General features: G+C 69.7%; 217 protein-coding genes, 3 tRNA genes and 6 pseudogenes (2 of these 226 cut by a window edge). 97 read left to right on the top strand and 129 right to left on the bottom strand.

What is annotated here, in order from left to right:
• Nucleotides 1-106: the 5' end (the start) of a GlxA family transcriptional regulator gene (locus OG247_RS18805; RefSeq protein ID WP_327253344.1), read on the bottom strand. 890 nt of this gene lie to the left of the window's left edge; the window shows 106 of its 996 coding nt (coding positions 1-106); the start codon lies at nt 104-106; its stop codon lies off the left edge, out of view.
• Nucleotides 107-331: 225 nt separating this feature from the next.
• On the opposite strand from OG247_RS18805, the gene OG247_RS18800 reads away from it, so the two are divergent.
• Nucleotides 332-841: an allene oxide cyclase barrel-like domain-containing protein gene (locus tag OG247_RS18800; RefSeq protein ID WP_327253343.1), complete on the top strand. Its 510-nt coding sequence runs from the start codon at nt 332-334 to the stop codon at nt 839-841.
• Between the two features lie 229 nt (nt 842-1,070).
• Here the strand turns inward: OG247_RS18800 and OG247_RS18795 are convergent, their stop codons facing one another.
• Together OG247_RS18795 and OG247_RS18790 are read right to left on the bottom strand one after the other, a co-directional pair.
• Nucleotides 1,071-1,538, bottom strand: a complete 468-nt coding sequence (locus OG247_RS18795; RefSeq protein ID WP_327253342.1) for an NUDIX domain-containing protein — start codon at nt 1,536-1,538, stop codon at nt 1,071-1,073.
• Nucleotides 1,539-1,814: 276 nt separating this feature from the next.
• Nucleotides 1,815-2,291 (bottom strand): carboxymuconolactone decarboxylase family protein, encoded by a 477-nt coding sequence (locus OG247_RS18790; protein WP_327253341.1) that lies wholly within the window; start codon nt 2,289-2,291, stop codon nt 1,815-1,817.
• Between the two features lie 241 nt (nt 2,292-2,532).
• Here OG247_RS18790 and sigJ point away from each other — a divergent pair, with 241 nt between their 5' ends.
• On the top strand, nt 2,533-3,474 hold the full coding sequence (gene sigJ / locus OG247_RS18785; RefSeq protein WP_442813634.1) for an RNA polymerase sigma factor SigJ: 942 nt from the start codon (nt 2,533-2,535) through the stop codon (nt 3,472-3,474).
• 81 nt (nt 3,475-3,555) lie between these two features.
• Here sigJ and OG247_RS18780 read toward each other — a convergent pair whose 3' ends face one another.
• Nucleotides 3,556-4,284, bottom strand: coding sequence for a class I SAM-dependent methyltransferase (locus OG247_RS18780; RefSeq protein WP_327253340.1), 729 nt, complete (start codon nt 4,282-4,284; stop codon nt 3,556-3,558).
• Between the two features lie 121 nt (nt 4,285-4,405).
• On the opposite strand from OG247_RS18780, the gene OG247_RS18775 reads away from it, so the two are divergent.
• A complete protein-coding gene (locus tag OG247_RS18775) occupies nt 4,406-5,260 on the top strand; it encodes an IclR family transcriptional regulator (RefSeq protein WP_327253339.1) in 855 nt (284 codons plus the stop codon).
• A gap of 219 nt (nt 5,261-5,479) precedes the next feature.
• Here the strand turns inward: OG247_RS18775 and OG247_RS18770 are convergent, their stop codons facing one another.
• Together OG247_RS18770 and OG247_RS18765 are read right to left on the bottom strand one after the other, a co-directional pair.
• Nucleotides 5,480-5,677, bottom strand: coding sequence for a hypothetical protein (locus OG247_RS18770; RefSeq protein ID WP_327253338.1), 198 nt, complete (start codon nt 5,675-5,677; stop codon nt 5,480-5,482).
• A gap of 185 nt (nt 5,678-5,862) precedes the next feature.
• The gene (locus OG247_RS18765; protein WP_327253337.1) at nt 5,863-9,063 is read right to left on the bottom strand and encodes an AfsR/SARP family transcriptional regulator; all 3,201 of its coding nucleotides are present in this window, start codon (nt 9,061-9,063) and stop codon (nt 5,863-5,865) included.
• Nucleotides 9,064-9,238: 175 nt separating this feature from the next.
• On the opposite strand from OG247_RS18765, the gene OG247_RS18760 reads away from it, so the two are divergent.
• The 3 genes from OG247_RS18760 (at nt 9,239) to OG247_RS18750 (ending at nt 11,255) form a co-directional block, all read left to right on the top strand.
• On the top strand, nt 9,239-10,459 hold the full coding sequence (locus OG247_RS18760; protein ID WP_327253336.1) for an amidohydrolase family protein: 1,221 nt from the start codon (nt 9,239-9,241) through the stop codon (nt 10,457-10,459).
• Between the two features lie 143 nt (nt 10,460-10,602).
• Nucleotides 10,603-10,842, top strand: coding sequence for a type II toxin-antitoxin system VapB family antitoxin (locus tag OG247_RS18755; RefSeq protein ID WP_327253335.1), 240 nt, complete (start codon nt 10,603-10,605; stop codon nt 10,840-10,842).
• Nucleotides 10,839-11,255, top strand: a complete 417-nt coding sequence (locus OG247_RS18750) for a PIN domain nuclease (protein ID WP_327253334.1) — start codon at nt 10,839-10,841, stop codon at nt 11,253-11,255. Before OG247_RS18755 ends, OG247_RS18750 begins: the two co-directional genes overlap by 4 nt.
• A gap of 29 nt (nt 11,256-11,284) precedes the next feature.
• Here the strand turns inward: OG247_RS18750 and OG247_RS18745 are convergent, their stop codons facing one another.
• Entirely contained in the window at nt 11,285-12,388 is a 1,104-nt protein-coding gene (locus OG247_RS18745; protein WP_327253333.1) for an alpha/beta fold hydrolase, read from the bottom strand.
• A 427-nt stretch (nt 12,389-12,815) separates the two neighbouring features.
• On the opposite strand from OG247_RS18745, the gene OG247_RS18740 reads away from it, so the two are divergent.
• Nucleotides 12,816-13,397 carry a trypsin-like serine peptidase gene (locus tag OG247_RS18740; RefSeq protein WP_327253332.1) on the top strand — a complete coding sequence of 194 codons (582 nt, stop codon included), beginning with the start codon at nt 12,816-12,818 and terminating at the stop codon, nt 13,395-13,397.
• Nucleotides 13,394-13,777, top strand: a complete 384-nt coding sequence (locus tag OG247_RS18735) for a DUF6086 family protein (protein WP_327253331.1) — start codon at nt 13,394-13,396, stop codon at nt 13,775-13,777. The genes OG247_RS18740 and OG247_RS18735 overlap by 4 nt, the downstream gene beginning before the upstream one ends.
• A gap of 59 nt (nt 13,778-13,836) precedes the next feature.
• On the opposite strand, the gene OG247_RS18730 is transcribed toward OG247_RS18735, so the two are convergent.
• From OG247_RS18730 to OG247_RS18690, 9 genes are all read right to left on the bottom strand, one after another.
• Nucleotides 13,837-14,277 (bottom strand): NUDIX hydrolase, encoded by a 441-nt coding sequence (locus OG247_RS18730; RefSeq protein WP_327253330.1) that lies wholly within the window; start codon nt 14,275-14,277, stop codon nt 13,837-13,839.
• A 109-nt stretch (nt 14,278-14,386) separates the two neighbouring features.
• Nucleotides 14,387-14,887: an enoyl-CoA hydratase-related protein gene (locus OG247_RS18725; protein WP_327257532.1), complete on the bottom strand. Its 501-nt coding sequence runs from the start codon at nt 14,885-14,887 to the stop codon at nt 14,387-14,389.
• A 26-nt stretch (nt 14,888-14,913) separates the two neighbouring features.
• Nucleotides 14,914-15,153 carry a hypothetical protein gene (locus tag OG247_RS18720; protein WP_327257828.1) on the bottom strand — a complete coding sequence of 80 codons (240 nt, stop codon included), beginning with the start codon at nt 15,151-15,153 and terminating at the stop codon, nt 14,914-14,916.
• A 233-nt stretch (nt 15,154-15,386) separates the two neighbouring features.
• Nucleotides 15,387-15,932, bottom strand: coding sequence for a GNAT family N-acetyltransferase (locus OG247_RS18715; RefSeq protein ID WP_327253329.1), 546 nt, complete (start codon nt 15,930-15,932; stop codon nt 15,387-15,389).
• A gap of 53 nt (nt 15,933-15,985) precedes the next feature.
• A complete protein-coding gene (locus OG247_RS18710; protein WP_327257531.1) occupies nt 15,986-16,639 on the bottom strand; it encodes a DNA alkylation repair protein in 654 nt (217 codons plus the stop codon).
• A 564-nt stretch (nt 16,640-17,203) separates the two neighbouring features.
• Nucleotides 17,204-18,484 (bottom strand): ABC transporter permease, encoded by a 1,281-nt coding sequence (locus tag OG247_RS18705; protein ID WP_327253328.1) that lies wholly within the window; start codon nt 18,482-18,484, stop codon nt 17,204-17,206.
• A complete protein-coding gene (locus OG247_RS18700) occupies nt 18,484-19,260 on the bottom strand; it encodes an ABC transporter ATP-binding protein (protein ID WP_327253327.1) in 777 nt (258 codons plus the stop codon). Before OG247_RS18700 ends, OG247_RS18705 begins: the two co-directional genes overlap by 1 nt.
• On the bottom strand, nt 19,257-20,489 hold the full coding sequence (locus OG247_RS18695; RefSeq protein WP_327253326.1) for a peptidoglycan-binding protein: 1,233 nt from the start codon (nt 20,487-20,489) through the stop codon (nt 19,257-19,259). Before OG247_RS18695 ends, OG247_RS18700 begins: the two co-directional genes overlap by 4 nt.
• Entirely contained in the window at nt 20,486-21,022 is a 537-nt protein-coding gene (locus tag OG247_RS18690) for a hypothetical protein (protein WP_327253325.1), read from the bottom strand. The genes OG247_RS18695 and OG247_RS18690 overlap by 4 nt, the downstream gene beginning before the upstream one ends.
• 90 nt (nt 21,023-21,112) lie before the next feature.
• Between OG247_RS18690 and OG247_RS18685 the strand changes: the two genes are divergently transcribed.
• From OG247_RS18685 to OG247_RS18675, 3 genes are read left to right on the top strand one after another with little or no spacing between them, the layout of a single operon-like run.
• A complete protein-coding gene (locus OG247_RS18685; protein WP_327253324.1) occupies nt 21,113-21,778 on the top strand; it encodes a response regulator transcription factor in 666 nt (221 codons plus the stop codon).
• Nucleotides 21,775-23,046, top strand: coding sequence for a sensor histidine kinase (locus OG247_RS18680; RefSeq protein ID WP_327253323.1), 1,272 nt, complete (start codon nt 21,775-21,777; stop codon nt 23,044-23,046). The genes OG247_RS18685 and OG247_RS18680 overlap by 4 nt, the downstream gene beginning before the upstream one ends.
• 42 nt (nt 23,047-23,088) lie before the next feature.
• Entirely contained in the window at nt 23,089-23,979 is an 891-nt protein-coding gene (locus OG247_RS18675; RefSeq protein ID WP_327253322.1) for a hypothetical protein, read from the top strand.
• On the opposite strand, the gene OG247_RS18670 is transcribed toward OG247_RS18675, so the two are convergent.
• A complete protein-coding gene (locus tag OG247_RS18670) occupies nt 23,951-24,610 on the bottom strand; it encodes a transmembrane-type terpene cyclase (protein WP_327253321.1) in 660 nt (219 codons plus the stop codon). The genes OG247_RS18675 and OG247_RS18670 overlap by 29 nt on opposite strands.
• 133 nt (nt 24,611-24,743) lie before the next feature.
• On the opposite strand from OG247_RS18670, the gene OG247_RS18665 reads away from it, so the two are divergent.
• The 8 genes from OG247_RS18665 (at nt 24,744) to OG247_RS18630 (ending at nt 35,898) form a co-directional block, all read left to right on the top strand.
• Nucleotides 24,744-25,973: an FG-GAP-like repeat-containing protein gene (locus OG247_RS18665; protein ID WP_327253320.1), complete on the top strand. Its 1,230-nt coding sequence runs from the start codon at nt 24,744-24,746 to the stop codon at nt 25,971-25,973.
• Between the two features lie 128 nt (nt 25,974-26,101).
• Nucleotides 26,102-27,343, top strand: a complete 1,242-nt coding sequence (locus tag OG247_RS18660; protein WP_327253319.1) for an FG-GAP-like repeat-containing protein — start codon at nt 26,102-26,104, stop codon at nt 27,341-27,343.
• A 249-nt stretch (nt 27,344-27,592) separates the two neighbouring features.
• Nucleotides 27,593-28,540: an LLM class F420-dependent oxidoreductase gene (locus OG247_RS18655; protein ID WP_327253318.1), complete on the top strand. Its 948-nt coding sequence runs from the start codon at nt 27,593-27,595 to the stop codon at nt 28,538-28,540.
• Between the two features lie 9 nt (nt 28,541-28,549).
• Nucleotides 28,550-29,335 (top strand): SDR family NAD(P)-dependent oxidoreductase, encoded by a 786-nt coding sequence (locus tag OG247_RS18650; RefSeq protein WP_327253317.1) that lies wholly within the window; start codon nt 28,550-28,552, stop codon nt 29,333-29,335.
• 127 nt (nt 29,336-29,462) lie between these two features.
• Nucleotides 29,463-30,584, top strand: coding sequence for an LLM class flavin-dependent oxidoreductase (locus tag OG247_RS18645; RefSeq protein WP_243339251.1), 1,122 nt, complete (start codon nt 29,463-29,465; stop codon nt 30,582-30,584).
• A gap of 272 nt (nt 30,585-30,856) precedes the next feature.
• A complete protein-coding gene (locus OG247_RS18640) occupies nt 30,857-32,596 on the top strand; it encodes an N-acyl-D-amino-acid deacylase family protein (protein WP_327257530.1) in 1,740 nt (579 codons plus the stop codon).
• Nucleotides 32,593-34,089 carry an aldehyde dehydrogenase family protein gene (locus tag OG247_RS18635; protein WP_327253316.1) on the top strand — a complete coding sequence of 499 codons (1,497 nt, stop codon included), beginning with the start codon at nt 32,593-32,595 and terminating at the stop codon, nt 34,087-34,089. The genes OG247_RS18640 and OG247_RS18635 overlap by 4 nt, the downstream gene beginning before the upstream one ends.
• 231 nt (nt 34,090-34,320) lie before the next feature.
• The gene (locus OG247_RS18630) at nt 34,321-35,898 is read left to right on the top strand and encodes an APC family permease (protein ID WP_327253315.1); all 1,578 of its coding nucleotides are present in this window, start codon (nt 34,321-34,323) and stop codon (nt 35,896-35,898) included.
• 92 nt (nt 35,899-35,990) lie between these two features.
• Here OG247_RS18630 and OG247_RS18625 read toward each other — a convergent pair whose 3' ends face one another.
• A complete protein-coding gene (locus OG247_RS18625) occupies nt 35,991-36,323 on the bottom strand; it encodes a helix-turn-helix domain-containing protein (protein ID WP_327253314.1) in 333 nt (110 codons plus the stop codon).
• 85 nt (nt 36,324-36,408) lie between these two features.
• On the opposite strand from OG247_RS18625, the gene OG247_RS18620 reads away from it, so the two are divergent.
• Nucleotides 36,409-36,705, top strand: coding sequence for a hypothetical protein (locus OG247_RS18620; RefSeq protein ID WP_327253313.1), 297 nt, complete (start codon nt 36,409-36,411; stop codon nt 36,703-36,705).
• 3 nt (nt 36,706-36,708) lie between these two features.
• On the opposite strand, the gene OG247_RS18615 is transcribed toward OG247_RS18620, so the two are convergent.
• Together OG247_RS18615 and OG247_RS18610 are read right to left on the bottom strand one after the other, a co-directional pair.
• Nucleotides 36,709-37,197, bottom strand: coding sequence for a nitroreductase/quinone reductase family protein (locus OG247_RS18615; protein WP_327253312.1), 489 nt, complete (start codon nt 37,195-37,197; stop codon nt 36,709-36,711).
• Nucleotides 37,194-37,817 carry an NAD(P)-dependent oxidoreductase gene (locus tag OG247_RS18610; RefSeq protein ID WP_327253311.1) on the bottom strand — a complete coding sequence of 208 codons (624 nt, stop codon included), beginning with the start codon at nt 37,815-37,817 and terminating at the stop codon, nt 37,194-37,196. The genes OG247_RS18615 and OG247_RS18610 overlap by 4 nt, the downstream gene beginning before the upstream one ends.
• 59 nt (nt 37,818-37,876) lie before the next feature.
• Here OG247_RS18610 and OG247_RS18605 point away from each other — a divergent pair, with 59 nt between their 5' ends.
• Complete coding sequence (locus OG247_RS18605; RefSeq protein WP_327253310.1) at nt 37,877-38,287, top strand: winged helix-turn-helix transcriptional regulator; 411 nt, start codon at nt 37,877-37,879, stop codon at nt 38,285-38,287.
• A 43-nt stretch (nt 38,288-38,330) separates the two neighbouring features.
• The gene (locus tag OG247_RS18600) at nt 38,331-39,119 is read left to right on the top strand and encodes a bestrophin-like domain (RefSeq protein WP_327253309.1); all 789 of its coding nucleotides are present in this window, start codon (nt 38,331-38,333) and stop codon (nt 39,117-39,119) included.
• An 86-nt stretch (nt 39,120-39,205) separates the two neighbouring features.
• Here OG247_RS18600 and OG247_RS18595 read toward each other — a convergent pair whose 3' ends face one another.
• The 4 genes from OG247_RS18595 to OG247_RS18580 form a co-directional block, all read right to left on the bottom strand.
• Nucleotides 39,206-39,604, bottom strand: coding sequence for a VOC family protein (locus tag OG247_RS18595; protein WP_327253308.1), 399 nt, complete (start codon nt 39,602-39,604; stop codon nt 39,206-39,208).
• A 21-nt stretch (nt 39,605-39,625) separates the two neighbouring features.
• Nucleotides 39,626-40,534, bottom strand: coding sequence for a sigma-70 family RNA polymerase sigma factor (locus tag OG247_RS18590; RefSeq protein ID WP_327257529.1), 909 nt, complete (start codon nt 40,532-40,534; stop codon nt 39,626-39,628).
• A 184-nt stretch (nt 40,535-40,718) separates the two neighbouring features.
• Nucleotides 40,719-41,306: a hypothetical protein gene (locus tag OG247_RS18585; protein WP_327253307.1), complete on the bottom strand. Its 588-nt coding sequence runs from the start codon at nt 41,304-41,306 to the stop codon at nt 40,719-40,721.
• A gap of 48 nt (nt 41,307-41,354) precedes the next feature.
• Nucleotides 41,355-41,993: a LysE family translocator gene (locus tag OG247_RS18580; RefSeq protein ID WP_327253306.1), complete on the bottom strand. Its 639-nt coding sequence runs from the start codon at nt 41,991-41,993 to the stop codon at nt 41,355-41,357.
• 610 nt (nt 41,994-42,603) lie between these two features.
• On the opposite strand from OG247_RS18580, the gene OG247_RS18575 reads away from it, so the two are divergent.
• Nucleotides 42,604-43,146: a GNAT family N-acetyltransferase gene (locus OG247_RS18575; protein WP_327253305.1), complete on the top strand. Its 543-nt coding sequence runs from the start codon at nt 42,604-42,606 to the stop codon at nt 43,144-43,146.
• Between the two features lie 491 nt (nt 43,147-43,637).
• Nucleotides 43,638-44,078, top strand: a complete 441-nt coding sequence (locus OG247_RS18570) for a GNAT family N-acetyltransferase (protein ID WP_327253304.1) — start codon at nt 43,638-43,640, stop codon at nt 44,076-44,078.
• Here OG247_RS18570 and OG247_RS18565 read toward each other — a convergent pair whose 3' ends face one another.
• The 5 genes from OG247_RS18565 to OG247_RS18545 all read right to left on the bottom strand — a co-directional run bounded on the left by OG247_RS18565 (nt 44,079) and on the right by OG247_RS18545 (nt 48,384).
• Nucleotides 44,079-44,489 carry a DUF6069 family protein gene (locus tag OG247_RS18565; RefSeq protein ID WP_327253303.1) on the bottom strand — a complete coding sequence of 137 codons (411 nt, stop codon included), beginning with the start codon at nt 44,487-44,489 and terminating at the stop codon, nt 44,079-44,081. It lies immediately after the preceding gene.
• A 709-nt stretch (nt 44,490-45,198) separates the two neighbouring features.
• The gene (locus tag OG247_RS18560) at nt 45,199-45,810 is read right to left on the bottom strand and encodes a hypothetical protein (protein ID WP_327253302.1); all 612 of its coding nucleotides are present in this window, start codon (nt 45,808-45,810) and stop codon (nt 45,199-45,201) included.
• Nucleotides 45,807-46,061 (bottom strand): hypothetical protein, encoded by a 255-nt coding sequence (locus OG247_RS18555; protein ID WP_327253301.1) that lies wholly within the window; start codon nt 46,059-46,061, stop codon nt 45,807-45,809. The genes OG247_RS18560 and OG247_RS18555 overlap by 4 nt, the downstream gene beginning before the upstream one ends.
• Nucleotides 46,062-46,140: 79 nt before the next feature.
• Entirely contained in the window at nt 46,141-47,001 is an 861-nt protein-coding gene (locus OG247_RS18550; protein ID WP_327253300.1) for a TIGR03619 family F420-dependent LLM class oxidoreductase, read from the bottom strand.
• 120 nt (nt 47,002-47,121) lie between these two features.
• A complete protein-coding gene (locus tag OG247_RS18545; RefSeq protein ID WP_327253299.1) occupies nt 47,122-48,384 on the bottom strand; it encodes an ADP-ribosylglycohydrolase family protein in 1,263 nt (420 codons plus the stop codon).
• A gap of 903 nt (nt 48,385-49,287) precedes the next feature.
• Between OG247_RS18545 and OG247_RS18540 the strand changes: the two genes are divergently transcribed.
• Complete coding sequence (locus OG247_RS18540; protein WP_327253298.1) at nt 49,288-50,382, top strand: tyrosine-protein phosphatase; 1,095 nt, start codon at nt 49,288-49,290, stop codon at nt 50,380-50,382.
• A gap of 79 nt (nt 50,383-50,461) precedes the next feature.
• Here the strand turns inward: OG247_RS18540 and OG247_RS18535 are convergent, their stop codons facing one another.
• The 3 genes from OG247_RS18535 to OG247_RS18525 form a co-directional block, all read right to left on the bottom strand.
• Complete coding sequence (locus OG247_RS18535; protein WP_327253297.1) at nt 50,462-53,059, bottom strand: bifunctional FO biosynthesis protein CofGH; 2,598 nt, start codon at nt 53,057-53,059, stop codon at nt 50,462-50,464.
• A 40-nt stretch (nt 53,060-53,099) separates the two neighbouring features.
• Nucleotides 53,100-53,891: an SDR family oxidoreductase gene (locus OG247_RS18530; RefSeq protein ID WP_327253296.1), complete on the bottom strand. Its 792-nt coding sequence runs from the start codon at nt 53,889-53,891 to the stop codon at nt 53,100-53,102.
• Nucleotides 53,892-54,440: 549 nt separating this feature from the next.
• Nucleotides 54,441-55,619, bottom strand: coding sequence for an aminotransferase-like domain-containing protein (locus OG247_RS18525; protein WP_327257528.1), 1,179 nt, complete (start codon nt 55,617-55,619; stop codon nt 54,441-54,443).
• 212 nt (nt 55,620-55,831) lie between these two features.
• Between OG247_RS18525 and OG247_RS18520 the strand changes: the two genes are divergently transcribed.
• Entirely contained in the window at nt 55,832-56,677 is an 846-nt protein-coding gene (locus tag OG247_RS18520) for a hypothetical protein (RefSeq protein WP_327253295.1), read from the top strand.
• 245 nt (nt 56,678-56,922) lie between these two features.
• Here OG247_RS18520 and OG247_RS18515 read toward each other — a convergent pair whose 3' ends face one another.
• The 4 genes from OG247_RS18515 to OG247_RS18500 all read right to left on the bottom strand — a co-directional run bounded on the left by OG247_RS18515 (nt 56,923) and on the right by OG247_RS18500 (nt 60,965).
• Nucleotides 56,923-57,132 carry a DUF397 domain-containing protein gene (locus tag OG247_RS18515; RefSeq protein ID WP_243341874.1) on the bottom strand — a complete coding sequence of 70 codons (210 nt, stop codon included), beginning with the start codon at nt 57,130-57,132 and terminating at the stop codon, nt 56,923-56,925.
• A 184-nt stretch (nt 57,133-57,316) separates the two neighbouring features.
• Complete coding sequence (locus OG247_RS18510) at nt 57,317-58,201, bottom strand: helix-turn-helix domain-containing protein (protein WP_327253294.1); 885 nt, start codon at nt 58,199-58,201, stop codon at nt 57,317-57,319.
• 238 nt (nt 58,202-58,439) lie between these two features.
• Entirely contained in the window at nt 58,440-59,174 is a 735-nt protein-coding gene (locus OG247_RS18505) for a GOLPH3/VPS74 family protein (protein ID WP_327253293.1), read from the bottom strand.
• A gap of 141 nt (nt 59,175-59,315) precedes the next feature.
• A complete protein-coding gene (locus tag OG247_RS18500) occupies nt 59,316-60,965 on the bottom strand; it encodes a hypothetical protein (protein ID WP_327253292.1) in 1,650 nt (549 codons plus the stop codon).
• A 583-nt stretch (nt 60,966-61,548) separates the two neighbouring features.
• Between OG247_RS18500 and OG247_RS18495 the strand changes: the two genes are divergently transcribed.
• The 4 genes from OG247_RS18495 (at nt 61,549) to OG247_RS18480 (ending at nt 66,590) form a co-directional block, all read left to right on the top strand.
• On the top strand, nt 61,549-63,324 hold the full coding sequence (locus tag OG247_RS18495; protein WP_327253291.1) for a D-alanyl-D-alanine carboxypeptidase family protein: 1,776 nt from the start codon (nt 61,549-61,551) through the stop codon (nt 63,322-63,324).
• A 164-nt stretch (nt 63,325-63,488) separates the two neighbouring features.
• Nucleotides 63,489-65,414 carry an MFS transporter gene (locus tag OG247_RS18490; protein WP_327253290.1) on the top strand — a complete coding sequence of 642 codons (1,926 nt, stop codon included), beginning with the start codon at nt 63,489-63,491 and terminating at the stop codon, nt 65,412-65,414.
• Between the two features lie 146 nt (nt 65,415-65,560).
• Nucleotides 65,561-65,770 (top strand): hypothetical protein, encoded by a 210-nt coding sequence (locus OG247_RS18485; protein WP_327253289.1) that lies wholly within the window; start codon nt 65,561-65,563, stop codon nt 65,768-65,770.
• 217 nt (nt 65,771-65,987) lie between these two features.
• On the top strand, nt 65,988-66,590 hold the full coding sequence (locus OG247_RS18480) for a sortase domain-containing protein (protein WP_327253288.1): 603 nt from the start codon (nt 65,988-65,990) through the stop codon (nt 66,588-66,590).
• Nucleotides 66,591-66,702: 112 nt separating this feature from the next.
• On the opposite strand, the gene OG247_RS18475 is transcribed toward OG247_RS18480, so the two are convergent.
• From OG247_RS18475 to OG247_RS18415, 13 genes are all read right to left on the bottom strand, one after another.
• Nucleotides 66,703-66,775 (bottom strand) — tRNA-Arg (locus OG247_RS18475).
• 209 nt (nt 66,776-66,984) lie between these two features.
• The gene (locus tag OG247_RS18470; protein WP_327253287.1) at nt 66,985-67,719 is read right to left on the bottom strand and encodes an aspartate/glutamate racemase family protein; all 735 of its coding nucleotides are present in this window, start codon (nt 67,717-67,719) and stop codon (nt 66,985-66,987) included.
• Entirely contained in the window at nt 67,716-68,957 is a 1,242-nt protein-coding gene (locus OG247_RS18465; RefSeq protein WP_327253286.1) for a DapH/DapD/GlmU-related protein, read from the bottom strand. Before OG247_RS18465 ends, OG247_RS18470 begins: the two co-directional genes overlap by 4 nt.
• 1 nt (nt 68,958) lies before the next feature.
• Nucleotides 68,959-70,215, bottom strand: a complete 1,257-nt coding sequence (locus tag OG247_RS18460; protein ID WP_327253285.1) for a class I SAM-dependent methyltransferase — start codon at nt 70,213-70,215, stop codon at nt 68,959-68,961.
• Nucleotides 70,212-70,988: a YggS family pyridoxal phosphate-dependent enzyme gene (locus OG247_RS18455; protein WP_327253284.1), complete on the bottom strand. Its 777-nt coding sequence runs from the start codon at nt 70,986-70,988 to the stop codon at nt 70,212-70,214. Before OG247_RS18455 ends, OG247_RS18460 begins: the two co-directional genes overlap by 4 nt.
• A complete protein-coding gene (locus OG247_RS18450; RefSeq protein WP_327257527.1) occupies nt 70,985-72,232 on the bottom strand; it encodes a pyridoxal phosphate-dependent aminotransferase in 1,248 nt (415 codons plus the stop codon). The genes OG247_RS18455 and OG247_RS18450 overlap by 4 nt, the downstream gene beginning before the upstream one ends.
• A gap of 73 nt (nt 72,233-72,305) precedes the next feature.
• Nucleotides 72,306-73,694, bottom strand: a complete 1,389-nt coding sequence (locus OG247_RS18445; RefSeq protein WP_327253283.1) for a UDP binding domain-containing protein — start codon at nt 73,692-73,694, stop codon at nt 72,306-72,308.
• Between the two features lie 102 nt (nt 73,695-73,796).
• Nucleotides 73,797-74,462, bottom strand: coding sequence for a PIG-L deacetylase family protein (locus tag OG247_RS18440; protein ID WP_327253282.1), 666 nt, complete (start codon nt 74,460-74,462; stop codon nt 73,797-73,799).
• Nucleotides 74,459-75,886, bottom strand: coding sequence for a pentapeptide repeat-containing protein (locus OG247_RS18435; protein WP_327253281.1), 1,428 nt, complete (start codon nt 75,884-75,886; stop codon nt 74,459-74,461). The genes OG247_RS18440 and OG247_RS18435 overlap by 4 nt, the downstream gene beginning before the upstream one ends.
• A complete protein-coding gene (locus OG247_RS18430; RefSeq protein ID WP_327253280.1) occupies nt 75,883-76,725 on the bottom strand; it encodes a sugar phosphate isomerase/epimerase family protein in 843 nt (280 codons plus the stop codon). The genes OG247_RS18435 and OG247_RS18430 overlap by 4 nt, the downstream gene beginning before the upstream one ends.
• Nucleotides 76,722-78,332, bottom strand: a complete 1,611-nt coding sequence (locus OG247_RS18425) for a class I adenylate-forming enzyme family protein (protein ID WP_327253279.1) — start codon at nt 78,330-78,332, stop codon at nt 76,722-76,724. The genes OG247_RS18430 and OG247_RS18425 overlap by 4 nt, the downstream gene beginning before the upstream one ends.
• On the bottom strand, nt 78,296-79,969 hold the full coding sequence (locus OG247_RS18420) for an amino acid--tRNA ligase-related protein (RefSeq protein WP_327253278.1): 1,674 nt from the start codon (nt 79,967-79,969) through the stop codon (nt 78,296-78,298). Before OG247_RS18420 ends, OG247_RS18425 begins: the two co-directional genes overlap by 37 nt.
• Complete coding sequence (locus OG247_RS18415) at nt 79,966-80,859, bottom strand: hypothetical protein (protein ID WP_327253277.1); 894 nt, start codon at nt 80,857-80,859, stop codon at nt 79,966-79,968. Before OG247_RS18415 ends, OG247_RS18420 begins: the two co-directional genes overlap by 4 nt.
• Before the next feature lie 573 nt (nt 80,860-81,432).
• Here OG247_RS18415 and OG247_RS18410 point away from each other — a divergent pair.
• From OG247_RS18410 to OG247_RS18380, 7 genes and pseudogenes are all read left to right on the top strand, one after another.
• Nucleotides 81,433-82,659, top strand: a complete 1,227-nt coding sequence (locus OG247_RS18410) for a M16 family metallopeptidase (protein WP_327253276.1) — start codon at nt 81,433-81,435, stop codon at nt 82,657-82,659.
• Nucleotides 82,656-83,540 carry a hypothetical protein gene (locus OG247_RS18405; protein WP_327253275.1) on the top strand — a complete coding sequence of 295 codons (885 nt, stop codon included), beginning with the start codon at nt 82,656-82,658 and terminating at the stop codon, nt 83,538-83,540. The genes OG247_RS18410 and OG247_RS18405 overlap by 4 nt, the downstream gene beginning before the upstream one ends.
• A gap of 41 nt (nt 83,541-83,581) precedes the next feature.
• Nucleotides 83,582-84,766, top strand: coding sequence for a hypothetical protein (locus tag OG247_RS18400; RefSeq protein WP_327253274.1), 1,185 nt, complete (start codon nt 83,582-83,584; stop codon nt 84,764-84,766).
• Between the two features lie 5 nt (nt 84,767-84,771).
• Nucleotides 84,772-85,710: an ABC transporter ATP-binding protein gene (locus OG247_RS18395; protein ID WP_327253273.1), complete on the top strand. Its 939-nt coding sequence runs from the start codon at nt 84,772-84,774 to the stop codon at nt 85,708-85,710.
• A complete protein-coding gene (locus OG247_RS18390; protein ID WP_327253272.1) occupies nt 85,707-86,468 on the top strand; it encodes an ABC transporter permease in 762 nt (253 codons plus the stop codon). The genes OG247_RS18395 and OG247_RS18390 overlap by 4 nt, the downstream gene beginning before the upstream one ends.
• Complete coding sequence (locus OG247_RS18385; protein ID WP_327253271.1) at nt 86,461-87,333, top strand: ABC transporter permease; 873 nt, start codon at nt 86,461-86,463, stop codon at nt 87,331-87,333. The genes OG247_RS18390 and OG247_RS18385 overlap by 8 nt, the downstream gene beginning before the upstream one ends.
• Nucleotides 87,334-87,367: 34 nt before the next feature.
• Nucleotides 87,368-87,712, top strand: a pseudogene (locus OG247_RS18380) (DUF6421 family protein); the annotation flags it as partial.
• Here the strand turns inward: OG247_RS18380 and OG247_RS18375 are convergent.
• Entirely contained in the window at nt 87,655-87,942 is a 288-nt protein-coding gene (locus tag OG247_RS18375; protein ID WP_327253270.1) for a response regulator transcription factor, read from the bottom strand. The pseudogene OG247_RS18380 and the gene OG247_RS18375 sit on opposite strands and share 58 nt — an antisense overlap.
• A gap of 283 nt (nt 87,943-88,225) precedes the next feature.
• On the opposite strand from OG247_RS18375, the gene OG247_RS18370 reads away from it, so the two are divergent.
• Nucleotides 88,226-88,669, top strand: coding sequence for a hypothetical protein (locus OG247_RS18370; RefSeq protein WP_327253269.1), 444 nt, complete (start codon nt 88,226-88,228; stop codon nt 88,667-88,669).
• Nucleotides 88,670-88,711: 42 nt separating this feature from the next.
• Here OG247_RS18370 and OG247_RS18365 read toward each other — a convergent pair whose 3' ends face one another.
• Entirely contained in the window at nt 88,712-89,779 is a 1,068-nt protein-coding gene (locus OG247_RS18365; RefSeq protein WP_327253268.1) for a helix-turn-helix transcriptional regulator, read from the bottom strand.
• A gap of 162 nt (nt 89,780-89,941) precedes the next feature.
• Here OG247_RS18365 and OG247_RS18360 point away from each other — a divergent pair, with 162 nt between their 5' ends.
• The 4 genes from OG247_RS18360 to OG247_RS18345 all read left to right on the top strand — a co-directional run bounded on the left by OG247_RS18360 (nt 89,942) and on the right by OG247_RS18345 (nt 94,354).
• Entirely contained in the window at nt 89,942-90,115 is a 174-nt protein-coding gene (locus tag OG247_RS18360; RefSeq protein ID WP_327253267.1) for a hypothetical protein, read from the top strand.
• 557 nt (nt 90,116-90,672) lie between these two features.
• Nucleotides 90,673-92,298, top strand: coding sequence for a peptidoglycan-binding protein (locus tag OG247_RS18355; RefSeq protein WP_327253266.1), 1,626 nt, complete (start codon nt 90,673-90,675; stop codon nt 92,296-92,298).
• Entirely contained in the window at nt 92,295-93,083 is a 789-nt protein-coding gene (locus tag OG247_RS18350) for an ABC transporter ATP-binding protein (protein WP_327253265.1), read from the top strand. Before OG247_RS18355 ends, OG247_RS18350 begins: the two co-directional genes overlap by 4 nt.
• Nucleotides 93,080-94,354 (top strand): ABC transporter permease, encoded by a 1,275-nt coding sequence (locus OG247_RS18345; protein ID WP_327253264.1) that lies wholly within the window; start codon nt 93,080-93,082, stop codon nt 94,352-94,354. The genes OG247_RS18350 and OG247_RS18345 overlap by 4 nt, the downstream gene beginning before the upstream one ends.
• Here OG247_RS18345 and OG247_RS18340 read toward each other — a convergent pair.
• Nucleotides 94,351-95,724, bottom strand: coding sequence for an NAD(P)-binding domain-containing protein (locus OG247_RS18340; RefSeq protein WP_327253263.1), 1,374 nt, complete (start codon nt 95,722-95,724; stop codon nt 94,351-94,353). The genes OG247_RS18345 and OG247_RS18340 overlap by 4 nt on opposite strands.
• Nucleotides 95,725-95,863: 139 nt before the next feature.
• Here OG247_RS18340 and OG247_RS18335 point away from each other — a divergent pair, with 139 nt between their 5' ends.
• Both OG247_RS18335 and OG247_RS18330 read left to right on the top strand, forming a co-directional pair.
• On the top strand, nt 95,864-96,229 hold the full coding sequence (locus OG247_RS18335; protein ID WP_327253262.1) for an ArsR/SmtB family transcription factor: 366 nt from the start codon (nt 95,864-95,866) through the stop codon (nt 96,227-96,229).
• On the top strand, nt 96,226-96,720 hold the full coding sequence (locus tag OG247_RS18330; RefSeq protein ID WP_327253261.1) for a GNAT family N-acetyltransferase: 495 nt from the start codon (nt 96,226-96,228) through the stop codon (nt 96,718-96,720). The genes OG247_RS18335 and OG247_RS18330 overlap by 4 nt, the downstream gene beginning before the upstream one ends.
• A 32-nt stretch (nt 96,721-96,752) precedes the next feature.
• On the opposite strand, the gene OG247_RS18325 is transcribed toward OG247_RS18330, so the two are convergent.
• Entirely contained in the window at nt 96,753-97,559 is an 807-nt protein-coding gene (locus OG247_RS18325) for an aquaporin (RefSeq protein ID WP_327253260.1), read from the bottom strand.
• Nucleotides 97,560-97,638: 79 nt separating this feature from the next.
• Nucleotides 97,639-97,953 (bottom strand): ArsR/SmtB family transcription factor, encoded by a 315-nt coding sequence (locus OG247_RS18320; RefSeq protein WP_327253259.1) that lies wholly within the window; start codon nt 97,951-97,953, stop codon nt 97,639-97,641.
• Between the two features lie 65 nt (nt 97,954-98,018).
• On the opposite strand from OG247_RS18320, the gene OG247_RS18315 reads away from it, so the two are divergent.
• Nucleotides 98,019-98,450 (top strand): arsenate reductase ArsC, encoded by a 432-nt coding sequence (locus OG247_RS18315; protein WP_327253258.1) that lies wholly within the window; start codon nt 98,019-98,021, stop codon nt 98,448-98,450.
• A 182-nt stretch (nt 98,451-98,632) separates the two neighbouring features.
• Entirely contained in the window at nt 98,633-100,222 is a 1,590-nt protein-coding gene (locus OG247_RS18310) for a hypothetical protein (RefSeq protein ID WP_327253257.1), read from the top strand.
• A gap of 55 nt (nt 100,223-100,277) precedes the next feature.
• On the opposite strand, the gene OG247_RS18305 is transcribed toward OG247_RS18310, so the two are convergent.
• Together OG247_RS18305 and OG247_RS18300 are read right to left on the bottom strand one after the other, a co-directional pair.
• Nucleotides 100,278-101,006, bottom strand: a complete 729-nt coding sequence (locus OG247_RS18305) for a tyrosine-protein phosphatase (RefSeq protein ID WP_327253256.1) — start codon at nt 101,004-101,006, stop codon at nt 100,278-100,280.
• Between the two features lie 64 nt (nt 101,007-101,070).
• Entirely contained in the window at nt 101,071-102,819 is a 1,749-nt protein-coding gene (locus OG247_RS18300) for a PucR family transcriptional regulator (protein ID WP_327253255.1), read from the bottom strand.
• A 269-nt stretch (nt 102,820-103,088) separates the two neighbouring features.
• Here OG247_RS18300 and OG247_RS18295 point away from each other — a divergent pair, with 269 nt between their 5' ends.
• Entirely contained in the window at nt 103,089-103,346 is a 258-nt protein-coding gene (locus tag OG247_RS18295) for a WhiB family transcriptional regulator (RefSeq protein ID WP_327253254.1), read from the top strand.
• A gap of 60 nt (nt 103,347-103,406) precedes the next feature.
• On the opposite strand, the gene OG247_RS18290 is transcribed toward OG247_RS18295, so the two are convergent.
• The 3 genes from OG247_RS18290 to OG247_RS18280 all read right to left on the bottom strand — a co-directional run bounded on the left by OG247_RS18290 (nt 103,407) and on the right by OG247_RS18280 (nt 106,292).
• Nucleotides 103,407-103,886, bottom strand: coding sequence for a RidA family protein (locus tag OG247_RS18290; protein WP_327253253.1), 480 nt, complete (start codon nt 103,884-103,886; stop codon nt 103,407-103,409).
• Nucleotides 103,883-104,800 carry a zinc-binding dehydrogenase gene (locus OG247_RS18285; RefSeq protein ID WP_327253252.1) on the bottom strand — a complete coding sequence of 306 codons (918 nt, stop codon included), beginning with the start codon at nt 104,798-104,800 and terminating at the stop codon, nt 103,883-103,885. Before OG247_RS18285 ends, OG247_RS18290 begins: the two co-directional genes overlap by 4 nt.
• A gap of 211 nt (nt 104,801-105,011) precedes the next feature.
• On the bottom strand, nt 105,012-106,292 hold the full coding sequence (locus OG247_RS18280; protein ID WP_327253251.1) for a M6 family metalloprotease domain-containing protein: 1,281 nt from the start codon (nt 106,290-106,292) through the stop codon (nt 105,012-105,014).
• 456 nt (nt 106,293-106,748) lie between these two features.
• On the opposite strand from OG247_RS18280, the gene OG247_RS18275 reads away from it, so the two are divergent.
• The 4 genes from OG247_RS18275 (at nt 106,749) to OG247_RS18260 (ending at nt 110,348) form a co-directional block, all read left to right on the top strand.
• Entirely contained in the window at nt 106,749-107,432 is a 684-nt protein-coding gene (locus OG247_RS18275; protein ID WP_327257526.1) for a TetR/AcrR family transcriptional regulator, read from the top strand.
• Nucleotides 107,433-107,518: 86 nt separating this feature from the next.
• On the top strand, nt 107,519-109,054 hold the full coding sequence (locus OG247_RS18270) for an MFS transporter (RefSeq protein ID WP_327253250.1): 1,536 nt from the start codon (nt 107,519-107,521) through the stop codon (nt 109,052-109,054).
• A gap of 135 nt (nt 109,055-109,189) precedes the next feature.
• Entirely contained in the window at nt 109,190-109,984 is a 795-nt protein-coding gene (locus tag OG247_RS18265; protein WP_327253249.1) for a dioxygenase family protein, read from the top strand.
• The gene (locus tag OG247_RS18260) at nt 109,977-110,348 is read left to right on the top strand and encodes a hypothetical protein (RefSeq protein ID WP_327253248.1); all 372 of its coding nucleotides are present in this window, start codon (nt 109,977-109,979) and stop codon (nt 110,346-110,348) included. Before OG247_RS18265 ends, OG247_RS18260 begins: the two co-directional genes overlap by 8 nt.
• Here OG247_RS18260 and OG247_RS18255 read toward each other — a convergent pair.
• Nucleotides 110,345-110,989, bottom strand: a complete 645-nt coding sequence (locus OG247_RS18255; RefSeq protein WP_327253247.1) for a Uma2 family endonuclease — start codon at nt 110,987-110,989, stop codon at nt 110,345-110,347. The two genes, OG247_RS18260 and OG247_RS18255, sit on opposite strands and share 4 nt — an antisense overlap.
• Before the next feature lie 525 nt (nt 110,990-111,514).
• Between OG247_RS18255 and OG247_RS18250 the strand changes: the two genes are divergently transcribed.
• Nucleotides 111,515-112,492, top strand: a complete 978-nt coding sequence (locus OG247_RS18250) for a sigma-70 family RNA polymerase sigma factor (protein WP_327253246.1) — start codon at nt 111,515-111,517, stop codon at nt 112,490-112,492.
• A 177-nt stretch (nt 112,493-112,669) separates the two neighbouring features.
• Here the strand turns inward: OG247_RS18250 and OG247_RS18245 are convergent, their stop codons facing one another.
• Nucleotides 112,670-113,629, bottom strand: coding sequence for a helix-turn-helix transcriptional regulator (locus OG247_RS18245; protein WP_327253245.1), 960 nt, complete (start codon nt 113,627-113,629; stop codon nt 112,670-112,672).
• 248 nt (nt 113,630-113,877) lie between these two features.
• Here OG247_RS18245 and OG247_RS18240 point away from each other — a divergent pair, with 248 nt between their 5' ends.
• The 4 genes and pseudogenes from OG247_RS18240 to OG247_RS18225 all read left to right on the top strand — a co-directional run.
• Nucleotides 113,878-115,281 carry an MFS transporter gene (locus OG247_RS18240; RefSeq protein WP_442813632.1) on the top strand — a complete coding sequence of 468 codons (1,404 nt, stop codon included), beginning with the start codon at nt 113,878-113,880 and terminating at the stop codon, nt 115,279-115,281.
• Nucleotides 115,282-115,462: 181 nt separating this feature from the next.
• Nucleotides 115,463-116,224 (top strand): DeoR/GlpR family DNA-binding transcription regulator, encoded by a 762-nt coding sequence (locus OG247_RS18235; RefSeq protein WP_327253243.1) that lies wholly within the window; start codon nt 115,463-115,465, stop codon nt 116,222-116,224.
• Nucleotides 116,221-117,174, top strand: coding sequence for a 1-phosphofructokinase (gene pfkB / locus OG247_RS18230; RefSeq protein WP_327253242.1), 954 nt, complete (start codon nt 116,221-116,223; stop codon nt 117,172-117,174). Before OG247_RS18235 ends, pfkB begins: the two co-directional genes overlap by 4 nt.
• Nucleotides 117,171-118,229, top strand: a pseudogene (locus OG247_RS18225) (fructose PTS transporter subunit IIB); the annotation flags it as partial. The gene pfkB and the pseudogene OG247_RS18225, both read left to right, overlap by 4 nt.
• A gap of 272 nt (nt 118,230-118,501) precedes the next feature.
• Here OG247_RS18225 and OG247_RS18220 read toward each other — a convergent pair.
• The 6 genes from OG247_RS18220 to OG247_RS18195 form a co-directional block, all read right to left on the bottom strand.
• Nucleotides 118,502-119,080: a hypothetical protein gene (locus OG247_RS18220; RefSeq protein ID WP_327253241.1), complete on the bottom strand. Its 579-nt coding sequence runs from the start codon at nt 119,078-119,080 to the stop codon at nt 118,502-118,504.
• Complete coding sequence (locus OG247_RS18215; RefSeq protein ID WP_327253240.1) at nt 119,080-120,042, bottom strand: DUF7224 domain-containing protein; 963 nt, start codon at nt 120,040-120,042, stop codon at nt 119,080-119,082. The genes OG247_RS18220 and OG247_RS18215 overlap by 1 nt, the downstream gene beginning before the upstream one ends.
• 275 nt (nt 120,043-120,317) lie before the next feature.
• Nucleotides 120,318-121,067 carry an ABC transporter ATP-binding protein gene (locus OG247_RS18210; protein ID WP_327253239.1) on the bottom strand — a complete coding sequence of 250 codons (750 nt, stop codon included), beginning with the start codon at nt 121,065-121,067 and terminating at the stop codon, nt 120,318-120,320.
• Between the two features lie 94 nt (nt 121,068-121,161).
• Entirely contained in the window at nt 121,162-121,596 is a 435-nt protein-coding gene (locus OG247_RS18205) for a hypothetical protein (protein ID WP_327253238.1), read from the bottom strand.
• A gap of 579 nt (nt 121,597-122,175) precedes the next feature.
• Entirely contained in the window at nt 122,176-122,661 is a 486-nt protein-coding gene (locus OG247_RS18200; protein WP_327253237.1) for a hypothetical protein, read from the bottom strand.
• A 16-nt stretch (nt 122,662-122,677) separates the two neighbouring features.
• Nucleotides 122,678-124,132: a helix-turn-helix domain-containing protein gene (locus tag OG247_RS18195; RefSeq protein WP_327253236.1), complete on the bottom strand. Its 1,455-nt coding sequence runs from the start codon at nt 124,130-124,132 to the stop codon at nt 122,678-122,680.
• A gap of 274 nt (nt 124,133-124,406) precedes the next feature.
• Here OG247_RS18195 and OG247_RS18190 point away from each other — a divergent pair, with 274 nt between their 5' ends.
• From OG247_RS18190 to OG247_RS18165, 6 genes are all read left to right on the top strand, one after another.
• The gene (locus OG247_RS18190) at nt 124,407-124,592 is read left to right on the top strand and encodes a hypothetical protein (protein WP_327253235.1); all 186 of its coding nucleotides are present in this window, start codon (nt 124,407-124,409) and stop codon (nt 124,590-124,592) included.
• Between the two features lie 195 nt (nt 124,593-124,787).
• Nucleotides 124,788-124,925 (top strand): hypothetical protein, encoded by a 138-nt coding sequence (locus OG247_RS18185; protein WP_327253234.1) that lies wholly within the window; start codon nt 124,788-124,790, stop codon nt 124,923-124,925.
• 14 nt (nt 124,926-124,939) lie between these two features.
• Nucleotides 124,940-126,127: a JmjC domain-containing protein gene (locus OG247_RS18180; RefSeq protein WP_327253233.1), complete on the top strand. Its 1,188-nt coding sequence runs from the start codon at nt 124,940-124,942 to the stop codon at nt 126,125-126,127.
• On the top strand, nt 126,124-127,032 hold the full coding sequence (locus OG247_RS18175) for an aldo/keto reductase (RefSeq protein ID WP_327253232.1): 909 nt from the start codon (nt 126,124-126,126) through the stop codon (nt 127,030-127,032). Before OG247_RS18180 ends, OG247_RS18175 begins: the two co-directional genes overlap by 4 nt.
• Entirely contained in the window at nt 127,013-127,864 is an 852-nt protein-coding gene (locus tag OG247_RS18170; protein WP_327253231.1) for a hypothetical protein, read from the top strand. Before OG247_RS18175 ends, OG247_RS18170 begins: the two co-directional genes overlap by 20 nt.
• A gap of 115 nt (nt 127,865-127,979) precedes the next feature.
• Complete coding sequence (locus OG247_RS18165; protein ID WP_327253230.1) at nt 127,980-128,453, top strand: hypothetical protein; 474 nt, start codon at nt 127,980-127,982, stop codon at nt 128,451-128,453.
• Between the two features lie 66 nt (nt 128,454-128,519).
• Here OG247_RS18165 and OG247_RS18160 read toward each other — a convergent pair whose 3' ends face one another.
• Nucleotides 128,520-130,196, bottom strand: a complete 1,677-nt coding sequence (locus OG247_RS18160; RefSeq protein ID WP_327253229.1) for a ricin-type beta-trefoil lectin domain protein — start codon at nt 130,194-130,196, stop codon at nt 128,520-128,522.
• A gap of 1,865 nt (nt 130,197-132,061) precedes the next feature.
• Nucleotides 132,062-132,538 carry a GntR family transcriptional regulator gene (locus OG247_RS18155; RefSeq protein WP_327253228.1) on the bottom strand — a complete coding sequence of 159 codons (477 nt, stop codon included), beginning with the start codon at nt 132,536-132,538 and terminating at the stop codon, nt 132,062-132,064.
• 177 nt (nt 132,539-132,715) lie between these two features.
• Between OG247_RS18155 and OG247_RS18150 the strand changes: the two genes are divergently transcribed.
• The 5 genes from OG247_RS18150 (at nt 132,716) to OG247_RS18130 (ending at nt 137,204) form a co-directional block, all read left to right on the top strand.
• On the top strand, nt 132,716-133,084 hold the full coding sequence (locus OG247_RS18150; RefSeq protein ID WP_214348555.1) for a hypothetical protein: 369 nt from the start codon (nt 132,716-132,718) through the stop codon (nt 133,082-133,084).
• A gap of 68 nt (nt 133,085-133,152) precedes the next feature.
• Nucleotides 133,153-133,284 (top strand): hypothetical protein, encoded by a 132-nt coding sequence (locus OG247_RS18145; protein ID WP_284681791.1) that lies wholly within the window; start codon nt 133,153-133,155, stop codon nt 133,282-133,284.
• A gap of 123 nt (nt 133,285-133,407) precedes the next feature.
• On the top strand, nt 133,408-134,835 hold the full coding sequence (locus tag OG247_RS18140) for a cell division protein FtsK (RefSeq protein ID WP_327253227.1): 1,428 nt from the start codon (nt 133,408-133,410) through the stop codon (nt 134,833-134,835).
• 51 nt (nt 134,836-134,886) lie between these two features.
• On the top strand, nt 134,887-135,591 hold the full coding sequence (locus OG247_RS18135; RefSeq protein ID WP_327253226.1) for a DUF2637 domain-containing protein: 705 nt from the start codon (nt 134,887-134,889) through the stop codon (nt 135,589-135,591).
• Between the two features lie 143 nt (nt 135,592-135,734).
• Complete coding sequence (locus OG247_RS18130) at nt 135,735-137,204, top strand: replication initiator (RefSeq protein WP_327253225.1); 1,470 nt, start codon at nt 135,735-135,737, stop codon at nt 137,202-137,204.
• Between the two features lie 142 nt (nt 137,205-137,346).
• Here the strand turns inward: OG247_RS18130 and OG247_RS18125 are convergent, their stop codons facing one another.
• Complete coding sequence (locus OG247_RS18125; protein WP_327253224.1) at nt 137,347-138,969, bottom strand: recombinase family protein; 1,623 nt, start codon at nt 138,967-138,969, stop codon at nt 137,347-137,349.
• Nucleotides 138,970-139,018: 49 nt separating this feature from the next.
• Here OG247_RS18125 and OG247_RS18120 point away from each other — a divergent pair.
• Nucleotides 139,019-140,101: pseudogene (locus OG247_RS18120) on the top strand (PTS fructose transporter subunit IIC); the annotation flags it as partial.
• 24 nt (nt 140,102-140,125) lie between these two features.
• Here the strand turns inward: OG247_RS18120 and OG247_RS18115 are convergent.
• Nucleotides 140,126-140,896, bottom strand: coding sequence for a DUF6227 family protein (locus OG247_RS18115; RefSeq protein WP_327253223.1), 771 nt, complete (start codon nt 140,894-140,896; stop codon nt 140,126-140,128).
• A 192-nt stretch (nt 140,897-141,088) separates the two neighbouring features.
• Between OG247_RS18115 and OG247_RS18110 the strand changes: the two genes are divergently transcribed.
• Nucleotides 141,089-141,730 carry a vitamin K epoxide reductase family protein gene (locus tag OG247_RS18110; protein WP_327253222.1) on the top strand — a complete coding sequence of 214 codons (642 nt, stop codon included), beginning with the start codon at nt 141,089-141,091 and terminating at the stop codon, nt 141,728-141,730.
• A 143-nt stretch (nt 141,731-141,873) separates the two neighbouring features.
• On the opposite strand, the gene OG247_RS18105 is transcribed toward OG247_RS18110, so the two are convergent.
• Nucleotides 141,874-142,284 carry a rodlin gene (locus OG247_RS18105; RefSeq protein WP_327253221.1) on the bottom strand — a complete coding sequence of 137 codons (411 nt, stop codon included), beginning with the start codon at nt 142,282-142,284 and terminating at the stop codon, nt 141,874-141,876.
• Nucleotides 142,285-142,564: 280 nt separating this feature from the next.
• Here OG247_RS18105 and OG247_RS18100 point away from each other — a divergent pair, with 280 nt between their 5' ends.
• On the top strand, nt 142,565-143,131 hold the full coding sequence (locus tag OG247_RS18100) for a hypothetical protein (RefSeq protein ID WP_327253220.1): 567 nt from the start codon (nt 142,565-142,567) through the stop codon (nt 143,129-143,131).
• A gap of 156 nt (nt 143,132-143,287) precedes the next feature.
• Nucleotides 143,288-143,527, top strand: a complete 240-nt coding sequence (locus OG247_RS18095) for a chaplin (protein ID WP_327253219.1) — start codon at nt 143,288-143,290, stop codon at nt 143,525-143,527.
• Between the two features lie 85 nt (nt 143,528-143,612).
• On the opposite strand, the gene OG247_RS18090 is transcribed toward OG247_RS18095, so the two are convergent.
• From OG247_RS18090 to OG247_RS18070, 5 genes are all read right to left on the bottom strand, one after another.
• Nucleotides 143,613-143,960, bottom strand: coding sequence for a hypothetical protein (locus OG247_RS18090; protein WP_327253218.1), 348 nt, complete (start codon nt 143,958-143,960; stop codon nt 143,613-143,615).
• Between the two features lie 166 nt (nt 143,961-144,126).
• Nucleotides 144,127-145,275: a chaplin gene (locus OG247_RS18085; protein ID WP_327253217.1), complete on the bottom strand. Its 1,149-nt coding sequence runs from the start codon at nt 145,273-145,275 to the stop codon at nt 144,127-144,129.
• Between the two features lie 121 nt (nt 145,276-145,396).
• A complete protein-coding gene (locus OG247_RS18080; protein WP_327253216.1) occupies nt 145,397-145,630 on the bottom strand; it encodes a chaplin in 234 nt (77 codons plus the stop codon).
• Between the two features lie 251 nt (nt 145,631-145,881).
• On the bottom strand, nt 145,882-146,292 hold the full coding sequence (locus OG247_RS18075) for a rodlin (RefSeq protein WP_327253215.1): 411 nt from the start codon (nt 146,290-146,292) through the stop codon (nt 145,882-145,884).
• Between the two features lie 117 nt (nt 146,293-146,409).
• Nucleotides 146,410-146,664 (bottom strand): chaplin, encoded by a 255-nt coding sequence (locus OG247_RS18070; RefSeq protein WP_327253214.1) that lies wholly within the window; start codon nt 146,662-146,664, stop codon nt 146,410-146,412.
• A gap of 102 nt (nt 146,665-146,766) precedes the next feature.
• On the opposite strand from OG247_RS18070, the gene OG247_RS18065 reads away from it, so the two are divergent.
• The 9 genes and pseudogenes from OG247_RS18065 to OG247_RS18025 all read left to right on the top strand — a co-directional run bounded on the left by OG247_RS18065 (nt 146,767) and on the right by OG247_RS18025 (nt 158,516).
• Nucleotides 146,767-147,969, top strand: a complete 1,203-nt coding sequence (locus OG247_RS18065) for a DUF3344 domain-containing protein (RefSeq protein WP_327253213.1) — start codon at nt 146,767-146,769, stop codon at nt 147,967-147,969.
• A 19-nt stretch (nt 147,970-147,988) separates the two neighbouring features.
• Complete coding sequence (locus OG247_RS18060; RefSeq protein ID WP_327253212.1) at nt 147,989-149,209, top strand: glycosyltransferase; 1,221 nt, start codon at nt 147,989-147,991, stop codon at nt 149,207-149,209.
• The gene (locus OG247_RS18055; protein WP_442813327.1) at nt 149,206-150,795 is read left to right on the top strand and encodes an exopolysaccharide biosynthesis polyprenyl glycosylphosphotransferase; all 1,590 of its coding nucleotides are present in this window, start codon (nt 149,206-149,208) and stop codon (nt 150,793-150,795) included. The genes OG247_RS18060 and OG247_RS18055 overlap by 4 nt, the downstream gene beginning before the upstream one ends.
• Before the next feature lie 3 nt (nt 150,796-150,798).
• Nucleotides 150,799-152,274, top strand: coding sequence for an O-antigen ligase family protein (locus OG247_RS18050; RefSeq protein ID WP_327253211.1), 1,476 nt, complete (start codon nt 150,799-150,801; stop codon nt 152,272-152,274).
• A 110-nt stretch (nt 152,275-152,384) separates the two neighbouring features.
• Nucleotides 152,385-154,424 (top strand): murein biosynthesis integral membrane protein MurJ, encoded by a 2,040-nt coding sequence (gene murJ, locus OG247_RS18045; RefSeq protein ID WP_442813631.1) that lies wholly within the window; start codon nt 152,385-152,387, stop codon nt 154,422-154,424.
• The gene (locus OG247_RS18040; RefSeq protein WP_327253209.1) at nt 154,414-155,190 is read left to right on the top strand and encodes a polysaccharide deacetylase family protein; all 777 of its coding nucleotides are present in this window, start codon (nt 154,414-154,416) and stop codon (nt 155,188-155,190) included. The genes murJ and OG247_RS18040 overlap by 11 nt, the downstream gene beginning before the upstream one ends.
• Nucleotides 155,187-156,329 (top strand): annotated as a pseudogene (locus OG247_RS18035) (glycosyltransferase); the annotation flags it as partial. The gene OG247_RS18040 and the pseudogene OG247_RS18035, both read left to right, overlap by 4 nt.
• Before the next feature lie 349 nt (nt 156,330-156,678).
• Complete coding sequence (locus OG247_RS18030; RefSeq protein WP_327253208.1) at nt 156,679-157,377, top strand: lipopolysaccharide biosynthesis protein; 699 nt, start codon at nt 156,679-156,681, stop codon at nt 157,375-157,377.
• On the top strand, nt 157,374-158,516 hold the full coding sequence (locus OG247_RS18025; RefSeq protein ID WP_327253207.1) for a GNAT family N-acetyltransferase: 1,143 nt from the start codon (nt 157,374-157,376) through the stop codon (nt 158,514-158,516). The genes OG247_RS18030 and OG247_RS18025 overlap by 4 nt, the downstream gene beginning before the upstream one ends.
• Nucleotides 158,517-158,530: 14 nt before the next feature.
• Here OG247_RS18025 and OG247_RS44830 read toward each other — a convergent pair whose 3' ends face one another.
• Nucleotides 158,531-160,219 (bottom strand): glycosyl hydrolase, encoded by a 1,689-nt coding sequence (locus tag OG247_RS44830; protein WP_442813326.1) that lies wholly within the window; start codon nt 160,217-160,219, stop codon nt 158,531-158,533.
• Nucleotides 160,220-160,513: 294 nt separating this feature from the next.
• On the opposite strand from OG247_RS44830, the gene OG247_RS18015 reads away from it, so the two are divergent.
• The 6 genes from OG247_RS18015 (at nt 160,514) to OG247_RS17990 (ending at nt 167,461) form a co-directional block, all read left to right on the top strand.
• On the top strand, nt 160,514-161,827 hold the full coding sequence (locus OG247_RS18015; RefSeq protein ID WP_442813325.1) for a carboxylate--amine ligase: 1,314 nt from the start codon (nt 160,514-160,516) through the stop codon (nt 161,825-161,827).
• Between the two features lie 144 nt (nt 161,828-161,971).
• The gene (locus tag OG247_RS18010) at nt 161,972-163,237 is read left to right on the top strand and encodes an NAD(P)-binding domain-containing protein (protein ID WP_327257524.1); all 1,266 of its coding nucleotides are present in this window, start codon (nt 161,972-161,974) and stop codon (nt 163,235-163,237) included.
• 32 nt (nt 163,238-163,269) lie between these two features.
• Nucleotides 163,270-163,632: a hypothetical protein gene (locus tag OG247_RS18005; RefSeq protein ID WP_327253205.1), complete on the top strand. Its 363-nt coding sequence runs from the start codon at nt 163,270-163,272 to the stop codon at nt 163,630-163,632.
• A 14-nt stretch (nt 163,633-163,646) separates the two neighbouring features.
• On the top strand, nt 163,647-165,767 hold the full coding sequence (locus OG247_RS18000; RefSeq protein WP_442813630.1) for a SpoIIE family protein phosphatase: 2,121 nt from the start codon (nt 163,647-163,649) through the stop codon (nt 165,765-165,767).
• A 120-nt stretch (nt 165,768-165,887) separates the two neighbouring features.
• Nucleotides 165,888-166,067: a hypothetical protein gene (locus OG247_RS17995; protein ID WP_243335422.1), complete on the top strand. Its 180-nt coding sequence runs from the start codon at nt 165,888-165,890 to the stop codon at nt 166,065-166,067.
• 173 nt (nt 166,068-166,240) lie between these two features.
• The gene (locus tag OG247_RS17990; protein ID WP_327253204.1) at nt 166,241-167,461 is read left to right on the top strand and encodes an RNA-guided endonuclease InsQ/TnpB family protein; all 1,221 of its coding nucleotides are present in this window, start codon (nt 166,241-166,243) and stop codon (nt 167,459-167,461) included.
• 13 nt (nt 167,462-167,474) lie between these two features.
• Here the strand turns inward: OG247_RS17990 and OG247_RS17985 are convergent, their stop codons facing one another.
• Nucleotides 167,475-167,921: a DUF6299 family protein gene (locus tag OG247_RS17985; RefSeq protein ID WP_327253203.1), complete on the bottom strand. Its 447-nt coding sequence runs from the start codon at nt 167,919-167,921 to the stop codon at nt 167,475-167,477.
• Between the two features lie 175 nt (nt 167,922-168,096).
• On the opposite strand from OG247_RS17985, the gene OG247_RS17980 reads away from it, so the two are divergent.
• The gene (locus OG247_RS17980) at nt 168,097-168,702 is read left to right on the top strand and encodes a DUF4352 domain-containing protein (protein WP_327253202.1); all 606 of its coding nucleotides are present in this window, start codon (nt 168,097-168,099) and stop codon (nt 168,700-168,702) included.
• A 57-nt stretch (nt 168,703-168,759) separates the two neighbouring features.
• Nucleotides 168,760-169,254, top strand: a complete 495-nt coding sequence (locus OG247_RS17975) for a DUF5949 family protein (protein ID WP_266907972.1) — start codon at nt 168,760-168,762, stop codon at nt 169,252-169,254.
• Nucleotides 169,255-169,354: 100 nt separating this feature from the next.
• Here the strand turns inward: OG247_RS17975 and OG247_RS17970 are convergent, their stop codons facing one another.
• The 5 genes from OG247_RS17970 to OG247_RS17950 all read right to left on the bottom strand — a co-directional run bounded on the left by OG247_RS17970 (nt 169,355) and on the right by OG247_RS17950 (nt 173,020).
• Entirely contained in the window at nt 169,355-170,617 is a 1,263-nt protein-coding gene (locus OG247_RS17970) for a cytochrome P450 (protein ID WP_327253201.1), read from the bottom strand.
• A gap of 141 nt (nt 170,618-170,758) precedes the next feature.
• Nucleotides 170,759-171,754 (bottom strand): low temperature requirement protein A, encoded by a 996-nt coding sequence (locus OG247_RS17965; RefSeq protein ID WP_327257522.1) that lies wholly within the window; start codon nt 171,752-171,754, stop codon nt 170,759-170,761.
• A 108-nt stretch (nt 171,755-171,862) separates the two neighbouring features.
• On the bottom strand, nt 171,863-172,207 hold the full coding sequence (locus OG247_RS17960; RefSeq protein ID WP_327253200.1) for a hypothetical protein: 345 nt from the start codon (nt 172,205-172,207) through the stop codon (nt 171,863-171,865).
• Nucleotides 172,208-172,219: 12 nt separating this feature from the next.
• Nucleotides 172,220-172,342 carry a hypothetical protein gene (locus tag OG247_RS17955; RefSeq protein WP_327253199.1) on the bottom strand — a complete coding sequence of 41 codons (123 nt, stop codon included), beginning with the start codon at nt 172,340-172,342 and terminating at the stop codon, nt 172,220-172,222.
• A gap of 444 nt (nt 172,343-172,786) precedes the next feature.
• Entirely contained in the window at nt 172,787-173,020 is a 234-nt protein-coding gene (locus OG247_RS17950) for a hypothetical protein (protein WP_327253198.1), read from the bottom strand.
• 110 nt (nt 173,021-173,130) lie between these two features.
• Between OG247_RS17950 and OG247_RS44825 the strand changes: the two are divergent.
• The 3 genes and pseudogenes from OG247_RS44825 to OG247_RS17940 all read left to right on the top strand — a co-directional run.
• Nucleotides 173,131-173,361 (top strand): annotated as a pseudogene (locus OG247_RS44825) (helix-turn-helix domain-containing protein); the annotation flags it as partial.
• A 33-nt stretch (nt 173,362-173,394) separates the two neighbouring features.
• Nucleotides 173,395-173,976, top strand: a complete 582-nt coding sequence (locus tag OG247_RS17945) for a DUF5753 domain-containing protein (RefSeq protein WP_327253197.1) — start codon at nt 173,395-173,397, stop codon at nt 173,974-173,976.
• Nucleotides 173,973-174,167: a DUF397 domain-containing protein gene (locus OG247_RS17940; RefSeq protein WP_327253196.1), complete on the top strand. Its 195-nt coding sequence runs from the start codon at nt 173,973-173,975 to the stop codon at nt 174,165-174,167. Before OG247_RS17945 ends, OG247_RS17940 begins: the two co-directional genes overlap by 4 nt.
• An 83-nt stretch (nt 174,168-174,250) precedes the next feature.
• Here OG247_RS17940 and OG247_RS17935 read toward each other — a convergent pair whose 3' ends face one another.
• The 45 genes and pseudogenes from OG247_RS17935 to OG247_RS17725 all read right to left on the bottom strand — a co-directional run bounded on the left by OG247_RS17935 (nt 174,251) and on the right by OG247_RS17725 (nt 213,697).
• Nucleotides 174,251-174,643 (bottom strand): DUF732 domain-containing protein, encoded by a 393-nt coding sequence (locus OG247_RS17935; RefSeq protein ID WP_327253195.1) that lies wholly within the window; start codon nt 174,641-174,643, stop codon nt 174,251-174,253.
• 103 nt (nt 174,644-174,746) lie between these two features.
• Nucleotides 174,747-175,457, bottom strand: a complete 711-nt coding sequence (locus OG247_RS17930) for a hypothetical protein (RefSeq protein WP_327253194.1) — start codon at nt 175,455-175,457, stop codon at nt 174,747-174,749.
• A 1,711-nt stretch (nt 175,458-177,168) separates the two neighbouring features.
• A complete protein-coding gene (locus tag OG247_RS17925; RefSeq protein ID WP_442813323.1) occupies nt 177,169-177,573 on the bottom strand; it encodes a deoxycytidylate deaminase in 405 nt (134 codons plus the stop codon).
• Entirely contained in the window at nt 177,566-177,829 is a 264-nt protein-coding gene (locus tag OG247_RS44820) for a thioredoxin family protein (protein WP_442813322.1), read from the bottom strand. The genes OG247_RS17925 and OG247_RS44820 overlap by 8 nt, the downstream gene beginning before the upstream one ends.
• Nucleotides 177,830-178,094: 265 nt before the next feature.
• On the bottom strand, nt 178,095-178,316 hold the full coding sequence (locus OG247_RS17920) for a hypothetical protein (protein WP_327253192.1): 222 nt from the start codon (nt 178,314-178,316) through the stop codon (nt 178,095-178,097).
• A complete protein-coding gene (gene thyX / locus OG247_RS17915) occupies nt 178,313-179,023 on the bottom strand; it encodes an FAD-dependent thymidylate synthase (protein ID WP_327253191.1) in 711 nt (236 codons plus the stop codon). Before thyX ends, OG247_RS17920 begins: the two co-directional genes overlap by 4 nt.
• A gap of 233 nt (nt 179,024-179,256) precedes the next feature.
• Complete coding sequence (locus OG247_RS17910) at nt 179,257-179,547, bottom strand: hypothetical protein (protein ID WP_327253190.1); 291 nt, start codon at nt 179,545-179,547, stop codon at nt 179,257-179,259.
• Between the two features lie 20 nt (nt 179,548-179,567).
• Nucleotides 179,568-179,891: a hypothetical protein gene (locus tag OG247_RS17905; RefSeq protein ID WP_327253189.1), complete on the bottom strand. Its 324-nt coding sequence runs from the start codon at nt 179,889-179,891 to the stop codon at nt 179,568-179,570.
• Between the two features lie 111 nt (nt 179,892-180,002).
• Nucleotides 180,003-180,083, bottom strand: a tRNA-OTHER gene (locus tag OG247_RS17900).
• Between the two features lie 26 nt (nt 180,084-180,109).
• Complete coding sequence (locus tag OG247_RS17895) at nt 180,110-180,274, bottom strand: hypothetical protein (RefSeq protein WP_327253188.1); 165 nt, start codon at nt 180,272-180,274, stop codon at nt 180,110-180,112.
• Between the two features lie 101 nt (nt 180,275-180,375).
• Nucleotides 180,376-181,545 carry a sigma-70 family RNA polymerase sigma factor gene (locus OG247_RS17890; protein ID WP_327253187.1) on the bottom strand — a complete coding sequence of 390 codons (1,170 nt, stop codon included), beginning with the start codon at nt 181,543-181,545 and terminating at the stop codon, nt 180,376-180,378.
• A gap of 443 nt (nt 181,546-181,988) precedes the next feature.
• Nucleotides 181,989-183,821 carry a DNA polymerase gene (locus OG247_RS17885; protein ID WP_327253186.1) on the bottom strand — a complete coding sequence of 611 codons (1,833 nt, stop codon included), beginning with the start codon at nt 183,819-183,821 and terminating at the stop codon, nt 181,989-181,991.
• Between the two features lie 71 nt (nt 183,822-183,892).
• Nucleotides 183,893-184,216, bottom strand: a complete 324-nt coding sequence (locus tag OG247_RS17880; protein WP_327253185.1) for a hypothetical protein — start codon at nt 184,214-184,216, stop codon at nt 183,893-183,895.
• A 223-nt stretch (nt 184,217-184,439) separates the two neighbouring features.
• The gene (gene dcm / locus OG247_RS17875) at nt 184,440-184,940 is read right to left on the bottom strand and encodes a DNA (cytosine-5-)-methyltransferase (RefSeq protein ID WP_327253184.1); all 501 of its coding nucleotides are present in this window, start codon (nt 184,938-184,940) and stop codon (nt 184,440-184,442) included.
• A gap of 99 nt (nt 184,941-185,039) precedes the next feature.
• Complete coding sequence (locus OG247_RS17870) at nt 185,040-187,451, bottom strand: phage/plasmid primase, P4 family (RefSeq protein ID WP_327253183.1); 2,412 nt, start codon at nt 187,449-187,451, stop codon at nt 185,040-185,042.
• A gap of 45 nt (nt 187,452-187,496) precedes the next feature.
• Nucleotides 187,497-187,691, bottom strand: coding sequence for an HNH endonuclease (locus OG247_RS44815; protein ID WP_442813629.1), 195 nt, complete (start codon nt 187,689-187,691; stop codon nt 187,497-187,499).
• 424 nt (nt 187,692-188,115) lie between these two features.
• Nucleotides 188,116-188,406, bottom strand: a complete 291-nt coding sequence (locus OG247_RS17865; RefSeq protein WP_327253182.1) for a hypothetical protein — start codon at nt 188,404-188,406, stop codon at nt 188,116-188,118.
• Nucleotides 188,407-188,592: 186 nt separating this feature from the next.
• Nucleotides 188,593-189,318: a recombination directionality factor gene (locus OG247_RS17860; protein ID WP_327253181.1), complete on the bottom strand. Its 726-nt coding sequence runs from the start codon at nt 189,316-189,318 to the stop codon at nt 188,593-188,595.
• A gap of 385 nt (nt 189,319-189,703) precedes the next feature.
• The gene (locus tag OG247_RS17855; RefSeq protein WP_327253180.1) at nt 189,704-190,546 is read right to left on the bottom strand and encodes a hypothetical protein; all 843 of its coding nucleotides are present in this window, start codon (nt 190,544-190,546) and stop codon (nt 189,704-189,706) included.
• A 219-nt stretch (nt 190,547-190,765) separates the two neighbouring features.
• A complete protein-coding gene (locus tag OG247_RS17850) occupies nt 190,766-192,226 on the bottom strand; it encodes a hypothetical protein (RefSeq protein WP_327253179.1) in 1,461 nt (486 codons plus the stop codon).
• Between the two features lie 106 nt (nt 192,227-192,332).
• Nucleotides 192,333-192,509 (bottom strand): hypothetical protein, encoded by a 177-nt coding sequence (locus OG247_RS17845; RefSeq protein ID WP_327253178.1) that lies wholly within the window; start codon nt 192,507-192,509, stop codon nt 192,333-192,335.
• 127 nt (nt 192,510-192,636) lie between these two features.
• Complete coding sequence (locus OG247_RS17840) at nt 192,637-193,203, bottom strand: deoxynucleotide monophosphate kinase family protein (protein ID WP_327253177.1); 567 nt, start codon at nt 193,201-193,203, stop codon at nt 192,637-192,639.
• A gap of 63 nt (nt 193,204-193,266) precedes the next feature.
• Nucleotides 193,267-193,446, bottom strand: a complete 180-nt coding sequence (locus OG247_RS17835) for a hypothetical protein (protein ID WP_327253176.1) — start codon at nt 193,444-193,446, stop codon at nt 193,267-193,269.
• An 11-nt stretch (nt 193,447-193,457) separates the two neighbouring features.
• Nucleotides 193,458-194,240, bottom strand: coding sequence for a peptidoglycan-binding protein (locus OG247_RS17830; RefSeq protein WP_327253175.1), 783 nt, complete (start codon nt 194,238-194,240; stop codon nt 193,458-193,460).
• Nucleotides 194,241-194,307: 67 nt separating this feature from the next.
• Nucleotides 194,308-196,416, bottom strand: a complete 2,109-nt coding sequence (locus OG247_RS17825; protein ID WP_327253174.1) for a hypothetical protein — start codon at nt 196,414-196,416, stop codon at nt 194,308-194,310.
• 73 nt (nt 196,417-196,489) lie between these two features.
• Nucleotides 196,490-196,735 carry a hypothetical protein gene (locus OG247_RS17820; RefSeq protein ID WP_327253173.1) on the bottom strand — a complete coding sequence of 82 codons (246 nt, stop codon included), beginning with the start codon at nt 196,733-196,735 and terminating at the stop codon, nt 196,490-196,492.
• Nucleotides 196,736-196,738: 3 nt separating this feature from the next.
• On the bottom strand, nt 196,739-197,500 hold the full coding sequence (locus OG247_RS17815) for a hypothetical protein (protein WP_327253172.1): 762 nt from the start codon (nt 197,498-197,500) through the stop codon (nt 196,739-196,741).
• Between the two features lie 49 nt (nt 197,501-197,549).
• A complete protein-coding gene (locus OG247_RS17810; protein WP_327253171.1) occupies nt 197,550-198,623 on the bottom strand; it encodes a hypothetical protein in 1,074 nt (357 codons plus the stop codon).
• Entirely contained in the window at nt 198,623-199,426 is an 804-nt protein-coding gene (locus tag OG247_RS17805; protein WP_327253170.1) for a hypothetical protein, read from the bottom strand. Before OG247_RS17805 ends, OG247_RS17810 begins: the two co-directional genes overlap by 1 nt.
• A gap of 75 nt (nt 199,427-199,501) precedes the next feature.
• Nucleotides 199,502-201,688, bottom strand: a complete 2,187-nt coding sequence (locus OG247_RS17800) for a phage tail tape measure protein (protein ID WP_327253169.1) — start codon at nt 201,686-201,688, stop codon at nt 199,502-199,504.
• 210 nt (nt 201,689-201,898) lie between these two features.
• Complete coding sequence (locus OG247_RS17795; protein WP_327253168.1) at nt 201,899-202,180, bottom strand: hypothetical protein; 282 nt, start codon at nt 202,178-202,180, stop codon at nt 201,899-201,901.
• Between the two features lie 3 nt (nt 202,181-202,183).
• Nucleotides 202,184-202,615: a hypothetical protein gene (locus OG247_RS17790; protein ID WP_327253167.1), complete on the bottom strand. Its 432-nt coding sequence runs from the start codon at nt 202,613-202,615 to the stop codon at nt 202,184-202,186.
• On the bottom strand, nt 202,615-203,595 hold the full coding sequence (locus OG247_RS17785) for a phage tail tube protein (protein WP_327253166.1): 981 nt from the start codon (nt 203,593-203,595) through the stop codon (nt 202,615-202,617). The genes OG247_RS17790 and OG247_RS17785 overlap by 1 nt, the downstream gene beginning before the upstream one ends.
• 12 nt (nt 203,596-203,607) lie before the next feature.
• Nucleotides 203,608-204,045 (bottom strand): hypothetical protein, encoded by a 438-nt coding sequence (locus OG247_RS17780; protein WP_327253165.1) that lies wholly within the window; start codon nt 204,043-204,045, stop codon nt 203,608-203,610.
• 10 nt (nt 204,046-204,055) lie between these two features.
• Nucleotides 204,056-204,424 carry a hypothetical protein gene (locus OG247_RS17775; protein WP_327253164.1) on the bottom strand — a complete coding sequence of 123 codons (369 nt, stop codon included), beginning with the start codon at nt 204,422-204,424 and terminating at the stop codon, nt 204,056-204,058.
• Nucleotides 204,425-204,497: 73 nt separating this feature from the next.
• On the bottom strand, nt 204,498-205,682 hold the full coding sequence (locus tag OG247_RS17770) for a phage major capsid protein (protein ID WP_327253163.1): 1,185 nt from the start codon (nt 205,680-205,682) through the stop codon (nt 204,498-204,500).
• 11 nt (nt 205,683-205,693) lie between these two features.
• Complete coding sequence (locus tag OG247_RS17765; RefSeq protein ID WP_327253162.1) at nt 205,694-206,326, bottom strand: HK97 family phage prohead protease; 633 nt, start codon at nt 206,324-206,326, stop codon at nt 205,694-205,696.
• Nucleotides 206,310-207,644, bottom strand: coding sequence for a phage portal protein (locus tag OG247_RS17760; protein WP_327253161.1), 1,335 nt, complete (start codon nt 207,642-207,644; stop codon nt 206,310-206,312). Before OG247_RS17760 ends, OG247_RS17765 begins: the two co-directional genes overlap by 17 nt.
• 80 nt (nt 207,645-207,724) lie before the next feature.
• Nucleotides 207,725-209,290: a terminase large subunit domain-containing protein gene (locus tag OG247_RS17755; RefSeq protein ID WP_327253160.1), complete on the bottom strand. Its 1,566-nt coding sequence runs from the start codon at nt 209,288-209,290 to the stop codon at nt 207,725-207,727.
• Between the two features lie 44 nt (nt 209,291-209,334).
• Nucleotides 209,335-209,679 carry a phage terminase small subunit P27 family gene (locus OG247_RS17750; RefSeq protein ID WP_442813628.1) on the bottom strand — a complete coding sequence of 115 codons (345 nt, stop codon included), beginning with the start codon at nt 209,677-209,679 and terminating at the stop codon, nt 209,335-209,337.
• A 272-nt stretch (nt 209,680-209,951) separates the two neighbouring features.
• Nucleotides 209,952-210,107 carry an HNH endonuclease gene (locus OG247_RS17745; RefSeq protein WP_327257521.1) on the bottom strand — a complete coding sequence of 52 codons (156 nt, stop codon included), beginning with the start codon at nt 210,105-210,107 and terminating at the stop codon, nt 209,952-209,954.
• 284 nt (nt 210,108-210,391) lie between these two features.
• Nucleotides 210,392-210,462: transfer RNA gene (locus OG247_RS17740), tRNA-Glu, on the bottom strand.
• A 386-nt stretch (nt 210,463-210,848) separates the two neighbouring features.
• Nucleotides 210,849-212,621: a recombinase family protein gene (locus OG247_RS17735; RefSeq protein ID WP_327253158.1), complete on the bottom strand. Its 1,773-nt coding sequence runs from the start codon at nt 212,619-212,621 to the stop codon at nt 210,849-210,851.
• A gap of 112 nt (nt 212,622-212,733) precedes the next feature.
• Nucleotides 212,734-212,946, bottom strand: a pseudogene (locus OG247_RS17730) (low temperature requirement protein A); the annotation flags it as partial.
• Nucleotides 212,947-212,974: 28 nt separating this feature from the next.
• On the bottom strand, nt 212,975-213,697 hold the full coding sequence (locus OG247_RS17725) for a sirohydrochlorin chelatase (RefSeq protein ID WP_327253156.1): 723 nt from the start codon (nt 213,695-213,697) through the stop codon (nt 212,975-212,977).
• A 272-nt stretch (nt 213,698-213,969) separates the two neighbouring features.
• Here OG247_RS17725 and nirB point away from each other — a divergent pair, with 272 nt between their 5' ends.
• The 6 genes from nirB to OG247_RS17695 form a co-directional block, all read left to right on the top strand.
• Nucleotides 213,970-216,750: a nitrite reductase large subunit NirB gene (gene nirB, locus OG247_RS17720; RefSeq protein WP_327253155.1), complete on the top strand. Its 2,781-nt coding sequence runs from the start codon at nt 213,970-213,972 to the stop codon at nt 216,748-216,750.
• A 196-nt stretch (nt 216,751-216,946) separates the two neighbouring features.
• Nucleotides 216,947-218,368: a NarK family nitrate/nitrite MFS transporter gene (locus tag OG247_RS17715; protein ID WP_327253154.1), complete on the top strand. Its 1,422-nt coding sequence runs from the start codon at nt 216,947-216,949 to the stop codon at nt 218,366-218,368.
• A gap of 187 nt (nt 218,369-218,555) precedes the next feature.
• On the top strand, nt 218,556-220,781 hold the full coding sequence (locus OG247_RS17710; RefSeq protein WP_327253153.1) for an FG-GAP repeat domain-containing protein: 2,226 nt from the start codon (nt 218,556-218,558) through the stop codon (nt 220,779-220,781).
• Between the two features lie 261 nt (nt 220,782-221,042).
• Nucleotides 221,043-223,313, top strand: coding sequence for a formate C-acetyltransferase (pflB, locus tag OG247_RS17705; RefSeq protein WP_327253152.1), 2,271 nt, complete (start codon nt 221,043-221,045; stop codon nt 223,311-223,313).
• 118 nt (nt 223,314-223,431) lie between these two features.
• The gene (pflA, locus tag OG247_RS17700) at nt 223,432-224,259 is read left to right on the top strand and encodes a pyruvate formate-lyase-activating protein (RefSeq protein ID WP_327253151.1); all 828 of its coding nucleotides are present in this window, start codon (nt 223,432-223,434) and stop codon (nt 224,257-224,259) included.
• Between the two features lie 130 nt (nt 224,260-224,389).
• On the top strand, nt 224,390-224,549 hold the 5' end (the start) of the coding sequence (locus OG247_RS17695) for an MFS transporter (protein WP_327253150.1). The gene runs 935 nt beyond the window's last position; only the first 160 of its 1,095 coding nucleotides appear in the window; the start codon lies at nt 224,390-224,392; its stop codon lies beyond the right edge, outside the window.

The raw sequence follows: 224,549 nt of genomic DNA, 5'->3' as shown, positions 1-224,549 counted from the left end.
CGACCGAGAACACCTCGGCCGGTCCGGTGACGTCCATCAGTTCGGTACCGGCGAAGGCCACGATGACGACTCTGTGCGGTACGGGCGGTACGGGCGGTACGGGCATGCGCTGATCATTTCGCCCCGCCGTGATGGCCGCAATGACGAGGTTCTGTCAGATCCGGCCACGCCGTGATGCTGCGGAGATCCCGCCCAGCGGCTCCCATTCCCTGATGCGCCGATCGGTCGGATCTTCCGGTGGGTCGCGCAGGGGCACCACGGGCGGCTGTGGAGCCGAGGCTATGAATGCGTGGTCTGACCATCCATGAGCATCGACCTCAGGAGTCACACGATGCGTTCCATCAGAGCAGCCTGTCTCGGCACGGCCACTGCACTGGTCGCCCTTCTCGCCTGCGCCCCTGTCGCCTCCGCCGTCGCGGCGGACACCGATTACGCCCACGACAGGGGCAAGGACCGGGTCATCACCCTCACCGGAAAGCTCGCGGAGCAGTCGCGCTTCCCCGTCAACCCCGGGGGCCCCGCCGCCCAGGGCGACCGGACCGTCTTCCGCTCGATCCTCTTCGACAAGGACGGCCAGCAGGTCGGCGAGACCGGCGGCACCTGCACGACCACCCGGGTCGCCGACGGCGGCGCGGAGGCGTGCGTCGTGACCTACACCCTCCCCGGCGGCCAGATCGCCGCCCAGGGGATGGTCTTCGGCCACCTCGTCCCGGGCCCTCCCCCCGCGTTCGACAACGCGATCACCGGCGGCACCGGGAAGTACGACCGTGCTCGCGGCTCGATCCACGCCGAAACGGTCGCGCCGGGCGAACGGCGCTTCACGATCGACCTCGAGCACTGACCGAAGCCCTAAGGCCCGGCAAGACGCCCCCTGGGACCTGGACCTGCCGGGGCTGCTGCAGCCTTTGCAGGTCCCGGGCGCCGGGCTGCGAAACGCCCGCTCGCACTTCGTGCGGTTACCGGACGTCCCGCTCCCCGAGCAGCGGCCGCGGATCGACACGAATCGACACGAACTGCACCACCACCTGGCCGACATCCTCGACCAACCGAGCCGAGTCACCCGGTCTCCGTCAGCGCACGACAGGCCCGCGGCCGGCCCTCCAGTCGTCGATGCGCTTGCGGATGCTCGGCACCATCGGAAGTCCGTCCACGTCGTCCGGTGCGAACCAGGCCACCTCGAGCGACTCGTCCGACACGCGCAGACTTCCCCCGGTGGGCCGGGCGAGGAGGCAGATCGAGAACTCCTGTCGCACCTCGCCGTCGTCGTAGGAGAAGACGTGGCCGGGGTTGCTGTACGTCCCGACGATCCCGGTGATCTCGACCGTCACGCCCGTCTCCTCGAACGTCTCCCGGACGGCACAGTCCCCGAGGGACTCACCCAGCTCCATCTTCCCGCCGGGCAGCGCCCACATCCCGTTGTCGGTGCGGCGCTGGAGGAGGACACGTCCGGCATCATCCACGACCACGGCCGAAGCGGCAGGCACGAGGCTGGTCGCCTCGGGGGCCTGCGGGTCGTCTTCGTAGTCACGCCTGGGCATCTTGACCAACCTCCTGGAAGTCGCGTCCCCGATGCCCCACAGCTCCTCGGGGTGAGGGCGAGAACAGGTCGCACATGGCCGTCCGCCTGACGGCGACGCAGATGCATCATCGGGCAACGGCGTTTGACCGGGGCCTCTTTATGCCAAGACATGCATAGTCGTCAGCCCATGAAGGCCGGGAGGATCAGGGCCAGAGGGCGGTCGGTCCTTGTGGGGAGTGTGCGAGGGGTGGCGCCGGGCCCCGGCCCTGGGGCCGGAGCCGTGCGGCGCGTGGGGTCAGTGCTGGAGCTGGCCGGGCTGGTAGTCGCCGGCCGGGGTCTGGACGATGACGTTGCCGCGGTTGAAGGCGTTGATGAGCGCGATCTGCGTGACCAGGGCGGCGAGTTGCTCGTCGTCGAAGTACTTGGTGGCGTTCGCCCAGACCTCGTCGCTGACCCCGCCGGCCGCGTCGGCGATGCGGGTGGCCTCCTCGGTCAGGAGCAGGGCCGCGCGCTCGGCGTCGCTGAAGACCGTGGCCTCGCGCCAGGCGGCGACCAGGTGGAGGCGTACCGCGGTCTCGCCGGCGGCCGTCGCGTCCTTGGTGTGCATGTCGATGCATCCGGCGCAGCCGTTGATCTGGCTGGCGCGGAGCATCACCAGTTCGCGGGTCGCGGCGGGCAGGGTCGACTCCCCGAGCGCCTTGCTCGCGGCGATGATGTGCTTCCACGCCTTGACGGCAACCGGGTCGGCGAAGAGGTTCAGGCGAGCGGTCATGGCGGATTCCTTTGCTGGCAACGGTTGTTCGGCGTGCGTGGGTGCGTGGGTGCGTGTGGTCTTCGTTGTTCTCCCTCTAAGACACGGCGCCCCCGTGCGCTGTGACAGGTGGCGGATGTGACCTGGGTCACGGAGGGTTTTCATGATCGATAGGGCTGGCTCCCTCGGATAGCCTGCGGGGCGGCGCGCAGTGAATCGGGGAAGGGTTCTCGTGCACGAATCAACGGGTGCGATGGGTGCGATGGGTGCGATGGGTGTGGCGGATGTGGCGGACGCGGTGGCGTACCGGCCCTTGCTGTTCTCCATCGCCTACGGGATGACCGGGTCGGTGGGTGACGCGGAGGACATCGTCCAGGACGCGTTCCTCGGGCTCACCAAAGCCCACCGGGCCGGGACCGAGATCGCCGCCCCGAAGGCGTACCTGGCCACATCGGTGACACGGCTCGGGATCAACCACCTGGGTTCGGCGCGAGTGCGGCGGGAGACGTACGTGGGGGAGTGGCTGCCCGAGCCCGTCGTCGTGTCGGAAGACCGGCCGGGGCCGGCCGAGCACGCCGAGCTGGCCGACTCCCTGTCGATGGCCTTCCTCGTCCTGCTGGAGGCGCTGTCCCCGGTGGAGCGCGCGGTGTTCATGCTGCGCGAGGTGTTCGGGTACGAGTACCCGGAAGTGGCCCGCGCCACCGGCAAGTCCGAGGCGAACTGCCGGCAGATCTTCGCCCGGGCCCGGAAGCGCATCGCCGCCGGAGGGAAGACGGCCGACAGCGCGCCGCCCCGGGCCCGGCGGGCGGAGGGCGAGGAGCTCGCCCGTACGTTCTTCGAGGCCGCGGCGGGCGGCGAGATGGACGCCCTGCTCGGCATGCTCGCGCCCGACGTCGTCTACCACGGGGACGGCGGCGGCAAGGCGCGGGCGGTCGCGAAGTCGGTGTCCGACCCGCATCGCGTAGGACGGCTGCTCATCGGTGGACTCCGCCGGCTCCGCTCGCTCGGCGCCTCTCTGCGTCCGGCCGTGATCAACGGCCGGCCGGGAGCCCTGATCGTCGATGCCGAGGGGCGGGTGGCCAGTGTGGTCGAGCTCGACATCGTCGACCGCGTGGTGCGGGCGGTCCACACCGTGTCGAACCCCGACAAGCTCGGCCACCTCGGCCCGGTGTCCGACATCGGCCGCCTGCCGGAGGGGAAATGACCGGACGGTGAAGGCGGGGGGCGCCTTAGGCCTACCGCCTCAGACCTACCGCCTCAGACCTACCGCCTCAGGCCACCCTCCTCAGGCCTCCCGCCGCGCCAGCACCAGCCGCCAGCTCGGCGTCCCGTCCGGCCTGCGGCCGAAGTGGTCCAGGGGGAGCGTCTCCACCGTGAAGCCGGCCGCGCGCAGGTCGGTGCGTACGCCGCCCAGCGGGAAGGTGCGGTAGTACATGACGAACGGCGGGCGCCAGACGGCGTTGCGCACCCGCATCGCCGCGTCGAAGCCGGCCAGGGCCCACCACGCCGGGCGGCTCGGCGGGATCGGGGCGCCGATCGGGAAGGCGAACACGCCGCCGGGGCGCAGGGCCGCGTGGACCCCGGAGAAGACGGCGGGGCGCTCGGCCGGGAGGAAGTGGCCGAAGGCGCCGAAGCTGACCGCCAGGTCGTACGAGTCCCCGAGCGCGGCGGGCAGGGCTCGCGCGTCGGCCCGCAGGAGGTCCACCCGCTCCTCGGGGTGGGCGAGCCCGGCTTCGGCGAGCATGCCCGAGCTCAGGTCCACTCCGGTCACCCGCCCCCGGCACAGCCGCCGCAGCATGCCGAGGCCGGCGCCCGTACCGCAGCACACGTCGAGTCCGGTGTCGAAGGGGCCCTCGTGGCGGGCGAGCGTCTCCTCGACCGCGTCGAGCATCCGGTCGGGGGTGCGGAAGGGGGTCTGGTCGAACTTCGGGGCCAGCAGGTCGTAGCCCCGCTCGATGGAGGACAGGGCCTGTACGGCCAGTTCGCGGAGGGTCGGGCCCTGGGAGGTGAACACACGGTCAGCCTAGTGAGCGAGGGAGCGGGCCGGCGGCATTTCGGGCCCTTCGGCCCCGGGCAAAACGGGCATCCCGTGACGTAGGGTGAATCGATACGTTTTGCCAATCCTTGGGGATTCCGTGGGCAGTGCCATACGAAGTGAGGTACCGGGTCAGGGCGCGCAACAAGGCGCCGGCCGGGGCTCTACGGTCGGTGAGAGCTCCACGGCCGGCCGGAGCTCCGCGACCACCGGCAGCAGCGCCCTCGAGAAGACACTGCGGGTCACGGAGGCGCTGACCGCGTTCGGCGGGCCACACCGGCTCGCGGAGCTGTCGGCCGCCGCCGGGGTCCCCAAGTCCAGCACCTACCGGATCCTGGTCTCCCTGGTCGAGCAGGGGTACGCCGTCACCGACGGCGAGGGCAGCTACGGGGTGGGCCTGCGGCTGCGCACCCTGGCTGCCGAGATCTCCACGGACCGGCCCGAGGGGATCGTCCAGCTGCTCGAGTTCCTCCAGAAGTGCACCGGACAGGCCGTCCACCTGGCACTGCGCAGCGGCAACGCGCTCACGTACATCCGCAAGATCGAGAGCCCCGGGTCCTGCCGGACCTCCTCCCGCGTCGGCGCGCGCATCCCCCTGCACGCCACCGCGATCGGCAAGGCCGTCCTCGCGCACCTGCCGCCCGAGGAGGCCGAGGGCATCCTGCGGGCCACCGGGATGCCCGCCCTGACCCGGCGGACCCTGACCGGCCGGGAGGGCCTCGCGGCCGACCTGCGGACGGTCCGGGAGCGCGGCTACGCCGTCGACGACGAGGAGTACGAGCCCTCGGTCCGCTGCCTGGGAGCGCCGGTCTTCGACCGCGAAGGGGTGCCGGTGGGCGGCGTGAGCCTGACCGCCGCCACGTCGCTGATCACGCGGGCGGAGCTGGAGCGGTTCTCGCCGGCCCTGCGGGAAGCCGCGCGGGGCGTGCAGCGGCTGCTCCGGCTCGGCGGCTGAGCCCTGCCCCTGCCCCACACACGCACACACACATGCACGCGCACGTACGGCGGCCGCGGTGGTCCCCCTCCTGGCCACCGCGGCCGCCGTTCCCCCGTGCACCCCGCTGGCCCCCCCCGTGGCCAGCGGCCCCCCGTGGTACGTCCTGCGGTACGGCCCGGGTCCCCCGATTCCCCCGTGTTCCCGGGCCGTACGCGTCTGCGAGGCCTACACCCCCACCTACAGGCCGCCGCCGGCCGCGTGGTTGTCCATCGTCACGATGTCCTCGCCCGCGGCGTGGTTGTCGAGCGGTTTGAGCGGCTTGATCGGCTCGCCCGCCGCGTGGTTGTCCATCGGTGTGATGTCGACATCCGAAGGCTGGGTGTCGAGCGGTGTGATGTTGCCGTCGGTCGGCAGGACGTTCTCGTTCGTCGTCATCGGATCTCCTGATGGTGGGTAGGACCCGTTCGGCAATTCCCCCGCGGATCGCCGAACGGGTGGTCCTGCAGTCGACCCTGGTGCCCCCCGGCACGTCGAGTCGATGAACCCCATCCTGGTGGATGGTGATAAACGAACGATGAACGCCTCGTTCAGCGCCGCGGGGCGGGGTGCGGGGCCGCACCTCAGGCGACGATCTCCGCCGCCAGCAGCGCCCGGACCTCGGCCAGTTCAGGCGACCCCAGCTGCGTGAACACCACCTCGGCGTCCCGCCAGCACACCCGCGCCCGGTCCCGCTGCCCCAACTGGCGCAGCGCCCTGCCGAGCACGGTCAGCACCCTGGCACGATTCCACTCGCCGCCGATCCCCCGCAGGGCGATGGCCTGTTCGGCGTGCGAGGCCGCCTGTGTGGGTCGGCGCGCCGCGAGGTGGACCATGGCGAGACGGAAGTGTGTCACGCCCTCCCACAAGGGCTGCCGGTTCTCGTGGAACAGCGTGAGCGCGTCGCTGAGCTGGGAGTGCGCCTCGGAGAGCCGCTCGGCCTTCGTGAGGGCGATGCCCAGCGCGTAGCGGCCGTTGGCCAGGCGCAGGGTGAGCCCCATGCGGTCGTAGATGGCGATGCCCTGCTGGGCGAGTTCGATGGCGCTGGCGAGCCGGCCCTGCTCCACGTGGATGCGGGAGAGGTTGCACAGGGCGCTGGCCTCGCCGACGTGGTTGGAGTCGGCGCGGAAGTTCGCGATGGCTTCCAGCAGGTACCGCTCGCCGTCGTCGTAGCGGCCCTCGTAGATGGCGATGATGCCCCGGTCGTTGGGCGCCCAGCAGCTGGGCAGCACGTCCCCGGCGGCGCGGGCGAGCACCATGGCCCGGCTGGCCTCGGCATCGGCCTCGGCGAACCGGCCCGCGACCAGGTGGGTGTTGGTGAGGGTGGTGCGGGCACGCCCCTCGGCGTACGGGTCCTTCGCGGCCTCGGCGGCGTCGCGCAGCGCGGTCGCGGCCGACTCGTACTGCTTGGAGTTGGCGCCCGACTCGGCGAGGTCCTTGGCCGCCCACAGCAGGTCCACGGCCCGGCGCAGCACGTCCTCGCGCCCGGTCGTGCGTACGGAGGCCTGCCGTACGCACGCCAGCAGCGGGTCGGCCTCGGCGTACAGCCAGTCCTGGGCGGAATGCGGCTCGGTGAAGACCAGGCCGGGGTGGCGGGTGGCCGACAGGTGGGCCACGAGCCGGTCGCCGGGCCGCTCCAGGCCGTACACCCCGGCGGCGGTGGCCAGGTAGAAGTCGAGCACCCGGTCGAGGGCGGCGTCGCGCGCGCTCGGCGGCTGCTCGTCGCGCTCGGCGCAGGCACGCGCGTAGAGGCGTACCAGGTCGTGGAAGCGGTAGCGGCCGGGCGCGGCCGATTCGAGGAGGGAGCAGTCCACTAATGCTTCGAGCAGGTCCTCGGTGTCGTGCTCCGGCCGGTCGAGTACGGCCGCTGCGGCCGCGAGGGAGATGTCCGGCCCGTCGGGCAGCCCCAGCAGGCGGAACGCGCGCTGCTGCGCGGGCTCCAACTGCCCGTAGCCCAGCTCGAAGGTGGCCTTGACGGCGAGGTCGCCGGCCTGGAGCTCGTCCAGGCGGCGGCGCTCGTCGGCGAGCTTCGCGGCGAGCACGGAGACGGTCCAGGTGCGGCGCGCGGCGAGCCGGGAGGCGGCGATGCGGATGGCCAGTGGCAGGAACCCGCAGGCGCCGACCACGTCGAGGGCGGCCTGGCGCTCGGCGCCGACGCGCTCGGCTCCGACGATCCGGGTGAACAGCTGGAGCGCCTCGTCGGGGCTCATCACGTCGAGGTCGACGAGGTGCGCGCCGGCCAGGCCGGCCATCCGGACCCGGCTGGTGACGAGGGCGGCGCAGCCGGCGGTGCCCGGCAGGAGCGGGCGGACCTGGGCCGCGTCGCGGGCGTTGTCGAGGAGGACCAGGACGCGGCGGCCGTCGAGGGTGGAGCGGTAGAGAGCGGCCCGTTCGGCGGGGGAGTCGGGGATGGAGGCGTCGGGGGTGCCCAGCGCGCGCAGGAAGGAGCCGAGGACGGCCTCGGGCTCGGCGGGGCGGGACTCGGTGCCCTGGAGGTCGACGTAGAGCTGCCCGTCGGGGAAGTGCGGGCGGGCGGCGTGCGCGACGTGCACGGCGAGGGTGGTCTTGCCGACGCCGCCGATGCCGGCGAGGGCGGAGACCGCCATCACCTGGCCCTCGGCGCCCGCGAGGATCTGCCCCAGGTCCCGGACGAAGCTGGACCGGCCGGTGAAGTCGGAGACGGTGGCGGGCAATTGGGCGGGCCTCACGTGTACGGGCTCGGCGGCCGGCGCAGGGTCTTCGGCGCGAGCCAGCTCGGAGTCGGCTCGCAGGATGCGCCGTTGGAGCTCGGCGAGTTCGGGGCGCGGGTCGACGCCGAGTTCGTCGGCTAGGAGCCGGCGGGTGTCGGCGTACACGGCGAGGGCCTCGGCCTGGCGGCCGCTGCGGTAGAGGGCGAGCATCAGCAGCTCGCGCAGCCGCTCCCGCAGCGGGTGGGCGGCGGTGAGCGCGGTGAGTTCGGAGACGGCCTCGGCGTGGTGGCCGAGATCGAGGTCCAGGTCGAGGCGGGTCTCCAGCAGTTGGAGGCGCCACTCGGCGAGCCTCGTGCGTTCGGTGTCGGCGTGCGGCCCGGGTACGCCGGCCAGCGGTTCGCCGTCCCATACGTCCAGGGCGCGGGCCAGCAGCGTACGGGCGAGCGCGCGGTCGCCCTTGGCGGAGCCGGCGCCGTCCCTGCTGCTCCCGTCCCTGCTGCCGCCGTTCCTGCCGCCGCCCTTCGCCTTCCCGGCGCGCGCGGCTTCGGCGTCGGCTGCGAGGGCGCGCGCGATGCCCAGGTCGAGGGCCTCGGGGTGGGGCAGGCGGATCGCGTAGCCGCCGGACTCGCTGACGAGGAGCCCTGGTTCGAGGATTTTGCGCAGGCGGGAGGCGTACGTACGGATGGTCGCGAGGGCCTGCTGCGGCGGGTCCTCGCCCCAGATGGCGTCGATGAGCTCGGGCGCGGTCGCGGTGCGGCCCTCGCGGAGCAGGAGCACGGCGAGCAGTGCCCGCTGCTGCGGGGTCCCGGAGCTCAGGGCCTCGCCGCCGCGCCAGGCCCGGATGGGCCCGAGCACGGAGAACCGGTTGCCTCCGGCGGCGTCGGCGTCGGCGTCGACGCCGCCGGAGGCGGAGGGCGGCGGCTGGGTCCCGGTGGTGGTGGCGGCGGTTGCGGTGGTCGCGGCGGTGGTGGTGGCGTCGGTCCCGGGTTCCGCGGCGGGCGCCGCTTCGACTCCGGGTCCCGCGGCGGCGGCAATGGCGGTGTCACCGGACTTGGGGTGGTTCCGCTGGTGCGGGATGGCCGGTGTGCCGTCCATCTGGTCTCCCCCCTGCCTTCCCTAGGTGTAAGGGCCAGTCTGCCCTGTGTTGCGCGTACACGTCAGTCCGTAACGGACTCAGTCCTTACGGATCCGGGCCCCGGTCCCCGCGGATCCGGCATCCCGCCCCGCCCAACTAGCTGACGGTTCGTCAGATTGACGCTACCGTGAGGGCATGGAGACCTTCCCGAAGATCATCTCGGTGGACGACCACACGGTTGAGCCCCCCAACGTCTGGCGGGACCGGCTCCCGTCCAAGTACCACGACGTCGGCCCCCGCGTCGTCCGTGCCCCCCTGAAGGAAATGACCTTCCTCGGAGGCAAGTTCGCCCCCGTGATGGGGGCCAAGGGCGACGACGGACCGATAGGCGACTGGTGGGTGTACGAGGACCTGCACCGACCCCTCACCCGACTCGACACGGCCGTCGGCTACGACCGCGACGAGATCAAGCTCGAAGTCATCACGTACGAGCAGATGCGCCCGGGCTCCTTCTCGGTTCCCGACCGGCTCGCCGACATGGACGTCAACCACGTCCAGTCCGCCCTCTGCTTCCCGACCTTCCCGCGCTTTTGCGGCCAGACCTTCACCGAGGCCAAGGACCGCGAGCTCGGCCTGCTCGGCGTGCGCGCGTACAACGACTGGATGGTGGAGGAGTGGTGCGGCCCGGATGCGCGAGGCCGCCTCATCCCGCTCACCCTCGTCCCGCTCTGGGACGCGCGCCTGGCCGCCGCCGAAGTCCGCCGCAACGCGGCCCGCGGCGTCCGTGCGGTCGCCTTCTCCGAGATCCCGCCCCACCTCGGGCTCCCCTCCATCCACACGGACGAGTGGGACCCCTTCCTGGAGGCGTGCAACGAGACCGGCACGGTCATCGCCATGCACATCGGCTCCTCCTCGCGCATGCCCTCCACCTCGGCGGACGCCCCGCCGGCCGTCGGCTCCACCATCACCTTCGCCAACTGCTGCTTCTCGATGGTGGACTGGCTGATGAGCGGAAAGTTCGAGCGCTTCCCGAACCTCAAGATCATGTACGCGGAGGGCCAGATCGGCTGGATCCCGTACATCCTCGAGCGCGCGAACGTGGTCTGGGAGGAGAACCGCGGCTGGGGCGGCGTCGCCGACAAGGTGCTGCGCCCGCCGTCGGAGCTCTTCGCAGAACACGTCTTCGGCTGCTTCTTCGACGACGCCTTCGGCCTGAAGAACCTCGACTCCATCGGCGTCGCCAACGTCCTCTACGAGACGGACTACCCGCACTCCGACTCCACGTGGCCCAAATCCCGCGAGGTCGGCGAGTCCCAGATGGGCCACCTGGCCCCGGACGTGGTGGACCGCATCGTCCGCGGCAACGCGATCGACCTCCTGGGGCTGACCCCGGAAGGCCTCTGGCCTGGGGCGTAGCGGCCCGAGCTCACCAATAGACAGCCCCGGCCGGAGTCTCCGGCCGGGGCTGCCTGCTTGCAGAAACGATATCTCTCGATGTCAATCTTGATATCGTTTAAGTGGACAGGGGTCGGACCGGCCCCTCGCTGAGGAGGTTCACGATGGCCAGAACCGTGATCGACGTCGACGACGCCCTGCTGGCGGAGGCCGCCGAGCTCTTCGGTACGAAGACGAAGGTGGCCACGGTGAACGCGGCCCTTCAGGACGTGGTCAACCGGCGCAAGCGGGAGGATTTCCTGAACTGGATCGCCGAGGGCGGGCTGCCCGACCTGACGGGCCCGGTCGAGCCGGCCGCGGAGACGTTCGCCGAGGCCGAGCACGTGAGGGACAGGGCGGCATGACCGAGCGCTTTCTGATCGACAAGTCTGCTCTGGCGCGCTACCCCAAGCCGGCCGTGCACAAGGTCGTCTTTCCGCTCCACGTGGCGGGAGTCCTTGCCGTGTGCGGCGCCGTGGAGCTGGAAGTGATGTACAGCGCACGCTCCAAGGCCGATGCGGAGCGGGTCCGCAAAGGCATGGGCGCCTTCGACTGGCTCCCCACTCCCGATGAGACCTGGGACCGGGCCTTGGAGGTGCAGAGACTGCTGATCGTGGAGGGCAACTGGAAGGCGCTCTCCCTCCCGGATCTGATCATCGCGGCGACCGCCGAACGGCACGGAGCCACCGTCCTGCACTACGACGGCGAATACGACATGATCGCCAAGGTCACCGGCCAGCCGATGCGGTGGGTCGTGGCACCCGGCACGGCCGACTGAGGGACCGGGTCGGGGCGGGTTGGGGACGGTCAGGCGGTGGAGCGGCGCCGGCCTGTGACCGCCGGGCGGACATGGGTCAGGAGCAGGTCCAGGAAGTGGTCCGGGCGGCTGAACGAGGCGAAGTGACCGCAGCCCTCGATGAGGGCGAACCGCTTCACCGGGGCCTCGACCTCGTCGAAGAAGGCCTTGGCCGCGGCCACCGGAGTGAGGACGTCGTGCTCGCCCTGGAAGACGAAGAACGGGATCTCGAAGCGCGTGCCGTCGGCCCGGTCGTCGAGCCCCGCCGTCCCCTCGGTGATCCGCTCCGAGAAGGTCTGCCCGCGGAAGAAGTCCCGCAGATCGCGCAGCGAGTGCAGCGGCGACAGCCACATGGAACCCAGAACCACCTTCTTGAGCGTGGCCAGCGTCAGCGGGTCGCTCTGCGCGCTGATCTTGGCGTACGCCGCCTGCTGCTGCGGGGTCCGCGCGTGCGGGTCGGCCCCGATGGCCTCGACCTGCGCGAGCCGTTTGGCCTTCCCGGCCGCGCGCAGCCGCTCCCGTAGGGCGTCGTGGGCGGAGGTGTCCCGGCCGCCGGTGTGGATGTTCTGGTCGGTGCCCACGTACGCGGAGTAGAGCTCGGGGTGGTTGCGGGCCAGCCGCAGCCCGAAGACGCTGCCGTAGGAGTTGGCCAGGAGCACCACCCGCTCGGCGCCCAGTAGGCCCCGGGCGTGCCGGGTGACCTCCAGGGCGTCCTCGTAGAGCCGCTCGAAGGTGGCCTCGCCCTGGCCCTGCGGGCCGCCGTGCCCGAAGGTCTTGCCGGCGCCGCGCATGTCCCAGCGGACGATCGTGAAGTGCCGCCCCCAACTGCGGGTGCGCGAGGTGTAGATGGAGTTGGTGGCGCCGGGGCCGCCGTGGATCTCGACGACGACGGGATTGGCCCGGTCCTCGCCGCGGACCGAGATCCATTGGTCGATGCCGCCGATGCGGACGAAGCCCTGCTCGTCGATGCCGTGCGCGGACTCGATCCGCAGGGTCTTCGCGGCCTGTGCGCGGCGCAGGGCGCGGTGGGCGAGGAGGGGGAGGAGAGCGACCACGGGGGTGGCGAGGGCTGCGGCGGCGGTGGTGGCGGCAATCGCGGCGACGGTGGCGATCATTTTTGCGTCCTCCGTAAACTGTATCCAGTGGATACAGAAGAGTGTGGAGGGTGTCCGGAGCGGTGTCAACAGCCGAGGGCCGGGGTCCCGCTTGCGAGGGTTGCCGCGGACAGGGCATGCTTCGCCGGAGCAAATTGGGGGAGGGTTGTCTGTGATGGACAAGCGGGCCGTGGTGACCGCGGTGTTGTGCGCGGTGGCGGCGCTGGGTGCGTCCGCTGCCATGACGAAGGTGGTCCCGGCCGATGACGGCAAGGCGCCCGCGCACGCGAACACGGCGCCTCCGACGATGTCTTCCACGGGCCGCCCATCGCAGTCGCAATCGCCGGAACGGGCTCGGCCCTCCGGTGGGGCGACCCCCGGACCGTCGGTTTCACCGCCCGCACCGGGCGGGCCCGCGGCGTTCGCCGGGGCACTGTTCGAGGGTGATGTGACCGGCAATCACTTCTGTACGGCGACCGTCGTGCACAGTCCCGGGCGGAACCTCATCGTCACCGCCGGCCACTGCCTGCTCGCCGGCCGGGCCGGCGAAGGCGCAGCCACCTTCGCACCCGCGTACGCCGACGGGCGGGTCCCGTACGGCACCTGGAAGATCGCGGAGGTCTTCGAGGACCCGCGCTGGGCGGACGGGACGAACGACGACTACGACCTCGCTTTCGCCCGCCTCGCCCCCGACGCCTCGGGCCGCAACATCGAGGACGTCACCGGCGCCGCCGTCCTGGACACCACGGGCCGCACGGACGAGCAGGTCACGGTGACGGGCTACCCCTCGGACCGCAAGGTCCCGCGCACCTGCCTGTCCCGCGCGGTACGGCTCAGCGCCACGGAACAGCGCTTCGACTGCGCGGACTTCCCCGGCGGCACGAGCGGCAGCTCGTGGATCGCGGCCGACGGAAAGATCATCGGCGTCCTGACCGGCGGGGACACCGACGACGTCTCGACGAGCACGATCCTGAGCGACTACGCGGCGCAGCTGTACGCGCGGGCCGCGGGCGGCGGTACCGGCCGGTGAGCCAGTACTACGACCTCGGCGAGGAATCCCTCTGGAACCCCTCGAACGGCGCCGCCCGCCTCTTCCACCGCCAAGTGGCCCTCTTCGAGGCGGAACTCGGCGTCCCGTCGGGCATCGGCCCGATGGAGAACGACGAGTGCCAGATCAACCCGGGCGCCCTCGGCCCCTTCGCCGAAGCCCTCATCACCCGCCACGGACTCACCGGCCATGCCGTGATCCGCGCCCTCTCCGAGGGCTTCGTGGCCACCGTGCTGGTGCTGGCGGAACGGGCGGGAGTGCGGGTGAACTGGCCCGTGAGCCCGGTGAATTCCTACGAGTCCACGGTCGCGGACGAGCTGCGCGCGCTCGCCCGGGAGATGAGCGGGGCCATGCCGCGCTGAGCGGCGGGCAGCGAACAGCGGGAAACGGGCAGCGGGCGACGGCCTCCCCGGGCGGGCGGTCAGGCGAGCAGCCCCAAGTGCACGGGCTCGGCGGGGGCTTCGTCGAGCAGCTGCGCGAGGCGCGGGGGCCACAGCGCCTCCCCGAGGGCGGCGAGGTTCCGCGCGGACAGCCACCGCCAGTGGGCCTCGGGGTACTCCGGCACCGGATCGCGGTGCGGGCCGGTGGTCACGTAGATGTGCTCGTGCTGGCGCACGGGGATGCCCTGGTGGGTGAAGTCGTGCTCCCAGGTGCAGAGCAGCCGCTCCGGCTCCAGGTCCGTCCAGCCCGTCTCTTCCCGCAACTCCCGCCGCACGCACTCCTCGGGCGTCTCCCCGGGATCGATGCCACCGCCGGGCGGCAGCCAGTGGATGCCGACTTCCACGTTGTTCTCGCGAAACAGGAACACGGATCCGGCGGGGTTGAGGACGACGATTCTTGCGGCCTGCCGAGGAGTTCGCATCAGACCAGCGTACGACGGGGGGTGCGCGGGGCGGGAGAGGTGTGATCGGGGCGGGGTCCGGCCCGGGGACCGGCGGCGGTGGGCCGGAGCCGGGGGCCGGTCCGGCGGATCAGAGGTGGCGGGACGCCGCCGGCCCGTCCCAGGCGGGAGAACGTTTCTGGGTGAAGGCCCGGGCGCCCTCCGTGGCGGCGGTGGTGGCGAACACGGGTGTGCTGAGCGGGTCTTGGAGGGCATAGGCGGCGTGGTCGTCCAGGCCTCGGGTGTTCTGGACGATCTGCTTCGTGACGTGGACGGCGTGGGGGGAGTGGGCCTGGATGCGGGCGCTCAGGGCGAGGGCCGCTTCCAGGGCCCGTCCCGCGGGGGTGAGGCGGTTGACCAGCCCGTAGCGGGCCGCGTCGGTGGCGGACAGGGGAGCCGTGGTCAGGAGCATCTCCATGGCCACGTGGTACGGGAGCCGGCCGGGCAGGCGGATCGCCCCGCCCTCGGCTGCGACGAGGCCGCGGGCCACCTCGGGCAGGGCGAAGAACGCGGTGTCGGCCGCGGTGATCAGGTCGCAGGCCAGGGCCAGCTCGAAGCCCCCCGCGACGGCGGCACCCTCGACGGCGGCGATCAGCGGCTTGCGCAGCCGGGCGCGGATCAGCCCCCCAGCCCCCGCCCGGCGACGACGGGGACGCCTTCGGTGGGGAAGGCCTTGAGGTCCATCCCCGAGCAGAAGTGACCCTCCGCACCGGTGAGGGCCGCGTCCAGCGCCTCGGCGAGGGGCCGGTCCACGGCGTTGCGGACGTGGGGCCTGTTGAGGGTGATGAGCAGAACACCCGGGGTGGGTTCGGCCAGCAATACGGGGCCGGGGCCGGGGGCGTCGGGCCTGCCGAGCATGTTGATGCCCTCCCGTGGGTGGCGAGTTGCCGGGATCAGTTCCGTACGACGGGGAGCGCGGCCAGCCGCGCATGACCCGGGCCGGCCGCCAGGGCAGTTCTTCGGTGGGCTTGGCCAGCGCGACGCTGCCCAGGCGCCGGAGGAGGAGGGGAAGCGCCACCGCACCTTCGAGGCGGGCCAGCGCGGCACCGAAGCAGAAATGGGGCCCGTAGCCGGGCCCGTGACCAGGCGGGCTAGAGAAGCGGCTGCGACGGGTTCGCCGGGCGTTCGAAGACAAAACTGATTCCGTCGGTCTCGTTTCCCTGCTCGGCGACACGGGCGAAGCCGAAGCCCGCGAGGGCGGCCAGAGAGGCGGCGTTGTCGGATCGGATGGTGGCCCGGACGGTCCTGACATCGGGCTCTTCGGCGGCCCTGGCCAGCAGGGCGGTCAGCATGGCGCGGGCGTAGCCCCGGCGGCGGTGGGCGGACACGACGCTGTAGCCGATCTCCACCACGCCCGCCTCGTTCGGCGGGCCGTGGAATCCGGCGTCGCCGATGACCGTCCCGTCCGGCTCCGACACTGCGGCCCGGGTGGTCCAGCGGGCGGCGGACGGGTCCTTGGTGAGCTGGTCGGCGCGGTAGCCGAAGATCCAGCGGGCACGGTCGGACACGAAATATTCGTCGAGGGCCACCCCGGCCTCGGCGCTGCCACCTGCCAGGTCACCGTCGGCAAGGGCCCTGAGGGCCTGTGCGTTGAGCTTGACGAAACGGACGCGCTTGGGGAGAAGTTCATTGCTCATCGCGGAGATGCTCACCCAGCGCCCGAGGCCTGTCCACTGCTTTACGGGACCGCTCAGGCCACCCTCTTCTCGTCCTTCCGACGTACCAGCTCGGCAATCCAGACGGGCGCGTACGGAGAGGTGCAGCCGGGAGGCGTCGGGTAGTCCTTCAGGACCTCCAGGCGCTCGCCGATGGCGAGCGCGCGGGCGCGGTACTCGGCGTGCTCGATACCGATCTGGGCCAGGCAGTGGTTCATCGCCCACTGCAGGCGGTCAGGGGCATCCTTCATCTCCGCCTCGATGACGTCGAGCAGGCCCGCGAGATCCAGACCGTCGGGCTTCTTCGCCACTCGCTCGGTGGTCAGCGCCCACCCGGCGCTCGCGACCACGGGATCGGCATCGGCGAACCACACGAGACGCAGCTCTTCGGCGTGCGGGCTCTTCTTCACCACGTAGTTCACGAGCCAGTCGTGCACCTTGGGCCTGCGCGCATCCCGCAGCATGGCGTCCAGCTCGTCCCGACCGAAGGCCTTCGGTCGGCAGATCAGGATCGCCAGCAGCCTCGCGGCCGTGTCACCCGTCTCCCAGAGCCGGCAGGCCAGTTCCTGCTGTGTCTTCAACCGCTTGGCGACCGCGCGCAGCTTGCCGAGGTTCACACCGTGATCGTCACCGTGCTTCTCGTTCACCGCACGCGCCTTCGGGTCCTCCAAAGCGGCCAGCTCGGCCATCACCTCGGCCAGCACCGTCTCAGCCACCACGCCCTCCTCTCCCTCACGTCCCCCACCCACGAGATTCACCCTACGCAGCCACCTCCCCGGATCAGCCACGGACGGTCGGTAGTCGCTTGGCCGAGTGGGAGTGTGTAGCGATCTGTCGCGCCCACCGACCCTGAGGGGCTCGTGGGCGTCCTTGCGCTCGTGGTGGCGGTCGACGGTCACGGGAAGGGTGTTCAGGCGCCCGGTCCTGGATGCTCTGATCGCCCCGCGCGTTCGTTCCGGCCGAGGTCGCGGTCCTGCCGGGGCCGTGTCCAGATGACCACCGGCCCTTGGGGGCTGCGCATGTCAGACGAGGCCGCTCCTCCCCACACTTCCCTCCCGGCCGTTCCCCGGGGGGATCCCGGAAGTCTTGTGGCTTTTCGGCGTGGGTCGGTCGGTCAAGGGTGGCCGAAGGCCATCGCGAAGCGACGCGACCGCAGGGAGCGCCCTTGAGGGACCGGCCCACGCCGAAAGAACACTGGACTACCGGGACGCCCCCCGAACCACTGTCAAAGCCACCACCCCACCCGCAGCCCCCTACCCCGCCTGCAAGGCCAGCGTCGGCGACAGCCTTGCCGCGCGGACCGCCGGGTAGAGGCCTGCCACCGTGCCGATGGCCAGGGTTGATGCGAAGCCGCCCGTGACGGCCCAGAGGGGGACCACCCAGGGGAGGTCGCCGGCTCGGGCGTACACCGCCGTGGCCGCGCCGCCCAGCACGATGCCCGCCAGGCCGCCCAGGCCCGACAGGAGCAGGGACTCCGTGACGAACTGGATACGGATCTGGCCCTTGGTGGCGCCCAGGGAGCGGCGCAGGCCGATCTCGTGGCGGCGTTCCAGTACGGAGATGATCATGGTGTTGGCCACCCCGACCCCACCCACCAGCAGGGCGATGCCGCCCAGGCCGAGGAGGAGGGTGCTGAAGGCGCCCTCGGTGGCGGCCTTCGCCTGGAGGGCCGCCGACGGGTCCGTGACCGAGACCGTGCTCGGGCTCTCCGGGTTGGCCGTCTTGGCGATGAGGCCCCGGACCTGCTGGACGAGGTCGTCGGCGGAGCGCTCGTAGACGGACGTGGGGTGGCCGTCGAAGCCCAGGAGGCTCTGGGCGGCGTCCCAGCCGATCAGTGCCGAGCGTTCGATCTCCGGCGCGAGGGGGATCGGCTCCAGGACGCCGATGACGGTGAAGTACTGCCCGCCGATGAAGACCTGCCCGCCCGGCCCCGTGATGCCCAGGCGCTCGGCGGTGACGTGTCCGAGGACCACGGACGGGTAGCGGCCCGTCGCGTCGTTGAGCCAGCTGCCGCTGTGCATCCGGGCCCGGAGCGTCTTCAGGAGCTCGTCCTTCGCCGCCTTGAGGGCGATGCCGTTCGTCTCCTCCTTCGGGATGTTCTCGCTGCGGCGGACGGACTCCTTCACGTCGCCCGTCGTGCCGACCGATTCGACCCCGTCGATCCGGGCGATCATGCCGGGGGCGTCCTTCGGCAGCTTGGTGTCCTGCCCCGAGAACATCGACGGGCCGGGTGTCGCGACCATCATGTTCGTGCCGAGCTTGTCGAGCTCCTGGAGCAGCTTGGCCTGGCTCGACGAGGAGATGCCGACGACCGCGATCATCGTCGCGATGCCGATCGCGATCCCGAGCGCGGACAGGAACACGCGCATGGGCCGCGAGCGCAGCCCCGCCGATCCCACGTGGAACACGTCCCGGGGGCCGAGGCGTGGCGGAGACAGCTTGCGGGCCTTCTGCTCGGCGCGGCGGGCCTTCCTCTCGGCGCCGCGCGCCTTCTTCTCGGCCGCGCGAGGCTTCGTACGGGTACCGGAACCCATTACGCGCCCACCCCCAGCGTGTCCGTGTCCGCGCCGGCAGTCGCGTTCGTGTGCGTGTTCCCGTCCGCGTTCCCGTCCGCGTTCCCGTCCGCGTTCCACACGTCCGCCACGATCTCGCCGTCGCGGATGCGGACCTGCCGGGGCAGGCTCGCCGCGATCTCGTTGTCGTGGGTGATCACGGCGATGGTGGCCCCGTCCTGGTTGAGCTCGTGCAGCAGTTCCATCACCGACTCGCCGGACGCCGTGTCGAGGGCGCCCGTCGGCTCGTCGGCGAGCAGCAGGTCCGGTTCGCCCGCCACCGCGCGGGCGATCGCCACGCGCTGCTTCTGGCCGCCGGACAGTTCGTGCGGCCGGTGGTCCATGCGGTCGCCGAGGCCGACGCGCTCCAGGGCGCGTTCCGCCCGCCGTCCGCGTTCGGCGCGGGACAGGCCGGAGTACAGCAGCCCCTCGGCGACGTTCGCCCGGGCGCTGATGCCCGGTACCAGGTGGAAGGACTGGAACACGAAGCCGACGTGGCGGGAGCGCAGCGCCGACAGGGAGCGGTCGGACAGGCTCGCGATGTCGTACCCGGCGATGGCGACGCGGCCGGCGGTCGGCCGGTCCAGCGTCCCCACGATGTGCAGGAGCGTGGACTTTCCCGATCCCGACGGGCCTACGATGGCGAGGAGTTCGCCGTTCATGACGGTGAGGTCGACTCCGCGCAGGGCCGCGACCCCGCCGGGGTACTCCTTGGTGACTCCGGTCAGTTCGACGACCGCGTGGGCGTGTGTGTTCATGACGCGGGAACTCCCACGAGCATGCCCTCCTTGAGGGCGTCCCCCTTCACCTCCACCCGGCCCTGGCCGAACATGCCGAGCTCGACCTTGACCTCGCGGACCTTGCCGTCCTCGACGACCTGGACTCCGAAGCCGCCCTCGGCGAGGGCGAGGAGCGAGTTGACCGGTACGGAGAGCACCCCCGTGCGGACCTCGCCCGTCAGGCTCACCGAGACCGGGGACTGGTCGGGGCCCGTGGCTTCGGAGGGTTTGTCGAGGGCGACCTCGACGTCGACCTTCGGCTTCTTGTCCCCGCCGCCCCCGCCGCCTCCGCCGCCTCCGGGCCCGCCGCCCGAGGACGGGTCGTCGCCGTTGGCGGTGGCGCCGACCGAGCTGATCTTGCCCTTGCCGGTGCCCCCGCCGGGCAGGCTCACGGTCACCGGGTCACCGGTCTTGACCTTGCCCGCCTTGGCCACGTCCAGCTGCAGGCGGACCATCCGCTCGGTGCCGGTCAGGGTCATGACGGGCTTGCCGGCGGCGGCCTCGTCGCCGACCGCCATGTCGTTCTTCTGGATCCGCTGGGGGCCGGAGGCGAAGGCGATGTCGCCCTTGCCGACCTCGCCGGTCTCCTTCACCTTGTGGGACTTCTGCCAGCGCTTGACGGCGGTGGCCGTCCCGGCGGTGAAGGTGCCGTCCGTGGTGTCCAGGCCGGTGCCGAAGCCGAGGGCCTGGAGGTTCTGCTTGAGCTGTTTGACGTCCTCGCCCTTGTCCCCGGACTTCAGGGACCGGTACACGGGGGTGGTTCCGTACATCAGGCGCACCGGCTTGCCGTTGACCTCGTAGAGCTTGCCGTCGCGCTCCACGGAGGACCCGGCCGGCGCCACCCAGGTCAGGGTCGCGGAGCCGGGGCCCGAGCCGGAGCCCGAGCCCGAGCCCGACCCGGACCCCGCCCCCGCCCCGCCCGCTCCGGGGGCCCCACCCGCCCCACCCGCCGAGTCCGCACCCACCGCATTGAGCTTGCGCTCCTTCGCGAAGCCGAGCGTCCCGTCGACCTTGAACCCGGAGCTCAGGTCGCCGCGCGTGACCGGCTGCGTGGCCCCCGGCAGTCCGTCCGCACGGTCCTGCTTCGAGCCGCTGCCGCTGCCGCTGCCGCCGTCCGTCCCGGCCTGGGCGACGACCGCGTACCCGCCGCCCGTGACGGCGAGCACGACGGCCAGCGAGCCCAGGAGCCACTTCCCGCGCTTCCTCACTGGTCCGCGCTGCACTTGTTCAGCTGGGCCATGAATGCGTCCTTGTCGGCGCCCTCGGGTATGGAGAACCCGGTCCGCGCGTTCCCGTTGAACTCCGGGTCCGGCATGTCGAAGCCGTTGTCCCGCATGCACTTGGCCTGCTTCAGGGCCTTGTCCTTCTCCGCCTGCGAGACCTCGCCTCCCGAGCCGGGGCCCTTCATCCCGCACTTGTCCATGGCCTTCTTCAGGACCTCCTGGTCCATGCCCGCGCCGAGCGTCATACCGCGCGGGTCCTCGCCGGGCTTCGGGTCGGGGGCTTCGACGCCGTTCTCGCGCAGGCACTTGCGCATCTTGAGGGCATTGTCGGCGTCCGCGCCGCCACCGCCACCGCCACCGCTGCCGCCCGTGCCGCTGGAGTTCGAGGAGTCCTGCTTCTCGTCCTTCTTCCCGTCCTGCTTTCCGTCCGAGCCGCCGACGCCGCCCGTGCACGCGGTGACGAAGAGGGTGAGGCCGGTGAGGAGCGCGGCCGTGGTCATGGTCGTGGATCGCTTCATGGGCCCGAGACTGCGCGAAGAGCGGGTTTCGCTTCTCTAACGGCTCGTGCTTACAACGGCGAAATGCCGCTCTCCGGTAAAGAGGACGCCATGCGAGTTCTGGTGGTGGAGGACGAGGAGTTCCTGCGGGAGATGATCGCCGAGGGGCTGCGCGGCGACGCCCTGGCCGTCGACGAGGCCGGCGACGGCCTGGAGGCCCTGCGCCGCCTGCGCCTGGGCGCGTACGACGTCTTGATCCTCGACCGCGACCTGCCGGGCCTGCACGGCGACGAGGTCTGCCGCCAGGTGGTGCGCGAGCGGCTGCTGACCCGCGTCCTGATGCTGACGGCCTCCGGGACCGTACGCGACCGGGTGGAGGGCCTGGGCCTCGGCGCAGACGACTACCTCACCAAGCCCTTCGCCTACGACGAGCTGCTCGCCCGCGTCCTGGCGCTGGGGCGGCGCGCCCAGCCCGCCCTGCCGCCGGTGCTGGAGCGGGCGGGGGTGGCCGTGGACGTGGCGCGGCGCACCGCCACCCGCGAGGGGCGCAGGCTGGCGCTCTCCCGCAAGGAGTTCGCGGTGCTGGAGTCGCTGCTGCGCGCCGAGGGCGCGGTCCTCAGCAGCGACGACCTGATCGAGCAGGTGTGGGAGGAGGACACCTCGTACAGCACCAACGCGGTACGGGTGACCCTGAGCAAGCTGCGCGCCAAGCTGGGGGAGCCGCCGCTGATCGAGACCGTCCCCGGCGCCGGATACCGGATCGGTGATCCACGATGAGAGCAGTGCTCCACTCCGAGCGCGCCCGTCTCACCGTCCTGTACGGCTCCCTGCTGCTCCTCGCGGGCGGCGGCCTCATCGCACTGATCAACATCCTGCTCCGCAACGGCCTCTACAGCCGCATCAGCGGCGCCGTCACCACCACGACCAGCATCGTCCCGGCCACCCCCCGCGGCCAGGGCACCCTCCCGCCCATGATCCCGGGCCAGCGCCTGCCGATCCCCGCCGAGAAGCTCGACTCCGGCGCCACCCCCAGCCCCGAACAGCTCGAACAGTGGCGGGCCACCCGCAACCTGACCGCCGCCGTCGAGCAGGCCACCCTCCACGAGCTCCTCGTCGTCTCCCTCCTCGCCCTCGCCGTCTTCGCCGTCCTGTCCATCTGGCTGGCCTGGTGGATGGCCGGCCGCGTCCTGCGCCCCGTCGGCGTGATCACCGAGACGGCCCGGCGCCTGTCCGGCGCCAACCTCCACGAGCGGATCGGTCTCCAGGCCCCGCCCGGCGAACTCAAGCGGCTGGCGGACACCTTCGACGGGATGCTCGACCGGATGGAGGACCTGGTCGGGGCGCAGCGCCGGTTCGCCGCGAACGCCGCCCACGAGCTGCGCACCCCGCTCGCCGTCCAGCGGGCGGCCGCCGAGATCGGGCTGGCGGGTCAGCCGCCGCCGGAGAAGGTGGCGCGGATCCGCTCCAAGCTCATCGAGGTCGCGGACTCCAGTCAGCACCTCGTCGAGTCGCTGCTCCTGCTCGCCGTCTCGGAAGAGGGGCTGGAGGTGACGGAGCCGGTGGATCTGGCGGGGCTCGCGGAGGCGGAACTCGCGGGCATCGAGGGGACGGCCCCTCAGGACCTGGTGGTCGTACGGGATCTGGCGCCGCTGACCGTCACGGGCGACCGGACCCTCCTCGGCCATCTCGTGCGGAACCTGCTGGCCAATGCCGTACGTCACAACCGCGCGGGCGGCCGCCTGGAGGTGGCGACCTCCCGGGAGGGGGTGCTGACGGTCTCCAACACCGGCCCGGTGATCGAGCCGGGCGACGTGCCGCGGCTGCTGGAGCCCTTCCGGCGGCGGGCGGAACGGCAGCATACGGCGGGCGAGGGCGCCGGGTTGGGGCTCTCGATCGTCGCGTCGATCGCGCGGGCGCACGGCGCGGAACTGACGGCGCGGGCCAACCCGGCGCCGGGCGGCGGGCTGATGGTCCGGGTCTGGTTCCCGGCCGAGTCGCCGGCGCCCCCGGCGGCGCGACCCGCCGAGGAAACGCCGGGAGCTTGACCGGTCAACAAAAATGAAGATCGGCTGTGTACGGTCGGGTCAATGAGCAAGCACGCCCGAGCCGGCTCCCGCGCGTCCCGTCCGTCCCGCACACCCGGGGCGTCCCGCCCGACCCGCCGCTTCCGCGCCGGTGGTGCGCGGCGCGCCGGCGGTGCCCCGCGCGGTTCCCGGGGTGCCCGCGGTTCGCGCCCGCTCGCCTTCGCGGCCGCGCTCGGACTGCTCGGCTTCGGCGTGGGCTGGGCGTACCTCGCGCAGGACCCGCCGGCCAACGCCGCGGCCCTGGCCGCCTCCGACGCCCGGCCCCCGGCCGAGGAGCGGGCCGCGCGGGCCGCCGAACGCGACCCCTTCCAGGGCCTGCCCGAGGTCAGCGAGCAGACCCGGGCGAAGATCCCCGCGGCCGCCCGCCAGCTCATCCTGGTCACCGGCAAGGCCAAGAACTCCTCGGAGTCCACCGCGGCCCTGTACACCCGTCCGGCGACCGGCGCCGACTGGCTGAAGAGCGACAGCTGGCCCGCGCGCAACGGAGCCAAGGGCTGGTCCACGGAGCGTACGTACGGGGACCTGACCTCCCCCGAGGGCGTGTTCGCGCTGACCGACGCGGGCGGGCTGCTGGCGAAGCCGCCGGGCACGAAGTTCCCGTACGACCAGGACGCCTCCTTCGTGGCGACGGGCCGCGGGGTCAACGGCGAGTCGCTGCTCGGCTCCTTCGACTACGTCGTCGCCATCGACTTCAACCGCAAGACGGGGGTGAGCCCCCTCGACCCGGCGAAGCCGGACGGCGAGGAGAAGGGCGGCAACATCTGGCTCCACGTGGACCACGACGGCCCCTCGCAGGGCTGCGTGGGCATCCCGAAGGCCGCGATGAAGCAGGTCCTTGAGACCCTCGACCCGGCGGCGAAGCCGGTCATCGTGATGGGGCCGCGGGGCTTCTGAGGTCCGCCACGACGCCGCGCCGCCCGCCCGCCGGGTTCCGGGCCAGCAGCGCGATGTACGCGAGGTCGAAGACCGCGCACATCAGCCCCAGGCCGAGGATGAACGGGGCGTCCTCGATGACGCCGAAGAGGAAGGTCGGCGCGAGCGTGCCGATCCATTTGGCGACCGCGATGACCAGGGACTGTCCGAGCGGGCCGCGCCGGCTCGCGTAGAGGGCGATGAACAGCCCGGACATCAGCAGGTTCTGCAGGAACGCCGAGTACCGGCTCGCGTCGTGCGCGCCGAAGTGGGCGAGGAAGAGCCACTGCACGGTGAAGGCGCTCGCGAAGAGGAGCACCGTCCAGACGGCGAACAGCGGCCGGGTCACGAAGCCGGGCAGCTCGGCCCGCCCGTAGCGCAGGTAGGTGTACACGATGACGATGTCGGCGAGGGCCCACACCACGTTGACGACGCCCTGGGCCGAGAGGCCGGTACGGATGTCGTTGACGGCGTAGGTCGACTCCCAGGCGAAGTTCAGCGCGAGCGCCGCGACCGGCATCGCGTACGCCCGGTCCCGCAGCCCCACCCGGATCGCCTCGGCGTACACGAGGGTCCACGCCACCCCGCTGACCAGGGTCAGAAACAGTTCCACGCGCGGCACCCTAGCGGTGCGTCCGGCTCGGGGGCCAGGGCTATGATCCTGACACTCGAATCCGTGTTCCAGGGGGGCCGGCTCCCGCGGGCCTGTGCGAACGCGGCTGTTCCACACACATCCGGGGGGATCTGTGACCCTTTCCGTTCCGCGCGCCGTCCGCGGTGCGCTCCTGGCCGCCGCCACGGCGCTGGCCACCACGGCCGGCCTGCTCGGCGGCGCCTCGGCCGCCCAGGCCGCCGGCGGTTACGACCGCTGTCCCTGGGGCCAGGTCTGCGTCTTCAGCGGGCCCGTCGGCACCGGCGACATGAAGATCGTCAAGAGCAGCCTGGCCCGCCTCGGCACCTGGGACGACCGCATCAGCTCGCTCGCCAACTACAGCGACCACACGGTGTGCGTCAGCCCCGATCCCGACTACGGCTGGGAGGGCGCCGGGCACTACTACGGCGGCCAGGTGTCCTTCGACGAGAGCATGCGCCCGGAACTCGACGACGCCGTCAGCTCGATCCAGCTCCTGCCGGACGCGGAGGACTGCGGCAGCTTCTCCACCTACCCGTCCTGGTGGTACGGCGAGGAGCCGCGGACGCGTCCGGCGCCCCCGACCGCCGAGGCGGCCTTCGGCGACCTCGACGGCGACGGCCGCACCGACCTGGTCGGCCGCACCCGGTACGGCGCGCTGTGGGCCGTGAACGCGAACGAGAACAACAAGACCCACCGCATCGGCACCGGCTGGAACGGGATGACCCAGCTCGTCCGCCACGGCGACTACAACGCGGACGGCAAGGAAGACGTCTTCGCCCGCGACAAGGACGGCGTCCTGTGGTTCTACCCGGGCACCGGCTCGGCCCTCGGTACGCGCACCGGGCTCGGTGGCGGCTGGAACGGGATGCGGGACCTCGCCGCGGCCGGCGACCTCACCGGTGACGGCAAGCGCGACCTGCTCGCCCGCGACACGGCCGGCACGCTGTGGATGTACCCCGGCAACGGCAAGGGCTCGTTCGGCGCGCGCAAGAACCTCGGCGGCGGCTGGGGCGTGATGAACGAACTCGTCGGCGCCGGCGACATGAACTCCGACCGCGTCTGCGACCTGGTGGCCCGTGACACCTCCGGGCGGCTCTGGTTCTACCCGGGCAACGGCCGCGGCGGCTTCGGTACGCGCAGCCTGATCGGCACCGGCGGCTGGAACGGCTTCAAGGAGCTGGCGGGCGTCGGCGACTACAACGGCGACGGGCGACCCGACCTCCTCGCGCACTCGCACGCCGACAACTACCTGCTCCTGTACCCCGGGACGGGTGCGAAGGACGGCCACCTCGGCCGCGCCAAGGTCATCGGCAACGCCTCGGACGCGCACCTCGTGTTCTGAGCCCGCGGCCCGGAAGCGGCTCGGGCAGCGGCCCGGTTCCTTCCGGGCCACGGCCCGGCCGCCCGGTTATCGGCACCCCCTTCAGTCTTCGTACTCCGGACTTCAGTTCAGAACGGACCGCCTTCCCCATGACCCGACCCGGTTCCCGATCCCGTTCCCTGCGCCGCGCCCTCGGCGCGGCCGTCACCACGGCCGCCTCGGTGGCGGCCCTGCTCACCACCGCGCCCACCGCCGCCGCGGCCGACAACTCCGAGCGCTGCCCTGCGGGCAAGTTCTGCGTCTTCGCCGGCGACGACTACACGGGCGAGATGAAGACCTTCTCGACCCCCCAGGCCTCGCTCGGCACCTGGAACAACAAGATCTCCTCGCTGGTCAACAACAGCGGCCTGTACGCGACCGTGTACCCGGACGCGAACTTCTCGGGCGACTACCTCTACGTCACCCCGTACAACGGCCCCAACGACCTCGACGGCTCGATCATGGGCCGGTTCGACAACGCGATCAGCTCCATCCGGATCGCCACCACCTCGTACGAGGCCATCCAGGGCGTCCCGTACATGGACTGGACGGCGTGGCCCGACCTGCCGCGGCCCGCGCCGGTTCCGGCCGTCGCGAACTTCGCCGACCTCAACAACGACCGCATCGCCGACCTGCTGGAGCGTGCCGACGACGGCCGCCTGTGGTTCCTGCCCGGAAAGCGGGACGCCGAGGGCCGTACGCAGGGCAAGTTCCTCGGCGGCGGCTGGAACGCCATGACCCAGCTCGTCCGCCACGGCGACTACAACTCCGACGGCAAGGAGGACATCTTCGCCCGCGACAAGGGCGGTGTCCTGTGGTTCTACCCGGGCCTCGGCACCGGTTCCTTCGGCAATCGGATGAGCCTGGGCGGCGGCTGGAACGCCATGCGCGAGATCAGCGCGGCCGGCGACCTGACCGGCGACGGGCGCGGCGACCTGCTCGCCCGCGACACGGCCGGCACGCTGTGGTCGTACCCGGGCAACGGCAAGGGCTGGTTCGGCACGCGCAAGAACCTGGGCGGCGGCTGGAACACCATGAACCAGCTCGTCTCGCCGGGCGACCTGTCCGGCGACGGCCGGGCCGACCTCGTGGCCCGGGACGGCTCGCGGCGCCTGTGGCTCTACCCGGGCAACGGCGCGGGCGCTTTCGGCGCGCGCAAGCAGCTGCCGTACGCCTGGCCGTCGGACTCCCCGATCGTGGCCACCGGCGACTCCACCGCCGACGGCATCAGCGACCTGCTGCGCCCCATCGGCTGGCAGGCCTTCGTGTACCCGGGCACCGGGAAGGGCAGCCTGCGCGGCCCCGAGGGCAGCATGCTCTGGGACACGGCCGACCGGGTCCGCGTCTTCTGACCCCGGGGACCCCGTCCCCCGAGCATCGAGACCCCGAGCACCGAGACCCCGCGCCTTCGGGCGCGGGGTCTCCTGCGTGTCGGGGCCCGGTCCACGGCGGACCCGCCGCGCAAGATCGTCCGCTCGGCTCCGGAAGCCACCGGGCCGCCGTCTTCGCGTCAACCCCTTGCCTGACGGACCGTCAGCTACGACGATGGCCCCCGCACCGGTATGACGAATCGGCAGTCGAGGACGAGGCGGGTACGGCCCATGGCGCGCGTGTTTCCGGAAGGTCGGCTGGTCTACGGGATGCAGCTCCCGATCCAGTCGCAGAGCACCATCTACGCCGAGCCCTGGGAGGCGACGGCCGGCGCGGCCGACCTCGCCGCGGTCGCGCGGGCGGCCGACCGGGCCGGCTTCGGCTACGTCGCCACCTGTGACCACGTGGCCATCCCGCGGCACATGGCCGGCCCCATGAGCACCATCTGGTACGACCCGGTGGCCACCCTCTCCTTCCTGGCCGGGATCACCGAGAACGTGCGGCTGCTGAGCCACGTCGCGATCCTCGGCCTGCGCCACCCGCTGCTCAGCGCCAAGCAGTACGCAACCGTCGACCACCTCTCCGGCGGCCGGCTGATCCTCGGCGTCGGCGCCGGGCACGTGAAGGAGGAGTTCGAGGTGCTCGGCGTGGACTTCGCGCGCCGCGGAGCCGTCCTCGACGAGACCCTCGACGCGCTGCGCGCCGCCCTCGGCCCCGAGGAGTACCCGGAGTTCGAGGGGGAGCTGTTCTCCTTCAAGGACCTCGGGCAGCTGCCCCGCCCCGTCCAGGCCCGGATCCCCGTCTGGGTGGGCGGTTCCTCGCCCGCCGCCGTCCGCCGGGCCGCCGTGCGCGGCGACGGCTGGCTCCCGCAGGGCGACCCGCTCGACAAGCTCCCGGCGCAGATTGCCCGGATCAAGGAGCTCCGCGCCGAGGCCGGGGTCACCGGACCCGTCGAGTTCGGCGCGATCACCGCGCCGCTGTACGTCGGCGAGCCCGGCTGGGAGACCGGCCGGCGGACCCTCACCGGCAAGGCGGAGGCGCTCGCCGAGTCGCTGCGCGCGTACAAGGCGATCGGCATCGATCAGATCCAGGTCCGCTTCCGCAATCGCGACCGGGCCGAACTCATCGACCAGATCACGGCTTTCGGGTCCGAAGTGGGCCCGCTCCTCAACGATTAGGGGTACGGCATGGGCAAGCTGGACGGACGCGTCGTCATCATCACGGGTGCCGCGCGCGGCCAGGGCGAGCAGGAGGCCCGGCTCTTCGCCTCGGAGGGTGCCAAGGTGCTCCTGGGCGACGTACTGGACGAGCAGGGCACGGCGGTCGCGAAGGAGATCGGCGAGGACCGGGCCCGGTACGTACGGATGGACGTGAGCCGCGAAGAGGACTGGGCCTCGGCCATCGCGGCGGCGAAGGAGGCCTTCGGCCCGGTGAACGGGCTGGTCAACAACGCGGGCATCCTGCGCTTCAACGAGCTGACCGCGACCCCGCTGGAGGAGTTCCAGCAGGTGGTCCAGGTCAACCAGGTCGGCGCCTTCCTCGGCATCAAGTCGGTGGCTCCGGAGATCGAGGCCGCCGGTGGCGGCACGATCGTCAACACCTCCTCGTACACGGGCCTGACGGGCATGGCGTACGTGGGCACGTATGCGGCGACCAAGGCGGCGATCCTCGGCCTGACCCGGGTGGCCGCGCTGGAGCTGGCCGCGAAGAACATCAGGGTCAACGCGATGTGCCCGGGGGCCGTGGACACCGCGATGGCCACCCCAGGGAACACCAATCCGGCGGACCTGCCCCAGGAGGCACGGGACGCCATGGCGGAGCTCTACAAGCGCGTGGTGCCGATGGGCAGGGTGGGGCAGCCCGAGGAGATAGCCAAGCTGGCGCTGTTCCTGACCAGCGAGGACTCCTCGTACATCACCGGCCAGCCGTTCGTGATCGACGGCGGCTGGATGGCGGGCGTCAGCATCCTCTAGCACCGCTCCGGCGGCCCCGTGGCTATATCTGATGGAGCGTCAGGTATTGACGCTCCCGCCCTCGCGATGGAACAGTCGTGACATCGAATCTGACGCAACGTCAGAAACAGAAGGACGGTGAATCCCCTTGGAATTCGGGCTCTTTGTGCAGGGATACGTGCCTGAGGCACGGTCCAAGGTCGACCCCGAGGCAGAGCACAAGGCGCTGATCGAGGAGACCGAGTACGTCATCCAGGCGGACAAGTCCGGGTTCAAGTACGCCTGGGCCTCCGAGCACCACTTCCTGGAGGAGTACTCGCACCTGTCGGCGAACGAGGTGTTCCTCGGGTACCTCGCTCACGCCACCGAGCGCATCCACCTCGGCTCCGGCATCTTCAACCCGCTCGCCCCGGTCAACCACCCGGTCAAGGTGGCCGAGAAGGTCGCCATGCTCGACCACCTCTCCAAGGGGCGCTTCGAGTTCGGCACCGGCCGCGGCGCCGGCAGCCACGAGATCCTCGGCTTCCTTCCCGGCATCGAGGACATGAACGGCACCAAGGAGATCTGGGAAGAGACCATCGCCGAGTTCCCCAAGATGTTCCTCCAGGAGGAGTACGAGGGGTTCCAGGGCAAGCACTGGTCGCTCCCGCCGCGCAAGATCTTCCCCAAGCCGTACGGCAAGGCCCACCCGGCCATGTGGTACGCCGCCGGCTCCCCCTCCTCGTACGCCATGGCCGCCAAGAAGGGCCTCGGAGTCCTCGGCTTCAGCGTCCAGAAGGTCTCCGACATGGCCTGGGTGCTGGAGCAGTACAAGACCGCGATCCAGGAGGCGAAGGCCATCGGCGCCTTCGTCAACGACAACGTCATGGTCACCTCGACCGCGATCTGCGCCGAGACCCACGACAAGGCCGTCGAGATCGCCGTCAACGCCAACATGAACCGCTTCCAGTCGCTGGTCTTCCGCTACCACGACACCTTCCCGCGCCCCGAGATGATCCCCGAGTGGCCCGAGATCCTCCCCGAGTACAACGCGGAGATCATCGAGCTGCTGATCGCCGAGGAGCTGCTCATCTGCGGCGACCCGTCCGAGGTCCGCGCGCAGTGCAAGCGCTGGGAGGAGGCCGGCGCCGACCAGCTCTCCTTCGGTCTGCCGACCGGGGTCTCGCCCGAGGACACGATGACCACCATCAAGCTCATCGGCGAGCACGTCATCCCGCACATCGACACCGACCCGGTGCACCGCACCACCCGCTTCCGCGAGGCCGTCTGACCCGGCGGGGGAACTCGGGGCGGCGTCTTCCCGGACCGCCGCCCCGGAACCGGCCCCGGCCGGAGCCATGTCGAGGCCGCGGCCGGCCCGGCGGACTCCGGCCGGGGCCCTGGGCTGCGGCCCTGAACGTGCGGCGCCGCTGCCGGGGGCCGGCCCCCGGACCCCCGCTCCTCAAACGCCGGAGGGGCTGGATTTTGATCGGCGTCAGCCCGCACGTGACCGCCAACGGTCCGGAGACGGCGCGCAACGTGAACACTGTCGGAGAGGACGTCATGCTCGACCACTTGATCAAGGGCGCCACCGTCGTGGACGGGACCGGCGCCCCGGCCCGCGTGGCCGACGTGGGGATACGCGACGGCCGCATCGCCGTCATCGCCCCGCCGGGAACCGTCACCGAACCCGCGGCGAGCAGCGAGGACGCGACCGGCCTCGTCCTGACCCCCGGGTTCGTAGACCCCCACACGCACTACGACGCCCAGCTCTTCTGGGACCCGTACGCGACCCCCTCCATGAACCACGGAGTGACCACCGTCGCGGGCGGCAACTGCGGATTCACCCTGGCCCCCCTCAACCCCGCCCGCCCCGAGGACGCCGACTACACCCGCCGCATGATGAGCAAGGTCGAGGGCATGGCGCTCAAGGCCCTCGAAGAGGGCGTCGACTGGACCTGGTCCACCTTCGGCGAGTACCTCGACGCGCTCGACGGCCGGATCGCCGTCAACGCCGGGTTCATGGTCGGCCACTGCGCGCTGCGCCGGCACGTCATGGGCGAGGACGCCGTCGGCGGCCAACCCACCGAAGAGCAGATGCAGGAGATGCTCGACCTGTTCCACGACGCCATGAACGCCGGTGCCTGGGGCCTGTCGACCACCCAGTCCTCCACCCACTCCGACGGCTCCGGCGCCCCCGTCGCCTCCCGGCACGCGGCGCCCGAGGAACTCCTCGCGCTCTCCCGGGCGGTCTCCGAGCACGAGGGCACCCAGCTCGAAGCGATCGTCGCGGGCTGCCTCGACCAGTTCGCCGACGAGGAGATCGACCTCTTCGTCGAGATGAGCGCGGCCGCGGGACGGCCCCTGAACTGGAACGTGCTCACGATCGACGCCTCCGTCCCCGAGCGCGTGCCGCGCCAGCTGATCCCCAGCGAGCGCGCCCGCAAGGCCGGCGGCCGCATCGTCGCGCTGACGATGCCGATCCTGACCCCCATGAACATGTCGCTGGGCACCTTCTGCGCCCTCAACCTCATCCCCGGCTGGGGGGAGATCCTGGGCCTGCCCGTCCCCGAGCGCATCGAGAAGCTCCGCGACGCCGACGTGCGCGCCGAGATGCTGGTCCGCGCGGCCAGCAAGGAGGCCGGGGTCTTCCGGCGCCTGGCCAACTTCGGGCGCTACGTCATCGGCGACACCTACAGCGAGGCGAACGAGGGCCTGTCGGGCCGCGTCGTCAACGACATCGCGGCCGAGCGCGGCCAGGACGCCTTCCAGTGCCTGGTGGAGATCTGCGCCAACGACGACCTGCGTACGGTGCTCTGGCCCATGCCGACCGACAACGACCCGGCGAGCTGGGCGCTGCGCGCCGAGACCTGGCAGCACGAGGACGTCATGCTCGGCGGCTCCGACGCCGGCGCGCACCTGGACCGCATGTGCGGAGCCCCGTACACCACCCGGTTCCTCGGGGACTGCCTGCGCGGCCGCAAGCTGGTGCCGCTGGAGCAGGCGGTACGGATGCTCACCGACGACCCGGCCCAGCTGTTCGGGCTGCGCGAGCGCGGCCGGATCACCGAGGGCTTCCACGCGGACCTGGTGCTCTTCGACCCGGAGCGGATCGAGGCGGGACCGGCCACGCTCGTGCACGACCTGCCCGGGGACAGCCCGCGGCTGGACGCGCGGGCGATCGGCATGGTGTCCGTACGCGTCAACGGCGTGGAGACCATCCGCGACGACGAGGTGACGGGCGCGATCCCGGGGATCGTGCTCCGTTCGGGCCGGGACACGAGGACGGTGAGCACCAGGTGAGCAGTGCTACGGACAACCCGCAGAAGCTCTTCGTCGGCGGCGAGTGGGTCGAGCCGGCGGGCGGGCACTACGAGGTGGTCAACCCGGCCGACGAATCCGTCGTCGGCCTGGCCCCCGAGGCCTCGCGCGGCCAGGTCGAGGACGCGGCGCGCGCCGCGGCGGCGGCCTTCGAGGGCTGGTCCCGGACGAAGCCGGAGGAGCGGGCCGCGATCCTGGACCGGGCCGCGGACATCATCCAGCGCGAGTACGAGCCCTGGGCGGCGCTCGCGCAGGCCGAGACGGGCGCCCCCACCGGGATCGCGCGCGGCATGCAGGTCGGGGTGGGCGTGGCCCGCTTCCGTCGGTACGCGAAGGGCGCGCTGGAACCGGTCGAGCGCGGGCTGCCGCCGCAGGTCACCGAGGCCGGGCCGATGGGTGCGGCGAGCATCCTCGGCGCCCTGGAGGTGCGCCAGCCGGTCGGGGTCGTCACCTGCATCACCTCGTACAACAACCCGTGGGCCAATCCCGCGGGCAAGGTGGCCCCGGCGCTGGCCATGGGCAACACCGTGGTGGTCAAGCCGGCCCCGCAGGACCCGCTGTCGGTGTTCCGGATGGCCGAGGCCCTGCACGAGGCCGGGGTCCCGGCGGGCGTGGTGAACGTGGTCTCCGGCACCTCGGTGGAGGTCGGCGAGGCGGCCGTGGATTCCCCGGACGTGGACATGGTGTCCTTCACCGGCTCCACGGGCGTCGGGCAGCGCATCGCCGAGGTCTGCGGCCGCACGATGAAGCGGCAGCTGATGGAGCTGGGCGGCAAGGGCGCGGCGATCGTCCTCGCGGACGCCGACCTGGACGCGGCGGTGATGGGGATCGGCACCACCTTCTCCTTCTACTCCGGGCAGATCTGCACGGCTCCGACCCGGGTGATCGTCCACCGGTCGGTGTACGAGCAGCTGGTGGAGAAGCTGCAGGGCTATCTGGCCTTCATGAAGGTCGGAGACCCGGCGGTGCGCGGCACCGTGGTGGGCCCGGTCATCTCGGCGGCGCACCGGGACCGCGTGGAGTCGTACATCGAGCTGGGCAAGAAGGAGGGCGCCCGGATCGCCTTCGGCGGCGAGCGCCCGATGGTGGGTGAGGGTGCCGCCGCGGGCAAGGGGTTCTACGTGGCCCCGACCCTCCTCGTCGACTGCACGAACGACATGCGCGTGGTCCGGGAGGAGATCTTCGGGCCGGTCGTCGTGGTCGTCCCGTTCGACGGAGCTGCCGGGGATGAGGACGAGGCGGTGGCGCTGGCCAACGACAGCGACTTCGGCCTGATCAGTTACGTGTGGTCCGCGGACGCGGCCCGCGCTTTCCGCGTGGCGCGGCGGCTGCGGGCGGGCGGGGTCGGGGTGAACACCATCGGGCGGAACATGGAGGCGCCGTTCGGCGGCTTCAAGCGCTCGGGGGTCGGCCGGGACGTGGGCTCGTACGCACTGCACGCCTACAGCGAGATGCAGTCGATCGTCTGGGCTTGACCAAATGTTGACCCGGAAAGTTTGAAACCGGCCAAAACGGACAGTGCTGCGGTTTCCGCATGGCGAAATAAAAGGTCCAGGCCTGCCGAAACGATGATCGGCGGGCCTGTGAACCTTGTATTGCGTCCTCGTGAAGACTCTCGGTGTCGAGATTCCAAGGACTTTGGTCGTGTGGGGATTCGGACTTGAGTCCTCCAGATGTGGAAAACGCAGCGTCTAACGTCCTGAGGTATGACACAGCTGGACGTCCGGCCCCAGGCCGGAGACACGGTAAACGGAGCCACCCCCCGGGGTGGCTCCGACGGTGACGTACGGGGCAAGGGCCTCGGCAAGGGCTCCGTCGGCCTCGTGGGAAGCGCCGTCATCGGCATCTCCACCGTCGCCCCCGTCTACTGCCTGACCTCCACCCTCGGGTCCACCGCCGGAGAGGTCGGCGTCCAGATGCCGGCCGTCTTCCTGGCCGGCTTCCTGCCGATGCTGCTGGTCGCCTTCGCGTACCGCGAGCTCAACAAGGCCATGCCGGACTGCGGCACCTCCTTCACCTGGACCGTGAAGGCCTTCGGCCCGCGGATCGGCTGGATGTGCGGCTGGGGCCTGGTGATCGCCACGATCATCGTGCTCTCCAACCTGGCCGGCGTCGCCACCTCCTACTTCTGGCTGCTGGCCGGCGAGATCACGAGCAACCCGGCGATCGCCGCCCTGGACGACAACAAGCTCGTCCACATCGCCACCTGCCTCACCCTGATCGCCGTCGCGACCGCCATCAGCTACCGCGGCATGACGGCCACCAAGGGCGTCCAGTACGCGCTGGTCGGCCTCCAGCTCGCCGTCCTCGCCATCTTCGTGGCGATGGCCTTCCAGAAGGCCTCCGCGGGCACCTTCGACACCGGCCTGGACTTCTCCTGGCAGTGGATGAACCCCTTCGCGATCGAGTCCATGGCGGCCTTCACCGCCGGCCTCTCGCTCTCGATCTTCATGTACTGGGGCTGGGACGCCTGCCTGGCCACCAACGAGGAGACCACCGGCTCCGCCAAGACCCCCGGCCGGGCCTCGCTCATCGCGATGGTCGTCCTCGTCGGCTCGTACCTGGCCACCGGCATCGCCGCCCAGATGGCCGTCGGCTCCGGCACCGAAGGCCTCGGCCTCGGCAACCCGGAGACCTCCGACAACGTCTTCGCCGCCCTCGCCGGCCCGGTCATGGGCCCCTGGGTGCTCGGCGTCCTGCTCCTCGTGGCCGTCCTGGCCTCCGCGACGGCCTCCCTGCAGACCACCTTCATCCCGGTCGCCCGCACGGTCCTGGCCATGTCCACGTACGAGGCGCTGCCACCCTCCTACGCCAAGGTCCACCCGAAGTTCAAGACCCCCGGCCGCGCCACCGTCATGGCCGGCGCCGCGACCGGCGCCTTCTACACCGTGATGACCCTGATCAGCGAGAACGTCCTCACCGACACGATCTTCGCGCTCGGCCTGATGATCTGCTTCTACTACTCGCTGACGGCCTTCGCCTGCGCCTGGTACTTCCGCTCCGAGCTGCGCCGCTCCACCCGAGACCTCTTCTTCAAGGGCGTCTTCCCGGTCCTGGGCGGCCTGCTCCTGGCGACCGTCTTCTTCAAGACCCTGATCGACATGTGGAACCCGTCGTACGGCTCCGGCTCCACGGTCCTCGGCGTCGGCAGCGTCTTCATCATCGGCGTCGGCCTGCTGGCCCTCGGCCTGGTGGTCATGTTCGTCACCGAACGCCGCAGCCCCGCCTTCTTCCGCGGCGAGGTCCTGACGAAGTCCACCCCGTCCCTGGTGGTCCAGGACTGACCCCGGGGGGCCCTCAAGCCCCTCCCCCCCCCGCTGTGTCATGCACGCCCGCGGCCCCGGATCGATCCCCCGATCCGGGGCCGCGGGCGTTGTCAGCCGAGGGTGTACTGCTCGTCACCGAACTCGGCGACGATCTTCAGCTTGCCGCCGAGGGCGCGTACGTAGGCGGCGAGGGTCTCGACCTCACTGCGCTCCAGCTCGCCGTTCTCGATCCGGGAGACGCGCGCTTGAGTGACCCCCATGGCTTCCGCGACCTGGACCTGCGTGGTGTGCCGCCGTTTGCGGACCTCCGCCAGGCGGTGTGCGCGCACGACGGAGGTCATCTCCGCCGCCCCCCGGTCGATCTCCGCCTGCTCGGCGGGCGAGAAGGCGCCGGCCTTGTCTCCGCCGACGAGGGAGATCGCTCGCCTCAGCGGGAGGGGCATATTTCTGGGGTGTGGACGATTCTGATCTCACTCCAAAGGGGGCCGCAGCGGTGACTCGGGGTGCGGCGGGGTCGTTGGGACTGGCATGAACGCCATCAAGCGCAGCCTCGCCGCCCTCGTCCTGTCCGGAGGAGCGGCCCTCGCCCTCTGCCCCACCATCGCGCACGCGGCCGACGAGCCCGCCATCCAGGGGCCCCCGATCACCCAGCGCGTCGGCGAGATCGTCGACCACCCCGGAGGCGCCGTCAAGGACGCGAAGACGGCGGTGGAGATCACCGCCGGAGCCGCCGGTTCCGCGTCGAAGGCCACCGACGCCTCCCTCGGCGGAGCCGGCACCGCACTGTCCGCCGGGCTGCCGAAGGCACCGAAGGTGCGGGGCTGAGGTTCAGCAGGCCCCGGCCGCGATGGCGGTGACGCGAGTGACCAGGACCAGTGGGACCTCGCGGCCGGCCGTCCCGGCGGCCGTGTCCCGGTAGGCCGCGTACGAGGGCATCACGGCCACCACCACCGGCCACAGCCGCTCCGTCTCCGCCGGGGTCGCGGGGCGGGCGAGCGCCGGGAAGCTCTCCGTGCCGACGTGCAGCGTGACGGCCGGGTCGGCGCTCAGGTTCAGGTACCAGGCCGGGTGCTGCCCGGCCCCAGCGTTGGACGCCGTGAGGACGTACGTGGCCTCGGCGGCCTCCGCGTCGGGTACGTAGGCCAGCGCCGTGCGGCGCAGCACCCCGGAGCGGCGCCCCCGGGTGGTCAGCAGCAGATCGCGGATCCCGGGGCGCGGCACCCCGCCGGTCTCCTCGAAGCGGCGGATGTGGTCCGCCACCCAGGGGTTCGGGCTGTCGGTGGGGGCCGGGGGCGCGGAGGGGGTGGTGCCGGTCATGCGCCCGTCACCCCGGCGTGCGTGCGGTGCACGGTCGGGGCGAGCGCCTCGTCCAGGACGGCCCGGGCGAAGTCCGGGTGCGGGATCCGGGCCCCGGCGTCGGCGGGGGCGAAGGCGTAGCCGCCTCCGGGCTCCCCCTCGGCGGCGAAGTCGCCCGAAGGGCTCAGCACCGCCCAGTCCAGGCCCGCCGGGGCGGCCGCCCGCAGCGCCTCGGTGCCGGCGCCGTGGCCGACGTAGAACTCCCGCCACTCCTGCGGGTAGCCCGGGGTGTCCATCAGCAGCGCCCCGGAGCGGGTCGGCAGTACCGACGCCAGCCCGACGGAGACCAGGCGCCGCACTCCGGCCCCGCCCAGCCCCGCCGCGAGCGCGCGGGCGGCCGCCGGGAAGAACTCGCCCGGAGCGGCCCCCATGTCGTACACCGCCGCCACCGCCGCGTCGTGCCCGGCGGCGAGCCGCGCCACGTCCGCCGCCGAGGTGACGTCCCCGTCGCCCCGCCCGGCCTCGGTCACCTCGTGGCCCCGCGCCCGCGCCTCGGCGACGACGGCCCGGCCGACGCGGCCGGCGGCGCCGAAGACGATGATTCTGTTGTGTGTGTTCCCTGTGTTCCCCTGCTTCGTCATGCCACGGACCCTAGGGGGAGGACTGGTTACCGATCGGATACCGGCCTACCGTGTGGATCATGACGCAGAGGCCGCCGCTCACGCCCCCACCGCTCGATCCCGAGATGTTCGACCCGGTCTGCCCCTCGCCCCTGGTGCCGTTCCGGATCGGCGACAAATGGGCCGCGCTGATCCTGCGCTGCCTCCAGGACGGCCCCCGCCGATTCTCGGAACTCAAGGTCCCGCTGCGCGAGATCACCGCCAAGTCCCTCACCCAGTCCCTGCGCGGGCTGGAGCGGGACGGCTTCGTGGCGCGCACGGAGTACGAGACCCCGGCGCGCCGGGTCGAGTACGCCCTCACCCCGCTCGGCCGGGGGCTGCTCGACCCCCTGGACGCGGCGTGCGAGTGGACGCGGGAGCACTGGGACGAACTGCTCGACGCCCAGGAGGCGGGGGCGACCGGCCCGCCCAGTGCCGGCGGATCGCGCTGATTTCTGGGCGGGCCCTCCCGGCGGGGTGGTCGTTGGGCAGGACATGATCCTCTGGTTGCTCAACCACCTCAGCACGTTCTTCCTCGGTGTCCTCCTCGTCGGCGGCTTCGTCGCCCTCGCCATCGGCGGCAGCGTGGCCGCGCGCCGCCGCTTCCCGCACCTCGCGGGCGGCGACCACAACGAGATGGTCGGGGTGGCCCTCGGGATGTTCGGCGCGATCTACGGCATCATCCTCGCCTTCGTCGTCGTCACCCTGTGGACGCAACTGGAGAACACCCAGACCATCGTCGCGACCGAGGCCACCGACCTGGCCCTGGTCGTCCGCAGCGCCGAGGTCTTCCCGCCGGCCGAACGCGCCCGCGTGGAGCGGGCGGTGGGCGACTACGTCCACGCCGTCGTGGAGATCCAGTGGCCCCTCATGCGCGAGGGCAGGCCCAGCTACGAGGCCACCGCCGACCAGACGCACGCCCTGTACACGGCACTCCAGGCCTACGAGCCCTCCGGCCCCCGGAGCGAGACCTTCTACGGAGAGGCCGTCGGCCGCCTCAACGACGTCGCCGCGCAGCGCCGGGCGCGCGTGACGATGGCCGAGACCTCGCTGCCGCCGCTGCTCCAAGTGCTCGTGTACGGCGGTGCGCTGGTGATCCTCCCGCTCACCTTCCTCTTCGGGCTGCGGAGCCTGAAGATGCAGCTGCTGTTCGTCTCGGCGGTGGCGGGACTGATCGGCTTCAGCCTGCTGCTGGTGGTGGCCCTCGACCGCCCCTTCGCCGGGGAACTGAGCGTGAGCCCCGCACCGTTCAAGGACGCGGCACTGGCGCAGTTCTGGCGCTAGGGGCTGCCGGCTCCGGTAGCGCCGCCGGTTCCGGCCCCGCCCGCCGCTTCCGGACCGCCCGCTGCGTTCAGCCCGGCCCGCCGCGTTCAACCCCAGGTGCGGGAGGACAGGACGAGCTGGTAGCCGTCGGGGTCGGTGACGGTGACCCCGTGGGTGTCCCAGTACGGGTTGGAGGCGGGCGTACGGGTCCCGCCGTGCTCGACGAGCCGGGCCACGAGGGCCTCGTCGGGCTCCTCGCCCAGGTAGACGACGAAGAGGTCCTCGGCGGTGGGGGAGGGCGCCACCGGGTTCTCGGGGTCGCGGGTCAACTCGAAGTGCCAGCCGCCCCCGAGGGGCCCGACCATCAGCAGGTCGTGCTCCCCGGAGACCCGCTCGGTGGAGCGCCACTGCACGTCGAGCCCCAGCCCGTCCACGTAGAACCGCTCGGCGGCCGCGAGATCGAGGGAGGGCCGGGCGATCCGGATGTGCGCGCGTGAGTCGATCATGGACGAGAGGGTACGGGCCCGTCAGGTGAGGGGGCCGAGATCGATGAGGTCCAGCCGGTCGGGATCGGTGAGCACGTCGATGGCGGCGATCCGGCCGTCGGTCACCGTGAAGGCCATCACCGACATCAGCCGGCCCTCGACCACGCACAGCACGCCGGCGGCCCCGTTGACGAGCACGGGGCGGACGAACGGGGCGAGCGTGCCGTAGAGGGTCGCCTGCGACCCCACGATCCGGGCACCGGTCAGCACCACCGACTGTCCGGCGCGTGCCACGCCGCCGTCGGAACGCAGGACCACGTCGGGGTGGAGCAGGGCGAGGAGCGCGTCGAAGTCCCCGTCGCGGGTGGCCGCGAAGAACGCGCTGACCGCCTCGCGCTGTCGGGCCAGGTCCGGATCCGGTGCGGGCGCCCGGCCCTGGACGCGGCGCCGCGCACGGCTGGCGAGCTGCCGGGTGGCCGCCGGTGTCCTGTCGAGCATCAGGGCGATCTCGTCGAAGGGCACGGAGAACATGTCGTGCAGGACGAACGCCAGCCGCTCCGCCGGAGCGAGGGATTCGAGCACCACGAGCAACGCCAGTCCGACGGAATCGGCCAGCAGTACCTCGACCTCGGGGTCGACGGTGCCTTCGCGGGCGAGGAGGGGGTCGGGCATCCGGGGAGCAGAGCCGCCCCGGTCCAGCCGGCCCAGCCGTTCCAGCCGGTCGTCGAGGGAGTCCTCCCGGCGGGTCTCGCGGGCCCGCAGTCCGTTCAGACACAGCCGGGCCACGACCGTCGTCAGCCAGCCGCCGAGGTTCTCCACGTCACTGACATCGGTACGGCTCAACCGCAGCCAGGCCTCCTGGACCGCGTCCTCGGCCTCACCGATCGACCCGAGCATCCGGTAGGCGACGGCCCGGAGATGGGAGCGGTGCTCCTCGAAGCGGAGGGCCAGGAGGGGCCGGCCGTCTGGGTGGAGGCCGGAGGCCGCGTGCGCGTTCGCGTGCCCGTGCGCGTTCGTGTCCGCGTGCCCGTCGCCGCTTGCGTGTGTCTCCACGCCCATGCTCATGCCCGTGTACCCCCGTACTGAGTTCCCGACCGGTCGATTCAGTAGATCATCCGGCCTCGTCGAAACTCCGCTACTTCCAGGGGTCCTCGGTCGGCATGCAGCCCAGCGCGCGGAGCCGGTCGTCGGTCTCCTTGAGCCCCTGGATCCCCTCGCTGATCTCCGCCCAGCCGCCGGCCGCCGCCTCGGCGGCCTTTTCCTTGTTCGTCGGCGACACGGCGAGGCCCGAGGCGTTCAACACCCTGTGCATGCCGGAGGAGAGGTGCTCGCGGGCCTTGGTCCAGGTGTCGTGGGTCTTCTGCTCGGGGATGTAGGCGACGGTGTACCCCCGAGCCTCCTCCAGCCGGTCCGACAGGGGGCCGAGGTCGATGACGATCTTGCCGTCCTCGTGCTGGCCCCGAGCGGTTCGCGCTGCGGAGATCAGCCCGTGGAGCAGCTTCTCACCGCCGGTCCCGTACCACTGGATCACGCCCGGGCCGGGATTGACCGGCCCCGTGGCGCTGGGGGTCGGGGCGGTGAAGGTCGGCGCGGGCTTGAAGCTCACGTTCGTCTTCGGCGGGGTGATCTCGGGCTCCCCTGCGCATCCGGTGAGCAGGGCGGCACCGAGGGCGCAGGTCACGCCGACGGTGACGGCCGAGGCGAGCGGTAAGCGGACGTGCATGGTTCCCCCTGGGGAGTCCTCGGGTCGTGCTCCGGGCCGGGCTTCGGATCAGTCCTTGCGCCCGGTCGCGGCGACGGTCACACCCAGACCGATCATCGCGAGCCCGCCGGCCCCGCCGACGGCGGAGAGTCGCTGCGGCGACCGAGAGAACCAGCTGCGGGCAGTCGCGGCGACCATGCCCCAGGCGCTGTCGCAGACTACGGCGATGAGGTTGAACACGAGCCCGAGAAGCAGCATTTGGGAGGTGACGTGCCCCTGGTCGCGGTCCACGAACTGCGGCAGGACGGCCGCGAAGAACACGATGGTCTTCGGATTGGCCACCCCGACGGCGAACCCTTCCCACAGCGACCGCCAGTTCCCGTACTCGGCTGCGCCCGCCCCGAACTCCGCACGCAGCGAATGCCGCTGCCGGAAGGCCTTGACCCCGAGGTAGACGAGGTACGCGGCCCCCGCGAGCTTGAGCGCCGTGAACACGAGCACGGACCGCTCCACGACCGACCCCACACCGAAAGCCACGGCGACGACGAGCACGTACGCCCCCAGGGTGTTCCCGGCCACCGTGATCAGCGCGGCCCGCCACCCCTGGGACAGCGCCCGCCCGATGACGAAGAGCACGCTCGGCCCGGGAATGAGGATCAACAGCAACGACATGGCGGCGAACGCCAGCAGCCGGTCAGTGGACACCATGCGGTTCATCGTTCCGGACGGGGGGTGGGAGGGGAAGGGGTTTTCAGGCGGGGGGCGGGGTCACCAGGGCTTGTGCTGCGGGTGGGGTGGTGGCTTTGACAGTGGTTCGGGGGGCGTCCCGGTAGTCCAGTGTTCTTTCGGCGTGGGCCGGTCCCTCAAGGGCGCTCCCTTCGGTCGCGTCGCTTCGCGATGGCCTTCGGCCACCCTTGACCGACCGACCCACGCCGAAAAGCCACAAGACTTCCGGGATCCCCCCGGGGAACGGCCGGGAGGGAAGTGTGGGGAGGAGCGGCCTCGTCTGGGATGCGCAGCCCCCATGGGTCGGTGGTCATCTGGACACGGCCCCGGCAGGACCGTGACCTCGGCCGGTACGGACGCGCGGGGCGATCAGAGCATCCAGGACCGGGCGCCTGAACACCCTTCCCGTGACCGTCGACCGCCACCATGAGCGAGAGAGTGACGGGAAGGGCTTCAGGGTCGGTGGGCGCGACAGATCGCTACACACTCCCACTCGGCTTAGCGACTACCGACCGTCCGTGGCCGAGAGATGCACGGGTGACCGGGATCTATTGGGTTGCCGTCGGGCGGCGCGGTCGGATAGGAAACTTGCATGCTAAAGGGCAACACGGTTGGGCTCAGGGCCCGGCACGAAGACGACATCCCCATCCTGCATGCCGGGCTTCATGACGACGTGGCCACCGCTTCGCGGGCTACTGGTCACCCGTGGCGTCCGCTCATGGCCGGCTCGGAGGCCCTGTCGTTCTTGGTGGACGACAAGGAGCAGGGCCACGTTCCGTTCTCCGTGGTGGACCTGGAGAGCGGCGAGTTGGTCGGCACCGCGACGCTCTGGGGCATCGACAACCACAGTCGGTCCGCGCACGTCGGGCTCGGGCTGTTGCCGTCTGCTCGGGGCAAGGGCTACAGCACCGACGTGGTCGCGGTCCTGTGCCACTACGGATTCGTCGTACGCGGCCTGCACCGGCTGCAGATCGAGACCCTGGCGGACAATACGGCGATGCTCCGGTCCGCCGAGCGCAACGGGTTCGTTCGCGAGGGCGTGTTGCGCTCCTCGGCTTGGGTGATGGGCGAGTTCCTGGACGAGGTCCTCCTCGGCCTCCTGGCCCAGGACTGGAAGCCGGCCCCGAAGGTCTAGGACGGTTCGGGGCGGTGAGCCATCAGGACCGTCAGGCGGCCTTCTTGATCAGGTCAACCTGAAGCATGGCCATGTGCTTGGCGTCTTCGATGTCGGTCAAGCTCACCCTCACGTACGCCACGACATTGCCGACGCGCATGACGACCTCGGTGCCGCCCCTGCCGTCGGTGAGCGCCTCGGTTTCGTCCGCGCCGAGTCATCACCGACGAAGACGCCTCCGAGTTTCTCGTTGGTCGGCAGTGCCGACCGGACTTGCTCCGCCGACAGTGCGCCGGAGGTCTTTCCCTTCCCGCCGTCGATTCCGACCACCCCTACGGCCGCAGCCGCATCCGGATCCGCGTCACCCCCGCAGCCGGTCAGTGCCGCCACCAGCGCCACGACACACGGTCCCCCGCACAAAGGCCTTCACTCTGCACTCCGTTCATCCTCGAAAGATCCAAATCACCCGACGGCCACGCGGCCTGCTCCGCAGTCACCGTAGTCTGGCGATCATGGGGGACTGGGAGATGCGGCCGGCTTCGGTGGGGGACGTCGAGGCGGTGGCCGAGCTGAGGGCCGTGGTGCTGCGGGCGGATCTCGAGCGGCTCGGGCGGTACGACGAGCAGGGGGTACGGCAGCGGCTGCGGGACGGGTTCGAGCCCGCGCACACCTGGGTGATCGAGGTGGGCGGTACGTTCGCCGGTTGCGTGTCGCTGCGGCCGGCCGAGGACGCCCACTGGCTGGAGCACTTCTACCTCGCCCCACACCTACAGGGCAGAGGCATCGGCGCGGCCGTGCTGCGTGGGCTGCTGGAGCAGCGCGACCGCAACGGCACCCGGGTCCGGCTGAATGTGCTGCAGGGTAGTGCGGCCCGGGGGTTGTACGAGCGGCACGGGTTCAGACTTGAGACCGAGGATCCGGTGGACGTGTTCATGGTGCGCGATCCCAAATGATCATCTGCGGTGGATCTGCAGAGTGGCGACGACCGCCAGCCCGAGGGTGATGTGCATCAGGGACAGGGCTGCGACGGTGCCTCCGTCGGCGCCGGACGACAACGGGCCGGCAGCCGACAGCAGGGCCAGCCCGCCGCCCACGTACTGCGCGATCCGCAGGAAGACCGGCTTCCACAGGGCCAGCAAGAAGGCAGCGCCCGTCCCGACGACCAACGGGACGACGGAGGCACCGATGACACCCCCGACGGTGATCGGGTGCTCCGTGCCGCCGTTGACGATGACGAGCGGTGCACCAGCGAGCTTGGCGACGGCAAGAACGATCAGATTCACCGCGACCGCACCGCCCACGCCGATGGCCAGCGCCTTCCACCAGGCGAGGCCGGAACGGCGGACCGGGGCTGTGGTGGGCACAGAGGTAGGAACGGCATTGCTAGACATGGGACTTCCTCCAGCACGTGAAGTGTTGTTGCGCTGCCGTACGGCCAGCGTCATACGAGGAAGCTTCCAACCTGAACTTCACTTGAGGTCAAGCCCTGTTCCGCCCTGTTCCGCCATGGATCAGCCACGGACGGTCGGTAGTCGCTTAGCCGAGTGGGAGTGTGTAGCGATCTGTCGCGCCCACCGACCCTGAAGCCCTTCCCGTCGTCCTTGCGCTCGTGGTGGCGGTCGACGGTCACGGGAAGGGTGTTCAGGCGCCCGGTCCTGGATGCTCTGATCGCCCCGCGCGTCCGTACCGGCCGAGGTCACGGTCCTGCCGGGGCCGTGTCCAGATGACCACCGGCCCTTGGGGGCTGCGCATGTCGGACGAGGCCGCTCCTCCCCACACTTCCCTCCCGGCCGTTCCCCGGGGGGATCCCGGAAGTCTTGTGGCTTTTCGGCGTGGGTCGGTCGGTCAAGGGTGGCCGAAGGCCATCGCGAAGCGACGCGACCGAAGGGAGCGCCCTTGAGGGACCGGCCCACGCCGAAAGAACACTGGACTACCGGGACGCCCCCCGAACCACTGTCAAAGCCACCGCCCCACCCGCAGCACAAGCACACCCACCACCCCCACCCCCACCCCCACCCCCACCCGCGAACGCAGCCCAGCTCCGGCTACTTGGGTGGGGGCAGGGACGGTCCATCAGGTCGTCCGGCACCGGTAGCGCGGGGCACTGTCGTCCGGCTGGTCCGGGCTCGCGAAGTGGAACGGGACTCCGAGGTGGGCCGCCAGGGCGGTGCCGGCTCGGGTGGCCGCGGCGGCGTGCGGGTCCAGGGGGCCGCGGTCGGCGCCTTCGGCTTCGAGGGCGCGGGTGCCCGTGCCCCAGTAGACGGTGGCCAGTTCGTGTTCCCCGGCCGGGTCTGCCGTCAGGGCGAGCAGCCGCACGAACCAGCCGTGGACCGTGTCCCCGTCCCAGACGGCCTCGATCGCCACCACCCGGGCCCGGATGCCGGAGGCGATGGCGGCGAGTGACTCCAGGTCGAGCGGACAGTCGGGGGTGCGGGCCACCCGGTCGCCGAAGTGGACGTACCGGTCGGAGACCAGTTTCTGGGCCTCGTAGAGGCCCACCCCCTGGGCGCGGCGGGCCTCCCAGACCACGCGGACGGCGTTCATCAGGCGGTCCTGGAGGACGTACCCGTCCACCTGGCGGCGGATGCCTTCCGGGAGGTGCTCCCACAGTTCGTGCAGTTCGTGCAGTTCGTGCAGTTCGTGCAGTTCGTGCAGTCCGTGCAGTCCGTGCAGGTCCTCGCTCATGCCGAGTCCTCCGGGACGAACAGGCTGACCCGGTAGGTCGTCGGGTGCGCGAGGCGGCCGCAGAGGAGGTCGATGCGGAGCTGCGACGGGTCGGTGACGGTGCCGTCGGCCCGCAGGCGGTCGAGGTACGTCCGGAGCTCCGACTGCTCGGTCGTCGAGAACAGCGGCTCCCAGCGGCCGGGGGCGTCCGCCGTCCGCTGGGTGGCTCGAATCCTGCTGCGTGTGCGTGCGCGCTTGCGTTGGCCCGGCATGGGGTCATGTTCGCCGTGGATGGCTCCCCGATGCCATCGGGTTTCGACCGGCCGGGGTTTCACCTCGCCCCGGCCCCCGCTACAGGTACTGCCCGAACCCGTCGAGGATCCGCAGGATCTCCGCCTCCCCCTCCGAGGGGAGCTGGAGGACGACCTCCTCGATGCCCAGGTCGGCGTAGTGGGACATCTTCCCGGGGGTCGGCTGGACGGCGTACGGGACCACCTGGAGGGACTTGGGGTCGCGGCCGGCGGCCTCCCAGACCTGGCGCAGGGCCGGGAGGGACTCCGTCAGGCCGCCGCCGCCGATCGGGAGCCAGCCGTCGCTGTGGTCGGCGATGGCTGCGAACAGCTTCGGGCCGGCCTGGCCGCCGATCAGGGTGCGCGGGCCGTACAGGGGCACGCCCGGGGCGAGTTCGCGCGGGGACTGGACCGGCTTGGGGTGGGCCGAGCTGGCCTGGACGGAGGAGAACTGGCCCACGTACGCCGTGGGGTCCGGGGACCACAGGGTCCGCATCAAGGCCATGCGGTCGCGGACCAGTTCGCGGCGGGTGCGCCACTCGACTCCGTGGTCGGCGGCCTCCTCGACGTTCCAGCCGTAGCCGATGCCGAGGGTGACGCGGCCGTCGGACAGGTGGTCCAGCGTGGCGACCTGCTTCGCGAGGTCGATGGGGTCGTGCTGGGCGACGAGGGTGATGCCGGTGCCGAGGTGGAGCCGCTCGGTGACGGCGGAGGCCTGGCCGAGGGCCACGAAGGGGTCCAGGGTGCGGCCGTACATCTCCGGGAGTTCGCCGCCCATCGGGGCCGGGGTGACGCGGCTGACCGGGATGTGGGTGTGCTCGGGGAGGTAGAGGCCGGAGAAGCCGCGCTCCTCCAGGGCCCGGGCGAGGGGTACGGGAGCGATGGTGCGGTCGGTGAGGAAGACGGTCGTGGCGATCCGCATGTGCGCTGACACCTCCGTGGTGTGGGGAGGGCCAAAGTACGGCTTCGCGCGTGCGGAGGGCAGGGGCGTGCGTCGGCCATGGCCGTGTCAGCCCCCGGTGTCAGCCCCGGGGGTACCGGGTCAGCCCCGCGGGTACCGGGTCAGCCAGGCGGTGGAGGTGGCCGCCGGGCCGTGGAGGGCGGGGCCCTGGGTCATCTCCAGGGCGAAGTCGTCGGCGAGTTCCAGGACCGTGGCGCGGCCTTCGAGGCCGGCGAGCCAGGCCGCGGGGAGGGCCGTTTCGCCGTGCTGTGCGCCGAGCAGGGAGCCGCACAGGGTGCCGGCGGCCGCGGAGTCGCCGCCGTGGTTCACCGCGAGGTGCAAACCGTGTGCCACGTTCTCGGCGACGAGGGCGCAGTACACGGCGACGGCGAGGACCTCCTCGGCCTGGCGGCCGGGGCCGGGGGACAGGCCCTCGATGGTCTGCGGCGAGGGGACGCCCGTGGTGACGGCGCCGAGCGCGCGCTGCAAGGCGTCCGTGACCGGCTGGTGGCCGGGGCGGACGCCGAGCAGGCCCAGCGCGCGCTGGACGGCGGAGTCGAGGGATTCGCCGCGGGTCAGGCCGTGGACGATGACCGCGTGGGCGCCGGCCGACAGGTAGGCGGTGGGGTGTCCGTGGCTCTGCGCGGCGCATTCGACGGCCAGTTGCAGGACCAGGGCCGGTTCCCAGCCGACCAGCAGCCCGAAGGGGGCGGAACGGGTGGCGGCGGCCGGGTCCAGGGCGGTCGGGTTCTTCGGCTGGGCGAGCGTGCCGAGGACTCCGTCGGCGAAGCCGGTCAGGCAGGAGCGGTCGGGGGAGCGGCGGGCGTACAGCCACTCCTCCTGCGCGAGCCAGCCGTTGTCCTCGCGGCGCTCGTCGGGGCCCCAGTCGTGCTGGGTGAGGGCCCAGCGGAGGTACGCGCGGTGCACGTCGGTCGGCGGGTGCCAGGCGCCGGTGTCCCGGCGCACGTGGGCCCGTATCAGGCCGTCCACGGTGAACAGGCCGAGCTGGGTGGCGGCGGTGACCTTCGCGCGGGGGGCCGGCTCGGTCAGGCCCGACGGGCCGTGGGCCTGGAGGAGTTCGGGGAGGGAGAGGGCGGCGACGGGTGCGCCGAGGGCGTCGCCGATGGCCGAGCCGAGGAGAGTTCCCCTGACGCGGCTACGGAAGTCCTGCTGCTCGGTGCGGCCCCAGAGGCCGGTGGTGACGGCGGCACGGCCGCCGATGGTCGCGCCGGCGGCGGGGCCTGTGGCGGGGCCCAGGCCGGTGGCTCCGCCGGTGGGTGCGGGTGGCGGCTGCAGGGGCTGGAGGGGCTGGGCTGCCCCGGGCCTGCTCTGTTGCTCCCCGGACGTTTCCGTCGCCGTGTCCATTTCGATCCCCCCGGACTCCCGCGCGTGCTCTGGCGGGCACTGTAGTGGACAGTACCGATCGGGTCCGGAAGTAGTCGGTCATGCGGGCGGTAGGGGGGCGGGGAACGGCTGGATTCAGCCGGTCCCCTTCCTGACGCGGAGCTCGCACCGCTGCGCCGGACTCCGTCGGGTGGTGGCCGGTCGGTGGCGCACCACCGGCAGCCGGTGGGCGGGTGCTGGTGGGCGGCCCTGCGGGGCTGGGTCCCCTACCCACCCTTCGCCCGTTCCCCGGGCGCTGCCCGGACCCCGGTCCTCAAACGCCGGACGGGCTAGGAGGGGGTACCGGGCTCCGCCCGGACCCCCTGGGGCTCTGCCGCGGTCCCCGGTCCTCCAGCGCCGGACGGCTGGGAGGGGGTGCCGGGGTGCGCCCGGACCCACTGGGGCTCCGCCTCGGTCCCCGGTCCTCCAGCGCCGGACGGGCTGGAGGGGTGCAGGGGTGCGCCCGGACCCGCCCTGGGGCTCCGGCCCCGGACCCCGCGCCTCAAGCGCCGGCGGGGCTGGATATGGCCGGCGCCGGGGGAAATCCAGCCCCTCCGGCGTTTGAGGAGCGGGGGTCCGGGGGCTGGCCCCCGGGAACGGCGCCGCACCCGGTAACGGGTCCGGGGCGCAGCCCCGGGGAGTGGCCGCAGCGGCGGGCACGCCGGTGGCCGGCCCCGCCGGCCCCCGCGGCGGGCGGCTCGGGGCGGCGGCCCGGGGCAGCGGCCCGGGGCAGCGGCTCGGGGGGCGGCCCGGGGCGGGCTTCGCGCGGGGTGGGTTCCCGCGCCGGCCAGGCGGGTGGCACGTTTTGACAGTGGACTTACACCCGGCCGGTTTCGGCCATGCCGTGTTCACGTTGCGTTATTCGCAGGCCAAGAGTCTCGGGGCATGAAGAAGGCACTGCTCGCCGCGACCGTCGTCGCTTCCACGCTCACCGTCGCCGTCGTCGCGGCCCCCGCCGCCTCCGCCTCCGCCTCCGGGTGGGACCTCTCCTGGGGCGGCCGGCACCACGGCAACTCCTCCATTCCCTTCACCGAGGCCACCGTCACCGCCGGTGCCGACGGCGCGTACACCCTGAAGTGGAACGCCAAGGGCACCAAGCGCGTCGAGATCAAGGCGAACGGCAAGGTCGTCGCCAAGGGCGGCGCGCAGGGCGAGGCCGTGGTCGGCGGGCTGCCCGCCGCCGACCGGCAGTGGTTCGACTTCGAGCCCGAGCGCGGTGAGGGCCTGCGCCTGGCCGACCGGCTGATCAAGCTGGACGGCACCACCAACTTCCGTGACGCGGGCGGCTACCGCACCACGAACGGCCAGTGGGTCAAGATGGGCGAGATCTACCGCTCCGACGCCCTCAACAAGCTCACCGAGAACGACCTCGCCAAGCTCCAGCGCCTGCGCGTCAAGACGGTCTTCGACCTCCGCATGGAGAGCGAGCGCACCACGGACGTGGACAAGGTCCCGGCCGGCGCGCGCTACGTCGTCGCCGACGTCTTCGCGGGCTCCGGCTCCTTCCAGACCATGCCCAAGACCCCCGACGAGGCCGTCAAGGCCATGGTCGACGCCGAAAAGGCCATGGTCAGCGGGGAGGGCGGGAAGAAGGCCTACACGCAGGTCTTTGAAGGCATCGAGCGCGACCGCAACCGCAACCGCTCCGTCCTGTTCCACTGCACCGCGGGCAAGGACCGTACGGGCTGGGCGAACGCCTCCCTGCTGACCGCCCTCGGCGTGCCGAGCGAGACCGTGATGGCCGACTACCTGGCCAGCAACGACTACCGCAAGGCCGCCAACGACGCGATCCTCTCGCACCTGCCGGCCTCGCACGCCGCCGTCTACAAGCCGCTGCTCGACGTGCGCCCCGAGTACCTCAACGCCGGGTACGACGAGGTCACCGCGAAGTTCGGCAGCTTCGACGCCTACCTCAAGGACGGCCTCGGCATCGACGGCCGCGAGCTGAAGCAGCTGAAGAAGGACCTCCTGGTCGGCTGATCAGCCACAGGGCGAACCTCGACGTGCGGGCCCTGCCGGGCTGTTCCCCGGCCGGGCCCGCACGCGTTCACCACACCCGTCAGTCCAGGACCGGCAGCAGCTCCGGCAGGTGGCCGTCCGAGGCGCGGGCCGCGGCCTGGCGTTCCTCCGGGACCTCGCCGTAGAGGGTCGTACGGGCCTTCGCGGGACGGCCGGCCGCCTCGGCGACGGCGATCAGGTCCTGGACGGACTTGTACGAGCCGTAACCGGAGCCCGCCATCCGGGAGATGGTCTCCTCCATCAAGGTTCCGCCGAGGTCGTTGGCGCCCGAGCGCAGCATCTCGGCCGCGCCCTCCGAGCCCAGCTTCACCCAGCTGGTCTGGATGTTGGTGATGTGCGGGTGGAGCAGGAGGCGGGCCATGGCCGTCACCGCGCGGTTGTCGCGCACCGTCGGACCGGGGCGGGCGATGCCCGCCAGGTAGACGGGGGCGTTGGTGTGGATGAAGGGAAGCGTCACGAACTCCGTGAAGCCCTCGACGCCCTTCGCGTGCGCGTCCTGCTGGATGCGGGCCAGCGTGCGGAAGTGGCCCAGCCAGTGCCGGGGCTGGTCCACATGGCCGTACATCATGGTGGAGGAGGAGCGGATGCCGAGCTCGTGCGCCGTCGAGACGACGTCGATCCAGTCCGCCGTGGGCAGCTTGCCCTTGGTGAGGACCCAGCGGACCTCGTCGTCCAGGATCTCCGCCGCCGTGCCGGGGATCGAGTCGAGGCCGGCCTCCTTGGCCGCCGTCAGCCAGTCCCGTACCGACATCCCCGTGCGCGTGGCCCCGTTGACCACCTCCATCGGGGAGAAGGCGTGCACGTGCATGCCGGGCACGCGCTCCTTCACGGCCCGCGCGATGTCGAAGTAGGCCGTGCCGGGCAGGTCCGGGTGGATGCCGCCCTGCATGCACACCTCGACCGCGCCCACGTCCCAGGCCTGGGCGGCCCGGTCGGCGACCTGGTCGAGGGAGAGGGTGTACGCGTCCGCGTCGGTGCGGCGCTGCGCGAAGGCGCAGAAGCGGCAGCCGGTGTAACAGACGTTGGTGAAGTTGATGTTGCGGGTCACGATGTACGTGACGTCCTCGCCCACCACCGACTTGCGCAGGTCGTCCGCGATCCGGCAGAGGGCGTCCAGCGCCGGGCCGTCCGCGTGCAGGAGGGCGAGCGCTTGCTCGTCGGTGAGCTTCACCGGGTCGTCGGCGGCCTGCGCGAGCGCCGCCCGTACGTCCGTGTCGATGCGCTCGGGATCGGGGACCATGCCCGGGGCCGCGGCCTCGCGCAGGGCCTCCCAGTCGCCGTAGACCTCGTCGAAGTCGTCGCGGCGGTCGCCGGTACGGCCCTGCGTGTCGATGGTGGTGTGCAGGTCGGTGCGGCCGTAGGCGGTGAAGCCCTCGTCCGGCTCCTGCCACGGCCGGCCCTCGACCTTCGCGGACTCGTCCGCGAGCCCGCTCTCCGCGTCGGCCAGCGCGCGTACGTGGGGCAGCAGGCGCGGGTCCAGCCAGGGTTCGCCGCGCTGGAGGAACTCCGGGTAGATCGTGAGGCGTTCGCGGAGCTCGAAGCCGGCGGCGGCGGTGCGCTCGGCCAACTCCTCGATGTGCGGCCAGGGGCGCTCGGGGTTCACATGGTCGGGGGTGAGGGGGGAGACGCCGCCCCAGTCGTCGATGCCGGCGCCGATGAGCAGCGCGTACTCGGAGTCCACCAGGTTCGGCGGGGCCTGGATGCGGGCGCTCGGGCCGAGGAGGTGGCGGGCCACGGCGATGGCCGCCGCGAGTTCCTCCAGCTCCGCGTCGGGCATCCCGCGCATGGCCGTGTCGGGCTTGGCCCGGAAGTTCTGGACGATGACTTCCTGGATGCCGTGGTAGCTGCGCTGGATCCGGCGCAGCTCGAAGAAGGCGTCCGCGCGCTCCTCGTAGGACTCGCCGATGCCGATCAGCACGCCCGTGGTGAAGGGGACGTTGGAGCGTCCGGCGTCTTCGAGCACGCGCAGCCGGACGGCCGGGTCCTTGTCGGGGGAGCCGTGGTGGGGGCCGCCGGGCTCGGACCACAGCCGGGTGGCGGTGGTCTCCAGCATCATCCCCATCGAGGGGGCCACCGGCTTGAGGCGCTGGAGGTCCGACCAGGACAGCACGCCGGGGTTCAGGTGCGGGAGGAGGCCGGTCTCCTCCAGGACGCGGATGGCCATGGCGCGCACGTAGGCGAGGGTGTCGTCGTAGCCGTGCGCGTCGAGCCACTCGCGGGCCTCGGGCCAGCGGTCCTCGGGCCGGTCGCCGAGCGTGAACAGGGCTTCCTTGCAGCCCATGGCCGCGCCCTGGCGGGCTATGTCGAGGACCTCGTCGGGGGAGAGGTACATTCCGTGGCCGTCGCGGCGGAGCTTGCCGGGAACCGTGACGAAGGTGCAGTAGTGGCACTTGTCGCGGCACAGGCGGGTGAGGGGGATGAAGACCTTGCGCGAGTACGTGATGACGCCGGGCCGGCCGGCGGCTTCGAGTCCGGAGTCCCGCACCCGGGCGGCGGAGGCGGCGAGGTCCTTCAGGGCCTCGCCGCGCGCCTGCAGGAGTACGGCCGCCTCGGTCGCGTCGAGCGCGACGCCGTCGCGGGCGCGGCGGAGCGCGCGGCGCATCGAGTTCTCGGTCGGAGCGTCACTCGGAGTGGTCATGGCCCGAGCATACGATCCGCTCGCGCGCGCACGGAGGGGCTCATCGCATCAGCTCCCCGGCGTTGACCAGCAGAGACTGGCCGGTTATCGCCCGTGCCCGGTCGGAGGCGAGGAAGGCGGCGGCGTCGGCGACGTCCCCGTCGGTGGCCAGGTCCGGCAGCGCCATGCGGTCGGTGAGCCGTGCGTGCACCTCGGCCTCCGGCACGCCTTCGGTGTGCGCGGTGAAGGTGACGAAGGCCTGCACCGGGGGACCCCACATCCAGCCGGGGAGCACGGTGTTCACGCGGATGCGGTGCGGGCCGAGCTCGCGGGCCATGGAGTACATGGCGGAGGTCAGCGCGCCCTTGGAGGCGGCGTAGGCGGCCTGCTGCACCTCGTTGGGGGAGGCGATGGCGGACTGGGTGCCGATGATGACGACGGAGCCGCCGGTGCGCTTCAGCGCGGGCAGGCAGGCGCGGGTCATGCGCAGGGTGCCGAGCAGGTTGACGTCGAGGATCTGCTGCCAGGTGCCGAAGTCGGCGTCCTCCAGGCCCCCGAAGTACGAGTCCCAGGCGGCGACGTGCACGACGGCGTCGACCCCGCCGAACCGCTCCTCGGCGAGGGCGGCGAGGGCCTCGCACTGGCGCTCGTCGGAGATGTCGGTCGGCAGGTACGCGGTGTGCGTGCCGTCGGGGTCGATCTCGGCGGCGGCCTTGGCGAGGTTGGCCTCGGTCCGCGCCCCGAGCACGGCGTTGCCGCCGTCGCGGACGACGGTGGCGGCGACCTGGTGGCCGAGGCCGGCGCCCACGCCGGAGACGATGACGGTCTTGCCTTGCAGTAGTAGCGGCGACATGGTGCGGCCTCCCGACGGCCCAGCGGATCTGACGGGTCGTCAGGCTACGGCGCGGGGCGCGGGGAGGGAAGGGGCGGGGACCCCGCCGTGGGTGCGTGTGGCGCCGCTGCCGGGGGCCGGCCCCCGGACCCCCGCTCCTCAAACGCCGGAGGGGCTGTATTTGCCTCCGGCGGCGCCTCAAACGCCGGCGGGGCTGGAGATGGCCGGCGTCGGCCTGCACTTGAGTGCCGGGGCTGGGAAATCCAGCCCCTCCGGCGTTTGAGGGGCGGGGTCTGGGGCGGAGCCCCAGGGGGTCCGGGCGCAGCCCGGCATCCCCCTCCCAGCCCGTCCGGCGCTTGAGGCGCGGGGTTGCGGGCGGAGCCCCAGGGGGGTCTGGGCGCAGCCCGGCATCCCCTCCTCAGCCCGTCCGGCGCTTGAGGACCGGGCTCGGGGCAGCGCCCGGGGAACGGAGGAAGGGCGGGTCGGGGACGGCCCCGCAGGGGCGGCCAGGCGGCCAGGCGGCCAGGCGGCCACGCGGCTACGCGGCCAGTCGGCGACGCGGCGACGCGGCTACGCGGCCAGGCGGTGGAGGCCCTCCGTGATCTCGTCCGCCGTGTGCGTCGTGAACGACAGCCGCAGGGTCCGGGGGTCCGGGGACCGGGCGTAGAAGGGGGCCCCGGGGACGAAGGCGACCCCTCGGGAGGTCGCCGCGCGGAGCAGGGCCGTCGCGTCGTGACCCTCGGGGAGGCGGGCCCAGACGAACATGCCGCCCTCCGGGCGGTTCCACGTGGAGCCCGCCGGGAGCGCGGCGGCCAGGCCCGACAGGAGCGCGTCGCGCCGTACTCGGTAGGCGCTCCGGACCCGGGCCACGTGCGCGTCCAGGTCCGCCGTCCGCAGGTACTCCGCCGCCGCCAGCTGGTCCACCGTCGAGGTGTGCAGGTCCGCCGCCTGCTTCGCGAGCACCGCCCCGCGCAGCAGCGCGGCCGGGGCGCGCAGCCAGCCGAGCCGGAGCCCGGGGGCCATCACCTTCGAGAAGCTGCCGAGCAGCGCGGTGCGGTCCTCGGCCCCCGGGTGCGCGGCCAGCCAGGGGACGCTGTGGCCCTCGTAGCGCAGGTCCCCGTACGGGTCGTCCTCCAGCAGCCACAGTCCGAGCCGGGCCGCGAGCGATGCGATCTCCGCGCGGCGGGCGGCGGGCAGGGTGCGGCCGGTCGGGTTCTGGAAGGTGGGGATCGTGTAGAGGAGTTTGGGGCGTTCGCGGGCCACGATCTCGGCCAGCGCGTCCGGGAGGATGCCCTCGTCGTCGCACGGCACGGGGATGACGCGGGCGCCGGCGAGCGCGAATCCCTGGAGGGCGGCCAGGTAGGTGGGGTTCTCGACGAGCACCGCGTCGCCGGGCTCGATCAGCGCGGTCGTGATCAGGCCGAGCCCCTGCTGCGATCCGGTGGTGATCAGCAGGTCGTCCCCGGTGGTCGCCAGTCCCCGCCGGTCGATCCGGGCCGCCACGGCCGCGCGCAGTTCCGGGGCGCCCTCGGTGGTCGAGTACTGGAGGGCGCGGCGGGCGGACCGCGCGAAGGCGGAGTCGTACGCGGCCCGCAGGCCCTCGGTGTCGAAGAGTTCGGGCGCGGGCAGGCCGCCGGCGAAGGAGATCATGCCGGGCTGCGCGGTGACGGCGAGGATCTCGCGCACGGCGGAGGGGGCGGTCGTACGGATCCGGGCGGCGAAGGGCGGCGGCGGAGCGGGGGCGAGCACGCCGCCGGACGCGGCTGCGGCTGCGGCTGCGGGTGTGGAGGCGGGCGCTGGAGCGGGCACGAGGGCGGGCACGGGAGCTCCTTCGGGAGGCGGGTGCGCGCATCGTAGCGGCGGGAAGGTGTAGACGGCACCTATGTATCGGATGCTGAACGTCCCACTGAACGCCCCCCAGGGGCTCCCCATCTGACGTCGCATCAGCTAGACCGTCTCCCATGACAGCAGACGAGCGGAACACCCGGGCCGACGACTACGCCGAGCTCGCCTCGGTCGGCCCCTACGGAGTCCACCCCGGCCACGCGCTGATCACCATGGTCGAACCGCACCCGGGCCACGAGTTCGCGTACAACCGCTGGTACGAGGACGACCACTACTACGCCGGCGCCATGGCCATGCCCTGGATGTACGCCGGCCGCCGCTGGGTCGCCACCCGCGACCTCCAGGAGCTGCGCTACCCGGAGAAGTCGGCCGTCGCCCAGCCCGTGACCGCCGGGTGCTACATCTCGACGTACTGGGTCACCGAGGGCCGCTACGACGAGCACATGAAGTGGACCGTCGGCATCAACAAGCGCCTCAACCGCGACGGCCGCGTCTACCAGGACCGCACCCACGTCTTCACGGCGTTCCAGGACCACGAGGCCACCGTCTACCGGGACGGCGCCGTCGGCCCCCGGGACTTCCACGCCCTCGACCACCCGTACGGCGGGCTCGTCGTCCAGGTCATCGACGCGGAGGGCCCGGAGCGGCGGGCCGAGCTGCTGGAGTGGCTGCGCTCGCGCGCCCTGCCGAAGCGGCTGGCCGGTTCACCGGCCGCGATGGTCACGGTCTTCCGGCCGACGCCGCTGCCCGGGGACCGGATGACGTACGTGAAGCAGGTCGAGGGGGTCGACACCCGGCTGACCCTGCTGTGGTTCCTGGAAGCCGACCCGCGCAGCTGCTGGGACCGGTTCCAGGGGCTGGACGCGGAGGTCGCGGAGTCGGGGCTGGGGCGGGTCGAGCTGGTGGCGCCCTTCATCCCGACGGTGCCGGGGACGGACCGCTACGTCGATCGGCTGAGGTAGTCCGGGAGGTCCTTCCGGACATGGCCGAGCCCCCTCGGCAGGCGACGGCGGGCCGGTCGAGAGGGCTCCAGTCAGTGGTGCAGGTGGTGCAGGTGCTGCTGGTAGTGCGTGTGGTGCTGGTCGTGCAGGTGCTGCTGGTTGTGCTTGCCGTACGGGTCTTGATGGTCGTACGGGTCGTGCGGTGGAGCGGGTGGAGCTGGTGGCGCTTGTCGTGTGACGGAGGACGGGGAGGGTCGCCTGGACGTTCAGGCGAGGCGCCCCAGGCGGCCCTCGGTCACCTCGGCGACGAACGAGGTCCAGGAGCCGGGCGCGAAGGTGAGGGACGGGCCGTCCTGCACCTTCGAGTCACGGACCGCGATGGCCTCCATGACGGGGGACTTGACCTCGACGCAGGCGCCGTTGGCGGAGTACGAGGACTTGGTCCAGTTTTCCGTTGCACCTTGACGAATAGCCATGTTTCTCTCCGGTTCAGCGAGTGGTTCCGGTGTCATGTCGGCCATTGCTCCGGCTGACGTGATCGACGCTACCCGCAGCTCCCGGTGCGTGAAGGAGGCGTTCACCCGACCGAGTGGCATATTCCATTCAGGTCTTCTGTGGCCGGGGAGTGACGGTGTACCGTACCGGCCTTTTCGTCGGACCTCATTTCCCCTTGCCCGCGAAGTCCTCGATGATCTGCGCGATGAACTGCCTCGTCTGGTCCACATTGTGGGCCTGTGCGCGCAGATGTTCGTACATCACGCTGTATTTCTGGACGTCGTTGGCCTTCTCGAGGTACAGGTCGCTCGTCACGCCTTCGATGTAGACCACCGTCGAGTCCGAGGCGTCCGGGAATTCCAGAATGGCGTACTGGCCGTTGACGCCCGGGTGGGCTCCCACCGAGAAGGGCATCACCTGGACGGTGACGTGCGGCTTCTCCGACTGCTCTATCAGGAACTCCAGCTGCCGGATCATGAGCTGCGCATCGCCCACGTGCCGCCGCAGGGCGGCCTCGTCGATGACCGCCCACAGGCGCAGCGGCCCGATCTCGGGATTGCTGTTCTCGGTCTCGGAGAGCCGCTTCTGGCGGTGCATCCGGACCTGCACGCGCTTCTCCACGTCGACGGGAGCCGTCTCCGGCCACGCGCCGCGGACCAGCGACTGGGCGTACTCCGGGGTCTGGAGCAGGCCCGGGATCACCAGGGGTTCGTAGGTGCGCAGGCTGGCGGCGTCCGTCTCGAGGCCGATGTAGACGCTGTACGGGATGTCGCCGAAGGCGTGCCACCAGCCCTGCTGGCGGGAATCCTTGGCCATTTGCATGAGGGAGTCGACGAGTCGCCTGTCCTCGACCTCGTAGACGTCGCACAGATCGCGGACGTCGCGCTGACTGATGGAACGGCGGCCGTTCTCCAGCCGGCTGATCTTCGACTGGGAGACGAGCAGGCGTTCCGCGACCTGCTCGGCCGTCATGCCTTTGTCCTCGCGCAGCTTGCGCAACTCCATGCCCAGTCGGCGGCGTCGGACGGTGGGATTGACATTGGACGCCACGTGAACGGCACCTCCGCCTTCTTCTGTTGCCGTTGTTGCTGTCTCTTTTGCTGTCTCTCTGCGTGTCTGCTGGTGAGCAGACTGCCACCGAAGCGTGTGGCCTCGCTGGGGAACGGGCGGGAAAAGCAAACGCGCGGAGCGACGGGACCGGCGTACCGGCCACGTCGCCCCGCGCGCAGGCGGTTGCGATTACTGCTGTCGTGCGTGCCCTACGTGCCCTACGTGTCCTGCCGGTGGATCAGTGCGCGGCCGCGCGGGCCATCGCACCGGTCCGGCGCGGCTGCAGCGGAACGGCTGCCGCCGTTGCCCGGGCGGGCTGGGCCGGTGCCCGGTCGCGGCGCGGCTGTTGGGCCACGCCGTTCTGGACGTCCATGACGGCGTGAGCCACCAGTCCGCCCATCGGGTCGTGCCGGATCAGGTCCCGGAGCCGGGACCTGGACGACCGCCCCTCGTTGCCGGGGTACAGGTGCTTGCCGAGTCCGACCGCGTGGGCCAGTGCGGCAAGCGCCGCGGTCCGCGGGTCCGGCGGTACACCGGTGCGGATCGCACTGTCCAGCCGGCCTCGGATCTCCCGGCTGATCGCTGTGTCGGTCGCTTGGTAGCGAGTCGTCGGCAGCACCCCGCACATCTGGCCCGCGACGGCATGAACCATGCCGCAACGCTCCAGGTGAGCGAGGTAAATCTGACGGAGCCCCAGTCGGGGTCCGCCGATCCAGTGGACAGCCCGAACCGGGCTGCCGCGCCTGCGCAGCAGTTCCAGTGCGGAGTCCAGAGTCGGATCTCCTGTCGGCCGTGGCATCACCACGGCGATACGATCCCCATCAGGGGCTATCCGTCCTGCCAGAGCCAGCTCCACTAGCTGTGCCCCGGCCAGGCCGAGGTCGAGCGACTGCGGCTGCGCCGTGGTACCCGTGGCCGGGTCCAAGGCGAGCAGCAAAAGCTCCTCCGGAATCGTTCTGCGGCTCTTGCCCATCCATGCCTCCCCGCGTGGATGAGTGACAGGGTGACGCCTCTCACATTCATCTGTCGAGAGTGCCTGGCCGCTTTGTGGGGGAACCGTCAGCTATGTCGTTCTCGTCTAGCACGGGGGCGATGCCCCCTAGACGGGACACTGTTAGACATTCGGACAGCCGGACGTGAAGGCGATCGAGGAGGAACTGGTGGCGGGCGAGTCCCCCGACAAGTCGGTTGATGAAGGAACGTCGGGGACGGCGGAGTCGTCCGAGGGGCGTGATCCGAGGGCGTCGCTGTTCCGTCCGAGGGACTCGGAGGACGGGCCCGCGGATCCGCTGCGCGACGCGGATCCGCTGCGCGACGCCGTGGCCGCGTGGGTGGCCACGTCGGAGCCCTCGCCCTCCGGGGACGAGCCCTCCGACGCGCCGGGCGCTCCGGCCGCTCCGGGCGCGGAGACCGAGGTCTTCGAGGCCCTGCCCGCGGCTGCGGTTCCGGCTGCGGCGGGTTCGGCTTCGGAATCCTCTTCGGGGTCCGAGTCCGAGGGTGACGAGTCCGCTGCCGGCGGGTCGGTCGAGAGCGAGCGCACGGCGGTGTTCCGCACCGTGGCGCCCCCGTCAGCAGATTCCGCTTCTGTGCGTACGGGTTCCTCGGGTACCTCGGATGCTCGGGTCGCAGCCGCGTCCGCCGACCGTGGGAGCGCGGCCGAGTCCCGTACCGCGACACCTCCGGCAGCCGCCGACCGGCCCACGCCTTCTGGTTCCGCTTCCACGTCCGATCCCTCGGCCGCGCCTGTGGGTTCCGCTTCGGGTGAGCCCGCGGATGCCGCTGGTCGGGCCGGGAGCGACCGTACGACCTCGTTCCGTACGGCAACACCTCCGGCCGGTACGGGCCGCCTGTCCGCTGATTCCGCTTCTGGCACCGACCGGGCGCGCGGCGCCTCGGGTGAGCCCGCGACGGGCGCCGGCCAGGTCGACAGCGAGCGCACCGCGGTGTTCCGTACGGTCACTCCGCCGTCGGCCGTCACCGATCGCCCGTCGGATTCCGCTTCAACGCGGGCCGACGACCCCGCACCCTCCAACGAGCCCGCCGACAGCGAGCGCACGGCAGTCTTCCGCACCACGAGCGCCCCCACCTCGGACGCCCCGGCCTCCTCCGGCAGGTCGTCCTCGGGCACGTCGGCGTCGTCCCCGGGCACGTCCGCCCCGGGTGCGTCGGCCTCCGGTACCTCCACCCCGGGTGCGTCGGCCTCCAGCGCTTCCGCCTCGGGCCTGTCCGCCTCGCGTGGGTCGGCCTCGGGCATGTCCGCCTCGGGTGCGTCGGCCTCCGGTACCTCCACCCCGGGTGCGTCGGCCTCCAGCGCTTCCGGCTCGGGCCCGTCCGCCTCGCGTGGGTCGGCCTCGGGCATGTCCGCCCCGGGGGCCTCGGCCTCCGGCACGTCCGACTCCGGCGCTCCGGCCCCGGGCCCGTCGGCTCCGGGTGCTTCGGCCTCCGGTACCTCCGCCCCGGGCTCGTCGGCCTCCAGCGCTTCCGCCTCGGGCCTGTCCGCCTCGCGTGGGTCGGCCTCCGGCGTGTCCGCCTCGGGGGCCTCGGCCTCCGGTACGTCCGACTCCGGCGCTCCGGCCTCGGGCACGTCCGCCCCGGGTACCTCCGCCTCGGGCGGGTCGGGCTCCAGCACTTCCGCCTCGGGCCCGTCCGCTTCGCGTGGTTCGGCCTTCGGTGCTTCGGCCTCGGGGGCTTCGGCCTCCGGTACCTCCGCCTCGGGTGCCTTGGCCTCGGGCACGTCCGCCTCGGGTGCTTCGGGCTCCGGCACGTCCGCCTCTGGTGCTCCGGCTTCTGGTGCTTCGGCTCCGGGTCAGGGCCCGGCCACACCGGCCTCGGGCACCCGAGCCCCTTCGGCCGCTCCGGCGGCCTCGGGTAGCCCTGCGTCTTCGGCCCCCCGGGCCTCCGCGAGCGCCCCGGCTACTTCGCCTGCCTCGGCCGCTCCGGGAACCCCGGGAGCCTCAGACAGCCTGGCGGCTCCGGCCCGCAGGGCCTCCGCGAGCGTTCCGGGCAACCAGACGACCCCGGGAACCCAGGACTCCGCGAGTGCCCCGGGCAACCAGGGCGGCCGGACGGCTCCGGGTGGCCAGGTGCCGCCCGGTACCCCGGCGGCTCCGGGCGCCTCGGGCCATCAGGCCGCGCCGGGAACTCGGGCGCCCTCGGCCGCCCCGGGCAACCAGACGCCCCCGGGCAGCCAGGTGCCGCACGGTGCTTCGGGCGCGCCGGCCGCGCCGGGAACTCGGGCCCCCTCGGGCGGGCAGGCGCCGCCTCCGCGTGCGCCGGTCGGGTCCGGTGATCCGCGTGCCCGCGGCGGCTCCGGAGGCGGTGAGCCGGTCGACAGCGAGCGGACCGCCGTGTTCCGGGCGGTCAAGCCCGGCTCCGGCTCCGGCTCCGCTTCGGGCGGGCAGGCGGAGGACAGCGAGCGGACGGCTGTGTTCCGGGCGGTCAAGCCCCCGGCTCCGGCCGCCCCGGCCACCCCGGCCACTCCGGCCGGTGGGGAGGCCTCCGACAGCGAGCGGACCGCCGTGTTCCGGGCCATCAAGCCCGACACCGCCACCCCGGGCGCGAGCGGCCCCGGCACGGCCCGGCAGGGCAACGGCGCCGCCCAGCCGACGCCCCCGCGCGCCGTCGGAGGGGAGCGGGCGAGCACCTTCGTACCGCTGCGGAGCGACGACGTAGCCGCACGACCCGCCCCGGGCGCGCCCCCCGCCCCCGGGACTCCGAGGGCCGCGGCCGGCGCGGCGCAGGCGCAGGCACAGGCACAGGCGCCGGGCCGGACTCCGGTGCCCGCCGGGGTGCGGACCCCGGTGACGTACGAGTCCCCGGAGCGGACCACGCAGCAGCCGCTGCCGCCCAAGCCGCCGCTCGACATGCTGGCGGACCTCACCAACAACCCGCCCCCGCCGCCGAGTGCGGCCCGCACCGCCGTACGCCGGTTCAAGATCTACGCGCCGATCCTCGTGCTCCTCGCGGTGATCCTCGGAGTCGTCCAGCTCGTGCGCCCGCTGCCCACGCCGACGCTGAAGGTGACCGCGAACACCTCGTACACCTTCGAGGGCAGCGCCCCGAACCTGCCGTGGCCGAAGGAGGGCCAGGCGGCCATGGCCGCGGCCGGCCTCGGCCCCGTCGGCAGCTTCGGCGAGCAGAAGCCCGTGGCGATCGGCAGCGTCGCCAAGGCCATGACCGCCTACGTCATCCTCAAGGACTTCCCCATGAAGAAGGGGGAGAAGGGCCAGATGATCCCCGTCGACAGGACGGCGGTCGAGGACGGCAAGAAGGAGACCGAGGGCGAGTCCACGGTCAACAACCTGAAGGAGGGCGACAAGATCTCCCAGGACGACGCCCTCAACGCGATCATGATCCCGTCCGCCAACAACGTCGCGCGCCTGCTCGCGCGCTGGGACGGCGGGCAGGAGGCGTTCGTCAAGAAGATGAACGACACCGCCAAGGAACTCGGCATGACCAACACCACGTACACGGACCCCTCGGGTCTGGACGCGACCACGGTCAGCACCGCCGAGGACCAGGTCAAGCTCGGCCTCAAGATCGTCGAGATGCCGGAGCTGATCGCGATCACCAAGAAGCCGTACTGGATCGACCCCTCGGGCAAGAAGTGGCGGAACTACAACGACCTGGTTCCGTACAACGGCTCGCTCGGCATCAAGACCGGCTCCACCACCAAGGCCGGCGGAAACCTGCTCTTCGCCGCCCACAAGGAGGTCGGCAAGACCGACCAGCTGATCGTCGGAGCCGTCCTCGGCCAGCACGGCGTGCCGATCCTCGGCACCGCGATCGAGGCGAGCAAGGACATCATGATCGCCACGCAGAAGATGCTGAAGGCCGCGCCCGTCGTCAAGAAGGGCGCTGTCGTCGGCTACGTGGACGACGGACTCGGCACCCGGGTCCCGGTCGTGGCCACCGCCGACGTCGACGCGGTCGGCTGGCCGACCCTCACCATCTCCACCAAGCTGGCAGACGCCGCCGGCAAGCTCCCGCAGACCGCCAAGGCGGGCTCGGAGATCGGCGTGCTGACCGTCGGCGAGGGCGCCAGCCAGGTGAAGGTGCCGGTGGCGCTGCAGAGCGATCTCGTCGCCCCCGGCATCGGCAAGAAGCTGACGCGCGTCGGCTGAGGCGCGGGCCGGGGCGCCGGCCGACCGCCGGACCGCCGACGCGTCGGCCGACGCCGCGCACGAGCGCGGAGCGGGTCCGGCGCCCGGGGCAACCCGGAGGCGCCGGACCGCGTCTACGAACCGAGGGACGCACCCGAGGTGACCGGAGTGGGGAGTACGTCGGCGTGACCACCGCTGAGCGGCAGGAGCAAGGCCGGGAGCAGAGCCGGGACCGTGGCCAGGGCCAGGGCCCGGTCCGGGACGAGGCTCCGACCCGAGCGCCCGGAGTCCCCGGAGCCCCGGGGACGCAGGCCGGCGGCCCCGGGCCGGTCCGTCGTGCCCTCGGCTGGGCCCGCCGGCACCCCGTGGCCGTGGCCACCGCGCTGGCCGGGCTGCTGCACCTGATCTGGTTCTTCGCCGTGGCCAACAGCGGCGGCGACCTGGCCGCGCAGGACGCCTGGGCGGAGTTCGTGGGCCGCCATCCCGACTCGGCGTACAACCTCGCCTGGTACGGCGGCATGCACCCGGTCTCGTACAGCGTGGTCTCGCCGTACGTGATGCACGTGCTCGGCGTCCGCACCACGATGATGATCGCCGGAACGATCTCGGCCGGGCTGCTCGCGATGATCCTGACCCGCTGCCGCGGCGCCGTCCGCGAGCCCCTGTGGCCCGCCCTGGCCGGGGTGTACGGGCTCCTGTGCAACGCCCTGTCCGGCCGCGTCACCTTCGGCCTCGGCGTGATGTTCGCCCTCGGGGCCGTCGCCGCCGTCTTCTGCTGGCCCCGCAAATGGGCCGAGCGGCGCTGGGCGAAGGCCGCCGTGGCGGCTCCGCTCGCGGCGATCGCCACCGCCTCCAGCCCGGTCGCCGGACTGTTCCTAGGGGTGATCGCGGCCGCGCTGTTCCTGAACGGCCGGCGCCCGGGCGCGTACGCCCTCGGCCTGGCCCCTGCCGCGGTGGTCGGACTGTCGTCCTGGCTGTTCCCCTTCTCGGGGACCCAGCCGATGAAGCTGATCTCGGCGGCGCTGCCGTTCGCGTGCGCGCTGGCCGCGCTGTTCCTCGTACCGAAGAGCTGGAAAACGGTCCGGACCGCGTCCGCGATCTACGCCCTCGGGGTGGCGCTGACCTGGGCGATCGACTCCCAGGTCGGTTCGAACGTGACCCGGCTGGCAATGCTGTTCGGCGCAGTGGTGCTGCTCGCGGCCCTCCCGTACGAGGCCCCGCGCACGCGCCGCTGGTACGGGCTGCTCCTCGCCCTCACCGGGGTGACCGCCTGGATCACCGTCAACAGCGTCACCGACATCGTCCGCACCACCCCGCTGGCCTCCTGGAGCCGGGAGCTCGCCCCGCTGGTGGACCAGCTCCAGAAGGCGGGCGCCGACCGGGGCCGCGTCGAGGTGGTCCCGGCCAGCAGCCACCGGGAGTCCTCCGCCTTCCCCGCGTACGTCAACCTCGCGCGCGGCTGGAACCGGCAGGCCGATCTGGAGCGCAACCCGGTCTTCTACGACGACACCCTGACCCCCGACAGCTACCGCGAATGGCTGGACCGCTGGGCCGTGCACTACGTGGTGCTGCCCGCCGACAAACCCGATGAGGGCGGGCGGGACGAGGCGAAGCTGGTGCGCGAGGGTGTCCCGTACCTCCAGCAGGTGTGGGGCGACGCGAACTGGCAGCTCTTCAAGGTCACGGACCCGACGAACCTGGTCGCCGGCCCCGCGACGGTGGTGCGGGCCGGCGCCGACCAGCTGGTCATCGACGTGAAGCAGCCCGGCCGGGTGATGGTGCGCATCCCGCATTCCCCGTGGCTGGGCCTGGTGGACGGTGCGGGCAAGCCGGTGGAGCCGCCGCAGGAGACGGAGGCCTCCAAGGCCGCGGGGAAGGCGACGCCGAAGGGCACGGTCGCCGAGCCCAAGGTCTACGCGAACACGGCCGGATGCCTGTTCAAGGCGGCCTCGGACGGTAGCGGGGACGAGTGGACGGAGCTGCTGGCCCCGGCGCCGGGGGAGTACCGGATCGCGGCGAAGTACCAGCTCCCGCGGGGCACCCCGTGTCCCGACGAGCTGCTCTACGAGGTACTGGGGCCACCGGAGCGCCCGGCTCCGCCGCGTCCTTGACCGTCCCCTGACCCTCTCTGACCATCCCGGCCCGACCTTGATCGACCATTCTTTACGTCCGGTCCGGGTGCGTTGGGCCCTTTATATGCATACGATCCCAGTAGTCCGATTGGGTGCCCCGAGTCTTTTTAGGGAGTGACGACGGGATGAGCAAAGAGCAGAAGCAGGACTTCCAGACGGCTGTCGCGAAGGCCGCGGAAGCGACCAACCTGCCCCGCACCGTGCAACACGCGCACGGCTTCTCCGGTCCGGTCCGGAGCAAGATCAAGGGCGGAGCGCACACGAAGGCGGAACTCAAGCGGGCCGGGACCCCGCAGGGCGACCGCATCGGCGAGCGCAGCAGAGGCCTCAGCTGAGGACGGGGCCGAAGTCCGAGCCCTGATGTCGTGACGTGGTGATGTGGCCCTTCCGGCTCCGGCCGGAAGGGCTTTCGTCTGCCCTGCCCTGCCCCTTAACCGCTTCGCGGGGAGGTCTCCGGCCGGCTGTTACGTCTCCGGCGGATGACCCGGACACGACCCTCGTAACGTCGTGGTCGTCGCCACCGCAGGTGACGCCGACCCGAGGGAAACACTCATGCGCGCCACTGTCCGTACCGCCGCCGTCGCGGCGCTCGCCACCCTCACCGCGTGCGGCACCGGCAGTGGTGCCGGGCTGCCGCCGGACCCCAAGGTGGGCAGCACGGCGGCCCCCGCTCCCGCGGGCGAGGCCGCGCCCGCCCTCCCGGGGTCGAAGCCGACCGGCATGAAGATCGACGCGGCGGGCGTGGACGCGAAGAAGATGGTCGACCTCACGGTGGACCCGGCCACGGGCGAGCTCGGCGTGCCGAACGCGGACACCGACGCGGACAACCCGGGCTGGTGGACCCAGGGGGTGACCCCGGGCGAGAAGGGGGCGGCCGTCCTCGTCGCGCACTTCGACACGAAGTACGGGCCCGCGGTGATGAAGAACGTCAAGAAGATCAAGCTCGGCGACCTGATCGAGGTGCCGCGCGAGGACGGGAAGACGGCCAGGTTCAAGATCCGCGAGATCGAGGACGTGGCCAAGAAGGACTTCCCGACCGACAAGGTCTACGGGGAGACCAACCGCCCCGAACTGCGCCTGCTGACCTGCGGCGGCGAGATCAAGAACGGCCACCGCACGAACAACGTGATCCTCTACGCCGACCTGACGGCCTGATCCCCCCGGAGCCCCCGCCACAAGGCCATCGCAAACGGCCCCGGACGAGGAGTCCGGGGCCGAACGGGGCGCTGCCCTGGGGAGAAACCCCAGGGCAGCGGCTTACATGCTGTGCCCTCGGCAGGATTCGAACCTGCGACACCCGCTTTAGGAGAGCGGTGCTCTATCCCCTGAGCTACGAAGGCGGGCCTTGCGTGAAACGTGGCTGAATACTCTGCGTGAGAATCCGGCTCGCCTCGGCAAGGTCCTGGGCTGCCACAAGGGCAGCCCAGGGACAGGGTAGCGGATCAGTGGGGGGCTCCGCGGCTCAGTTCTTGGGGGAGGAGGTGAGGCCTTCCGAGGTCGCGCTGGTGGCGTTCCGGGTGAGGAGGAGGCGGGGCGAAGGAGGTGGTCGTCACCGGGGCGGGTCGGCCTGGAGGGAGGCGTTGACCAACGCGTCGACGTGGGCCTCGACGGTGTCGACCAGCTCCCGTGCGGCGCGTTCGGCCGGGGTCAGCAGCAGGCCGAGTTCGGTGCAGGCGAGGACCACGCCGTCGACGCCGTCGGCACACAGCCGGGCCCGCACGTCGCGGAACGCCGCTGAGCCCGAGGCGCTGACGGTGCCCAGGCACAGCTCCTCGTAGATGAGGCGGTCGATCAGTGCCTGGTCCCCGGGGGCGGGCAGTACCGGTTCGATGCCCCGGGCGGTCAGAGCGCGCGCGAACTGGCCGCCCTCGGCGGTGAAGCGGGTCCCCAGCACCGCGGCGCGGGTGATGCCGCGGTCGCCGGCGGCCTCCGCCGCCACCTCCACGATGTCGATCAGCGGCAGGCTGCCGGCGGCCCGTACGGCGTCGGCCACCCGGTGCATGGTGTTGCAGGCGATCGCCAGCAGGTCCGCGCCCGCCGCCTCCAGCCGTCGTGCTCCGAGGGCGAGCAGCTCTCCCGCTCCCTGCCAGTCCTCGGCCAACTGCCGCTGTTCCACTTCGGCATAGTCCTGGGACCAGACCACGATGCGCGCGGAGTGCGAACCGCCGAGTCGGCCGGCGACCGCCTCGTTGATCGCCCGGTAGTAGGTGATCGTGGAGGGCCAGCTCATGCCGCCGAGCAGGCCGATGACTGCGGGCTCCCGCCGGGATTCGACAGGCGTCATACGGCAGCTCCCCTGAGCCGGGCGAACGCGCCGGGTTCGATCGAGGAGAAGCCGCGGTCGTCACCGCACGGCATCGCGTGCCGTCGCAGTTGGTCACGCAGGTCCTCGATGACCGGCGAGGTGTGGCCCGACAGCTGCCCGGTGCGCAGCTCGAACAGGGCGACCGGGCCGTCGGGCCGCACCGTGGCACCGCTGTCGGTCAGCGTGATGATCGCGAGGGCCTCTCCTTCGGGCGGGGCGGCCGGCGGGGCGGCCGGCGGGGCGGCCGGCGGGGCGGCGGGCCCGTCGGCGTCGGGGGCGAGCAAGAGCACCCGGGTGCGGTGGGAGCCGTCCGGCAGGCTGACGGTCAGTCCGGCCAAGGCGTCGGGGCACTCCTGCCACTGGACCCGGCACCCCTTCCAGCCGAGCTCGGTGCGCCAGGCGCGCAGCACCTCCAGGACGGCGTCATGAGCCTGCCGGTCGGCGACGGGGCTCAGGTCGAGCTGCCGCTTCACCCGGGCGGGAACTCCGCCCGCCAGCACGCCGGCGGGAATCGGGGCGGTGACGACCGAGCCGGCCGCCACCACGGTGCCGTCCCCGATGTGGGCGCCGGGCAGCAGGGTGACGTGGTAGCCGAGCCAGACGTCGCGTCCGATGTGGACCGGGGCGTAGGCGGGTTGGGTGCCGTTGAGGGGGCCGTGCCCGAAGTGGTAGCCGTGCGTCCAGACGGCCAGGTAGGACCCGGTGCCGACGCCGTCGCCGACCGTGATCTCGTGGTTCGCGTTCAGGATGGTGTGCTGGCCGATCGTCACCCGGTTGCCGATCTCGACCCGGGCGGTGGAGGTCGTCGTCCCGCCGTAGCCGACGCGTGCGCCGTCGCCGAAGTAGAACAGCCGTCCGGCGACGAAGTCACGGCACAGCACCTGCGCGTCAGGGCCGATGCGCGCGGCAGCGCCGACCACGAAGCGCTCGGCGACCAGCACCCGAACCCGCGGGCCGACCTCCGAGCCGGCGCCGACGTGCAGTGTCGCGGCACGCAGATCGGCGCCGTCACCGATGGTCGTCCGGTCGCCCAGCACCACTTCGTCGCCCACGATGGTGGCGCCGGCGCCGATCCTGACGCCTTCGCCGACGGTCAGCCGGCGTGCATGGATGCGGACTCCAGGGCCTGCCGTGCAGGAGTCCGGGAGGCTCGCGAGCGGGACGACCGGGATGAGCGGGGTCAGCGGCAGGGTGTCGGGCGGGGGAGTGGGGCTCATCTCAGATCCAGCTTTCAGGGAGGTCCAGGAACACGCGCCGGGCGGCGAGGCGGGCGACTTCGGGGTCGCGGTCGACGAGGCCCGCGCGCGCTGCGGTCACCGTGGCCTCGTCGGGCCTGGCGAGGTCGCGCAGGTAGGACCAGCCGTCGGTGAACTCGCGGGCGAACTTCTCGTCGGGCCAGCGCGGCCCGTGGTCGCCGAGGAGCGGATTGACGGTCAGCGGGCGTCCGGGCAGCGGGCTGGTGAGCCGTCCGGGCACCGGGTCGGTGAGCTTCCCGGGCACCGCCGGCGAGCCGGTCGTGCGGCAGGCGAAGGCCAGTGCCGCCACCTCGCGCAACTCCTCGGCGCTCTGCGGGGACGCCGTCCTCCCGTCGAGCGCGGCGGTGGTGAGCGCGGCGTCGTCGTAACAGAGGTCCGGGTCCACGGTGGCGGTGTAGCCGTCGGTGGGCAGCGGCAGCCCTGCGGAGAAGTTGTCGTAGGAGGCGTTGTGGACGTGCCCCAGCAGCACCGGTCCGGTGCCGCCGATCCGCAGCAGCTCGTCCAGGACGTGCCCCTTGTCGCGGAAGTAGTGGAAGCTGTCGTGGCTCAGGGCGACCTGGGCCGCGCCGTCGGCGAGCGGGAAGGAACCCTCGGCGTCGAAGCAGACCAGGTGGGCCCGGGGAGCGACGAAGACCCGGGCGAGCCATAGATGGGAGAACACCAGGTCGGAGCCGATCGCGGGCCCCGAGCGCTCCAGCCAGGTGCGCAGGAAGTGGCCCGCCCCGCAACCGACTTCGAAGAGGGTGCCACCGGCCGGAGCGTGCTCCTCCAGCAGGGCGAGCCCGCTCAGATAGGTCGGCTGGCACCAGCGGTGCAGGAAGTAGGGGGCGAGGCCGCCGTAGCCGAGCGCGGCCATCGCCTCGGCGGCGGTCCCCGCGCCGTCGACCAGCGCGCGCACCGCCGCGGGGTCGGCCGGCGGGATGGTGTCGTCCTTGCGGTCGCACAGCAGCATGGCCAGCGCGCCGGGCAGGTCGCCGGCGCGGATGGCGGCGACCGCTGCGGCGCGCAGGGAGTCCCGTCCCAGGCGCAGGTAGGGGATGCCCTCCAGGCAGGGCCAGAGCGACTCGCCGTCGGTGAGGACGTAAGGCTCCGCCCAGTGCAGCTCGCCGCCTGTGCTGGGGCTGCGCAGCAACGCGCGGAAGGAGTCGGCCAGTTGTGCAGGTGCGGCAGGTGCGGCAGGTGCCGCAGGTGCCGCAGGTTCGGCAGGTCGGCGGGTCATGCGCTCATCTCCAGCACGGGCGCGGGTGCGGAGGCGGGCACGGTGTAGTCGCGTCCGCCGAGCAGTGCGGAGCCCACCCGCAGGTGGGTCGCTCCGGCGGCGACGGCCGCCTCCAGATCGCCGCTCATGCCGGCGGAGATCACGGTGGCCTGCGGATGGTCGGTTCTCAGCCGCTCCGAGAGCTCTCTCAGTCGTACGAATGAGGCGTGCGCCGACCGGCCCAGCGGGGCCACCGCCATGACTCCTGCCAGTTCCAGGCCGGGAGCCGTTGCCAACACCTCGGCCAGCTCCGGGAGTTCACCGGCCGGCACTCCGCCGCGGCGCGGATCCGCGTCGAGGCTGATCTGGATCAGGCAGGGGACCGTCCGCCCGGCGGCCAGCGCCGCCCGTGAGAGCGCAGCCACCAGCGCCGGACGGTCGACGGAGTGCACGAGGTCGGCATACCGGGCGACCGACGCGGCCTTGTTGCGCTGGAGCGTGCCGACGAAGTGCCAGTGCGGCGGCTCGGCGAGGTCGGCGCAGTCCGCTGCCTTGGCCGCCGCTTCGCGGTCCTGGTTCTCGCCCACGTGACGGACCCCGAGCCCGTGCAGCAGGCGGACGTCCGAAGCGGGCCAGGTCTTGGTGACGGCCACCACGGTGATGTCGCGCGGATCGCGGGCGCAGTCGGCCGCTGCGGCCTCGACCCGCGCGGTGACGGCCCGCAGGTTGGCGGCCAGCTCGGCTTGGCGAGCGTCGGGCTGACTGCCCGGGGAACGGTCGGCCGTTGTCGTCACGAACTCGCTTCTTCCGTAGGGAGGATGGATGCGATGGATGCGATGGATGAGAAGGGTGCAGTGGATGCGGGAGGGCTGCCGCTGCGCAGGGCGGCCAGTCGGCCGAGCGCCTCGTCGAGTACCGCCCGCTGTTTGCAGAAGGCGAACCGGACGTAGGGCCGGCCGGCGGCCGGATCCGCGTAGAACACCTGGTTGGGGACGGCCGCCACCCCGCAGCGGGCGGGCAGCGAGCGGCAGAAGGCCAGGCCGTCGACTTCCCCGAGCGGGCGGATGTCGGCCGTCACGAAGTACGTGCCCTGCGGGACGTGGACGGCGAAGCCGATGTCCCGCAGTCCGGCGACGAACCGGTCGCGGCGCTCCCGCAACGAGTCGCGCAGGGCCGTGATCCGGACGGGCGGCAGCCTCAGGGCCTCGGCCACGGCGTGCTGGAAGGGGGTGCCGGAGCTGAACGACAGGTACTGCTTGACCGCGGTGACCGCCTCGACCAGGTCGGCTGGGCCGGTGGCCCAGCCGACCTTCCACCCGGTGAAGGAGAAGGTCTTGCCGGCCGAGCCGATGGTCAGGGTCCGCTCGGCCATGCCCGGCAGCGTCGCGATGGGCAGGTGCGGACCCTCGTAGACCAGGTGCTCGTAGACCTCGTCGGCGATGACGAGCAGGTCGTGGGCACGGGCCGTCTCGGCGATCTGACGCAGGGACTCCGGCGGCAGAACGGTCCCGGTCGGATTGTGCGGCGTGTTGAGGAGCAGCACCTTCGTCCGGGGAGTCACGGCCGCCCGCAGTGCGGCCGGATCGAACGCGAACGCGGGCGGGGTGAGCCGTACGGGCACCAGGGTGGCCCCGGCCAGCTCCACGCAGGCGGCGTAGGAGTCGTAGTACGGCTCCAGGACGATCACCTCGTCGCCCGGCCCGACCAGGGCGAGCAGCGCCGCCGCCAGTGCCTCGGACGCGCCGGTGGTCACCACCACCTCGCGTGCGGGGTCCCACTCGATTCCGTACCAGCCGCGCTGGTGCGCGGCGATGGCCTCGCGCAGCGCGGGGAGCCCGGGCACCGGCGGGTACTGGTGGTGCCCGGCGCGCAGGGCGGCCACGGCGGAGTCGACGACGACGGCCGGTCCCGGTGTGTCGGGGAAGCCCTGGCCGAGGTTGATCGCGCCGTGCAGGCCGGCGAGTTGCGACATCTGCGTGAAGACGGTGGGGCCGGCGTCGCGCAGCCGGACCCGGGCCCGGCGGGGGCCGCCGGTCATGGGGCCGGCCGTCACGGGTCCGGCCGTCACGGGGAGGTCCGGTGTTGGTGGGCGGTGGCCGGAGCGGTGGTGCTCATCGCGGGTCCGCCGAGCCGTTCGGGGCGGCGGCCAGCCAGGAGGCTCCGCCCGCCCTGCGGTACACGATGTGGTCGGCCCAGGGCTGGTCCGCCCACACGCCGTGGTTGTCCAGCACCAGCAGGGGGTGCTCGCGCGGCTCGGCCAGCAGCCCCGGGTAGGGCTCGGAGCGGAACTGCGGGTGGTCGGGTACGACCAGCACGGTGGTGGCCTCCCGAAAGGCCCGCGCCAGGTCGGTGGTGGCGGTGCCGGGGCCCAGCAGCCGGTCGATCTCCTCGGCGCTGTAGAGCGGATCGTGCACGCTCACCGGGGCTCCCAGCCTGCGCAGTTCCTCGGTGATCCGCACGGTGGGGCTGAGCGTGGACACCTTGATCCCGCCCTTGTACGCGAGCCCCAGCACCAGGACGGGGCCGCGGGCCGCGACCGCCTCGGCGACCAGGCTGCGCATCCGCATGTCCGTCTCGACCGCGTCGCTGAGCAGCGTCAGCTGTCCCGCGTCGGTGGCGCCCTTGAGCAGGTACCGGCTGGAGAGCGGGATGCAGTAGCCGCCGGTGCCGAAGCTCGGGTGGAACGTGCCGATGTTCCACTTGGTGCCGGCCAGCCGCAGCACCTCAACCATGTCCACGTGCGGATACGCGAGGCTGAGCTGGTTGGCGAGCGTGATCTCCACATGGCGGTAGGCGTTCTCGACGCACTTGACGAGTTCGCCCTCGACGTGGCTCGGCGCCCGGTGCAGCGTGTCGCACATCAGGGAGAGGACGTCCTGGGCGGCGTCGGCCGAGCGCGCTCCGACGCCGCAGTAGATCCGGTCGAGGTCCCGCAGTCCGTAGCCCTCGACCAGGAACCAGTCGCGGCGCGGTGCGAGGGCGACCAGCAGATCCCGGTCGGGCACCAGACCGGCCGTGGTGATGATCGGGAGCAGCAGGTCCTCGACGGTGCCGGGCGTCAGCGTGGACTCGATGACCACCAGCGGCGCCCGTCCGGACTGCCGGGCCGCGGTCGCGGCGACGATCGCTGCGACGACCTCCACCAGGATGTCGGTCAGCGGCTGCGCCTCGCGTTCGGTGGGAACCGCGATGAAGTGCACCCCGACGTCGTCCTTCAGCGCCCGGGTCAGCTCCGTGGTCACCTGGGGCACCGGCCCGGTCTGCTCCGCGACGGACCTACGGCGCTCCGCGACCTGCCGGGCGTCGACGTCGTAGCCCACGACCGAGACGCCTTCGGCGCGCAGTGCCTCGACGGTGGACCAGCCGATGTGGCCCAGCCCCCAGACGCAGGCCGTCGTGCGCAGGGCCAGCAGGTCCTCGCGGTGGGTCGGGGCGAGGTCGGCGGGGACGGTGCCGGGGCCGCCCCGGGTCGGCAGCTCCTCGATGGTCAGCATGGTCATAGCGGTGACTCCCTTGGTGTGAAGGGTCGGGCACTCGGAGCCGGGCACTCATGGCCGGGCACTCGGGGTCGGAACTCAGAGTCGGAACTCAGAGTCGGGAACTCAGAGGAGCGGACGGCCGGGGGTGAGGCAGTGGCGGACCAGACGCAGTCCTTCCGCCGCGGCCAGCCCCACGGCGGCCCCGCGGGCCCGGTCGAGGAGCTCGACCGCGTCGGGGTCCAGGGCGCGGAATCCCTGCCCGGGGTAGGCGTAGCAGGCCAGCGCCCGGAGCTTGCGGGGAAGCTGGGCAGCGGTGGGGACGTAGAGGGTGGGGACGAACTCCGCGTGGCGCACGGTGCGGTGTTCGTTCGGGCCGAACTGCAGCAGAGCGGTCCGCGGCCAGCGGCGCGACGATGCGATCGCCGCGCGGGCGACCCGGACGTGGTCGCCGTGCGAGTCGCCGTCCCAGTGGGTGAGCAGGGTGTCGGGCTCGATCTCGGCGACCAGGTCGTCGAGCAGGCCGACGGCTCGGTACTCGGGGATGTCCTCGACCTGGTCGTACCGGCCGTCCCCGAGCCACCGCAGGCGGTGTCCGAGCGTCTGCGCGGCGGCCTCGGCGGCGGCGATCCGCCGGGCGCGCCGGTCGCGGTCCTGCGTGCTCGCGGTCTCGGACACCGTGAACAGGGCGACGGTGACCTCGTCCCCGCGCTCGGTGAGCTGGGCTATCGTGCCGCCGAGCGCGAGTTCGGCGTCGTCCGGGTGGGCCGCGACGATCAGTACGCCGGTCACGTGGAGCCCTTGCGGCCGGCTGCCAGAGCGGCGTCGAAGCCCTCCAGGAAAGCGGTGAACTCCGCCGCGGCCGGTCCGTCGGCGCGGTGCAGCGCCTCCGCCAGGCCCGGGCAGCGGTTGGCGAACACCGGGGCCCGGACCCCGGTGAGCACGGCGTCCCTGACCGGGACCTTGATCCAGGTGGACTGGTACATGTTCGCGCCGTCCAGGCGTGCCCCGCTGAGGTCGGACTGGCTGAACCGGCTGTAGGCGCAGTTGGCGTTCCGCAGGTCGGCCCCGCGCAGATCCGCGGCGAGGTACGCCTGGACGAGCGTGGCGCCCTCCAGGACCGCGCCCCGCAGGCTCATGGCACGCGGCGGGTCGCCGGTGATCATGGCGCGGTAGAGGTTCGCGTGGCGCAGGTTCGCGCGCGCCAGGTTGACGTCGCGGGCGGTCAGGCAGCGGCCGGTGAATCCGCTCAGGTCCGCGTCGGACAGGTCGCTCTCCACCAGGCGCAGGTTCTCGCCGTGCCCGCCGCGCAGGACGGCGCCGCGCAGGCTGCTGGAGCTGATGGACGCGCCGGTGAGGTGGGCCTCGGTCAACCGCGCGCCCGGCAGGTCGCAGCGGTGGAACCGGGCCCCGGTGAGATCGGCGCCGGTCAGTTCGGCGCCGGTCAGCACGACGTCGGCGAAGTCGGCGTCGCGGGCGGCCAGCGCTGCCGCGTGCACGGTGTCACCGCGGACCTCGGACAGGCGCAGCCCGGGCAGCGCGGCGCCGGCCAGGACCAGGCCGTCGGCAGCGGTGAGGCGCTGCAGGACCAGTCCCTGTCCGCTCGCGTTGCGCAGCGACGCCTCGCGCATCGACGACTTGGTGATGGTGAGCTGGTCCACCAGCGCACCGTCGAAGAAGGCGTCGTCCAGCAGGCACTCGTTGATCAGCGCGCCCTGGAGGTTGGTGGCGCGGGCGGACCCGTCGGAGAAGTCGCACTGGTAGAAGAAGGACGCGGCCAGGTGGGCGCCGTCCAGGTGGGTGCCGCGCATGCTGCACCCGTGGAAGAGGGTGCCGGTCGCGTCCCGCAGGCCGGTCAGGTCCGCACCGTCGAAGTTGCAGGTCTGCGCGGCCAGCGCGTGGACATAGGCGGAACGCAGGCTGGCGTCCCGCAGGTTGGTGCGCTCCATGCCCGGGCAGACCATGGTGACCTCGGCGAGGTCGGCCGCCACGAGCAGGGTGCTGTGCAGGACGGCCCGGCTGAGCGTGGCCCGGCGCAGATCGGCGCCGCTCAGGTCGAGACCGGTCAGATCGGCCTCGACCAGGTCCAGGCCGCGGCCGGTGGTGTCGATCAAGTGCTGCGTGATCTCCGACAGTTCCTTCAGGACCGTCGTCCGGTGCGCGTCCTTGCTCTGCGCCAGGCGGGTCATCAGCTCCAGATGCGTGCTGTTGCTCATACGGTTGCTCCTGCGTCGTGATGGTGGATCAGTTCTCTCAGCCAGGCGGCGGTGCCCTTGGCCTGAGGTGCGCCCGGGGCGGGCGGGCCGTGCTCCATGACCAGCACCGCCGGACGGGTCAGGCGCAACAGGTCGGGCAGCAGCCCGGCCAGCCCGATGAAGCCGTCGGCTCTCGAACGGTCGGCGGTGGCGGGCTCGTGGCCGTGCCGGGGGTAGCGCTCGGCCGTGGTCTCGTACACGTGCATGCTGCGGACCCGGCTCCCGAAGGCGGAGGCGAATCCGAGCGGCGTCCCCAGCTCCGCTCCGAGCAGGTGCGCATGGCCGAGGTCCAGGCAGAGGCCGAGGTCGCGGTGGGCGGCCAGGGCGCGGTGGTACTGCTCGGGGGTGCGCATCAGCGGGTGCGCCGAGAGGTTCTCGACGAGGACGGGAACCCCGTAGCGACGGGCCAGCCCGGCCGTGGCCGCCAGGAACTCCTGGCCCGCCTCCTCGAATCCCGCCTCGTGGAAGGGCGGGTAGGGGCTGGGGAAGTGCACCACGACGTGCAGGGCGTCCAGGTCCGCCGCGCACCGCACGGTGGCCTCCGTCAGCGCCAGCGCGGCCGCCGCCTGCCGCGGGTCGGGGCCGGTGGGCGCGAAGCGGCGCAGCGGTGAGTCGAGGTCGTACGGGACCGGGGTGTGCAGGGCGGGCCGGATGCCGTGGTCCGCGCAGAACCGCGCGATCCCGGGCAGCGCCGAGCCGGGGTAGCCGTAGAACTCGATCACGTCGGGCTGGTAGGCGAGCAGGGCTTCGAAGTCGTTGCGGTCGGCCAGGGCCGCGGTCGAGACGCCGAGCAGGGTCATCGGGCCACCTGCGGCTCGGCCGCCGGGCTCGGGGCCGCGATCCCCGCCGGGTGAGCGGCCTCAGTCGGGCGCACGGTCCCCGTCGGGCGAACGTTCTCCGCGGGGCGCACGGTGTCCGCCAGGTGCGCGGCCTCCGCCAGGTGTGCGGCGGCGGCCCGGTCGGCCTTGCCGGTACGTCCCAGCGGTAGCTCCGCCACCAGGTGGACGCGCTCGGGCGCCTTGTACTCCTCCAGCCGCTCGCGGCCGTAGGCGCGCAGTTCGTCCTCGGTGGGGCTGCTGCCGACGGCGGGGACGAAGAGCAGGTGGACGCGCTCACCCAGCATCGGGTCCGGGACGCCGACGGCCAGGCAACCGCCGCAGTCCGGATGCCGGGAGTAGACGTGCTCCACCTCCAGCGGGGCGATCTTGGCGCCACCGCGGGAGATCAACTGCTTCTTCCGTCCGACCAGGCGGACCAGGCCGTCGGCCTCGCGGACGGTGGCGAGATCGCCGGTGCGCAGCCAGCCGTCGGCGGTCGCCTCGGCCGTGGCCGACGGGTCGCCCAGGTAGCCGGTCATCAGGTACGGGGTGCGCAGGCACAGTTCGCCCGTGACGCCGGGGGCCGCCGCGTCCGGGCCCTCGTCGGGGACGATCCGGAACTCCACCCCGGGGCCGGGCCGGCCGATGGTGCCCGCACCGGCCTCGTACTGATCCGGGGTGAGGATGAAGTCGGAGGTCGAGGTCTCGCTGAGCCCGTAGACGTCGGCGATGCCCGTGCCCGGAAGGGCCGCGCGCAGCCGCCGGCCGAGTCCGGCGGGCAGCGGTTCCCCGCCGGTGATCCACAGGGCCGGGGAGCCGGCTTCCTGGAGAGCCGTACGCAGGGCCGGTCCCGTGCGGGGGGCGTCCAGTTCGCGGTTGATCAGCCGCAGCATGCTGGGCACCACGGCGATCCGCTGCACGGACCGCTCGGCCAGACGCCGCAGGACGGCTGGCGCGTTGAACTGCTCGACCAGCTCGAGGGTGCCACCGGTGGCCAGGGTGAGCAGGGACGTCCACTGGCCGAAGGTGAAGTTGAGCTGCAGCACCTGTACGGCCCGGTCGCCGGAGCGGAACGGCAGTACCTGCGCGATGGCCCGCAACTTGGCGGTGAACGCGCGGTGGGACAGGACGACGCCCTTGGGCCGACCGGTGGACCCGGAGGTGAAGGCCACCAGCGCCTGGTCGGCGTCGAGTTCACGGGGCGCGGGGTGCGTCGGCAGGTCCAGGCGGCCGACCCGGTCGGCGGGCCGGTCCTGCTCCGGGCGCACCAGCAGGCGGGCGCCGGTACGCAGCGCCGTTTCCCTCATCACCGTCTGCGGCACCCCGTGGTGGACCGGGACGACGATGCCGCCGGCCTGCCAGATCGCGATCTGGGCCGGGATGTCCGCGCAGCGGTTGCCGACCGAGAGCAGCACCGGCTCCCCCGACCGGTGGCCGGCGGCGGCCAGGTCGGCGCCGATCTCGGATGCTGTGGACGCCAGTTCGGCGTAGGTCAGGGACTGAGTGCCGCTGGTGAGCGCGGTCTGCCCGGAGAACCGGTCGCATGCCTCGGTCAGCAGGGTGTCGAGTCGCTGGTGGCTGGTGTCCACTCCGTTGCTTCCTTCCGGTCCGTGGTCGGGTGGGATGGGGCTGTGGCTGTGGCTGTGGCTGTGGTTGGGGTTGGGGTTGGGGTTGGGGTTGGGGCGGTGGTTGTGGCCGGGGCTGGGGCCGGGCGCACGATCGGATGGCACTGGTGATCGCGCAGCCGTCCGCCACCGCCGAGCGCGGTGATCAGGCGGTCGACCCCGAACATCAGTCCGCCCAGTGGCGGCAGTCCGTGTTCCAGAGCCGCCAGGAACTCCTCGTCCAGCTCGGTGACGCCGAGCTGTCGGCGCTCGCGGGCCAGCGCCTGCTCGGTGAAGCGGCGCCGCTGTTCCACCGGGTCCGTCAACTCGCTGCAGCCCTGTCCGACGTCGAGGCCGCCGATCACCAGGGTCCAGGCCTCCACCAGCGCGGGGTCCCGGCGGTGCGGGCGGGCGAGTATCGCGCCCTCCAGCGGGAAGTCCAGGACGAACGTCGGTTCGCGCAGCCCCGGTTCCACGAGCTTGCGGTAGAGCAGCACGGCCAGGGCGCCGGCCCCGGATCCCGGTGGGACGGGGACGCCGTGGCGTTCGGCGTGCCCGGCCAGTTCGGCCTGCGAGGTGGCGCTGTCCACCGGCGTGCCCAGTACCCGGCCGAGCAGCTCGTGCAGCCGGTACCGGGCGAAGACCGGGACGGCGCTCCCCGGGCCGTTCAGGGCCACTGCCGCGGCGGCCACCAGCTGCTCGGCCAGATCGGCGGTGGCGAGGTAGTCGCTGTGGACCAGATAGGCCTCGCAGGCGCTGAACTCGGGGAAGTGCGTGGCGTCGACGCCTTCGTTGCGAAAGGACCTGCCGATCTCGAAGACCCGGTCCATCCCGCCGACCATCAGCCGCTTGAGGTACATCTCGGCGGTGCCGCGCAGGTGCAGCGGTATGCCCCAGGCGTTCATCCGTGCGGTGAAGGGACGGGCGGTGCCGCCGTGCACCGGGTGCAGCAGCGGGGTGTCGGCCTCGGTGAACCCGCGGGCGTACAACTCCTCCCGCAGGACCCGCAGAACGGCGCCCCGGCGCCGGGTCCGGGCGGTCTCGGCCGGGTCGAGCATCATGCGCTGGTAGCGGTGCCGGGCCGTGGCCGGCCGGCCCGCACCGAGTGCGCCCTCCGATCGGTCCGCCCCGGCTGCGCCCACGGGCCGGCCCGGCAGTGGGCGCAGGGCCTTGGAGGCCAGCCGGAAGTCCACCGCCTCGACGGCCAGGGCGCCGCTGTCCGTGGTGATCAGCTCGCCCTCGACGACCACCAGGTCGCCCAGGTCGACCGACGCACGCCAGCGGGCGCGCGGCTCGGCCGCGGCACGGTCGCCCGGCAGGAGGATCTGGATCTCGTCGGACATGTCGCGCAGGGTCGCGAACTCTACGTCCCGGTGGTCCCGGCGGCTCATGATCCGGCCGGCCACGCTCACCCTGGCCCCCGTACGGATCCGTGGCGGCAGCCCCCCGTAGCGCCCTTGCAGGAGGTGGACGCGGTCGGCGACCGGCTGGGCCGCCGCGTAGAGGTCAACGCCCTCGGACAGCAGGGCGGTGCGCTTGGCCAGCCGGTCCCGGAGCCGGCCGGAGTGTCGTTCCTGCCCGTGCTGGGGGACGGCGGGCGCCGGCCGGGCCGGGCTGTTCATGCCGTCGCGAAGTCGGTCAGGCCACCCGAGCGCACCTGTTCCGCGCGGCGCAGGGTGTCCTGGTCGAGCGTGCGAACCGGGGTGACGAGTCCCTGCGCCATCAGCGAGGCACGGTAGCGCGCGCACTCCTCGGCGGTTCCCACGGCCAGCGTGAAGTCGCGGTGGTGCAGTGCCGAGATGATCAGTTCCGTCGCCCGGGCGAAGCCGATCCCCGGCAGCGCCGTCAGCATCGCGCCGATCAGGTTGTCGAAGGAGAGCTGGTGGGGGGAGGCGGCGATGTACAGCGCGTGGTCCGCGGTGCCCACCGACTGCTCGCTGCAGAAGGGCTCCGGGTAGGCCGGACGCCAGAAGCAGGAGTCGGGGTCGTCCCACAGCGGCTGGATCAGCTTCCGCAGCCGGACGATGTCGCGCCACTCCTCGGGGAGCAGCGTGCCCGGCGGGTAGGCCTGCGGGACCGTCGAGTAGTCGCCGAAATCGGTGGTGAGTACGGCCGTGCAGGTCTCACAGCCCCGGCCGAAGACCGACAGCTGGAGTTCGAACTCGCCCAGGTGGTCCGGGGTGTGCAGGACGTTGGTGAACGGGCCGCGCCGGTAACCGGCCCGCACCCGGGACTTGACCCGGTCGGCGCCGGTCAGCGCGTCCGGGCCCGTCACCAGCAGCATCTCCATCGGACGCGCGCCGTACCAGAGGTCCAGGGAGAGGTGTTCGAGCGGATGTTCCGTGCGACGGGTGTCGGCCCAGGCCCGGACGATCTCCTCCTCGCCCAGCAGCAGCCGGTGCCGGCAGACGACGGTGAGGCCCGCGGCCCGGGCCGCCTCGACGACCGCCTGTTCGAGATTCCGCTCGACCCCGTCCGGCTTGATCAGGAACAGGGAGTGCTGATCTGCCATTGAGCTCTCCTTCATGAGTACACGTGTGCTACGTGCGCCACGTGTGCCACGTGTGCGATGCGCCCCGGAAGTGCACGGTTGGACCGGGCCCGGCCGAGCGAAAATTGACGGCTACGGAATCCGACAATGCCGGGAACGGGGCTCCGCGTACATTGCCGAATTTGCGTGACACTCCCCTCGGGGACCATTTTCAGGTGACCGTGAAATCGGTAACGAATTCACGTGACACGCGATCTCGTGACAGGCGGGAGCCAGGGAATTCGTTGACACCGTTCGGGTTTTCCGGTGAACTATTGAACGTGCCGCCGGGGAAACAAACCCGACGGGACGAGCACCGAATTAACCATTCCATCTCTTTTGAGGAGCCATCATGACTCGCAACCACCTGGTCGGCATGCGTCCGCGTCTGGACAAGGTCAACGTCCGCACCGGCAAGTAATTCGCAGCGCTGAGGGTGTCGTCGGGCATTCGCCCGGCGGCACCCTCGCCTGCTTGGTCATACCCGCTTGGCCACACCCGCGTGGCCCCACCCGCTTCCCCGTTTCTCCGTTTCTCCGCACGACGGGAATTCCCATGAACGCACCGCTGTCGCTCGACGTCCCCGTGGTGGTGAACCACGAACCCCGGCTGCGCACCACAAGCCTTTGCTTCGCGCTCGGATTCGGAGCGCGACACGATCCTCCCGGCAGTTCCGGCGTCGCCCACATGCTCGAACACCTGGTGATGTCGACGCCGTTTCCGGACGGCCTCTCCTTGTGTGAGCGGATCGAGCACCGCGGCGGCGAATGCAATGCCATGACCGGGCCCGAGTCGCTCGTGGTCCACGCCCAGGTCCTGAACGAGGACGCCGCCGAGGTGGCCGAGTGGATCTGCCGGGCCCTGCTGGACCTGCGCGTGGACCAGGAGCGGCTGGACACCGAGCGGCGGGTGGTCCTGCAGGAGCTTTCGGCGGCGGCCTCCGACGACGCGGACGCCGTCCAGGAGGCCTTCCTCGGCCGTCTCTTCGCCGGTCATCCGCTGGGCTCCCCGGTCGGCGGCCTGCCTCGGACGGTGTCCGGGCTGACCGTCGACTCGGTGCGGGATGCCCATGAACGCGCGCTGCGGACCGCTCCGCTCGCCGTGTCCAGCGTCGGCGGCCTGACCGAGGAGGCCCTGCGCGAGGCGCTGTCCGTGGCGGGGCTGGGCCGGATGGCGCGCGGTGCGGTACCGGATCCGGGCCTCGGCTCGACCGGCGGAGTGCCCGGTCCGCTGACCCCGGGGCTGGTGGAGCAGTGGCCCGACGAGTTCTGCTGGATGCTGGTCGGGGGGCGCGCTCCCCACGCCACCGATCCGCGCCGGCACGCTTCCGCGATCCTCGGATACCTGCTCGGTGGCAGTCCCGCGTCACCGCTGTACGACCGGTTCCGCAACCAGGACGCCCTGGCGTACTCGTTTCGCTCCTGGTCGCGCAGCTACAGCGATACGGGAGCCTGGCGGATGCTCGCGGGCTGCGAGCCGGACAACGCCCCCCGGCTGCTCGCCGCGTTCCGCGAGGTGCTGGACCAGGTGGCCGTCGACGGTCCGCAGGAGCAGGCCTTCCTGGCCGCCAAGCGCCAGGCGACCGTCGAGGCCGTCCGGGAGGCCGAGGCCCCGCTCGACCTGGCCATCGTGCTGGCCACCCAGCGGCTGCTGAGCGAGCGGGTCTGGGACGCGGACGAGGAGATCGCCGCCCTGAAGGCCGTGACGGCCGAGCAGGTTCGCGGCGCGGCGGCGGAACTGTCCGCGCAGTTGATCGCGGTGATCCGGCCGGAGGGCCGATGAGCGGCGAGGCGGCAATCACGGTCCCGCCCCCTCCCACGGTCCCGCCCCCTCTCACTGCCGCCGACTCCACGGCCGCCGGTTTCACCGCCACCGACAGCTATCTCCGAGCCGCCGACGAGGTCGGCCTGCTGAGCCGCCTCGACGGCCTGCCCCTGGTGGCGGGCGAGTATCTGGAGCCCGCCAGCAGGGAGTTGCAGTGCCTGGTGGAGTACGCCGCCCCGGAACTGCTCGCCGACGCGCCCCGGCTGCTCGACACCCTCTTCAGCCGTCACCCCGACTGCACGGCTGCCGTGGTGCGGGTGCCGGCGCACCTCGCTCCGCATGCGCTCCTGCAGCCCCTGCTGACGTATCTGCGGCACGTCGCCGAGCCGCCCGCGCCCGGCGCCCGCCCGTCCGACGCCGTCGACATCCGCGATGCCGCCGACACGGACCGGGACGCGGTGGGCCGATGGCTCTCGCAGGCGATCCGCGGGGCCTGCGCCGGCCGCGGTGCCACCGTCGACGAGCTCGGGACCGAGGACTGCGTCCGCGGCCTGCTCACCGCGCCCGACCGGCGCTCGTACCTGGTCAGCGCCCCCGGACAGGTGGACCCGGTGGGTCACGCGACGATCCTGACCGACGCGTACGACGACGTCAGCGGCACCGGCTTCGTGGAACTGGTGGACATCCTGGTCGAGGACGGCGGCCTGCGCCGGTCCGCGACCGACCGCCTGGTGGCCGCCTGCGCCCGCACCGCGGCCGAGCTCGGCCTACCGCTCATCGGCCACGTCTCGCACCCCCGTGACCCCGACGGCGCGGATCCGGCCGCCACGATCGTGGCCGCGCTGTGCCGTAAGGGCTGGACCCCGACCCATCTCTACCGCTACGCCGCGCGCCCGTGATCAAGGCCGCGGCTGCCGCCCAGGCTTCGAGGAGCTCCCGCATGACCCCTGATCCGCGCTCGTCCTTTCCGATCGACCTCGACCTGCTCTACGAGCTCCTCGACGTCGACCGCAGCCTGCCCGTGCGCCGGCTCCTGCAGGCCGCCCGGCTGGTACGCGGCGTGCTCGCCCCGCTCGTCCTGTCGTTGGCCGTCCGCGAGGGAACCCCGATGGGCAGCGGCTCGCGCGGCGAGCTGGAACGCCTGCACCGGAGGATCGACACCTACGCCCGCCTGAACGAGGAGATCGCGCGGGTGCCCGGCGCCCGCGTGGTCAAGGGCCCGTCCCTCGCCCGCTACTACCCCGAAGGCGTGCTTCGGCCGCTCGGCGATCTCGACGTGGTCACCACCACCGAAGCCGCCCTGTGGCAGGTGCTGGCGCTCGTCACGGACCGCCACCACAGCGACGAGGCCGAACTGACCGAGCTGTACGCGGACGGGCAGCGGCACGTGTTCGCGGGCGTGTGGTGGACCGGTGAGGATCCGCTGCTGGACCCCGACCACTGCGTCGACATCACCACCTTCGCCTTCCACGGCCGGCCGGGCCTGGTCCCGCTGCGCGCCGCCCTGCCCGAGGACCAGGCCCACGCCGACGTGCTCTCCCTCGCGGAGGAGCGCTTCCAGCGCCCGTTCACCGTCAAGGACATCCTCGATCTGGTCTTCGTCATGACCTCGCCCGCGGCCCCGCGCAGCAGCGGACTGATCGCCGCCGCCACGGAGTTCGCGCTCGCACCCGAGCTGCTCGAACTGTGCGAACGGGTGCGTGCCTGTCCGCGGCTCGCCGCCACCCTGCCGTCCGAACTCGTCGACGGTCTGCGCGCACCGGCCGAGGCCGAGCGGCTGCGCCGGGCCGAACAGGCCGGCCCTCCCCAACAGGCCGGCGGTCCAGAACAGGCCGGCGGTCCGCAGGAGTCCCCGGTCCCGGCCGACGCCTCACCCGCACCGCGCTACGGAATGCTGCTGGCCACCCCGCTGCGGCGCGGCGCGGGCGACAGCTGCACCGAGCACCGCTGGAGCGGGGGCGCCATCACCCGCACGCCGATCGCGGACTTCCTGATGGTCCCCGGCGAGCTCGTCGACCCGGACAGCTACGAATCCGCCCTCGCCGAGCTGAGCACGCTCACTCCCTGGCCGCTGCGCCCCGATGACCGCCGCCCGGCGTGGCCGCACTCCGACAGGGGGGTCTGAGCCCGATGGCCGTACTCGACATCCGCGATCTCAGCCGTACCTACCGCAGCAGGCGGGGCCGCGAGGTCACCGCGCTCGACCAGGTCACCTTCCAGGTCGAGCAGGGTGAGGTCCTCGGCCTGCTCGGACCGAACGGGGCCGGGAAGACCACCCTGTCCCGCATCCTCACCACCCTGCTGGTGCCCACCTCGGGCAGCGCCCGGGTGGCCGGCTTCGACGTCGTCCGCCAGCCGCGCGAGGTGCGCAGCAGGATCGGCCTGGTCCTCGGTGGTGACCGAGGCCTGTACGGACGTCTGACGGCGCGCCAGAACCTGCGCTACTGGGCCGCGCTGCAGGGGCTGGGCACCCGGGCCGCCCGCAGTCGCGCCGACGAGCTGCTGGAGCTCCTGGGGCTGTCCGGCCGCGCCGACGACCGGGTCGAGACCTTCTCCCGGGGCATGGTGCAGCGGGTCCACCTGGCCCGTGCACTCCTCGGCGAGCCGACCGTACTGATCATGGACGAGCCGACCAACGGCATGGATCCGCACGCCGCGACCGGTTTCCGCGAGCTGGTCCGGACGCTGAAGGACCGCGGCACCACCGTGGTGCTCACCACGCACGACATGCAGGAGGCCCAGGCGCTGTGCTCGCGGGTGGCGTTGATCGACCACGGCCGGATCCTGCGGATCGGCTCCGCCACCGAACTGCTCGCCGACATCGGCGCCTCCCGCACGCTGACGGCCCGGGGCGTGCCCGCCGAGACCGCCGCGCGCATCGCGGCGCTCCCGGGCGGCGCGGCCACCGACGCCGAGGGCAACCTGACGGCACACCCGGCCGACGAGGACACCCTGTCCCGGGCGCTGCTGCTGCTCGTCCAGGTCAGGGCGTCCTCGATCGCGGTCACCGCGCCCAGTCTCAGCGAGGTCTACCGCAGCATCATCGAGGACCGGGAGTTCGCGCTGTGATCCTCCCCTACGTCCGAGCACAGGGGGTGATCATCGCCCGCTCTCCCGGCATGCTCGCCACCCTGGCCGTGATCCCGCTGTACTCGCTCGTCTTCTTCCACTTCCTGCAGCGCCATCACCGCGAGGACCTCGCCACCACGGTGGCGCTGACCTCCTTCGTGATGAGCCTGTGGGCGCACTCCGTCTTCGTCGCCTCCGGGGTCGTCGACGACGACCGGTCGGACGGCACGCTGGAGTTGTCGCTGCTCAACCCCGGGCGCTATCTCACCTCGCTGATCGTGCGGATCGCCACCACCACCGTGCTCGCCCTGGCGGCCCTGGCCGAGGTCGTCCTGATCGGGCGAAGCGTGTTCGCAATGGACGTGACGCTGCACAACCCGGGACTCGCGGTGTTGGTCGTGGTCCTGCTGGCCGCCGGCTGTACGAGCAGCGCGCTGCTGGTCAGCGGGCTCATGATCATGGTCCGTGGAGCGCGGACCCTGCAGAACTCGCTCACCTATCCGTTCTACCTGCTGGGCGGGCTCATCCTGCCCGCCTCTCAACTGCCGTTCCCGTTCCGGGATCTGGCGAAGGTCTTCTTCCTCTCCTGGGGCACCGGGCTGCTCCGCAGCGCCGCTGCCGGCGGCCCGGTCACCCAACTGCCGGAGCGGCTGGGCATGCTGTGCGCCCTGATCCTGCTGCAAGGCCTGCTGGGCGTACTGGTCCTGCGCCGCGTCCTGACGTCCATCCGCAGCGGAAGGGTGATCCTGCATGACTAGCCAGACGGGGGCGCCCCCCGCTCCCCTCCCGACGCCCCTCCCGACGCCGCTCCCGGCTCCGCTCCCCGTCCCTCGCCGCACCGTCGGGGCGACCCTCCGGCTGATGGGCTACGGGGCTCTCGCCAGCTATCAGGACTACCGCGCCATGTTCGGCTGGCGCTCATGGCTGGGCGGCTGGCTGGTCAGGCTGCTGTGCCAGGTGCTCTTCTTCGCGAGTCTGGGGCAGCTGCTCGGCTCCCCGGGATCCCAGGGCTACCTCGCCCTGGGCAACGCCGTCGTGCTCGGCCCGCTGGGCGCGCTCGGCGTGGTCTCCTCGACCGTCGGCGAGCGCCGCTCGGGGACCCTGCAGTTCCTGCTGCTCAGCCGTACCCCGCCGTTCCTCGCGCTGGCCTCGCGCGGCCTGCACTGGGTCGCCGACGGCCTGATCACCTCGACGATCGCGCTGCTGGTGATGAACCTGCTGCTCCCGGTCCACCTGCACTGGGCGGCACTGCCCGCCATCATCGGCGTGACCGCACTGATGACCCTCGGCACCTACTCCGTCGCCCTGTGCCTCTCCGGTATCAGTCTGCGGATGCCGGAGTCCCGGATGTACCTGACGGTCGGCACCACCATCGTCCTGATGCTGGTGGGCGGGGTGAGCACGCCGGTCCCGCAGAACGGTCTCCCGGCGGTGCTCGCCCAGCTGCTGCCGGTCAGCCACGGCCTGGAAGCCGTAAGGCAGTTGGCCCGGGGCGGCGCACTGCCGCTGCCGCTCGTCCTCGGCGAGCTGCTGGTCGCCGCCGGCTGGGCGGCGGCGGGATTCCTGGTACTCACCCAGGGCCTGCGGCACACCGTCCGCTCCGGCACGCTCACCCTTCGCTGAACCCCCGCCACGAGAACAGGAGTCGAAACATGAGCACATTGACGTCGATCTGCGCCGCTGGGCCGAAGACGGCTTCGGGGTACCGGACTTCCTCGACTCGCTCCTGGCCTTCGCCCCGGCCGGCGACCGCCGGGACGGGCGGGAACCCCCGGGGCTTTTCCTGATGCGCAGTCAGAATGCCCGCGCCGTGGTGAGGTTCGAGGCCGTGGCGATGCGGCTGGTGTGGCCGGACTGGCTGGCCGAACTGGAACGCACCACGTTCGTACGACCTGTTCATGGTCAAGAAGCAGGCGCCGTTCTGGATGTACGCCCTGGAGGATGTCACGGACTCTGCACTGAGGCTGATGAGCCGTGCGCGGGCACAGCCGTACGCCGCTGATGGGGTGCCGTCCGGTTGGCGTAGCCCTGCTGCAGGGCCAGTACGACGAGTTGGGTGCGGTTGGCCGTTCCCGTCTTGACGCGCAGCCGACGCAGGTAGGTGTCGACGGTGTGCGGGCTGATCCCCAACTGACGGGCGATGGCGCAGTAGGTGCCGCCGCCGATGAGCAGGCCGAGGACATCCGTTTCACGGTCGCTGAACTGGGGAGACGTGGCGAGTGGGTCGGTCATGGTGGGTTCCTTCGTCCGGGCGTCGCGGCTCGAGGCAGCCATCTCGTTGGTGGACGGTGCCGGCTCCTTCACCCAGCCTGGCCACTCCGACGCCCGCCCTCCACCCCCCACGGGCCTCAGCAAGGTGCCTGGCAGCAAAACGAGGCAGGGGCAAACCGGGCCACACCAGACCATCTGACCCCGGCGGGCGGCCGCGGGGCACCGGAATCACGTGACTGTCGCAGACCGGCCCGGTGCCGCAGTCTGGTCACGGCCCCGACACGAGAACAGCAGGAGGACGGACATGCCGACCAGCGGCAGCGGAGCCCGCCACGTGAAGGAGCTCGCACTCTTCCTCTCGGTCTACCGGGACGCCGGCCCGGCGATCCTCTGGCCCGAACACGACCACCCGAGCTCCCACCCGAAGGCCACCGCAGCCGATCTCGCCGTGCTGGAAGCCGAACTGTCCACCGTGCTCGGCACCGCGGTACGCATCACCCACGACGCACCCGACGCGCCACGGCAGACCCGCCAAGGCCCCGACTCCACCCACACCCTCGTCCAGCAGCTCTCGGGCGGCGGTGACTGGACGCTCCACCCGGGAACGGGGGACAACGCCCCGACAGCCCCGTTCCACTGCCGCCTGCGAGCAGGAGAACTGCTCTACGTACCCCCCGGACGCGCATGGACGGCCGACCTCTCGGCTTCCGCGCGCTATCTACTGATCCGCATCGAGCCGGCCGCCTGACCCGGCCAACCGACCCGGCCAACCGACCCCGGGTGACCGGACTCAGGCCTCCGCGCAGGCGGACCCGGACCCGTCCGCCACGGGGGCACACATCTCCCCGGCATCCAGCAGCCCCCGCTGCACGGCGGCCACACCCGCCTGGAAGCGGCTCTCCGCGCCCAACTGCTCCATGATGTCGGCGATATGGCGCCGCGCCGTACGCAGCGACATGCCGAGACGACGGGCAACCGCCTCGTCCTTCAACCCGGCGGCGAGCAGCCGCAGGATGGTCTGGTCGATCTCCTGGGCAACCTCGCCGAAGCCCTGACTGGCCGCGTCCGCGAACGGCGTGGCATGCGTCCAGGTCTGCTCGAAGACATCGGCGAGATAGCACGCCACCGAAGGCTCACTGATGGCCACCGCACCACGCGAGCCGTCGTTCAGCGGAAGGAAGGCCAACTCCCGGTCGAAGACGATGAGCCGGCCGAAGAGCTCGTGCGCGGTCCGGTACTGCGCCCCGAACTCCGACGCCGCCGCGACGTACGCCTGGCTCGGACCGTTGAAACGCGCAGTGTGGTGATACAGGGTGCGCATCCGCACACCACGCTCCAGGATCGCCCGGTCGCGGGCCAAGGCCTCGCCCATCGCCTCGACCACCCGGCTGCCACCCCCCGGCTGGCTGGAGAGCACCTCCTCCGTGCACCGTTCGGAAGCCTGCGTGAGAGCGACCCGGACCTCCAGCATGTTGCCGATCAGCCGAAACTGGCCGTTGCCCCGCTTGGCGTGCCGGAGGTACTCCACGGAGAAGTGGTCCAGCTCCTTCTGGGCGCGGTCGAGCTCCTCCTCGACCTGACGGATCCGCGACCGCATGGGGGCGGCCAGCTCCGCACGGGCGACATCGGGCGACACGGCGAAACCCTCCGCCGGATCCCGGGGGTCGCGCCGGATCAGCCGGGAAGCGGTGAGCCGGGCGAGAGCCTCCCGCACCTCCTCCTCCCGCAGACCGAGACCGGCCGCCACCGAGGGTTCGTCCAGACGCCCCTGCTCCAGGACCCACCCGTAGACAGCCGTGTCGGCCTTCCCCCAGCCATCCGGGACCGCAGATAGATCCCCATCGCGGCTAATGTCCATTGATGTCCCCTCCTCGCCTTGCTGCCACGCACCTTGCTGAAGGGGGTGACCAATTGCTGTCAGGATAGGCGGTGGGAAAGACTTCACCCGAAAGCAGGAAAACGGCGAGCAACCAGACTTACCTCGCACCGAGTTCTCTCAATACATCCCCTGGAGAAGTCCATGACGCGCATTGCCCGCATAGTGACCATCGCAGCTTCTGTCGCCGCCCTGCTGTCGCCGGTCGCGGTCGAGGCCTACCAGGATGCCACCCACGGGCAGGTGCGCTTGGCTGCGGACGGCGAGCCGACCGACACCTCCTGGGGCTGGGGCGGCGTTCCGGTCAAACTGCAGTAGACACCACCTGAACAGCCGCGACCGGGTGTCCGAAGGCATCGGCCGCTCCGGCCCGCGGCCTCGCGAGACGAGTGAGGGGCTCCTGCCGCCCGCAGTCAATTGCCGCCGGGTAATGAAATGGTGAAATCTCGCGCGAGAATTCACCGGACAGCCCGGTATCGAATAGCCATGGCCGGAAACCGCCACGGAGCGGGCTTACCGGCGGTACCCCCGGTAAGCCTCCTCGGAGCTGCTCCTGACGGTGGTGCTTCTGGTCACGGACGGGTGGTGAACCGGCCGTCGGGCAGTTTCCGCAGCCGACCGCGATCGACAAGTCTGGCCGGAATTCTGCGTAGCGGTTGCAGCCGGGCCTTCATGCCGGCGTCCACCCCTGCGCAACTGTGCCTGAGTGCCGTTAGGTTGATCTGCCTTCGGTCTAGGGTGGCCGTGATCGCAAGATGTCCCGGGAGGTCCGCTGTGCCGTTTCGACGGGGTTCATCCGTAGTCGCCCCACGGCGGGGCCGGGCCGTTCCTCTGCCGGGACCGGCGGAGGGGTTCGCCACGGTGCGGAGTGCCGGATGACGGACGGCATACGGGGCCTCGCACCGGCAGGACTCGCCGCGCCTGCGGAGGAGTCCGAGCAGGTCGGGAAGCCCGAGCAGGTCGGGAAGCCCGAGCAGGTCGGGGAGTCCGGGCAGGCCGAGGGGGCCGGCGGCGCCGAGCCCTCCGCCGGGCTGTCCCGGCGGCGTGCGTGGGTGGCCGCCGTGGCGGTGGGGGCCGTGCTGCTCTCCGCCGCCGGGGTCGGCGCCTCGCTGGTGATCAAGTCGCCGGCGCAGGCCGCGGCCGAGGCGGGCCCGCCGCCCTTGGACGTACTCGTCGCGCGGGTCGAGAAGCGCGTGCTGCGCGACACCCTCGTCGTGCGCGGCACGGTCACCTCCGCCCAGGCCGTCCAGGTCACCCCGGCGGTCGCGGGCGGGGAGGGTTCCGGCCCGCCCGTGGTCACCAAGGTCGCCGTCGGGCCGGGGGATCCCGTCGTGGCGGGCAAGGCGCTCCTGGAGGTGTCCGGGCGTCCCGTCTTCGCGCTGCCCGGTGCGCTGCCGGTGTACCGGGACCTGAAGCCGGGTGCCACCGGTGACGACGTGAAGCAGCTCCAGAAGGCCCTCGCCGGGCTCGGCCACGGCACGGGATCCGACAAGGCGGGCACCTTCGGCGCGGGGACCAAGGCCGCGCTCGGCGCGTTCTACACGTCGATCGGCTACGACCCGCTGCCCGCGGTGGCCGACGGCGGCGAGGCCGTCAACGGCGCCGAGGACGCGGTCACTTCTGCCGAACGGTCCCTGGAGGACGTCAAGGCCGCCGCCAGGTCCGGTACGGGTGGCACCGGTACGGCCGGCGGCAAGGGGGCCTCGGGCGCCACCGGCGGCAGGGGCGCCGGTCAGGATGCCGCCCGCTCCGTGGCCCGCGCCCAGGAGGACCTGGCCAAGGCCCGCGAGCGCCTCGCCGAGGCCCGCGCGGCCGCTGGCCCCATGGTCCCGGCCGGCGAGGTCGTCTTCCTGGAGTCCTTCCCCGCGCGCGCCGACTCCGTCGGCGTTCGCCCGGGCTCCGCCGTCAGCGGCCCCGTGATGACCCTGTCCGCCGGTGCGCTCGTCGTACGCGGGCAGCTCGCCGAGCACCAGAAGGGCCTGGTCCGCGCCGGCCAGAAGGTCGAGATCCTCTCCGAGGTCAGCGGGGTCTCGGCGGCCGCCGAGGTGTTGTCGGTCGCGGACACCGTGTCGGTGCCGCCCGCGCCGAACGGCGGTCAGGGGGAGGGGCAGGGCCAGCAGGCTCCCGCCCCCAGTGGTCCGAGCGGGTACGAGATGCTCGTACGCCCCCTCGCCGCGCTGGACGCCACACTCGCGGGTCAGGACGTACGGCTCACCGTGGAGGCCGCCGCGACCGACGGGAACGCACTGGTCGTTCCGGTGACCGCCGTCTCCGCCGGAACCGACGGCCGCACCAGTGTCACCGTCGTGGACGGTACGGGGGCCCAGCGCCGGGTCGAGATCCGGCCCGGCACGACCGGCGACGGCTACGTGGAGATCCGGCCCACCGGGAACGGCGTGATCGCGGACGGCGACTCGGTCGTCATCGGAGTCGAACCGGGCGTCGCGGACAAGCAGTCGGGCGGCAAGCCCGGCGGCGGCAAGAGCGGCGGCGGATCATGACCAAGGCCGCCGCTGAGCCCGTCAGTGAGCCCGTCAGTGAGCCCGTCAGCGAGCCCGTCGGCGAGCCCGTCGGCGAGGTCGTGGCCGAGGCAGTGGCCGAGGCCGCGCCACCCGTCATCGAGTTCCGGCAGGTGGGCCTCACGTACCCGGGCCCGCCGCCGGTGGCCGCCTTCACACCGTGCGATCTCACCATCCAGCGCGGTGAGTTCGTCACCGTCGTCGGCCCGTCGGGCTCCGGCAAGTCGACCTTCCTGAACATCGCGGGCCTGCTCGACGCACCCACCACGGGCCGCTACCTCATCGACGGCATCGACACCGGCGTGCTCGGTGACGGCGACAGGACCGCCCTGCGCGGACGCCGCATCGGATTCGTCTTCCAGTCCTTCCACTTGCTGCCGCACCGCTCGGCCCTGGAGAACGTCGCCCTCGCCATGCTCTACAACGGAGTACCCCGCAAGGAGCGCCCCGCCCGCGCCCGGGAGGCCCTCACCCGGGTCGGGCTCGCCCACCGCCTCGACGCGCCGCCCTCGCGGCTGTCCGGCGGCGAACGCCAGCGAGTGGCCATCGCCCGGGCCCTGGTCGCCCGGCCGTCGCTGCTGCTGTGCGACGAACCCACCGGGAATCTCGACTCCGCCAACGCCGACACCGTGCTGGCCCTCCTCGACGAGCTCCACGCCGACGGGATGACCGTCCTCGTCATCACCCACGACCAGGAGGTCGCCGCGCACGGCGGCCGGACCCTCGCGATCCGCGACGGCGTTCTGCGCGAACAGGCCCCCGCATGAACCCGCCCCGGCTCCGGCGGCTCGTACGGCGACGCTCCCGCTCCGCCGTCCGTGTCGAGCCCTCCCGCTTCACCGCCCGCGACAACGTCTCGGAGGCCCTCGCCGGGATCCTGCAGCGCCCGGCCCGCTCGGCGCTGACGGCGCTCGGAACGGTCCTCGGCGTCGGCACCTTCGTCGCGGTCCTCGGCCTGACCGCCACCACCTCGTCCCAGATCGACGGCCGCTTCAACCTGCTCACCGCCACCGAGGTGACCGTCGAGGACATCGCCCGGAACAAGGACCCCTTCGCCGGCCCGGGATTCCCGGCGGACGCGGACCTCCGCGTCGAGCGTCTGGGCGGGGTCCGGCACGCGGGCGTCTTCTACACGGTCCGACTCGATGCCACGGCCGGCAGGGTCCGTTCCGCCCCGGTCGGCGGGAGCGACGGCGGGGGCGACAGCACCGAGGTGGTCGCAGCCTCCCCCGGCGCCTTGCGGGCCGCCGTCCCCACGTTGGCCCAGGGCCGCCTCTACGACGAGTACCACTCCCGTACGAGGCAACGCGTGGCAGTCCTCGGCTCGTCCGTCGCCGCACGCCTCGGCATCACCACCCTCGACACCCGGCCGGCCGTCTTCATCGGCTCCGAGCCCTTCGCCGTGATCGGGATCATCGAGGACGTGCAGCGCAAGTCCGACCTCCTCCTCTCGGTCGCGGTGCCCCGCACCACCGCCGAGGAGATCTGGGGCCCGCCCGAGGGCGACGGCACCACCATGCTGATCGCGACCGACATCGGCGCCGCCCGGCAGGTCGCCCGGCTCGCCCCCACCGCACTGCGCCCCGACCACCCCGAGTACCTGAAGTCCGTACCGCCGCCGGACCCGCGGACGTTGCGCAGCGGGGTCACCTCCGACCTGGAACAGCTCTTCCTGATCCTGGCCGGGATCTGCCTGGTCATCGGGGCCGTGGGCATCGCCAACACCACCCTGGTCGCCGTCCTGGAACGCACCGGCGAGATCGGCCTGCGACGCGCGCTCGGCGCCCGCGGCCGCCACATCACCACGCAATTCCTCGCCGAATCAGGTGTCTTGGGTGCGCTGGGCGGGCTCGTCGGCACGTCCCTGGGCACCCTCACCGTCGTCGGCGTCGCCGTCTTCCGCGACTGGACCCCCGTCGTCCACCCCGGCACCGTCGCGGTCGCTCCGCTCCTCGGACTGCTGACGGGAGTCCTGGCCGGCCTCTACCCCGCCTGGCGCGCCGCCCGCATCGAGCCGGCGGAGGCGCTGCGGCGCTAACAGGCGGGGGCGGAGGCAGGGGCGGAGGAGGGGGCGCCGATGGTGAGGGTGGCCGGGGTGGAACAGCAGCCGCCGCCCGTTTCCTCGGTGGAGGCCGCCGGGGGCTGATCGAAGAGGCCGGCTCCGCCGCAGACTCCGGTCTCGGGGAGGGTCAACTCGACGCGTTCGGCGGCCTCGTGGTCGCCCGCGAGGGCTGCGGCGATGGAGCGGACCTGCTCGTAGCCGGTCATGGCCAGGAATGTGGGGGCGCGGCCGTAGGACTTCATGCCGGCGAGGTAGACGTCCTTCTCCGGATGGGAGAGCTCGCTCGCGCCGTGCGGGTAGACGGTGCCGCAGGAGTGCTGGTTGGGGTCGATGAGCGGGGCCAGGGCGGTGGGGGCCTGGAGGCGTTCGTCGAGGCCGAGGCGCAGCTCGCCGAGGAAGGCGAGGTCGGGGCGGAAGCCGGTCAGGACGATGACCTCGTCGACCGCGTCCAGGCGGCGGCCGTCCTCACCGACGAGGACCAGGCGGCCGTCGGAGTCCCGCTCGACTGCTTCGGTACGGAAGCCGGTGACCGCGTCGGCGTGGCCGCCTTCGACCGCGGCCTTGGCGGCGAGGCCGAGGGCGCCGCGGGCGGGGAGCTGGTCCGCGGTGCCGCCGCCGAAGGTCGAGCCGGAGATGCCGCGGCGCAGGATCCAGGCGGCATGGGTGCCGGCCTCCTCCTTGGCGAGGTCGGCGAGCTGGGCGAGCGCGGTGAAGGCGGAGGCTCCGGAGCCGATCACGGCGGTGTGCTTGCCGGCGTAACGGGCGCGCACGGCCTGGTCCCCGAGGTCCGGGACCCGGTAGGTGACGCGGTCGCCCGCGGCGCGCTCGCCGAGGGCGGGGAGGCCGCTGGCGCCGGCCGGGCCCGGGGTGGACCAGGTGCCGGAGGCGTCGATGACGGCGCGGGCGAAGACGCGGGCTTCGCTGCCGTCGGGCGCGGTGTGGTGGATGACGAAGGGCTGGGCCGCGCGGTCGGTGTCGACGATGCGGTCGCGGCCGGTGCGCGAGACTCCGGTGACCGTGGCCCCGTAGCGGACCCGCTCGCCGAGGGCGTCGGCCAGGGGCTGGAGGTAGAGCTCGGCCCAGTCTCCGCCGGAGGGGTAGGAGGCGGGGTCGGGCCTGGTCCAGCCGGTGGGGGCGAGGAGCTTCTCGGCGGCCGGGTCGACGATCTCGCCCCAGGTGGAGAAGAGGCGTACGTGGGCCCATGCGCGGACCGCGGAGGCGGCGGCGGGGCCCGCTTCCAGTACGAGGGGCTCGATGTCCCGCTCGATGAGCCGGGCCGCGGCCGCGAGGCCGATCGGGCCGGCTCCGATCACGACGACGGGCAGGACTTCGGTGGATGCGTTCACGAGGGTTCCCCTGACTGCTTCTTCACTTGACCGGATCACTACTTCGACGTTTGTCGATGTCTCGACGCCTCCAGGCTGGCACCTTGTATCGACGTTCGTCAACATAGACATCCATCTATTGTCTGGGGATGATGAGGGCATGTCCCCTTCGAAGGTGTTGCCCCTGCTGGAGCCGGACGCCGTGGCGGCGTGCTGCCCGCCCCTGTCGGAGCGCCCGCTGACGGCCGAGGAGGCCGAGCGGACCGCGCTGATGTTCAAGGCCCTGGGCGATCCGGTGCGCCTGCGGCTGTTCTCCGCCATCGCCTCGCACGAGGGCGGAGAGGCGTGCGTGTGCGACATCTCGGACGTGGGTGTTTCGCAGCCGACGGTCTCGCACCACCTGAAGAAGCTCAAGGACGCCGGCCTGCTCTCCTCCGAGCGGCGCGGCACCTGGGTCTACTACCGCGTGGAGCCCTCCGTCCTCGCCGCCATGGGCGCCCTGCTGACCCGGGCGGGCTCGGCGTGAGCATCCGCATCGAGCCGCTGACCCGGGCGCACGCGGACGAGGTCCTGGCGATCTACCGGGCCGGGATCTACGAGGGGAACGCCACCTTCGAGACCGAAGCCCCCACCTGGGAGGCCTTCGACGCGGCGAGACTGCCCGAACACCGCTTCGCCGCGGTCGACCCGGACGGGAAGCTGCTCGGCTGGGTGGCCGCGTCCAAGGTCTCGGACCGGTGCGCGTACGCGGGCGTGGTCGAGCACTCCGTCTACGTCCACCCCGGCGCCCGGGGCCGCGGAGTCGCCCGCGCCCTGCTCGACGCGCTGATCGCCTCGACCGAGGCGGCGGGCATCTGGACGATCCAGTCCGGGATCTTCCCCGAGAACACCGCGAGCCTGGCCCTGCACCAGCGGGCCGGGTTCCGCGTCATCGGCACCCGCGCCCGCATCGGCCGCCACCACGGCGTGTGGCGTGACGTCGTCCTGCTGGAGCGCCGCAGCCCGCGGATCGGCTGAAGGCGGAGCCGACGGCCCGTCCGTCCGCCGCGTCAGGCGGAGGGCGGCTCGCCGTCCGTCGTGCCGCGCACGAAGACGACCGCGACCAGCGCCAGGCCCACGACCGCGCCCACGAGCTGCACACCGACGAACGCCGGGACCGAGGCGGGGGCGATGCCCGCGAAGGTGTCGGTGAAGGCGCGGCCGATGGTGACGGCCGGGTTGGCGAAGGAGGTGGAGGAGGTGAACCAGTACGCGGCGCCGATGTACGAGGCGACGGCTACGGGCGCGAAGCGCAGGCGGTCCGTCCGCGCCAGGCCGAAGATCAGCATGATCAGGCCGGCGGTGGCGACGAGCTCGCCGAGGAGGAGGTTCCCGGCGGAGCGGTCGTGCGTGGACCACTTCACCAGCGGCTCGCCGAACATCGCGTCCGCGAGGACGGCGCCCGCGATGGCGCCGGCGATCTGCGCGGGGACGTAGACGGCCAGCTCGCGCGACGTGACACCCGCACCGCCGCGGCGGGCCGTCCACCACTCGGCCAGGGTGACGGCCGGGTTGAAGTGAGCCCCGGAGACCGGGCCGAGGAGGGCGATGAGGACTCCGAGGCCGAAGACGGTGGCGGTGGAGTTGGCCAGGAGCTGGAGCGCCACGTCCTGGGTGAGGCGCGTGGCCTGGATGCCCGAGCCGACGACGATCGCGACGAGGGCGGCGGAGCCCACCAGCTCGGCGGCGGCGCGGGAGACCAGCGGGGTGCGGGGCGGGGTCGCGCCGGGTGCGGGCCGGGGCGCGTCACCGGCTGGAGCGCCGTCGGCTGGAGCGCCGTCGGCTATGGCGTTGGCGGCGGGCTCGGGGGCGGTCACGACGGGTTCTCCTCGGGCAGGTGAGGCAGGGCGGGGCGGTGAGGCAGAGCGGGGCGGGGAGGGGCGGCGGCGGGGGCGGCTACGGGCAGGACCGCTTGAGGTTCGCTTCGGCGGTGAGGCGCGCGGTGGACGCGAGGGCGGCGAACTGACCGGCGAGCGCTTCGATGGCCTCCGGACGCAGGCGGTAGTAGGTGAACCTTCCGCAGGGCTCCGTGTCCACGATCCCGGCCTCGCGCAGCACCTTCAGGTGGTTGGAGAGGTTCGTCTGTCTGGCACCCGTCTCCTCGATCAAGTGCGTGGTGCAGAGCGTCTCCTGAGCGAGCAGGGTCACGATCCGGAGCCTGAGCGGATCGGCCAGAACCCGGAGCAGATCAGTGTCGACTGACGTCATCATGGACTGATACTTTCACATCATCCAGGACTGATGTCAGTCTGTGCTGAATCATGAAGGAAGTACCGATGCCCTCCGCCCCGCTCGCCTCCGTGCTGTTCGTCTGCATCCACAACGCGGGCCGCTCGCAGATGGCCGCCGGCTTCCTGCGCCACCTCGCGGGCGACCGGGTCGAGGTCCGCTCCGCCGGATCCGTCCCCGGCGAGCAGATCAACCCCTCGGCCGTCGCCGCCATGGCCGAGCTGGGCATCGACATCTCCGACCGGAAGCCGAAGGCGCTGACCCCCGAGGCCGCGCAGGCATCCGACTACATCATCACCATGGGCTGCGGCGACGCCTGCCCGTACTTCCCCGGCAAGACCTACCTCGACTGGCGGTTGGAAGACCCGGCCGGCCAGGGCGTCGAGGCCGTCCGCCCCATCCGGGACGAGATCAAGGGCCTGATCGAGGGCCTCATCGCAGAGATCGACGCCAAGAACACGCAGGAGGGGGAGGGCTGACCTCCCCTCCTCCCGGAGGGCGCGCGGCAGGGATCCTCCGCTGTGCGGAACCGCGATCGCCCGCATGTCCCGGACTCACTCCCTTGCCGGAGCGCCGTGGTGGTCTAATGGGCGCCTTGCCGTCGACGGGCTCCAAAAACCTTCGGCGGAACCGGAATTGGCAGCTCGCGGGGGACCTCCGGATGAATGACCAGAAGCAACCGCCGCCGCCCGCGGGGCTCCCGCGCCGGCGCAGGTGGGTCGTCGGGGTGGCGGCCGGGTCCGTGCTGCTCTCCGGTGTCGGGGTGGCGGTCGCGCAGGTGATCAAGCCGCCGCGGGCCGCCGCCGATTCCGCGGCCTCTGCGCCGGGCGTGCTGACGGCCCCCGTGGAGCAACGGGTGCTGGTCGCCTCGGTGATCGTGCGCGGGACCGTCACCGCACGGCAGTCCGTGGACGTGACCCCGGTGGGCGGAGCCCCCGGCGCGGCCGGGGCCGTCGTCACGAAGCTGCCGGTCGCCGTGGGGGGCCGGGTCGAGGAGGGCCAGGTGCTGCTGGAGGTCTCCGGGCGCCCGGTCATCGCGCTACGGGGCACCCTCCCGGCGTACCGGGACCTCAAGCCCGGCTCCGAGGGCGGCGACGTGGCCCAGTTGCAGCAATCGCTCGCCCGGCTGGGCCACGCCACCGGCGCGGACGGGGCCGGGCGTTTCGGGGAGGGTACGAAGGCGGCGCTGTCGGCGCTCTACGCCTCCGCCGGCTACGACCCGCTGCCCGCTCTGCCCGACGGGAACGCCTCGGTGGCCGACGCCCGCACGGCCGTGACCTCGGCGGAACGCGCCGTGGAGGACGCGCGGGATGCCGTGGACCGGGCCGGGAAGGTCGCCCCCGTTCCGCCGACGGTTCCACCGCCGGCTTCTCCGTCCCCCGCTTCTCCGTCTGCCTCACCGGGTGCCTCGCCGTCCGCCTCGCCGTCCGTCTCGCCGGGCCCTCGCGGCACCGATCCGCGGGCGGTCGACGGCAAGGGATCCGGTGCCGACCCCGACCCCGCCCCCGGTCCCGAGGCCGACCTGAACGGCCTGCGCAAGCAAGTGGAGCGAGCGAAAGAGGACTTGAGCACCGCGCGGGCCCGACTGGTGGAGGCGCTGGCGGCGGTCGGCCCGATGGCGCCCGTCGCGGAGGTGGTCTTCCTGTCGGGCTTCCCCGCCCGGGTGGACTCGATCGCCTCCAAGGTCGGGGCGCAGGTGTCCGGCAAGGTGCTGACCGTGTCGGCCGGGGACCTCGTGGTCACCGGCCGCCTCCAGGAGTACCAGAGGGCTTTGGTGCGGCCGGGGCGCCGGGTGGAGATCACGTCCGAGGCCACCGGCGTGACCGCGGCGGCCTCGGTGGCTTCGGTCGCCGACACGCGGGGACAGGAGCAGCCCGCCACCGGCACGGGACAGTCCTCGGGTCGGCAACCACCCGCACCCAACGGCTACGTGATGGTCATCCGGCCCGAGGCGCCGCTGGATCCCAGGCTGGCCGGCCAGGACGTACGCCTGACGATCGAGGCGGCGTCGACGGGCGGCGAGGTCCTGGTGGTTCCGGTCTCGGCGGTCTCGGCCGCCGCGGACGGCAGGACGTACGTGACCGTGCTGGAGGCGGACGGCGTCCGCCGCCGGGTGCGGGTGACCACCGGCACGACGGGCGGCGGCGACGTCGAGGTCAGGCCCGCCGAGGGCGACCGCCTGGCCGAGGGTGAGCGCGCCGTCGTGGGCGTGCGCGACGGGCCGAACGGGTCGTCCGAACGGGCCGACTGAGCGGGCCGACTGAACGGGTCGGCCGACGGCGCCCGGGGCGGGCCGCCGCCCGGGCTCACCGCGTCAGGAACCGGGCCCGCAGCCGCTCCGTCGTGGCCGGGGTGATGCCGACCTCGTCCGTCAGGTAGGAGTGGACCGAGCCGTAGCGGGTGGCGAGATCGGCGAGCGTCAGGCTCAGGACCTCGGCGGGCGCCCGCCCGTACGAGGGCCAGCGCATCGTGCGGCCCGGGTGGGCGGCGTGCCAGTCGGCCGTCAGGCGGGCGGTCGCCAGCTCGGTCAGGGCGAAGTCCGCGAGGATCTGCTCCTCGTCCACGCCGAGGAGGGTCAGGACGAGCGCGGCGATCAGGCCGGTGCGGTCCTTGCCGGAGGTGCAGTGGAAGACCGCCGGGCCCGGGCCCTCGGTGAGCAGCTCGATCGCGGCGCGGATCTCCGCCACCCCGTCCTCGGCGACCTCGGCGAACCGGTCCGCGAGGAACCGCCACGGGTCGGTGTCCGGGTCGATCTCGGCCTGGTCGTACGGCCGGTGCTCGATGCTGTGGTTGGCGTACGTGAACCGCTCGGGCTCCGGTATCCGGCCCTTGGCCTCGATCTCCCAGGGGTAGCGCAGGTCGATGACCGTCCGCACGCCGAGCTCCAGGAACCGCTCCCAGTCGGCGCCCGCGAGCTTGCCGAGCGAGTCCGCCCGGTAGAGGGCGCCCCACACGACGGTGGAGCCGTCCTGCGTGCGATAGCCGCCCAGGTCGCGGAAGTTGTGCAGTCGCTCGAACTCGATGTGCCGGGTCATGCGCGGATCCCCTCGATCTCGTGCCGATGATCTTCCTGTGGATCGAGAGGCTACTCCGGCCGGCTCAGCCCATCCGCAGGGCCGCCGCGAAGTCCATCTTGTCCTCCAGCCGGCTCAGGTTGCGCCCGGTCAGCGCCTCGATGCGGCTGATCCGGTAGCGCAGCGAGTTCACGTGCAGGTGCAGTGCCTCCCCGCAGCGCGCCCAGGAGCCGTCGTGTTCCAGGAAGGACCGCAGGGTGGGCACCAGGTCGGAGCGGTAGCGCCGGTCGTAGTCGGTCAGCGGGGCCAGCAGCCGGCGGCTGAACTCCCGCCGGACCTCGGCCGGGATCAGTGGCAACAGCGCCATGACGTGCGCGGCGAGATCGTCCGGCCCGCAGGCGGCGACCGCTTGCGAAGGGGCCGCGACCTGGCGGGCGTTACGGGCCTGCGCGAGCGCGTGCCGCAATTGCGCGGCCCCGCCCACCGGGTCGCTGACGCCGAAGGCCAGCCGTTCCCCGGCCCGCAGCCCGCGCGGCAGCGAGCCGCCGGCGACCCGTACGACCGCGTCGGGGGTCAGCAGTCCTTCCGCCCCGACGAGCACGAAGGCGACGGCCTCGGCCCCGTCCCCGGCCGCCGTGACGGCCATCCGCGGTCCGGCGTCCGGCCCCAGACAGCGCGGATGCAGCAGGACCTCCTCCAGCAGGTCGCGCACGGACGCCGCCACGGGAAACCCGTGCACCCCCTTCGGGTCCAGCCGGGCCGATACGGCCTGCCAGCGGAGCCGGCCTTCGGGGCCTCCGGAGCCTCCCCGGTCGTCCGCGCCGACGACCCCAGCGGCCCCCGCCGTGAGCCGGGCCGCCGCCTCTTCCTCCTCGAGCAGCGCCTGCTCGCTCTCCCCGGCGGCGGCCGGGCCGACCAGCGCCAGCAGCCGTTCGGCGGCGCGCCGCCGCATCGTACGGTCGGTGTCGCGGCCGGCGCGCTCCACCGCGACGAGCCGCGCGAGCCGGTCCAGGAGGTCGACGCGTTCGTCGTTCCAGTCGGCGCTGTCGGCCTCGACGGCGATCAGCCAGTCGGTCAGCGCCGCACCGGGAGCGGAATCCCCCTCCAGGGCCCCGGAGCGGACCGGGAACAGGGAGAAGGCCGTCCCGCGGGCGACCGTACGGTGCGGGGCCCGCTCGCCCGCCCGTTCGGCGGCCAGGAACCGCCCGGCCAGAGCCGAGGCCGTCTTCTCCGGCAGCGGCGGGCGCGCGCCCGCGATCTGCCGGCCGGTCGGGGAGAGGATGTGCGCGCGCAGGTCCAGCTCGGCCAGCAGCAGTTCGAGCAGGGCGTCGGCCCCCGCCCCGGCCTGGCGGTCGGTGCTGAAGCGCCGGTGCCGGTCCACGAGCGCGGCGAGGCCGCCGATCCGCTCCTCGGTCCGGCCCCGTGCCACGTACTCGGTGACCGAGGTGAACGGCACCTCCACGCCCACCGCGAGCAGCGGCAGCCCGTACCGGGCGCAGGCCTCCACCAGATCGTCGGGGACGTGGCCGAACCGCGCCTCGCCCGCGCCCAGCGCCACGGCGCCCGCCTCCACGAGGACACGGACGAACGCGTCGGACGGGTCCGCCGCTGTGTCTTGTCGGCCTTGCCGGTCCTGCCGGTGCCAGGCCAGTCCGGACAGCACCAGGTCACCGGGTGACACGAACCGCCCCGGGTCGGGCAGGTCGATGGTCACCGTGCCCAGCACGGGCCGGTCGAGGTCCCGTTCGCCGCCGGGCAGGCGCAGCAGGCGCAGCAGACACGGGTCCGCAGGCGCCTGGGCCTCTTCGGACGACAGCAGATCACGCAGCCTCATGGCCCCAGCCTGCCATGCGCCGACCCGCTCACGTTTCCCGTCTCGCCCCACTGAACCGCAGGTCAGGCCCTTACGTTGGGGTAATTCCACGGAAATCGGGGTGAGTCCGAGGGCCCCGGTTCATGGGATCGGTGACTGCCGGACACCCGGTCCGGGGCGCCGCGGTACGGCCGATCGGCACTCCCAGCTGGTGCCGAACGGCTCTCATCCCGGCGGTCCGCCGCTGCCAGCCTGGAAGGCAGGCAGCGACGCGAAGGAGAATGCCGGCCATGGGGACCACGCTTCCGCGGCCCTCCCGGGACGACGACTGGTGGAAGAGGGCCCTGTGCACCTCCGACGAGGAGTGCGCCGAACTCTTCTACTCCGAGGCCTCGGGCTCCGCCGCCCGGGCCAAGCGGATCTGCTTCTCCTGCCCGGTCCGCGGAGCCTGCCTGGAGCACGCCCAGGAGATCGGCGAGTTCTCGGGGATCTGGGGCGGACTCACCGGACACGAGCGCCGCGCCCGCAGCCGGCACGGCCGCCCCTGACGGGGCTTCCGGTCCGCGGGCCCGTCCGGCCTGATCGGCAACCTGATCGGCAAGACGCCTCTAGAGCCCCATCGGAGCGTGCAGTTCGACGAGGATCTCCACCTCGACGGGGGAGTCCAGCGGCAGCACGCTCACGCCGACCGCGCTGCGGGCGTGGATGCCCGCGTCACCGAAGGCGGTGCCCAGCAGCTCGCTCGCGCCGTTGAGCACGCCGGGCTGTCCCGTGAAGTGCGGGTCGCTGGCCACGAAGCCGACCACCTTGACCACGCGCTTCACGGCGGAGAGGTCCCCGGCGACGGAGGTGATGGCGGCCAGCGCGTTGAGCGCGCACTGCTGCGCGAGCTCCTTGGCCTGCTCCGGGGTGACCTCGGCGCCGACCTTCCCGGTGAGGGGGAGGGCGCCGTCGACCATCGGCAGCTGGCCGGAGGTGTACACGTAGTGCCCGCTCTGTACGGCGGGTACGTAGACGGCGACCGGCGCGGGCGTCGGCGGCAGCTTCAGGCCGGCGGCGGCGAGGCGCTCTTCGGGGGTACTGGTCATGGGCGGATCTCCTTGTGGTCGTTGTCGCTTTCGCCGTCCGGCCGCGGGAAGACGATCACCGGCTTGATCATGCCCGGCTCCTTGGCGGCGAGCCGCCCGAAGGCCTCCCCGACCCGGTCGAACGGGAACTCGTGCGTGGTGATCACCGTCGGGTCCACCAGCCCGTCCCCGATCAGGTGCAGTGCCCGCGCGAGCCGCGCCCCACTGCTCCGCGGCGGCCGGCAGCGGGCGTACGTGATCTTCCCGCTGCCGGACAGCCCCCCGCGGGCGGCCCTCGCGGCGGCGGGCGCGGCCGTCGCCATGATCGCGCGGTCGGCGCCGGCGCCGCCGGTCAGCTCCAGGATCCGCTCGGTGGTGTCCTCGTAGGCCGGGTCGATCACCACGTCGGCCCCGAACCGCAGGGCGAGGCGCTGGCGCTTCATCTCCGGCTCGACGGCGATGACGCGGGCCCCGCGCAGCCGGCCGGCCGCGATGGTCGCGCCGAGCCCGACCGCGCCCTGGCCGAAGACGACGACGCTGCCGCCCGGGGGCGGCCCGGACTCCTCGGCGGCGGCGAAGCCGGTGGGGAGCGCGCCCGCCGCGTAGAGGGCCTGGTGGTCGGAGATGGTGTCGGGGAGCGGGACCAGTCCGGCCCCGGCCGCCGGGGCGCGGAAGAACTCGGCGAGCCGCCCGTGGCCCTCGACGCCGACGCGCCGGCCGACGTAGGAGGGGCAGACCCCGGGGCCGACGGCCTCGACGACGCCGACGGCCTCGTGGCCGAGCCCGGTGGGCGCCCCGGCGGCGGTGTGCCCGTCCCAGGCGCAGATGAGCGCGGCCGTGGTGCGCACGAGGACCTCGCCCGCCCCGGGGTGGGGGACGGGCCGTTCCAGCACGGCGGGCGGCTCGCCGGTACGGCGCAGCGCGAAGGCCTTCACGGGTTTCCTTAACTCGGCGTTACACGGCTAGTTCCCAACCATGCGGGTACGGATCCGGCCCGGCGGGGGGCCGTAGGTCGGAACCTGGCGGGCCGACCGTCAGCACTTGCGTCTGCCGCTCGGCCCGTCTCGGTCGTCCGGTCCGGGTTCGGTCCGGGTTCGGACCGGGTTCGGACCGCCGTGTCCGTCCGTTCCGTTCCACCTGCGGAGCTCAAGGCCGGGTGACCCGGACCTGATAGCTGCCGTTGCGCAGCTCGCCCACGACCGAGACGCTGATGCCCGACTTCTCGTCGGTGAAGGTCTCGCCCGGCCGGAACGGCGCGTCCGAGAGCTCCGCGTGCACGTTGGACCGCCGGGTGCAGCCTCCGCTCGCGGAGGAGCTGTCGGAGACGGTGACGGGCCCGCGGCCGGTGTCCACCTCGGAGTCCACCCGGTAGATGAGCACTCCGGGCTTGCAGACGGCCTCGTCGTTCCCGGCGCGGGTGCGCACCTCCACCGCGTACCCGGCGCTCTCCGAGACCGGGATGAACGCCAGCTTGGTGCCGCCCTCCACGGCCAGCGGGCTCAGCACGTGGTCGCTGACCCCGGACTTCCCGGCGCAGCTGATCTGGTTGCTGTCGAGCCAGCCCAGCTTCCACTTGTGCCAGCCCAGCAGGTCGTTGTTGGCGCCCCAGTCCTCGCTCATGATGTCCCAGTGCCCCACCGTGCCGCCGCCGTCGGCGGTGTAGAGGTCGGGCAGGCCGAAGACGTGCCCGTTCTCGTGGGGGAGCACCCGGTAGCCGGTCTCCCGGTAGGAGCCGGAGCCGTCGTCCTGGCGGCTGTAGACGAAGGACGTGTTGGCGAGCGGGACGCCGTCGGCCATCGGGGCCTCGCCGTTGCCGGAGAAGGTGACGGAGAGGACGGTGTCGAGGGCGGAGGGGCCGGCGTTCGGGGTGACCAGGATATTTATCAGGTCATACCGGGAGAAATCGACCTCGGTGTCGGCGGTTTTGATGATGTGTTCCACGAGCTGGCGGTAGCCGGGCTCGTACGCGGAACCCCGCTCGATCCCGTACGCCGCGAACGGCATGGGCATCCGCAGCCAGTTCTTTATCGGGGCCTCGGCCCGGTAGGTCAGCCGCCCGTAGGAGCTGATGCGGAACCAGTCGGACGTCTGCGGGAAGAACTCCGCCATCCGGTCGGCCGCCGTGCCCTCGCCCTTGGCGTCGGGGAAGTCGATCATCAGGTTCAGTGCCCGGACCTCGCCGGTCGAGCGCGAGTATCCGGGTGCGGTCGGCAGTCCCTCGGACATCTGCACGCCCATCGCGCCGGAGATCCGGCAGGGCGCGAGCATCGACTCGGCGCTGGTCGCGCCCACCGGCCCGGCGGCCGAATGGCTGCGACTGGATATGCCCGCGCTCGCCGTCGCCGTGATGCCGAGGGCCAGCGCGGTGATGCCCACGTACACACTGGTGCGGCTTGGCTTGCGTATCCGGTGGCGCGTCTGCGGCATGGAGATCGGCCTTCGGGTCCGCGGCAGCCGGCCGGGTCCGGACTGCGCTCTGTGGGCTCACCCTCCGACGGCTGGGGCGGGCTCGCGCGCCGGGAGAGGCCAAACGGGATCAAAAGGCGAGGAGTCGTGTGACCCACGTCACACGGGAGAGTGAAATAAGCGGGGACCCTCTCCCCGTTTGAACCAGAGTCCCCATGAACCGGGGAGCCGCTCCCCGTTTCGGCGGGAACGAGCGGCTGACCCGGAAGCCCGAAGCACGCATCACCCGCCACGTACGCATCACCCGCCAGGGAGCCGTCCATGAAGAGCCCCGCCACCACCGATCCGGCGACCCTGCCCGTACCGGGCCCGGAGGCCGACCTCGACCTCACGGCTCCGGCCGCGGGCGCCGCGGGCGCAGGGACGGACACGGCTGTGGGCACGGGTGCGTGTGTGGGTGCGGGCGTGGCCGCGGCCGTGCGTGCGGCGGCCGGCAAGGTCAAGGCGGCGGGCAAGCGTGCGCGTACCGGCGCGGACGCGGTACCGCGTCCGCGCGCCGACGCCGTCCGCAACCGGGAGCGCATCCTGGCCGCCGCCCGCGACGTGCTCGTGGAGTTCGGCCCCGCCGCCCCCCTCGACGAGATCGCCCGCCGGGCCGGAGTCGGCAACGCCACGCTCTACCGGCACTTCCCCGACCGGCCCGCCCTGATCCACCACGTCGTGCTCTTCGGTCTGGACCGGGTGGCCGCCCTGGCCGTCGACTCCCTCGCCGAGGAGCCGGACGCCTTCGCCGCCCTGTGCCGCTTCACGCACGCGGCGGCCGACGAGCGGATCGGAGCCCTGTGCCCCGTACTCTCCAGCGACTTCGACCACGACCACCCCGAACTGCTCGTCTCCCGCGAGACCTTGGAGGAAGCCGTCGAGGCCCTGCTGGCCGCCGGCCGCTCCTGCGGACTCGTGCGCGCGGACATCGGCGTCGGCGACCTGATGATCGCGCTCTCCCAGCTCAGCCGCCCGCTCCCGGGTACCGGCTGCTTCGACGCGGACGTGTTCGTCCACCGTCATCTCCAGCTCTTCCTCGACGGGTTGAGGGCCCCTGCCCGGTCCGAACTGCCGGGCTCGGCGACCACGCTGGCGGACCTGAGGCGGAAAGCCATGTGACGCCCCCGAGTCGCGCCCTTTAGCGCCGAAAACGCGCCCTGATCACCCCTTTTTCAGTCATCTCGCACCGCGAAGTGGGTACCCCCATGTCAAAAACAGCCGCGAACCCGCCGCTGTCCGTCGCCGCCGCCGATCCCAGTCGCTGGAAGGCCCTGGTCTTCATCGCGCTGGCGCAGCTGATGGTCGTCCTCGACGCCACCATCGTGAACATCGCCCTGCCGTCCGCCCAGACCGACCTCGGCATATCGGACGGCAACCGCCAGTGGGTCATCACCGCGTACGCGCTGGCCTTTGGCGGACTGCTCCTCTTCGGCGGCCGCATCGCCGACAAGTGGGGCCGCAAGAACGCCTTCATCGTCGGCCTCATCGGCTTCGCCCTGGCCTCCGCGCTGGGCGGCGCCGCACAGGGTGAGGCCATGATGCTGGGCGCCCGCGCCCTCCAGGGCGCCTTCGGCGCACTGCTCGCGCCCGCCGCGCTCTCGCTGCTGGCCGTCATGTTCACCGACGCCAAGGAGCGCGCCAAGGCCTTCGGCATCTACGGTGCGATCGCCGGTGGCGGTGGCGCCGTGGGCCTGATCCTCGGCGGCGTCCTCACCGAGTACCTGAACTGGCGCTGGACCTTCTTCGTCAACATCCCGTTCGCGATCGTCGCCGCCGTCGGCGCCTGGATGATCATCCGCGAGCCGGCCGGCGGCCGTAACCGCGCACCGCTCGACATCCCCGGCGTCCTGCTGTCCACGACCGGTCTCGTCGCCCTCGTCTACGGGTTCACCCGCGCCGAGTCGGCCGGCTGGTCGGACGGCCTCACCGTCGGCATGTTCGTCGCCTCCGTGGTGCTGCTCGGCGCGTTCGTCTTCGTCGAGTCCCGTACGGCCCACCCGCTGCTCCCGCTGCGCGTCCTGCTGGAGCGCAACCGCGGCGGCGTCTACCTCTCGCTGGGCCTCGCCGTCATCGCGATGTTCGGTCTGTTCCTCTTCCTCACCTACTACCTGCAGGTCGTCAAGGGCTTCTCGCCCGTCACGACCGGCTTCGCCTTCCTCCCGATGATCGTGGGCATGATCGCCGGCTCCACGCAGATCGGTGCCCGCCTGATGACGCGGGTCCCGCCGCGCCTGCTGATGGGCCCCGGCTTCATGGTCGCCGCCAGCGGCATGCTGCTGCTGACGCAGCTCGAGGTCGGCTCCTCCTACCCGGCGCTGATCCTGCCGGCGCAGCTGCTGCTGGGCCTCGGCATGGGTACGGCGTTCATGCCCGCCATGTCCCTGGCCACGTACGGGGTGAACCCGGCCGACGCCGGTGTCGCCTCCGCGATGGTCAACACCTCGCAGCAGGTGGGCGGCGCGATCGGCACCGCCCTGCTGAACACGATCGCCGCATCCGCGACGACCGCCTACCTGACCGACCACGCGGCCGAGGTCGCGGCGGGCGGCCCGGCGGCGAAGCTGATCCAGGCCCAGGCCATGGTGGAGGGCTACTCCTCCGCGATCTGGTGGGCGGTCGGCATCCTGGTCGCCAGCTCCCTCATCGCCCTGACCCTCATCACCACGGGCAAGCCGGGCGCGGGCGACCCGGTCGCCGAGGGCGCGGACGCCGACATGAAGATCCCGGTGATCGCCCACTGATCCGGTACTTCACACGAGGGGGCGGGCACCGCTCCCGGGTACGGGAATGACTGACGACCCCGCATCGTTCAAATTTGAACGATGCGGGGTTAGTCTTTGTGTGGCGGCCCGCCGTGACGATTCCAGGAGCTCCCGATGCCGACGCCCGAAGCCACCACCCCCACCCGGATGCCGGCGCTGTACCTGAGCCACGGAGCCCCGCCCCTCGCGGACGACCCGCTCTGGCCCGCCGAGCTGGCCGCCTGGTCCGCGGACCTGCCCCGCCCCCGCGCGATCCTGATGGTCTCCGCCCACTGGGAGGAGGCCCCGCTCGCCCTCGGAGCCACCGAACCGGTCCCGCTCGTCTACGACTTCTGGGGCTTCCCCGAGCACTACTACCAGGTCCGCTACGACGCTCCGGGCGCCCCCGGGCTGGCCGCGGCGGTCCGCGCGCTCCTCAAGGCCCCGGGCACCCCCGTCCAGGACATCCCCGACCGCGGCTTGGACCACGGCGCGTACGTCCCGCTGGTGGAGATGTTCCCCGAGGCCGACATACCGGTGCTCCAGATATCCATGCCGACCCTCGATCCGCGCCGCCTGATGGAGATCGGCCGCAAGCTGGCCCCCCTGCGCGACGAGGGCGTCCTCATCGTCGGCAGCGGCTTCTTCACCCACAACCTGGCCGCCCTGCGCCACACCGGCCCCGGCGTCCCGTCGTGGTCCGCCGAATTCGACGCCTGGGGCCACGAGGCACTGGCCGCCGCCGACATCGACGCCCTGCTGGACTTCGAAGCCAAGTCCCCGGCGGGCCGCCTGGCCCACCCGCGGACGGAACACTTCGCCCCCCTGTTCGTCACCCTGGGCGCCGCGGAATCCGATCTCACCACCCCCACCACCCCGGTCTCGGGCTTCTGGATGGGCCTCTCGAAGCGGTCCCTGCAATTTGGCTGACCGCGAGCAGCTCTGGTGCCCCAGCGGCTCGGCGTACGCGCCGGAGTCGCTGGTCCTCGCGGTCCGCGAAGGCCTCGACGGCCCGCCGCTCTACCTCCCGGCACCCCGCCCGGCGGCCGAAGCCCTGGCCGGACTCCCGCCCGGCACCGAACCGCGCCGCCTGCTGCGCCTGGCCTCCCACTGCGTCCCGCACTGCCTCAACCGCGCGGGGGAGTCGTGCACCCTGGCCACCCGCCTGACGGAATCCGCGAGCCCACCGGCCCCGCTCCCGCCCTGCCACCTCCGCCCGCGCTGCAGGTGGTGGACCCAGTCGGGCCCACCCGCCTGCCGCGCCTGCCCCCAGGTCTCCACCCGCCCTGATTAGGCGACGCGGGGAGGCCCGGTGATGTCCTCGCCGATGGTGAACCCCTTCGCGGGCCCGCTCGGGATGGTGGCCGTGGCGCCGTAGCCCGCCCGGAGCTCATCGCCGTAGATGGCCTGGTCCGGATCTGGGGAGGTCAGCACGGTCACGATGCCGCGCTCGTCGTGGTCGTCGATGAGGACGTAGACGGGGATGCCCGCCCGCGCGTATTCACGCCGCTTACGGGTGCGGTCACGTGTCACGCTGTCGTTGCCGGGGGAGACGACTTCGATGATCAACTGGACGGCGGAGGCCTTGATGCCGATCCCGTCCTCGCTGCCGTGCTCTTCCACGTCCTCGGGTGCCACCAGGACGTCGGGGATCCAGGCCTTCCGCGCCTGAATGACATTGGTGTCCTGGAAGGCCGCGAACTCGCTCCGGTCCAGGAACTTGTCCAAGGCGCGGCGAAGACGGTTGGCGACCTGGCTGTGCGACAAGCGACCCGTGGGTGACACCTCGATGAGCCCCTCGATGATTTCGGCGTGGTAGCCCTCGGGGAGTTCGATCGCTTGCCATGCCTGCCACAGGACGTCGTCAAGGTCCGACGGGGGGGTCGCGACCTTCGGCATTACGGCCTCCAGCGTCTCGTGGGCGAGAGCGGTCATGTGCAGCACCTCCTCTGAGTGTGGGCGTCGCCGGCCGGAGGGCACAAGCGACTCTCCGATGCCCGAGGGGATGCCGCCCATGTCGCAGGAATATGCCGCACCTTCACTCGGACGAGTAGGGCGTCCCCGGTCGAGGCAACCGGAAGCCGCCGAAGGCCGTCTCTTGGGGTGGGAGTGCAGCCTGGGACGGCGCTGTTCCAGGGCGGAAACGCCCGTGTCAAGTGTGACGGTGGTCTCATCGACGCCCTGATGGTGTGGTGCGTGCGGCCTCTGGAACCGGCCGCCATTCCCGCCCTGACCTGCATCTCTTTGAGCTCTCACGGCTCCACCGAGCCTCCCGTGCCGGGGGACGGCGGGGCAGGATACTGCAAGATCTCGAAAAACAGGGAGCAACGTGGGAATTCTGTCCCGATTCCAGTCGTTGTTTCCTTCGGAAGCGGGCACTCGGGAGAGTGTCCGGGCAGCCGCACCAGGGCAGCCGAACCACCGCACCACCGCGACCGAACTCATCGCAAGGGAGCACGCATGGCAACCCGCGCCGTCGCCCGTCGTCAGTCCACGAGCAGCGCTCGCGCTGTGGGCGGGGAGATCGCAGACCGCGACCTGGTCGGCATGTACCTGGACGAGATCGCGCGCACCCCGCTGCTCGACGCGGCCAAGGAAGTCGAGCTCTCGCAGATCATCGAGGCGGGCGTGTACGCGCAGCAGATCCTCGACGGTGCGATAGAGCGCAAGGGCAAGAAGCCCTCCCGGGAGGAGCTCGAGTTCCTGGCCGCCGAGGGCGAGCGCGCCAAGGAAGTCTTCATCCGCTCCAACCTCCGCCTGGTCGTCGCCGTGGCCCGCCGCTACCCGCGCAGCGGTCTGCCGCTCCTCGACCTCATCCAGGAGGGCAACGCCGGGCTGGTCCGCGCCGTGGAGAAGTTCGACTACGCCAAGGGCTTCAAGTTCTCCACGTACGCCACGTGGTGGATCCGCCAGGCGATCACCCGCTCCATCGCCGACCAGTCCCGCACCATCCGCCTGCCCGTCCACCTGGTGGAGGAGCTCGGCCGGATCCGCCGGGTCCAGCGCGAGTTCAACCGCGAGAACGGCCGGGACCCGGAGCACGCGGAGATCGCCGCCGAGCTGGACACGACGGAGAAGCGCGTCGGCGACGTCCTGGACTGGGCGCGCGACCCGGTCAGCCTGAACATGGGCGTGGACGAGGACGGCGACACGCAGTTCGGCGACCTGCTGGAAGACACCTCGGCGATTTCCCCCGAGCAGTCCGTCCTCTCCCTCCTGCGCAGCGAGGAGCTGGAGGACCTGCTGGGCAAGCTGGACCAGCGAACCGCGTCGATCATCAAGATGCGTTACGGCATTGAAGACGGTCGAGAGCGTACGCTGACGGAAGTGGGCAAGCAGCACGGCCTGACCCGCGAGCGGATCCGCCAGATCGAGAAGCACGCGCTGCTCGAACTGAAGAAGATGGCCCGCGACACCGGCTTCGACGCGGTGGCCTGACCGGCCCCGAGTCACAGCCCCCTATACGAGCCCCCGGTGCCTATCCCCCCCAGGCGCCGGGGGCTCCCCTTTGCCCGATCCAGCCCCTCCGGCGTTTGAGGAGCGGGGTCCGGGGCGGAGCCCCGGGGAACGGTGGAAGGGCGGGTAGGGGACAGCCCCGCAGGGCACCAGCCCCCGCTACGGCCCCGCCGCCTCCGCCAGCCGCGCCCCCAGCGCCCGCGCTGCCTCCACCAGGACCCCGGGCCCGTGCACGGTGAACGGCACCCCCACCAGCGCCAATCGCGCCACCAGCCACTCCGGCGAGTCCGCCGACTCGAACCGCACCCGCACAGCGGCGCCCTCCCCACCCCCACCCGGGGGAACCACGAACTCCCGCACCCACTCCGGCAGCCCCGCCGCCGCCGCGAAGGTGACGTCGACCCGGTAAGTCGACTCCCCGCCCCGCAGCCCCCGCCGCACGAAGTCCACCGCGTCCATCGGCAGCTCCCGCCCCACGAACCTCGCCCCCGTCGCGTGCGGCTCGCTCACCCGGTCCACCCTGAAGGTGCGCCAGTCCCCGCGCTCCATGTCGTAGGCCACCAGGTACCACCGGCTCCCGGTACTGACCAGCCGGTACGGCTCCACCAGCCGCCGCGAGTCCACCCCGTCCCGGGCCCGGTACGCGAACCGCAGCCGCTCCGGCCCCGCCACCGCCGAGGCGATCGCCGTCAGCGTCCGCGGATCCACGCTCGCCCCGTCGCCCCGCGTCACCGCGACCGTCGCCGACTGCAGCGCGCCCACCCGCCGCCGCAGCCGCCCCGGCAGGACCTGCTCCAGCTTCGCGAGGGCGCGTACGGAGGCCTCCTCCACACCCTCGATCGCGTGCCCGGCCCCCGCCCGCAGCCCCACGGCGATCGCGACGGCCTCCTCGTCGTCCAGGACGAGCGGCGGCATCGCGGCGCCCGCCACCAGCCGATAGCCGCCCTCCGCGCCCAGCGTGGCCTCCACCGGGTACCCCAGCTCCCGCAGCCGGTCGATATCGCGCCGGATCGTACGGGCGCTCACGCGCAGCCGCTCGGCCAGCTCGCTGCCGGGCCACTCGCGCGGGGTCTGGAGCAGGGAGAGCAGGGAGAGGAGGCGGGCCGGGGTGTCGGTCATGGTTCAAAGGTGCCAGCCAAATAGGACACCAACTGACCTACATGCCGTCTAGGTTTCTCTTCATGAGCACCGAGACGACCCAGTCATCGCCCGAAGGAAAGAACGGGCCCGTACAAGAAGAGCGGACCGACCCTCCCGCAGAGACCACCTCGATCAGCAAGGCCGGCGACGCCGGAGACACGAGCGCGACCGGCGGCGAGCCCACGGCCCCCGCCGACCGGCGCCGCTGGATCGCGCTCGCCATCGTGATGACCGCCGCCTTCATGGACCTGGTCGACGTCACGATCGTCAACATCGCGATACCCCGGATGCGCGAGGACCTCGGCGCCTCCACCAGCGCCATCCAGTGGATCACCGCCGGCTACGCGCTCGCCTTCGCCGCCGGCCTGATCACCGGCGGCCGTCTCGGTGACATCTACGGCCGCAAGCGCCTCTTCCTCATCGGCATATCCGGTTTCACCGCGGCTTCGCTGCTCTGTGGTCTGGCCCCCAGTCCCGACGTGCTCGTCGCCGCCCGCATCCTCCAGGGCGCCATGGCGGCCATGATGGTCCCGCAGGTGCTCGCGATCATCCACGTCACCTTCCCGCCGCACGAGCGCGGCAAGGTCTTCGGCCTGTTCGGCGCGATCATCGGCCTCGGCGCCGTCTCGGGCCCGATGCTCGGCGCGCTGCTCACCGAGTGGAACATCGCCGGTCTCGAATGGCGCCCGATCTTCCTGATCAACCTGCCTGTCGGCATCGCGGGCGTGATCCTGGGCCGCAAGTTCATCGCCGAGTCCAAGGCTCCCAAGGCGCTGCGTCTGGACCTGGTGGGCGTCGTGCTCGCGACCCTCGCCCTGGTCATGCTGATCTTCCCGCTCACCCACGGCCGCGAGAACGACTGGCCCGTGTGGGGCTTCGTCTGCATGATCGCCTCGCCGCTGGTCTTCGGCGCCTTCATCGCCTACGAGAAGTACAAGATCCAGAAGGACGGCTCCCCGCTCGTCGAGCTCTCCCTCTTCAAGGTCAAGAGCTTCGCGGGCGGTATCGCGGTCCAGCTGACCTTCGGCCTCGCGACCGGCATCTTCTTCCTGGTGTGGACGCTCTACATGCAGATGGGCCTCGGCTGGAGCGCCCTGAAGGCCGGCTCCACGGGCATCCCGTTCTCGATCGCCGTCTCGGCCGCCGCGGGCGTGTCCGTACAGAAGCTCGTACCGCGCTTCGGCCGCAAGGTGCTCCAGGCCGGCGCGCTGGTCATGGCCGCGGGCGTACTCCTCTACATCTGGGAGTCGGACCGCTACGGCATGGCCATCCACTCCTGGCAGATGGCCGCCCCGCTGATCGTCATGGGCGCCGGAATGGGCCTGATCATCGCGCCGCTGACCGACACCGTGCTCTCCGAAGTGCCGCGCGAGCACGCCGGCTCGGCGTCCGGACTGATCAACACCACCGGCCAGATGGGCAACGCGCTGGGCCTCGGCCTGACCTCCGTCGTCTACTTCGGCTTCATCGAGGACGACCGGGTCTTCGGGCCGCCCTACGTGGACGCGTTCCACAACGCCATGTGGTGGGTCGTGGCCGTCCTGGTCGTGATCTTCTCCGTGATGTTCATGCTGCCGCGCAAGGCCGTCCCCATGGCCGAGCGCGAGGGCGGCACGGAGCACGCCGGCTAGTGCGGCGGGAGCACGCCGGCTAGTACGGCCGCGGCCGGTACGGCGCTCCGGCGCAGCTCACTGACGACGGGCATGTCCGCTTCTGTTGGCGGATATGCCCGTTTGTTTTGTTTTCAGGCGCAAGTGGGCGTACGATCCAAAGAAACCCACAGAGTCGGGCATCGAACGGATCTGAAACCACATGTACGCACCGGAGCGCCAGCAGGAGATCCTCCGCCTCGCCCGCGAGGCGGGCCGGGTCGACGTCCTGTCCCTGGCCGACCAGTTCCAGGTCACGGCCGAGACCGTGCGCCGCGACCTCAAGGCCCTGGACCGGGCCGGGCTCGTACGCCGGGTGCACGGCGGCGCCATACCGGCCGGCCGCCTCGACTTCGAGCCGGACCTCACCGAGCGCGAGGTCACCGCGGCCGACGAGAAGGACCGCATCGCGGCCGCCGCCCTCGCCGAACTCCCCGACGGCGGCAGCATCGTCCTCGACGCGGGCAGTACGGTGGCCCGCCTCGCGGCGGTCATTCCGGTCGACACCGCGCTCACCGTGGTCACCCACGCGCTGCCCGTCGCCGCCCGGCTCGCCGACCACACCGGCATCGACCTCCACCTCGTGGGAGGCCGGGTCCGGCACCGCACCCGCGCCGCCGTCGACGCGTGGGCCCTGAGGGCGTACGCCGAGATCCGCGCGGACGTCGCCTTCCTCGCGACGAACGGCTTCACCGCCGAGGGCGGCCTGACCACCCCCGACCTCGCCGAGGCCGCCGTCAAGCGGGCAGCGATGGCCGCCGCCCGCCGCGTCGTCCTCCTCGCCGACTCCGCGAAGGCGGGCCAGGAACACTTCGCCCGCTTCGGCTCCTTCGCCGACGTCGACCTCCTCATCACGGACCCGGGGCTCGACCCCGCTCAGAAGGCGGCGATCGAGGCCGCCGGTACGGAAGTTGTGCTCGTATGATCCTCACCGTCACCCCCAATCCCTCCCTCGACCGGACCTACGAGGTCCCCTCGCTGGACCGCGGCGAGGTGCTCCGTGCGAGCGGAGACCGGGTGGACCCCGGGGGCAAGGGCGTGAACGTCTCCCGCGCGGTGGCCGCGGCGGGCGTCCGTACGACGGCGGTCCTGCCGCTCGGCGGCACACCGGGCGCGATGATCGCCGAACTCCTCGGCGCCCAGGGCGTCGACGTCACGGCCGTCTCCATCGCGGGCCAGACCCGCTCCAACATCTCCCTCGCCGAACCGGACGGCACCCTCACCAAGATCAACGCCGCCGGCCCGGCCCTGACCGCCGCGGAATCCGCGCTCCTCCTGGAAACGGTCCGCACCTGCTCGGGCGGCGCCGCCTGGATCGCCTGCTGCGGCAGCCTCCCGCGGGGCCTCGGCCCCGAGTGGTACGCCGACATCGTGACCCGGGCCCACGCCGCCGGCACCCGCATCGCCCTGGACACCTCCGGCCCGGCGCTGCTCGCGGCGCTCCCGGCCCGCCCGGACGTGATCAAGCCGAACGCCTCGGAGCTCGCGGCGGCGGTGGGACGGCCCCTGGCCACCCTCGGCGACGTGCTCAAGGCCGCGGAGGAGCTGCGCTCGCTGGGCGCGGGCGCGGTCCTGGCCTCCCTCGGCGCGGACGGCCAGCTCCTGGTCTCCGGGGAGGGCACCTACTACGGCACGGCGGCCGTCTCCTCGGTCCGCAGCAACGTCGGCGCGGGCGACGCCTCCCTCGCCGGCTTCCTGATCGCGGGAGGTACGGGGCCCGCGGCCCTGGCCTCCGCCCTGGCCCACGGCGCCGCCGCGGTCCAGCTTCCCGGCAGCGCCATGCCAGCGCCCCCGGACCTGCGGCCCGACGCGGTCCATGTCACCCAGGACCTGCCCCTGGACCTCCCTCTGTCCGAAATGAGCGACGAGCGATGAGCGAGATGATCCCCCCTCAGTTGGTCGACCTCGGCCTGTCCGCCGAGTCCAAGGAGGGGGCGGCACGTGCCCTCGCCGAACGGATGGTGACGCTGGGCCGGGTCACCGACCTGGACGGTTTCCTGGCCGATGTCGCGGCGCGCGAGGCCCAGATGCCGACCGGCCTGGAGGGCGGCATAGGGATCCCCCACTGCCGTTCCACCCACGTGACGGCCCCCACCCTGGCCTTCGGCCGCTCCCCGTCGGGCATCGACTTCGGCGCCCCGGACGGCCCGGCGGACCTGATCTTCCTGATAGCCGCCCCCGCCGGCGCGGACGATGCCCACCTGTCCATCCTCTCCACCCTGGCCCGCCGCCTGATGCGGCCGGACTTTGTAGCCGCGCTCCGCGCGGCAGGGACCCCGGAGGAAGCCGCGGCCCTGGTCGCGGGCGAGCCCGCGGTTGCCGCTGCCGAGGCCGGGGCCGCTGCGCGGAGCTCTTCCCCCACCCCGGCAAATCCAGCCTCGCCGGCGTTTGAGGCGCGGGGGTCCGGGGGCGGAGCCCCCGAAGGGGTCGCGGCGCAGCCCGCGAACGGGGGCCTGGGGGCGCAGCCCACAGTTTCGGGAAGGGGCGGGGTGGGGGAAAGCCCCGCAGGGCGGCCGTTCCGGATCGTGGCCGTCACCTCCTGCCCCACGGGCATCGCCCACACCTACATGGCGGCGGAGTCCCTCCAACAGGCCGCCGCCGAGGCGGGAATCGACCTCCAGGTCGAAACCCAGGGCTCGGCCGGCTTCACCAAGCTCACCCCCGAAACCATCGCCGCCGCCGACGCGGCCGTCTTCGCCCACGACGTCCCGGTCAGGGAAAGGGCCCGTTTCACCGGCAAACCCACCGTGGACGTAGGCGTCAAGGCGGGCATCAACCGCCCCGCGGAACTCCTCCAAGAGGCCCGCGACAAGGCCGCCCGCGGCGAGATCTCCTCCACCACCCCGACCCCGGTCGAAGAGGCCGGGCAGGACCAGGACGGCTACGGCGCGAAGCTCCGTACCTGGTTGATGTCCGGCGTCAGTTACTTGCGTCAAGACACTTGGAGAAAGTGCAGGTCAGGGCCCATATGGACGAGATCCTGGAACACTGGGCGGCCAAGCAAGCGGCCAAAGCCCCGGTCATCCCGCGCGATGACCTCCGCGACCTGGCGGAAAGCCTTGGCATCGAACTGCCTGACTGAACAACTTCCGAACACATCAGTGCCCCGCGTCGTGAACCTCACGACGCGGGGCACTCGGCTTTCGGGTAAAGACCTCAGCCCTTGCGAGACACTCAGGTCACGTACCGCCCTCCCAGTAGCTCACCGCACGTCCAGGCCCTGCTTCATTCGGCCTGGGGCCAACAGGCCAGCAGCGAGGAAGATGGCGGCGAGCACCCATGACACAACGCTAGCCGGCGGGTAGAGGAGGAGCGCCCACCACCGGGCGCCCGGCTGGCCGGAGGCCTCGTAAGCGCGGCCGAGGACCGCGGTCCCCAACAGCAGCAACAAGCATGCGCCACCGGCGGCAGCCTCGTTGGCCACACCTCGGATCAGGAGGGCCAGCGCGAGCAAGACCATCAGGTTTCGCGGGACATCCATGCCCGCTACGAGTCCCGTCAAGACGGTGAGAAACACCGTGGCGACCACCGCTATGTGATCGAGCCAGTGAATTCGTGTCACCGCCGTACTCTCGGCCGCCGGAAGACGACGATCAAGGCAGTACATAGTAGTTATGACAACAAGCAATGGGGCAAAGTACTTGACCCGGACGCTGGCTACTCCACCCAGGAAGCTCGGCACTGGTACTTCCGTGCTGCCGGCAGCCCAGCAGATAATAGTGAGCAGCACGACTGCTGCTGGTATCGTCCACCAGCGCCGCACGGCCTTGAAGTAGAGCACTATTCAAGCACCGCCGTGCAGTGCTTCTGAGAGCGGGCGGCATCGCTGAACCAGCGGGCCTGGTCGGCTGCAGAACGCGACCGCACCTTGCTGATTTCCTCCCATTGGCTCGGGGAGGTCATTTGTTTTACTTTCTCCGCTTCCAGGCCAGCAGCGATCGTGGCCCACGCGTCCGCTAGCGAGGACTGTCGACAGTCCTTTACCCCGGCATTGGCGGCGACACCCGTGACAGCAGAGCGCGCCACACTGATGGCCAACTGGTCGGGAGCCATGCCATCCGACCACAGCAGGGGCCAGTTGCCTGCCTTGGGCGGAAGGGTTGCAGAGACAAGGCGCACCACCTCAGGCCTGGGCAGTCCAGCCGCCTCAAGTTTGTCGATCGCCGGGAGGGCGGCATCGCGTACGCGTTCCGCGCGGGCGGTCCCGTATTCGGTCGGTACGCACATCGACGGTCGCTGACCCACGCACGCCATGCGCGCGGCGCGCGGCTCCATGCGGGGGCTGTACCCCCAGCCTTCCACCATGCGCAGTCCGATCACGACGGTACTCACGATCAGAGCCAACGCGACAGCGGCGGCCACCACGGGCTGACGGCGCGCTCCGGTCAGGACGATGGCCGCCCCGGCAAAGCCGGTGATGACAAGCCACGGAATCACGTAGGCAAGTGGGTCGACGAGGTCGGTGAGCGTTGAGTTCTCGATCACCCAGCCACCTAGGTGACGCAAGGAGGGACTGCTCGACGAATGCGGCATGGCCATCCAGGCCCAGCTTCCCACCGCGGCGAGAGGCGCAGCCACCGCCCGGGGTAGCAGCGTCCCAAGTATCCAGCCCACGATGCCCCAGCCGAGCGGTAGCACCAGCAAGTGCGCCACGGCCCAGAGACCCCGGCCGGACGGCCATGCTCCGACCGTCGACCAGGCGAGCACGAGGGCGGCAACCACCAGAACCAGGTGCAGGATCATCACAGGGGCCGTGCTCCACAGCCACTGCCGGAGCTTGCTCCGCGCCCCAACCGTGCGTAGTTGTGCCACTTGCCGTTGTCTGCTGGCTTCCCAGGCAGCAGCGGCCGAGACAGCCGGGGCTATAGCACAGACCGCCCAAGCCGCCAGCTCACCGGAGGCCACACCGTACCCGGGGGTTCCCCCGGAGTTGTTTCCACCGACGAAGAGGCTCATGTAGAACAACGCGGGCAGCACCAGCCACGGTGCGGAGGAAGCTCGCAGATTGGCCAGGCTGATCACAGCTCCACCGAACCCAGCAGCGCGGCGTAGGCGCTCTCCAGGTGGCGCCCGGGGACGGCATCGGGGCGGGAATGGGAGGCGAACTGTGCCACCGAGCCCTGGAATCGCAGCCGGCCATGTTCAAGGACCACGACCTCGGCGAAGGACTGATCGAGGTCCGCGATGTCATGAGTGGATACGATCACGTTCACAGACCCTCGCAGTTCGGCGAGGAGGTCGTGGAAGCGACGGCGCTGGGCAGGGTCCAAGCCCACCGTAGGCTCGTCCAGGAGCAACAGTTCGGCCTGGTGGACGAGGGCTTGTGCAATGGCCAAACGCTGCTGCTGCCCACCGGAGAGAGTGGCTACCTTGTGGTTGGCCTTCTCGGACAATCCGACTTGCTCAATCGCGGCAGGAGCGGCCTTCCACGCGGCCCGCTCACGCATGCCCTTGAGCCACCCGACATAGGCAACGTGTTCGCGGCACGTCATCCCCGGCAGAAACGTTGGCTTCTGCGGCAGCCAAGAAACCTTGCGCCGGTAGGCGAGCAGATCTCGGCGCCGGGTCGTACCCAACCCCGCGAAACGGACCTTTCCTGCCTGCGGAAAGGTTGCGCTGGCTCCCAGTGTCAACAAGGTGCTTTTGCCGGCGCCGTTTGGGCCAAGCAACACGGTGTGCCCCGGTGAGAACCGCAGGTCGAGACCGTCAATGACTGGACGCATTCTCCGGCCATAGCGAAAAGTGCAGGATTGGTAGTGCAAAGGCATAGTGCGCAACCTCGATGACGCAGAACGAAACCGGACTATGCCGCTGTGGCAGCAGCACAGTCCGGCTGGAGGGGCTTTCAGCAGGAAACGCCGACTACCAGGAAACCTTGAGCCAATTCACGTTAGTGACCCCGCCACCGACCATGCCAACGTCGATGACGAAATAGTAGTTGCCCCCTCCGTGGTCGCCCCACGTTCCCGTGGACTGCGCGGTGTTTCCGGTGAAGCAGTTGGTGAAGTTCGCCATGGAGTAGAACGGGTCAGGCGCAGCTGTGATGTCCTTGGCCAATGAGACGTTGACGCTTCCACGGCCGAAACACCCCTCAAAAACGATCTTGGTGTTGACGTCGGAAGCGGCTTCGTTCCAGCGGCGGGAATCGAAATCATGCCCAGCCTTGGCCAGGTAGCTGGTGAAGCTGCCGGCGGCCTGCGCCGGAGTGGCTATCGCGCCGAGCATAGCGGCCGCGCCGATCGCGGCAGTGATGGGCCGCCGAAAGCGGGTGCGCATAGTGGGCATATCGAGAGACATGATGGAAATTCCTTCAGGTCCGCGAATCCATATCGAGCGTGCAGGAGTCAGTATGTCTTCCTCCTCTCGGTAACGACACTCTCGCGTGACGTGGCAACCCCCCGTCGAGTGTCGTTCGAACGAAATCTAAAACAAGGTCAATCGCAGGTCAAACAAGTTGTCAAGTGGAATCGATCCGGAGTGGGTGGTAATTCGACCGAATCGGTGCAAAGGTACTCGCGGGGACTTGCAGTGGCCTATCCCCTTGGAGTGGGCTGGATTTATTCTATCTTTGTCTGGAAATCGTCTCCTCTTCTGGTGATTGGCTGGCCCCCTAACTTTCGCCGGATGGGCTCAAACTGGCACTATCTTTCCCATATCGACGACGCACGGCCCCGTGAGGTGGGCGGGTCGGTTTGTTTGATGGCCCTGTGTTGTGTGACACAACTGGCGTCTCGCGAGTTGGACGGATCTGCGGAGGCACACAGGTTGCTCCCCGTCAGTTGCGGGCAAGTCCCTCTTGCCGTGAAGCGCTCTGTGCAGGTGTTGAGGACCGCTAGGGAGAGGTCGCGGCGGCCGGTGTCGTTGACGTGTGCCGCTTCAGCCCTTGCGCGAGGCCCCCTTCGGCCAGACGACCTCCACCGGCAGGCCGTTCACGCGGGCCTCCGCGACCGTGTCGGCGGTACCGCCCCTACCATTGCCCGGCTGGCCGTCCCACACGGCAATGAGCCTGTCCGCACGCCGGAGGAGCTCGCTGTTCGCGGCCTCGTACGCTTCCCGGTTGGCCTCGGCGTACGGCATCACGGCGACCTCGGCGGCGGCCTGGTGGAGGCGGTCGAACTCGGCCGCGTAGTCGGCCTTGACCTTGGCCTCCCGGTAGTCCTGGGACGGCACGACTACGACCAATTGACCGCCCAGAGAGAGAACCGTGTCGGCGAACAGGGCATCCGCTCCCTTCGCGATGCAGGAGACCCCGGTCAGTGCCTCCTCGGTGTACGGGTTGAGCAGCGTCACGAGTGCTTCGCGGACCAGCGGCACGCTTTCTTCGGTGAGGTCCATGTGTCCAGTCACCGCGATCACGGTCATGCCGTCCCCCTTCAGGTCAGTTCGCCAGTAGCTCGCGGATGCTATCGCGGACCTCCCGCACGGCCCGGCTCTCCGAACGTCCAACGGTGTACTGGTACAGGGCCCCCAACTGCGTCCGGACTCGGCTGGACTGGGTGAGCGATGCAGCCGCGACCGCCCGTTGGGTCTCTGCCACGGCGTCGCTGAGGTCGCCTGCGAGGAAGCGGGTCTCGGCAAGCCCGATCTGGTCGAGTGCGTGAGATCGGCCGGCCTCGGTACCGCGTGCATCCAGTGCGGTCCGGATGTGCTCGGCGGCGGTTTCCGCGTGGCCGCGTGGGTCGGTGCGGGCCAGGTCGAGAAACCGACCGCCGGTCACTCCTGAGAGCTCGGCCTGGTCGAAGTAGCTGATCCAGTGGGGCTCGTCCTTCTGGGGCCCGGCTGACGCCAACTCCTCTTCGGCCTGGCCGGTCGCACGTCGAAATGCCGATACTCGCCCCATGGCCGCGTATGCCCATGCCTCCCGGGTGTGCAGCATTGCTCGCACGCGGGGGCCGCTCAATCCGCGGCTGCCATCTTGCGCAAGCCGGACCAGTTCGAGCGCGTCTGTGGGCCGGTCCGTATAGAGCATCTGGCGGGCCATTCCAGCCAGGACATTGGCGCCGAAGGGGATGTCGTCGCCGGCGTGTGCCGCGCGCAGAGCAAGCCGGTAGTAGTCCTGTGCATGCCGCTGATGACCGGAGTCCCACGACATGGTGGCGGCGGTGCCTGAGAGCTGCGCCATGACGCGGTAGAGCCGCTTTTCGACCTCGGGTGACTGGTGGTCTTCGAGTGCGGCGGCCGTGTCGTTGAGCTGGCCTAGGACAGCCTTGGAGCGTAGGCCCCCGCCGAACTGGTGGTCCCATCGACGGAACGCAACTGCGGTCTGTTCAAGCTGGGCTACGTCGTGTGTGCTGAGTCGGCCTGGTCGGCGGCGCTCTTCTCCCCTGGCGGGTGGGGCCAACCACCCTTCGAGCGGGTCGAGGAGGGTCGTCCCGGTCAGCGCGGCTGCGGTGATGAGGCGTGTGGCGGTGCGTCTGTCCATGGCGAGATCGGTTCCGGTGAGTTGTGCGGCCAGGGCTGTCGTCACCTCCGGGTGCCAGGGCATGTCATCGGCGGGTGGGGAGTCCTGGGCGGTCTCCGGGGGTTCGGAGTGGCGTCCCTCCCACGGGCGTGCTGCTAAGCCGACGAGATGGCCGGGGATACCCAAGCCGTCTGCAATGCGCGCGATCACGTCGAACGACACGACCTTCTGGCTGCCGGACGTGATCGTTGAGACCTTGCCGGGCGTGAGTTGGCAGGCTGATGCGATCCGGTTCTGAGACAAGCCGCCGTACTTCTTGATCAGCCGAAACGCGGCGGCGAAGTCGTGCTCTACCAGCGCCAGGCGGAGGTCATCGCGCGCAAGCAGTTCGGCGGACAGCAGGGGGCCTTGGGTGGGGCCGGGATGCGTCATCGTGGCACAGCCTTCGTCGGGAGCGTAGCCGGGAAGATCCTCAAATCGCCGTATCGGGAAGCGTATTACCGCCTAGGTAATACCCGCCGGTCATCGGCTGAGCCTGGCGTCAGGCCGATGCTTTTCATGCGCAGCCCACCGAACCAATCCGGGCCCTGGCGGCCCCGAGAGAGAGGCAAGCGGCATGGTTGAGAAGGGAGACTTGGCGGCCCCCTCGTCCGGGAGTCCGCTGGTCCGGGGTTTTGGCAGCGACGAGTCGCGTTCGCTGATGACGATGCGCGTATCCCGGGACAACGGCCGGACCTGGGACCAGGAGACCGTGGTGCGTGAGGGCGACCCGGTGGTGCTCCTCTACGACCCCGGCCGGTATCCGCCCTGCGAATGCGCCCAATGTGCGGGTCGCCGGACGGTGACGGCTCGCTCCCTCCGCCCGGCGCTTGCCCAGCCGGGAGCGGCGTAGTGCATGGCTTAGGCCGCTGGCTCCTGCGCCGGTTCGGCCGGTTCGCCGGCCCTCTGTACGTGGGCCTGATCGTCGGCTCGCTGGGCCTGTACGCCGCTGGCATCTACGCCACGTCATAGCGGCTCTTCGGCTCGCCCGACTCCAGTCTTCCCGCCGGGTCTTCCGGAGGGATTTCCCCAGAGAAAGGAAAGTTCGATGGTGGAAGAGATCCAGGGTTCCGTTGCCCCCGAGGGGGGTGGCCTGCTCGTCGCGAAGCGGAAGATCGTGGCCGCTCGCACCCGTACCGAGCAGGAGTCTGACGTCAGTGGCGGCCGCTCCGACGGCAACGACTAGCGGGGCTGCCCACGATGCTTGATCTTGCCTCGTGGGCGGGGCGTCTGGGCGGGGATACCTTCCTCGCCCAGACGTACCACCGCTCCTACGCGCACTTCCCGGGTACTGCCGACGTGGCGGGCCTGTTCTCCTGGGACGACTTGAACCGGATCATCGCCACACAGCGCCTGGAACCGCCCAGGCTGCGGCTGTCGGTGGACGGCGAGATGGTCCCCGTTCACCGCTACGCGGTCCCGACGACGAACCGGCGGGCGGTGACCTGGTCCCGTATTCAGCCGGCCGAACTGCACGCTCAGCTCCGGGATGGTGCCTCGCTCGTCCTGGACTCGGTCGAGAAGATCCACCCGCCCGTGGGGGCGGCTGCCGAGGGCCTGGAACGCTTCCTGGGTACCTCGGTGCAGGTCAATGCTTACGCCTCCTGGACAGAGCGGGAAGGCTTCGGGCTCCACTGGGATGACCATGACGTCGTCGTGGTCCAGGTCCACGGTTCCAAGCGATGGCGGCTCTACGGGGCAACACGTGAGGCTCCTACGTTCCGCGACGTGGAGACCCCGGAGAAGCCCGAGGGTGACCCCGTCGCAGACATCGTCCTGGCGCCCGGTGACGTGTTCTACCTGCCGCGCGGCTGGTGGCACGCGGTCACCGCTGACCAGGGCACGGAGTCCCTGCACCTGACCTTCGGCCTGGTCTCCCACACGGGGGCGGACCTCCTCCACTGGGTCGTGGATCAGCTCCGGTCGGGCCTTGCCCTGCGAAAGGACATTCCGCGGTTCGCTTCCCTGCCGGATCAGTCAGACTTCCTGGCCGAACTGCGCCGGGAACTACTGGATGAGCTGGCGGACCCCCGGCTTGTGGAGCGGTGGGCGGAGTCGAACGACACCACACACCACGGGCACGCGATCCCTTCCCTGCCCTACGTGGACGGCCTCCCCGCCCGCCCGGAGATCGCCGTGCGATTGACCGCCCCACGGGGCCGTGTCGTGGAGAACAGTGGCCACAGCACGGTCACGTTCTCTGCGGCTGGAACGGCTTGGGACTTCGCCGACGCCGCTGCGCCGGCCCTTCGCCTTCTGCTGCTCGGACAGACGGCCACGCTGGGCGATCTCGCGGATTGCGCGGGTCTGGAAGTGAAGGATGTGGCAGCGCTGGTCGCGGTCCTCATTGAGGGTCAGGCCGTTGCTGTCGTGGGGACAGCCCTGTGACGGCGGCTCTGGCCCTCGGCACCTATCGCGTCCGAGAGGTGGCCGAAGCAGCCCGTACTGCTCTGCGGGCCGGAACCCCGTGGATCGACACGGCGCCGAATTACGCCGAGGGGCTGGCGCAACACCACCTCGGGCCGGTCCTGCGGGAGCATCCGGGGGCCACACGGGTGGCAACCAAGACAGGCTTCTTCACCCGGAGCCAGGCCCGTACCGCCCTGGCCCTGGACGTCCTTCCCGTGGAAGACGCCACCGCAGGACACAGCCTCGACCCCCGCTTCATCTGCCATCAGGTGGAAGAAGCCATCACCCAACTCGGCTGTGTGGATCTGCTGTTCGTGCACAACCCTGAGCGGGCCATACACGGCGCAGACAGGGCGGTGATGCACTGGCGCTTACGGGAGGTCTTCAGCGTCCTGGAAGGGCTCGTACAGCTCCGACGCATCGGCGGCTACGGCGTGGCCACCTGGGCGGGCCTCCGGGAAGGAGCCTTCAGCGTCCCTGAGCTCGTGGCGCTCGCCCGGGAAGCGGCGGGCTCCGAGGGACACCACCTGATCGGCCTCCAAATGCCCGTGAGCCTGATCATGGACGCGCCGATCACTCAGGCACTCAACGGCGGTGGCCCCCTGGTCCAGGCCCAGGACGCGGGGATGATCACCTTCGGCTCTGCACCCCTGCACGGCGGTGACCTCCTCGACGCCATGACACCCGAACTGGTGGACCTGATCCGCCCCGGCCTCACGCCTGGTGCCGCCGGCCTTCTGGCTGCCGCCTCCTGCCCGGCCCTGGACGTCGTGCTCACGTCGTCCAGCAGCCGCGACCACTGGGACGATGCAGCCAAGGCACTGGCCGCGCCTCTCACCCGCGACCACCTCAGGAGAGTTACCGATGAACTTGCCACCGGATGAGGCCGTCCAGACCCTGATGACGGCCGCTCACGACCGGGCGGCCGAGAAGGTCGGCCTGATCTGCTCGGGGCCGCTGGTCTGGGGCTTCGCGGGCTTCACCCTGGGCCGCCGCTCGGGTCCCTACTGGCTGCGGGTCAGCCGGAGCCTGGTGAAGAACGCGGGACGCAAGCACGGACAAGGAATCGTCGGGGCCGACGACCTGGTCCCGCGCGACGTACCGCGCCCCGCCGTGCACGGAACCTACGACTGGACCCAGGGCGAGTACGCCTTCGAAGCTGAGGTCTTGGACCTGGTGCCGCACCCCGTCGTGTCACCCCGGAGTCCGGAGCTGAACCGCAACCCTGCTTTGCCTAAGGAGTGGTGGACGGTGCTGCGTCGATCTCTCGACCGCCTGTCGGAAGTGGAGGGCGCCAAGGAGACCGTGAGGGACGACTGGATCGAGCGAGCCTTCCCCCAGTACCTCGGCATTCCTGCCCCCGCCAAGATCGAGCGCGTCACAGGACACGGTGACCTCCACTGGGGCAACGTCACCGGAATGCCACTGACACTCCTGGACTGGGAGCGCTGGGGCCGCGTCCCTGTGGGCTACGACCCGGGGCTCCTCCACGCGCACAGCCTCCGGGTCCCGTTCATCGCCACCCACGTCCGCAGCCGCTTCGGGAGCATCCTCAACACCCCCGCCGGCCGCATCGGTGAACTAGCCGCGCTCGCCGAAATGCTCCAGGCCGTTGCTCGCGGCTTCTACCCCAAGCTCGCACCGCTCCTCTTGGACCGCGCCGAAGAGCTGACCGGTGTCCGCCCGCGGTCACAGTCCCACTCATCCACTCTTTGAGTGGAGAGTGCGAGATGTAGAAGTCGAACCTTCGGTCCCGGCCACGTCCAATCAATTGGATGGAAAAGGTCCCGACTTGGTCCCGCCAGAGGTAGGTGGGGTCTAAGATTTGCGCATGCCAGATGACGATCCTTCGTACACGCAGACACTTAAGATGCTGGTCGACCGATCGATCTTTGGGATCGAGGAGACACAGTCCTCGCCCGAACTCCCGTATCTCCGCTGGGCCGAGATGGAGATGGACTCGACCCCGGTACGAATCGGGCAGGGGGCGATCCGTTTCATGAGCCTCGCCGGAACTCACCATCCACTAATCACCATTGAGGTTCGATGTAAACCCCGTGAACCAGAAGGGTCCGGATTTGAACTAATTGGTCACGGCTCCTATCGGAGCGCCAGTGGAGAAGCGTCACTTTTTAATATCGACGGCCCTGAACTCGATTTCAAATTGACGCCCGATAGTGAATACGAGCTACGAGTTTGGCGACGCGGTGGAGATACTGCATCGCAGCGTTACGCGGTACTCCTGGGAAAGGTTTACCCTATCGAGGGTATCGAGGAATATCTTATTCAATTCATTCAGCAATGATCGCACGTGTGCCCCTGCGTCTGACGCAGGGGCACACGTGCGCGGCCTATTTTGGGAGTTCGCTAACTACGTGACGACCCAGATCTGATTAGCCATCCCAGTGCAGGGAGAGAGAATGATGGGCGTCCGCTCGACAGGGGGAGACGCTTTGAGGGCCAGGCACAATCCGCTTCTTCTGTGAAGGATCGCCCCTCGGTAATCCGTACTAGGTCCCCAAATCTGGGAATCCGCTCCTGAGCAAGGCTCAGCTTTCACAGCTGTACCCGCAGTGCCTGCGCTAGCATCTAGGCAGCTATTACTGAAAACTCGCAATTGACCGTCATCGTTATGCCAGAAGTCCTGGCTGGGTCCGCTTGAGTACGTATAGATTCGAGCAGGGGAGCCGGCAGTCCGGCTGGCTACGTCGAGAGCCATCTTATACTCCCCCGAGGACTTAATAACCAAGGTTGCTGGAACTAGCTTACCGTGATTTTTCGCAAGGACCTGAAACTTGTCGCCATGGAGGATTCTATCCCGCGCATACCACGCGGAAAGCCTTCCCCCCGCAGTGGAATTAACGGTTCCAGGGACGTAGCGGACAGAGAAATTCCCCGTTGCGGCCCCTTCTTTGGTTGAAGCGAAGGGGAATTCGTCACATTCGTAAGTCGCGTTACCCTTAACGAGCTGTCCGCATGCCGCATTCTTCCACTTGAGGTTCTCGTCGCTGACTTTCTTCGCAGCGGCATCGAACTTTGGGTAGTTTCGGGTGAGGAACGTGGAGCTGCCCAGTCGACCGGGAATCTTCTTGGCGTGATCAACCCTCGGATCCGTACTTTCGGGGATCAAGTAGGCTGTGAATATGTGCTCGGCCACCTGTTTGACGGAGGCATCGGCGTAGTCGTAGGAGAGCCAAGGGGTGACGCGATTGAAAATTGCCCCTTCCAACCCCTGCGTCGCTCCCCTTTTCAGGTATTCGGCGGAGTCCATGCGCAAACTTTGGTCGGGTGCAGCGAACCACTCAGAAGATCCCTTGGTGCCGTTTACCTTCCAATTGTTCCGGAAGTTGCAGGTAGTCGGCTTGTCTATTCGTGATTGGTCACCGTCCGCAGCGGTGCTGGTGATCCGATAGTAGACAAATGTATTGTTCCACGTTGAAAGCGGTTCCGTGTAGCTGCCGGAAGTTCCGAATGACGTGGTGCATACTCCAGGATATCCCCTACTGGTCGGGGAGAGAGTCATCGAAGCGCCGACGAAAACCCCCGTCGTGCGAACATCGGTTACTTTGACATTGAGCGTCCCCTGTCGCCCATTGTTGTGACCTTCACCAACCTCGGTTTCCTTGAAGCGGACCTGGCCTTCCACCCTACCCTGACCATTCAGCTTGGTGAGGGTGTTGTAATTCCACCGGCAGAATTCGAAGTGGTTTACGATGAAGCCGTTATCGGTTTTTCCTTCCGGGCTGGCATTACAGCCCGCGAAATCAATTACATCAACCAATGGGTGGAATTTAGTTTCCGTGTCGCTCCCGTACGTCGCTCCTGAGCGTTTGAGCGCCTCAGCTTCGTACTCCGGGGTCGGAGTCTCAGGCTCGGGCGGTTCAAGGGCCCCAGAAACCCCTGCCGGCAAAGTGTTGGTTCCCTGATAGGGCTCACCGGGCTCCTGCAACGTAGTCGGGTCAGAAGACCTCACCCAGACGTAAGATTCCGTTTCTGCCTCATCAGCCGTTGCGGCCACTGGAATCATTGATCCCAGTACAACAGCCACCCCCAGGGCTGCTGAGGTGAAACCTCTTACCCTCATACGATCCCCCTCTTTTCTTGAAAAATTTACGAGGGCGAAGATAGCACTATTCGCGCATGTGTTCGGGTATTCCGGGTGAGACGACCGGAAAGGAGGTTGAATGTGGCTGATTAGTGTCGAGGGTCGTCATGAATATGTTAGTTCGCCCTGGTTTATCCATTCCGTCGTCAGTGATCTAGATTCCGCATCCTCGATGCCGTGATTAGTTGGCTGCTGGTCGCATCTGAGGCTTCCCTCATTTTGGGGCTCATCGCTAGGGGCCATGGCAGTCGTGGTTTGAGCGTCGCCGCATCGATCGGTCACGTTCCCGCGCCGGTGGCTGGAGCGGCTTTGGCCGGTGTCCTGTTCGGGTTGGGGTCGGGCATGTTCAGGGGGCCTTACGCTGTCCGGCAACTCGGGCAGGCTTTGATCCTGCCCGGAATTTGATCGAGTGGCCCCCTGGACTTGCCCGACGCGGGCCCCGAGTCGAACAGGTGGGTAAAGCCGTGGAGGCCGCCGGCCCCGGCCACGTGTGGGTGGACAGCAATCCGCGGTGACCTGTGCGGGCTTGGCGTGTGCTCCCGTTCCTGTTGGCCGTGCTTGCCGTGGGGTAGCCGGTCGGGGTTCTTCCGGGGTCTGGCTCGACCGCTTCTCGGGCTTTTGCGGCGCGAGCGGGCGGGGGCCGTCGCGGGCGGTGGCGGAGACATGGAGCCAGCGGTGGCCTGGGGCCGCCGCGCCGCGCGGGCCGCGTCAGCGGGCCGCCTTGATCCAGTAAAGAAACTTTCGACAGCTCATCCCTCCGGCCGCTTCGGCCGCTAGGTATGGGCTGCTTCGTCATGCTCTGTGAAGTCCATCCGTATAAGCATTGTTCCATCGCTTCTTGCCCTGGTCTGTTCGCGGAATCGCCGGACTTTATCCACAGGGTCGGCATGGTCTGGTGTCTACGGGCCGCTTACGTGGCCTTGTCCACAGGTCATGGCAAACGGGGGTCGGGATGCAGGTTCTGAGGGGGTGTCCGCTTTCGCTGATTGCGTGCTGCGTGCGCCGGAGAGTCCGGCAGTTGTCCACAGGGAAAGCGGGCAGTGTGACGCAGATCACGTCTGGGTGGTGTCACGCGAGAGGCGTTTTGCATACCTCTACGTGTGATCCGCAAAAGCGGGCCGATCTACATAGCCGACGATCCCCGGTCAGCCAAACCGGGGATTCTCCGGACCCTTGCCATCAGGCGGGTAGCCCGTGCATCGATTGGGAGGGGTGTGTGATGCGCGTCACATCAGAAAGTTGGGGGGCGAGCGTCACACCTTCGCCGATCCCGGCACCTGTAGCAGATGAAGGGGCCGGTTCTACCTGGGCGGCACCTATCACCCGGGATGGGAATTCGGAATTCCGGGATTCTGCGGAGACTGATGTTAGGGCGGGTGAGCGAGTGGAGGCGGTGGCGGTGCCCTCGGGGGAAGTTGTGCCCGGCCGTGGGGCCTTGAGGGCGGCCCGCGTGGCGGGCTGTTACGCCAAGTCTTCGGCGCGCGGGGCGGGAGGGGTCGAGCGACTTGCCCGCAGCGCGGGAGAACCCAGATTTGAGGGTCGAGGAATCCGCGGAAGTGCTTCAGGGTGCGTCGTACCGACCGGAGCTATGAGGTCAGCCGGCCCCGGGGGTGCGGGTGGTGTGTGCCCGTTACTCGCCGCTCTGCACGTGGGAGTGGAGGCGATACGCGGGGATGCGCGACAGGAAAGCAAGACGATGGGCGGGGAAAGAATGAGTGAGTCCGAGATAGCTGCGCTTGAAGCGGGTCTGACCCGACTGGCCGTGCAGATAGCCGAGTTGAACGCGGCGATGCGGCGGGTGTCGGAGGCTATTCGGAAGTCTTCCCCTGGTCTGCAATTTGCTGCTGAAGCTTGCTGACCTGATCGGTCATCGCGGCGACGATGCCGGTTAGTTCCTGGATGGCCTGGGCCAGGGTATTGAACTCGTCGCTGTGTAGGGGGCTCGGAGTGAGATCGTGACTCGGGGCCCCCTCCGCGCTGGCTGGCTCCTCCGGGGCAGGCTCGAAGAACTCCCGGATGAACTCGGACGCCGGCGCCTCGGCGGGGGTGGGGCTGTTGCGGACGAAGCTGCCCCGGCCCTGCACCGAGTAGATGAGCCCCTCGTTCTTGAGCAGCCGCAACGCGTTCTGAATGGTCGAGCTGGCGACGCCGTACCGGTCCTGGAGCGTACGAGCGGACGGAAGCCTGTCGCCGGGCTCGAGTCGGCCGCTGCGGATGTCCTGCCGAAGCAGCTCTGCGGCCTGGATGTAGGGCGGCCGGTCGTCCTTCTCGAAGTCCAGTGTCATACGCGCAGAATACGGGGCCTCCCTGTCCGTGCGATACAGCGGCGCACCCTCGCGTCCCGACTGTGCGGCCCTCCCGTGCGTGCCGGTGTGCGGGTGTTGCGAGTGTGCGTGTGTGCGGCTATGGTTTGGGTGTGGCCGAACAAGCGGCCAAACCTCAACCGAGAGGGCGTATTTGCCATGGCCAGGACGTACATCCGTGTGGGTTTCGAGCAGTCAACGAAGTGCATGACGGGCACCCCGGCGGTCCCGAAGTGGAAGGACCAGGAGAACGCGATCCGTGCGGTGGACCGGGAGACCGGACAGCCGCTGTTCACCGTGACGCTGTTCCTGATGGAGGACGAGCGGGCGGAGGTCCTGAAGGTGACCGTCCCGGCTGACGGCCTGCCCAACGGCCTGCACCCGGGCCGCTTCGTCCGCCCTGTGAACCTGTTCGCCTCCCCGTGGGCGCGGATTTTCAACGACCAGCTCTCGGAGGGCGTGGCCTATCGGTGCACGGCCCTGGAACTGGTCGAGGCCCCGGCGATGCCCGAAGTGGGCGCCGCGTAGTGGCTGGCGGGGGCGGCGGGTCGTTGGCACGCCTCGTGTTGGCCCACGGCTTCATTCCCGATGACGTGATGCGTGACCTGCGCTTCGTCTTGGAGGCGCACGGTCTCCCGCCGATCTCCAACGGCCTGGACGCCTTCTGTATGCAGGGCGCCTTGTTCGAACTGCTCTATGGCGACCTCGGCCACACCTGGGGCGACTGACCCCGTCTCCATGCGGCATGGGTTCGGGCCTCTCGGAAGGGAGTGCCCGGCCCCGCCTTGGTCGCCCTCGACCTCTGAGGCGACCAACACAACCAAGAACAAGAACGCGAAGGACATGGACAGATGAACGAACTGAGCGACGCCACGCGGTGGCTGAACGTTGTCATGTGGGGCGGCATCGCCCTGATCGCCCTGTGGGCGGTGGTGTGGATCGTCCGCTACGTGGGGGCCACGCCGATGGGTCGGGTGAGTATCCGGCAGGCGGTGCGTATCCGCCGGGGCTGGAAGCGCCTGGCACAGATGGCGGGGCTGTCCGTCACGGACAGGATGCCCACCCTCATGGACCAACTGTCCGATACGGACGGCAAGAAGCAGCACAAGCCCCGGGTCCTGACTCCGGTACTGAAGGTCACGCCGGATGAGTTCGGTGTGATGGCGCGCGCGAACTGCCTGCCGAAGGTGAGCCTGGCCGAGTTCCAGAAGGCTGCCCCCTACCTCGCGGACGCCTGGGGAATGACCCGTGTCTCCGTCCTGCCCGGGGACAAGCCGGGACAGGTCCTGATCCGTGGCGTCCGCGTTGACCCGCTGACGACTCCGACTGAGCACGTGCCCACCGGCCGCCCGCCGAAGGAACTCGCGCGCTGGGAACTGGGCGTCGATGAGTTCGGCATGCCCGTGTCGGTGTCCCTCAAGGACGTGCCTGGGGTCACCGTCGGCGGTCTGCCCGGCTTCGGGAAGACCTCCATGAACAACCGGCTCATCTGCGACTGGGCACCCTCGCCGGCCATCCAGTTCGTCACCCTCGATGGCAAGGTCACCCATGCCCGGGAGGGCGACTACGCCGAACTCTTCCAGCGCATGTTCGCCTTCGTCGGTGACGACCTGGAGGCCGCGAACAAGCTCCTCAAGCGTCTCGTGCTCCTGCGCCGCGCCCGCTCCGCGTGCATGACCAGCGTCCTGGGCGTCAAGAACATGTGGCACGTCGGGCCCTCCGAAATGTGGCCGCTGATCGTCATCAACATGGACGAGGCCCACACCTACTTCCGCGACCACAAGGGCTCCGACCCCGCGACCAAGCGCCTGGCCGCACTCGCCGCCGAGAACGCCCGGCTGGCGGAAGACCTCGTCAAGAAGGGCCGCGCCTTCGGCATCCTGATGTTCCTGACCACTCAGAAGACCACCGGGGACGCGATCCCCACCTTCATCCGGGACGTGTGCCCGGTCGGTCTGTCCTTCGCCCAGAAGACGGCAGAAGCCGCGGTGGCCGCCCTCGGCGAGGACATCCGCCAGTGGCCCGACGCCAACCCCATTAACCTCCAGGACCCCGCGTACGTCGGCGTGGTGGTCATGTCCGCACAGGGCCGTCCCGGCTTCGTCCGCATCCGCACCCCCTACGTCCCCGACGCGTACGCCGGTGACATCGCAGCCAAGACCGGGCACCTGGTCCGCGACCCCTTCCAGCTCCTGGAAGAACTCACCGGGCGCACGGTCGAAGACCTCGCCAAGCACAACCCCGACGAGGAAGACGGCCCCGAACTCCTCGCTGCCTGATCACCCCTCCAACTGACCTTGCACACCCCTTGAAGGGAGGTGAAAACCCTCATGGCAGAAGACCGGATGACACAGCGCACCGTGACCGTGGTCATGGCGATCATCGCCCTACTGGCCTTCGTGTTCTCCTTCGGCAACGTCTGGTCCCTCGCCCTGCGCCTGGGTGTCCCGGGCCCTGTTGCACCGTTGATCGCCCCGATGGTGGACCTGTCCGTCGTCGGGCTCCTGGTCGCGCTGCGGTACCTGTCCCTGCGCGGGGTACCGGCCGGTGACCTCACCGGGGCCACGCGCCTGATGCATGCCTCCGGCTTCTTCACACTGGCCCTCAACATCGCCGAACCGATCATCGCGGGGCACTACGGCCGCGCCTGTGTGGATGCGGTCGCACCCCTGCTCCTCCTCGGATGGGGCGCCGTCGGGCCCACCCTCCTGCGGCGCTTCCACGCCGTGGCCACCCAGGCCCCTGCACCGGTCCCCGTGATCGCCCCCGAGCCGATCACGGAACCCGACCCTGCCGTATCTGAACCGGTACCTGTCGCGGACCTGGTCCCGGTCCTCTTCACCCCGGCTCCGGCCCCGGCCCCGGTGAGCGTTCCGGCGCCGAAGGTGCCTTCGGCCCTCCTGGACGCCGCCCGCGAGATCGCCGACTCCCACACCGCGATCCACGGAGAGCCGATCAGCGCCGCACAGCTCAAAGCGCGACTCGGCGTCGGCCTTCCCCTGGCCACCGCTGCGCACGCCGAGCTGACGGCCTGATCCACCCCGCCGGCCTTTCCGGCAACACCCGCTCCTGGCCCCATGGGCCTGGCCAGTCATGCCCTGGGCCGCACCCCACCCTCCGCCGGGTGCGGCCCAGGGCCCTCACCCCCATCTCTCACGTACGGAAGGACTCCAGACTCATGACCCGCGACCTCGTCTTGCGGCACGTGATCAGCCCCGCCGTACGCGACCTGATCGAACTGGCCAACCTCCAAGACTTCGACCGCGTCCGCGAACAGATCAACCGCCTCGGCGGCTGCTCCGCGCCGGTCAACCTCGTCGGCTGGACCGAGACCCGCGACGCCGCGAACGACAACGCGGTCGTCCGGTCTTACGCGACCGCCGACGAACCCACCGGACGGCTCCTGACGGCCTGCGGCAACCGGCGCTCATCACGTTGCCCGGCCTGCTCCCGCGTCTACGCCGCCGACACGTACCACCTCGTCCGCGCCGGACTCTCCGGCGGCAAGAACGTCGCTGAGTCCGTCCGTACGCACCCCCGGCTCTTCGTCACGCTCACCGCCCCCTCCTTTGGCCCGGTCCACAACCGGCCCACCAGCGGCGGCAAGCTCCGCCCCTGCCGCTGCGGTGACCACCACGCCGAAGACGCTCCTGTCCTCGGCACACCGCTGGACCCCCGCACGTACGATTACGCGGGCGCGGTCCTCTGGAACGCTCATGCAGGGGCCCTGTGGTCCCGGTTCACGACCTACCTGCGCCGCGAGCTCGCCTCGTACCTGGGCATTACGCAGAAGGCCCTGAACGGCCTTGTGCGGGTTTCCTTCGCCAAGGTCGCCGAGTACCAGAAGCGCGGCCTGGTCCACTTCCACGCAGTCGTCCGTCTCGACGGCCCCGACGGCCACACCAACACCCCGCCGGCCTTTGCCACCGTCGAAGCGCTGACCCACGCCGTCCACGAGGCCGCCGGACGCGTCGCCCTCAACCTGACCTCTGACGCGGTGGGTGATCGCGAAATCCGGTGGGGAGACATGATCGACGTACGCGAGATCACGGCGCTCGGGGACGGCGAACTCACAGACCAGCGCGTGGCCTCCTACGTAGCCAAGTACGCCACAAAGAGCGCGGAAGGCTCCGGCACCGTGGACCGCTCCCTTGTCTGCGCACCCTGCGCCGGTCGCGGCACGGTCGGCGACCGAGTGCGGGACCTGTGCCCTCACTGTGACGGCACGGGCCGCGCCGAACCCTTCGCGGACCTCCGCGTCCAGACCCACGTTCGGACGATGATCCGAACCGCCTGGACCCTCGGGGGCATGCCCGAGTTCGCGCACCTCAAGCTCTGCAAGTGGGCCCACATGCTCGGCTTCCGAGGCCACTTCTCCACCAAGTCCCGCGCCTACTCCACCACCCTCGGCGCCCTGCGCGACGTACGACGAGGGTGGCGCATCGCCCAAGCCGAAGCAGCCCGTGAACGCGCAGGAGACCAGGCCCCCGTCGCCGAATCGGTTCTCGTCACCGAATCCTCCTGGGCCTTCCTCACCACTGGCTACCGCCCCGGCGAAGAGCTCCTCGCCAACCAGACACGCCACGAAATCAACCGCGCTCGCGAGGACAAGGAACGCGACAAGACCGAAGGGGAGGTATGGACGTGACGCTCGTCGCTGTGGAATCTGTACCGTCCACCCTGTCCGACGGCGATGCGGTCGCGATGCGCATTGAAGGATGGGCCGTCGCACACGCACAAGCTGCCCCCCGCCTGGGCGAGGAGCAGCTAGAGGTACTGCGACAGCTCTTTCAGTGAGAGGCCCGGAACACCGGCTCCAAGAGGTCGGGATCGAACGCGCCGCTCCGTGGCCGGCCCTTGGGGATCGGATGGATGATCACGGTTTGCAGGACGGTCGTGGCGGCCCTTCGCTTCTGTCGCATGTCGAACCCCGCCCACTTCTCCTCACTGAACCCCGCGAGGAAGTTGCGTGCGGCCTGCTCGGCGTAGAAGTCGTTGCGGTCCTCCTGCGACTCCGTGATCTGCCGGTCGTTGTCGTCCTTGAAGTCCAGGTACTCGGCGAGATCGAACACGCCTGACTTGTAGCTCTCCTTGATCTCCGCCCGTTTGGCCAGGAGCGCAGCCAGGGTCTCTTCGCCGTACCACTTCTTCTCATCGGGCCGCATGGCAGCAAATTGGGCCTTGAGTACCTTCACGACGAGGGCCTCGACGGCCTTGTCCGTGTAGTCGGCACGGCGGCTGACCTTGTTGCATCGCGGGTCGCCGCACCGGTACCGGTCCTGCTTGTTCGATCCGCTCGGACCGTTGCCCTTCATCTTGGCCAGGCACATGTCCCCGGCGTCGTCCACGTACCCGCACCGCGCGATGTTGGTCAGGAAGAACCGGCGCGTATCCTCGGCGATCTCCCGAAAGTTCTTCTTGCCCTCTCGCAGAACCTTGTCCCGGAAGCGGCTCGACGCGGTTTCGCCGTGCGGGTTGAACCACACGGGACACCTCTTGACGAGCAACAACCACTCCTCGGGCGTGCACACGGTCTCCCACTTGCCGACGACGGCTTCACCGGTCTTGGGGTCGGTCACCAGCTTGCCGTGAATCATCCGGTAGCCGCACAGGGCAGGATTCGTGAGCATGTACTGAACCGGTGTGGTCGCCCATCTGTTGCCCCGCAGGGTTACGTAGCCGCTGTCGTCCAGGAACGTGACGGCGGTAGCCCAGTACTTCCCGGCGAGTACCAGCTCGATGGCGCCCCGTAGAACCTTCGATTCCTTCGGGTCCAGCTTCTCGTTGACCTTGCGTCCCGTGCGGACGTCGGCTCCGAGCCATCCGAAGCGGCGCGGGCCTACGGGATTGCCTTCCAGCGCAAGGTCCCGGACGTTGCGCTTCACACGACGCTTGACCCGGACCACCTCGCGCTCACCCATGGCTGAGGTGAGGAGCCCACGAAGCATCTCGGCGTCGCTGTGCACGTCCAGCACGGTCTTCGTATCGGCGATGGCGTACAGCCCGTGCTTGTCCACGGTGAGGGCCCTGTGCAACTTCAGGTAGTCCTCGGGGAGACGCACCACGCGCTCTTCCTCCACGACGAACAGGCCCTGGATCGGGTACCCCTCCTCGACGCGACGGGCCCTGAGGTCCCGAACCAGGCGGAGGAAGGCCGGCCGCTCGATGTCCGGGTCGGCTGCGGTGATGTGGTTGTCGGTGTACCGGTAGACGATGGCGCACCCATGCTGTGCGGCGAACTCGTCGTTGTTGCGGTGCTGCCGGGCGACACCTGCGGCGTCCCGCTTGTCGTTGGTGATTCGGGCGTACGAGCAGCTGGGCTTCCGGCCGTTCAGCCACTCCTCGAAGGTTCTGCCCTCGGCAAGGGCCTGATGTAGGTCGGGATGTATGAGCCACTTGGATGACGCTTTCACCGCTGCTAACCTCTCGCGACAAGGGCAAGTGTCTGAGCGATAGTAGTGCGTCAGCTACATGGTCCCGTTCGTCGCCGCCGGCGGCCTCCTCATCGCCCTCGCCTTCGCCATCGGCGGGTACGAGATCAACACCGCCCCCTCGGTCGCCGAGCACTTCGTGTGGACCGAGGCCGCCAGTTGGGCCGCGCTGCTCTTCCAGACCGGCGGCCTCGCGTTCGGCTTCCTGGTCCCCGTCCTCGCCGGCTACATCGCCTACGGCATGGCCGACCGGCCCGGTCTCGTCCCCGGCTTCGTCGGCGGCGCCGTGGCCCTCACCATCAACGCCGGCTTCCTCGGCGGCCTGATCGCCGGCCTCATCGCGGGCGGCACCGTGCTCGCCGTGCAGCGGGTGAAGATCCCCACCGCCCTGCGCGGGATCATGCCGGTGGTCGTCCTGCCGCTGATCGGCTCCGCCGTCACCGCGTTCCTGATGTTCCTGGTCGTCGGCAAGCCCGTCGCCTCGCTCCAGCAGGCCCTCACCGACTGGCTGTCGGGCCTCTCCGGCGCCAACGCGATCATCCTCGGCGTCATCCTCGGCCTGATGATGTGCTTCGACCTCGGCGGCCCGCTCAACAAGGTGGCCTACGCCTTCGCCATCGGCGGCCTCGCCACCCCCAACGAGGGCAGCCTCAAGGTCATGGCCGCCGTGATGGCCGCCGGCATGGTGCCGCCGCTGGCGATGGCGCTGGCCACCACGGTCCGCGGCCGGCTCTTCTCCAAGACCGAGCGCGAGAACGGCAAGGCCGCCTGGTTCCTCGGCGCTTCCTTCATCAGCGAGGGCGCCATCCCGTTCGCCGCGGCCGACCCGCTGCGCGTGATCCCGGCCTCCATGGTGGGCGGCGCGGTCACCGGAGCCCTCTCGATGGCCTTCGAGTGCACCCTGAGGGCCCCGCACGGCGGCATCTTCGTCATCCCGCTGATCGGCAACCCGCTGCTCTACCTGATCGCGATCGCCGCCGGTACGGCCACCACCGCCGGCCTGGTCGTCCTCCTCAAGGGAATGCGCAAGCAGGAGCAGACCCCGCCGCAGCAGGCAGGGGCCGCCGAAGCGGAGCCCCTGCCGGACCCGGCGAAGGTCACCGTCGCCGCCTGACCGCCGTCCCCGTCCCCAGCCCCGTCACCTCACCCGCGCGCGGAGCTCCATGGCTCCGCGCGCGGCCGTTTCGGTCTCGTAGACCTCGCACATGTGGCGCCCGTCCGGCGTCACCGTGTGCTCGACCTCCCACAGGCTGAACTCGCTCCCGTCCAGCAGGACGAAGGAGTGCTCGTACAGGCTGAAGCCCGCGTCCCGCCCGTCCGCCAGGCACTGCCGGGTGCCGAACACCTGCGTGATCTGGTGCGCGTAGGCCGACCGCAGCAGCAGGGCCACCTGCTCGCCGGGCCGGTCCGGGTTCTCCGCGCGGCGCAACACCCGGCGGGCGTGGTCCGCGGATTCCTCCACCCCGTACTCGCGGTGCCGCTGGGCCGGGGTCGGATGGGTGAACAGCGCGCTCAGCACGGCGATGTCGCTGTCCGGCTCCTCCTCCACCGTCACCTCCACGAGCTCCCGCGCCACCTGCGAGGGGACCTCGCCGAAGAGCCGGGCCGCCGCGAGGCAGGTCTCCGCCTTGCTCGCGAAGACCTCGTACCGTATCGAGAGGTCGGCGTCCTGACGGTGCGCCAGCTCCCACAGGACCACGGAATCGCCGTCCGAGAGCAGGTAGGCGTGCCGGTGTATCTCCCGCCACGGTCCCGCCGCCGCACTGCGGCGGGTGGTGTGGAGGGAGGACCTGTGGGCGAGCGCCGTGCCCAGTCGCTCGACCAACGCGTCCGGCAGGTCGAAGGAGTTGAGGGCGCGGCCCAGGAGTCGATCGAGGTGCGCCTCGGTTGTCTCGTGTGGATCGCTCAAGGTGGGTCTCCAGGCCGTCGCAGCTTGTCACTTCGCGGAAGCTCAACGTAGCCCCTGGGTCTGACATCACGTCCGGGGTTCGGTAAAACGTCCGGGAAGCGCCAGGGGTTCCAGCCACCCCTTCAGGTCAACCTCCATGTCGATGAGCATGGTTGGGCCGGATAGCGGGCACAAGGGCGGGAGCATGACCGTATGGCAACAAATACCGTGGGCGTCCCCCGCCAGCAGGGCAGGCCCCACAACCGCAAGGACGCAGAACCGATCGCAGCACCCCGCGGGCTGGCCTGGCTGCTGCTGCTCACCGGAGCCGCCGGAGTGCTGGCCGCCTGGGTCATCACCCTGGACAAGTTCCTGCTGCTGGAGAACCCGGACTTCAAGCCGGCTTGCAGTCTCAATCCGGTGGTCTCCTGCGGCAGCGTGATGAAGAGCGAGCAGGCGGCGGCCTTCGGCTTCCCGAACCCGATGCTCGGGCTGGTCGCCTACGGGGCGGTCGTGTGCGTCGGCGCCGGCCTGCTGGCCGGGGCCCGCCACCGCGGCTGGTTCTGGCTCGGTCTGGGCGCCGGCATGCTCTTCGGCGTCGGATTCTGCTCCTGGCTCATGGTCCAGTCGCTCTACGAGATCAACGCGCTCTGCCTGTGGTGCTGCCTGACCTGGCTGGCCACCCTGCTGATGTTCTGGGCGGTCACCGCCCACACCGTCCGTACGGGGATCCTCCCCGCGCCCGCACCGGTACGGAACTTCTTCGCAGACTTCGGCTGGGCCCCGCCCGTCCTGCACACCGGCGTGATCGGGATGCTGATCCTGACCCGGTGGTGGGACTTCTGGACCGGCTGAGGGCGCCGGACGACATGCGAGGGCCCCGGCAGCTGGACGCTGCCGGGGCCCTCGTCACGTCACACCGCTTCTTCGAACGCGTCGCTCCACGGGCGCCGTGTATGTGGACCACGGGGTCCCGGACCGTAGATCGGGAGCGGAGATCAGCTGTTGGCGGAGACGTTGCCCGAGAGGACCGGGATGTTGCTGAGGATGTGCGAGAGCGGCTCGTCGCCCTTGGCCTGGGTGGAGTTCTCGGTGCACTGCTGGTTCTGCGGGTTGGACAGGACGTTGATGTCCTGGACACCGACGTTGACCAGGGCGATCAGCGACTGGGCGTTGACCTTGGCCGGCAGACCGATGCAGGGCTTGTTCAGGGTGCCCTGGACGACGCCGAGCTGCGGGCTCATGTCACCGTGCGTCTTCTGGTTGCCGTACGCCTGGACGGCACCGTTCCCGTTGACGGTGTTGATCCCGTTGTCGTTGCCGATGGCCATGGCGGGGGCGGCAGCAGCAGCGCCCGCGCCGACGGCGGCGGCGGTGACCGCGGCGGCAGTCATGATCTTCTTGAACATTTTGATCCTTTTGTCGCACGAGTGCCCGCAAGTGGAGCGCCCTGATCAACTGCCTTCGTGAAGGGTTGGTTCCGCTGCTTCACTCAAACGGCCTGTCCGGGGGCAGGTTTTCCCCGGGTGGGGTGAGTCGCCCCCGGACGCGTGCGCGAAGCCCGTACGCACCCCGCAGCGGGGTGCGGGCCCCCGCGCTCGTGTTGCGCTCCGTACAACCCCTTCGCACGGTGGGTAAGGAAGCGGATCGCTCGGGTCCGCTTCCGAGCGACCACCAGAAGGAACACTCATGCACCGCACCAAGGCCTCCCGCATCCGCGTCCTCGTCCCGTCGGCCCTGGCGGTCGTCATACTCACCGGCGCGGCAGCCCCCGCGGGCGCCGCGGAAGGTGCCGGTGCCGCCGCGAGCCGAGTGGCGACGGCCCAGGAGGAGATCAACGAGAGGGTGGCGGCGGCGGGTCCCGTCGAAGACGCCCTCGCCGCGGTCTCCGAGATCCTGGCGAACCTGACGAAGAGCCTGGGCACCCTGTTGCCGGGGATCACGCTCCCCGAGATCAAACTGCCCGCGCTCCCCTCCCTGCCGCAGATCCCCGCGATCCCCGGCCTTCCGGACCTGCAGCTCCCGGCGATCCCGGCGATCCCGGCGATCCCGGCGGTTCCGGAGATCCCCGACATCCCGATCCCCGACGTTCCGATCCCCGACGTCCCGATCCCCGAGGTACCGGCGCTCCCGGTCTCCGAACCCGCGGCCCCGCCCGCGGGTGCGTTGCCGGCCGTGCCGGCCATACCGGCGGTACCCGGGACACCGACGGGCCTCGTCCCGAAGATCCCGTCGTTCGCGGAGTTCCTTCCGTAAGCACCGAGATCCGTCCGCGGACCCGCACGCGGTTACGACTATTGGGCTGAACAGGTCTGATCGCGTGCAGAACCGTGTCGTCTGGGAAGGTGGACCGTTTCGCTCGATGTGAGCCCCGGAATCGGGGCAGAACATCGAAGAGAAGGTGCACTTCCCATGAACACTGCCAAGAAGGCCGCCCTGGTCCTGGCCACCGCTGGTCTCGCTGCGGCCGGTGCCGCCGGCTCCGCAATGGCCGACTCCAAGGCCGAGGGTGCGGCCGTGGGTTCCCCCGGTGTCCTCTCGGGGAACCTGGCGCAGGTCCCGGTCCACATTCCGATCAACGTCTGCGGCAACTCCGTGAACGTGATCGGCGCGCTGAACCCGGCGTTCGGCAACGTCTGCGTCAACGACTGACGTTCGACGCAACACACGACTGTGGGCGCCACCGGCGAGGCCGGGGGCGCCCACAGTCGTGTCGGCAGCGGAACGGGCAGGCCCGTCAGTGCTTGGAGCCGCCGTTGAGCTTCACTCCGCCGAGCAGCGGCGAGGCCTGGGTGGCCCCGTTGGCGAGGTTCATCACCTCGGCCGGAGCGTCGTTGCGGACCTCGTTGACCTTCTGGACGGTGGTCACGACCTTCTGGACGCTCTCGCCCTGCTCGGCCAGCCCGTTGCCCACGGTTTGCGGCAGCGCCGCCGATACGGGGTTCACCGAGTCGGTGACCGCCGTGAGCCCGCTCGTCAGGCTCATGGGGACGGCCGGCGCCTCGGTGGCGGCGAAGGCGGGAGAGGTGGCGCCGAGGGCGGCGACGGAGCCGACGACGACTGCGGCGACCTTCGAGAGCTTCATTGTCAGAATCCTTTTCCAGGGGTGACCAGTGACGACCGTCGCGCCACTTTCGACCTGGTTAACGATTCCCCGCCGCCACGGAAACGCGGAACCGAACACGGCAACGGCCGGAGAATCCGACAAGGGACTCTCCGGCCGATATTTCTTCCGATTACCGGTAATGACGTCAGGCGGCGTTACGGGACCTGCGGTACAGAATGGCGCCGCCCAGGATGAGGGCCGAGGCCAGGGCCGCGGCGCCGACGGGCTGTCCGGCGCCGGTCGCCGCCAGTTCCTGCCGTGCGGGGGCCTCCGCGACGGGGACCGCCTCGGGTGCGGGTGCCGGCGCGGGGACCGGGGCCGGGGCCGGCAGCGGTGCCGGGGGAAGCTCGACGGGCAGGTCCCCGGCGGGCGCCGCCGGCGGCTGGTCGGCCGGGGGCACTACGGGCGCGGGGTGCTCCACGACCTGGCTGCCGTGCGGGGGCATCGGCGCGGGAGCCTCCTCCGCGACGGGGGCCGGGGCGGGCAGCGTGTGCGGAGCCTCCTCCACTACGGGAGCCGGCGCGGGGGCCGGAGCCGGAAGCGGCTGCGGGGCCTCCTCGACCGGTGCCGGCACCGGCACGGGCTCGGGCTGCGGCGCGGGCGCCTCCTCTACGGGAGCGGGCGCGGGCGCCGGAGCGGGCGCCGGGTGCTCCGCCTCGGGCGCGGGCAGCGGCTTCGGCGCCGGGGGCGCGTGGTGCGGGGCCGGGGGCTGCTCGGCGTGCGGCTGCGGCGGGTGCTGCGGCCGCGGCTCGGGCCGTTCCGGGGCGGGGTGGTCGTCGCACTCCTCCTCGTCGGAGTCCCCGTAGCCGCCCTGCTGCCCGGGCCCGTGGTCCTCGTGGCCGCCCTGCTGCTCCGGGCCGCGGTCGCCGTAGCCGCCCTGACGCTCGGGTCCGCGGTCGCCGTAGCCGCCCTGCTCGTGGCGGTCCTCGTGCTCCTCGCGCCGGTCGTGCTCGTCGTGCTGGTTGACGTAGCGCCGTACCTGCTCCGCCTGCTGCGGGCTGAGGTAGCGCTCGTAGTCGTGCCCGGCGTCGGAGCCCGTCGTGGTGGCGCAGTTGTTGCCCATGGCGGGGTTGAGGCCCGCCCCGGCGTCCACGGTGTTGCCGCACACGTTCGGCGAGAAGGTGACCGGTACCGAGACGCTGTTGCCGGCCAGCACGCCCGGTGAATGGGAGGCCTCGGCCATCGCCCCGGGTTGCGCGTAGGCCGCGCCGGTCGCGATCGACAGCAGACTGGACGCGGCGGCCGCGGTGAGCACCCCCTTGCCCAGTACCTGTCGGCTCAGTACCTGTCGCATGGGTCCTTCCCTGTCTACCGGCCCAGCGGCCGGTGCTGAATCGAAGGTGGCCTCGGAGTGCACCGCCGTGCACTCCGAGGCCACCCCGAGGAGGTCTGCCCTTGCGGGCACAGGCGCTTCGTCAGGCGTTGACGCAGGTGTTGCCGAACGCGGGGTTCAGCAGGGCGATCACGTTGACGGTGTTGCCGCAGACGTTGACCGGGATGTGCACCGGGACCTGGAGCACGTTGCCGGACAGGACGCCCGGGGAGCCGACGGCCTTGCCGTCCGCCGCCGCGTCGGCCATGGCGGGGGAGGCGGCACCGGCGGCCATGAGAATGCCGGCGGCCAGCACCACTGCCTTCTTGTACGTCATTTGTTTTCGTTTCCTTCCCGCAGAGGTCTATCCGCTGCAGAATTAACAACGAGTGGGTCCGGGAAAAGAAACCGGGGATTTTTGCGCGCCTCCGGCCAATTCACTCAGATGCTCGTTCGTCCTGAATTGTGGCCGGATTCTTCTGGTTGCTTCAGGGTCCTTATTCGGGTCCCGACATGCGGCGGGGCCGCCGCGACCCGAAGGTGCGACGGCCCCACTGGCGCGGTGCTGTGTCAGCCGGCGCGGCGCTGTCAGCTGCCGGCGGAGGCGTTGCCGGACAGGACCGGGATGTTGTTGAGGATGTGCGAGAGAGCCTCGTCGCCCTTGGCCTGGGTGGAGTTCTCGGTGCACTGCTGGTTCTGCGGGCTGGACAGGACCGGGATGTCCTGGACGCCGACGTTGACCAGAGCCAGGACGGACTGGACGTTGGCCTTGGCGGGCAGGGCGATGCAGGGCTTGTTGAACGAGCCCTGGATGAGCGCCATCTGCGGGCTCATGTTGCCGTAGGTGGCCTGGTTGCCGTAGATCTGCGAGGCGCCGTTGCCGTTGACGGTGTTGATGCCGTTGTCGTTGCCGATGGCCATGGCCTGCGGGGCCATGGCGGCACCCAGACCGACGAACGAGGCGGCAACCGCTGCGCCGGCCGCAAACTTCTTGATCATGATGGTCCCTTTTTTGCAGGATTGCCCGGTACTCAAGCACTCGGATCAACGGCGCAACCGCGGTTTGGGTTGCGTGTCTTCACTCGGATGCCGAAGTTTCGGGCGGCACGGTTGACGTCAGGCGTTGACGCAGGTGTTGCCGAACGAGGGGTTCAGCAGGGCGATCACGTTCACGGTGTTGCCGCAGACGTTCACCGGGACGTGGACCGGGACCTGGAGCAGGTTCCCGCTCAGGACGCCGGGGGACTCGCCGGTGAAGCCGTTCGCCGTCGCGCCGTCGCCGCCGTGCGCGGAGGCGAGGCCCGCGCCGCCCATCAGCAGCGCGGTGCTCGCGACCGCCAGGGTGGTGCCGCGCACCAGCCTCTTCTTCATCTCCGTTTTTCCTTTCTGTTCGAACAATGGTGCAACCCATAACGACCCGCCCGTCTCCAGGGTGCGTGTTATCGCCCAAAAGGCCGTATGGGCGAGTCCGGCGTGATTTCCCCCCTGACTTCTGACAAAGTTCACTCCTGTTTTGTCCCCTTGATCGAAAATGGAGACAGGGTCATGGGTTCCTCCCGCAGAATCCTCGGCACGCTCGGTCTGCTGTCCTGCCTCACGCTTTCGGTGAACGCGCCCCTTGCCAGTGCGTCCGCAGGTGCCGCCGCCCCGCCGGGCGCGCGGGGCCCGCTGGTCAAGGAGGCGCCCCGGGTGCCGTTCACCCAGCGTTACCAGGCCGTGCAGCACGGCGGTCTGGTCCGGGCCTCGAACTCGTCCATCGGCTGCCGCAAGGAGGAGTCGGAACACGCCGAGCCCTGTGCCGCGGTCAACAAGGGCGCGGCCGGGACCAACGGCGACTACGAGATGTTCTACGACGAGGTCGACAAGGACCCGGACACCTACAACTCCACCCGGGCCGAGCTCAAGGTCCCGGCGGGCGCGAAGGTCTCGTACGCCCGGCTGTACTGGGGCGGGAACCTGCGGGTCGGCGAGCAGAAGCCGCCGGAGGACAACGGCCGGGTGCTCGTCGCCGAGCCGGGCGGCGCGTACAAGGAGGTGCTGGCCGATACGGCGATCGGGCACCGCAGCGACGCGGCCGGCGATGCCTACCAGGCCTCCGCCGACGTGACCCCGCTGGTCCGCAAGGGCGGCGCCGGGATGTGGACGGTGGCCCAGCTGAACGTCGCCATGGGGCACTCGGCCATGGGTGCCTGGGGCGGCTGGACGCTGGTGGTGGCCTACGAGCACCCGCAGGAGCCGGTGCGCAGGGTCTCGATCTGGGACGGCTTCGAAGGGCTGACCGCGGGGGCCGGCGAGGCGGCGGGCGAGACGGTGGAGCTCACCGGTCTGGACGCCGCGCCCGGCGCGCAGGGGCGGGCCGGGGTGGTCGCGTACGACGGGGACCGCGGAACGCTCGGGGATTCACTCACGGTGACCGCCGACAGCGGGCGCCGGATCAGTCTCAGCGATGGAGAAAATCCTTTTAATGATGTTATGAATTCCACGATCACGGAATTCGGAGATCACTCGTTCGTGCGACAGCCCGAACATATGAATAACCTCGGATATGACGCGGACGTGTTCGATCTGAGCCCCGCCCTGTCCGGTGGCGCCCGCAGCCTGACCTTCGGGTTCACAGGCGAAAACCAGGGTCATTTCCTCGGTGTGCTCTTCGTTCAGACAGACGCGCGCCGCTGAACGCAGGAGACCACTCCCCGTGCCGACACAACCTCCTTCCCCCTCCCCCTCCCCCTCTTCTTCTCCCTCCCCTTCCCGGCCTCCGGTCGTCCTCCACCTCGTCCAGCCGGTCGAGGGCGGGGTCGCCCGCGTCGTCGTCGACCTCGTGCGCGCCCAGTCCGCGGCCGGCCTGCGGACCTACGTCGGCTGCCCGCGCGGCGGACAGCTCGCGGACGCCGCTCGCGAGGCCGGGGCCGAGGTGCTCACCTGGCGTGCCGGGCGGGCTCCCGGACCCGGCCTGGCCGCCGAAGTGCTCGGCGCGCGCCGCCTGATCGGCCGGGTCCGGCCCGACATCCTGCACGCCCACAGCGCCAAGGCCGGACTCGCCGGGCGGCTCGCCGTGCGCGGGGCCGTCCCGACCGTGTTCCAGCCGCACGCCTGGTCCTTCGACGCCGTGGGCGGGGCCACCGCCGCGCTCGCGCTGCGCTGGGAGCGCTTCGGGGCCCGTTGGGCCGACCGGGTGCTCTGCGTCAGCGAGGCCGAACGCCGCACCGGCGAGTCCGAGGGGATCGCCGCCCGCTGGTCGGTGATCCGCAACGGAGTCGACCTCCGCCACTTCCGCCCCGGCGGCCCGGACCCCGTCCGGGACAAGGCCCGGGCACGCGCCGAACTTCCGCTGCCATCCGCCTTCCAGGGGGACGGGCCGCTCGCCGTCTGCGTCGGCCGGCTCTGCCAGCAGAAGGGGCAGGACGTGCTGCTGCGTGCCTGGCCGGAGCTGCTCGGAGCCGTTCCCGGGGCCCGTCTCGTGCTCGTCGGGGACGGCCCCGACATGGAACGGCTGCGCCGCGGGGCCCCGCCCTCGGTCCACTTCGCGGGGGCCGCCTTCGACATCCGGCCGTGGCTTCGGGCCGCCGATCTCGTTGTACTGCCGTCGCGGTGGGAAGGCATGGCGCTCGCCCCGCTCGAAGCCATGGCCTGTGGGCGACCGGTTCTGGTCTCCGACGTCAGCGGTGCCAGGGAGAGCCTCCCGCCCGGCCAGGGACGGCTGTGTCTGGTGGAACCGGAGGACCCGACGGCGCTGGCCAAGGCCCTGGGCGGGCTGCTCGCCGAGCCGCGGCTGCTCGCCGCACTCGGGGAGCAGGCGGAGCGGCACGCGCGGATGGAATTCGACGTGCGGCGCACCACGGACGCGGTCACCGGTCTGTATCACGAACTGCTGGGCAGGCCCCGGCCCTTGAACCAGGAGCGCATCAGCCGATGACGATGGACAGCGCACCCGCCCGGCACACCGGGCCGGGCGGTACGGGGCCCGCCGGCGGCATCACCGGCACCGCCGGCACGACCACCGGCACCACCAGCGCCGCCGGTGTGATCAGTACGGCCACCAGTGCCGCCTCCAGCGCCGGCGTCACCGCCGTCCGCCGTTCCGTGACCGCCATCCACCCCCCGCGCGGCCCCAAGGCCGACCGTGCCCGGGCCACCGTACGGCCGGGGCGGGTGCGCCGCCCGGACGGGATCGCCCCGCTGCTGGCCGCCGACGCGTTCGCCGCCGCGGCGACCGTGGCGGCGCTGCCCGGAGCCGAGCTGCCGCTCGGGGTGGCCGCTCCCCTCGCCCTGGCCCTGGTCGCGCTGCACGCGCAGGCCGGGCTGTACCGGCCGCGGCTCGCCCCCTCCGCGCTCCTCGAACTGCCCGCGCTCGCCGGGCGGGCCGCCGCACTGTGGTGCGCGGCCGCCGCGGTGCTGGCCGCCGCCGCCCCGGGCGATGCCCTGGGCTGGAGCACGCTGCTCGGCGCCGTCTGCGTCCAGGTCGTACTGGCGTGCGCGGGGCGCGGAGTCGTCAACCAGCTCCGCCGCCGCACCCGCGCCCGCCGCCCCGCCTCCGCCCTGGTCGTGGGACCCGGCGCCGGGGCGAGCGCGGTCGCCGCGGCCCTGCACGGGCGCCCCGAGTACGGACTGCGCCCCGTCGGGCTCGCGGACACCGGGACCGACGGGGAGGGGGCCGCGGGAGTACCCGTACTGGCCACCCACGAGGACATCCGGCGGGCCGTCATCCAGAACTCCGTCCGGCACGCCGTCTTCACCCGCCCGCCCGAGGCCGACGAACGCACCGCCTCCCTGGTCCGGCTCTTCCACGACCACGGCTGCCGGCTCTGGCTCGCCGACCCCGCGGGCACCGCCAAGGTCACCGGGATGCGCGTCGCGCAGCCCGCCGACCAGCTGTGGGGATACGCCGTCCAGCCGCTGCTGCCGCGTCCGGCCAGGCCGGTCGAGCGGTACGCGAAGCGGGCCATCGACTCCTCGCTCGCCGCGATCGCGCTGCTCGCCGCCGCGCCCGTGATGGGCGCCTGCGCGCTCGCCGTACGGATCTCCGACGGGCCGGGGGTGATCTTCCGGCAGGAGCGGGTCGGCCTGTACGGACGCCCCTTCACCCTGCTGAAGTTCCGCACCCTGCGCGCCGACGCGCACGAGTCCGCCACCCGCTGGACGGTGGCCGGCGACTGCCGGATGAGCCCGATCGGCTCCTTCCTGCGCAAGTCCTCGCTGGACGAGCTGCCGCAGCTGTGGAACGTGGTCCGGGGTGACATGAGCCTGGTCGGTCCGCGCCCCGAACGGCCCTTCTTCGTGGCCAAGTTCAGCAGCGTGCACCCCGGGTACGAGGCCCGGCACCGGATGCCGGTCGGCATCACCGGTCTCGCCCAGATCAACGGCCTGCGCGGTGACACCTCCATCGAGGACCGGGCGCGCTTCGACAACCACTACATCGACACCTGGTCGCTGTGGCAGGACCTGTGGATCCTGGCCCGCACCGCGGCCTCCTTCTTCCGCTTCCGGCTGGGGGGCAGCTAAAGCATGAGCCTTGCCGCACCGACGTCACCGAGGTCATGGTCCTGCCCGGACCCCGCCGATCTGCTGCGCCGGCACTGGCCGCTGCTGCCGCTCGCCGCGACCGTACTGGCCCTGCTGGTCCCCGTTCCGGCGGGTGACGCCACCGCCTCGGGGAAGGTCGGTCCGGCCGACGCCGCCTCGCTCCTGCTCGTGTTCGTCTGCGGGATCCAGGCCCTGCGGGGCCGGGTCCGGCCACTGAGTCCGCTGGGGGTGTTCGTCCTCGGTCTGCCCGCCGTCGGGCTCGCCGTCGCGACGGTGACCGCCGGGGACCCGTACGCGGCCCTGCCCGGGTTCGTGCGCTACCTCCAGGTGTTCGTGCTGGTCCCGGCGGCGATCGTGCTGCTGGTGCGCAGCGCCTCGGAGTTCCGGCTGGCCGCGGGGTGCTTCGTGGTGCTGGCACTGGTCCAGGGAGCGGTGGGCGTGGTGCAGTTCGCCACCCACACCGGGGCCTCGTACCAGGGCGAGGACATCCGCGCCGTCGGCACCTTCGGACCCGGGGACGTCATGGGCATGGCCACTGTCGTGGCCTACGGCCTGGTCGTCGCCACGGCCGGCGCGCTCGCGCCGGGGCTGCCGGCCCGGGTCCGGCGGGCCTCGGGTGCGGCGGCCCTGGTCCTGGTGCTCCCGCTGGTGCTGTCCTTCAGCCGGGGCGCGTGGATCGCGACCTTCGCCGCGGCCGGACTGGTGATGGCCCTGGCCGGGATCCGGCGGGCCCTGAAGGTGCTCCTCGCGCTGGCCGCCGCCGGGGTGGTGCTCGTGGGCGGTTTCGGCGTCGGCTCCGCGATGGTCGCGGAGCGGCTGACCTCGATCACACAGGTCTCCGACGCCCCCGACCAGTCGGTCACCGACCGCTACACGATGTGGGCCGCGGCCGGGTCGATGTGGCGCGAGCGGCCGGCGGTGGGAGTGGGGCTGAAGGGCTTCCCGGCCAACCGGGACTCGCACTCCGGGCTGGCGCTGTCCTCCGGCAGCGACACCGCGGGCGCGGGACAGGGGTACATCCGCCAGCCGCTGCTGTCCCCGCACAACATGTACCTGCTGGTCCTGAGCGAGCAGGGGCTGATCGGGCTCATCGCCCTGGCGGGCGGCTGGCTGGCCCTGCTGGTGGCGGGCCTGCGGCGGTGCCTGGCGGGATCCTCCGCGGTGCGGGACTGCGGACTGGTCGCGGTCGGACTGCTCGCGTGGCAGCTCATCGACTTCCTCTACGCGGACATCGGGGGCCCGTCGACCGTCCTGACCGGAGTGATCATCGGCCTGGCGGCCTGGTGGGCGCTTCCCTCCGGGGGCGGGACGGGCGACCTCGCCTCCGCCGAACGTGCCGGTGCCGGTGCCGGTGCCGGTGTCGGTGTCGGAGTTCGAGCCCGTGCCCGTGCCCGCGGGCGGCGGCGCGCCACCGCGCCCGCCCGGGCCGCGGTCCCTGAGGGTGCGGCCGGCCGGTGACGGATACGACGCCCTGGCGGCGGCCCGCAGCCGCGGCGACCGAGGTCGCCGCGGCTGCGGGCCGTCCGCCGCACCCGCCCGTACCCCCCGCGCCCGGCACCGCGCCGTCCATGGGGCCGGACGGGAACGCGAGCCGCGTGGCCGCCTCGGGCGGGCCGCTGTCCGCCGGACGCGGCGCCGCGCACGTGGGCATTCCCGTCCCCGCGGGCGACGCCGGAGCGGGCCGTGTGGTGGCCACCGGCCGCCCCGGCCCGGGACTCGACCGGGGCGCTGCCGCTCCGGGGCCGGGGCCCGCCGGGTCCGGGGCCGTCGGGTCCGGGGCCGTCGGGACCGCCTCGCAGGGCGGGGAGCCGGGCGCCGCGGAGGCGGTCCGCGGGCCCGTACTGGGCGCTGCGGCGGCCGGGTCCGTACGGACCGGGACGGGCCGGGATCCGGATGCCGCGGCCGGGCGGGACCTCGGGGTGCGCGGGACGGCGGGGCGCGGGCGCCGGGGCGGTGGCCCCGAGGCGGCGGCCGACGGGGCCCGTTCGGGGAGCGGCGGCGCACTCGCCAAGGCGGCCGCCGTCACCGCCGGGCTCACCGCCGCCGGGGCGGTGTTCGGGCTGGTCCGCGACCAGACCATCGCGCACCTCTTCGGAGCCGGGCACGACAGCGACGCCTTCCTCATCGCCTGGACCGTCCCCGAGATGGCCTCGACGCTGCTCATCGAGGACGCCATGGCCCTGCTGATGGTGCCCGCCTTCAGCTATGCCCTGGCCCGCCGGGCCGCCAGCAGGGCCGGGCTCACCCGCCAGGAGGCCCGCGCGCAGGATCCCGTACGGCTCCTCGTGGGGGCCACGCTGCCGCGGCTGCTGGTGCTCCTGGCCGCCGTGGCCTCCGTGCTGATCGTCGCCGCGCCGCTCGTCGTGGGCGTGCTCGCGCCGGGGCTGCCCGACCCCGGGCTCGCCGTCGAATGCACCCGGTGGACCGCCCTGACCGTGCTGTCCTTCGGGATCGCCGGCTACTTCAGCGCAGCCCTCAGGGCGCACCGCTCCTTCGTGCCGCCCGCAGCCATCTACGTGTCGTACAACGTCGGCATCATCGGGACCATGGTCGCCCTGCACGCCCTGTGGGGGGTGCGCGCGGCTGCCGCCGGAGTCGCCGTCGGCGGCGTGCTGATGGCCCTGGTCCAACTGCCCGCCTTCATCCGCAACGTGGGCTTCGGCCCGCCCCGCGCCAAGGGCGCCCCGCGCAGCCAGCGCGACCGGGACCGGCCGACGCTGATCGCCTTCGGGGTCATCGCCCCGGTCATCTTCTTCGCCGTGTTCCGGCAGTCCCAGGTGCTCGTCGAGCGGTTCCTCGCCGCCGGGCTGCCGCCCGGAGCCATCTCGCACCTCAACTACGCCCAAAAAGTCGCACAGATGCCGATGGTGCTCTCCCTCATGATCTGCACCGTCACCTTCCCCGTCGTCGCGCAGGCCATGGCCGGCGGGGAGCGGGACAAGGCCCGCAGGCGGGTCGAGCAGGACCTCGCACTCGCCTCGCTCGCCGTCCTCATGGGCACCGCACTCGTCATCGGGTACGCCCCCCAGATCATCCACGTCCTCTTCGAGCGCGGGGCGTTCACCCACGCCGACACCGAGGCCACCGCCTCCGTCATGCGGGTCTACGGCCTCGGCCTGCTCGGCCACTGCCTCGTCGGGGCGCTCTCGCGGCCCTTCTTCTCCACCGCCCGGCCCACCTGGTTCCCCGCCCTCGCCATGGGCGCCGGACTCCTCGTCAACATCGTCGCCGGAGCCTTCGCCGTCGGCTGGTGGGGCACCTACGGGATCGCCGCCGCCAACGCCGCCGGCATCTCCACCACCGCCGCACTGCTGCTCACCGGCCTCGGCTCGCGGATCATCGCCATCCAGGTCCGCCGGGTCGCCGTCAGCATCGGCCGGCTCTCCGTCGCGGCCCTCGCCGCCTGCGCCACCGGCTGGATCGCCGGACCGATGATCCCCGACCCGCTGGTCAGCGCCGCCCTCGGCTGCCTGCTGGTCCCGGCCATGTTCGGAGCCACCGGCATGGCCATACGGGCCCTGGAGGTCACCGCCCTGCCGGGCCAGCTCGCCCAGCTCACCGCTCACCTCACCTCCCAGCTCACCCAGAGGTTCCGCAATGTCCGCTGACACCGAAACGGCGCCCCCCGCCGCGGCGGCCCCCGCCCGCCGCACCGGCTCGCCGTGGGTCCTGATGTACCACTCCGTCGCCGAGTTCACCGATCCCGCCGAGGACCCGTACGGCATCACCGTCACCCCGCACGCGCTGGAGGCCCAGCTGCTGTGGCTGCGCTCCCGGGGGCTGCGCGGGGTGTCCGTCGGCGAGCTGCTGCGGGCCCGCGCCGCCGGGCGGGGCGCCGGGCTGGTCGGGCTGACCTTCGACGACGGCTACACCGACTTCCTGACCCGCGCGCTGCCTCTGCTGCACCGCTACGACTGCACCGCCACCCTCTTCGTCCTGCCCGGGCGGCTCGGCGTGGACAACGTCTGGGACCCGCTGGGCCCCCGCAAGCCCCTCCTCACCGCCGAGGGCATCCGCGAAGTCGCCGCCGCCGGACAGGAGATCGGCTCGCACGGGCTGCTCCACCAGGACCTCACCGCGGCCCCCGACGACGTACTCGCGCAGGAACTGCACGGCAGTCGAGAGCTGATCCGGGAGCTGACCGGGACGCTGCCCGCCGGATTCTGCTACCCCTACGGGCACATCGACGCGCGGGTCGTCGCCGCGACCCGGACCGCCGGGTACGGCTATGCCTGTGCCATCGACCCCGGCCGGCTCGCCGGACCCCACGCGATGCCCCGCACCCACATCAGCCAGGCCGACGGAGGCCCGCGGCTGCGGATCAAGCAGCTGCGCCACCAGGTGCGCGAGCTGCGGCGGGCGGTGCACCTGTGAGCCCCGGGAAGGTGCTGCACGTCATCACGGGACTCGGCGTCGGCGGCGCCGAGCAGCAACTGCGGCTGCTGCTACGGCACATGCCGATGCGCTGCGACGTCCTGACGCTGACCAACCCCGGGCCCGTCGCGGAGGGGCTGCGCGCGGACGGGGTCCGGGTCGTCCACCTCGGGATGCGCGGCAACCGCGACCTGGGGGCGGTGCCCAAACTGGCCAAGTTCATCCGGCGGGGCCGCTACGACCTGGTCCACACGCACCTGTACCGGGCCTGCGTGTACGGGCGCCTCGCGGCCCGGCTCGCGGGCGTGCGGGTGAGCGTGGCGACCGAACACTCCCTGGGCGCCGCCGAGATGGAGGGACGGCCGCTGTCGGGCGGGGTACGCGCCCTGTACCTGGCGAGCGAGCGGCTGGGAGCCGCGACCGTCGCCGTATCGGACACCGTGGCGGCCCGCCTGGAGGCCTGGGGGGTGCCGGCCGGCAGGGTGCACGTGGTGCCGAACGGGATCGAAGCCGTGCGGTTCCGCTTCGACGAGGGCGTACGGCGGACCACCCGGGCCCGGACCGGACTGCCCGAGCGGGCCTTCGTCGTCGGCGGCGTCGGCCGGCTGGTGCCGGGGAAGCGGTTCGACGTCCTGGTGCGGGCGGTCGCGGCGCTGCCCGGCGCGCACCTGCTGCTCGCCGGGGACGGACCGGAGCGGGCCGCGCTGCGCCGGCTCGCCGCCGAGCTGGGGGCGCAGAGCCGGATCCACCTGCTGGGCGAGCGGGATCCGCTGGGCGACAGCACCGACGGGCGGACCCCCGGGATCCCGGCGCTGCTCGCCGCGATGGACGTGTTCGTGTCCCCTTCGCGGGAGGAGGCGTTCGGGCTGGCGGTGATCGAGGCGCTGGCGGCGGGGCTGCCGGTGCTGCACGTCACCTGCCCGGCGATCGACGACCTGCCCGCGGCGCAGGCGCCGGGGGCGCGGCGGATCGGCACCGGCACGGAGGAGCTCGTCGCGGCGCTGCGCGGGCACATGGAGGCCGGCGTCCGGCGGCTGCCGCCGCCGGGGGTGGTGCGGCGCTACGACATCGGCCGCTCGGCGGCGCAGCTGCTGCACGTGTACGACCACGCGATGGCCGGCTCGCCGGCCGGGTCCCGGGGGGCGGTGGCGCTGCCCGGCCCGGGCCGGGGTGCTCGGGGCGCCGCCCCGGTGGGTCCGGACCGTGCGGCGCCGTTTCCGGGGACCAGTCCCCGGACCCCTGCTCCTCAAACGCCGGAGGGGCTGGATGTGGCCCCGGCAGGGCTGGACGTGGCCCCGGCGGGGCTGGATGTGGCCCCGGCTGGGCCGGATTTGACGGCGGCGGGCCGGGAAGTGCCCGCCGGGGGCCGCGCCGGTGACGGCCCGCCAGGGGGCACCGCCGCCGGTGGCGACATCGGCTGATCCGCACCCCAGGGGCCCGCACCGGGTCCCGAAGCAAGCACCCGTCCACCAGGAAAGAGGTACGCACATGGCGGACACCGCCGACCAGAAGAAGTCCACCCACCGGCGCCGGGTGCGGCTGCTGCCGCCGCCCGCGTGGTGGCCGCTGCCCGCCGCCGCGCTGCTGGGGCTCGCCGCCGGCGGGGCGTACGGGGTGCTCAAGGCGCCCGAGTACGCCGCCACCAGTTACGTCGTCGCGGTTCCCGACGACACCACCGAGCCTGCCACCGCCCTCGGCTTCGCCCAGGCCTACGCCCGCATCGCCACCAGCAGTTCGACCCTCGCGTACGCCCAGCCCCGCGCGGGCATCGGCGTGCAGAAGCTGCGGACCCAGGTCCGCGCCGAGACCTCCCCCGAGTCCCCGATGATCGCCATCACCGGGACCGCGAAGAGCGCCGGCGAGGCCGCCGACATCGCCAATGCCGTGGCCGACGCCCTGTCGCTGAGCAGCAACCAGGCCGCCAAGAACACCGGCGTGCAGCTGCTCCTCTTCAACCAGGCCGTCGCGCCCAGCGACCCCGCCTCCGCGTCCCCGGCCCTCAGCGGTGCGGTCGGCCTGTGCGCCGGCGGGCTGCTGGGCGGGCTGTGGCTGCTGGCCCGGCCCGCCGCCCGGCGGCGGGACGAGGGGCCCGTCGCGGAAGCCGCGGTGGAGACCGTCGAGGAATACGCCTCGCTGCCCGCGCAGGGTGAGCCGGCCGCGGCCAAGGAGAAGGAGTCGGTGCGATGACCTCCGGCTCCGCCGGGGCCCTGTCGGTGACGCTGTGCCGCGATCCCCGGCAGTTCGCCGCGCTGGAGGAGCCGTGGAACCGGCTCGCCCGCGCCTGTCCCACCGCCACTCCCTTCCAGAGCCACGCCTGGCTGCACTCCTGGTGGCTGTCCTACGGCAAGGACGGCCGGCTCCGCGTCGTCCTGGTGCGGCGCGGGGAGGAACTGGTCGGCGCGGCCGCGCTGATGCTCGTACACCGGCCGCTGCCGCTGCTCGTGCCGCTCGGCGGGGGCATCACCGACTACTTCGACGTGCTCGTGGCCGCGGAGCACGCCGACCAGGTCGTCCCGGCCCTGGCCAACGGCCTGCACCGGGCCGCCCGGGGCGCGGTCGTGGACCTGCGCGAGGTGCGGCCCGGGGCCGCCGCCGAGGCCGTGTTCGCGGCCTGGCCCGGGATCGGCAGCAAGCTGACCGACTCCACCTGCATGGAGCTGCCGGCCATGCCCTTCGACGAGCTGGTCAAGCGGATGCCGTCCTCCGGCGCCCAGCGGGTCCGGGCCAAGCTCCGCAAGACCGACGCGGCGGGGATCGAGGAGCACGAGGTCACCGAGCAGGAAGTGCCGCGAGCGGTACGGACCTTGCTTCGGCTGCACGAGAAGCAGTGGCGCGGCCGCGGGGTGACCCCCGAACACCTCAAGCCCCGCTTCGCCGAACACCTGACCCGGGCCACGCGGCGGATGGTGCGCGCGGGGGAGGGGCGACTGGCCGAGTTCCGGCTCGACGGGAAGGTGGTGGCCGCCAACCTCACCCTGCTCTCGGGCGCGCTCAGCGGCGGCTACCTCTACGGCGCCGATCCCGACCTGCGGGACCGGAAGGTGGACGTGGCCACGCTGCTGCTGCGCTACGAGACCACCCGCGCGCTCGCCGAAGGCCGCCCGGTGGTGAGCTTCCTGCGCGGCAACGAGCCGTACAAGAACCACTGGCGGCCGCGGACGGTGGTCAATCAGCGCTTCCTGCTGGCCACGGCCGCGCTCGCGCCCCTGCTGCGACTGCACGAGTCGCAGGTGACGGGGCGCGAGCGGGCGGTGGACGCACTGCGGGAGGCGCTGCCCGCCGCGAGGGACTGGCGGGCGCGGCTCAACGAACTGCGGGTCCGATGACCCGAACGCCCCGCCTAGAAGGGCCAGAAGCCGGTCTCCTTGCCCCAGTCGACCTTGACGCAGACCGACTGCTTGCCGACCAGCTTGGAGAGCCACTCGCCGAAGTTGATCGGCACGCACCACTCCGTGCTGTTGACGGGCGACACGGGCGGTACGGACGGTACGGGCGGCGTCGTCGGCTTGGGCGGCTGGGACGGCTCGGGCTTCGGTACGAGCGGCGAGGGCGCCGGGGACGGCACCTCGGGGTCCGGCTTGGGCACGACCGGGCTGGCGCTCGGGCTCGGGACCTCCGGGACGACCGGGCTGACCTCGGGGGACGGGACCAGCGGGCTGGGCGCGACCGGGCTCGGGACCAGCGGGCTGGGTTCGGCCGGGCTGGGTTCGACCGGGATCTCCGGGCTGGGGACCACGGGCGGGGGCGTCGGGACGGCCGGGCTCGGGACCTGCGGGCTGGGCTCGGCCGGGCTGGGCTCGGCGGGGCTCGGGACCAGCGGGCTGGGCTCGACGGGGCTCGGGCTCGGGACCTCCGGGCTGGGGAGCACGACCGGCGGGGTGACGACCGGCGGGGTGACGACCGGCGGGGTGACGACCGGGGTCGGGATCTCCGGCGTGGGGACCTGCGGGGTCGGGACGACCGGCGTGGGCACCACGGGGGTCGGGACGACCGGGGTCGGGATGACCGGGGTCGGGATGACCGGGGTCGGGATCACCGGGTCGGGCCGCTGCGGGGTCAGCGCCTCGCGGAAGACCTTCGTCGAGGCCGGGTTCTGCTTGCACTGCCAGACGCCGTGCGGGCAGTAGTCGGTGATGGTGTGGTAGAGCGGCTTCTGCTTCTGGATCCACTGCAGCATGCGCCGCATGTACTCCGGGTTGTCCCCGTTGCGGAACAGCCCCCACTCCGGGTACGAGATCTCTTTGCCGTGTGCCCGTGCGAAGTCGACGTGCTGCTGGAGCCCGTAGGGCTGGCTGATCTGTTCGTCGAAGTTCCGGCCGGGACCCTGGTCGTACGAGTCCATCCCGATGATGTCGACCACGTCGTCGCCGGGGTAGCACTTGGTCCAGCCGATCGCGTCCGTGCCGCGGTTCGGGGTGAAATCGAACTTGAACTTCTGACCGGGCACGGAGCGCATCGTGTTGACGACGCGCTTCCAGTACGCCTTCCAGTTCTCCGGGTCGGGCCCGCAGCGGTGGGTGTACGTGGTGCCGTTCATCTCCCAGCCGAGCACGATCACCGTGTCCGGGACGCCGAGCGCCACCAGCCGTTCGGCGAGCTTCTTGAAGTGCCGGTCGTACTGGCCGTCCGCGCCCGCCCGGATCAGCTGGGCCACCTGGTAGTCGGGGACCCGGGCCTCGTTGCGCTCCTGCATGGGCACGTTGAGGACGAACATCCGGTCGTCCCGCTGGAGCCGCCACTGCGCCCAGTCGTCGAGGAAGCTGACGCCGCCCTCGATGCCGGCCCACTGGTCACCGGGCAGATAGGTGTGCCCGACCCGGATCTCCTTGCCGCCCAGCCAGTTCGACAGGAACGGGATGCGGGCCACCCCGGGCGGCCCGTAGTCGAGGTAGGCGCCCATGGCGATGTCCGCCGTACTGGTGTCCCCGCTCTGCTCTTCCGGGGCCGCGAGAGCGGCCCCGGTGGCGAGCAGTCCGGCCGTCACCGTTCCGATGCAGGTGCTCGCCAGTCGGCGGCGTGGTCTGGGCATGGCGTCTCCCGAGCTTTCCTGAATCGGTGTGCTTACCAAAGACGTTAGGCATCACATCTGACGAATGGCCTGTCCGGTGACCCCTGCCTAGGCCATTCGCACGTGCGCACCCTCCCCGCTTGGTCCGACTAGGTGAAAGACACCGTTCCCATGCACGCGCATCCCAGCCAAGTGCCCGCAGTTCTGCTCAGACTCGATCGGAATCCGTTCCACCACGGAACCCTCGGCGCCGTCAGATCCCTTGGGCGCACGGGTGTGGAGGTCCATGCCGTCGTCGAGGCCGGGGGAGGTCCCATGGGGCGTTCGCGCTACCTGCGTGCCGTGCATCCCGGGCCCTCGGGCGGCGTCGACCCCGAGGCGCCCGAAGCGCTGCTGGAGTGCCTGACCGGGGTCTCCGAGCGGATCGGCCGCCCGGCGGTGCTCATCGCGATGGACGACCTGAGCGCGATCGCGGTGTCCCGGGTCGGGCCGATGCTGAGCGACCGTTTCCGGATTCCCCATCAGCCCGATGACCTGCCCGCGCGGGTGGCGGACAAGGCCGAGCTGTCGCGTCTCTGCGTCCGGTGGGACGTACCCCACCCGGAGACCGTGATCCCGGCGAGCGGGGCCGAGGCGGCGGAGGCCGCGTGGCGGCTGGGGCTCCCGGTGATCGCCAAGTGGAGCCGGCCGTGGCTGCTGCCCCAGGGCGCGGGCCTGCGCAGCACCACCCTGCTCCACGCGGCCGCCGAGGCGCGCCGGCTGTACGAGCGCGCGGAGGAGGCGGGGAGCCGGCTGCTGCTCCAGCGGTTCCTGCCGGCGGGGCCGGACACAGACTGGTTCTTCCACGGCGCGTTCGCCCGGGGCGGGCGTCCGCTGATCACCGGGTCGGGGCGCAAGGAACTGTCCTGGCCGGTGCGTACGGGGCTGACGGCGGTCGGGCGGTGGCTGCCGGACCCGGCGGTGGAGGAGGCGGGGCTGCGGCTCGCCGAGCGGCTCGGCTACCAGGGGATCCTGGACCTGGACTTCCGCCGGGACGAGCGGGGCGTCTTCCGCCTGGTGGACTTCAACCCGCGGCCGGGGGCGCAGTTCCGGCTCTTCACCGACACGGGCGGCCTGGACGTGGTCCAGGCGATGTACCTGGATCTGACGGGCCAACGGGTCCCGGAGCCGTCCGGCGGACCCGGCCGGGTCTTCGTGGCGGAGAACTACGCCCTGCTCGCGGCGGTGCGCGGCCGCTCGCTCCCGCGCCGCCCCCCGGCCCCGCCCGCCGGGGCGGGCGCCGAGCCGGGGCGGTCCGTACGGACGGCTGCGGCAACGCCCGTGGGCCGGGGCCGGGGACCGGGCCGGGAGCGGGGGCAGGTGGAGGCGGCGTGGTTCGCGGCCGACGACCCGATGCCGTTCCTCGCGATGCTCGCCGCCTTCCTGGGGCGGGGTGCGGTCAAGGCCGTGCGGGTGCTGCGCGGTGTCCCCGCGCAGGGCCGCCGCACGGCCCGGGCGGTGGTCCGAGCGCCGCGCCAGCGGGGCCGGGAGCTGCCCCCGCCGGCCGCGGCCGGAGCCTCGGGCGCGCCCGCCCCCCGGTCCGCTCCGCCGGAGGCCCCGGCGGAGCCCGACGAGCTGGTGACGCGGTGACGGCCTGACGCGGTGACGCCGTACGGGCTTACGGGCGTAGGGGCTTACGGGCTCACGGGCGTAGGGGGCGTAGGGGCGTAAGGCGGCCCGGGGCGCAGGTGGCAGGGGATGAACCATGAGGCTGGAAGGATTGCGGTGACACGGATGGACGACCTCGTGGTGGTCGGAGCGGGGCCCTACGGGCTGTCGATCGCCGCCCACGCGGCCGGTGCGGGGCTCGGGGTGCGGGTCCTCGGGCGGCCCATGGCCTCCTGGCGGGACCACATGCCCGAGGGCATGTACCTCAAATCGGAGCCGTGGTCATCCAACCTCTCGGCGCCCGGCGGGCGTTACACACTGACCGAGTACTGCGCGGGCCGCGGGATCGCCGCCGAACACGGAACTCCGCTGCCCATCGGGACGTTCAGCGCGTACGGGCTCTGGTTCGCCCGGCACGCAGCACCCCCGGTGGAGGAGGCGACCGTCACCGAAGTCACCCCGCAGGGCGGGGGTTTCCTGATCCGCACCGCCGAGGGGCCGCCGCTGCTCGCCCGGACCGTCGCGCTGGCCGTGGGCGTGATGCCGTTCGTCCGGTACCCCGAGGCGCTACGGGAACTGCCCGCGGCCCACTACTCGCACAGCAGCGGCCACCGCGACCTGACCCGCTTCGCCGGCCGCGAGGTCGCCGTGCTCGGTGCCGGGCAGGCGGCCCTGGAGACCGCGGCCCTGCTCGCGGAGAACGGGGCCCGCCCGTGCCTGGTGGCCCGGCGGTCCCGGCTGAACTGGAACACCGTCCCGCAGCCGCTGCGGCGGCCCCCGCTGCGCTCCCTGCGCGATCCGCACAGCGGCCTCGGCACCGGCTGGCGCAGCTGGGCCTGGGCGGAGCTGCCCTGGGCGGTGCGCCGGCTGCCCGCGCCCACCCGGGAGCGGATCGCGGCGACCGCGCTGGGCCCGGCCGGGGCCTGGTGGCTGCGGGACCGCTTCGAGCACCGGGTCCCGGTCCTGCTCGGGCACCGGTTGCAGCGGGCGGTCCCGACGGGCGGGCGGACCCGGCTCGGGCTGTCCACCGCCTCCGGGGAGTCCGTCGTCCTGGACACCTCGCACGTGATCGCGGCGACCGGCTTCACCCCGGACCTGGCCCGGCTGGAGCTGCTCGACGCGGGGCTGCGGGCCGCGCTGGCCACCGTGGGGCGGAGCGGGACGCCGGAGCTGAGCCCCGGCTTCGAGTCCTCGTGGCCGGGGCTGTTCTTCGCGGGGCTGCTGACCGCTCCCTCATTCGGCCCTTCCATGCGATTCGTGCACGGTGCCGGCTTCACGGCGGGGAGACTGGTGTCAGGAGTCCGCAAGCGTCTGGGGGCCCGGAGCCCGCTGACGGGATCCACCGGCGCGCCCCGGACCGACCGGGCCACGGCCGCCGGGCACAGAGCGTGAGAGCCAGTCACACGACGTGAGAGGGGTCCGCGATGAGCGATGAGCGCGCACAGGGCCGGGGCTGGGCGAGGATCCCGGCCAGCCGTGCGGAGCAGCCCGGCACGACGCGGGCGGCGCCCCCGCCGCCGTACGGGCAGCCCCCGTACGCGCAGGACCCGTACCCGCACGCACACGGCCGGCACGCCCAGGCCCCGCACGCGCAGACTCCGCACACGCAGGCCCCGCACGAGCAGACTCCGTACGCGCAGGCCCAGCACGCGCAGGCCCCGTACGACCCCTCGATGATCTACCTCTCCCTCGTCAAGCGCTGGCAGGAGGCCGGACGCACCCTTCCGGGGCATCCTGACGAGGAGTGGGAGCGGCTCATTTCCCAGCCGTGCTGGCCCGGCCGTTAGGTGGTGTGAGTCTCGTGGCAGCGGCGGAGCGACGCGACAAGAGACCGGAGGGCCCCGCAAGCGCGGGGAGTGCCGGGAGCGCCCGGCACCCCCTCATCGGCCCCGGCGAGCGGCTCGCGCTCAACGGCATGGGCAGCTTCGAGTGGGACCTCGGCGCCGGAACCATGGCCATGGACGAGGCCGGGATGGCGGTCTTCGACCTGGGGCCGGAGGATTTCGACGGCACCCCCGACAGCCTGGGGCTGCGGATCCCGATCGACGACTCCGCGCGGCTCCGGGAAACCGTCCAGGGCGCCCTGGACGGTGGGGAGGAGGCGTACGGCCAGTACTTCACGGTGCAGCGGCGCGACGGCCGCGACCAGTGGACGCACACCCAGGGCCGGGTCCTGCGGGACGCGGAGGGGCGCCCGGTGCGCATCGTCGGCATCGTCCGGGACGCGACGGCCGAGCTCGCCCACCTCACGGTGCTGCGCAAGCTGGAGTCGGCGCGCGCCCAGCAGGCGACCATCGTGCAGCGGACCACCGAGGCCCTGTCGCGGGCCGTGACGGTCGACGACGTGACGGCCACGCTGACGGGCGCGGGCGCGCTGGAGCGGCTCGGGGTCGACGGGATGGCGCTGGGGCTGGTCGAGGGCGGCCACATCAAGATCATCGCGCTGAGCGGGGAGTCCCTGGAGATCCTCAGCGAGCGCAAGTTCACCCGCCTGGACGGCAGGCTGCCGCTGTCGCAGGCGGTGCTCAGCAGGAAGGCGCGGTTCGTCACCTCCCTGACGGAGCTGGCGGGAGAGTTCCCGCTGCTCGCCGACTACCTGGGCCGCATCCAGTACGACGCGGCCGCCTACCTCCCGCTCATCGCGCAGGCCGAGGCCATCGGCGGACTGGTGCTCTTCTACCGGCGCCGCACCGACTTCAGCCCTGAGGAGCGCAACCTCTGCCTGGGCCTGGCGGGCATCGTCGCCCAGTCGCTCCAGCGGGCGCTCCTCTTCGACCAGGAGCGCGAGTTCGCCACCATGCTGCAGGCCGCCATGCTGCCGCGGCGGATCCCCGAGATCACCGGCGGGGAGATCGCCGTGCGCTACCACTCGGCCTGGAGCGGACGCGAGGTCGGCGGTGACTGGTACGACGTGATCGCGCTGCCCCGCGACCGCGTCGGCATCGTCGTGGGCGACGTACAGGGCCACGACACGCACGCCGCCGCCATCATGGGCCAGCTCCGCATCGCCCTGCGGGCCTACGCGGGCGAGGGGCATCCGCCCTCCACGGTGCTGGCGCGCGCCTCCCGCTTCCTGGCCGAGCTGGACACCGAACGGTTCGCGACCTGTATGTACGCGCAGGTGGACCTGGAGACCGGAGGCGTACGGGCGGTCCGCGCGGGCCACCTCGGACCGCTGATCCGGCACACGGACGGGCGAACGGGCTGGCCCAACGTGCGCGGCGGCCTGCCGCTCGGGCTGGCCACGGTCTTCGAGCAGGAGGAGTTCCCCGAGACCCGGCTCGACCTGGTCCCCGGCGAGACCCTCGTCCTGTGCACCGACGGCCTCGTGGAAGAGCCCGGCACCGCCATCACCCAGGGCATGGACGCCCTCGCCCACGCGGTCCGCAGCGGCCCCCAGGAAGCCGGGGCGCTCGCCGACCACCTCTCGGACCGGCTGTGGGAGCGCTGGGGCTCCGGCGACGACGTGGCCCTGCTGGTGCTGCGCCGGGCCCCGGACCCGGGCACCCACCGGGCACCGCGCATCCACCAGTACGTGCACCAGGCGGACCCGGAGGGGCTCTCCGAAGCCCGCTACGCCCTGCGCCAGGCACTGCGCGACTGGGGCATGCCGGAACTCGCCGACGACGTGGAACTGGCGGCGGGAGAGCTGCTCGTCAACGCCCTGCTGCACACCGACGGCGGAGCGGTGCTGACCATGGAGGTGCTGCCGGAGCCCGTCCGGCGGATCCGGCTGTGGGTCAAGGACCGCTCCAGCGTGTGGCCGCGCCGGCGCACCCCGGGGGAGTCGGCGACCACGGGGCGCGGGCTGCTGCTGGTGGACGCGCTGGCCACGCACTGGGGAGTGGAGTCCCGGGGCGACGGCAAGGCGGTGTGGTGCGAGTTCTCCGCGGCGGGCAGCGCGGCGCGGAGCGCGCCGTGAGGTGCTCCGTGAGGTGCTCCGGGAGGAGTACTCCGCGAGGGGGCGGACCGTGACCGGTCGCTCACGTCGAGTTGTGGGGCGGTGGGGGCGGGGTGATGATGCCGCCATGGAACGGTTTCTGTGGAACCTGCCGTGCGCCGGCTGAGCAAGCGCGCGGTGACGGGAGTCCTGGCGCTGCTGCTGTGCGCGGCCGGGGCGGCGACGGCGGTGGACTGGTCGACCGGGCGTCCGGACACGGACCCGGGGTGTCAGACGGTGGCCTTCATGTCGATGACGGGCGAGGCGCCCGCGTGCCGTTGACGGCCATGGTCGCTGACGCTCCGGTCCGGCCGACTCCTTGAGGCTGTTGACCAGCTCGGATAGGGCGGCCCTCGGGGGGAAGTTCACGAACGGGTGTACGTGGTGAGCGCAATGCCGACCCGTTCGGAAGTTCTGATATTCAGCCATGGAGGAGCCGTACTACGCTGATTGGTGTGCAGCTGCGATACAGCTTTCGCCTGTACCCGAACGGTCCTCAGCGCTCGGCGCTGGCAAGGGCGTTCGGGTGCTCACGGGTGGTCTACAACGATGCGTTTCGCGCACGTGAGACCGCCCGCGCCGAGGGTGCGCCGTTCCCGAAGACCGGGGACCTTTCCACGCTGCTGATCACCGAGGCGAAGAAGACCGGCGAACGCTCCTGGCTCGGCGAGGTATCCGCCGTCGTGCTCCAGCAGTCCCTTCGAGACCTCGACGCCGCGTACCGGAACTTCTTTGACGGCCTCAAGGGCAAGCGCCCGCGGATGGGTGGACCCCGGTTGAAGTCCCGCAAGGACAACCGGCAGGCCGTACGGTTCACCGCCAACGCCCGTTGGAAGATCACGGCCGGCGGTGGCCTGTCGTTGCCGAAGATCGGCGAGGTCCGGGTCAAGTGGTCCCGCGCCCTCCCGTGCGTGCCGTCCACGGTGGCCGTGATCAAGGATGCGTCCGGAAGGTACTTCGCCTCGTTCGTGGTCTATACGGGGGAGGATGAAACGCTGCCTGGGGTGGCTGGTCAGGTCGGCATCGACCTGGGGCTCACGCACTTTGCGATCCTCTCGGACGGCACGAAGATCGACAGCCCACGTTTCCTGCGCCGGGCGGAGAAGAAACTGAAACGGGAACAGCGGCGACTGTCCCGCAAGGCCAAGGGCAGCAACAACCGGACCAAGGCCCGCATCAAGGTCACCCGCGCTCACGCCCGGGTTGCCGACGCTCGGCGCGAGTTCCACCACCAGCTTTCAACGAAGATCATCCGCGAGAACCAAGCGGTTGCCGTTGAGGACCTGGCAGTCAAAGGACTCGCCCGAACGCGCATGGCCAAGTCCGTCCACGATGCCGGATGGTCGGCGTTCCTCGCCATGCTGGAGTACAAGGCCGCCCGGTACGGGCGCACCTTCCACAGAATCGGCCGGTTCGAACCGACCTCTCAGGTGTGCTCGCAGTGCGGCGTCAAGGACGGCCCCAAGCCACTGCACATCCGCGACTGGGAGTGCTTGGCGTGCGGGGCCGTCCTTGACCGGGACATCAACGCGGCGGTCAACGTCGCCAAGGCTGCCGGACTGGCAGTGTCAGCCTGTCGAGCGCGGGTAAGACCGGGACCTGTCCCGGCACAGCGCGGAGAAGCAGGAACCCGCCGAGACGGTCAGCTGACCGTGGTAGGAATCCCCTCTCTTTAGGGGGGAGCGGAAGTCAACGGTGGTCGGTCACCCGGACCGGGCGGGAGTCCTGCGCGACCGTGTCGATCGACCGGGGCAGCAGCCCGCCGCCGAAGTGGATCTCCTGCAGCTCCGCCCTGGCCAGAGCCTCGCCGGCGTGCACGGTCGGGGTGAGCCGGAGCGTGCCGTGCGCCGACCAGTCGTGCACCGCGCCGTCGCACTGGGCGTCGCCGCCGCCGATGCTGAGGCGGACGTCCTCCTGCTCGATGGTCGCCTTGATCTGAACCGCTCCCGAGGGTGACGGGGCGGTGCAGCGGTACTCACCGAAAAGGTGGATCGTGCCGTCGGGAGCGATGTGGGCTTCCGAAGATACGTAAATGTCATTGCCGTACGGCGCGGCATTCGCCGGGGCGGTGAATACCGCCGTGGCGCCCAGTGCGGCGAGTGCCGCCAAGGCCATGCGGGGGCCGGTCGTGGCCATCGGTTCCTCCTGTTGGACGAGGGGTTCAAGGGATCGCGGAATTCCGCCGGAACGCATTGTGCTGGCATATGGAGGTCAATGCGTTCCGCGGGATCGTGTCGGTGTGTGCAATTGCCCGCTCGGGCGCGTGAGACTGACCGGAATACGTCCCCGAAGATCCCCGAAGGGATCCCGCATGCGCCAGTCCGTTCTTGCCACGGCCGCCCTCCTCCCGCTCCTGCTGATCGGTGCCACGGCCTGCTCCCGCGCCCCCGAAGGGGCCGCCCTCGCCCCGGCCGCGGTGCCCGCCGTGCCCGTGGACGACGGTGCGCCGGGCGTCGGGGACGACCCCTCGGCGGAGCGGGACGGGGTGGCGCGGGCCGCCTCCAAGGACGCCCATGTGGGTGACTCCGTACGGGTCAGGGGCAAAGAGGTGGGCCGTCACCTCCAGGTGGTGCTGGCCGCCTACGTCGATCCGGCGGTCAGCGTCGAGAAGAACTTCGCCCCGGCGGCGGGCAAGCGCTGGGTCGCCGCCTCGATGTCCTTCGTCAACGTCGGCGGGGCCTCGTACGGGGCTCTCGGGCGCATGTGGGCGCTCGACGGCGCGGGGCAGCGCCACCCGGTGGTGCCCACCGGGGAGCTCACGACCGGCAAACCGCTCGTCTTCGATTCGCTCGCGGTGGGTGAGCGGGCCGAAGGATGGGTGGTGTTCGAAATTCCGGAAAACACGCGCATCGTGCGGCTCCAGTACCAGGACGCGAACATGCTGGCGAATTCCGGAGGTGGTTTCTGGGCGGTCTAGCCCGCCCGGGTGAAACGGCGTCAAAGGGCCGGGCCGTCGACCACTAAGGTGCGGCGCATGACTTCTACCCAGGCCGAACTCGACCGCTCCAAGCTCGGCACCCTTTCGGTGCTCGCGTGGATCGGCGACCCCGACGAGGCCCACGACATTCCCTATCTCCTCGCCTACATCCTCGGGGACGGCCCCGACGGTCCCGAGGCGAGCGAGGCGGCCGCCCGCGGGCTGCTGGAGGAGATCGGCCTGCCCATCGGCGACGTGGTGATGGACGGCGTCCGCAACCCGGCTTCCTTCCCGGTGCAGATCCTCCTGGAGGGCAACCAGATCGCGCTGACCCTGCCGGGCATGAACGCGAAGTGCATCGCCCCGCCGGAGTGGGTCAAGGCGGCGGCCGACAGCGGGCAGGCGTACTTCCTCTTCGCCACCCGCGCCTGGCCCGAGGCGGTTCCCGGCCGGCCGGTCGACGCCGAGACGCTGCAGGCGTTCGCGGGTGACACCGAGGTGCTCAACCACAGCGCCCACGCCGTCCTCGCGGTCCGGCGCCTGCAGCGCTAGGGCCTGTCGCGGGACCGCCTCGCGCGCGCGCCGGCCCCCCGCTCCGGCCGCCGGGCTCCCAGCCTGCCCGGTGGCCGGTCCGTCTTGTCCGGGCCGAGGACTACGGCTGTTCGAAGGCGAAGCGCAGCGAGCGGACCCGGTTGTCGAAGCTCGACCCGGCCAGGTCGGGCAGGCCGACCGCGCGCAGGCCGACCGGGCGGGTCAGCAGCTCGCGGAAGAGCGCCTTCATCTCCACCCGCGCCAGGTGCGCGCCCAGGCAGAAGTGCGGTCCGCCGCCGCCGAACCCCAGGTGGGGGTTGGGGGAGCGGGTGATGTCGAAGGCGTCCGGATCGGGGAAGACGGCCTCGTCGCGGTTGGCGGAGGCGTAGTACAGCACCACCTTGTCGCCGGGGGCGAACGCGTGCCCGCCCAGGGTGTGTTCGGCGACGACCGTCCGGCGGAACTGGATGATCGGCGTGGAGTGGCGGATCATCTCGTCCACCGCGCCGTCCGCGTGGGCCTCGAAGTCCGCGAGCAGCAGGTCGCGTTGGTCGGGGTGGTCGGTCAGCAGGGTCAGGCCGTGGGTGATGGCATTGCGGGTGGTCTCCACCCCGGCCACCATCAACAGGGAGAAGAAGGCTCCGAGTTGACGGGCACCGAGGGCCTCGCCGTCCACGTTCGCGCAGACCAGGGCCGAGATCAGGTCGTCGGTCGGGTTCTCGCGCCGCTCCCGCCCGATCCCCGCCACCATCCGCTGCATCCGGGCCAGGGCCCGCAGTCCGCGCCCCGGCATCCGCAGCCGGGCCGCCAGGCCCCGCTCGACGCCGATGTTCTCGGAGGCGTGGTTGACGCGGTCGGCGATCTCGGCGCGGTAGCGCTCCGGGATGCCCATCATGTTGCAGATGACCTCCAGGGGCAGCTTCGAGGCCACCGCCTCGACGAACTCGTCCGGCCGCCGGTCCAGCACGTCGTCCACGATGCGCGCCGCCACCGCGTGGATGTCCTCCTCGGCGGCCGCCAGCAGCCGGGGGGTGAAGGCCCGCTGCACGATCTTGCGCAGCTGCGCGTGCTCGGCGCCGTCCAGGTTGACCATCGAGTCCCCGAACAGCGCCCGCACCCACCGGGCCGGCTCGGGCGTCGTCACCCCGGGCGCGCTGGCGAACACCTTGGGCAGCCGGCTCGCCTCCTGCACGTCCGCGTGCCGTACGAGGGCCCAGTGCCCGCTCCCTTCGGGGACGAACACGGGGGAGTCCAGGGCCCGCAGGCGGGCGAAGGCGGCCAGCCGGTGGGCGGGGGGCGCCTGCCAGAAGGCCGGGTCGGCCAGTTCCGTGGAGTCAGCAGCCCTGCCGGCGGCTGGGCCGGGGCGTTGTGCGGGGAGTGTCATGGGCTGAAAACGGTGCCGGGGGCGCGGGGGTGACGGGTCCGGTGCGGCGCCGTTGCCGGGGGCGCCGCCCCCGGACCCCCGCGCCTCAAACGCCGGCGGGGCTGAAGGTGGCCTCAAACGCCGGCGGGCTGAAAGGTCGCCTCAAGCGCCGGCGGGGCTGGATGGGGCGGGGCCGGTGCGATTGGCCAGGGTCAGGCCGAGTGCGACCGTCGCCGCCGCGGCCAGGCCCGCGTAGAGGACGGCGTACGTGCCCGTCCACGAGCAGGCCAGTACCACGAGGGCGGAGAGCGGCAGGGTCAGCTGCTGGGCGAGGCCCCGCTTGAAGTGGCGGGAGTGCAGCAGCCAGACCATCAGCAGGAAGAGCGCGGCCGGGACGGTGACGGCCGCGTTCGCGGAGAGTTGCGAGACGTGCGCCTTGCCGACCGCGTGCTCGACCGCGACCTCGATGCCCGCGCCGATCGCCGCGCCCGAGGCGAAGATCAACAGGTGTCCGTACCCCCACGGGATCGCCTCCCGGTTGGATTCCAAGTGCTCGTGCATCGGCACCGCGAAGTAGATCCACCAGGCGGCGAAGACGATGAGCAGCCCGCCCGCCGCGATCGGGAGCAGCTCGCCCAGGGCCTCGTGCTCGTCGAGCGCCGACTTCACGGCCACCGTGCTCGCCGCGATCGTCTCGCCGAGCACGATGATCGTGAACAGGCCGTAGCGCTCCACGATGTGGTGGGCGTGCCACGGCGTCTGGTGGCCGCGCTCGGCCACCACCGGAACCAGCAGCTCCGCGGCGACCAGGATCAGGAACAGCCAGCGCTTGGAGCCGTCCGGGGCGAACAGCAGCGCCACCCACCCGGCCTGGCAGAGGACCAGCCCCGCCGCGTACTTCAGGGCCGCGGCGCGCGCCTCGCCGCTCTCGCCGGAGGCGGCGCGCAGCCACTGGGCGGTGAGCGCGACGCGCATGATCAGGTAGCCGATGACGGGCACCGTCCAGTCGTCCTGGTCGAACGCCCGGCTCACGCCCGCCGCGTAGACGAGCACGCCGCTGATCTGGACGAGCGTCGCGAGCCGGTACGGCACGTCGTCGCAGTCGTAGGCGGAGGCGAACCACGTGAAGTTCATCCACGCCCACCCGTGAACCAACAGGACAACATGTTACCCGTACGGGGCTCTGACGTGCGAGTACTTCGCAAGAAGAAGCCCCGCCCATGCCCCACGGGGGGAGACACGGACGGGGCCGGCACGCACTGGCAACTAGCCCAGGGGCACGATTGTGTCCCCTTCGATCTTGCCTGCCTTCACTTGCTGACCACAGTCCCAGCAGGACAAGACCACGTGCACTTCTTCGCTGGGCATGTAGACCACCCACGCGTCTACGTCGCGGCTGACCTTGCAGACCCGGCAACGCGTGTTCCTGTACCGGTTCGCGATCAACTCATTTCGCGAAACCTCAGCGGCAGTGCGCTCCTTGTGAGTGCCAGGGGCGGGCGTGAAAGGCTTCGTCTCCGTGCGGTAGACGTCTTTCATCATCTCGTTATGCCAGTCGGGCCGAGTGACATCGACGCCGTACACGAAGTGCCCGTGTTCACGCTCGCTCATGGCTACTCACTTCTACTCGTTCGGCGGCGGGGTCGGCGGGTCGTCCTGCGGCTGGGGAACGATCGGCTCGAAGGTGGTGCCGTCGTCCTCAGTCGGCACCTCCCGCAGGATGCTGCCGGGTACGTACGCCTTCATCGTGCAGTCCTTCCGTAGATCCGTTGGGCACCTGACCGGTATTGATCAGATGCCGTCTGCCCACCCCCGCAAGGGGCGGAGTCTGCTAGGCCACCGGGGGCGGCGGCTTGTGCTGGTCCTCATCGGGGTCGGCGTGCATAAGGGCACCTCCTTCCTGTAGAGGGTGTGCGTAGACGCTCCGGGGGGTGTCCACCCGGCTCTACGGCTCCCTTTCGGGAGGTCTAGCCCCGCCCCTGCCCGGTGGGGTTGGCAGGCAGGAACGGGAGTCTCAGGCGGTACGCGTGTCCGTCTTGCAGCCACAGCCGGCGAACTCGCACGAGCGGCTACAGGGGGCCGTCTCGCGCGCTTCCGGCGGCTTCGTGGCTTCGGTGGCGCGCTGACTGTTGTACGTCCGCCATGCGCGCGCTCTGCGCTCCGCCGGCGTCATGGCCTCAGGGCTCCATATCACTGGACGTCCCTCCCCGCGTGAGGGTGATTGCGCAGCTCGTTGTTACAGGACACGACCGTTCGCCAGTCGCAGGCTTCGAGCGCATCGGCGCGTTCCTCTACCAGCGCCGTGCACACCTTGCAGCGCGCGGCCGGTTCGGGGAAGTCGCTTATGCCGCCGACCGTAGGCGGGTTGGGGTCGGGTTCCGACGTCGCCAACCAACCGATGTCCGTATGGATCTCCACGCCCATGCCGTACCCACCGCCTTTCGGTCGTCCGTGCAATTGCATGACTCACGATGGCCCTGTGCACCTAGTCTGACTACGGGTCACCTAGTGGAGTTGAAGGGACTAGGACGCATATGCCAGGGAAGCAAGAAGCCGATCCGTTCCACAGCCCCGCCCATTGGATCGGGTACGTGGTACAGCAGTCACGTACGAGCAAGACGCGTAGGGCGGTCGGAAGCGCGCTTTCACAGACCGCGTTAGCTGCGGAGACGAACACCAACCAAACCCGGATCAGCGAGCTTGAACGTGGCCTTGTCCCGCCGGACGTCCCGCTTGCACGTGAGCTTGAACGGGCTCTTGACCTACCGCCGGACTCACTTGTTGCTGTGGTTCGGCAGATGCGTGACACGAAGGTCAGGGACTACGCACAGCCGTACATGAAGCGCTTGTTCGTCGCGGAAGCGATCTACCACGTGGGCATTGCGGCCGTGCCGGGAACGCTCCAAACCGAGCGGTACACAGCCGCGCTGATGGCTTCCGGCATGGTCGGCGCGCATCCTGAGGACGTACAAGCCTTGGCACATGAACGGTGGGAGCGGGCACAGGAAATACTGACCCGCCCCGACCCGCCGCACCTGACAACGATCCTGTACGAGGGGGTATTGCATGCTGAGCTTGGGGACCGGTCCGCCGTTGCGGATCAGCTTGAGTACCTGCTCAAGGTGGCAGAGCTACCCAACATCAGCGTGCGCATTCTGCCCTTCTCCGCGCCCGTCATCGCTGGCTTGTTGACCCTGCTCACCTTTGACCAGGGGGCCGGCCGGGCCGCCTATACCGAGGGGCATGCATGCGGGGCCCACACTGAAGAACCGGCCGACGTGGCGGAGTCTCAGCGGGTCTATGATCGGCTGTCAGAAGAGGCGGAACGGCCGTCCCGTTCGCTGGACATGATCCGTACAGCACTGGAGCGCATGACATGAATGCCCACGACATCCCGGGTTGGTTCAAGTCCTCATACAGCGGTGGCGTCAATGACTCGTGTGTCGAGATCAACCCCACTGCCGCCCCCGCCGTTCTCGTTCGGGACAGCAAGGTTACGAACGGCCCGGTCCTCAGGGTCTCAGTCGGCGCGTGGTCTGACCTTGTCGGACTGGTCCGCGCGGACGTCTGACGCTGCCCGAATCTCGACCTGAGCCCCGCCACTTCACCCCCTTCGAAGTGGCGGGGCTTCCTCGTGTGCCCATCCACGCGCGGTTACTGACAGAAGGAGTCCTTGACCGCCTTCACGATCTTCGCTCCCTGGGCGTCGCTGAGCTGTCCGGCCGTACCGCCGGAGAAACGAGCGTTGGCGTTGGTCGCCATGGCGGCTTCGTCCTTACCGGCCTTCACCTCCTGGCAGACGTTTTGGGCACGGCGCACCGCACGCTCTTCGTCGGCTGCAAGCTCAGGCTTGATGCCCTTCAGCGCGGTCATGAGCGCCTTCGTCTGGGCAGCGTCGGGCGACGGAACGGCGGCAGGCTTGGCCGGCACAGAGCTGGGCGCAGCAACAGGGGCTTCAGCCTTCGGCTTGTCGTCGGCTCCGCTGCCACAAGCGGTCAGTGCGAAGACGGCAGTGATCACGACGGCAGGCAGGGTGAAGCGGCGCATGTGTCCCCCTTGTGGGTGTGGTGTGCAGGCGTCGTGATCGTAGTCGGGGGGTACGACAAAGCCCCCGGTACCGACCACGAAGGCCAGTACCGGGGGCAGGTGTCTAGATGCTCAGGGCAGCGTCAAGTTCCTTGTACTTCCGGCGCACGGTGGCCGGGTGTCGTCGTGCGGCAGCGGCAACCTGTACGGGGTCCACCTTGTGCCGCCAACCCTTCTCAATGATCTCGTCAGCCTCTTTGTTGCTCAGGCGTTCGGTCGTCGTCTCCGGCTCTTCCTGGGGCTCAGGCTCCGGCTCAGGAACCGGCTCCGTGTCGCTCAGGTAGTCCAAGAACGACGCATCGTCCAAGAACACGCGGGAAGGCTCTTCGGCCGCCTGAGGGGCGCTCAGGGCTTCGGCGGACGCCTCACGCTCAGCGTCAGCGAGTGCCGCCATGTAGACGGGACCGACTTCGGCAAGGAGCATCACAAGGGCGGGTGCGATCAGGTGAACGGCCACGCCGACCCAGTCACGCGCGCTGACGCTCAGCCACACGTTCAAGAAGACTGAGCTGAGGCCCGTCACCCAGCGGAAAGCAACCGGCCACGCTCCCAGCTTCCGCACGCCGTACTTCGCAAGGGTGCTTTCGGCGCTCAGAGCCATGATGAAAGCGGCGTCCACGATCAGGCCCAGGACCCAACCGGACCATGTCCATTCGCTGTGTGCACTGACAAACGGCGTCGTCGTCATGAGGCTGTAGAAGACAAGCCCCAGGATCAGGAACCAGCGTCCGCCAACCAACACACGACGCGTGCGGGTAATGATGCGCGTGTCCAACTCTCGCGCTCCTTCGCATAGTTGAGATTTCGTCTCTGCGAAGGCCAGTAAGGGAGTCGGTGACTCGCTTAGCGGGAAGGCGAGTTGAGCGATAGTGGCCGGTCAGAGCGCCCACCCATGGGTACTACCTTGTCCCGCAGCATGTAGTTCAACAGGTCGTCTAGGTGCTTGCCGTCACCCTCAGCGTCTGCAAACGGGCCATGGTCACCCGGCTTCGCGGACGGGTCCGGGGAAGGCTTCGCGTGCTTGGGTTTGGCGGGCTTCGCCGGCTGAGGCACGTGGGTAGGCGTGGCCTTCTCTGAGGCAGGTTCAGAGGGCTTCGCATGCCTGGGCGCACAGTCCGGCGGAACGGTCGTCTGCGGGTCGCTCAGGGGCTCTGACGTGACGTCCGGAGCGTGCAGGTTGGGCGGTTCGGTCGGGGTCGGAGTCGTCGGCTCAGGGCCTTCGTCGGGCGTGCTGCGCCGCTGAGCATCCTGAGCGTGAGCGGAGAAACCTAGTCCAGCGAAGAACACGGCCACCGTGGCAGCGATGGCAGCGAAGAGCCGAGACAACGGAACCCCCTGAACGATCTTGTTGTTCAAATCTGAACCTTAACGGGACATTAACAGCAGGTGAGAGGAAAGCGGAACCCTGGGTTCCTCTAAGCGCAGTGAACCCATTCACAAGCGGTGAACACGTCGCCGTCTTGCACGAGTTGACCTGTCTCAGTGGAGCGCTTCCACTCGACTTCGGTCACGAGAACGTCTGTGTCCGCGCGTCGCCCGATGATCCGAAACCCGTCGTACTTCGGAGCCGGCGGAGCGCTGAGAAGGCGTGCCATCAAGCGGGAGTGAGCGCCCAGGACGGCACGCAGTTCGCTACATGACTTGATCGTTTCGTCACCCAGGGACGCACTCAGACCGCATGGGACCCACTTTCGGTCAGTACCGGTTGGGACCCAGACGGACAGAGCCAGGGTGAAAGGTGCAGCGTGCATGTGTGGGCCCCCCAAGAGCGCAACGTGTGCGTACATCGTCCCGTTTCGACCAAAGGCCGGAATCGTTCGTAAGAATGGCCTAAAGAACCTCCGTGGGTATTACAACCTTCAAGCGACCCTGTGTGTCAACACCAAAAAGGCACGTTGTGTCAGTCGGTTTCGGACGGGATGTACCAACCTCCGTCGAACGAGCTTTCGACACTACCCCCCGACACTGACAATCGCCAGAGAGTTAGATGGGACATGAGCACGCCATCTGACGAGACGTCAGCAAGACGCCAAAAAGCCCCAACCTACTCAGCGTGAGTGGGTTGGGGCTTGGCTGGTTTCTACCGCTTCACCCAGCGGAACAGATGCGCCTTCTTCGGGTTGCCGTCGCACTTCTCGCACGTCACGCACTTCAGTTCGCGAACCTCAGGCATTTCGTTCCCCTCTCGTTCCGTCTTCACGTGAGTAGCTTACTACATACTCACGTGAGCATGTACCCGGGAAACAAGGAAACCCCCAACCCACTCACCGTGAGTAGGTTGGGGGCCCTGGGTGGATCAGAAACCGTCCCCGTGCCGTCGTGCGTGGACAAGATCAACGCCACCGTCCGGGCACTTCGGGCAAGGGGCGGAAGTGTCCTTCTTCCACTGTTCGGCCGTCACCTGAACGTCCCCGGAGCAAGCGCCGCACTGCATGTAGACCATTTCGTTTCCCTTCGTTGTGCTTACAAGGGAGACTCTATGGTACTCACGTGAGTACGTCAATATCGGGAGTGACGACGCGACGGATACCGGCGGCACGGATCAACGTCCAGCACGCGGGGCACGGTTCGCGGGTCACATACAGCGTCGCCCCAGGAAGCTCAGCGGCAGGTGCATGCCTGATCGCGTTCCGTTCGGCGTGGTCGGCAACGCAGTTGCTGTAATCCGTGTTCGCGGCACACTGGGCGTACGTGAGCTGACCGCGTGGGCATGCGCCGGCTGAAGCGCACCCAGGTACGCCGCTGGGCGCCCCGTTGTAACCGGTGCCCCGTACTTCGTTGTTGGCGTTTACGAGGATTGCGCCAACCTGGGAACGCGTACAGTCCGCACGGGATGCCGCCCAGGCAGCACCCGCCAGAAAGTACGCGTCCCAATCAGGCCGGTCAGACAAGCGCGCGCCCCCGCTCAAGTAGCGCGCTGATCTCTTCGGCCGTAGCCCCGCCCCGATGCTCCGCCAACATGTCGCCGTCAGCGTCGTACACGCGAATCGTCGGCACGCTGCGCACGTCGGACGAACGTGAGTCGTACGACTCAACGTCCACGTAATCCCACTCAAGCCCCTCAGCGGAGCACACACGCTCAAACAGCGGGTACGTCTTCTTGCATGGCGCGCACCACGAAGCGCCGATGAATACAGGCTTGATCACTGGTCTTCTTCCCAACACACGAGGTTCGTACGGGGCGGAACGGGCGCGACACCCGGAGACGGAGCCGGAACGGGCTTCACGACGTTCGGTCGTGGCGCAACGGGCTTCGGAGCCGGGGGAGTTGGCCTAGGAGCGGGGGCCGGCGGAGCCGGAGCCGTAGCCGCAACCGTTGTGAAGGTCGTACAGCGGGTGTCGTCGTCTTCCGCTGAGCACCCGGCAAGCGCGACCACAGCAACGGCAGCGGACACCACAAGGGCAGTGCGCTTCACTCTGAACTCTCCTCTACGTCGGCGTAGTTGACTCGCGCCTTCCACGCTGCCCGAACCTGGGTATGGATCAGCGAAAACGCTTCGCTCTTCTTCGGGCCGTAGCCGTAGTTCCCGTTCAGTTCGCCGTGCCGGTCACGGTCAAGCCACTCTTCAACCATGTCGTCAAGGACGTCCACAGCGGCGGGGCTGAGGCTCATGAAGGGGTTAGCGTCACTCACTGGGCACTCCCGTAAGGCGAAGTCGGCACATCCTGAACGGAGTTGGGGGCGACGTCGCGAAGGTGCCCCAGGACAAGCCCCGCGAACTTTCGAATCTCAGCGTCAGCGGCTACGTGGTACCTCTTGCCCAGCACGTCACGCCACGCGCGAAGGTTGCCGGTCACCACCATGTCTACGGGCGCAGCGTTCGGCAGTACCGCACGGGCGGCTTCGCGGGCTTCCTTGCGCTTGAGACCAACGATCTTTTCGAGGTGCCACGCAAGGTCAAGGTACGTGTGCATTGCGCTGTTGTACGCGTCCCGAATCCGGCGCTCAGTGACGTCGTCAGCGGCAGGGGGAATGACGGGCTTCGTACCGGCGTAGTTCACGTATCGCTGACTGACCACGCTGAAGCTCAGGTGTCGGTGCCGGGTCAGTTCCGTCAGAAGCGCGCGGGACACGTCGCGAACAAGGAAGGTCACCGAACTGTGCTCAAGCACGCTGAAGTGACCCTGACTCAGGATGTTGCCCAGGTACCCGGCGTTGGTCGCCGTCTTCGGGTTCGGCCGGCTGAAGGACTTGTAACAGATACGTCCGGCGGCTTCGCCCAGCGCGTCAGCGTCCGTCGGTCGGTCGGCGTTGTACTGCGCTCCGGACACTCGATAGTCGTACGCGTCAAGGAGGGTGGGCGCGTTCAGGATCGTGTGCGCGAGAAGGTCAAGCTTCAAGGGGGTCTCTCCAAACGGCCCAACCCACTCACGGTGAGTAGGTTGGGCCACGTCGTCAGTCGGTGCCGTCTCCGGCAAGCCACTTCGCAAGCTCAAGAACGTCTTCGGGCGTGAACCCCTCGTACCAACCGGCTTCAGGGCCGATCAGTGCGCGTGCGGTACGCCATGCGTCAGCCCGGTCAGCCATCCGTTCGGCCCGTCGCTGTGAGGCGGTAGCGCGGGGCGCCTTGACCTCAGTAGGCACGGCGGTAAGGGGTACTCAGTGCCGCCCGAATCTCTTCCTGACGCTTCAGCTCAGCGGTACGCCAGTCAGCCGGCCTTCCGGTCACGGGGGAGACGCGTCCGCCCTTGTCGGCTTCCTCGTTCAGCCATGCCGCAAGCTGACGCGCCTGAGCCGGAGTCATCACGGCCCGGTCACCCGCAACGGCAAGGCTGATCTTCCCCGGCTCTGAGGACTTCACGAAGCCAATGACGCGCCCCTTGTCCGCCTGAAGCTGAGCCTTCGTTTCGTTCGTGATCTGCATGTGTGTTCTCTCCATTCGGGTTACGCGAAGAGCGCCATTTGTTCGGGCGTGAATTCGTGTCGGCTGATCTCAACGGCTTCGTGTGAATCGAAAACCACTTGGCCATACCTGCCGACGCGCGCCGCCCATTCGGGAACTTCGTATTCCCAGACGTTGAAGTTGCAGCCGGCTAGCGCGTTCGTCCATCCGTCGAACCACTCATTGAGCGATTCGCGGGAATCAAAGCCGCAGCGTTCGTGATCTGCTATGCCCCTCAGAAGGGGGTCAGCGTGCGGGCTTGGGTGAGTCGAGTTGCTGTGATCCGACGCCATGCCCCAAAGGGTCGTCACGTCTTCGTCAGCCATTCCACGGCAGGTGTACGGGCCGGACGGGAATCCGGAGTCAAGCGCGGACCCGTGTCCTACTCTCCACACGCGCACGGCGTGCCCCCTTCGTCAGTGCCTTGTGTTGCTGCGTGCCCCGGGCGGGATTCGAACCCGCAACCCTTCCGGCTTGAGCCGGCCGCCGGTTGTGCTCTGCCGTTGAGCTACCGGGGCTAGTGGGGGCCGAAGCCCCCATGCCGTCATCCGTGGCAGCGCATCCGACGTATCAGCGGAACCGACTCCGCGAACGAGTGGCGGACACTGCTGATCACGTCGCCGTTCCGGCCGTACGTCACGAACTCAATGTCGTTGTCCACGCGCTGAGCCGTGACCTTGTGACCGGTGCGAAGGCGGAAGGACTGCATGGGGGCTTCTCCTTGTCGTGTGTTTCTCGTTGGCCAGTAAGGGAGTCGGTGACCCGGGCGGAACCCACTCACGGTGAGTAGGTTCCGCCCTGGGTGCCCAGCTACTTGCGGCCCTTGTTGGTCAGGTTCGCGGCGGCAGCACCTTCGAGGACGGCAGCAAGCGCGGGCTTGTCGAGTGCCACAACGGCTATGTAGCGCTTCGCGAACGCCTTACGACCCTTCGCGCGGTGCGCCTTCACGTTGGGCTCAGTCATGCCAAGGAAGGCCGCTATGCCTTCCATGTCGCACCCGTCGCCCCACCCGAAGTCAAGGGCCCCATTGATGCCGAACGAGTGCTTCAGAACGTCGCGCTGAGCGGCACCCATGGACTCAAGGCAGTCATTCACCCGCGCGTGCTTCTCGCGCGCATCGGCCATGCGGTCATCAGTCGCCGTCATCAGGTCTTCGGTCAGCGCGCCTTCGGTCGCAGTGGAGACGGCGGAGCGAAGAACGGCCATGGCGTCCATGACGTACCGGCGCGTCTGCGGGTCACTGGGGACCTTCACCGCGTCTTCAAGGGCTTCCACGTCCGCCGGAGTCGTGCAGCCGGTAGACGCAAGCTCAAGCGCGTCAAGGAAGGCTTCGCGAGTGTCGGCGTCGGCAGGCATCGGCGTGTATCGCTTCAGGACGTCAGCGGCGATGATCACCTGACCCATGCCCACCTTCGGGCGGACGATGTTGGGCTCTTCGTCGGTGACGCTCAGGATGTCCGCAAGGGACCCGTTCGCGTCGGCACTCTCAGCCGACGTGACCTTGTCGATAGAAACGGCACCCTGCCACGCGAGACGTGCGGCGTTGGCACGTTCTGCGCTCAGGCGCTTGCCCTTCGGCGGAATCGTCTGGGCGAGCTTTTCGGCTTCGAAGGGGTTGCCGTCAGCGGCTTCCATCATGGACGCGAAGACCTTCACGGCGTTCTCGTCAGCACCCGCCGCGCCGTTGCGTTCAGACCGGACAGCGTCCTTCAGGGTGGCTTCAATGGTCGTGTAGATGTACCGGAAGAAGGCTTCAACGTTGTCGTCCGTGAAGCGGCTCAGAGCCTCCCAGACGGCAACACGACCAACCTGGGCGAACTCATCCCGGTAGTCAGCGAGACGGGCCCCACCGTGCGGAGCCATCCGGCGCGCTGCCTTGTCGGCAAGGACAGAGACGCGGGACTCAGTGGCTTCGATGACCTCAGCGACGGCGGCAAGGTCGTTGTTCTGGGCAGCGGTGAGCGTGGCGAAAGACAGCATTGGGTGACTCCCTAGGTCGTTTGATTCCGGGTAAGGGAGTCGGTGACCTGGGGAGCGACGGAGCTACGTCACAGCCTGTTCACGGCAAGGTTCGCCCCACGTTTGGGCAGGCGAAGGCAACCAATCGGTCACCGACTCTTGCCGAAGGGGGCTGATCAGTCCGTCCTTCGTGCAGCTCGAACATAACCCGAACACACTCACGTGAGTAGGTTCGTTTTTCATCCGGGCACTAGCGATGACCCGCGTGATCTTGGAAGGGATGCCTAGGATTCGAAGGCGTAACCCGCTTCTCATCCTTAGGTAGTAGGGTTTTGGCATATGCCAGAGCCCCCGTTACCTGTCGTTTACAGGAACGGGGGCTTCCGGAAGCGTTCGAACCTACTCACCGTGAGTACCTTCGATCGTTACCGGCGCGAGACATGTGACGGCTTGTCGGGTTTCGCTCAGTAGTCAGCGCCGTACAGAGAGCCCCATGAACGGCCCCCAAGCTCCGCTTCGGCCACGACGGGCACCCCAAACAGGTCCATGGACATGCAGCGCTCAAACTCACGCGCAATGTCCTTCGCCTCAGACTTGGGGGCACTGAAGACGATTTCGTCATGAATCGGCAGCTTCATCAGGTCGAGAAGACCGGCGTCACGCATGTTGAGCATGGCTTGCCCCAACACGTCGCGCGCCGCTGACTGACACTGATAGTTCACAACGGCGTACATCCGGTGACGGTCAAGCGGTAGCCGGCGCCCGGTTGCCGACACGGTGACAAGGCCCGTCGCACGGGCTTCCCGCTGCCAACGCGAAGACGCGCGCTTGATCTCTGGGAACTGTCGGTCATAGGCGCTGATCGCTCGCGCAATCTCAGACTCAGGCGCACCGGTCTGCCGTGCGATCGTGACGACGCCACCGCCGTACACCTTGCCGAACCCGGCACCCTTGAAAACCTTGCGGTCTTTCTGGGTTGCCTCAGCCCCCTTAATGAGCTGCGCCGTATACATGTGAATGTCGAAATCAGACCCGCCGGACACAAAGCCGGCCTTCATCTTCTTCACGTCGGCAAGGGCGGCAAGGACCCGCATTTCAATTGCCTGAAAGTCAACGGAACCAACGATGTGGTCCGGCTTATCGCTGAGGACAGCGCGCCGAATCATCCAGTCCGAAGACGGCAATGTCTGTGCGGCAAGGTCGCCGGAAATCGACATGCGCCCCGTGCGCGCCTGAAGTGTGTTCACGGTCGGGTGTATGCGCCCGTTGGGGTCCACGGAGGAAGCGAATCGGTCCGCGTACGTCGTCACCCACTTACCGGCGCGCTTTGCCCTCAGAACGGCTTCCGCAAGCGGGTTGGGCGTGCGGGACCCGATGGGCTTCCATTCGCGGTCAAGGTCCGCAAGCCCCAGCAAGACGGCTTTGTCTACCTTCAGCGCGCCTGAGTCTGTCGTCTCCGTCAGCGTCTCACCCATAGCCAACAGGGCTTCCGACACCTGCCGCCCAGAGTTCACAGAGTCCACGCCGTACCGGGCGGCAACCGTCAGGTACTTCGCTTCTTCCTCGCGCAGCATCCGGCGGAGCGTGTCAACGTAATCCATATCGAGCACAAGGCCGGCGCGCGTCATGTGGGCGCACATGGCAGATATCTCGTGTTCGTATTCGAGAAGCGCGGGCTTGATGCTCAGCCGCTTGTGTTCAGCGTCAAGCTTCGGGTTCAGCCGTGCCGTCAAGATCACGTCCAACCCGGCGTAAAGGTTGTACGTCGGGTGGAACAGGTCAATGCCTGCCCAGCCTGTTGCCTTCGTCAGCCCCAGGGACCGGAAGACCGCCGTCAAGTCGCCCTGAGTATCGGGCGCACCCGGGTCCACATAGAAGGCGCTGAGGGGCTTGAGACCCGTTCCAATGCCGCCTTCCATGGGCTGACGCGGGTCAATCAAAATGGCCTTGATGCGCGTATCAGTCGTGCGCGGGGCGAGCGATTCGAGCGACACCCCAGCGTGCGCGTCCAACACGAGCCAATCAAAGGCAGCGTTGTGGATCAGGAAGCGCGGGCAGTGCTTGAGCACCCATTCCGCTGCCTCACGAAATCGGCCCCCGCGCTCCCAGTGGATCACCCAAGCTTCACGCTCCGTGCCGAACTGCACAGTGCGCAAGCGGTAGTTGGGCGAGTAGATATCGAGACCCGTTGTCTCAGTGTCTAGCGCCAACTCCGGCTTCGTGCGCGCCCATTGCATGAAGGTGCGCAAGTCCCCATCTGTCTCGGGAACGTAGATCGTGACGGCTTCGCCGGCCACGCCGTGACTGTAATGAATCATGAACCGAACTCCCTTCCTCGCATGTGCCAGGAAGGGAGTCGGTGACTCACTCAGTCGTTACGAGCGTCAAGCGTCTTCTTCAGTTCACGAAAAGCCATGAACGCTTGATGCGGCACCACGCCGTTGCCGATGCGCTCAAGCATCTCAGCGTGTGTCAGCCCCGGAACGCTGGTCACCCAACCCGATTCAAGACCCATCAACCACTCAGCGAACACAGCGGACAGCTTCACCCCGCCGCGCGGACCACGTATGACCGGTACCGGTGCCGCCGTCTGCCGGATCTTTTCCCAGCGGTATACGGCAGGTGCGTACGGGCCCCACCATTCGGCAGGGGAGTGCGGGCCGGTATCCGGCAACTCGTCTTCGGGGGTCACGTTCAGCAGGAAGACAACTTCGTCTTCAAGGGTCGGGCCGTGTCCGCCTGCCTTGCGCTTCTCCGGGTGCTGCGCGCTGCCGTTCCGCCCCAGGTTCGCCGTAGGCGTCTTGAACAGGACGTCAGCCCGGTCACGAGGGAACAGGCGTGCAACCGTCGTGACTAGGTCGTCACCCCCTGCCCCGGGTCGGTCCCGCTTTGCGAAGTCGGGCCCCCGATTGGCGTCAGCGACCGTTGGGGTCGGAAGGAGTGGCAACGCAGAACCACCGTTCCCGCATGTGCGGGGCTCCGATGTCACTAGCTCGAATAGCTGTCCACGCAGCGTCATACCCGACTTCGGAAAGCGAACTGAGCACTGCGCCTTGTCCCCGATTTCGGATAGCTCCGACGTTCTCCAAGAAGACGTATTCGGGTCGAATGATCCGAACGGCGTCAGCGATGTTGAACCAAATTCCGGAGCGCTCACCCTTAATACCCTCTCGCTTGCCCGCGTTGCTGATGTCTTGGCAGGGGAAGCCCGCCGTGATCGTGTTCACTTCGCCGCGCAAGTCTTCCCAGCACGCATAGCGGACGTCACCAATGTTCGGAGCATCCGGGAACCGGTACGACATGACTTCACATGCCGCCTTGTGGACTTCGGCAACAACGGTCACCTTGTCCCCGGTCAGCGCTTCAACCGCAAGCCCCAACCCCCCGTAACCCGCGCAGAGTTCGAGTATCGCCACTTCGTCACTCCCTTCGTTGTCTGCCTAGAAGGGAGTCGGTGACTCGGGTACGCGAGAAGCCCCAACCCACTCACCATGAGTAGGTTGGGGCTCCGTGTGTCAGTCCTGGGCGAAGATGCCCGGACCCGCAGCAACAGGCGCGTCAGCGACCTTCACGCCGACTAGGGCAATGCCCTTGTTGGTCTTCTTCTTGCCGATACCGCGCTCTTCCATGGCTCCGTAAAAAGCCTTACGGGACCAAACCTCAGTGGACTTCAGCCCCTCAGCCTCACACCAATCACGGTAAGACGTGTACGCGTCCGCACCCGGAAGGGTGTCCGTGTCCTCAGCGGCAACAAGCACGCCCGGGAAGAAGCCGGCCAACGCGTCGGACGTCGCGCGGTACTCCCGCGTTGCCGACGAAATCGACTCCGGGTCCTTCAGGCCGTTCGCGTACCACTCCACAGCGCCACGCACAGCCCAAGCCACGATGCCCGCTGCCTCAGCGCGAAGCTTCCGGTCAAGGTCGTAATCCCGCTCGTGGGGCGCGAAGTAGCGCGTGAACGGGATCAACTTCACGCGTCGCCACAGACCCTCATCCTGTGACCTGAACTTGGGCTTGTGGTTGGTCGCAAGCATGATCAGGAAGGTGGGTGCGAAGGTGAAGAATTCCTGACGGAGGAAGCGCGCCGTGACCTTGTCCTTACCCGTGATGCGCTTCAGGACGGCTTCCGACATAGGCTTGCCTGACTCGCCCTCAGACGCCATGACGAGACGTGCGCCACGCAGTGCAGCAAGGTCGTTCGGGATGCCCCCGCCATTGCCCTTGTCTTCGAACGTGGCGAATGGCGTGGTCTTCGTGATCCGGCCGAAGACGTCGGTCAGCGTCTCTGTGAACACGGACTTGCCGTTAGCACCCTTGCCCCACAGAACCGCGAAGCACTGTTCCGAAGTGCTGCCCGTGATCCCGTACCCCACGAGCCGGCGGACGTAGCCGACAAGGTCAGCGTTCCCCGGGAAGATTTCGCTGATGAACTGTTCCCAGCGCGGCGCCTGGGCGTTCGGGTCGTACTCAAGCGGCAGCGACACAGTGAGCATGTCGCCCTTGTCGTGTGCGCGCAGCTTGCCCGTGCGAAGGTCCACCACGCCGTTCTTGAAGCTGAGAAGGTGCGGCTTCGCGTCGAACTCTTCAGCGTCCACGTGGACGGACGGAACGGAGCGCAGCTCTTCCAAGAGATTGTTGATTTTGCTGGTCATCACAAAGCCGCGCGATTCCTTCGTGTACCCGGCAAGGACAAGCGCCGCGCCCATGGCGTGAATTTCCTGCCGCACGCGCGTAGCCGACTTCACCCAGGTCACGCCGTCCCACACAAAGAAGCCCAGACCTGAGGCGTACTTGATACGCCCATCCGTCCACGCGACAAGCGCATAGGCGTTCATGGCGTCGGCTTCTTCGCCGTACGTGTTGACCAACTCAGCGAGGATGCGCGCCGCTTCGTTGCCCTGATCGCTGGATATCTGAACGGCTCCGGTGCGGTGCGCGACTTCGGCCCGTCGGTGCTCACGCTCTTCGGACGCACGGTCAAGAACCGGCTTCGCGGCCTTCACGGCAGAGTGGAAGAGCCCCGGAAATGCGCCCGGGAAGTTCTCGCGCCACGCCGTGATATCGGACTTCTCAGCCACATTCGCAATGGGCAGCGCGAACACTTCAATACCAAACGGCTTCAGCCCCTCAGCAAGGGACCTGTTGAAGCGTCGTCCGGCATCGTCATTGTCTCCGGCGGCAATGACCTGGGACCCCTGAAGGCCGGCGGCAAGCTCCGCCAACAGGTCAGGGTTCCCCGCAAGGGCAGCACCGCGAATGATCACGGCGTCATAGCCGACACCCACAGCGGTAAGCCCGTCGCCCGGACCCTCAGTCACAATGACAGCGTTGTACCCGCCTTCACCGCGAAAGACTCCGTACGGGGCCCAGCGCTGCCCCTCAGGGTTCGTCAGGCTCAGCCAACGCCCGGGGCACTTGCCGCTGAGGTCACGCCCCTGAGCGCCACGAGTCACGCCGTCAAAGCCGTTCAGCGGCACAACAAGACGCGGGTACCGGGCGAACGACTTAGAAACGAACGTCGGGTGGGCGTCGGCAGGTGCCGCAAACCTCAGCCCCAGACGCTCAGCGGCCTCAGGGTCGATACCGAACCGGTCTTCGGCGTACGTGCCGTCACCCAGCGGCAGCGCGTCAAGGTACATGCGCAGCGCAGCAACGGGACCCGTACCAACCATCTTCGGCTTCTCCTTGGGAACGGTGAGACTTTCGCCAGTCGTGTTGAACAGGTCCGACCAACGGAGACTGACGGCCGTCACCACGTCGCCCGTGTCGCATCCCGCGCGGCAAGTCAGCCGCACCTTCCCGTCATCACCCCGCCAGATACGCAGCGACGGGCGAGAATCGGAGTGAGCCGGACACACGGCCAAGTAACCACCGTCCGACTCTTCCGATACATCCTTGAAGCGACCCAAGACGTCTTTGAACTCCACTGCCGTTCCCCTTCGTAGTCCTTCGTGGACCTAGAAGGGAGTCGGTTACCTGGGCTCAGCCGGCCCGAAGGTCAGGGACCATTCCGCCAACGTCTTAGCCCCCTTGCTCAGGTTGCAACTCGCGCACGCCGGAACCATGTTGGAAGCCTTGTCGGCTCCGCCCTTGCTGAGCGGGTGGACGTGGTCAAGGTGCGTCGCCCGGTCATCGCAGTAGGCGCAGCGGTACCCCCAACGGCGCATGATCTCTGTGCGGCTGTACGCCTCATGTTCAACGCCGTACGTCTTCGCGCGCCGCTTGTGCGTCAGCTCATGACGCTTGTCCGGCGGAAGCTTCCGGTAATAGTTCTGAATGTGCTGCCGTCGCCGCTTGTCTCGGCATGCCTTGCAGGCGCACTTGGGGTCATGACGCACGGCGCACCCACCGAACGTCAGCACCCCGGAGCACTGCCGCACTGATCGCTTCGGCGTAGCGTCCCCCGTCGCGCCGATCGGCCCAACCCTTGCGAAGAAAGATGCTGTCCCCCTGCCCCAGCGTGCGCACGTCACCCAGCGCCGGAGCCTTGTCGGGACCTATCAAGATGCTCGCCATAACCTACTCACCGTGAGTGCCTTGAACGACAACAAGCCCCGGCACGAAGCGCAGTGCTCCGCCCGGGGCGTGTCGTCAGTTGGTCTGTGTGCCGGCTACGTTGCTCCGCAACAGGCGTACGTGTTCTGTGCTGATCCATTCCTTGCGCAGCGTCTTGCGTTCCCCAAGCCCGTCACCGGAGTCAACTCCGGTTGGCTGGACCTGAAGAAAGGGGATGAGCTTTCCGTATGCGCGCCGAATTTCGATCTCTCGAATGATCGCGTCCGATGCGCGCGCCCGATTCCCGCAGCGCGTTGCATAGTTGATTAGGTCACCGACGTACAGGGCTTCCCCGGCATAGTCGGTGACCGTTCCGCGCTTGCCCACTAGTGGTACTCCGGGTCAAAGTCGTCTTGGGTCGGTATGCCGAACCGGACGCGACGCTCATGAAGGACAGCGGTACGCGCTTCCGGCGGGTATTCCCACAGCGGACGACGTACCGTCTCGATATCTGCCCTGAAGAGTGCGCGCGCCCAGTTGTACGGCTCCGACGCGTCCAGCTTCGCCACGCGCTTACTCGGCAATGGCGTCGTTGTACGACTTCTGAATGTTGATGTTGGGCTTCGTGTACGACACGAGCTTGCCGCGCATGGGGCCCTTCTTGCCCGTGTACTCAACGTACTCAAGCTCAAGGTTGCCCAGGACCGACCCGCCCTTGCCAATGCGCTCAACGCCGTCTTCGGCTTCGTGCAGAACCTTCATGAGCGTCCATGCGCCGGTCTGAAACTTGAACTTGCCAAGCTCCGGATCATCGGCAAGGCGGAAGGTAACCGTGATTGCCGGGTTCGGGCCCTGATAGTCCTTCGCTGCCTGCTTTCGCTCATCAAAGAGCGTCGGGCAACCGCAAGACTCGCCGGCCTTCTCCTCAGGGGAGACGTACTCAAAGCCGTCGCAGTGATGCACAAGCTTGCCGTTGATCCACTGCTTCATATCCCAGTGGATACCGTCCGCTTCGATGATCACGGGGACCTTCGCAGCGTCGGTGAAGACGTCAATGAAGTTCTCAGACGTCGATTCGTCGTTCTCTACCGGCGACCCGCCGAAGAGCTGGGCGACCGCATCGGCAACGGTCTTGTCCCCAGTGGAGAACCGCCACTCAGACAGCGCCACGGGAACGGGCTTCTTACCCGTCTCATCCATGTAGCCGGAGTGCAGCCGGCCAACGGTGTCGTCCGAGTAGGTCTGTCGCTCCTTCGGCTTGTTGTCTTCGTCTCCGGCCCAAATGCTTCGCTTCGCCATGTGGCGCGCTCCCTTGTCCCCGGGGCTTCCGCCCGTGTGTCTTCTCTTGTGTGAAGGGAGTCGGTAACCAACGCAGAAAGCCCCTCAGCGCCCGTGTGAGGCACTGAGGGGCTGACCCTGGGGAGTTGGGCGGTTGGGCGCTAGCGACGCGTCACACGGGCACCCAGGCCCGAGAGAAGGCCAACAAGGCCAACGCCAAACATGCAGTCAACGAAGCCAACAGCGGCAAAGTCCGGGTTGAAGCTGTGCCACAGTCCCACATAGAGCATGACGACGAACGCCGAAGCCATGAGCGCAAGCGCGCCCAGGAAAGCGCCCAGGAAGACCACAGCGGCTATGTCTCGCACTTCACTACCTCTCGGGGGTCGAATCCTTCGGGCGCCCACTATCGGGCCCGTCGCTGGGTGCCAGTCACAAGCTTTCCGGCCTTCTTCGCAATCGGCTTCCCGATGACCTTCCGGGAAAGCTCACGGTCCCAATCGAAGGTCCCGCGCAGACGAAGGAACTCAGCGAACACTTCGTCACCCGTGTCAACGGGCTTGAAGGCCCAAGTCTCATCAGTGATGTGCAGCACCGCAGCGCCGTCAAACTCCGGCATGGGCTCACGGTTGCCGTCAGGGTCAATGACGTAGTCCGCGCGCTGATAGGCGGCAAGCTGAAGCGCAACGTCCGGGTACGTGCTCTTGCCCGTCTTCCAATCGCCCATGATCAGATGACGCACGCCGGAACGATCCGGAGTCGGAAGCCCTTCTTCGTCAAGCCACACGTACAGCCACACGTCGAACGAGCCGGCATAGCCGTACGTGTCCGACCACGCCACATCTTCGGCGCGTACGAACTCAGGGTTAACGGCTTCCATGAACTCTCGGAAGTGCGCCACGTAGGGCTCAAGGTCGCTGCGCACGCGCCCGACGTATTCGCCCCGAATCAGACGCTCAAAAAGGTCATGCGCCTCAGAACCGATGTTCGCGCGGACCTTCGTGTATCGGCGCGCAGCACCCTTCAGGTAATCAACTGCGCCGTCACGGTCGTTCGCGGCCATGTCGGAAATGAAGTCAATGGAATCAACGGCAAGTTCGGCCGTCAGCTTGGCTTGCCACGGGGCAAGGAAGTTTTGCTTTGCGAGCATCCCCAGAATGGATGTCACGCCCGGGTGGATCAGTTCCCGGTTTTCGGGGTGGACATAGAAGCGGCTTCCGCCCCTGTAGATCGTGCGTACCTTCGGCAAGGTCGCTCCCTTCGTCGGTGTCTCTCTCGACTTGAAGGGAGTCGGTTACTGCACGGCGGCAAGGGTGACGGAGTGACGAAGTGTCGTCGGCTCCGGATTGCCCTTAGAGAACTCATAGGGGAATTCTGAAGTGACGTAACTCCGTCACTCCGTCACAACGAAGAAGCCCCAACCCACTCACGTTGAGTAGGTTGGGGCTCCGCTGTGCTGTGTCGTTGACTACTCGCCAGACTCTTCCGCCGGAACCAGCGCGCTCAGGTCAAGGTCAAACGTCTCCGCAAGTTCGCGAATCTTCGCGTACATCTCGCGCTTGATCTTGTTCTTCTGAGCGGCGTTCTTCACCTTCTTCGCGCGCTTGCCGGCCGTCTCCAGTGCCGTCCATGCGCGCTCAAGGGCTTCGTTCGTCTTCTCGGCGTCGGTCTTCTCCTTCTCCGGCGCACCCACGAGCGCAAGCATGTCGTCAGGAAGGTCAGACTTCAGGTCCGCAATTCGGCCTTCAAGCTCTGCCGTCTTCGCCGTGTTGTTGGCTTCCTTCGCTTCTTCAAGTTCCTTCGTGGCCTTCTGGATGGACTCAACCCGACGGGTCAAGCGCATCTGTTCCGTGCGACCACGAAGCGGAAGCTTGATGTCATGCTTCGCGTACAGCGCACGAATAGCGGCCTCAGCGGTCATGGGCTCCGGGATATCCGCGCTGTCAATGGTCTCGTCAGCGACCATGCCCGCGCGCTTCGCGTCGTCCTCGTGCAGAAGCTTCACGGCGTCCGGGTACATCTCAGCGAGAAGTTCCATGGACTCCTTGTCGTCCCGGTTGTACGACCGAAGCCAGTCAACGAGAACGTCAGCAGCCTTGTTCTGGGTGGCCTTCATGAGCTTGGAGTGCGACTCACGACGCTCAATGTCGTCTTCCGCCACATCCTTCAGCGCGTCGGCGTACACCTGCCCAGCGGCGTTGCGGCCCACCTTCAGGCGCCACACAAGGTCAGGCAGCTTCGTTTCCGGGTCAATGATGTTCTGCCGAATGGTCAGCAGCACCTTCGCGACGACCTCACCGGCGTTCGTGAGCTGAAGACCGGCGTCAACGCCTTCCTTCATCTTCTCGATACCGGTTGCGATCAGCGTGGGGAGGTTCGCCCAGTCCTTCGGGTCATCGCTGACCGTGGCGACCTCAGTGGACGGAGCGGCAGCGGCAGGCGCGGCGGCCGGCTCAGGCTTCGTGGTCGCAACCTTGAAGGCGTCCGTTACGGCCTTCCGCAGCGTGTTGCGCTTCGCCGTCGGAAGCTGACGAATCTTGGCTTCCGCCTCAGACTTCAGCGCGGTTGCGGCACCGGTTGCACCCTCAGAAGCCGGGTCAATCGCCTTGAGCTGATCCACGGTGGCGTGAATGTCGCTGATCAGCGCGTCAACGTCGGCAGGCGCGTCAGACGTAACCGGGGTGTCCTGGGCCGGCTCAGCGGCGGGGGCGGCTTCGGTCTTCTTCTTCGGGGGCATGGTCTCTCCGTCAGTCGCGTTGTTGCGGTTGATGTTGCTCAGCAGAATGCACGTGTTGCAGTCAACGGGCGCGTCAGTGAAGTAGAACGTGACGTCGTTCATTGCTTCGGTGCGGTACAAGGGGCGGGGGTGTTCGTCACTCTGCGTCGGGTCTGCAATGTGGACCTTGCCGCCGTCGCTAGTCACGTTCACTGCCCCGCCCCTTTTCGTTGACACTCTATCAGCCGACCTACTCACGGTGAGTAGGTTTCGGGAAAGTTCCCCCGGGCGGATTGTCGTCCGCCCGGGGGTTGACTAGCTACGCGTCCAGCGTCTCAACCTTGTCGTACGCCCCGAAGGTAACCGCGTCGTCACCGTTCTTGATCGTGGTCTTCATGGCGTACATGTCCGACGCTACCGACTTCGCGACCATGAGCCCCGGGGTCGGAGTCACGATGACATCCCCGTAAGTGACGTCCTTCGCGCGCTTGATCATTGGGCTTCCCCTCGTTGCTGCGGCGTCTTGCTGACAGATCTAAAGGTACTCACGTGAGTGGGTTCCCGCAACCCCCCAAACCAAGAAAGGCCCCACCCAGGTCCGAAGACTCAGGTGGGGCTCAGGTCTAGCGCAGTGGCAGCACGTCCACGGTGGCAAACAGGTCCGGCACGCTGCCGCCGTTCGTGATCGTGGCGTCAGCGGGGTAGTGGTCAAGCGCCGTTTCCGACGCGTGCTTGCCGTTGGGACCGTCAAGGCCGGCCCCGGGTCGGGTCACGCGTATGAGCATGAACCCGCGCTTCTGAAGCGCTATCGCTTCGTTCTCGTACCGCACGTCAGTCACGACAACGGGAAGGTTCAGGTTGTCCGCAGCGTCAAGAGCGGGCATGGCGGACCGAATCCAGAAACCCGGGTCCGTGTCCCGAACCGTCTGCCCGACGTACTGAAGGACCCGCCGAACTTCGGGATACGCAATCTTCGCGTACTCCCAACCGACGTCAGCCACAAGGCGCGACAGACGCACACACACGCCCGTTGTAGTCGGGATAAGCGGGTCTATCCGCAGCGCCGCATTCTTCAGGGTGTCCGCGAAGGCAACCCGCTGATAGCCGAAGCGCTGCCCCAGCCTTGCCGCAACCGTGTCCTTGCCGACCCGCGCGCGACCAATCAGACCAATGTTTCGGTAGTAGGCCACTGCCGTACTCCCTTCCTAGGTGGGCTTTCACCTGCCAGGAAGGGAGTCGGAGACTAGGCCGGCCTAACCGCCTAGAACGGCATGCAGCGCGGACAGAACAACGGCACCCGGGAAGTCAGGCTTCACGGCCGTGATCACACCCACAACGGCAACGGCTACCGCAGCAACCGCCTTCTTGTTCGCCTTCAGCCACACAAGGACAGTGCCCAGTGCGCTGACGTCAGTCTTGCTGTGCTCACCCATACTGATTCTCCTTAGACCTTCGGAACCTTCAGCGCGTCCCACGTGGTCTTACCGGGCCAACCGTCAGCGTCGGTACCGGTGAAGCCCCGCTTGCGCTGCCACTTCGCGTACGACGCCTTGTCCACGTCAGTCCACTGGGGACCCGGACCCGACTTGTACGCACTGCAACCTTCGGCAACAAGCCGCTTGCCCATAGCCGTGACAATGGCGCTCTTCGGCTTCCGCTTGAAGAAGTCGCCACCCGGGAACGGCTCATACGAAACCGGGGCAGGCTTGGCCGGCTCAGCGGGATTCTGAGCGGCCCACGCGGGGTCAGCGGACTGGATGCCCTCAGGGAACTTCGGGTACCCGTAGCCGTACACGTAGGCATCCCGACGGGCACGCTTCTGGAGATACACCCCGTTGCCCTGGGCGCTGCCGCTGTCATTGGTGTTGCCTTCAACCGTGTAGACGTAATCAGCGTCGTACGCATACACGAGACCCGTGTGAGTGCCGCCACCGTTACCGAAGAAGACCTGAGCCCCAACCGCCGGATAGGCGCTGAAGCGACCCTTGTTCTTGAACCACTGAACACCGGTAAAGCAAGAGGCGGTGCGCGGGTAAAGGTCGCTAACGTCAGCGGTCATCGCAACCCACGAAACGAAGGTTGCACACCACGCCTGCCAGTCGGACCACTCAAGACCCGGCACGGCAGGCGAATACTTTTGCTTGTTGTTCCAAGATCCGTTGGAGTACCCCTCTCGGTACCCTTCCTCAGCCTTCGCGATGCTCAGCACGCGCTCAACAGTGGACATGTTTGTTCCTTTCATGAAAGGGCCCCCGCCGGGATTCGACGGGGGCAAGGCACTCACGGTGAGTGGGTTACAGGTTGGCGAGCGCCATGATTGCCGGGTCAAGACCGACTTCACCCGTGGCCTGATTGACCGTTGCCGGAAGCGACGTCTGACCGGACGCGATGCACCAATGACGCTGGAACGTGGTGCCCACGTAGAAGTTGGCCGGGTTCGACGGAGCTTCGTTCTGGATGTGCATGTAATAGAAGTCAGTGGCCGAACCTGCCGACACGAGGAATGCCGCCCAGTACCGCCCAGGCTGAAGGGTGATCGGAGCCGTAAGGTTCACGGGGACAGCGCCAACGTGGTTGTCCTTCGCGCCCGGAGCCGTGCCCGTAAGCTGACCCGCTGCGGGAAGGCTGGACACAAGGCCCGACGTCGCTACGCGGGTGCCGGCTTCGTTGTAGATACCGGCATAGAAGCGCGCTGCGGGAATCAGGGTGGACCCGCCCCAGCCACGCGCCATGACGCAAACCGCATCAACAACCGTCGGTTCCGTGATGTTCATTCCGGAGAAGTAGATACGCCCGATGACAGCGGCCTTCGGCGTACCCGTCGGGTTCGCAACCGTGGCAGGGTCAACCGACCACGCCTGGAACCCAAGAGCCTGAGGCGTCCACGTGTTGCGCGCACCGCCCACCGTGAACGTGTTGCCGCTCTGTTCCTGCACCTTGAGCTGACCCGCTTCGGCGTACAGATGCACACCCGCAGTGTTCGCGGCAGACGGCCCGGTTCCGTTGTCAATGGCCAACACTCCGTTGACCGTTGAGCCAACGCCGGCCGCGCTGCCCGAACCGCCAACGCGAAGGTTCTTGTCTACGTACAGGTTGCCCAGCGCCATGCGTGCACTACCGGTCTTGCGCACGGCGAACAGGTCCGCGCTGACGTCGTTCTGTACCTTCAGGGGGTCGGTCGCCGTAGCGTCGCCCTTGATGACCTGAGGCCCGTTCAGCGCGGCATTGCCAACGGTGACAATCGTTCCGTTGGTCTGCCGCACCTTCATAACGCCACCTTCGGCGTACGCCACAACGCCGTTAGTCGGGTTGGTCGTCGGCACAACGTTTGCGTTCTTCAGCGCGAGAACGAACGTGCCCCCAGCAAAGTCCGAAGTCGTGTCGCCAACGGCCATGTTGTACGCGGAGTTCGCAAGCGCGTTGCTGTACCACGAACCATCCTTCAGGACGGTAAAGCGCGTTGCTGCCACGTTGTCGCCGTAGACGTTCAGCGGTGCGTTCGTGCCGTTGCCCTTGAAGGTGGTCGCAACGTTCAAGGTCGTACCGGTAGCACCCAGCGCGCCAACGTCCGCAGCGTTCAGGACAATGTCCGGGCCAACCTTCGTGTTGACCGTGTTGACGTTGCCGTTACCCGGGTCGCCCTTGTCGCCCTTGACACCCTGAATTCCCTGAATGCCCTGGGCGCCGGTAGTTCCCGTGTCGCCCTTATCGCCCTTCGGGCCCTTGATGTTTCCCTTTACGGAGCCCCACGAACTTGCCTCACGCTGCCACATGTCGCCCGTGTCAGTGCGAATGAGAAGGTCGCCGGCCTTCGCGTCCGTGCTGGGCGTAGAAGTCGTGTTCAGGTAAATCTGAGAACCGCGAACCACGCCGCCAACCGTGGCCCAGGTGCCGCCGGTCTTCTTCCAATTCGTGACAGTCGTATGCGTGATACCCAGAAGGGTCCGCGTGTCGTACTGAACATAGAAGTCAGAGTTGACGCCAAGACCAGCGGTAGGCGCTGCCGTGCCCCAAAGAATCTGCGAACCGGCAACAGGAACGTAAGTCGGCGTGGTCGGGTCAGCCGGCGCAACGTCCGCAAGGTCGATTATGCCGCCCGGAGTGTCCTTCGGAAGGAGCATCGCGAACGTGCGCGTTCCGACAACGCCGGTCAGGTTTTCCTTCACCGTGTACGACCAACCCGACGGGTTCATACCCGGGGCGTCAGTCGCAGGAAGGGTCACTTCAAAGTGCCCGTTCTCGTCAAGCTGGGCAACGACGGGACCGGCAATAAACAGGTCACTGTCCGGGAAGGTGAGAAGCGCCGGAATCGTGAAGGTGATCGTGCCGAGAAGAGAACGACCGTCCGGGCCGAAGTACGTACCGCGTACCTTGACCGTAGGGATAGTGCCGGGAATAGGCATATGAAGGACCCCCAAAACAGGGGGACCAACCTACTCACGGTGAGTGGGTTGGTCCCCGGGATTGCGTGTGTGGTTACGGGCGCGCTAGAAGGCGGTCAATCTGCGCGCGAAGCTCAGCGTTCTCGCGTCGGAGTTCGCGAACTTCCTTGTGGAGTGCGGCAAGCTCTTCTGACTGCCGCTCCACCTTCGAGCGGTAGGCTTCCGCTTCCTCCTTCCACGTCGCTTCCATGCCGCTGCGGAACTTGCGCAGCGAGTAGGCAGCGAAGACGAGAAGGGGAACGACGATTTCCGCCGTGCCGTACAGGCGGGTTATGTCCATGTCTTAAACTCCGAAGTGGGGTTCCGTGATATCGGCAGCGCGACCCCACGAGCTTTCAAGGTTTCGGGTCCACGCCCAGCCGGCCGCCGATGCTTCCGGAATTCGCTCCTTCGGAAGTCCTACGCAATACTGCATAGCCGAAATGGAGTACGAGCCGTACTGTTCCTGATCGCCCACGATGCGCGGAATGGTGACCCACCCGCCGGATACGTTGGGGCGGGACTGGGGCAGAACCATCGTGTCCCAAGAGGTTCCGGGGATTTGCAGCGCGCCGCCCGTAGAAGGTGCGGCCTTATCCGTCGGCTTGTAGAACGCGAAAACGTCCGTCGTGTGAGCGTCAGAGTCGTACGACTCAGGCCCGACGCGGTAACGGTGCTGAAGCTCAATGGTGTACGTGGTGTTGTTCTCTTCGTAGTCCCAACCGAAGGGGATGCCATGCACCCAGCGCATAAGACCAACGCCAACGTATCGTTCGGTAGCGCCATGCAGGTTCAGCACGCGGGACGCGCTAACAATGGTTCGGTTGGCGTTACCGTCGTGCCGGAAAGCAGCAAGGCGAACTTCAGCCTCTCGCTTTCCCTTCAGCATGAAGTCCGTGATGAACTTGCATTCCACGCGGTCGAAGGTCAAGCCCGTGACATTCGCAATGGAGACGGACGACCAAACGTTTCCACCCACTTCGGGGCGACCCTGAGCGGCCCATTCCACAGCGGGATAGCGGTCAAATTTATTGACGGGGGCCGGCGCACGCTCAATGGCGGACATACGCCGCTTCAGCTCAGACAGCTCATTCACGAGGGACGGCGGAACAACGTTAGCTTGGGTTGGCATTGTTGAAGAGTTCCTTACTGGCTAGAGCAAGCTTGATGCTTTCGGTGCCGTTAGCGTCGATTGCGGTACTGCACTCCGTCACAACGAATTCGTCATAGAGCGCGATGTAACCCGCGTCCACATCCACAGCGACGGCGTCACCGGGAACGAAGTCCAGCGGCGTGAACTCACCCGGGTAGAGGGTGAGTTCTGGAATGGCAGTGGGCACGGCTCCGGCGTTGATGTGCGCCTGAGCCTTGCTGATCAGCGTCTCGGTTTCCTTCACGTCGTTGTACGAGCCGACGATTACCCGTTCCGGCATGACCGCAGCTAGTGACGGATTCTCGAAAACGCCAACGAGCTTTTCGCCATTGCCCTTGTCGGCACCCGTCGCATAGGCCACAGTGCAGAGCGCCGTACTGTCGTAGCTCACGCGCGTCACATCGCAGTTCGCCCGATGGGTGAGGCTGTGAGAAGTGGGCACGCCTTCGCGGCTGGATATGGCGAACCGGTGACCAATCTTCGCGCCGGCCGTCACCCAAAATGGGATGTACCTAAAGTTGAATCCGCCGATGTTGTCGGACAACTCGTCAACGGCCTCAGCCACGTTCTTCAGTTCGTACTTCGTCCAAACCGTTGTACGGACATTGCCCGTCGCTGCCACGCCACTAGCGTCCGTACCTATGCCGTTGTCGGCGTTGCAGTAGGCAAACCAGTCCTTCAGGATGGTTGCCTGTTCCTTGCTCTTCGCCGTCCAGCCGTTGACGAAGTACCGGCCCTGATAGTGGGAGTGGAAGCCGGACGCATTCAGGCTGAGCGTTCCCGCCGCAATGTCGGCGTCCAGCGTCCAAAGGATTCCGCCCCACACTGGAACGTCATCCCGCAACACCACAAGGCCGGACACGCCGGGTATCAGAGACTCAGGGTCGGCTTCCGGGGCAAACAGCGGAATGCCCACAGTGCATGCCCCTGAGGCGTTCAGCGTGTGCGTGAACGAGATACCCGTAACCGGCAGCGTCCGCACAACGTTGCCGGTTTTCACGTTGGTCTGTACGACCTTGTAAACGGCGGAAGCCATTACACCCACCTATCGCGCCATGTGAACTCAGCCTGAGTGGGGGAGTTGACCGCAAGACTTGTCATCGCTATTCGGTGCTCACCGAAGCCGTATTCGGGCCACGTGCTACCGGGCGTGATCCTGTCGTTGAAGTTGGTTCCCGTCGCTGTAGCCGTAACCGTTTGGTTCTCGCAGTTGATCGTTAGGCCACCCGCAAGGTTCGTCATGCCGAACCACAGCCCCGTGATTTCGTCGGTCAGCTTGACGTCCTTAGCGTTCGTCAGCTTGATAATCGGCAGCACGGGAACGGAGCCGGGGGAGTTGAACCGAAGCTTCGGGTCTGAGCCGGCCCAGGGCTGAAGAAGGGTCTTCGTAATGAGGGTGTCGCCGTAGACGTGCGGGTCGGTCGCGAAGAGTTCAACCACAACGTTGCAGACCTGATAGGCGAAATTCAGATCAAGGGGACCCGACCGCTTGCGCGGACGCACGTTCACGAAGGCCGTAAGGTCGCCCCCAACGCCCGGGAACCGGAACCGCAAGGGCTTCTCACGCTCAGCCGGCCGGAACGCCGCATACAGCGAACTCAGCGCTGCCGTGAACTCTTCCCGGGTGGCTCCGTACACTTCGAGCGTCAGCGTGACCGTGCGTCCGTTCATGTAGTCGTCACCCGCGTACAAGCCGTGTTGCTGCACAAGGGTTAGATCCGAAGTCCGGATATCCGGCATGGACAGAAGTCCGTCAACGGCCACGATCGAAATGGGGGAGTCGGGTTCCCCCATGACAAGTCCGTTGAATTCACACGTCCAGTCGGTCAGCTCCGCCACTGTGGAACCTCCTTCGTTCATGAGGAAGCCCCCCAGCGTGTGAAGCTGAGGGGCTACCTACTCACCGTGAGTGGGTTAGCGGTTCGTGCGGAGCGCCCAGGCAACTTCCCGACCGATCGCCCAGGGATTTGCGTTCGTCTGTACGTTCACGGTGACGCCACCCGACCCGCCGGAAGCGTGGTTGGGCACGACCGTGGAACCCTTCGGAAGGAACACTTCTTCAGGTCCGCGCTCACCCACGCGCGTCCAGCCGGAAGCCGGTCCACCCATGGCGCGAATCTTCGGAATCGGACTGTCCGGAAGGTCGATACTCAGCGCGCCCCAACCGAGCTTGTTCGGAATCGCCCAGTTGAGAAGGTCAATCACGCCGTTGATAGCGCCCTTCGCTGCACTGCCCACAGCGTCCGCAAGGGACGACGCAAAGCCGCCCAGGTGGGAAAGGCCGTTCTTGATACCGTCGATGACGTATCCGCCGAGACTCTGCGCAGCGGAGAGAAGGCGTGAGCCGGCGGAGAGAATCCGACCCGGAAGACCGGTGACGAAATCAACCACAGCGTCAAGGGCATTCTTCGCAAGGTCTTTCACCCATGTGAACGCCGCGCGCGTCTTCTCAACGATGGTGTCCCAATGTTTGATGATCAACCCGGGGCCCGTGAAGTTCAGGAACAGGTCAACCAGCCACGCGAAGATTTTCTTGATCCAATCCCAAATCCACTGGAATACGGCAAGCGTCGCGTTCTTGATGGTGTCCCAGTTCTGAACGATGATCACGACAAGGCCAATAATCGCCGCAATGACCAGAGCAATCGGGCCCATGGCAATCAGCCACGCTGCCGCCATACGTGCCGCCTGAAGCATGGCCTGAGCACCCATGGCAATCCATCCGCCCACAACCGTAGCGGCGCTGACAACGGCCGTCGCTGCCGACTTCAGCCACCCGCCAACAACCGACCAATGCGCAAGCACTTGGGTTGCCGCTGAAGTGGTTGACGTGGCCGTTGATGTGATCCACGCCGTGACGTTGGCTATCGCTGACGTGGTCGCCGTGACACCCCAAGAGATCAGGGCGGGAAGGAGGATGACCGTAATTAGGCCGGCTATCGTTCCGAACACCGTGCTGTGCTGCATGACGAATCCCGCAGCGGTAGCGAAGGCAGAGCCAACGGCGGCAAGCTTCCCGGCAAGCGTCTCCGCAAGGGGAATCAGCTTCGCGCCCACGAAGTCAACAAAGCCGGTCTGAAGGGCCCGAGTGAACTGGGCAACCTTGTTCGCGGCGTTGTCGTGCATGGTCTCGCCTGCCGCCTTCGCAGCGCCGTCAACCTTGCCCAGCGACTCAACGGCCGTGTCCACGTCCAGCGCATAGAGCGCCGCGCCCATGTCCTCAGCCTGGGTACCAAACAGGTTCACGGCAGCGGCAGAACGCTCCGCCGGGTCCTTGATGGCACGCAGCTTATCGAGCGTCAGCCCAAGTGCCTGTTCGGCGGAAGGGCCACCCTTGGCAATCTTCGCGGCCATGTCGTCAGCGCTGAGGCCAATAGCCTTGAAGCCTTCGGCCGTTGTCTTGCTGCCGTCAATGGCGCGAATGCTGAATTCCTTGAACGTGTCCGCCACAAGGTCAGCGTCACGTGCGCCGGCCTTCAGGCCCTGGGATATGAGACCCATTGCCGTCTTGCCGCCTAGGCCAAGCTTTTGGAACTGAACGCCGTATTCGTTGAAGGTGTCTAGCAAGTCCTCGGCTTTGTTGCCGCCTTCCTGCGCACCCTTGACGATGATGTCAAAAGCTTCGTCGGCGTTCTTTGCCAAGCCCGTCTTCAGCATCTGCCCGACGGCGTTTGAAGTCGGGCCGACTTCTTCACCCAGGACCGTAGCAACGTCCATTGCCTTCTTGCTGATCGTTGCCATTTCGTCAGCAGTAGCACCGGCAGGCACAAGGCCCTGTTGCCAAAGACTCTTCAGCGCTTCATTCGCGTCAGCTACAGACTCGCCGTAACCCGCTGCGTAGACAGCACCCGCCGCTTCACCCAGCGTCTTAGCCTCAGCCGGCGACGCTCCAAGCTGAGCGGCAAGAAGGTCAGAACCCACTTCCTTCTCAAGCGCTGCCGCAAGACCCATGCCGATACCGACAGCGATAGCGCCACCCGCAGCAAGGGCAAGCCCCTTCGCGGTTTCACCAAACTTGCTGACTTCCTGCGACGCTTCATCAAGCGTCTGAGACAGTTGGTCAGCGTCACCCATGATTGTGACCTGAATAGGCTTGGCCACGGCGTACCCCCTAACTCATGACCGGCGTACGCCGTTCCCCGCCCTGGGTGCCGGCGGAGTGTCCACGCCCAGCACGCCGAATGTCCTTGCGTTCCGACTCACGGTCGGTCGCCATTTGTTCAACCAACGCGTTGAAGTCGCGCAGCTCCATGCCGCGCACGTCCGACCACGTCAGCCCCCTGAAGTGACCGATCAGACGTGCGCACGCAATTACGCGTTGGTTGCGGTAGGGTCCGCCTTTGCCTTGCCCTTCAGGTTGAGCCGAAGGCGTCCAGCGTCTTCAATCGTGAACTCAGGATGCTTGCGCTTCATGACCACGTAGGCCATGGCCTTCAGCATCGGAGCACGCTTCGAACCCGGCTTGTTCAGGGAATCGAGCGGCTGACCCGTGATCTCTTCGATAGCTTCAATCTCGTCAATCGTGAGAGTGTCAAGCTTCAGATCAAGGGTGAAGTCAGTGGGGAGTTCAGGGGCAGTCTTCTTAGCGGGCATGGCTCAGCTCTCCAAATACTTTTCGACAACCGCGCGGATGCGACGCTCATAAGTGGCGGCAACAACGTCCGACTTACGGGCAAGCGCGCGGAACAGGAATCGGTTCGGGCGAATGTTTCGCTTCCGGAAACCGAAGTGAATTGCGGCGGCATACGGCACACGTGCCGCTGAGCCGGCCTTGATGACGGCACCCTTCGCGGAAGCCGTGACCTTGATGGACTTATCCAGCTTGCCCGGACGGTACTTCTTAGACGACTTCGCGTCTCGTTTCCCGTCCGGGCTTTCGTGAACGGCCTGAGGAACCAGAACGTCACCGGAAGCCTTGTTGGCTTCGCGTACTGCCTTGTTCAGTTCCTTGTCCTTCAGGGCCCGTACGTTCCGCTGAAAGTCACGAAGTCCATCAACCTGAATCGTGAAGGCGGACCGCTGTGCCATTACGGGGCCGACGTACCCGGCTCAACGTAAGTGAGCTTCACAGCGGCTGCACTAGTACCAGGGTCAAGCACCCGGAAGGGCAGGTTGTGAACCGTCACTTCGTCGGTCGCTGCCTCAGGAGACTCGCCCGTGAACTGAATCGCGGGGCACTCAACGGTGAGGCTAGAGCCCGGAAGAAGACCAGTGAAGGTCACCTTCAGCGCGCACAGCTCACCCGCAATGAACGCTTCGTACAGCCCCAGGGATGCGGCGCTGAACTCACCTTCAAGGGTGCCTTCATACGTCGGCACAGCGTTGCGAACCGGCTTCTTCTTCAGCGCATTCGCGCGAAGGAACCGGCGGTCAACCTTCAGGCCAAGCTCACCAGTCAGCTCAAGCGACGTCGCATCAAACGCAACCGCAGTTCCGCCACGCTTCAGCTCTACGGCCGTGCGCGTCCAGTCGTACGGGTACGCCGTAGCAGGGTACGAGGGAGCGACAATCTGAGCCGGGTTGCTCGTGTGTGTGACGTCCTGAAAGTCGAACGTCACATTGAGCTTGACCGCTTCTTCAACCTCAGCGGTAAGGGACCACTCAGTTGCCACGCAACCCAGGTGCTTATACGCGGTCTTCGTTCCGTCGGTTCCCGGGCGAACCATCTGAGCGGAGAAGGAAGGCGCAGCGGAGACGGCAGACGTTTCGAGAACGGTCGTCTTAACGCCGGCCGTGTCGGTGACGGTTACCTTGTCGAACGCTGCCGACAGAAGCGATCCGGCACCCGCGTCTAGAAGGTCACATTCAAGCTCACCTTCACCGCCCATGTTCACAATGTTTCGGCGGTCAGCGCGCGCCGTCTGCATACCCGCGCGGAAGCCGACCGACTCAATGAACTCTCGCGTGGTCTTCCACGAGTCAGCCTGACCTTCGTAGCCTTCAACCACACCGGACAGCGTCCCGTACGTGGTTTCCTTTCCAATGCCAATGCTTGCGTCAAGCGCCATGCGTGCGCCCCCTTACTGGTAGACGCGTCCACGAACCCGGACGCGAAGGGTTAGCGCGCTGTACGCGCCGTCAGTCGTCTCTGTGGTCTCGACACTTGCCGACTCCGCACGCACGTCCATCAACCCGGGCACTGCCGTCAGGTTGGCGTTCAGCGCCCCACACGCCGTCTTCACGTGGTCGCGTATCTCGTACACGCCCCGCTCAGCGTCAATCGGATTGCCCGGCGTGGTGACCACAGCGTGAACTTCCACGAAGCCCGTGACGTTGGTCGGCTTCGCGCCGGAGCGCATAGCTACAGGGGCAAGGTCGTCATCAGTGGTTGCGCCCAACCACACATGTTTGCGTCGGGCCGTGTCGCCCGTTTCCGCGAAGGTGCACTGAATGCCGCTGGGCATTGCTGCCTTGATGGCTCCGAACAGTGCAACCTTCACGTCAAAAATCAGTGCCACGCTGCGCCCCTTACATGAAGATGAATGGGAGACGCGCCCGGTACAGATTCAGCTTCGCGTTCACCTCAGGGAGCGAAGTCGGGCGCCAATTTCCGCCGGCCTGAGCTAGCTGAATGGAACCGAATTCGCTCTGAAGCTGAAGCGCCCTATCCGGGATTCGCGATACGTGGTCAAGCACGTATTGCCGTGCGAGTGTGCGCACACACCAACGGATGGTTTCCGGCGTCGGGTTTTCGATCGTGTCCCACTTCTGACCGCAATACGTCTCTACCGTCTCAATGGAAAAGTCGATTGCGTCCGACAGAAGTTCGTCACCGAAAAGCGACGTGTCTTCCATGCCGTCCAGCGCGCGCAGTTCATCAATCGTTGCGTAAGCCACGGGCGCCCCCTCTCAGGGCAGGGGGACCAACCCACTCATGGTGAGTAGGTTGGTCCCCCCAGTCATCGAAGGATTACGGGCCAGTGGTAACCGTCAGAACCTTCGCGGCACGCTGGTCAACAAGCAGACCGTCAGCGCGCTGAAGGAACCGGTAAACGATCTGGTCACTCTCGAACTTCGCGTCAATGGAGCGGTCAACTCGCAGCGCACCCGCGAAGCGAACCCGGTACTTCGAAAGGTCCGCGAACAGAACCTTGTTATCCGGGGCGCCTTCGTCAGTCTCAACGGCCTTACCGTTGAACAGGTCCGGAGCCCCAGCGGTAAGAGCGGACTGCCAAAGGTACTGACCCTGACCGTCCTTCAGCTTTCGCATCTGAGCCGCGCGCTTGTCGCTGACCACGTACTTCGCGTTGGTCCGGTAGGACGAAGGGAGTTCGTAGAACAGGTCAATCAGCGCGTCAGAGACCTTGCCGTCAGCGTCGGTCGTCTTGTAAGTCGCGGTAGCCGCACCCGCGTCAGTCAGGATGCCGCGCGGCTGAGCGGTACCGGTGCCGGTCAGGAAGTGACGCGCCATGGCGTCACCGATAGCCGGGCCGGCGTCACCCACGAGGAAGCCGACAAGGTCAAGAACCTGATCAGTGGCAAACTCGTACGAGACGACAGAAGCGAAGCCGTACTTGAATCCGCCCATGCTGCGCTGAATGGTTGCCGGGTAGGACTCCGGGACGTTCGCGCCTTCGCCCACAATCGCAGCGGTCGGACGACCGGTGACAACGGTGAAGTCCAGCGGGTTAGCGTCGGAAGTGCTGAAGGTGGTAGCGCCACCCCGCATGATTGCCGACCGTTCAACCGCCTGGGCAATGAGCTGACCGTAAAGGGTCCGGCTCAGAACGTTGGGGTTACCCGCCTTAGTGCCGTCGCGCTTCTCCGGGGCGAAGGTCAGGGACCGGGCCTCAGTGCGAAGGTTGCCGTCACGAAGACGCGCGTTGTCGTCTGCGTCGGCACTGCGCTGGGTAAGACCAGACTTGCCGCCGTCAAACTGAGACATGAGGGACTGCACACCCTCATGAGCCTTCTGAGCGTCAATGCCCCGCTTGATCCGACCGTCAAAGTCGGCAATCGCAGTGAGAAGGCGCTCTTCCTTCTCGCGCGCCTCAGCGCCCATGTCCTTACCGGCGAACTCTTCAGTCAGCGCACGGAGTTCAACGGTCGCCTTCTCGCGAGCTTCGAAGTTCGCGCCCAGGGTAGTAGCGTCCACGAGGGACCCCCTTACTTGATAAGCGCGCGAACAAGCGCACGCGTGTCAGGATGAGAAACCGGCTCAATGGCCGGCGCAGAACCGCGCTCTTCCTTAGGGGGCGCGAACTCCCCAATCCGCAAGGTCTCTTCAATCGACCGAAGCGAAGCCTGAGTTGTGGGGTAGGCCGGATTCACAACCGGGCCCAGTTCCACAACGTCCATGGCCGTGATCTCCCGAACGGGAAGGCCCGTGTCCGGGTCGTCTTCGTCGGACCGGCGCTGACCCCCGTCAAGCACGCGGAACGTGAAGCTAGACCCGCGAAGGTCGCCACGCTTCAAAAGCTCAGCAACGTCACGGCCAACCGTCGTGTCCGGTAGATCAATCTCGTACCAACCGCCTTCGCGGTCTTCACCCACCCGAAGCGTGCCGCTGGACGTTCGCCCTAGCAGACTCCGCGTATCGTGGTTGAACGTTGCATACACGTCGTTCGTACGCAGCGACGGAGCACCGGCCCCGGGAACAATCCGTTCCCGAAAGCCGCCCAGGTCGTGACTCAGTTCGTTGAACCGGTACGCGTACCCGCGCATAGAAATGCGCCCGTCATCAGACGCGCGCTCTTCAAGGACTCCGACGGCTAGACGACGCTCACGCGTCTCCGTCATCTTCAGTTGACCCTTCGTCGTCCGGCTCTTCGTCCGGCTCTTCTTCGTCCGGCTCATCAGCCGGCGGAGGCTCAATGGCCGGGGGTTCCGGCTCCGGCTCCGGCTCAGGCTCTTCGCCAACTTCGCCCAGGTTGAGCGGCACCCGGTACGTCTCGCCTATCCCGTCGGGAAGGGGCGGAAGGTCTTCAGAAGCACGCACTTCGTCAATGCTGTAAATGCCGTTCTGAAGCCCCAGGCTGTAGAGCTCCATGCGCTCTTTCGGCGCTCCGCGCTGAATGCCTTCAAGGTTGAACTTCACGAAGCGGAACCGGTCCGCCGTCTCAGCGAAGAGAAGACGGTTAAGGCCCGACTCAATGCGCTCAAGCCACGGGCGAAGGCTGAACATCGTGAACGCGATGTTCTGTTCAGCAAGGCCGGAGCCCCACGAAGTTGAGTTGGTCGCGTCCGAAATCAGGTGCGGCGGCACGCCAAAGATGCGCGCAATTTCCGGAACCTGAAACTGACGGGTCTGAAGGAACTGCGCTTCGTCGGGGCTCATGGCCACCTTCGAAAACTTGGCACCCTCAGTGAGGAGCGCGACTCTATGCGCGTTATCCACGCCAGAGTTCGCGGTGCGCCACGCCTCACGCGCGCGCTTCAAGCCGTCCTCAGACATGCTTCCCGGCACTTCGACCACAGCGCCCGGTACGGCACCGTTGGCGAAGAACTTGCTGCCGTACTTCTGTGAGGCAAGGGCAAGCCCAATGGACTCACGCGCGTACGTAATGGGGGAGCATCCGACGAACTCACCGGGAAGCATCATCCCGGGAATGTGAAGGACGTCGCGCGGGGTGAACCAGCCAAGCAACACTTCGTTGCCGTCGTCGTCAACGTCGAACGCTTCAAAGACCTTGCGGCGGACCCCGTTCGATTCAAGCTGCACCATGTGCACCTTGATCTTTGTGGGGTCAAGCACGTCAAGCCCCACGATGTTGGGACCCTGCCAACGGATCGCAAGGAACGCGTTGCCCTGAAGGAGAAGGGACAGCACTGTCTGAGACAGGATGTCTATTCGCCCCATGCCCCCAGGTTCCGCGTTCGGGTAGTCAATCCACTCGGGTGAGTCAATCGCCCGACGCACCCCGCCGCGCTTGCTGTAGGTGCCAAGAGGCAGCGTGGCAATCGTCTCGGAGAGAAGCCGGACACAGCCGAAGACAGCGGACACCTGAAGGGCATCGTGAGGCGTTACGCGCTCACCCGAAGCCGCCGTGACACCCAGGTTGTAAAGCTCCGGGTCGTACGGTTCCCAGGCCCGTTCGGCTTCGTCGTCACGCCCCATGAGCCACCCGAAGGCGGATTGCCAAACGCGCACAGTGCCCCCTTCGGTCAGTCGGAATCAACCCACTCACCGTGAGTGGGTTAGAGATCAGAAAAGAAGTCTTCGGACTCAGGAAGCCCGGACGTGAACACCTGCCCGTCGCTGCCTTCCCACGTTGCGAGAATCGCCGTGTTCGTGACAGTGCCGTTGTCTTCGCGCCACATCACAGCGCCCCAGACGCTGAGGATCATGGCAACCGCAAGGTCAATTTTTCGGCGCGAGGAAGCGTGTTCCTTCGTGATGCGCGCGCCGTTCTTGTCCTCACGGAGCACCGCATTACCGATGTGGCGAGCAAGCGAAGGGTTGCCGTCGTGGCTCAGCCGGCCGTCACGGCAGGCGTCGTAAACGGCCTGGGTGGCAGGCACCATGCGCTTCAGTGAGTTGGTCGGAAAGGCTTCAACGGGGAAGCCGTCAGCTTCCAAGTTGTCAAGCGTCTCTTCCCAGCGGTACGGGTCGGCAACAAGGTTGCGCACCCGATAGACGTCAATCGCGTCATAGAGCGCTTCGCGCACGTCCGCCATGGGGACCCGCCAGTGAACGTCATCAGCCGGCGCTTCCCAGTGGCCCAGAACGAACACCCGAAGGTCAGCAATTCGGCAGGCAACAAGCGCTGTGCTGTCACCCTTCCAAGAACCGTCGAACCCCAAGACAACTTCGTCCCCAGACTCAAGCGGCGGGGCTTCCACAGCGAGTGAATCCCACAGCCCATGGGGCAACCACGTGGACGCACCGCGTACGAATTGGCTCAGTCGGTAGATGCGGAATGACGCTTCCGTACTCCGCTGCGCTGCCGCCTTGAAGTCGTCCGGGTTCAGAATCTCGTACGACGGGTTGCACGCTGCCCAGACTTCCGGGTCAAGGTGGTCAACCGTCTCGCTCAGCTTCGGGCCCCACGAGCGATAGAACAAAGTCGGGTCGTCAGCTTCACCGGAGTTGACCCGCTCACCCTGTTCGCACAGTGCGGCAAAGGGTCCATCCGGGTCGGGTCCGGCGGTACTGATGATCAGGAACATGGGCTGATTACGCGCGGCAGAACCGAGCGTCAGCGCGTCGAACAAGTCGCTGTGCTTGCTGAACGCGTATTCGTCCAGACTGACAGCGGCAGGGTTCAGGCCCTGTTGCCGTCCAGCGTCAGCGGAGACGACGCGGTAAGTGTTGTCCTTGTACCTGATGACGTCGCGCTGTACGTCGCATACGGCGGCAAGCTTGGGGCTTGCGTTGACCATTTGCTTCGCGGAGTCAAAAACCATTCTGGCTTGGTTTCTGTCATTCGCGGCAGCGATGATCTGACGCTGTGCGTCCGCCCGATCAGCGATCAAGTGATAGAGCATGATGGCAGCGGCAATCGTTGACTTGCCGTTCTTGCGAGCGACGCACACGACAACCGTTCGGTGCTTTCGCTTCCAACGGCCGAACGAATCTAGCGTCAGCTCATAGGCGTCAACGAGAAGTTCACGCTGCCAGGGAAGAAGGCGGAAGGGTTGGCCGGCAAAGCTTCCGGTCAGGTAGCAAAACTCTTCAATCCACTTCGCGACCCGGTAACCCTCAGAAGGGAACGGTGCGTCAGCGGGTATGTGCCGGGAAATGACCGGGTCAATGTTCGTCACCGGTCACCCCCCGACAAGCTGTGAACCTACTCACCGTGAGTCGGTTAGAAATCCTCCGGACCCGCCGCAACCTTGCGCGCCTCAGCAGCAACTAGGCCAAGCCTCAGGCGGGCTTCCGGAGTGAACCCAATCGCCGTCTCAATGGCGCGTAGTTCCTTCTCCGTGGACTCCACAAAGCGCAAGAGCGGGTGCGCAACAATCTGCCCCGTACTGCCTTCCTGGGTCAGCCCGTCGCGGGTCACCTCAGTCAGCAGCACGTCACGCCGGTCATGCAGTTCGCAGTACCGCGTAATCAGGTTGCGGTCAGTCTCGGGGGAGTAAGCCCCTAGGCCGGCTGACCACACGTTGCGCCACACGTCCTTACCCGTGGCCTTCAGGTGACTGGGCACCCTGGGCGCGCGTCCCTCGTACACGACGGGGGCAGCGGAGTCAGCGGCAGTGTTGGCGTTGCCGGTACGCATGTCCGGCGCCTTCGCGCGACTCATTAGCACCCCCTTAACAGGTCGTTAACTGACCCATTCTCGGCGTGCCGAAGTGGCGCTTGGCCAGTGTTCACAAGGGTCGTCGGGAAAAACCGGCGTCACACCTAGCGTGCGTTTTCCGAGCTGGGACCGGGATCGCTGAGATGAATTCCCGGGAACTTTGGAACCACCTTCCCCTACTAGAAGGGACGCTTTCCGAAGTCCATTGCCGTCTTCGCCTTGTGGCATGACTTGCACAGTGCTTGAACGTTCTCTTCCACGTCTTCGCCACCCAATGCAAGCGGCTTGATGTGGTCAATGTCCAGCATGGAAGGCAGATACCAACCACGGCACACAGCGCACTCAGCACCCACAGCCTTACGCACTAGGCGCCTCAGCTTGGCCGCTGCGTTGTTACCCCGCGCGATAGCCGCACGCCTCTTGGCATGGCTCTTCACGCTGCGCCGTGCGTTGTAGTCCGCATGGTGTAGCGCGCACCTGCCGCTATGGGTAGCCCACTCTCGACAGTCAAGGCACCGTGTACGCACGGGGTACCCCCTTCCGGGGACACCCCCCTATAGGCAGGGACCCCCCTACCCCTCACGCTCAACCCACTCACAGTGAGTAGGTTCGTATGCAGTTCCCCGTACCGGATTCGAACCGATACGCCCGCCTTGAAAGGGCAGTGTCCTAACCGTTAGACCAACGGGGCATTGCCGGTTGCTCAACCCTGGGAGAGAAGTCAAGGGAGCAACCGGCGCGTTCAGTGGGGTGCACTCAAGCGCCCATCCGTAACGGTGCTATATGCGCGGTGCGTTTCCCCACTACCTATATGAAGGGAGTCGGTGACTTGCGGAAGCCGGCTCAGCGGGGAAGGGCGGGGTGATGCTGTGACGATGTGGTGTCGAATCCAGATTGCCCTTAGAGAAGTCTTATAGGAATCATGGGTTTAAGTCATTCCGTCACTACGTCACAAAGCCCAGGTCAGAAGCCTGCCCTTGCCCGCTGTGGTGACGAAGGAACAGCTAGTTAGTCTAACTAAATATTCAGACCTTAAAAAGGGGGCCCGACCCCAAAGGATCGGACCCCTTCCGCTGTCAGCGCTGCTGTGCCTTCCTGCGTTCCTTGCGCCGTTCCGCTTCGGTTTCTGCCATCAAGCCGAGCAACTCCACCTTCAGTTGCTCTACAGACTCCGGCGCTGCCTTCGTCGCATCGGCCACACGACGGGCCTGGGCCTTCTTCCGTGCGCGCCGGTCAAAGGTCTTCGCTACGCCTTCCGCCACGTCGTCAGGCATCCCTTCAGCGTCGCGCCATACGGGAATCAGGCGCTCCATGATCGGGGTACGGTCGCCAACCCCCTTCGCCGGCACGATGGTTACCGACTTGAGCGCAGCGGACAGCAACGCGCGCTTCCCGTCCACGCCTTCGGCGTTCCATATGGCCACAAGGCTTTCAGGGCTCATGAGCGGGCTGAGGTCCGCCCCGCGCCCCAACTCCGTCAGCTCCGCCTTCAGCGCCGCTATCTGTACCCCCAGTTCGCCCCTCAGCGCGTCGTACTGGGTCTCATCCATGCTGCCGACGAAGAACTCTTTGTTGAGCCTCAGTTCGCGGCTGACGGCCCGTTCTAGGGCAGCGCTGACGGCACCCTTGCGGGCTTCCTTCTCAGGGTCGCCGTACGCAAGGAACCGACGGGCAATCTCGTGGATCGTGGGGCTTTCTGGCGAGAGGCGCGAAACGTGGTTCACCCACAACACGCCCATGGCTGTATCTACGCGTCCGCGCGATGTGGCTACGCCAATGCATACGGCTGGGCCTTGAGTGATGCGGGCTTGGCACCGGTAGTTTGCTCCGCCGTTCCCCATGGGGCCTTTGCAGTGAGGGCAGCGGAAACTTCCCGTCATGATCGTTACCGCCTTGCGGACACCCCGCGTCTTGTCCCCGATTGCCGTTCCGGGCCTACTCCGTCCGCTGATTATGGCGTTGATCTTGACCCATTCCGCGTAGGTCACAACGCCGTCCCCTGCCGAAATCGGATGACCGTCCGCCCCAAGGAGCGGTTCCCCGCCCCGGAACCACTTATCAAGCGACTGACCGAAATCGTCTTTCGCCCGTTCCCGGTTAGGGATGAGCCCCGCCCATGAAGGTGACTGGGCAAGGTGAATAACCGTCTGAGCGCGCCACTTCTTGCCCTTTCGGGTCTTTACCTGTTCAGCGTTCAGGGTGTTAGCGATGGTTGCCGGGGTTTCGCCTTCGAGCAACAGTTTCGCAATGCGGCGTGCCGTCGGGTATTCCGCCGGATTGTGGTGAAGCTTGCCGTCTGTGCACCCAAGACCATAGGGCTTAACGCCACCCACCCAACGGCCTTCGGACTTGTGCGAGTCCACGCCGTTCTTCGTGCGAAGCGCAATGTCCTTCGCTTCGTCGCGCGCCCGTTCGCTGAGAATGGCGAACACCATGCGGCTACCCTTGGACGAATCGAGCCCTTCGGTAACGCTCACGATCTTCGCGCCGCGCTTGTCGAATTCGTCCAGCAAGAGCCCAACGTGACCCATGCCGCGCCGGCTGAGACGGTCGGTCTTCCAAATGAAGAGTGTCTTGCTCAATCCCGCCTTGATCGCAGCAACGGCATTGTCAAACTCTTCGCGCTTTACGTACGCCTTCGACGCGCTGACCTGTTCGAACCACACATGCCGGATGCGCTTGTTTTCGTTCTGCGCCGCACGGCAGATGTCTCGTACGTGCCCCCTGAGCGACGCAAGATCATCGCTCTTCTTGCTGCGCCGAACGTACGCTTCGGCAAGGTCTTCCGGTGGGCCGCTGGGGACGTCCCACAGCCCCAGTTCCTTCAGGTCGTCGTCTGTGAAGCCCAACGCGCGGAGCGTGGGCAAGTCTTCTCGTTCGGCTACAGCTATCACGGAGTCCCCTTCGTCGTCTGACCGAAGGGAGTCGGTGACTAACCCCAGGTCAGAGCGGTATTGCTCCGTTGGTCCATAGGCACCACACGCCGAAGAACACGAAGAAGTAGCTGATCAAGCCGGTGCCGGGATGGCCCTCGGCCAGCGCGTGCACGAGCTGGGCGCCCGCCTGCGCGATGGCGACGACGAAGCACAGGTCGAAGAAGAGCTCCAGCGGGGTCGAGGCGCGGTGGCCCTCGTCCCGGCTGCGGGCGGTCATGGGTACGTAGGCCACGGGCATACCGCCCAGGACAGCAGCCCTACGGGGCTCAGCAGGCGAGGCGCGCGGCCCTCAGGGCCCGTGTGCCCCGGGCGGACTCGTACCGGCCCAGGACGAGGCGGGCGAGGCGCGGGTGATCGGCCAGCGGCTCCGAGACCGTCCAGGCGGCCGAGGCGTTCAGGGTGCGCATGAAGCGGCCCGGGGCCAGCAGGTGCGCCGCCACCGCGATCCGGCGGTACCCGGCGTCCTGGAGGGAGGCCAGGGCTTCGGGGACGGTGGGCCCGGCGGAGGTGAGGTAGGCGGGGACCGCGGGGACGGGGGCGGCTCCGTCGTCGTACTCGAGCAGGGCGGCCAGCTGGGCAGCGCAGGCCTCCGTACCGGCGTTGCCGCCCGGGCGGGAGGAGCCGGCGCCGGCCACCACCACCGCGTCGGCCCGGGTGTACGGGCCGCGGCGCCGCTCGGCCTCGCGCAGCCGGCCGTGCAGGGCGCGGGCGACGTCGCGCTCGCTGCTGAGGCCCTCGGTGAGGACGCAGCCGGTGCCCTCCAGGACGGCGGGTATGTCGACGCGGCGGTGGAAACCGTCGCCGAGCAGCAGCGGGACCACCACCGCGCGCGGGTGCTCCCGTACGACCTCGGCGAGCGAGGGGCGCTGCACGTCGAGGTGGCCGACCAGCGCGTGCACCCCGCTGATGGCCTCGACGGCGGAGACGAGCCGGTCAATGGTCGCGGCGGCCTCCGGAACCGCGCTGCCGTGGACGGCGATGACGAGCATGTGGTCTGCCTCCCTGATCCACCCCGTGGGTCCCCCTCCCACGCTAGGCGCGGCGCGGGCCCGGGACAGCCTGGCCAAGGGCCCGCGGGGCGGGCCGGAGGTCCTGTGCGGAAAGGGTCGTTTCCCCGTCCCCAGGGGTCCTTTTCGGGCGTTCGGGGCGGTGGCGCCGACCTACCGTCGAAGAGTCGGAACGCATGCACGCGTGACGTCTTGGCCCGGCCGCCCTGGCCGCCCCGGGACCGCGCGGCACAGGGACACACGGAGTGAGATCCATGGGGCAGACGCTGGTTGTCATCGGCCACGGCATGGTGGGGCACCGCCTGCTGGAGGCGCTCGCCGAGCGTGACGCGCTCGCCGACCCGGCCCGCCCCGAACGCGGCGGCTGGCAGGTCACCGTCCTCGCCGAGGAGGAGCGCCCGGCCTACGACCGCGTTCACCTGTCCGCGGCCTTCACCGGCTCCACCGGCGAGGAGCTGTCCTTGGCCCCGCCCGGCTTCCTGGAGACGTACGGCATCGACCTGCGCCTCGGCGACCCGGCGGAGCTCATCGACACCACGGCCCGTACGGTCACCGCCCGCTCCGGCGACGTGCTCCGCTACGACGCGCTCGTGCTCGCCACCGGCTCCTACCCCTTCGTGCCGCCGATCGACGGCGCCGACGCGGAGGGCTGCTTCACCTACCGCACCCTCGACGACGTCGAGGCACTGACCGCGTACGCCGCGGACCCCGAGGTCCGCACCGGTGTCGTCATCGGCGGCGGGCTCCTCGGCCTGGAGGCGGCGGGCGCGCTGCGCACGCTCGGACTGGCCACGCACGTCGTGGAGTTCGCGCCCCGGCTGATGCCGCTGCAGGTGGACGACGGCGGCGCGGCCGCCCTGCGGGCCACCATCGAGTCCATGGGCGTCGCCGTGCACACGGGCGTCGGCGCGGCCGGCGTACAGATCCACCCCGACGGGCGGGCGCAGGCGCTCCGGCTGACCAGCGGCGAGGAGATCGGCTCCGACGTCGTGGTCTTCTCGGCCGGTGTGCGGCCGCGCGACCGTCTGGCCCGCGAGTGCGGCCTGGCCGTGGGCGACCGCGGCGGGGTCGTCGTGGACGGCCACTGCCGCACCAGCGACCCGTACGTGTACGCGATCGGCGAGTGCGCGCAGACCGTCGACGGCAAGGTGTACGGGCTGGTCGCGCCCGGCTACCAGATGGCGGAGACCGTCGCCGAGGCCCTGGCGGGCGCGGGCGAGCTGACCTTCACCGGCGCCGACACCTCCACCAAGCTCAAGCTGATGGGCGCCGACGTGGCCTCCTTCGGCGACCCCTTCGCCCCCGAGGGCCGTGACGGGGCCGTCTCGGTGGTCTTCTCCGACGCCCGCGAGGGTGTCTACAAGAAGCTGCTGCTGGGCCCCGACGGGGCACTGCTCGGCGGAATCCTGGTCGGTGACGCCGAGGCGTACGGTTCGCTGAAGCCGCACGCCGGCCGGCAGCTGCCGGCCCCGCCGGAGGCCTTCATCCTGCCGTCGAGCGACGGCGTGGCCCTGCCCGGCGCGGACGCGCTGCCCGATGACGCGGTGGTGTGCAGCTGCCACAACATCACCAAGGGGCGCGTGCGCGAGGCGGTCGTCGCGGAGTCCCTCACCGACATCGGCGGCATCAAGAAGTGCACCAAGGCCGGCACGGGCTGCGGCGGCTGCATCGGCACGCTGCAAGCGGTCCTGGACGCCGAACTGGCCGCGGCGGGCATCGAGAAGACACGAGGCCTGTGTGAACATTTCACCCTGACCCGGGCGGAGATCTACGAGAAGATCCGCACCGAGCGCATCCGCAGCTTCAGCGAGCTGCTGGAGACCTATGGCGAGGGCGGCGAGGGCTGCGCCGTCTGCAAGCCGGTCGTCGCGAACGTCCTGGGCACCCTCGCCCCCGACCTCGGCATCGGACACATCCTGGCGGGCGAGCAGGCGGCCCTGCAGGACTCCAACGACCTCTTCCTCGCCAACCTCCAGAAGGACGGCACCTACTCGGTCATCCCGCGCGTCGCCGGCGGCGAGATCACGGCCGAACAGGTCATCGCGCTGGGCGAGGTGGCCCGGGACTACGGCCTCTACACGAAGATCACCGGCGCCCAGCGCATCGGCCTCTTCGGGGTCGAGAAGGAGCAGCTGCCCGACATCTGGCGGCGCCTGGGCGGCGCCGGATTCGAGTCCGGGCAGGCGTACGGGAAGTCCCTGCGCGCGGTGAAGTCCTGCGTGGGAGCCCGCTTCTGCCGCTTCGGGCAGGGCGATTCCATCCAGCTCGCGATCGACCTGGAGCTGCGCTACCGGGGTCTGCGCACCCCGCACAAGTTCAAGGGCGGCGTCTCGGGCTGCCTGCGCGAATGCGCGGAGGCCCGGGGCAAGGACATCGGCGTCATCGCCACCGCCAACGGCTGGAACCTGTACGTCAGCGGCAACGGCGGGGCGACCCCGCGCCACGCCGACCTGCTGGCCTCGGACCTGGACACCGCCGAACTCTTCGCGCTGATCGACCGGTTCCTCATGTACTACGTCCGCACCGGCGAGCGCCTGGAGCGGACGTCCGCCTGGCTGGAGCGGCTCGGCGGCAGCGCCGCGGGCCTGGACCACCTGAAGGCCGTCCTGATCGAGGACTCGCTCGGGATCTGCGCGGAGCTGGAGGCGCAGATGGAGCGCCACGTGTCGGCGTACGAGGACGAGTGGTCGGCGGTCCTGGAGGACCCGGCGGCGCTGGAGCGCTTCGGGAGCGTGGACTTCGGGGCGGCCGCCGAGGGCGCCGCGCAGTCCCTGGAGCCGGGCCGCGGGCGGACCGCGGTACTGCCGGACGGCACCGAGGCCGCGGTCTTCAAGGACCGTGCGGGCGAGGTCTACGCGGTCGGCAACCGGGACCCCTTCTCGGGCGCGGACGTGATCGCCAACGGCATCATGGGCTCGCGCGACGGGGTGCCCGTCGTGGCCTCGCCGATGCACAAGCAGGTCTTCGACCTGCGCACCGGCATCTGCCTGGACGACCCCGAGGTGTCCCTGCCGCTGGTGGAGCTCGGGCTCTAAGGCTCTGCGGCCTCCCTACCAACGCACTGTGGGCGACGGGACCTTGTCCTGTCGCCACACGACGTTCTCCCCTGATGTGAGCCGCCTCTGTAGGCGGACCCTAAGAAGGTCAGGGCTTCTCTCTTCGTTCTGCGCAACCCCTCCGAACCTTCAGGCCCCTTCGACCTTCAGGCCCCTTCGACCTTCAGGACATGCCATGAGTTCCGCCAAGCAGCAAGCGCGCGCGGCGACCGCCCGAGTGCAGGTGGCCGATCCGGCGCAGTACCGCCCCGGTCGCACGATCACGGAGTGGACGCCGGAGGACCCGTCCTTCTGGCAGACCACCGGCAAGAAGGTCGCCACCCGCAACCTGTGGATCGCGGTGCCGGCCCTGCTGGTGGCCTTCGTGGTCTGGCAGGTCTGGAGCATCACGGCGACGAACCTCAAGGACGTCGGCTTCGGCTTCTCGCAGTCCCAGCTGTTCTGGCTGACGGCCGTCCCCGGCATCACGGGCGGCACCGCCCGCATCCTCTACACCTTCATCGGCCCGATGATCGGCCAGCGCCGCTTCACCGCGCTCTCCACGGTCATCCTGATCGTGCCGCTGCTGTGGCTGGGCTTCGCGGTGCAGGACCCCACCACCTCGTACACCACGCTGGTCGCCATCGCCGCGCTCTGCGGCATCGGCGGCGCCAACTTCTCCTCCTCGCTGGCCAACATCGGCTTCTTCTACCCGAAGCAGGAGAAGGGCAACGCGACCGGCATCAACGGCGGTCTGGGCAACCTCGGCGTCTCCGTGGTCCAGCTGCTCACCCCGATCCTGATCACCACCTCGGTGCTGGCCATCGGCTCGGGCCAGAAGAAGGCGGACGGCTCGGAGATCTACCTCCAGAACGCCGCGTTCGTCTGGGTGCCGGTCCTGATCGTCCTGGCGGCCATCGCCTGGTTCGGCCAGAACGACCTGAAGGTGGCCTCCACCCCCTTCAGCCAGCAGAAGATCATCTTCAAGCGCAAGCACAACTGGCTGATGACCTGGCTCTACGTCGGCACCTTCGGCTCCTTCATCGGCTTCGCGGCGGCCCTCCCGCTCCTGATCAAGACGACCTTCCCGGCGTACTCCGTGGCCACCTACGCCTGGATGGGCCCGGCGCTCGGCGCACTGGCCCGCTGGGCGGGCGGTTGGATCGCCGACAAGTTCGGAGGCGCACGGGTGACGATCCTGTCCTTCGTGGGCATGGGCGCGTCGATCATCGGCGTGATCACCTTCCTGCCGGTGGGCTCCGACCAGGGCTCCTTCTACGGCTTCTTCCTCTGTTTCCTGTCGGCGTTCTTCTTCTCGGGCATCGGCAACGGCTCGACCTTCCGCCAGATCCCGGTCATCTTCCGCGGCCAGCACCTCGCGGGCCTGACGGAGGGCACCCCGCAGTACGCGAAGGCCCTGAAGCAGGCGGAGATCGAGTCGGGCGCGGTGACCGGATTCACCGCGGCCATCGCCGCCTACGGCTTCTTCTTCATCCCGGCGATGTTCGCCAACTTCGCCGTGACCAGCGCGATGTGGGGCTTCGTCGCCTTCTACGCCAGCTGCGTGGTCGTGGCCTGGTGGTTCTACGCCCGCAAGGGCGCGGAGGCGCCCAGCTAGGCCTGCCCCGGCCTCTGGTCGTCAGCCCGGGTCGGGTGCGGAGCGCTGCGTGAGCGGCCCCGCACTCCACCCGGGCTTTCCGGTGCTTCGCCCCCTTCCCCGCGTCTCGATCACCGGTGGGGGCTGCTATACGCTGCGGTCAATTGGCTCATTCACGATGATCCTTAAGCCCGGGGGGGCTCTCAGCATGGTTCTGCACGTTCGTCATGCCCGCATTCGGTTCGGCCTCGCGCTGGCACCCGTTCTCTCGCTGGCGCTCGCCGCGCCGAGCGCCTTCGCGGCGCCCGCGGCAGCCACGCCCGACCCCGATCCCGCCCCGTCGGCCCTGGCCGCGACCGCGGGCACTGCGGCGCCCGCGCTGGGCCGGTGGGGCTCGGCCACGGAGCTCCCCGGGATCGCGGGAGAGGTCATGGACATGGAATCGGCCAAGGACGGCACCGTCGTGGCCACCCTGCGCCAGGTCATCGACGGGAACACCTGGGGCGTGGTCTCCGTACGCCCGGCGGGCAGCACGAACTGGCTGCCCGCCGTGAAGGTACGAAGCACCGTGCTCACGGCCCTCGGAGACGGCTCCGTCGCGATGCAGTGGGTCGAAAGGACCGCCGACCCCAAGGTCCAGCGGATCCGCTTCGCCCGCCTCCTGCCCGGCGCCACCGCATTCTCCGCGCCGGAGACCATCGCCACGGTCCCGTCGGCCGGAAAGGTCACCCTCGCGGCCAACGCCTCGGGCGGGCTCGCCGCCGCCTGGGTGGAGGACTCCAGCAAGCTGACCTTCTCCGAGCGGCCGGCGGGCAGCGCCGCCTGGTCCGCGCCTGCCGTCCTCGACCAGTTGCCGGAGCCCATTGAGCGCCCGGGCATCACCTACCCCTACAACGTGAGGGACCTCCGGCTCGCCGTCGCGAACGACGGCAGCGCGATGGCGATCTGGGGCGGCAACTCCAAGTACGAGGGCGACGGCGTCGACCCGGATCCGACCGCCTGGAAGTGGTACTACAAGGTGCTGGAGCGGGCTGCCGGTTCCGCCGCCTGGTCCCGGCCGGCCGACCTGCCGCAGCTCGGTGAGCAGCCGGAGGATGTCCTGCTCGCCGCGCATCCCAAGGGCGGGTTCCACTGGTTCACGCTCGGGAAGTATGCCCACAAGCCGGCGGGCGCCATGGGCTGGAACCCGGTCGAGGCTGCGGGCTCCGTGGCCGCGAACTGGCGGTCCCAGATGCTGGCGCTGCCGAACGGCGACCTGATGGTGGTCGACACGTCCGGCTACGTGGTGCGGTCGGTGACCACGGGGAAGTGGACGATCCCGCAGCAGCACCCCTTCCGGTACGCCGCGCCGGGCTCGCTGCGCGCCGCGCAGGCCGGGAACGGCTCGGTCGTCGTCACCTGGGCCCGGGAATGGTCGGCCGACAAGGGGCTCGGTGAGGTGAACACCTCTACCTACGCGGGCGGCACCTGGTCGGCGCCGAAGGTCATCGGCACGGGCATCAACGAGTTCTGGCCGGGGACGGCGCTGGCAACCGACGACCGGGGCCTCCCGGTCGCGCTGTGGAACACGCAGACGACCGTGGACGACAGGATCACGCACCGGACCTTCACCGCGACGACGGCCTCCAGCCGCCCGCTGCCCACGTGGCGGGACTACAACGACGACGGCAAGCCTGAACTGCTCGCCGGCAACACCGATGCCTATTCGGCCGCCCTCAGGTCCTTCTCCGTCGGCGCCACCGGTCTGGTCCAGGGCCAGCGGGTGGACTGGGCCGTGCCCCCGAAGGTGCAGCCCACAAAGTTCCTGCCGTTCGGCGACCTGGACGGGGACGGCTGCAACGACATGGTGGTCCGCCTCGCCTCCGGTGAGGTCCGGATGTACACGCCGGTCTGCGGCGGGCTGCCCTCGGAGGGATCCGCGTACAAGAAGATCTCCTCGGACTGGAAGCTGTACGACAGCCTCGTCTCCACCGGTGACCTCACCGGCGACGGCAAGGCCGACCTGCTCGCCCGGTCCTCCGCGAGCGGGTACCTGTACCTGTACGCGAACAACGGCGCCGGCGGCTTCGCCCCCCGCGTCAAGGTCGGCGGCGGCTGGAACACGTACACGAAGCTGATCGGTACGGGAGACCTCAACGGCGACGGCAAGGCCGACATCCTGGCCCTCGACGGTTCCGGCGAGCTCTGGCGCTACGACGGCACCGGGAAGGCCGCCGCCGTCTTCAAGCCGCGTGCGCTGGTCTTCAAGGACTGGGGCGGCACCTACGCGGACGTCGTCGGCGCGGGCGACCTGACCGGCGACGGCAAGGCCGACCTCGTCTCCCGTGACACGACGGGCCGCGCCTGGCTCAACGCGGGCACCGGCACCGGCGGCTTCGCCGGCCGCAAGCAGCTCGGCACCACCTCGGTCCTGAAGCCTTACAGCCCCTTCTGACGATCCCCTCCCCGTCTGCGCCCGCCGCCCGGTCCCTGACAGGAGGCGGGCGCCGCCTTCTCGAGAATCTTGTGAAAGTTTTCACAAGCGCACGATGGACCTTTGGCCTGCCCAAAGTGCCAGGTCAGCCCCGATGGGAGACCCTGGGGGCTGGGGATCAGGGGACCTTCGGGCCCCAGCTCAGGACCAACGCGGCGCCAAATGATCGATCAAAAGGCGTGCAATGGATGCAAGCAATGAGGCGATCGGAAGGTGCGGGCGATGACTGCCACCCCTGCGGAAACCACGAAGAACGGCGAAGCCTGGAACGGCTTCGAGGGCGGTCTGTGGCGCGACGCCGTCGACGTCCGCGACTTCATCCAGCAGAACTACACGCCGTACGAGGGTGACGACACCTTCCTCGCCGGTCCCACCGAGCGCACCACCGCCGTGTGGAAGGCGATCACCGACAAGTTCCCGGAGGAGCGCGAGAAGGGCGTCTACGACGTCGCGCACGACATTCCGTCGTCGATCACCGCGCACGCCCCCGGTTACATCGACCGCGACAAGGACCTGATCGTCGGCCTCCAGACGGACGCCCCGCTCAAGCGCGCGATCATGCCCTACGGCGGCTGGCGCATGGTCGCCGGCGCCCTGGAGACCTACGGCTACCCGGTCTCCGACGACCTGGAGAAGGTCTTCACGGAGTACCGCAAGACCCACAACGCCGGTGTCTTCGACGCCTACACCCCCGACATCCGCGCCGCCCGCAAGGCCGGCATCGTGACCGGGCTGCCGGACGCGTACGGCCGCGGCCGCATCATCGGCGACTACCGCCGCGTGTCGCTCTACGGTGTCGACCGCCTCATCGCCGTCAAGAAGGAGGAGAAGGAGGAGATCAACTCCCTCCCCGCGGGCAACCGTTCGCTGGAGGAGACGATCCGCCTGCGCGAGGAGCTCTCCGAGCAGATCCGCGCCCTCGCCGAGCTCAAGGCGATGGCCGCCTCCTACGGGTACGACATCTCCGGCCCGGCCACCACCGGCCGCGAGGCCATCCAGTGGCTGTACTTCGCGTACCTGGCCGCCGTGAAGGAGCAGAACGGCGCGGCCATGTCGCTCGGCCGCACCTCCACCTTCATCGACGTCTACCTCCAGCGCGACATCGAGGCCGGCATCCTCACCGAGGAGCAGGCCCAGGAGCTGGTCGACGACTTCATCATCAAGCTCCGCATCGTCCGCTTCCTGCGCACCCCGGAGTACGACGAGCTCTTCTCCGGCGACCCCACCTGGGTCACCGAGTCCATCGCCGGCATGGGCGAGGACGGCCGTCCGCTGGTCACCAAGACCTCGTTCCGCTACCTCCACACCCTCTACAACCTCGGCCCGGCCCCCGAGCCGAACATGACCGTCTTCTGGTCGCCCCAGCTCCCGCAGGGCTTCAAGGAGTTCTGCGCCCGGGTCTCGATCGACACCTCCTCGGTGCAGTACGAGTCCGACGAGCTGATGCGCCCGCGCTTCGGCGACGACACCGCCATCGCCTGCTGCGTCTCGGCCATGCCGGTCGGCAAGCAGATGCAGTTCTTCGGCGCCCGGGTGAACCTCGCCAAGACCCTGCTCTACGCGATCAACGGCGGCCGCGACGAGAAGTCCGGCGCCCAGGTCGGCCCGTCCACCGGCGCCCTCACCTCCGAGGTGCTGGACTACGACCAGGTCGTGGCCAAGTTCGACGAGCAGATGGAATGGCTCGCCGACACCTACGTCCACGCCCTGAACGTCATCCACTACATGCACGACAAGTACGCCTACGAGCGCATCGAGATGGCGCTCCACGACCGCGACGTGCGCCGCACCATGGCCTGCGGCATCGCCGGCCTCTCGGTCGCCGCCGACTCGCTGGCCGCCATCAAGTACGCCAAGGTCACCGCCGTGCGCGACGAGACCGGCCTCGCCACCGACTTTCGCCTCGAGGGCGACTACCCGGCCTACGGCAACAACGACGACCGCGTCGACTCGATCGCCGTCTGGCTGGTCGAGGAGTTCATGAAGAAGATCCGCAAGCACCCGACGTACCGCGAGGCCGAGCACACCCAGTCGGTGCTCACCATCACCTCGAACGTGGTCTACGGCAAGAAGACCGGCAACACGCCGGACGGACGCCGCGCGGGCGAGCCGTTCTCCCCGGGCGCCAACCCGATGAACGGCCGCGACACCCACGGCTACGTCACCTCGGCGCTGTCGGTCGCGAAGCTCCCCTACGAGGACGCCGAGGACGGCATCTCGCTGACCAACACGGTCACCCCCGACGGCCTGGGCCGCACCCCCGAGGAGCGGATCAAGAACCTGGCGGGCGTCCTCGACGGCTACATGGCGGTCGACGGCTTCCACATGAACGTGAACGTGCTCAACCGCGACACGCTCATGGACGCCATGGAGCACCCGGAGAACTACCCGCAGCTCACCATCCGCGTCAGCGGATACGCGGTGAACTTCGTCCGCCTCACGCGCGCTCAGCAGCTCGACGTGCTGAACCGCACCTTCCACGGCTCTCTCTGATCCTTCCGGTCCTTCGAGAGACCCACGAGCACGCGCGGCCCGGGGCCGGCCCTCACCCGGCCCCGGGACCGCGCGTCACCAGATCAGCCCACGGAATCCGGAAGCTGGAGCACCTGCCATGACCGTCCTCTTCGGTACGAGCCTCCCCGTCGGCCACGCCAACGCGATCAGCGTGAGCGCCGGCCAGACGCCCGCCGCCGCGGCCACGCAGCGGCCGAGCGAGGGCACGGTGCACTCCTGGGACCTGTCCACCGGGGTCGACGGCCCCGGGACCCGGTTCGTGACCTTCCTGTCGGGCTGCCCGCTGACCTGTCTGTACTGCCACAACCCCGACACCATGCGGATGCGCAACGGCAAGCGCACCTCGGCCGACGACGTCATCGCCGAGGCCCGCAAGTACACCAAGTTCATCTCGGCGTCCGGCGGCGGCGCCACCATCTCGGGCGGCGAGCCGCTGCTCCAGCCCGTCTTCGCGGGCGAACTGCTGCACCGGATGAAGAACGACCTCGGACTGCACACCGCCCTGGACACCTCAGGCTTCCTCGGAGCCCGCGCCACCGACGCGCTGCTGCGCGATGTGGACCTGGTGCTCCTCGACATCAAGTCCTGGGACCGCGAGACGTACAAGAAGGTGACCAGCCGCCCGCTGGAGCCGACCCTGGACTTCGCCCGCCGCCTCGCCGACCTCGGCAAGGAGGTGCACCTGCGGTTCGTGCTGGTGCCGGGACTGACCGACGCCACGGAGAACATCGAGGGCGTCGCCGCCTTCGCCGCCACCCTCGGCAACGTCTCGCGGGTCGACGTCCTGCCCTTCCACAAGCTCGGCGAGAGCAAGTGGGAGGCGCTCGACATGAAGTTCACCCTCCACGACACGCCGTCGCCGACCGCCGCACAGGTCGCCGAAGCGAAGGCGATCTTCGCCGCGCGGGGACTGAACGCGGTCTGAGCTTCGGGTCCCCCTCCGGAGTTCCCTTCCGAGCTCCTCCCGGGTCCCCCTCCCGAGTCCTCACTCGAACGGCGCACCCGTAAGCTCCGCATAACGGGCCGAATCGGTACATACCACCTAGCGTGGTCCTGTGTCCGAGCCCTCAGAAGTCATCGACGCCGCGCCGCCCCCACCGGCGCCCGAGACCCCGCCGCCGGCCGGGCGGTCCGTCACCGCACGGGCCACCCTGGCCGGCACCGTCGTCTCGCTCCTGCTCATCCTCGCGATCGTGCTCGGCAGCCGGCTGCTGC

It is taken from the genome of Streptomyces sp. NBC_01244 (assembly GCF_035987325.1).
Taxonomy (GTDB): domain Bacteria; phylum Actinomycetota; class Actinomycetes; order Streptomycetales; family Streptomycetaceae; genus Streptomyces.
This window is presented reverse-complemented; position numbering and strand designations above follow the sequence as displayed.

Excerpts from the sequence above, each read along its gene's own strand:
- OG247_RS18305 (WP_327253256.1), bottom strand. The coding sequence starts at position 101,006 with ATGACCCGGCACATCGAGTTCGAGCGACTGCACAACTTCCGCGACCTG.
- OG247_RS18130 (WP_327253225.1), top strand. The coding sequence starts at position 135,735 with ATGACCCGCGACCTCGTCTTGCGGCACGTGATCAGCCCCGCCGTACGC.
- OG247_RS18205 (WP_327253238.1), bottom strand. The coding sequence starts at position 121,596 with ATGTCTCTCGATATGCCCACTATGCGCACCCGCTTTCGGCGGCCCATC.
- OG247_RS18660 (WP_327253319.1), top strand. The coding sequence starts at position 26,102 with ATGACCCGACCCGGTTCCCGATCCCGTTCCCTGCGCCGCGCCCTCGGC.
- OG247_RS17790 (WP_327253167.1), bottom strand. The coding sequence starts at position 202,615 with ATGGCACAGCGGTCCGCCTTCACGATTCAGGTTGATGGACTTCGTGAC.
- OG247_RS18770 (WP_327253338.1), bottom strand. The coding sequence starts at position 5,677 with ATGACGACGAACGAGAACGTCCTGCCGACCGACGGCAACATCACACCG.
- OG247_RS18530 (WP_327253296.1), bottom strand. The coding sequence starts at position 53,891 with ATGTCGCCGCTACTACTGCAAGGCAAGACCGTCATCGTCTCCGGCGTG.
- OG247_RS18265 (WP_327253249.1), top strand. The coding sequence starts at position 109,190 with ATGCCGACGCCCGAAGCCACCACCCCCACCCGGATGCCGGCGCTGTAC.
- OG247_RS18600 (WP_327253309.1), top strand. The coding sequence starts at position 38,331 with ATGATCCTCTGGTTGCTCAACCACCTCAGCACGTTCTTCCTCGGTGTC.
- OG247_RS18620 (WP_327253313.1), top strand. The coding sequence starts at position 36,409 with ATGAACGCCATCAAGCGCAGCCTCGCCGCCCTCGTCCTGTCCGGAGGA.
- OG247_RS17955 (WP_327253199.1), bottom strand. The coding sequence starts at position 172,342 with ATGAAGGCGTACGTACCCGGCAGCATCCTGCGGGAGGTGCCGACTGAG.
- OG247_RS18435 (WP_327253281.1), bottom strand. The coding sequence starts at position 75,886 with ATGAGCAACAGCACGCATCTGGAGCTGATGACCCGCCTGGCGCAGAGC.
- OG247_RS18625 (WP_327253314.1), bottom strand. The coding sequence starts at position 36,323 with ATGCCCCTCCCGCTGAGGCGAGCGATCTCCCTCGTCGGCGGAGACAAG.
- OG247_RS17765 (WP_327253162.1), bottom strand. The coding sequence starts at position 206,326 with ATGACGGAGACGCGTGAGCGTCGTCTAGCCGTCGGAGTCCTTGAAGAG.
- OG247_RS17820 (WP_327253173.1), bottom strand. The coding sequence starts at position 196,735 with ATGGACATAACCCGCCTGTACGGCACGGCGGAAATCGTCGTTCCCCTT.
- OG247_RS18595 (WP_327253308.1), bottom strand. The coding sequence starts at position 39,604 with ATGATCGACTCACGCGCGCACATCCGGATCGCCCGGCCCTCCCTCGAT.
- OG247_RS18720 (WP_327257828.1), bottom strand. The coding sequence starts at position 15,153 with ATGCTCGGCAGGCCCGACGCCCCCGGCCCCGGCCCCGTATTGCTGGCC.
- OG247_RS18180 (WP_327253233.1), top strand. The coding sequence starts at position 124,940 with ATGCTTGATCTTGCCTCGTGGGCGGGGCGTCTGGGCGGGGATACCTTC.
- OG247_RS18605 (WP_327253310.1), top strand. The coding sequence starts at position 37,877 with ATGACGCAGAGGCCGCCGCTCACGCCCCCACCGCTCGATCCCGAGATG.
- OG247_RS18245 (WP_327253245.1), bottom strand. The coding sequence starts at position 113,629 with ATGACCGACACCCCGGCCCGCCTCCTCTCCCTGCTCTCCCTGCTCCAG.
- OG247_RS18355 (WP_327253266.1), top strand. The coding sequence starts at position 90,673 with ATGACGGACGGCATACGGGGCCTCGCACCGGCAGGACTCGCCGCGCCT.
- OG247_RS18610 (WP_327253311.1), bottom strand. The coding sequence starts at position 37,817 with ATGACGAAGCAGGGGAACACAGGGAACACACACAACAGAATCATCGTC.
- OG247_RS18310 (WP_327253257.1), top strand. The coding sequence starts at position 98,633 with ATGAATGACCAGAAGCAACCGCCGCCGCCCGCGGGGCTCCCGCGCCGG.
- OG247_RS18655 (WP_327253318.1), top strand. The coding sequence starts at position 27,593 with ATGGCGCGCGTGTTTCCGGAAGGTCGGCTGGTCTACGGGATGCAGCTC.
- OG247_RS18110 (WP_327253222.1), top strand. The coding sequence starts at position 141,089 with ATGGCAACAAATACCGTGGGCGTCCCCCGCCAGCAGGGCAGGCCCCAC.
- OG247_RS18210 (WP_327253239.1), bottom strand. The coding sequence starts at position 121,067 with ATGCCTTTGCACTACCAATCCTGCACTTTTCGCTATGGCCGGAGAATG.
- OG247_RS18550 (WP_327253300.1), bottom strand. The coding sequence starts at position 47,001 with ATGCGGATCGCCACGACCGTCTTCCTCACCGACCGCACCATCGCTCCC.
- OG247_RS18515 (WP_243341874.1), bottom strand. The coding sequence starts at position 57,132 with ATGGCTATTCGTCAAGGTGCAACGGAAAACTGGACCAAGTCCTCGTAC.
- OG247_RS18370 (WP_327253269.1), top strand. The coding sequence starts at position 88,226 with ATGCCGACCAGCGGCAGCGGAGCCCGCCACGTGAAGGAGCTCGCACTC.
- OG247_RS18140 (WP_327253227.1), top strand. The coding sequence starts at position 133,408 with ATGAACGAACTGAGCGACGCCACGCGGTGGCTGAACGTTGTCATGTGG.
- OG247_RS18480 (WP_327253288.1), top strand. The coding sequence starts at position 65,988 with ATGCGCGCCACTGTCCGTACCGCCGCCGTCGCGGCGCTCGCCACCCTC.
- OG247_RS18040 (WP_327253209.1), top strand. The coding sequence starts at position 154,414 with ATGTCCGCTGACACCGAAACGGCGCCCCCCGCCGCGGCGGCCCCCGCC.
- OG247_RS18485 (WP_327253289.1), top strand. The coding sequence starts at position 65,561 with ATGAGCAAAGAGCAGAAGCAGGACTTCCAGACGGCTGTCGCGAAGGCC.
- OG247_RS18010 (WP_327257524.1), top strand. The coding sequence starts at position 161,972 with ATGGACGACCTCGTGGTGGTCGGAGCGGGGCCCTACGGGCTGTCGATC.
- OG247_RS18350 (WP_327253265.1), top strand. The coding sequence starts at position 92,295 with ATGACCAAGGCCGCCGCTGAGCCCGTCAGTGAGCCCGTCAGTGAGCCC.
- OG247_RS18320 (WP_327253259.1), bottom strand. The coding sequence starts at position 97,953 with ATGATGACGTCAGTCGACACTGATCTGCTCCGGGTTCTGGCCGATCCG.
- OG247_RS18235 (WP_327253243.1), top strand. The coding sequence starts at position 115,463 with ATGTACGCACCGGAGCGCCAGCAGGAGATCCTCCGCCTCGCCCGCGAG.
- OG247_RS18365 (WP_327253268.1), bottom strand. The coding sequence starts at position 89,779 with ATGGACATTAGCCGCGATGGGGATCTATCTGCGGTCCCGGATGGCTGG.
- OG247_RS18640 (WP_327257530.1), top strand. The coding sequence starts at position 30,857 with ATGCTCGACCACTTGATCAAGGGCGCCACCGTCGTGGACGGGACCGGC.
- OG247_RS18150 (WP_214348555.1), top strand. The coding sequence starts at position 132,716 with ATGGCCAGGACGTACATCCGTGTGGGTTTCGAGCAGTCAACGAAGTGC.
- OG247_RS18070 (WP_327253214.1), bottom strand. The coding sequence starts at position 146,664 with ATGAAGAAGAGGCTGGTGCGCGGCACCACCCTGGCGGTCGCGAGCACC.
- OG247_RS18025 (WP_327253207.1), top strand. The coding sequence starts at position 157,374 with ATGACCTCCGGCTCCGCCGGGGCCCTGTCGGTGACGCTGTGCCGCGAT.
- OG247_RS18300 (WP_327253255.1), bottom strand. The coding sequence starts at position 102,819 with ATGAGGCTGCGTGATCTGCTGTCGTCCGAAGAGGCCCAGGCGCCTGCG.
- OG247_RS17815 (WP_327253172.1), bottom strand. The coding sequence starts at position 197,500 with ATGTCCGCCATTGAGCGTGCGCCGGCCCCCGTCAATAAATTTGACCGC.
- OG247_RS18750 (WP_327253334.1), top strand. The coding sequence starts at position 10,839 with ATGACCGAGCGCTTTCTGATCGACAAGTCTGCTCTGGCGCGCTACCCC.
- OG247_RS18755 (WP_327253335.1), top strand. The coding sequence starts at position 10,603 with ATGGCCAGAACCGTGATCGACGTCGACGACGCCCTGCTGGCGGAGGCC.
- OG247_RS18790 (WP_327253341.1), bottom strand. The coding sequence starts at position 2,291 with ATGACCGCTCGCCTGAACCTCTTCGCCGACCCGGTTGCCGTCAAGGCG.
- murJ (WP_442813631.1), top strand. The coding sequence starts at position 152,385 with ATGGGGCCGGACGGGAACGCGAGCCGCGTGGCCGCCTCGGGCGGGCCG.
- OG247_RS18165 (WP_327253230.1), top strand. The coding sequence starts at position 127,980 with ATGCCAGATGACGATCCTTCGTACACGCAGACACTTAAGATGCTGGTC.
- OG247_RS18430 (WP_327253280.1), bottom strand. The coding sequence starts at position 76,725 with ATGACCCTGCTCGGCGTCTCGACCGCGGCCCTGGCCGACCGCAACGAC.
- OG247_RS18710 (WP_327257531.1), bottom strand. The coding sequence starts at position 16,639 with ATGGCCGAGCTGGCCGCTTTGGAGGACCCGAAGGCGCGTGCGGTGAAC.
- OG247_RS17935 (WP_327253195.1), bottom strand. The coding sequence starts at position 174,643 with ATGCGCCGCTTCACCCTGCCTGCCGTCGTGATCACTGCCGTCTTCGCA.
- OG247_RS17785 (WP_327253166.1), bottom strand. The coding sequence starts at position 203,595 with ATGGCGCTTGACGCAAGCATTGGCATTGGAAAGGAAACCACGTACGGG.
- OG247_RS18520 (WP_327253295.1), top strand. The coding sequence starts at position 55,832 with ATGACAGCAGACGAGCGGAACACCCGGGCCGACGACTACGCCGAGCTC.
- OG247_RS18730 (WP_327253330.1), bottom strand. The coding sequence starts at position 14,277 with ATGCGAACTCCTCGGCAGGCCGCAAGAATCGTCGTCCTCAACCCCGCC.
- OG247_RS18005 (WP_327253205.1), top strand. The coding sequence starts at position 163,270 with ATGAGCGATGAGCGCGCACAGGGCCGGGGCTGGGCGAGGATCCCGGCC.
- OG247_RS17975 (WP_266907972.1), top strand. The coding sequence starts at position 168,760 with ATGACTTCTACCCAGGCCGAACTCGACCGCTCCAAGCTCGGCACCCTT.
- OG247_RS44815 (WP_442813629.1), bottom strand. The coding sequence starts at position 187,691 with ATGCGCCGTTGGGGGTACCGCTGCGCCTACTGCGATGACCGGGCGACG.
- OG247_RS18270 (WP_327253250.1), top strand. The coding sequence starts at position 107,519 with ATGTCAAAAACAGCCGCGAACCCGCCGCTGTCCGTCGCCGCCGCCGAT.
- OG247_RS18795 (WP_327253342.1), bottom strand. The coding sequence starts at position 1,538 with ATGCCCAGGCGTGACTACGAAGACGACCCGCAGGCCCCCGAGGCGACC.
- OG247_RS18385 (WP_327253271.1), top strand. The coding sequence starts at position 86,461 with ATGACTAGCCAGACGGGGGCGCCCCCCGCTCCCCTCCCGACGCCCCTC.
- OG247_RS18585 (WP_327253307.1), bottom strand. The coding sequence starts at position 41,306 with ATGCACGTCCGCTTACCGCTCGCCTCGGCCGTCACCGTCGGCGTGACC.
- OG247_RS17940 (WP_327253196.1), top strand. The coding sequence starts at position 173,973 with ATGAATGCCCACGACATCCCGGGTTGGTTCAAGTCCTCATACAGCGGT.
- OG247_RS18405 (WP_327253275.1), top strand. The coding sequence starts at position 82,656 with ATGAGCGGCGAGGCGGCAATCACGGTCCCGCCCCCTCCCACGGTCCCG.
- OG247_RS18215 (WP_327253240.1), bottom strand. The coding sequence starts at position 120,042 with ATGATCCTGCACCTGGTTCTGGTGGTTGCCGCCCTCGTGCTCGCCTGG.
- OG247_RS18090 (WP_327253218.1), bottom strand. The coding sequence starts at position 143,960 with ATGAAGCTCTCGAAGGTCGCCGCAGTCGTCGTCGGCTCCGTCGCCGCC.
- OG247_RS17715 (WP_327253154.1), top strand. The coding sequence starts at position 216,947 with ATGAGTTCCGCCAAGCAGCAAGCGCGCGCGGCGACCGCCCGAGTGCAG.
- OG247_RS17960 (WP_327253200.1), bottom strand. The coding sequence starts at position 172,207 with ATGAGCGAGCGTGAACACGGGCACTTCGTGTACGGCGTCGATGTCACT.
- OG247_RS18395 (WP_327253273.1), top strand. The coding sequence starts at position 84,772 with ATGGCCGTACTCGACATCCGCGATCTCAGCCGTACCTACCGCAGCAGG.
- OG247_RS18400 (WP_327253274.1), top strand. The coding sequence starts at position 83,582 with ATGACCCCTGATCCGCGCTCGTCCTTTCCGATCGACCTCGACCTGCTC.
- OG247_RS18315 (WP_327253258.1), top strand. The coding sequence starts at position 98,019 with ATGCCCTCCGCCCCGCTCGCCTCCGTGCTGTTCGTCTGCATCCACAAC.
- OG247_RS17945 (WP_327253197.1), top strand. The coding sequence starts at position 173,395 with ATGCGTGACACGAAGGTCAGGGACTACGCACAGCCGTACATGAAGCGC.
- OG247_RS17910 (WP_327253190.1), bottom strand. The coding sequence starts at position 179,547 with ATGCAGATCACGAACGAAACGAAGGCTCAGCTTCAGGCGGACAAGGGG.
- OG247_RS17795 (WP_327253168.1), bottom strand. The coding sequence starts at position 202,180 with ATGCCCGCTAAGAAGACTGCCCCTGAACTCCCCACTGACTTCACCCTT.
- OG247_RS17760 (WP_327253161.1), bottom strand. The coding sequence starts at position 207,644 with ATGGGGCGTGACGACGAAGCCGAACGGGCCTGGGAACCGTACGACCCG.
- OG247_RS18055 (WP_442813327.1), top strand. The coding sequence starts at position 149,206 with ATGACGATGGACAGCGCACCCGCCCGGCACACCGGGCCGGGCGGTACG.
- OG247_RS18715 (WP_327253329.1), bottom strand. The coding sequence starts at position 15,932 with ATGAGCAATGAACTTCTCCCCAAGCGCGTCCGTTTCGTCAAGCTCAAC.
- OG247_RS18085 (WP_327253217.1), bottom strand. The coding sequence starts at position 145,275 with ATGCGACAGGTACTGAGCCGACAGGTACTGGGCAAGGGGGTGCTCACC.
- OG247_RS18290 (WP_327253253.1), bottom strand. The coding sequence starts at position 103,886 with ATGACCAGTACCCCCGAAGAGCGCCTCGCCGCCGCCGGCCTGAAGCTG.
- OG247_RS18680 (WP_327253323.1), top strand. The coding sequence starts at position 21,775 with ATGAGAGCAGTGCTCCACTCCGAGCGCGCCCGTCTCACCGTCCTGTAC.
- OG247_RS17860 (WP_327253181.1), bottom strand. The coding sequence starts at position 189,318 with ATGGCGAAGCGAAGCATTTGGGCCGGAGACGAAGACAACAAGCCGAAG.
- OG247_RS18080 (WP_327253216.1), bottom strand. The coding sequence starts at position 145,630 with ATGACGTACAAGAAGGCAGTGGTGCTGGCCGCCGGCATTCTCATGGCC.
- OG247_RS18135 (WP_327253226.1), top strand. The coding sequence starts at position 134,887 with ATGGCAGAAGACCGGATGACACAGCGCACCGTGACCGTGGTCATGGCG.
- OG247_RS18765 (WP_327253337.1), bottom strand. The coding sequence starts at position 9,063 with ATGGACGGCACACCGGCCATCCCGCACCAGCGGAACCACCCCAAGTCC.
- OG247_RS18250 (WP_327253246.1), top strand. The coding sequence starts at position 111,515 with ATGGCAACCCGCGCCGTCGCCCGTCGTCAGTCCACGAGCAGCGCTCGC.
- OG247_RS18700 (WP_327253327.1), bottom strand. The coding sequence starts at position 19,260 with ATGAACACACACGCCCACGCGGTCGTCGAACTGACCGGAGTCACCAAG.
- OG247_RS18800 (WP_327253343.1), top strand. The coding sequence starts at position 332 with ATGCGTTCCATCAGAGCAGCCTGTCTCGGCACGGCCACTGCACTGGTC.
- OG247_RS18465 (WP_327253286.1), bottom strand. The coding sequence starts at position 68,957 with ATGAGCCCCACTCCCCCGCCCGACACCCTGCCGCTGACCCCGCTCATC.
- OG247_RS18100 (WP_327253220.1), top strand. The coding sequence starts at position 142,565 with ATGCACCGCACCAAGGCCTCCCGCATCCGCGTCCTCGTCCCGTCGGCC.
- OG247_RS17905 (WP_327253189.1), bottom strand. The coding sequence starts at position 179,891 with ATGGCTGACGAAGACGTGACGACCCTTTGGGGCATGGCGTCGGATCAC.
- sigJ (WP_442813634.1), top strand. The coding sequence starts at position 2,533 with ATGGGTGCGATGGGTGTGGCGGATGTGGCGGACGCGGTGGCGTACCGG.
- OG247_RS17710 (WP_327253153.1), top strand. The coding sequence starts at position 218,556 with ATGGTTCTGCACGTTCGTCATGCCCGCATTCGGTTCGGCCTCGCGCTG.
- OG247_RS17890 (WP_327253187.1), bottom strand. The coding sequence starts at position 181,545 with ATGCTGTCTTTCGCCACGCTCACCGCTGCCCAGAACAACGACCTTGCC.
- OG247_RS18410 (WP_327253276.1), top strand. The coding sequence starts at position 81,433 with ATGAACGCACCGCTGTCGCTCGACGTCCCCGTGGTGGTGAACCACGAA.
- OG247_RS18030 (WP_327253208.1), top strand. The coding sequence starts at position 156,679 with ATGGCGGACACCGCCGACCAGAAGAAGTCCACCCACCGGCGCCGGGTG.
- OG247_RS18200 (WP_327253237.1), bottom strand. The coding sequence starts at position 122,661 with ATGACCGTGATCGCGGTGACTGGACACATGGACCTCACCGAAGAAAGC.
- OG247_RS18690 (WP_327253325.1), bottom strand. The coding sequence starts at position 21,022 with ATGAAGCGATCCACGACCATGACCACGGCCGCGCTCCTCACCGGCCTC.
- OG247_RS18095 (WP_327253219.1), top strand. The coding sequence starts at position 143,288 with ATGAACACTGCCAAGAAGGCCGCCCTGGTCCTGGCCACCGCTGGTCTC.
- OG247_RS18570 (WP_327253304.1), top strand. The coding sequence starts at position 43,638 with ATGGGGGACTGGGAGATGCGGCCGGCTTCGGTGGGGGACGTCGAGGCG.
- OG247_RS17810 (WP_327253171.1), bottom strand. The coding sequence starts at position 198,623 with ATGGCTTCCGCCGTTTACAAGGTCGTACAGACCAACGTGAAAACCGGC.
- OG247_RS18545 (WP_327253299.1), bottom strand. The coding sequence starts at position 48,384 with ATGGACACGGCGACGGAAACGTCCGGGGAGCAACAGAGCAGGCCCGGG.
- pflA (WP_327253151.1), top strand. The coding sequence starts at position 223,432 with ATGACCGTCCTCTTCGGTACGAGCCTCCCCGTCGGCCACGCCAACGCG.
- OG247_RS18745 (WP_327253333.1), bottom strand. The coding sequence starts at position 12,388 with ATGATCGCCACCGTCGCCGCGATTGCCGCCACCACCGCCGCCGCAGCC.
- OG247_RS18505 (WP_327253293.1), bottom strand. The coding sequence starts at position 59,174 with ATGGGCAAGAGCCGCAGAACGATTCCGGAGGAGCTTTTGCTGCTCGCC.
- OG247_RS17950 (WP_327253198.1), bottom strand. The coding sequence starts at position 173,020 with ATGGGCGTGGAGATCCATACGGACATCGGTTGGTTGGCGACGTCGGAA.
- OG247_RS18450 (WP_327257527.1), bottom strand. The coding sequence starts at position 72,232 with ATGACCGGCGGCCCCCGCCGGGCCCGGGTCCGGCTGCGCGACGCCGGC.
- OG247_RS18685 (WP_327253324.1), top strand. The coding sequence starts at position 21,113 with ATGCGAGTTCTGGTGGTGGAGGACGAGGAGTTCCTGCGGGAGATGATC.
- OG247_RS18240 (WP_442813632.1), top strand. The coding sequence starts at position 113,878 with ATGACCGCCGCCTTCATGGACCTGGTCGACGTCACGATCGTCAACATC.
- OG247_RS18420 (WP_327253278.1), bottom strand. The coding sequence starts at position 79,969 with ATGAACAGCCCGGCCCGGCCGGCGCCCGCCGTCCCCCAGCACGGGCAG.
- OG247_RS18470 (WP_327253287.1), bottom strand. The coding sequence starts at position 67,719 with ATGACGCCTGTCGAATCCCGGCGGGAGCCCGCAGTCATCGGCCTGCTC.
- OG247_RS18535 (WP_327253297.1), bottom strand. The coding sequence starts at position 53,059 with ATGACCACTCCGAGTGACGCTCCGACCGAGAACTCGATGCGCCGCGCG.
- OG247_RS18015 (WP_442813325.1), top strand. The coding sequence starts at position 160,514 with ATGGGGCGTTCGCGCTACCTGCGTGCCGTGCATCCCGGGCCCTCGGGC.
- OG247_RS18105 (WP_327253221.1), bottom strand. The coding sequence starts at position 142,284 with ATGTTCAAGAAGATCATGACTGCCGCCGCGGTCACCGCCGCCGCCGTC.
- OG247_RS17725 (WP_327253156.1), bottom strand. The coding sequence starts at position 213,697 with ATGCTCGTCATCGCCGTCCACGGCAGCGCGGTTCCGGAGGCCGCCGCG.
- OG247_RS18155 (WP_327253228.1), bottom strand. The coding sequence starts at position 132,538 with ATGACACTGGACTTCGAGAAGGACGACCGGCCGCCCTACATCCAGGCC.
- OG247_RS17985 (WP_327253203.1), bottom strand. The coding sequence starts at position 167,921 with ATGGCCACGACCGGCCCCCGCATGGCCTTGGCGGCACTCGCCGCACTG.
- OG247_RS17895 (WP_327253188.1), bottom strand. The coding sequence starts at position 180,274 with ATGCAGTCCTTCCGCCTTCGCACCGGTCACAAGGTCACGGCTCAGCGC.
- OG247_RS18145 (WP_284681791.1), top strand. The coding sequence starts at position 133,153 with ATGCGTGACCTGCGCTTCGTCTTGGAGGCGCACGGTCTCCCGCCGATC.
- OG247_RS18615 (WP_327253312.1), bottom strand. The coding sequence starts at position 37,197 with ATGACCGGCACCACCCCCTCCGCGCCCCCGGCCCCCACCGACAGCCCG.
- OG247_RS18345 (WP_327253264.1), top strand. The coding sequence starts at position 93,080 with ATGAACCCGCCCCGGCTCCGGCGGCTCGTACGGCGACGCTCCCGCTCC.
- OG247_RS17970 (WP_327253201.1), bottom strand. The coding sequence starts at position 170,617 with ATGACACTCCCCGCACAACGCCCCGGCCCAGCCGCCGGCAGGGCTGCT.
- OG247_RS18705 (WP_327253328.1), bottom strand. The coding sequence starts at position 18,484 with ATGGGTTCCGGTACCCGTACGAAGCCTCGCGCGGCCGAGAAGAAGGCG.
- OG247_RS18650 (WP_327253317.1), top strand. The coding sequence starts at position 28,550 with ATGGGCAAGCTGGACGGACGCGTCGTCATCATCACGGGTGCCGCGCGC.
- OG247_RS18560 (WP_327253302.1), bottom strand. The coding sequence starts at position 45,810 with ATGAGCGAGGACCTGCACGGACTGCACGGACTGCACGAACTGCACGAA.
- OG247_RS18295 (WP_327253254.1), top strand. The coding sequence starts at position 103,089 with ATGGGGACCACGCTTCCGCGGCCCTCCCGGGACGACGACTGGTGGAAG.
- OG247_RS18555 (WP_327253301.1), bottom strand. The coding sequence starts at position 46,061 with ATGCCGGGCCAACGCAAGCGCGCACGCACACGCAGCAGGATTCGAGCC.
- OG247_RS17825 (WP_327253174.1), bottom strand. The coding sequence starts at position 196,416 with ATGCCTATTCCCGGCACTATCCCTACGGTCAAGGTACGCGGTACGTAC.
- OG247_RS18050 (WP_327253211.1), top strand. The coding sequence starts at position 150,799 with ATGAGCCTTGCCGCACCGACGTCACCGAGGTCATGGTCCTGCCCGGAC.
- OG247_RS17835 (WP_327253176.1), bottom strand. The coding sequence starts at position 193,446 with ATGGGTGAGCACAGCAAGACTGACGTCAGCGCACTGGGCACTGTCCTT.
- pflB (WP_327253152.1), top strand. The coding sequence starts at position 221,043 with ATGACTGCCACCCCTGCGGAAACCACGAAGAACGGCGAAGCCTGGAAC.
- OG247_RS18580 (WP_327253306.1), bottom strand. The coding sequence starts at position 41,993 with ATGGTGTCCACTGACCGGCTGCTGGCGTTCGCCGCCATGTCGTTGCTG.
- OG247_RS17845 (WP_327253178.1), bottom strand. The coding sequence starts at position 192,509 with ATGATCAAGCGCGCGAAGGACGTCACTTACGGGGATGTCATCGTGACT.
- OG247_RS18185 (WP_327253234.1), top strand. The coding sequence starts at position 124,788 with ATGGTGGAAGAGATCCAGGGTTCCGTTGCCCCCGAGGGGGGTGGCCTG.
- OG247_RS18675 (WP_327253322.1), top strand. The coding sequence starts at position 23,089 with ATGAGCAAGCACGCCCGAGCCGGCTCCCGCGCGTCCCGTCCGTCCCGC.
- OG247_RS44830 (WP_442813326.1), bottom strand. The coding sequence starts at position 160,219 with ATGCCCAGACCACGCCGCCGACTGGCGAGCACCTGCATCGGAACGGTG.
- nirB (WP_327253155.1), top strand. The coding sequence starts at position 213,970 with ATGGGGCAGACGCTGGTTGTCATCGGCCACGGCATGGTGGGGCACCGC.
- OG247_RS18195 (WP_327253236.1), bottom strand. The coding sequence starts at position 124,132 with ATGACGCATCCCGGCCCCACCCAAGGCCCCCTGCTGTCCGCCGAACTG.
- OG247_RS18075 (WP_327253215.1), bottom strand. The coding sequence starts at position 146,292 with ATGATCAAGAAGTTTGCGGCCGGCGCAGCGGTTGCCGCCTCGTTCGTC.
- OG247_RS18280 (WP_327253251.1), bottom strand. The coding sequence starts at position 106,292 with ATGCCGCAGACGCGCCACCGGATACGCAAGCCAAGCCGCACCAGTGTG.
- OG247_RS17830 (WP_327253175.1), bottom strand. The coding sequence starts at position 194,240 with ATGTCCACTGTTGAGCGCGTGCTGAGCATCGCGAAGGCTGAGGAAGGG.
- OG247_RS18575 (WP_327253305.1), top strand. The coding sequence starts at position 42,604 with ATGCTAAAGGGCAACACGGTTGGGCTCAGGGCCCGGCACGAAGACGAC.
- OG247_RS18460 (WP_327253285.1), bottom strand. The coding sequence starts at position 70,215 with ATGACCCGCCGACCTGCCGAACCTGCGGCACCTGCGGCACCTGCCGCA.
- OG247_RS18360 (WP_327253267.1), top strand. The coding sequence starts at position 89,942 with ATGACGCGCATTGCCCGCATAGTGACCATCGCAGCTTCTGTCGCCGCC.
- OG247_RS18630 (WP_327253315.1), top strand. The coding sequence starts at position 34,321 with ATGACACAGCTGGACGTCCGGCCCCAGGCCGGAGACACGGTAAACGGA.
- OG247_RS18445 (WP_327253283.1), bottom strand. The coding sequence starts at position 73,694 with ATGACCATGCTGACCATCGAGGAGCTGCCGACCCGGGGCGGCCCCGGC.
- OG247_RS18760 (WP_327253336.1), top strand. The coding sequence starts at position 9,239 with ATGGAGACCTTCCCGAAGATCATCTCGGTGGACGACCACACGGTTGAG.
- OG247_RS18375 (WP_327253270.1), bottom strand. The coding sequence starts at position 87,942 with ATGACCGACCCACTCGCCACGTCTCCCCAGTTCAGCGACCGTGAAACG.
- OG247_RS18170 (WP_327253231.1), top strand. The coding sequence starts at position 127,013 with ATGAACTTGCCACCGGATGAGGCCGTCCAGACCCTGATGACGGCCGCT.
- OG247_RS18255 (WP_327253247.1), bottom strand. The coding sequence starts at position 110,989 with ATGACCGCTCTCGCCCACGAGACGCTGGAGGCCGTAATGCCGAAGGTC.
- OG247_RS18335 (WP_327253262.1), top strand. The coding sequence starts at position 95,864 with ATGTCCCCTTCGAAGGTGTTGCCCCTGCTGGAGCCGGACGCCGTGGCG.
- OG247_RS17980 (WP_327253202.1), top strand. The coding sequence starts at position 168,097 with ATGCGCCAGTCCGTTCTTGCCACGGCCGCCCTCCTCCCGCTCCTGCTG.
- OG247_RS18540 (WP_327253298.1), top strand. The coding sequence starts at position 49,288 with ATGAAGAAGGCACTGCTCGCCGCGACCGTCGTCGCTTCCACGCTCACC.
- OG247_RS18415 (WP_327253277.1), bottom strand. The coding sequence starts at position 80,859 with ATGGCAGATCAGCACTCCCTGTTCCTGATCAAGCCGGACGGGGTCGAG.
- OG247_RS18190 (WP_327253235.1), top strand. The coding sequence starts at position 124,407 with ATGCGCGTATCCCGGGACAACGGCCGGACCTGGGACCAGGAGACCGTG.
- pfkB (WP_327253242.1), top strand. The coding sequence starts at position 116,221 with ATGATCCTCACCGTCACCCCCAATCCCTCCCTCGACCGGACCTACGAG.